This window comes from Synechococcus sp. HIMB2401 (assembly GCF_042883245.1).
Lineage (GTDB): Bacteria > Cyanobacteriota > Cyanobacteriia > PCC-6307 > Cyanobiaceae > Parasynechococcus.
Map to the genome: position 1 here is coordinate 1 of NZ_JBDJKK010000005.1, position 162752 is coordinate 162752.

Consider the following 162752-nt stretch of genomic DNA (forward strand, 5'->3'; position numbering starts at 1 on the left):
TAAGCCGCCTCAGACACATCAAGACTTTCGCCTCAAGCGCTTCGGCTTGCGCGCTCGCCTCTCGGCTCCCGCGCAAGACAAAACCATAACACCACATCCCCCGAGGTCGCAATGGGCAAACCCCCTGAAAGATCTGAAGGGTTGCTTCCACTGGCGAAACCCATTGCCAGAACTACGTTTCAGTTGGAGGTCACCGCGATGCCAACGCGTTTCACCGAACAAAGCCAGCGTTTCCGCCCCAACTCAAACGAAGAGCAAGTGCTGCAAAAAGCACGGGAACACTTCGAAGCCACGCTGATTGGCGTACAAGGGGAACTCGCCGGCAGCGTTGCCGCGATGGAACATCGCCGCGCTGACGACGCCCTCAACTACGGCGAGATCTTCCTGCGGGACAACGTTCCCGTGATGATCTACCTGATGCTGGAAGGCCGCTTCGCCATCGTGAAGCAGTTTTTGAGCGTCAGCCTTCAGCTCCAAAGCACCAACGTTCAAACCCGCGGTGTCTTCCCCACCAGCTTTGTGGAGGAAGAAGGAGAACTGGTTGCTGACTATGGCCAGCGCTCGATCGGTCGCATCACCTCGGTGGATGCAAGCCTCTGGTGGCCAATTCTCTGCTGGATCTACGTCAAACGCAGTGGGGACGTCGACTTCGGTCGCAGTCCAGAAGTGCAACGCGGTTTGCAACTGCTGCTCGATCTGGTTCTTCACCCCAGCTTCGAAGGCACACCGGTGCTGTTCGTTCCCGACTGCGCGTTCATGATTGATCGCCCCATGGACGTGTGGGGCGCTCCATTGGAAGTGGAGGTGCTGCTCTTCGCAGCGCTACGCAGCTGCGTTGGGCTGATGGAACTCTGCCAGCGCCACGAGAACAGCGTTCTTCTGGGGGAACGATTGCGGCTTAGCCGGCAGTGGACCCATGACCTGCGGCAGTTCCTGCTGAAGCACTACTGGGTGACCAGCAAAACGATGCAAGTGCTTCGGCGACGGCCCACAGAGCAGTACGGCGAAAACCAGCACCACAACGAATTCAACGTTCAACCCCAGGTCATCCCCGACTGGTTGCAGGACTGGCTCGAAAACCGTGGCGGTTACATGATCGGCAACATGCGGACCGGACGACCGGATTTCCGCTTCTACTCCTTGGGAAATTCCCTGGCATCGCTGTTCGGGTTGCTAACCGCGCCACAACAACGGGCCCTGTTCCGACTGGTGCTGCACAACCGTGACCACCTCATGGCCCAGATGCCGATGCGCATCTGTCATCCCCCCATGGAGGGCGTGGAATGGGAGAACAAAACGGGCTCCGACCCCAAGAACTGGCCCTGGAGTTATCACAACGGTGGCCACTGGCCGAGCCTGCTCTGGTTTTTTGGTGCGTCCATCCTTCTGCACGAACGGCTGAATCCACAGGCCGACGTGTTGCTGATGGGGCAAATGAAAACGCTGTTGGACGAGTGCTACTGGAGCCATCTCAACCAACTGCCCCGTCAGCAGTGGGCTGAATATTTCGATGGCCCCACAGGAACCTGGGTTGGACAGCAATCACGGACCTATCAGACCTGGACCATCGTTGGTTTCCTGCTGATGCACCACTTTCTCCACGTCAACCCAGACGACGTGCTGATGCTCAACCTCGACGAATCGATGGGTCACTGACGAACCACCGCAGCCATGGCACAAAAAAAACCCCGGCTCAACGAGCCGGGGTATATGAGCTGAGCTGGAAGAACGGATCAGAACAGTCCGAGGGTGAGGGACTTGTCGATCGGAAGTGCTGCACCAATACCGAGGTAGATGGTGACAAGGGTTCCGGTCAGGAAGACAGTCATAGCCACGGGACGACGGAAAGGGTTCTGGAACTTGTTGAAGCTCTCGATGAAAGGAACAAGCATCAGACCCAGGGGAACCAGGGTTTGCAGAGCAATACCCAGAAGCTTGTTGGGAACAACCCGCAGAATCTGGAACACGGGGTAGAGGTACCACTCAGGAAGAATTTCCAGAGGGGTGGCGAAGGGATCAGCCTTGTCAGCGAGCATGGCTGGATCCAGGACAGCCAGACCAACCACACAGGCGATGGTTCCGAGGATCACCACCGGGAAGATGTAGAGGAGATCGTTGGGCCAGGCAGGCTCGCCGTAATAGTTGTGACCCATGCCCTTGGCGAGCTTGGCCCGCATCTTGGGATCAGAGAGATCAGGCTTCTTGAGAATGTGCATCGTTTAGTCCAGGTGTTGAGGGAACAGTAGGAACGCAGATCACAAGGGACCAGAAATGCCCTGCTTCCGGATCATCAGGAAGTGCATGAGCATGAACACCGCCAGCAACCAGGGCATCACGAAGGTGTGAAGGCTGTAGAAGCGGGTGAGGGTGGCCTGGCCAACACTTTCGCCACCGCGAAGCAGTTCCACCATGAAATCGCCAACAACGGGGATGGCAGCAGGGACGCCGGAGACGATCTTCACAGCCCAGTAACCAACTTGGTCCCAGGGGAGGGAGTAACCGGTCACACCGAAGGACACGGTGATGACTGCCATGGTCACGCCGGTGACCCAAGTGAGCTCACGGGGACGCTTGAAGCCGCCGGTGAGGTACACGCGGAACACGTGCAGGATGAGCATCAACACCATCATTGATGCGCTCCAGCGGTGCACAGAGCGGATCAGCCAACCGAAGCTGACGTCGGTCATCAGGTATTCGACCGACTTATAAGCCTCAGCAACGGTGGGCTTGTAATAGAAGGTCATCGCGAAACCAGTCGCGAACTGGATCAGGAAGCACACCAACGTGATGCCCCCCAGGCAATAAAAGATGTTGACGTGGGGGGGCACGTACTTGGAACCAATGTCGTCAGCAATGTCCTGGATTTCCAGACGTTCCTGGAACCAGTCGTAAACCGGTGATGAGTTCGCCATGCACAAGCGGGCTCGAGTTGCGAAAGTCTACTGAGCACGCTTCTGCCACTGAGGCGAACCCACCGCGATGTATCCAACTGTTAACGATCTTTCAGACTGGCTGCGGCGCAGAGGTTTTCAGGCGCTGAGGCAACTGATCGCAGCGTCTCTTTGCTGCTTTTTGGTGCTGGGCAGCGCTTGCACAGCCGTTGCACTTAGCGACACACAACAGCTCGTGGTGGACAGCTGGCGGCTTGTGAACCAGGGCTTTTGGAACCCAGAGCAACTTGATGCGGTGCGTTGGAAGCGTCAACGACAGAAGGCCATGGAACGCAGTATCGAGAGCAGCAACGATGCCTATGCAGCCATCGAATCGATGCTGGCTCAGCTGGGCGACCCCTACACGCGGCTGCTTCGTCCCGAGGACTACACGGCGCTGAAGAACAGCACCAACGGCAGCCTCAGCGGTGTGGGCTTGCAACTCGGGCCGGATGAAAGCAGCAATGGTGTTGTGGTGATTTCTGCCCTCGAGGGTTCACCTGCCGGCGAGGCGGAGATCACCAGTGGCACGCAATTGCTGTCTGTTGACGGCAAGGACGTGGTGGATCTGGGTCTGGAGGGAACCGTGGCAGCGCTGCGTGGAGACGTGGGTTCGCAGGTGGTGCTGACTCTGGACAACGGCAGCGGAGAAACAAGCGAGCTGACCCTGGAACGCCGCAGCGTGGACCTCAGGCCGGTGCGCACAAGGCGCTTGCGCAGCGGCAGTCACACCCTTGGCTATCTGCGGATCACCCAATTCAGCGAAGGGGTCCCCGAACAGGTGAAAGAAGCCCTCACAGAACTGCAGAACAAAGAGATCGAAGGATTGGTGCTCGACCTCCGCAACAATTCAGGGGGATTGGTGAGCGCTGGATTGGCGGTCGCCGACGACTTCCTTTCCGGTGGCGCCATCGTTGAAACCCGCAACCGCGAGGGCATCAATGACACCATCCAGGCCAGTCTTCAGACGGTGTACGACGGACCGATGGTCACCCTTGTGAACGGAGGGACGGCCAGTGCAAGTGAAATCCTGGCTGGCGCCCTCCAGGACAACGAACGCGCCACGCTTCTCGGAGGACAGACGTTCGGCAAAGGGCTGATTCAAACGCTGACCAACCTCAGTGATGGAAGCGGCCTCGCCGTGACCGTTGCTGGCTACGTGACACCGAGTGGACGGGACATCCAAGGGGAAGGCATCGCTCCCGATCGTGGGTTGTCAGATCCAGAACCCCTGAACCCCGGCGGTGACGGTGATCGCTGGCTCTCGGAAGCTGAGCAATGGATGGAGGCCCTGCTGGAACAAACCGCTGACGAGACCGAGGCATGAGTCAGCGGACCTATCACGACCCTCTGCATCGCGGCATTGGTCTTGACCGCCAAGCCCCAGCCGAGGGAATGGTGATGGACCTGGTGGACACGGCGCCATTCCAGCGCCTGCGACGCATCCGCCAGCTGGGTCCGGCCTACCTCACCTTTCACAGCGCTGAATCCAGTCGATTCACCCACTCGCTGGGGGTCTTTCATCTGGCACGCCGTGCGTTTGAGCGGATGCTGCCGTTGGCACCCGAGTTGGAGACGTATCGGGGGCTGCTCTACGGAGCTGCTTTGCTCCATGACATTGGCCATGGCCCCCTCAGCCACACCGGCGAAGAGATGTTTGACCTGCACCATGAAGCGTGGTCAGCGCGGGTGATCCGGCATCACCCAGAGATCCATGACTGTCTTGAGAGCCATGCATCCGGCACGGCTGAGGCGGTGGCGAACCTGCTGGAGCATGGACGCAGCCCTCACCCCCTGATCAAACACCTGGTCAGCAGTCAGCTGGATTGCGACCGACTGGATTACCTCCTGCGCGACAGCTACAGCACCGGAACGCGCTACGGGCAACTGGATCTGGACCGCATCCTGGGAGCACTGACCCTGGCCCCTGACGGGGACATGGCCATTCATCCCAAGGGTCTGATGGCTGTGGAGCACTACCTGGTGGTGAGAAACCTCATGTACAGGAGCGTCTACAACCACCGGTTGAATGTGGTGTGCAACTGGCTGCTGGAAAAACTGATCCTGACGGCACGACAACTGGGGCCTGACCAGGTGTGGGCTGATGAGGTGATGGCCACCTGGCTCTGGCAACCAGACCAGATCCGCTTGGAGGACTTCCTCGCCAACGATGATCAACGCACCGGCTACCACCTCCAGCGCTGGCAAGCCGAAGCGCCAGCAGCCCTGGCTGAACTGAGTGGGCGTTTCCTGGATCGACGCCTGCTCAAAGCAACGGCCGTTGAACATCTTTCCCCGGCGGATCAACTGCAATTGCTCGCAACAGCAAGGCGTCTGGCCGATCGTCATGGCCACGACCCTGAACTCTGCTGCGGATTGCGTCATCAACAGCTGCGCGGGTACCACCCCTATCGAGGCGGCTTGCGCCTCTGGGACGGGCAACAACTCCAAGCCCTGGAGAAAGCCTCTCCCCTGGTCGCAAGTCTGGCGACCCCGGCGGCAACCTCCTGGTTGATTCACCCCCGCGACATCAGCAACGAGCTCAGGCAGGAGATGGACGTTGAATGGCCCCGAGCAGCAGCAGCGTGAAGCAGCCATGACCTTGAGGCTTCCCGACCAGCGCCTTGATCACTGGAGGGATCGTTTACCGGATCTGCTGAGCAGGTGTTCCCAGCCGATTGTTGATCTCGATTGCGGGGACTGGGTCCTGACCTGCAGCGACCTCGCTGATTTGTGCGCCGCCGTGAGCGAGGCAGGCCATCAACTCGGACGCATCACCGGCCAGGCAGCCGAGACCGTTGTGAGTGCTTCAGCCTTGGGACTGGACGCAAGCCGGTCCAACACGCCGTCCAGCCGTGAACCCCAGCCCAATCCTGTGACGACAGCCCCTTCCGAGCTGTTGTTTCACCACGGAACCCTGCGCTCCGGTGACCATCTCCAAAGCGAGCGCACCATCCTTCTCTATGGCGATGTGAATCCCGGAGCGCGGATCAGTTCAGCCGCTGATGTTTTGGTGTGGGGTCGCCTGCGGGGCGTGGCCCATGCCGGATGTGAGGGGTCAACAACCGCGAAAATCGTTGCCCTGCAGCTGCGGCCACTGCAACTGAGGATTGCTGACGTTGTCGCCCGAGGCCCCGAGGATCTGCCCCAGGCGGGTTTGGCCGAACAGGCCGAGCTCAAGGATGGCGTGATCGCCATTGAACCCGCCGTCATCCAGAGCTTTCAAAAACGCTGACGTCGTTGTCAGGCCGAAAAGCCAGATTATTCTGGCCGCACCAAAGCAGAACCCTGGTGTCGACGACCCGAACCATCCTCATCTGTTCTGGCAAAGGCGGTGTCGGAAAAACAACGACCACGGCAAACCTTGGGATCGCCCTTGCTCGCCAAGGCGCCAAGACCGTGGTTCTTGACGCGGACTTCGGTCTGAGGAACCTCGACCTGCTCCTGGGCCTGGAGAACCGCATCGTCTACACCGCTCAGGAGGTGCTGGCCGAGACCTGCCGGCTGGAGCAAGCCCTGGTGAAGCACAAGCAGGAGCCCAATCTGGCCCTGCTCCCTGCGGGCAACCCTCGGATGCTCGAGTGGCTCAAGCCCAAGGACATGCAGGCCATCGTTGCTCTGCTGGAACGCCAGTTCGATTACGTGTTGATCGACTGCCCGGCAGGCATCGAAGACGGATTCAAAAATGCCGCGGCCGCAGCCCGAGAAGCAGTGGTGATCACCACCCCAGAAGTGGCCGCCGTACGGGACGCTGATCGGGTGATCGGGCTTCTGAACACCCAGGGCGTGCAGCCTGTGCAGCTCGTGCTCAACAGGGTGCGGCCGAAGATGATGTCGAACCAGGAAATGCTTTCGGTGGACGATGTCACCGACATCCTGGCGTTACCGCTTCTGGGGCTTGTTTTTGAAGACGAACAGGTGATCGTGAGCACCAACCGCGGTGAACCCTTGACCCTGAGTGATTCCTCGTCCCCAGCGGCCCAGGCCTACGGCAACATCGCTCAACGGCTTCAGGGTGAAGACATTCCTCTGATGGACCCCTCCCAGGCCCGCCGCGGCCTCCGCGCCAGGATGCGCAAGCTGATGCAAACCCGGATTTTCTGAGGCGATGACACTCAAGGAATTCATCGACAAACTCCTGCGCCGTCAGCCCGCCAGTGCAGAAACAGCCAAAGAGCGGCTGCAGTTGGTGCTGGCCCACGACCGCAGTGACCTCAATCCGGAGCTGCTCGAACAAATGCGGCGCGAGATCCTCGAAGTGGTGGCCCGCTACGTGGAGATCGACCTCGCTGAAGGTGATGTGAGCCTCGAGACGGAAGATCGCGTCACCGCCCTGGTGGCCAACCTGCCGATCCGTCGCCCGATCGCCCAACCCGCAAAGGTGGAACCCTCTGAGCAGCAACCTGCTCAAGCTTGAAACCTCAAATCCCGAACCTCCTCACCCCCGCTGAACAGCGGGTGGTGCTGTTGTTGCTCGAAGGCCTTAACAACTGAGCCATCGCCCAGCGGTTGGTGATCAGTCATCGCACCGTTGAGTGCCACATCAGCAGGACACTCCGGAAAAGCGGATGACGCAATCTACTCGAGCTGGTGCTTTGGCTGATTAGCGATCAAGACCCCACCTTGAATCGCCTGGCAGCCGGTACGATGCAGCCCATGCCGGCTTAGCTCAGCGGTAGAGCAGCGCTTTTGTAAAGCGAAGGCCATCGGTTCAAATCCGTTAGCCGGCTTGATCTGGATCAGGGCGACGTTCTGCGGTCTGATTCGCCCGCCAGCAGCCAGATGAAGAACACCCCCAACAACCAGGGGAGAATATTCAGTTGAAGCGTCCAGGTGAAGACCGCTTCAAGGGGTTCGAGCACCCAATGAAGCAAGGCCATCACCAGCAGGCAGAGCCCAACAAGCGAGATCACTCGAGCACCTCAACCCCTGCTGGAATCACAGCACCCCGGCGCACCAAGCGCCAGCGTCCTTCCTCCAACCAGACCAACACCGTGCTGGCCTGGCCCGAGGGTCGAGGCCAGGGCTGCGGACCCAGCTGCGCGACATCAGGGAAAACCAGAGCCGCCTCTGCTGCGGTCATGCTGGCGTGTTCACCGGAACGATTGGCACTGGTGGTGGCCAACGGCCCGCTGATCTGAAGCAACGCGCGGGTCTGATCACAGGCCGGAATGCGGCAGCCCAGGGTTGTTCCACCGGGGTTGAGATACCGGCCCGCACCGTCATCACGGGCAGGCAATACCAGCGTGAGCGCTCCAGGCCAATAGCGCTCAGCCAAAGCTTCAACCTCCCGATGGCAGGAACCCTCAACCTCGTGAAGCAAGTCATTGACGGATGCACCCATCAAAATGAGGGGCTTATCAGCTGGTCGGCGTTTCAAGCGCCAGAGGGTCTGGGCTTGATCGGGAAGCACCGCCAGGCCCGGCAGCGTGTCGGTGGGAATGATGGCGGCTTCACCGGCACGAAGCCGCAGCGTCAGGTCGGAGGCGGCCAGGACCGAAGCAGGCATGAATCCTTCCTTCATCGCAGTCGTTGCATCAGCTTGATGCGGCAGGTTTGCAAGCAAGCGCAAAGCGAAGGGTCCCCTCAAGATCAGCGGCCGCTCTGACCTCCACCAAGCCGGCATCCCGTAGCAGCTGCGTCACCTGAGTGCTCTGGTCGTGGTGGTGTTCGAGCAGAAGCCAACCTCCAGGCGACAGCCCCATTAGGGCGCCATCCACCACGGTGCGGATCGCATCCAAGCCATCTGCTCCGCCAAGCAACGCCAAATGAGGTTCGTGGTCACGCACCACAGCCTCAAGACCGTCAACCACACCACTGGGGATGTATGGAGGATTGCTGACCACCAAATCCAGGCTTCCCCACCAGCTCTTGAGGGGAGACCACCACGACCCGAGGTGCAGTGAACAGTTGCGATGCGGGGCGCAACGCTCAAGATTGCGTTCTGCCAACTGCAAGGCATCGGAACTGAGGTCGACGCCATGCCCTGGTGCCGTTGGCCAGGCACGGGCCAGAGCCACAGCGATGGCTCCTGAACCAGTGCCGAGGTCAGCCCAACGAGCGGGAGGGGTGGCTTTGAACTGGCTCATGGCCAGATCCACCAGCAGTTCCGTTTCCTGACGGGGAATTAATGCGGCAGGCGACGACTCAAGCAGCACATCCCGCCAGGGACAGAGCCCCACCAGGTGCTGGAGGGGAATATTCCCATGAAGGTGACACTCCCAGAGCTCAGAAAGCACCTCAAGGGACTGCTCCAGGGCGACAGTGCGCGTGGGGTCCAGCAACAGCCGTTGCAGGCTGGCCCAACGAAGACCAGCGGCCAGATCAAGCAACCAATCCAGATCAGCCGCGGTGCCACCCCGGGCGAGTTGTTGGCGCCGCCACTGCAACAGATCAGTGCCGGCAACGGTTGTGCAGTCTCTCAAGGCCGAGGCTTACGCCAATGCAATCCAGATTCACACAGCAGTTCGCGCCGACACTCAAGGGCTAAAAGCTGGGGGCCAGCTCAGCAGGGGTGCACTGCAAATGAAGCACCAACTGATCAAAGGTCGCCCCTGAGCCAATGGCCTCCATCAACCGTTGATGCTTGCCGCGTGACTCCTTTGACCTCAACGGTCCCTCGCCAATGGAAGCGAGCAGATCCTCAGGGTGAAGCAAGGGAGTTGCACCATCACGAAGCAGGGCATTGCTACCCCGAAGGGACCAACGGCGGGCATCCCCCGGAACCACCCACACGGGACACCGCATCGGGCTCGCCCAGCGGGCCGAAATCAATGCTCCGCTGCGTTGCGGACACTCCATCACCACAAGCGCTTGGGCAAAGGCCACCAACCAACGGTTCCGCGCCGCGAAGTGCCCTGGGCGCACACGGCAGCCGGACCGACTCGGACTGATCAACAGCCCTTGCCTGCCGATCTGCTGTTGCAACGATCGGTGGTGGGCTGGATAGACACGGTCCAAGGGTGTCCCCAACACCGCGATGGGTGCACCGTTTCTGGCCAAACAGCCGCGATGGGCTGCAGTATCAATCCCTTCCGCAAGACCACTAAGGACGGGCCAACCCGCCTCGGCAAGACCACGGCCCAGTTCTTCAGCCATGGCAAGACCATGGTCCGAGGCGGAACGCGTGCCCACCACCGCGATAGCCGTGCGGGCATGGATGTGCCGGAGCAGCGATCGATCCCCTTCGACGTAGAGCCCTGAAGGGGGTGCCTGCAGATCATCCAAGCAACGAGGCCAATCAGGATCACCCGGCAAAAGGGCACAAGCAGGCACGTCAGGCTTCGGAGCAGCCCCGTGCTCGAACCTGTAACGCTCAACATCGCGCAAACAGTGCGCCGGCCAAGCCAGCGCCTGGCCCAAGCGTTCGATCGGCCAACCCCAAAGCTGATCAGGGCCGATGGCTTGATCGCGGCAGAGCCTGCGCAGATCAGCCATGCGGGCGTTGCCCAAGCCAGGGCAACAGGTCCAGAGCCACCACCACCCCCGCACCAGCACCGAGCAAGTACATGTGTACTCGCACGGCAGCGGTGGTCCAGGGTTCGATTCAGAGCGATTGGCGCACCAGCTGATCCATCACCTCCTTCAGCTGCGCCGGCACGCGCCTGAGCACGCGCCCCTCACGCACCATCACCAGATTCACCGACGCCTCCGCAACCACCGCGCTTCCGCAGACAAAGCGTGAGATCCATGGCCAGCGCACCCCCTGCTGACCAGGGCATCGGCTTTCAACACACACTTCGTCGCCGTGCCGGAGCGGCTGGCGGTAATCCAGATGAAGGGACACCACCGGCATATCAACACCCATCGCGGTCATGGCGGCATAGCCAAGGCCCGCAGCCTGGAGCGCCTCAACCCTGGCCTCCTCAAGCCACTGCACATAGGCCCCATGCCACATCACACCGGCGTAATCGGTGTGCTGCGGGAGCACACGCTTGGTCAGGGTGTACATGTTCCGCGTAACGCTGTGACATCAGCTTCTCTCCACGGAGGCAACCACCCATAGGCTTCCGCAGAGACTGCTTCATCCACCTGTGTTCAGGAACCTTCTGATTGCCGACTCGGGCAAGGGTCACGTCGAGGAAATGATCCGGATGCTCCAGGACATTCCCAGCCTGAAGGCCGCAAAAATCAATTTGCTGCATGTGGTGTCGGAGCAAAGCAAGTCGCAATCCGACGGCCATCGCGACGAAGCAGCAAACCTCTTGAACAGCGCAATCACGCGCATGGGCCTGAGCCCGTCGAGCGTGAGCACCTTGATTCGCGAGGGCGACACCAAACAGACCGTGCTCAAGGTTGCCGATGAGGTTCAGGCAGACCTGATCGTGATGGGATCCCGCGGCCTGGGACGGCTTCAATCGATCCTGGCCAACAGCACCAGCCAATACGTCTTTCAACTGTCCACGCGGCCGATGCTGCTGGTGCGGGATGACCTCTACGTCAAGCATGTCAACCGCGTGATGGTGACGATCGACGGAACAGGCGTTGGGGACGACGCTCTGCGCACGGCCTGCGAACTGGTGCGAGAAATCCCTGGCGGAACGCTCACCGGCGTTCATGTCGTACGCCAGGAGTCAGCACCCTCCCGGGGAGGCCGCACAAAAGCAGACGAGGTTCTTGACGCCGCTGTTCAGCGGGCCAGGGGTTTCGGTGTCGACATGAAAGCCATCCACACCGAAGGGAAGGACATTGGTCGCAGCGTTTGCCTGGCTGCATCGGAATGCAACGCCGACCTGGTGGTCATCGCCTCTCAGGACCGACGTCCTCTTGTCGCCAGAGGACTGGTGGATTTGGACAAGCTTCTGGGCGGATCAGTCAGCGACTACATCCGAGTGCACGCACCAGCCCCTGTGCTGCTGGTGCGTGAGCCTGAACAAGGCTGAATCAGGCCTCGTTGTTCTGCGTGCCGATGTAGAGCACGATCAGGAAGATCGCCGGAACCAGGATGAACAGGAGGCTGGCGACGAATCCGAGATCGTTGGTTTCCATGGCCGTTGAAGGGATCCAGGCGAAGGTATCACCGACAAGAGGCCTAGGGAGCGTCTGCCCTAGGCCTCGTCACCGGAGGTAGCAGCCTTGGCATCTCGGCCGTCGCCATCGCCCCCATCCTGGTCCTCCTCATCGAGCTCACTAGCCGGAGGCGCTGGCCATGCCGTGGGACCCGCCGGCAGCGGGGCCTGCCTGGCCGCAGCCAATCTCGAATCGGCATTGGCGAGCCTCACCTGAGGCCGAGTGAGAACCATGACGGACTTCTCCACCAGGGCCTGGCATGCCAGACGCCACTCCTGGGGTCGGCGGCGCAACTTGCTGTCTTCGACGGCAGTGCGTGCCGTCAGCGCATCGGCGTTGTCTTCGTCGACCACGGAAACGAAGCATGTGATGCACTGACCACACCCTCCACAGTTGCCCAGCTGCCCCTTCAGGCCGTAGAGCTCGATGCCCTCACGACGGGCCACCTCACGCAGATTCTCACCGGGGTAACACTCCACATCACGCCCTTCGCGAACAAACCGGATAACGGGCATGAGCTCACAAGCAACCAACCCCCATCATGGGCTGAAGCATTGCGTTTTGTGAACAGCAGGGGGCTGACTTTCATGTCACTGACCGTTGCGGGCAGGTCACTTTTCCCCCGCCCCATGGACTGAAGCCCTTACGATCGCCCATGTCTGACTGCATAAGCAGTCTTGTCCCCCGAACCTGACCCATGGGATTGCCCTGGTATCGGGTGCACACCGTTGTCATTAATGACCCGGGCCGCCTTCTGGCTGTGCACCTCATGCATACAGCCCTCGTAGCCGGCTGGGCCGGCTCCATGGCTCTCTATGAGCTGGCCATTTTCGATCCGTCTGATCCTGTCCTGAACCCGATGTGGCGTCAGGGCATGTTCGTGATGCCCTTCATGTCCCGCCTTGGCGTGACCGGCAGCTGGGGTGGATGGAGCATCACCGGTGAAACGGGTGTTGATCCCGGCTTCTGGAGTTTCGAGGGCGTCGCTGCCGCTCACATCATTTTCTCCGGCCTGATGATGCTGGCCGCCATCTGGCACTGGACCTATTGGGATCTTGAGATCTGGCAGGACCCCCGTACCGGTGAGCCTGCTCTCGACCTGCCGAAGATCTTTGGCATCCACCTGCTTCTCGCTGGACTCGGCTGCTTCGGCTTCGGTGCTTTCCACCTCACTGGCGTCTTCGGACCAGGCATGTGGATCTCTGACCCATATGCACTAACAGGTCATCTTGAGGCGGTTCAACCGTCTTGGGGACCCGAAGGTTTCAACCCCTTCAATCCCGGTGGAATCGTTGCCCACCACATTGCTGCTGGCATCGTAGGCATCATTGCCGGCATCTTCCACATCACCACGCGTCCGCCCGAGCGTCTCTACAAAGCGCTTCGGATGGGCAACATCGAAACAGTTCTGGCCAGCGCCATAGCAGCCGTGTTCTTCGCCGCTTTCATTGTGGCTGGAACCATGTGGTACGGCTCTGCTGCGACTCCCGTCGAGCTGTTTGGCCCCACCCGTTACCAGTGGGATCAGAGCTACTTCAAGACTGAGATCAACCGTCGCGTACAAACCGCGATGGACGATGGCGCTACTCAGGAAGAAGCCTTCGAGGCCATCCCTGAGAAGCTCGCCTTCTACGACTACGTCGGCAACAGCCCTGCCAAGGGCGGTCTGTTCCGCGTGGGCCCGATGGTGAACGGTGATGGTCTGGCAACCGCTTGGGTTGGTCACATCGCATTCAGCGATAAAGAAGGTCGCAACCTCGAAGTCCGTCGTCTGCCGAACTTCTTCGAAAACTTCCCTGTCGTTCTGGAAGATGAGCAGGGCATCGTCCGTGCCGACATTCCTTATCGTCGTGCGGAAGCCAAGTTCTCCTTCGAACAACAGGGCGTGACCGCCAAGGTGTTCGGTGGAGCACTCGACGGCCAGACCTTCACTGACCCTGCCGACGTGAAGCGTCTCGCCCGTAAGGCTCAGCTGGGTGAAGCCTTCGACTTCGACCGTGAGACTTACAACTCTGACGGTACGTTCCGTAGCTCGCCACGCGGCTGGTTCACCTTTGGCCATGCCACCTTCGCGCTGCTGTTCTTCTTCGGCCACATCTGGCACGGTGCCCGCACCCTGTACCGCGACGTGTTCGCTGGTATTGATCCCGACCTCGGAGATCAGGTGGAGTTTGGCCTCTTCGCCAAGCTCGGTGACAAAACCACCCGTCGCCTGCCCGAGGGCTACGTTCCCCCAGCTGGAACTCCCCTCAACTGATCGCCCTCTAGGAACAACACGATGGAAAGCTTCGCTTACGTCCTCATCCTTACCCTTGCGATTGCCACCCTCTTCTTCGCAATCGCCTTCCGCGATCCGCCGAAAATCGGTAAGTGATTTGATCTCCCAAAACCCCGCCTCGGCGGGGTTTTTTCATGCTTTCCATCACCCACCGTCGCAAGCCGGTCTCTTCCGCGCGAGCGGATCACAGCAGTCTCACGTCAGCAACAGCCGTCGACGCAATCCTCAAATGAGACTGATGTCCACGAGGCACTTCTCAAGTCTCAAATCAGTGTCTACAGTTGGTGCAACTATTTGATGCCCTCGGGGATGCAGTGCCCCTCCTGCCAAAACACAGATAGTCGCGTTCTCGAATCCAGGGCAGCGGATGGTGGACGCAGCGTGAGACGACGGCGTGAATGCCTCAACTGTGAATTTCGCTTCACCACCTACGAACGGGTGGAGACCGTTCCGATCACGGTGATCAAACGCAACGGCAACCGGGAAATCTTCAGTCGCAGCAAGTTGCTGCACGGCTTGAATCGAGCTTGCGAGAAAACGGGCTTGGACACCTCTCGGCTCGAATCCCTCGTGGAAGAACTCGAACTGAAACTCCAGCAACGCACCGGAAAGGAAGTGAGCAGCACCGAGATCGGTGAATTCGTGCTGAGGGATCTCAAACAGATCAGCGAAGTGGCCTACATCCGGTTCGCATCCGTTTACCGCCAGTTCCGAGGCATCGACGACTTCGTCTCGACCCTGGAAACACTGAACGCCGATCAGGAACAGAACCATCTGGCTACTGTTCGTTGAATCGTTTCGCTGAACCAGTGCACTGAATCGGTTCGTTGAACCCGTGCATGCCATCGCTGCGAGAGAAGAGCTGTCGGTCGTATCTGTAAACTCAGAAATTCTCCGTGAAACGTCGGCGGGCGTTCCATGCGATTTTTTCGAACTACCCACCTGAGGTAGACCGCCAGCCCCCCATGTCTGCGACTCCGACAGAAGATCAGATCCAGGATCAGGTTCAGGACGCGAACGCCACAGAAGCCTCTGCAGAAACCGCCGCCGCCGAACAGGCGTTTGAGGGTGAGGATCTGAGCATTCCCGAAGACGTCCCCACTGCGGATGATCCAACCAGCCGCGCCGCCAGCCGCAGCCTGGACGACGCCGGATTCACCCTGGATGAGTTCGCGGCTCTCCTCAGCAAGTACGACTACAACTTCAAGCCTGGCGACATCGTCAACGGCACGGTCTTCGCCCTGGAATCGAAGGGCGCCATGATCGACATCGGCGCCAAGACGGCTGCCTTCATGCCTCTGCAAGAGGTGTCGATCAACCGGGTCGAGGGTCTGAGCGACGTGCTCCAGCCCGGTGAGATCCGTGAGTTCTTCATCATGAGTGAGGAGAACGAAGATGGTCAGCTGGCGCTGTCGATCCGTCGGATCGAATACCAGCGGGCATGGGAGCGGGTCCGCCAGCTCCAGAAGGAAGACGCCACCATCTACTCCGAAGTGTTTGCCACCAACCGTGGTGGTGCCTTGGTGCGCGTGGAAGGTCTGCGGGGCTTCATCCCCGGATCCCACATCAGCACCCGCAAGCCGAAGGAAGAACTGGTTGCCGACTTCCTGCCTCTGAAGTTCCTCGAGGTTGACGAGGAGCGCAACCGCCTGGTGCTCAGCCACCGCCGCGCCCTGGTGGAGCGGAAGATGAATCGCCTGGAAGTGGGCGAAGTTGTGGTGGGTACCGTCCGCGGCATTAAGCCCTACGGCGCCTTCATCGACATCGGTGGTGTCAGCGGTCTGCTGCACATTTCCGAGATCAGCCACGAGCACATCGAGACCCCCCACTCGGTGCTGAACGTGAATGATCAGATGAAAGTGATGATCATCGATCTGGATGCCGAGCGCGGCCGGATTTCGTTGTCCACGAAGGCTCTCGAGCCCGAACCCGGCGACATGCTGACCGACCCCCAGAAGGTGTTCGAGAAGGCCGAGGAAATGGCTGCTCGCTACAAGCAGATGCTGATGGAGCAGGCCGAAGAGGGCGAAGATCCGATCAGCTCCATGATGATCTGAGCCTGATGGCCCAACTGCTGCTGAAGGGACATCCCATCGGCAATTTCCAAGGGGTGCTGTTCGATAAGGACGGCACCCTTTCCCATAGCGAGCCGCATCTGCTGGCCTTAGCAGACGCACGCATCAACAAAGCCGTCAAGGTTGCTCAGGAACAAGCCCCTGCGCTGAACCCCTCTGAGCTGAGCCACACCCTGCGCAGAGCGTTTGGTGTTGATCAAGGAATGCTCGATCCCGGCGGAACACTGGCGGTTGCCTCCAGGCAGGACAACATCGCCTCGACTGCAACGGTGTTCTGCCTGATGGGCTGCTCATGGCCCCAGGCTCTCTCCCTGGCCCACACCTGCTTCGATGCAGTTGACCAGGAGGGCCTGATCGACACCACCCCAAGCCCGTTGATCAACGGGGCTGGGCAACTGCTGCGGAACCTGCATCAGCAGGGTGTCACCTCAGCTGTGATCAGCAACGACACCCGGTCCGGCATTGAAGAGTTCCTGGGTCACCATCAGCTCGGCGCAGGCATTGCAGGAATCTGGAGTGCTGATGACCATCCGCGCAAACCCGATCCACAGGCCGTTCTGGAGCTGTGCAACAGGCTTGGCCTGCCACCCCAACGGTGTGCCTTGGTTGGCGATGCGGAGACCGACCTCCAAATGGCCCTCGAAGCCGGAATCGGCGGCGTGATCGGCTTCACCGGTGGCTGGAAGAGTGCTCCGAAACTGCCATCAGCCCAGCATCTGCTCCACAGCTGGGATCACCTCTCCGTAAGCACCAACTCGTAAAGTCGCCCGATCTGGAGCGCCGAATGAGCCGTTACGTCTTTACGTCTGAGTCCGTCACCGAAGGGCATCCCGACAAGATCTGCGACCAGGTGAGCGACGCCGTTCTTGACGCTCTGCTGGCCCAGGATCCCGCCAGCCGCGTGGCCTGCGAGACCGTTGTGAACACCGGCCTCTGCATGATCACCGGTGAGGTGACCTCCAAGGCGCAGGTGGATTTCATCCACCTGGTGCGCAACGTGATCAAGGAGATCGGTTACAGCGGCGCCCGGGCCGGTGGCTTCGATGCCAACAGCTGTGCAGTTCTGGTGGCCCTCGACCAACAGTCCCCCGACATCGCCCAGGGCGTAAACGAGGCCGACGACCACGCCGGTGATCCCCTGGATCTGGTGGGTGCCGGCGACCAGGGAATCATGTTCGGCTACGCCTGCAACGAGACGCCCGAGCTGATGCCGTTGCCGATCAGCCTGGCCCACAGGCTGTCGCGCCGCCTGGCCGAAGTGCGCCACAACGGAACCCTGGGTTACCTGCTTCCCGATGGCAAAACCCAGGTGAGCGTCGTCTACGAAAACGACAAGCCCGTCTCGATCGACACGATCCTGATCTCCACCCAGCACACCGCTGAAGTGGACGGGATCAGTGATGAGCAGGGCATCCGCGAGCGCATCACCGAAGACCTCTGGACCCATGTGGTGGAGCCGGCGACCGCCGATCTGGCCCTCAAGCCCTCCCGTGAGGCCACCAAGTATCTGGTGAACCCCACCGGCAAGTTCGTGGTGGGCGGCCCTCAGGGCGATGCCGGTCTCACCGGCCGCAAGATCATCGTGGACACCTACGGCGGCTATGCCCGCCACGGCGGTGGTGCTTTCTCCGGCAAGGACCCCACCAAAGTGGACCGTTCGGCCGCCTACGCCGCGCGCTACGTAGCCAAGTGCCTTGTGGCCGCAGGGCTCGCCGAACGGGCCGAAGTGCAGTTGAGCTACGCCATCGGCGTGGCCAAGCCCGTGTCGATCCTGGTGGAATCCTTCGGCACCAGCACACTGGCCAACGATGCCCTCACTGCCTTGGTGCAGGAACACTTCGATCTGCGCCCCGGCGCCATCATCGAGACCTTCGGTCTGCGCAACCTGCCCCAGCAACGGGGCGGCCGTTTCTATCAGGACACTGCGGCTTACGGCCATTTCGGGCGCAACGACCTCAACGCGCCCTGGGAAGACGTGACATCGAAAAGCCATGAGCTGAAGCAGGTCGCCGCGGCCTGAAGCCATGACGGATTCACCGCTGGTGCTCGGAATCGACCTGGGCACCAGCGGAATCCGCACAGCCGTTGTTGCCGCTGATGGCGCGCTGCTCGACAGCCGATCCCAGGCCTACGGCGGAGACTTCGCCAACCCCCACAGTTGGAGCGAAGGCTGTGGAGACCTGATCAGGGCAATCCCAGCCCAGCTGCGATCCCAGCTGAAAGCACTCGCCGTGGATGGCACCTCCGGCACGCTGCTGGCCTGTGATCGCGATGGTTCCCCACTGGGGAAAGCACTGGCCTATTCCCAGAGCTGCCCTGAGCTGCAGTCAGCCCTGCCGCCTTTGGTGGATCCCGGTAGTCCAGCCGCCAGCTGCAGCGGCAGCCTGGCCCGGGCCTTGCGGCTCCTCAACTGCCATGGCGAGGCGATCCTGCTGCGGCATCAGGCCGACTGGATCAGCGGATGGCTGCTGAACGATTGGCGCTGGGGAGAAGAAGGCAACAACCTGCGTCTGGGTTGGGATCTGATCACCAACAGCTGGCCAGCCCGTTTTGCCGAACAGTCCTGGCGGCAGGCACTGCCTGAAATCCATCCCAGCGGCAGCATTCTCGGGACTATTGCACCGGAGCAGGCGAAGGCCTTGGGCCTGGAGAACGATCTGATCGTCGTTGCCGGCACAACGGATTCCAATGCCGCCGTTCTCGCCGCCGATCCCGGTCCCGGAGATGGGATCACCGTGCTGGGAACCACCCTGGTGATGAAGTGCTTCACCGAGACGCCCCTGCACGCCCCGGGCGTCACCAGCCATCGCGTGGGGGGACGCTGGCTCTGTGGAGGCGCCTCCAATGCAGGGGCCGGTGTGCTGCGGCGTTTTTACAGCGACGACCAACTCAGCGAACTGAGCCGCCAGATCAACCCGAACACCGACAGTGGACTCCGCCTGCGGCCGCTTCTTGCCCCGGGGGAACGTTTCCCTGTGGATGATCCGGAGATGCTGCCGGTGCTTGAACCACGGCCGGTGAGCGATGCCCTGTATCTGCATGGACTGCTGGAAGGTCTCGCCGAGATCGAAGCGCAGGGTTGGCAGCGCCTGAACGAGCTGGGTGCTGCTGCACCCAGGCGGATCATCAGCATCGGCGGTGGAGCGCGCAATCCCCAATGGCGACGGCTGCGGGAACGCCGCCTCGGCTGCGCCGTAACGAGTTGCCAAACTCCCCCTGCTGCAGGGGTGGCGCGACTGGCCCAACAGGCCCTGGTCGGGTGAGAATTCCGGCAACACGCCCCACCCCCATGCCCACCAAGCTCCGCGATGGTCTGGCCATCGGCCTTTTCGTCGTTCTGGCCGGGTACGTGGGCTTCAGCGGCATTCGCCTCGGCCTTTTGTTGATCGAGCGCTTCGCTTGAGCCGATCACTGCAAAGATTGCACTCACCTGTTTGATCCCAATGCCTGCAGACCCCCTCACTGATGCCGTCAGCACACGGATCTGCAAACACATGAACGACGACCATGCCGAAGCGGTGCTCGCCTATGCCAAGCACTACGGCGGCGTCAGCAATCCCGCTGCAGCGCGCATGGTGTCTGTGAAAGCAGAAACCATGGAACTGGAGGTGGATGGCGCCAGCATCAGCATTGCCTTTGATCACACCCTCACCGACAGCGAAGACGCTCACCGCACCTTGGTGGCCATGCTGCGGGCGATGCCCAAAGAAGGCGCCTGATCTCGGAGCGATTCAGCCCAACAGGGGAACGATCGTTGCAGCGACCCACCTGCTGTGCATCGTGCGCTCCTGAGCTTTGCCCAAGCTCTGCTGATCGAGCCCCGCTGCCCGATCTGTGATGGACCTTTGGACAGTCCGCTGCCGCCGACGGCTCCCTGCACCACGTGCCTCGATGCCCTTGCTCTCCCTTGTGAGGGGCTCAAGGGTTTGCTGCCCTTGCCGTGGTGCGCTCTCGGGCCTTACGCAGGCAATTTGCGCCAGCTGCTGCTGAAGCTGCGTCAACCGCGCCAAGGCAAAGCGCTTGCGGCCTTGGTTCAGCTGCTGTCTGAGCGCTTCGTCCTGTCTGCAACAGCCGTGCTGGTGCCGATTCCAAGCTGGAAGCGGCAACGATCCAACCCCCTGCCGCAGCGCATTGCCCTGGGATTGGGCCGGCCGACGGCAGAGCTGCTGCACCGCACCCGTGCCGGGTTGAGCCAACACCATCTGAACAGACGCCAACGCCAAACCAACCTGATCGGGGCGTTCCGGGCCTTCCCGATGGACAAACAAGGAGCCCACAGCTCGGTCTGGCTCGTGGACGACATCCTCACGACCGGGTCCACTGCTTTGGCTGCCCGTCAGGCCCTTGAAGCTACTGGCCACCACGTGGCTGGATTGATCTGCCTGGGACGAACCCCCGCAAAGGAGCGCAGGCGGTGATTTAAGATTCCGGAGTCGCTTCGGCGGCGCGCCGGGATAGCTCAGTTGGTAGAGCAGGCGACTGAAAATCGCCGTGTCCCCAGTTCAAATCTGGGTCCTGGCATTTCCCGAAAACGCCTAAAAAGGCACGTGAAAGCACCATATCTGGTGTTGTTACGTGCCTTTCTAGTGCTTCAAGCACCCAATTGAATTTTGCCGAAACGGTAGGGGAGCAGTAGGGGAGCGCGCCCTTTTGGTCAGACGAGGAAAGGTCCCCAGATTTCCCCTACCCAAGGGCAAAAAAAGACCCCTGGAGTGCCCACACCCCAGAGGTCCCGTCCTCTCGTTCTGACGCCCCATCACCTTCCTCCTGGTCTTCTCCGGTGGGGAGCAGGAGAACCGTCAGAAAAGGTGGTGAGGACCGCTCATGGTTCGGTCGCCCGTAAGCAATAAAAAAGGCGGCAGGGAATGCCGCCCAATCGGGGTATGAATGCGTCGAACCGGGAGGTCCATGACCAGCATCACCGGTGCAAAGGAAGCGTCGAGAGCACTTTTTACAAACTGCCAAAAAAAAGGAGGGTCCCTAATCCCTCCACGTACGACGCATCGTCCCCTCACCGAAGGGAACGAACTAAAGATGACGGAAGAAATACCTACGAGTCGTCGCCATCACGACAAAACGTCGCTGGTGTGAGGCAACCAAGAAAAAGGAGGGTTCCCTAGTCCCTCCCTCGATGACGCATTCACCCCTCCAGAGAGGGTTGATGGAACTTTCGCGTCCCTGGAATGCTGCCGCCATGCGTAGAAGCGCGCATTTAAAAGGGGGGTGCGGGACCCCCCTGAAGGTCGTTGAGACCTGGTTACTGCTTCAGCGGTCTCTGACCTCATTCCTGTTCTAAGAGGGTTCAGAGCACCGGGGCATGAGAGGAACTACCCCTTTCTGCCCCCCATGGACACAAAAAAAAGGACCGGTATCCCTATCGGTCCTTCGGAAACTGAAAGTGCCGCTGGGCGGGACGACGCCAAGCGGCGACCACCCTTACCGATGAGGGGGGACTGCCGTGAGTGCCGTGAGCGTTTTCCAAGAAAAGACCCAGGAGTGTTTGACCTCCTGGGTTCCTCGCTCTCATGCGATACGACTGGTCTAACACCGCCCAATAAGCATTTGTGCTTACGGGTTGCCGAACCGCTGGGGCGTCCAGTGCTCACACTTGAAGAAGTGCGAGCGCCAAGCAGGAACAATGTGCTGCCACACACGGCAAATGCCGCTGAAACCAGGTTCTCCCTGGAAGTTCTGGCAATTGACGCACTTAGCAGACATGTCAGGGAAGTGACGATCTTTCAACTGTCTAATCCCAGCGGAAGCAAGACGTCAGGCGCTACTTCAAGGTTCTTCAGTAGAAACGCCCCAGTCAGGCGTCTTCAGAGGTTTCCGACCCTGCCTCTAAAGATGCCTACCCATGAAGAAGGGCGGGAGTGACCCGCCCCTTGGCACCTAACCCCGTCCTAATGAAATGCGGTTCCGTAGGTGTCGTGCTCTTTTTCTAGGAATACCGCCAAGGCAAGACATCCGTAAAAAGACCTGCTTCAGGGTTCAGCAGTCGCACCCCACAGCGGTCTTGTCTTCTTCCACCCCTGCGTCTGAAGCGACTTCCACAACTGCTCTGCGGCGTCTTTCCTCAGATATCGGCGCTCCTTGAGCAGCGGTGGACCTTCGGGCATCTGACGCCCTCGGTCAATAAAGACCTTGGGATCTCTTACCCAGGCGGAGTTGTCCTGGTGAAACCGCCAGACCCAATGGTCGTTGGCATCGATCAACCATCCCTCTTGCATCACGCCACCTCCGGACACCAACCCATTTCCGCTTCCCTGCGGACCATCCAGTTGCGGCACCTCTTCGTCAGGTGCTCTCCGTGGGGAACCTGACGACGCTGAAGACCACAGGTCAGCAACGTGTGGCAGTGCTGGTCGCAGACATAGGAGAAGTGCTGGCACGTCATGCAGACGCAAGAGGATCTGGTCTGCTTCAGACCATCCACAAAGTCCCATTCCTCTTCCGACATCGAACCCTCCTTGTGAGTAGTACATCTGTTTTAGTCCTGGTTCGCAGGGATTGGTCAAGGACGAAAACAGAAGATTCCAAGAGGTCTGTCGAAACTTTCAAGTTCCGACAGGTCATGCAAAAACCACTGCAACTGCGTTCTTGCCCTGTCGAAACACCCTGTCGAAATGTGCTATAGTTCCGACAGAGATTCGACAGGGCAGTCATAGCGATCTGGGGTTACTGGAGGACCAGCACCGCTGAGCAAGACAGCGAACGCCAAGAGCAATCGCTGAAGGAAGCAGGGTGCGAACGGATCTATGGAGACCAGATCACTGGAACCTCTGCCTATGGAGAACGACCTGAACTCTCCAAGTGCCTGGATGGTCTCCGTGATGGCGACACCCTTGTCATTCACGAACTCGACCGCCTGGGGCGCTCAATGGTCGAAATGCTTGTTCAGGTCAACGGTTTGATCGAACGCGGGGTCGCGATCAAAACCCTTGATGGACGACTGGACACTGCCTCGATGCCTGAGGAGTTGGTCAAGTTGGTAGTGGGCGTCATGGGTTACGCCGCCGAGATGGAACTGAAGTCCATCAAGAAGCGCACTGCTGAAGGACGTGAGGTCGCCAAGAGCAGAGGGGTGAAGTTCGGCAGGAAGAGGAACTACACGCAACAACAGGCGGCAGCAGTGGTGGAGATGCGCCAGAGAGGAGATGGATACGGAACCATCGCGTCAGCAATGGGGATGACGACATCGATGGTTCGTCGGATCATTCAGCAACAGGAAGAGGTGCCGTGCTGAAGATCCTTTTGGGTGTTGGTCTGGGGTTCCTCCTCTTCACCAACCAAGACGCGAGGCAGATAACTGCTGACCTACTCAGGGCAACTGGTGATGCCATTGCTCCTGCAGATGAGGACAGGACGCTCGAAGACCGAATCAACGAGGTGCTGGTAGGTGACTAGTCGCCCCACTCCTCAACGACTTTTTTTTGCCTTAGGCGGCAGTTCGCACAAGTCACCTCATCAAGGGCAAACGATGAAGGCAACTGCAATGCCCTACCGCAGATAACGCATTGGGTACTGCTGACGGGATGGGCGTGATCACCTTCTCTCCAGTGCCCATCCCTCATTAACCAAAAGATGCGGCGCCCAGTCTTCGCCTGACGACCGGAAGGATCTGTGCCTCAGAGCACCATCGGAGAAAATCTTGGCGTTAAGACTTTCTGTGGAAAAAGGTGTGGAGAAGTGTAAAGAACGTTGTAGCGGGGGTTACAACTTACGTACTGGGCATCCCAAGAGGACAGCGAATGAAGGCATTACTCCTTCTGCTTCTGTCAGCGATGCCTGCGAGTGCAGAACCACTGCCATTGGTCTGCGAAGTAACCAGCGAAGAGGTCCCCACCATTTCCATTCGATTGGAAGAGCGAACCCCTACGGCACTTCGAGGAGTTCTGATCCAGGACGACAAACGACTTGGAATATTTATGTCCAGCAAACCCAAGCAATACCGCCAAACCACTTGGTCCTTCTTCACCCAGGACGCCGCCAATTCAGGCACTGCTCTGCTGTTTGAGAACGACCTTGTATGGAACCCGCACAAGCGAGTCCCCAAACCCCAGGACGTCAATCGAGTGATTTTTGTTGGGTTGGACCATGCGCTCCTTTTTTGGCGAACAGAGGAGTTCGCTCCAAATCGAGAACTCCTGAAAGCAGCGGCGGGGTTCTGGACCATCTCTGCGCAATGCCTGGGTGGTCGGGTTGTGCGCAGTTAAAACCACTCCCAACCAGTTCGGTATCGCAAGGACACTCAATTCAGCATTTCTTCCATGAATCTTCGGGGAGCATTGGCACAACAGGGATCTCACGTCCTTAGGTTGCGCAAATACTTGCCTTACCCCTCATGTGCCCGCCTGACCTTTCCAGTCTCAAGTGGGGCGATGACGGTGATTTGTCCCCTCACGACACCCTGAACCTGGTGGAGAGATTGACCAGAGCAGAACAGGAGTCAAAAGGAGCAGACGGAACGACTCTGAACTCCAGTCCCCTGCCGCTGGATTCAGACTCCGCGGATATTCCCTGACACCCGAGGGAGCAATGGACGCAGCGCAAACCGAAGAAACCATCCGCTCTCTCCTAACCGACTTGAAGGAGGACAAGGTGGAGTCACTCCTGGTTCAGTGCGCTGACTGGGGGATCAACGTACGGATGTTCCTGAACGGAGACGTCGTCGAACTGGATTTAATGAAGAACTACGAGGGGTATGAGGTGACCTTTGTTGATAACAGGGATAAACAACCTGCTCAGATAGACGAATTATCAGACCTAATCCAACTCCTTCAGATCTCTTGAATTCAACATTTGGCGTGGTCCAATACCTCTTATGAATGCACCTCCTCTGGAGGTAGCGCAGGACCCAAAATTAAGCAGAAGGAACCGATCATATCCATCCCAAAGATTAGATCCATAGGTAAATCTTACTTTGTCTTCATTTACTTGCGTTTCTTCTCTCAGCAGATACTCTTCCGTGAAATCAGAAGGACTTTTATGTCTGGAGGATCAGGGTTTAACCCCTCACCTGAACAACTCCAAGCAATTATCGACACTGGAATCTGGTGGAATCACAAGGTCCAAGAACTCAGAGATGCTGAGCGGTTCGAGGATGCGTACGCTCTTCTTCAGGAGTTTGATGTCATTACATCTCGATCACTGGAAGGCAGTGATTAAAAAAGCGCCAACGGCAGATATCGGTGGTTCTTAATCACCAAAGCGTCTGCCCGTAGATCTCCATGGACCTATCGAAGGTCCTTCTTGTAGTGCGATCCAAATACCTCTTGTGAATGCCATTCATCACTTCCTCTTGGTCTTGTTTGTGTAGGTCTCCTGGATCAGTTCCTTCACCAGGTCATCTGGTTTCATCCGCCAACGCTTCCCGACATCGACAAGCATCTGGTAATGGACATCGCTGACTTTCACTGATTTCGCCATACCCACCTCAAATCAACGCCAAGGTGGATTGCTGACGGCGGTTCCAGAACTCCTTGATTGCCGTCTTATGGAGTTCAGAGCGATCAAGTCCCAGTTCAGAACAAAGTTTGTGCTCAATTGGAACCAAGATTGGTGCTTCTCTCTTGGTATAGGTCATGTTAAATCTCTGACTATTTGGTTTACGCATCATGTTCGTCTGGGGGCAATTAGGCGTTGTGTTGGTGGTTGATTTGTTGGGACCTCCTAGTCGTGATCAGGTTTTCAATTCTCTTGCAGTCTTAAATGGAGAACCCAACTATATTTATTTGGACATTTAATTCATTCCCCTTCGGGGAATACTCACTTCGTTCGTGGTCTCTAGTGTGTTTGCATACCTTTAGAACCTATTTAGACACACCCTTGAGACCAAAGGTCACAAACCTAGTTATACATCTAAGAAGTTTGACTAACATCTAATGTAACAATTGAGACACAAAGGGTACAAGAACCTAGAAATTCCCCATCAACCTCCACAAAGGTAATTCTACAGGTTAATTAATATCGAGTCAAGTTTTAATTGGCGTCAGAGCGTAATTAAATTAATTGCTCTTAATTCTTCGTTCTGCTGATTAGCGACCACTTTCCTGGAGTGATTGCTGCCCGCGCCTTTGCTGCTGTCTTCTCACGCTGGATAAAGCGCAAATAACGCTCCTCCAGCATCTTTGGCGACGTATGCCCGTTGTCCGCAAAATGCCGGATGTATTGCGTGGTCCCGAGTTCTGGGTAGTCCTCCAAGGTCAACCGGAATGCGGTATGGCGACAGGTAGTCCAATCAATCCCTTTGGTTGAGATTCCTGCCTTCTCACACACCTTCTTGAGAAGGAAGTTGATCGTCTCTCCAACGTTGCTTTCGTTTTCGCTGCCTTCCGTTCTCTTGATGTGGGGAAAGTTCAACCACCCCTGTGGTTTCCTCTTGAGAATGCGGCGGATGTTCTCCAACGCATCTGGTCGGTAGGCATAGGTGTCGTGCTTGTCCCTGTCACCCTTCGTTTTCTCAAGGAAGCAGATGACTTGTGGTTCTCCCGCATCGGTCAGTTGCTCGCTGAACCACTCACTTCTCAACCGAGGAGCATCTTCACTTCGGAGGTAATAGAACCACTCCAAGTGGAGCGCGTCATACAAATCAACCCAGTTGCGTGAGTTCTGACGGTTCGTCGGGGTCCAAGGCAGTTCCCGATATTCCTCCGCCGTCAGAGACCGGCGAGCAGCACCACCAGACAGTTCGGCGGCAACGCGAACCAATTGCTCCCACTCCTGATGGGTGAAGTGCCTCTTCTGACGCACGCTCTTCTTTATCGCAGGGAACTCAGGGCATGACAGAGCGGGGAAATCTGCCTTCGCCTCTTTAAACAGGTTGCGGATAAGGGTCTTGTATTGCCTTCTGGTCTCTTCTCCTGAGTTGCCCTTCGCTTCACAGTTCTCCCTGACGAGACGGAAAAACTCCAAAAAGTCGTTGCTCGTGATCGCCTGAATGCTTTTGACCGTCGCCCAGGGTTGAACGCCTATGCCTGTGGTCCCGTTCCAAAGGTTCCGCTTATCGCTCAACCAACGACTTCGGTTGTTCCGTGGTTCCAGTTCCGCCTTGGCATACCAACGCTCCCAATAGACCGACAGAGCGTGTTGCTTCTCCACTTCCCGCACTTGGGACTGTGAGAGGAGGTCCTGCCACTTCTTTTGAGAGGAAGCAACCGCGACCTTTGCTGCTTCCCAGGGGTCGGTGGTCCCGCAAGTGCCTTCTATATAGATGCGCTTTCCCCGCCCCCGATTGGTTTTGCCAGCAAACGGGCGAGGGTCATCTGCTTTCTCCGGCAGGAAGCGCCACTGGAGGTTCTTGGTCTTTCTGCTGTTCGCGCTGGGTTTCTGACGGACGATCGATAGAGAGGTGTGGGGGATGTTCCCTTTGCCCCCCAGGTCGCGCACCACGTTGAGGGTGTGAAGGGTGCCGTCTATCCATTCCTGTGGCAGCGACCGTCCCATAGAGTTCCCCTACCGAAACACCTTCCAGGAGTGGTTCGGACCTACCGCAAATCATCCCGATGGTATGGGAGCGGTATGGGAGCAGCAAGCAAAAACGCCCAAAAAGGGCATTTTTAGTATCGCTGCTATACAGATTGAGCGCTTAAAGGGGCAAATTGTCGCAACGCCCCCAGTTCAAATCTGGGTCCTGGCATCACATTGATGCCAAAACTGCCGTGTCATTCATCTCTCCAGATGCAGGCACAGATCGCGTTTTCGATAACGCAGACAGTTTTGCCATGGTGTTTGACCGCACCTGGAAGCAACTGCGAAGCAGCAACAAGGCTGAACTCAGCCAGGAGGAGCATCTGGAAGCCGTGCTCGAGGCCATGGCTGATCACCCCTTTCTGATCAGTTCCCCAGACATGGCACGCCAGGTGGCCGCCTTCCGGATCAGGTTGCTGGAACTGGCCTGATCAGGCGGAGAGCAAATCGATCTGGGGATCATCCACATATTCCGTGTCATCGCTGAGGGGCTCATCACTGAAGGCCTCGTCCTCGACTCGGTCGTCATCCATCCCCCTCATCTCCATTTCAGGAGCTTCTGGAGTGTCGTGATCGTGCTCTGCTGAGGCCTCCTCGGCGTGGGAATCAGCGTGCAGCTCCACCACCTCGCCTGGGCTCAGACGATCCCGAAGCATCCGCACCTTTTCTTCGCTGGCCAGGAGCAGTTCACCGGCGTCATCAGTGACCGCGGCGATCTCCGCATCTTCCAGCTGCTGGCCCTCAACGGCGACCAACCGCGTCTCCAGCTCCATCAACCGATCCGCCAGCGTTTCCACCACCTCACTGAGACTGAGCAGATGGGTGCACAGCTGTTGCTCGAACGCGGTGCGCGGGGAGGTGGTGGTCACCGGGCTGGCCTCGTGTTGAGAAATTTCGCTGATGGTATCGATGCTGAGCTTCGTGTCCACGGCCCTGGGAAAAGCCACGACTGGCCTACATTCCGCAGGGCTTTCGAGCGGTTGAAGAGATGTCCAGGCTGAAGACAGGGCTGAAGGTCAGCGCCTGGGTCGCCGTCTTCATTGTTGCCGTCGTTTATTTGCAGCGATATGGCATCGCACCGCTGCAAAGCGCCGTGAATGAGATGGGCATCTGGGCCCCGCTCGGCCTGTTCCTGCTGAGAGGGGTGAGCATCATCCTGCCAGCGCTGCCCAGTTCGGTGTATTCCCTCCTGGCCGGCTCGCTGCTGGGCTTCAAAGCGGGCTACCTCACAATCATCCTGTCGGACCTGGTGTTCTGCAGCGCGGCCTTCTTCATCGCCCGCCGCTGGGGACGCGGACCGGTGAGTCGTCTGGTGGGGGCTAGCGCGATGAAACGCATCGATGGCTTCAGCAAGAACCAGCTGGAAGGCAACTTCTTCTTGATGACAGGCCTGCTGATGACCGGGCTGTTTGATTTCCTCAGCTATGCCATCGGGATCAGCCGCACCCACTGGCGTCTATTCGCTCCGGCACTGCTGATCAGCGTGCTGATCAGCGATTCGATCCTCGTGGCTGTTGGAGCTGGTGCCGCTCAAGGCGCCAGCCTCACCCTGGGCTTGGCTCTGCTGGCGATGTTTGCTCTGGCCACCATCACTGGTGTGCTGAAAAAGAAATCCTCAGAGGCGCCCTCCAACACCCACTCCTGACAGGAGCCCTGGAGGATGACAGCCGATCCATGTCGATTCCCACGAACCGCTGACTGGGGTCGAGGAAATTCCTGGACACTGGTTACATTCGAATTGATCGGCGTTTCTCGATGAGCGCACTGGCAGATCCGAGAATTGCCACCCTGCAGAACCAGGCCGGCAGCAGCGGTGAGCTGGATCTACCGGTGGGGGACGGTTGTTTTCGGATCAACCTCCGTGATGAAAACATCGCGCTCTGGCAGGAGACATTTGATCAACACACCACAGCAGCCAACCTTCTGCTGGCTTGCGAAGAAAGCAATGGAGACCTCAAGGACACCCGCCTGACCTGGGTGGTTGGATCTGCCATCCGCACAGCGACGGCATCAAGCCCAGACGCCGTCGGCTGGCTGTTAACGCAGTTGGGGGTACCAACTGAACTCACGGAAGCAGCCATCAGCCGTTGTCCTGGCCTGGGGGACGACCTGGTGTGGGCTTTTTACCTGGAACGCCACGGCTGGCTGATTGCCACACCGGTGGCCAGCGTCAACCCTTGAACCTTCAAAACACCGACTTCAAGACCCTGGTGCAGACCGCCCAGGTTCAAGGGCTAAGCCTCAACCAAGATCTGCCGCAGGCCACACGCCGCATTCTTGAGCGTGCTGATCAAGCCCAACGCCAGCTCACGAGTGAGGAGCTGACGACGATCTGCCAGGCCTCCGGCATTGATCAGTCGCTCCCCAGCAGCCTGATCCAACGATCGGATCACCTGGTGAACCAGGCCCGGGCACAGCTGCTTGCAACCCAACAGCATCTGGTGCAACCGGGCGGAGCTCTTCACCCTCAGGACAGGGCAGAGGCCTGCTGGCGGGACTGCTGGAACTTTCTACGCGTGGTCATCTACGCGGTGGCCTGCAACCAGAGCTGCTTCACAAACCCGAGCGGCATGGCCGCCCTGAGAGAGCTGTACAGACGAATGAGCGTGCCCATCGAGGGGATGAACATCGCCCTCGTTCAGCTCAAAAAGCTTGCACTGGAGGGGGTCTCGCGATCGAACGAACAGCAGCTGATCAGCGACTGCTTCCAACACCTGAGCGATCAGCTCAACAAAACTGCAGTTAAGAGCTGATAAGCGGCTGGCCTAAAAACAGTTTCTTCAAGGGAAGATTTCCACCAAGTATTTCTACTCACGGCGCACGCCATGGCCATCCCGCTCCTTGGGTACCCGCTCAGCACGCAGAACGGTCGGGTGAGCAATCTCGCCGGAGACAACAGCACCGTTCAGAGCCAGCTCTATCCCTCCTCTGCAGCAGGTGACGACACCAGCCGCAGCGACATGGATGCCGTGATCGAACAGGCCTACCGCCAGGTCTTCTTCCATGCGATGCGCAGTGATCGCGAACCATTCCTGGAATCACAACTCCGCAGCGGCAACATCACGGTGCGGGATTTCATCCGAGGCCTGCTGCTCTCGGAACGCTTCCAGCAGGGCTACTACCAGTGCAGCTCGAACTACCGGATGGTGGATCAGGTGGTGGGACGGGTGCTCGGCCGCCCGACCCATGGCGACGCTGAGCGCCGGGCCTGGTCGATCGTGATCGGCGAAAAGGGCTTCACAGCCTTTGTCGACGCGGTGCTCGACAGCCCTGAATACATGGAGAGCTTCGGCTACGACCTGGTTCCTCAGCAACGCTCGCGCGTGTTGCCGGGTCGATCCCTGGGTGAGACCCCGATCTACCAGCAATTCCCGCGCTACGGGGCCGACTGGCGCGATGCCTTGCAGGATCGAGCTCCCAGCGACCAGGCCGCTCAGATGCAGCAGCTGGAGATGTCGTCGGCCTGGGTCAATGGCCAACCTCCTGCCTTCGCCCTCAAGCTCTGGCTGGGCCTGGCGGTTGTCGGCGGATTCGAGCTGGGCCGTGTGGTCCTTACCATCGCCTTCTCGATGCTTCGCAGCTGACTTCCTTGACGGCGCTCTCCAACCCCCTGAACCTGGACACCTGGCAGCCGCCGGAACAGACCCTGGCCTCGGGGTCCATCGATGGCGCAGTTGATGCTCGGGGCGCCGATTGGAGGGGAGTGACTGTTGATAAGGGCGACCTGCGTGGCGCCAATCTCTGTCGCGCTGATCTGAGGGGAGCCGACCTCTCCAGCTGCCAGCTGGAAGGAGCCGACCTGCGCCTGGCGCGCTACGACGCCAGCACCTGCGTTCCGGAAGGCTTTGATCTGCTCAGCAGCGGGGCGGTCGGCCCCAAAGCAAGGCTGAGTGGTGTGTTCTTGAACAGCACCGACCTGCGCGGCATGGATCTACGCGGCGCCGTGCTGATGGGGGCCTATCTCAGCGGGGCTGACCTGAGTGGTGCCCTGCTCGACAACGTTCGACTGGTGGGATCGGATCTTCGTCACGCGATCCTTAGGGGTGCCATGTGCCGGGGGACCCGCTTTGGCACGTGCCAGCTGGACTTTGCCGACTTTCGCGGCGCCGACCTCTCCGAAGCAGGACTGGAGACTGCGGAATCGATCAAAGGAGCCGATTTCTCCCTCACCACAGGGCTCAGTGGGCGGCGAGATGCGCTCTTGGCCCGCCCCTTCGAAGAACTCGACTGCTGGAATCCCCTGACGCGGAGCACCACACGCGACAGCCTCGAATCCTTGTCGTGACAAGGATTACCCCGATCCACCACCCGAAAACCGGGGGCCGAATCGTCATGTCACGCAACATTCGGACACATTTGATTGAGCTTTATAAAGAACCCGCTCCAGGCCACCACTTCTGAATGACCATGGCGTGACGCACACGTCAGGTTGTCCATGCCCTTCGGTCCTGCCTCTCTGCTCGGGGTCGAGCGTTTCTCGCAAGAGAGCGAAGCTCCTCTTGAACTCATCCCTGGTGATGACGACGCCAAGAAGGAACAAATCATCCGCGCCGTTTACAAGCAGGTACTGGGCAATGCCTATGTGATGGAGAGCGAGCGTCAGCTGGTCGCTGAATCCCAGTTCAAGCTGGGCGAGATCAGCGTGAGAGAGCTGGTGCGACGCATCGCCAAGAGCGAGCTGTACCGCGATCGCTTCTTCGACGCCTGCTCCCGCTACCGCTACATCGAGCTGGCCTTCCGTCACCTGCTGGGACGCGCCCCCGTGGACTTCGATGAGATGCGTGCTCACGCCGAGCGGCTCGACAGCCACGGCTACGAAGCCGACATCGACAGCTTCATCGACAGCGCCGACTATCAGGACACCTACGGCGAGTGGACTGTTCCCTTCCAGCGGGGCTGGAAGACCGAATCCTGCACCACCCTGCAGGAGTTCACCTGGAGCTTCCAGTTGCTGCGCGGCAACAGCAGCAGCAGCCTGAAAGGCGATCTTTCCGGGATCAGCAGCAAGCTCGGCGGCAACGCCTATCAGAACCGCCCGATGGCGGTGGTGCCCCCCTCCTCCACCGAAGCCACCGGCTGGAGCTTCCGCCCCTCCAAGAACCTGCAGGACGCCCCCACCCGCCATGGCGTGGGTGCCGGCGAGCAGGGCAAGACCTACCGGGTGGAAGTCACCGGCTACAGCGCCAACAACGTGCGCCGGATCTCCCGCTACACCCGCTCCAACCGGGTGTACTTCGTGCCCTTCGACAAGCTCTCCGAGCAGTTCAAGCGCATCCATGCCGAAGGCGGCAAGATCGCCAGCATCACACCTGTGAACTGAGTTCCCCGATCGATCAGAAAGGCGGCTGCCCGGGCGTTCGCGCATGACCCCGCATCGCCGCCCCTGATCCGAACTCACTCCGCAACCCCTTTCCTCCCCTCACCCGCCTCCCACCATGTCTGCCTCACAAGGCTTCGGCGCCGCCTCCCTCAACGATGCTCCCGTCTCCTTCAGCCGGACCCGCAACGCATCCGCAAAAGCAGCCCTGAGCAACGGCGAATTCCTGCGCCAATCCTGCGCTTCGATGAAGATCGCCATCGGGCCCCGCAATCATGAGGATTGCCCCCATGGCGTCACCGCGCAGCGCTACGCACCGGACGACTCCGCCGCCTTGGCTACAGCCATCAGTGCTGCGTACCGCCACGTGTACGGCAACGCCCACGTGATGGACAACGAGCGTTCCGCTGAGCTTGAAGCCCGCTACGGCAATGGCGAGCTCACCACCCGCGATTTCGTTCGCGGCCTGGCCAAAACCTCCTTCTACAAATCCCGCTTTTTCGAAGGTGTTGCCCCTCAGCGCGGCATCGAACTGAACCTGAAGCACCTGCTGGGCCGTCCTCCCGTGGATCAGGCCGAGATGTCGGCGCACATTTCACTGCTGGCAAGCGGTGGCCACGACGCCGTGATCGATTTCATCGTCGATGGCGCTGAATACGCCGAGGTGTTTGGTGACGACGTGGTGCCTTACACCCGCTCCTTCACGTCCGCTGCTGGCATCCCCAACAACAGCTTCGCTCGCATGGCGACCCTCGAGCGCGGCTTCGCCATCAGCGACAGCGCCATCGGCAGCAGCAGCCAGCTGGCCAATGGCTTGGCTCGCAACACCACGGCCTACATCCAGCTGCCCTCCGGAGCCAGCTTCACCGGCGGCGCCCAACCCAGCGGCCTGGGCAGCAATGCGCAATTCGCTGCCAAGAAGCGCACCAGCAGCGATGGTGGAGATTCCACCCCGATCCGCAACGACGCCTACGTCGGGTTCGGCCTGGGACAGCGGGAGCAGGAAGTGTTCCAACGCTGCCCGGGTGACAGCGCCGATCAGATCAATGGTCTGATTCGTGCCACCTACCGCCAGGTGATGGGCAACCCCCACCTGATGGAGTCGGAGCGTGCAATGGCCGCTGAAAGCCGTTATGCAGAGGGCTATCTCAGCACAAGAGAACTGGTGCGAGCGATCGCGCTCTCCCCCGAGTACAGCCGCCGTTTCTTCGAAACCAACGCCCCGTACCGCTTCGTTGAGCTCAACTTCAAGCACTTCCTGGGCCGGGCACCCAAGTCTCAGGCCGAACTGAGTGAGCACATCCAGATCCTGGCCAACGACGGCTACGAGGCAGAGATCAACAGCTACCTCGACAGCGCTGAGTACCAGAACACCTTCGGTGAAGACACGGTGCCCTACATGCGCATCCTCTCCGAAGAAGGTCGGGCACAGGTGGCCTTCAACCGTCACCTCTCGCTGGCTGAAGGTTTTGCAGCCAGCGATGCCGTGCTCAACAGCGCATCCCTGGTGACCTCAATGGCCACCAACTCCGTCCCCAGTGGCTGGAGAACCACCACGAGCCGGACCAACCGGAACGGTGCTGTGGCCGGATCTCCATCTGCAACCACGAAGCGCTTCCGCATCGTGGTTCAGGCTCAGCCGCGCGGCGGACGCCAGCGCACGCCGAATGCGAGTTACCTCGTCTCCGGTAAGGACATGAGCAGCCAGATGAAGTACATCCACGCCCGCGGCGGCCGGATCGTCTCCATCACCGAAGTGATGTGATCGCAAGGGTCATCTCGACCCGCTCAACATCCCCCCTCCCTCAAGGGGCCCATCACCCTCACTTCGATGCCGGCCCCTTTCGACGCACCTCCCCTCAAACCATGACCACTGCCACCCTGGCCACACCCGCCAACCAAGATCGCAGCCACGCTGAAGACATCATTCGTGCCGTGTACCGGCAGGTCTTCGGCAACCGCCACCTGATGGAGCTGGACGTTCAGCCCTCCATCGAAGCTCTATTCATCAACGGCGACCTCACTGTTCAGGGTCTTGTCACAGCACTGGCTCAGTCGGAGAGCTACCGGCGGCTTTTCCTCGAGACGAACAACCCCTACCGCTTCGTTGAACTGAACTTCAAGCACCTGCTGGGTCGTCCTCCCCGGGATCAGGCTGAAATCAGTGAGCACGTGCGTCGCCTGGCCGACGAAGGTTTCGAAGCCGAAATCGCCAGCTACACCTACAGCGATGAGTATCTGAACAACTTCGGCATCGACTCGGTTCCCTACGCCCGTACCCAAACGAGCGTCGACGGCGAAAGCACCGTGGCCTACCAGCGCAACCAGGCCATGGATCCTGGCTTCGCTGGCTTCGATGCCGATCAAGGCTCTGTGCTGCAGGTGAGCCTGGCCTCCAACTCGAACCCCACGGCAGCGGGCACCAGAAAAGTGGTGGGCGGCGGCAACCGCTTCACCATCCTTTGGACCTCACGCGTTCAACTGGGTGCCGTGCGTCGCTCTGCCCAGCGCTCGGTGGTGAGCTACTCCTCCCTGTCCCGCACCATTCAGAGCATCCAGGCCCAGGGCGGGAACATTCTTTCTATTGCGAACGCTTAATCCTTGTGCTGATCCGGCCCTTGCGGCCGGATCAGTCCGTCATGATTGGTGCCTGAAACGTCTGGACCCAATCGGTGAATCCAGGGAGATTTCATCTCCTGAAACCGCCAGCTTTTGAATCATGCCCATCCTTCGTCAACCCACCAACAGCCAGCCGGGATCGAATCAGGGCTTTCAGTCTTCTGTGTCCTCCGTTCCTGTTGCCATGTCGATGATGATCGACTCCATGGTGAACATGGTGCAGAACAGCCGACCTGATCTGAAGGCTGAGACCGACTCCAGCACCAAATGAACATCGAGCAATTTGTTGCTCAAAGCGAGGGAACGTGGCGATCAATGCGATCCGGCCACTCCCTCGCTTTTCAGCAATTTGAAGAAGTCCTCAGTGAAGTTCAAATATCACGAATTGACGCTTCCGATCAAGAGATCAACGACTTGATTCAATCGTCGAGCCTGAGCGAAAGATCAGAGGTTGCTGCACCGTTTCGAATGACCTGGGCCGCCGAAAGCGATTGGGAACCTGATGATCCCAATGAGGTGTCATCCGGCTCATGCCTAATTGTGCCGATACCAAGCGATGACAGCCAAGGCGTTTTGCTTCGAAGTGTTGGCTATGCAGAAGCAGCGCCAGCGGAATCCAGCTACAGCTTTCTCAGCGACGGAACGTTTCTGCTCACCACGCAATACGAGCAATCCATCGCCGAAGAACGCATCTGGTTTGTCTCGGAGCATGTTCGCTGCCGCTCCTCCGTGCTCCGCACATCGGCTGGATCAGGTGTATTGCAAACGTCCTTTGCTTCTGAAGTGCGGCGCCTGAGCAGCTGATCCCACGCCAATGTCAGACAACAACGAGGCTCTGCTCCTGTTCGCCAAGACTCTCGCAGGGCACTACAGCAATCTCCAACAGTCTCAGGAGAATCCCAAGGATTTCGCTCACATCAACATCTTTTTTCGCCCGCTTCCCTGGGATGTTCTGAAAGCACCTGGATTTTATTCAGAGCAAAGTTATGACCATGATCCTTGGCGGCCCTATCGCCAAGGCATTCATCGATTGCTCCCGGCCGAGGATGAGACGTTCATCGTTGAGAACTACGGATTCGCTGATCCCATCCGGTTGGCTGGTGCAGGCCAACGCCCTGAACTCCTCAACAGCCTCAAGCCTGAGTCTCTGAAGCCACGTTGTGGCTGTGGGATGCACTTTCGCGAGGTTGAATCCGGTCGATACCTGGGTGAAGTGGAACCCGGCAAGAACTGCATGGTTCCCCGGGATGGCCGGCTCACATATTTGGTCAGCGAAGTGGATGTCAACGCCACAGACTGGATCAGTCGCGATCGAGGCTTTGACCCCGACACGGATGAGCAGCGCTGGGGCTCCGAGCATGGGCCGCTGCGGTTCAAACGTGTGGCTCACCTCGGGAACGAGCTCGACCAGAACTGGCTCCAGTGGTGAGCAACCTCCTCGTCTGAGCGGCTAGACGATGTCTGCAATTGAGGCCGAGAAACAACTGAAAACCTGGATCCGGTCCCAGCATCTGATTTGCGAAGGAACCGATTTCGTCTTTGAAACGGTGGATCAAACCCACCTCGACAAATTCGAGCGTTGCATTGAAGCCATCGGTGGACGCGTGCGAAAAATTGCAGCTGCCGGCAACTGGCCGATGGGCCCAAGGCGTACCTTCAAGATCCTGCGTGCTACGGCAGCAGTTCCCAGACCCGGTGGTGAGTCACTGGTGACCTATTGGGCCAAACGCGGCACCACACGCACCCGCTATGCGGAGATCAGCTGAAGCGATCAATCATCAAACCAGCCAAACCAGGTGGGTTTGCTGAAGTCAGACACCTGACTCCAACTCCGCAACAGCGTGAGTGAATCAATCGCGAAACCCTGGGCTTGAGCCAAGCCAATCACTTCATCTTGGTTCCGTGCTGATTTCACCTGGTCCTTGAGATCAGGCCGTGTTTTCACCAGCTGGATGAACGACGCCAAAGCCGCATCTTTCTCTGCATCCGTGAGGCTGGATGCCGGGGCGCTAGCCGGCTGGGCAACGGACTGATCCGGGGTTACTGCAAAATCTGCAGGGCCAAGCATCCCCTCGGATTCAGCACCATCCATCAACAGCGCACGCCAGCGGGACAATTGACGAAACGCCCAGCTCCAATGGGCTGGATCGGCCCGGTGAACAGAGGCCAGATCGGCATCGGAGGTCTGCAACCAATCCATGGCCAGATATCTCCCCCATTCCGCCAAGGTGATCGCGTAGCCGCGGATGTTGGCGTAGGCAACGATGTCGTAATGGGAGCCAAGCGTCTTGATCCCCGTGGCTAGCCCATGATCATCAGCAATCGCCTGGACGAAACGCTCAAGTTCAGAGTTGGCCATCATCAACACTCCTGAATCCAGAGGGCAAAATTAACCTTTTCACAGATCATCTGCAGCACCAAAGGACCACCAGGGCACTGCAGAATTCGCCACGGCACCTTTGATTCTGTTACCCCCGAATCCACCAGAATCTTGGGGGGACGCGTTGCCTGCTCAAGCGGGATAAGTGAGGCAGCCAAAGGGCTTTCGGCCTGCTTCAACAATGCATTGAGATCATCAAGCGAAGCAATTTGATTCAACGCCGATCCGGATTGATGCAATTCAACAAATCGACGGATTTCTTGAGCTGCGCTTTCGGCAACGGCCATTCGGCTTAAGCTTTGGCTGGACGGGATCATAAGCCAAATGAACCATCCTCAGGTTTTTCAAATTCTTGATCGGCAATGAGCGAACGCTTCGACACTCTTTTCGCTGGAATGAGTGAAGAGACGGCGATGGAAACGTTGCTCAAGCCGCCCGCCGAGCTCAAGAATCCCGGCCTTAAATATCTCGCCGCAACCCGTCTTGGAGCCTGCCAATCCCCCGAGTCCCTTCAGAGACTCCTGGCCGCTGGAGCCAACGACTCCGACGACCTCTACGAACGCATCACCCGGCGCAAGGCCCTCGAAGCCCTGGGCCGACGCAAAGACGGCTCGGCGCTTCCTGTTCTTCTTGCTGCCCTACAGGCCGATGACGAACCCACGGTCGTCAATGCGGCTGATGCCATCGCCCGGCTGGGTACACCTCTAAATAAGGAGGAGAAAACGGCACTTCTGCAAGCGCTTCAGGGCCCCGACAACCAACGCCGGGCCGTGCTTCAGGCCTTCTGCCGCCTGGGCATGAACGATGCCAGCGGCCAGATTGATCGTTGCCGCAACGACAGCAATCCCCTGGTGGCGGGAGCAGCCCATGCCTATGCCGTTCGGGTTCTGGGCGACCAGCAAGGTCTTCATCCGCTTGTAGAGCAGCTCCGGGATGACAACCCCGGGCGACGACGGGCCGCCGTGATCGATCTGGGAGATGCGGGCCGGATCGAAGCCCTGGCGGCGTTGATCCGTTGCCCGGTCTCGATGCCCCTGCGCGCCAAGAGTGCGTTTCAGATGGCCACCAGCCAAGCGGGCGCCGTTGATCCTGATGCGACAGATCTGTTGAAGGAGCTGCTTGAGGACGATCCAAGGCAGTTGAACCTGGACGGCATCCCCGAAACCGCTGCCGAACCCGAAGCGATCAAGGAGGGACTGCAGCATCGGGACGAAGCCCGCCAGTACGCCGCCGCCAAAGCTCTGATGGCGATGCCCAGAGCCGCGCAACTCGATCAGATCGATGCGTTGCGCTCCAGCCTCGGCAGCGACTACGGCGTTCACTACCTGCTGGCGAGCTGCACCGGACTGCTGGAGCTGCATGAACGCAGCGACCTGGTGCGTGATGCACTGGCGGAAACAGCACCGCAATATGCGAAGTCCCGAATCGCGGGCGCCTGGAGCTGCCTGCGACTACAGCTGCGGGATCAAACATCACTGCTGGAAGAGGTTGGCCGCAGCCATCCCTGGCAGCCGCTGCAGTGGAGCTGCCGCGAAGTGGCACTCCTTCTCTCTTAAATCGAAGCCGCTCCGCACTTTTGTTTTTCTTTCTTTTTTCAGTGCAAATTTGTATTGAGAAGCCTGAAGCAATTGCCCCCATGACTTGGCGGGCGGCGTACGGTCCCGGGGTGATGCATCGCATCTACCCCCCTCTCCTAAGCATTTGATTATGCTCGACGCATTCTCTAGGCAGGCTGTTTCCGCTGATTCCAGCGGCAGCTTCATCGGTGGCGCTCAGCTGAACGACCTCAAGGCATTCATCGCCGAGGGCAACAAGCGTCTGGACGCCGTGAACGCCATCACCGCCAACGCTTCCTGCGTGGTGTCCGACTCCGTTGCAGGCATCTGCTGCGAGAACACCGGCCTGACCGCCCCCAACGGTGGTGTGTACACCAACCGCAAGATGGCTGCTTGCCTGCGTGATGCTGAGATCATCATGCGCTACGTCTCCTACGCCCTGCTGGCTGGTGACGCTTCCGTGCTGCAGGACCGCTGCCTGAACGGTCTGCGCGAGACCTATGCCGCTCTGGGCGTTCCTTCCGGTTCCGCTTCCCGCGCTGTGGCCATCATGAAGGCCTCCGCCTGTGCGCACATCACCAACACCAACAACACCACTGGTGAGAAGCGCAAGATGCCTGTTACTGAAGGCGACTGCAACGCTCTCTCCGCTGAGGCTGCTTCCTACTTCGACATGGTGATCAGCGCCATCAGCTGAACCGCCTGAGATTTTCAAGCACAACCTTCTTTTAAATCAATGAAGTCCGTTCTCACCACCGTCATCGGCGCCGCAGACAGCGGCTCCCGTTTCCCCACCAGCTCCGACCTGGAGTCTGTGCAGGGTTCCCTGCAGCGTGCAGCCGCCCGTCTCGAGGCTGCTGAGAAAATCGCTCAGAACTACGACGCCATCGCTCAGCGTGCTGTCGACGCCGTCTACACCCAGTACCCCAACGGTGCCACCGGCCGTCAGCCCCGCCAGTGCGCCACCGAAGGCAAGGAGAAGTGCAAGCGCGACTTCGTCCACTACCTGCGCCTGATCAACTACTCCCTGGTTGTTGGCGGCACCGGCCCTCTGGACGAACTGGCCATCAACGGTCAGCGTGAGGTCTACAAGGCCCTCAGCATCGACCCCGGCACCTACGTTGCTGGTTTCACCCAAATGCGTAACGACGGCTGCGCTCCTCGCGACCTGAGCCCCCAGGCTCTGACCGAGTACAACGCTGCTCTGGACTACGTGATCAACTCCCTCGCCTGATTCTCAGCCGAGAGATTCGATTCGAACTCCATTGCAGGGGGCGGTTCATCCGCCCCCTTTTTTCATGTTCAACCAGCGGTGGCCTCGCAGGCGGCTCGGGCACGCATCGCCACGAAGGGCTCAGGGTCATCCAGTGCCGACGCCAACTGCGCGGGAGACGCCACCATCGCAGCGGCGTAGCGGGCTTCCCAGAACGGCGTGGCTTGCGGATCAAGCCATGACGCCATTGTTGTGTCTAGATCCTTCACGAGCTTCAAACCGGCCATGGCCAACACAGCAGCCGGCTTGGATTTCATGAATTGCGGCCGGCGTGTGGTGATGGCCTCCGCAAGGATGGATTCGATCAGGCCGAGGGCCTGATCAGGCCAGGGCCCGATCCTTGAAAACAGGCGGATGAAAAAGTAATGCGCCCCATAGTCGTTGTGGGCCTCGGCATGCCATCGCTGCTCCAGAGCCGGCCAGAGCTGCTCCGCTGAATGGTCCTGCAAGGTCTGGAGTGCGAGGTAACTGCGACTGAAATCCGTGCCGAAGAATTCCTGGATCAGGAAATCGGCTGAGGGCGGCTGGTCGTAGGCGTGAACCAGTTCCAAGGCTTCCGGTCGATCGACGATCAAGCCATCAAGCAGCTCGATCAAATCAAGGCCATCGTTCTGCAGCCGGCCCTCAGGCCAGAGCGCACGCAACGCCCGCATCCGAAACACCGGCGAAACAGGTGCGCGCAGGATCTGAGGCAGAAGCTCCGTTGCTCCGGCATTGATCGCATCCTGAATCGCCGACTGGCGATCCATCTGATTGGGCAACAACGTCTGCTCGCCAAGAACAGAGACGTGGTCTCGGCTGCCACCCAGACGGATGCTGGCACTGATGGCCGCACCGCGAACCCCCGGCTGATCAGACGTCTGAAAGCTCGCAATCAACGGCTCCGCTTCGGAGACGTTCAACGCGGCAAGGCTCTGAATCAACACCCGTCGGTTCTGGGCTGGGTCTAACAACAGCTGCTGCAACGCCTTATGAACGGCGGAGTCTTGGCAGTTCAGCTGTTGAAGCGCAAAAGCAGAGTTCTCAACCAGATAGGGGTCGTCGCTGTTGAGGCAGTTGGCGATGGCAGCCGTGGCCTCCTGACAGCCCAGCCGTCCCAGCACTTCCACTGCCTTCCGCCGGGCCAATTTGCGCGGTTGCGCTTGCTCCGCATCCATCACCAAGGCGATCAACGCCGTTTCCGTTTCGCGGCCCGGAAAATTGATCAGATGGGCCGCCGCCATGTAGGGATCACTCTGTGACTCCAGCTCCTCGAGAGGAGTGCTCAGCAGGCGGATCGCATCGCCTTGGGACAGCCCCGGATGGATGTTGTCAAAAGCTCCGGTCAAGGCAGCACGCTCTTGGGGGGGGTTAATTCTGCAGGACCCCACAGAGCGGAAGGCGTGGATCTGCTCTCGTAAGGAAGATTGCGAAAGGCTCGAAAATCCCGGCAGCTGCGGCATCTTCAACGCAGTCACATCGCCTGCCATGGGACCCACCCTCGCCACATCCATTGCTGTACGAACAGGGATTGAGCCCGGTTCGCGCCCTTGGACGGCACGCTCGGTGCGGGTGCCATTTGCACAGCTCTGCCGCAGCATGCAGTCGATACACAACCGTGGCCTTGCGATTGATTCGGTGGCGTTCTCCTACGGCTCCGGTGAAGCCAGCGCACCGGCCCCAGCAGCCGCACCCGTGGCCGCCGTTAAAGAAGAGGCTCCCAAAGCTGCTGCCAAGAAGCCAGCCAGACGCGCCGGACGTCGCAAGCGCGGCTGAAGTCAAGCCGGGCGATCAATCACCTGGAAGATGCCGTCGGCCGGCCGGCCAGCCGTGAGTCCACTCCAATTGATCGCCTGCAGAAACCCGTCTGGATCGCGGGTTTCCACCACGTCCACACCCCAGCCTCCCTGCTGAAGCGGGGCGCCGGGCGTTCCCTCGGAATCCTTACGACCACCAAGCGCCATGACGGCATGGTCGGTGGAATGTCCCTGATCAGCGCGGATCTTGCGCCAGGCCTGACTGATCTCTTCAGCCAACTGTCCTGGAGTCGCCGTGGACTCGAGGCTGATCTTCCAATGCGGGTGGCTGAGCGCTTCCGACGCTGTCACCGAATTGCACTGCTCCGCCAACGCCTTGGCCAGGGCATCAAAGGCGAGAGGAGGCACGGCGGAATCCTGGATCTGCAGGTTGTGGGAAAGGACGAATCGGGTCACAACAAACAGTGCAGTCCGGTGACCTTAGCGATGGGAGAAACGGATAATGAATGGCTGCTTCAGCCTTGCCGTGACCGAATCGATGTCTCCCGTAAGCAGCCCTGAAACGATTCAGCTGAGCGAAGAGGAAGCCGAGCAACTGGCTGAGGAGCTGAAGCAACAACTGCGGCAGGGTGAGCGTCTCGCTGGTGACACCCAGGCGATCGAGCGCATGGTGGCCGGCCTGGGAGACCGGCGTGGACTGCTGCGCCTCACCTTTGCCGAAAGCCTCGGCACCGTTGGTGGTGCTGCCGTTCCAGCCCTTTGCACCGCGATGTGCGACCACGAGAACGTGACGGTACGCCGCGCGGCCGCCAAAACGCTGACGTTGATTTCCGATCAACGCGCCCTTCCATTCCTGCTGAAGGCTCTGCTCAACGATGCCGATCCGGTCGTCCAGGGATCGGCCGTTGGCGCCATGGCCGCCATTGGCCCCGCTGCCGTTGACGGATTGCTCGACATCCTGGTGGACCCTGGCAGCACGCCCATGCAGACGGGCCTGGCCAGCTGGGGCCTGGCCTTCGTGGGGGCACGGGCCCCGGAGGCCTTGCGGAAGGCTGCCCAATCACCCCATGCCCAGATCCGCACGGCAGCCATCGCCGCCCTCGGGGATCAAATCCAGAACCTTGGTGATGAGGATGCGCGTCAACTGCTCACCAATGCCCTGCGGGATGCAGATGAAGACGTGCGTGCTGAAGCTACAACCCTGATGGGCAAGCTCAACGAAAGCGAATGGGCCATCCCACTGCTGCTTCCGAACCTGCGGGACGAAGCGGCACTGGTTCGCAAAAATGCTGCCTTGGCGCTGATGAAACTGGAGGAACCTTCCGTGATCGGGCAACTCCAGCAGTGCATGGAGACGGAGAGCGACCCGTCAGTTGCCGTGGTGCTGAAACTTGTTGTGAATCAGCTCAGCAGAGACGACTGAACACAGTTGCACGCATCGTTCACGTAGTGTCACATCCGTGGTGTTCGCGTCGAGCACTGCATGCGCAACTACGGGACGAAGGCTGAGGGGCCTTCGTCCCGTATTTTTTGCTTATCGACTGCTCTCCAGACGGCCGAGGGAGGCTTCCACCATCTGCCGGCACAGCGGATCGGTGGATGGATGAGCCAGCACCTCTCTGAGACAGGCTTCCGCACTGGGATCAGGAATTTCAGCCAACGCCATGGCAGCTGACTGCACATGGGCGATGTTGTCTCCCTTGCAGATCTGAATCAGCAACGGAAGCGCTTGAACACCCACCTGGCCAAGGGCCATCACCGCGGACTGCGACACCACGGGGGAGTCGTCCGACAGTGCCTTCTCCAGCACAGCCATCGCGGCAGGAGAGAAGGTCTGATCCGGGTAGTTGGATGCAATCTGGGCGTAGGCCTTCACGCAGCTGGCGCGCACCGTGCCATCCGTACTGGCTTCAAACAGCTCCGCCAGGGGTTGCAGTGCTGTCGCACCAAAAGCTCCGAGCCCTCGCACAGCAGCGCGACGCAAGGACACATCGGGTTGATCCAACAGCGAGATCAGGCGTGGCATCGACTCGTTTGGCCAATGGTCAACCATCGCCAAATAGGCCTGGGTCTGCAGATGGGGGTTGGGATGGGCCAGATCCGCAAACAACGCATCCAGATCCGGACGTTCAACCTGCGACTGCGAAGTCATCAGAACTTAAAAACTGCAAAGCCCCCTGAACAGCAGGGTTCTTTGCAGCCTAAGTGGAGCAGTGCTGCCAATGAACATCATTCAAGTTGAACGACATCCGTCGACATGAGCATAAAAAAAGGAGGCCTTTCGGCCTCCTGATTCCTATGAATGAGTGACGCGAAGCAGATGCTCAGGAAAGAGCGTTGATCACGTAGTCCAGGTAGGACTTGAACTCGTTCAGAGCCTGGGGGCTCATGTCGCGAGGAGCGCAAGCGCGATCGCGGGTGTAGGTGAGAGCTTCGACGTAAGGACCGGTGGGCAGACCCAGGGTGCGGTACACCTCACGAGCGCCGGCGATGCCCCACTCGTCCAGAGGGCCGGTTCCGCCGACAACCAGGCAGTAGTTGATCAGGCGCAGGTAGTGGCCCAGATCGCGGTAGCACTTGTCCACCTTGGTCTGGTTCTCACCAGCCTCACCGGGCTGCTTGAGGTAGGGGTACTTGTTGAAGCAGGCATCGCCGGCTTCCTTGGTGACGGCGTCGAGGCCAGCAGCCAGCTTTTCAGCGGCTTCGAGGCGAGCGGCGGCGCGTTGGATGTTGCCCTGGACGGCCTCGAGGTCGTTCTGGGAGGGGAAGCGACCGGCTGCGTCAGCAGCGGTCACAACGGTGGTGACGACGGATTTCATCGTGGAGATCCTTTAGATGGAGGTTGGTGTTGAGGAAATGGGAAAACCCGATTGACTCAGGCGACGGCGCTGATCACGCGATCGAAGTAAGAGGCAGCCTCAGCAACAAGAGCGGAGCAATCGCCTTGGATGGTCTCCATCTTGCGGAACTTGGTGCCGCCGTTAGCCGGGGTGTTGGTCTCGCCGATGTGGGCGGTGGCGGAGGCCTTCATGATGGCCACAGCGCGGGCAGCGGACTGGGTAGGAACACCCAGAGCGATGTAGGTCTCCTTGAGGCCGTTCAGGCAGCGGTCATCCAGCACGGATGCATCGCCAGCCAGCAGGGCGTAGGAGATGTAACGAAGAACGATTTCACCGTCACGCAGGCAAGCAGCCATGCGGCGGTTGGGGTAGCAGTTACCACCTGCCTGGATCAGGCCGGTGTTCTCGCAGATCATGCCGGTGACTGCATCGGACACGATGCAGGAGGCATTGGAGGTGATGGCGTTGACAGCGTCCAGACGCTTGTTGCCTTCAGCAACGTACTGACGGAGAGCGGCGATATCGCCAGCACCCACAGCAGCAGTTTTGGCGTCAGCGCTGACGACGGAACGGGAGAATGCGTCGAGCATTGGAAAGCCAGACAAGGGGGAGGGAATGCTTCTCGACTACCAGGTGTGAAACGACGGCGCCTTCCTCAAAAAGAGAATCGAGCTGAACGTTTCAGGCTTGGCCTGCGAAGCGCCCTAAAAAAGTAACTGGGTCAACGGGCTACCCCTGCGAAAGGGGGGTGTTCACGCAACGGTTCGTCACTTAGCCGACAAATATTGCGAGTTGATGCAGAACTCTCCAGCGGCGATAGGGCCATCTGCCGAGCAATCAGAGCGCTTTTCCAGCTTGGATTCAGGTTTTTCGACCCACATCTATTAATAAGTAGGTCGCCGTAGAGGCATCACCGGCAGATCCCTGATGCGGCTTACCCTCGTGCCACCGCAGAGCACCGATGGCCGAACCCACGCTGCAAGAACTGAACGATTCGATTGCCGAGCTCGAGGCGTACCGCAACCGCCTGCGCGAGGACGTGATCGCCATGGGAAAAAAGCTGAAGCTGCCGCAGAAGCGAATCGACGCAACTGTTGCTGAGCATGCGGAACTGCAACGCCTCGAAGAGGTGCTGGAGCAGCTGCTCAAGCAGCAAGAGATCATGACCAACGCCTGAGCGATGACGTCATTTGTCCCGCCAATGACCATGGCGGACTTCCTCCAGGCCAGCCGGGGCACCTGGTTGAACCGCCGCTCAATTCATCACCTCGACCATCAGGACGATGAAGCGGCTGATTCCAATCTGGTGATCGAGCCATTCGATGCTTCCGACCCCGTTGTGCAGAGGGTTTGTGACGAACTGCAGGTGGCGACAGACCGCGCCGCCGGTGGAGGCCGCTTCTGGTGGGAAAGCAACCTCAAAAAGGCGGTTCGAAACGATGACTACGCCGCCGTCATTGTCGATGTGCCTGAACAGGGCAACCTCCGTAAGGGCTTTTTGCTTCGAGACGTCGGTTACGTCGAGAAAAAATCGGTGGTGAGCACCTACACCTTCGCCGATGACGGCGTTCTCACCATCACAACCCGATACGACACGAACGTGGGAACAGAGCGTTGCTGGTTCGTGACCGATCAGGTGCGCATGCGCGTGAGTTCCGTGCAGTGCCTCGATGGCGTGTCGATGACGACGTACTGCACCGAACTGCGCTGCCCCAGCGACGACGACATCAAGGCCATGGCCGACAAGGCCCGCCAGGTCGCTGACTCACCCGTGCTGGAGACCACACACTGATGTTCGATTCCTTTCTCAAGCAACTGCATCAGGGCATTCAGGAGCGGGGGGGGCAACCCGCTGCTGTACCCGAGGGATTGCAACACTGCCAATCCAGCAAAAGTGGCGGCAAGATCGAAAGCTGGCTCTGGAGTGTTCCAGGCTTCCGCCGTTGGCGCGTCACCAGGCTCGATGCCGGCGACAGTCTGCAGGTTCTCAATTCAGTGGCCTATCCCGAGCACGGCCTGGACCACCCGCTGATGGGGGTGGACCTGCTCTGGTTCGGCGCCCGTCAGAAATTGGTGGCCGTTCTCGACTTTCAGCCGCTGATTCAGGACAAGGAGTACCTGGAGCGCCACTTCACAGGCCTCAGGGCGCTGCACGAGCAGTATCCCGAGCTGAACGGTGAGGAAACCATGCGCTCCTTCGATCCCAACCAATACTTCTCTCCTTGGTTACTGTTCTGCCGCGGCGGTGCCGAGGAAGCGGAGGGATCGCTTCCCCAAGCTTTCGATGCCTTTCTCTCGGCTTATTGGTCGATGCATGACCAGGCCAAGGGGCAGTCAGCATTGGCGGCATCCGAGGTGGAACGACTCCAGAACGCCTACGACGTTTACAGCGCTGAACGCGATCCAGCCCACGGCTTGTTTACCAGTCACTTCGGCAAGGACTGGTCCGACCGATTCCTGCACGAATTCCTCTTCCCCGCCAGTCAGCCCGCATGAGCCTTCCCCTCCGCACGTCGAGTCTTGAACCCGTCCAGATCCCTGGATGGCGCTGGCAGCCTTTTCTCGACACCGCCGTCGCCGCTCTGGCCCCTCTGCAGCCGAAGCCTTATCCGGTGGCAGAACGATTCCTGCAGAAAGAGGGGAGCACGGGATCCAAGGCGAAACCCGTTCCCGTCAGCACGGCCACCTGGGCCTGCTCAACCGAAAAGCTGCGCCAGGTGCGCTGTGCCTGTGTTGAAGCCGGTGCCGCTGCATCGGTGCTCAATTTCGTGATCAACCCCAGCAGCCGTTTTGATCTTCCGTTCTTCGGAGCCGATCTGGTGACGCTGCCCAACGGGCACTTGCTTGCTCTTGACCTGCAACCTGTGGACAAGACAGATCCCGATCACACGGGACCTGTTTGGCAGCGACTGATGCCCCTGTTCGAGCGCTGGCGCGCCGAACTGCCCGACGGGGGCCCCATCCCTGACGAGGCACAGCCGTATTTCTCACCTGCCTTTCTCTGGACTCGGATCCCGCTGGGGGAAGAAGGTGATGCGCTAATTGACCGCGTGATCCGTCCGGCCTTTGCGGACTACCTCCAGCTCTATCTGGCGTTAGTGGAGGAGGCACAGGCCGTGGACGATGAGCGTGCGGCACTCCTGCTCTCAGGCCAGAAGCGCTACACGGCCTATCGCGCTGAGAAAGATCCAGCCCGCGGCATGTTGACCCGCTTCTACGGCAGCGAATGGACGGAGTCGTACATCCACGGCGTGCTGTTTGACCTCGAAGAAGCCGCCGCCACTTCCTTGTCGCCGCAAGGGAGTTAAGCATTATGAACAGCTTTCGGGAGGCTCCCGAGCAGTTGGTCAGAATCGCGGACGTCGGGATCGAGGCAATAGCCTTCTGCCATCCCCCCAAGTCTGAAATTCCCTTCCAGACGTAGTTCACAGGAACAACAACCATGTTCGACGCCTTCACCAAGGTTGTCGCCCAGGCCGACGCCCGGGGACAATTCATCAGCACCAGCGAGATCGACGCCCTCGCTGCCATGGTTTCCGACAGCAACAAGCGTCTGGATGCCGTTAACCGCATCTCCAGCAACGCTTCCACCATCGTTGCTTCCGCTGCCCGCCAGCTGTTCGCTCAGCAGCCTGCTCTGATCGCCCCAGGCGGCAACGCTTACACCTCCCGCCGCATGGCTGCTTGCTTGCGCGACATGGAGATCATCCTTCGCTATGTCACCTACTCCGCTTTCACCGGCGACGCTTCCGTGATGGAAGACCGCTGCCTGAACGGCCTGCGTGAGACCTACCTGGCCCTCGGCACCCCCGGTGCTTCTGTCGCCGCCGGCGTGAACCTGATGAAGGACGCCGCTTTGGCCATCGTCAACGACAAAGCTGGCATCGCCGCTGGTGACTGCGCCTCCCTGAGCAGCGAAATCGGCACCTACTTCGACCGCGCCGCCGCCTCCGTCGCCTGATCGGCGCCTGGATTCGACGTCTTTCATTCACATAACGATCAATGAAAACTCCCCTCACCGAAGCTGTTGCAGCAGCTGATTCCCAGGGCCGCTTCCTGAGCAACACCGAGGTTCAGGCTGCCTCCGGTCGCTTCAACCGTGCCAAGGCCAGCCTCGAGGCTGCCAAGGCTCTCACCAGCAAGGCTGACTCCCTGGTGAACGGTGCTGCCCAGGCCGTTTACACCAAGTTCCCCTACACCACCCAGATGGAGGGGTCCAACTACTCCGCCACTGCGGAAGGCAAAGCCAAGTGCTCCCGTGACGTGGGCTACTACCTGCGCATGATCACCTACTGCCTCGTGGCAGGTGGCACCGGCCCCATGGACGACTACCTGATCGCTGGTCTCGACGAGATCAACCGCACCTTCGAGCTCTCCCCCTCCTGGTACGTAGAAGCTCTGAAGCACATCAAGGCCAACCACGGCCTCAGCGGCGACGCTGCTACCGAAGCCAACAGCTACATCGATTACGCCATCAACGCCCTGATCTGATCAGCTGACGTTGCATTCCAAGCCCCCCTCGGGGGGCTTTTTTTATTGTTCTTTTTCGGCCCCATCAGAGCGCTGTGATCACCCCCAACGTTCGGCGTTTTCTCAACCTGCTCTGCGGCGAATACAGCAACCAGCAGCAAGCCTTCGACAATCCACCCCTCTATGCCCACATTTTTCTGAGGTATCGCCCGCTCATACAGCTCCATCCAGGATCGATCCTGCTCGAACAGACCTATGCCGTTGATCCCAAGCATCCCTATCGGTTGCGCATGATCCGCGCTGAAGAGCAGGCCTCCGGCGCCATCAAGCTCTGGAATCACATCTTCCGCGATCCGGAACGCTTCGCCGGAGCCACGTTTGATCCGCAACTGCGCCTTGCCATTCAGGACAGCGACCTGATCAGCCTGGATCAGTGCCACTACCAAGTGCTCGAACAGCCAGACGGGTACCACGGCGCCATGGAACCAGGCTGCAAATGCATCGTGCAACGGAATGGCAGGGACACCGTTCTGGTGAGCAGCTTTCATTTGCAGGGAGACTCTCTTGCGACCCTCGATCGCGGTCATGACCCGGAAACCAATGAGCGTTGCTGGGGCTCGGTGGCGGGACCGTTCCGGTTCAAACGAACTGAAAGCTGGACAGCCGACATGGCATCGGCCTGGGTGTGATGGAACCACTGAGTGAAACGCAGGTGATCAAAAACCTCCGCCAGACGGAGGACCCTTCGGCGCAGTACTACGCCGCCTGGTGGCTCGGAAAAATGCGCAGCCAGCATCCCGATGCCATCCCTCTTCTGCTCAGGGCTCTTGAAGCACTGGATGCCACGCCGATTGATCCAGAGCAGCGCGGTGTCGCTCTCAACGCAATCCGTGCTCTCGGTCTGCTCAAGGACATGAGAGCAGAACAACCTCTTCTGGCGCTGCTGCACTCCAACGACTACACCGTGCGAGAGGAGGTGGTCCGCACGCTTGGTGCCATGGGCAGCTGTGGGGCTGTTGAGGGCATCCGCGCCTTGCTGGCCAGTGGATTGGAGGGAGCAGGAGCTGAGCAACCCTCATCCCCCTTGCTCAACGAACCCTGTGAAGCACTGCTGGAAGCCCTGGGTGACATCGGTGATGGCAGCAGCAGCAATCTCGCCGTGATTCACCCGTTCACGGAGCACCCTCGGCCCTTGATCCGTTCAGCGGCCTGCCGAGCATTGCTGCAGCTGACCGGACTTGATCAATGGGGGATGGAACTGAAAAAGCTGCTGAACCATCCAGAACCCCTGGTGCGCCGTGGCGCGCTGCTCGACCTTGGCGCCACCGGCTGGCTCGCCGCCGTGCCCTCGATCCGCTCGGCTGCAGTGGAACCCAGCCTCAAGCTGGTTGCACTCCGAGAGGTGGCGGAACGCAACGACGACCCCGATGACGTTCTCGACGCAATGGACAGACTGCTCTGATGACCACAACAGCATTGGACCAAGCTCTTCAGACGCTCGAGCGGGCCACCAGCACCCCTGAGCTGGTCAAAGCAACGCAAGCCCTTTGTGCACTGAACGACCTTGAGGCCGCCAAACCGCTCATCAAGGTGCTGGGGTTCAACAATCCAGCGGTGGCAGCCGTAGCAACACAGGGGCTGATTCAACTGGGACGGGACATCATTCCCATCCTTCTGGTGAGCCTGGATGCCCGCAATTACGGCGCACGGGCCTGGGTAGTGAAGGTGATTGCCGCTCTGCGGGATCCACGGGGTCTTGACCTCCTGGAGCATGCCCTTCAGGCCGACATCGCTCCGAGCGTGCGGCGCTCCGCAACCCGTGGCCTGGCGGACTTGGAGTTCAGTGAAGACGCAGCGCACGATCAGCTTGTGCGCAGTTTCGAGGGACTGCTCAAAGCCGTGCGAGACGACGAGTGGGTGGTGCGTTACGCAGCGGCCTACGGACTCGAGCAACGCTTGAACAGCGCAGCTGTGTCAGCGCACCTCGCCGAACAGGGCCGGGCCGCACTGAACCAGCTCGCATCCGATGCGGAAGGTGTCAGTGTGGTGCAGCTGCGGGCTCTGAAAGCCCTCCAACGCCTCAATGCCGGATGACCCAGAAACTGTTGTTCGTCTGCCTCGGCAACATCTGCCGCTCACCAGCAGCCGAAGGCGTCTTCCTGCATCTGCTTGAAAAGCGTGGCCTCAGTGATCAGTTCGTGGTGGATTCCGCCGGAACGGGCGGATGGCATGTGGGCAACCCGGCAGACCGACGCATGCAGGCCGCCGCCAACCGCCGCGGCATCAACCTCCCCAGCCGAGCAAGGCAGATCAGCCTCGACGATTTTTCGAGTTTCGATCTGGTGCTGACCATGGACGACGACAATCTCGCGGCCGTCCAGGGACTGGCTCGCGAAGCCGGGCCCCGATCAACGGCCAGCATCAAGCCCATGCTCAGCTACGCCGGCCGGTTCTCTGAAACGGAAGTGCCCGATCCCTATTACGGGGGCGAGGCGGGCTTCGAGCATGTGCTCGACCTGCTCGAGGATGCCTGCGCCAACCTGCTCGACGAGCTCAGCCAGCCGGCGTAGGCCAGGCTTCTTCAGCCACCCGAGACCGGAACTGCCCCACCAGGGCATCGATCACAGCCTCGATGCTCATGCCATCGGTCACGAGCTCAACGGCATCGTCCGCCTGCACCAGAGGAGCCTCCTCACGGGTGCTGTCGAGGTGATCCCGTTCAGCGATCTGTGCTTCAAGCTCAGATCGCTCAGGCACCGGGAAGCCCCGCTGCTCCAGATCCAGAGCCCGGCGCCGGGCCCGTTCGCCCACCGTGGCCGTGAGGAACACCTTCAGATCCGCATCCGGGAAAACAGCGGTGCCGATGTCGCGGCCTTCTGCCACCAAGCCACCCTTCGCACCCATCGCTTTCTGTTGAGCGGTCAGCGCTTGCCTGACGCAACGGTGGGCGGCCACTGCCGAAACCGACGCGGTGACCTCCGGCGAGCGAATCGCGTCACTCACGTCCTGCCCATTCACCAACACCTGCTGGCCACCACCGGGCAGCGACCGCAGCTGAAGGTCGAGGTCGTTCAACAGCGGTGCAATCGACGCCGCATCCTGGGGGTCCACACCGTTCTGTTGCACCAACCAGGTCACCGACCGATACATCGCACCGGTGTCGAGGTAAACCAGCCCCATCCGCTCAGCAAAGGCCCGAGTCACGGTGCTTTTGCCAGCACCGGCAGGGCCATCGATGGCAACAAGAGGCTGGCGGGTCATCAGGAAGACGTGATCAATCAAACGGGTCGTCCCGCAACGCACCGCCGCGGCCAACAGTGAGATGGCCGTTTCAGAGCCACAGGGCTGAAGGGTGCGGGGATCGACCCTCTCTACATACTCCACTCCAAGCCCTGCTTCAGCGAGGCTCTGCCGAACCGAATTCTCAGGATCACTGGGATCGGCACGACGCAGTGCCGCCGGCAGAGCAGCGGCTCGAGCCCGATCAGCAGAGGAGAGGTATTGGTTGCGGGAACTCAACGCCAGACCATCGGATTCACGAACGGTGGGAACGCCCTGCACTGCCACGCCCAGATCAAGATCGGCCACGAGCCGGCGCAGGATCACCAGCTGCTGCCAGTCCTTCTCACCCAGCCAAAGGCAGGACGGCTCCACCAGCTGCAGCAGTCGCGCCACGACCGTGACCACCCCATCAAAGTGACCAGGACGGGAGGATCCACACAGATGGGTCTGCAGGTCAGCCGGTGCTGAACGCGACACCGCTGACTGGAGGCCACTTGGATAAATGGCGACGACACTCGGGGCCCAAAGGGCATGGGCGCCACAACGTTCGGCTAAATCGCGATCCGCTTCGAGGGTTCGCGGGTAGCGATCAAAGTCTTCAGCTGGCCCGAATTGGAGTGGATTAACGAACACACTCACGAGCACAGGACCCCGTGCCGCAGCGAGGCGGATCAGCTCACCATGACCCTGGTGCAACCCCCCCATGGTGGGCACGAATTGCAGAGGTCCACCGAGGTTGCCCCGGAAGCGTTCCAGCTCGACCTGGGTGGAGAGAACGACGCAGCTCAGCGGAGCACCTCAAGCTTGACCTGGGCAATTCCAGAGGCAGTCAGTCCCAGGTCAGAGGCGGCGCCGTGGCCCAGGTCGATCACCCGGTGATCAATGAAAGGTCCGCGATCGTTGATGCGGATCACGGCCGTGCGCCCGTTCCAGAGGTTGGTGACGCGCACTTTTGTTCCAAAGGGAAGCGTGCGGTGGGCCGCCGTCATCGTGCCGCGCTTGTAAACCTCACCGTTGGCCGTGAGGTTGCCGTAAAAACCGGGGCCGTACCAACTGGCCTCACCAGTGATGACCTTCACCACCTCGGACACGACCTTCAGCTTCGGCTTGGGGAGCTCAGGGGAAGGAGGTGCAAGAACCGGTTTGACCTCTGCTGGAGAAAGCGTTGCCTGCAGCGCAGAGGCCTGGGGCTCGACCAGCAGATCCAGAGGGTCAAGGTGCTCTGCACCGTTGAGCGAAAGGAAATCACTGGCCACGACCGGCAGGAGGGCCGCACTGCCTGAGATCGCTCCGGAGAGCGTGGCCAACGTCAGGAGGACTCGCATGCAGAACGGCGTGGCCAAGGTCTTGGAACTGAGCGGGCAGTTCTCGGCCGTTGGCAGGCTTCACAAAAAAAAGATTGCCTTGAACTTAAAAAGGGTGTTCTTGGAAAGAAACTGGGCGCCATCACCGCGATCGGCACAGCCACCCAGGCCCGCCTTTTTCGCTAAACCGCGTGCCGACTGGCCGATCAACACCGGAACGCAAGCCCCCGGGCATAAGTCGAGATAGAACAACCGATAAGCACAACCAATCAGCTGCTGTGCCGACAAGCCAATCAGCACAGGTTCCGCGGCATTGCAGGATCAATGCATCGGATTCGTTCCATGGATTACAAGAGCGCTGGAGTTGACGTTGAGGCCGGGCGCGCGTTCGTGCAACGCATCAAGGCGTCTGTGGAAGCCACCCACCGACCGGAGGTCATCGGCGGCCTTGGCGGCTTTGGCGGGCTGATGCGTCTTCCAGCCGGATTGCGCAAGCCCCTTCTGGTCTCAGGCACCGATGGCGTCGGAACCAAACTGGAGCTGGCCCAGGAGCATGGCTGCCATCACGGCGTGGGCATCGACCTGGTGGCGATGTGCGTCAACGACGTGATCACCTCAGGAGCCGCGCCGCTCTTCTTCCTGGATTACATGGCCACCGGGGCCTTAGCGCCATCGGCAATGGCCGAGGTCGTTGAAGGAATCGCCGATGGCTGCAGGCAGAGCGGCTGCGCCCTACTCGGCGGCGAAACGGCCGAAATGCCGGGGTTTTACCCGAAGGGGCGCTACGACCTCGCCGGCTTTTGTGTGGCCGTCGTCGAAGAAGACGAGCTCATTGACGGCCAGCGCATCCAACCTGGCGACAGCGTGATCGGTGTAGCCAGCAGCGGCGTGCACAGCAACGGCTTCAGCCTGGTGCGCAAGGTGCTGGAGAAGGCCAACGCCAATGCGAACACCTTGTATGGCGACGACCAGCGCCCTCTCATCGACGACCTGCTGGCGCCGACAACCCTGTATGCCGACCTGGTGCAGCACCTGCTGCAGAGCGGATGCGAGCTCCACGGCATGGCCCATATCACCGGCGGAGGACTCCCGGAAAACCTGCCGCGCTGCCTGCCGGATGGCTGCTCTGCGCGCATCGATGCCTCCAGCTGGACAAGACCACCCCTGTTCCGATGGCTGCAGGAGGCCGGAGACATTCCCGAAAGAGACCTTTGGCACACGTTCAACCTCGGTATCGGTTTCTGCCTGGTGGTGCCGGCTGGGAGCGAAACCGCTGTGATCGAGCATTGCCGCGGCAAGAACCATCGGGCTTGGGTGATTGGCAACGTGACGTCCAACACCCCAGGCAGCGCTGCTGTTCTGGACGGTGTTCCCGCCTGATTACGTCAGTTTCAGACAGGTTTAAAGCAGTCGACCACGCCCCAGAAGGGATCGAATAGGCTGACCTGAAGCACATCGGAACCTTTTCCGATAGCGGCGTCAATACATCTTTTTTCAATGCCTTTTGATAAGCCCCAGCGCATGACGCGTCGTCGATCGTCTGCAGGTCCTGTTCCTCCGAGGCGTCCTTTGCCTTCTGGCCAGGACAGGCAACAGGGCTACAGGCAGGGTCCACGACCAACTTTTCTCACGCTCCGGGATCACGGCAAGGTGTTCGTGGCCGACATGCCCCACCTTTCAGATGGGCAACTTGCTCACATCGGCAAGGAAGCCCAGGAGGTTTTGGAAAGCCTCGAGCGGCGGATTCAAGACATGGAGCAGGAGCTCAGTCATGGTCCTCAGGAGCGCGACACCCTGATCAAGGCGTCCACCAAGCGCGACGTCACGCGCAGGTTCATCCGGGCAATTCAGGACGAGCAGGAACATCGCCAGAACAACCCCGCTCTGAGGAGCGCTGCTGGCGAATCGCTTCCGCGCACCTTTCTGGAGGTCGCCCGGCATCGACTGCCTGGGGCGACCTTCGATTCCTTGCTGCAGGAAGCCCTCGCCGCCTGTGCCCAACAGCAGGACACTGCCCCAGCCCCCACACGCCTGGAACCCTCGCAGGACAAAGTCGTTCCGATTCGCAATGACGGCGACAGCCTCCCTGTGGTGGTGAGTCCAGCCCCTGAATCCGCCTCGGAGGCCTGAGCACAACACTCAGCGGCTCTGAAAGGGATTGGCGGGCATCCGCTCGCTGCAATGGAGCCGGGCCGCATCCAACCGCTGAAACTCCTGCGGTGACAATGACCACTGCAGCGCAGCGGCGACATCCCTGGCCTGCTCTGGAGTTCGCAGCCCCGGAATCGGCGTTGTGCCGAGAGATCTGCACCAGTTCAAAGCGACTTGAACCATCGATGCCCCGCGATCGATCGCGATGGCCTGCATCGCACTGCGCAACTCAAGACTTGCCGGAAGCAGGCGCTGGAACAGGCGTTGTCTCAACCAGGTGACAGGACGCCTCTCCTCAGACCCGGGAGCACAACCCAGCACGCCGAAAGCCAGAGGGCTGTAGGCCAACACCTCCACGCCAAGCTCCCTGCTGACGGCAATCAACTCGCGCAGCTGATCATCCGCAGGTGCCAAGAGCGAGCACTGCACCTGAACGCTGCGCAGGGAAACGCCCCGCTCCAACAGACGGCGATGGATCAACAGCAGGCGTTGGGGGCCCAGGTTGGACAGGCCCAACTCCTCAACCCGGCCAGACAGAACAAGATCAGCCAAGCCATCAAGAAGGCCTGCCTCCTGCCAGGGCGCGTAGCGCGCTGTGCTCCAGTGCAGCTGCACCCGCCGAAGCTGCCCCTTGAGCCGCGTTCGACTGGCCTCAAAGGCGGCATCAAAGCCCCGACGCCCCCATCGCCAGGGGAATGGGGCCAACTTCGTGGCCACCGTCAACTGGGATCGACGCAGGGCTGGCAACTCGGCCATGAAGTCGCCAAGCAACGCTTCACTGCGTCCACTCAGGCTCCCCGTTCCATAGGAATCCGCCGTGTCGATCAAGTTGAGCCCAGAGCTGAGGGCCTGACGAAACGTGGCACGAAGGCGAGCGTCATCCCGCTGGGCGTCGTATCCCCAAACCGCCTTGTTGCCCCAGGCCCAGGTGCCAAAACCGATGCCGTTCAACGGGGCGATGCTGCTGCCAGCCATGATCGCCACCAGCCCGTCCCGTTGCGTCATGACCGCATCCCCCGCGCAGGAACCTGCTCGATCGACCGATCAAGCGGTGGAGGGATCGACTGCGGACGCGGAACGCATTCTCTGCAACCACTGCCGCAGAACCGCCAGCAATGGCATTCGCTGCCTGGGCATGTGCGTTGCCGACAGCGATTACTGATGATTCATCTCTGGATGGCGCCACTGCTGCTTGCCGTGCCAGCAACGGTTAATCCAGCCCAGGCTTTTGGCCGTCTGGAGCACAGCCCTGCGCATTGCCGCATCGTCGTCGGTGGGCGTTCTTTGGCCTGCGAGCACCTGCAGATCAGGGCTAACGGAAGCCGTGGCCTGCGGCTTCGATTCATCGGAGATGATCAAGAAACGGGGGGCAGCTATCAGTTGAGCTTCGTCAGCCTGGATGGAGATCAAGGCAGTCCGCTCAGCTGCGACAACTCAGCCTGCAGCGTGGATTCACGCCGCTGGAGCGCAACCCTGCTCAGCACGTCATGGGTTCGCTTTGATGCCAGAGGCCTACCCAAAGGCCTTCCTGCAACCCGTATGGCCCAGGGGCGTTGCTGGATTGATGCGAACACCGTGAGCTGCGAGAGTCACTCACGCAACGATGCCGGCATGAGCGCGGAGGCTCAACTGTGATGAGGATTAAAAGGCGGCACCCAGATTCGAACTGGGGATAAAGGATTTGCAATCCTCTGCCTTACCACTTGGCCATGCCGCCGCCCGGGAACAGCTGTCCCCATCAGGGGATCGTATCAGCCATGCCCCTGGCTCTCTGCTGTTTCTCTGCAACGGCCACGGCGAAGACCTGATCACCCTGCGGATCATCCAGGCCGTGCATCGGCGCGCACCGCGACGCCCCCTGACCGTGCTCCCTCTGGTGGGTGCCGGACGGGTGTTTGATGCTGCTGTTCAGCAGGGATGGTTGACACGCCTAGGGCCAAAAGCGGCCCTGCCCAGTGGTGGCTTCAGCAACCAAAGCCTGAGAGGTCTGCTGGCAGACGTCAGGGCTGGACTCCCCAGCCTGAGCTGGAGTCAATGGCAGTTGGTACGCCGCCTGGGACATGAGCGCCAACCCATCGTTGCCGTGGGTGATTTGCTGCCACTGCTGATGGCCTGGAGCAGTGGCGCCCCCTTCGGCTTCATCGGCACTCCCAAAAGCGACTACACCTGGCTCAGCGGTCCCGGACGGGCCAAGAGCGACTGCTACCACCGGCTCAAAGGCAGTGAGTGGGATCCCTGGGAATGGCGCCTGATGCGCTCGCGCCGTTGTCAACTGGTGGCCATGCGTGATCGGCTCACGGCACGAGGCTTGCAACGCAAGGGCGTGAGCGCCCTTGCGCCGGGCAATCCGATGATGGATGGCCTTCAGGTCCAACCGCTGCCATCGGCCCTGGACCGCTGCCGCCGAGTGCTCCTGCTCTGCGGAAGTCGCATGCCGGAGGCCCAGCGAAACCTGCAGCGGTTGGTTCGCAGTGCCATGGCGCTGCCCGGCCGTGTGCCGATGGCACTGCTCGTGGCCGTGGGCGCCCAACCCGATGCAGAGGCCCTGAGCAACAGCCTTGAACAACTGGGGTTTCGACGCAGCCTTCCGCCTTCGGACCAACTGGGTGCCGAAGCCTGCTGGGTGAAAGGAGCTTGTCTGGTACTGATCGGGCGAGGTTGCTTTGACCAATGGGCCGGCTGGGCAGAAGCCGGCATCGCCACCGCCGGAACGGCGACGGAGCAACTGGTGGGGCTGGGCATTCCGGCCCTGTCCCTCCCGGGACCAGGACCGCAGTTCAAGCTGGGCTTCGCCCGCCGTCAGAGCCGCTTGCTGGGGGGAGCGGTTCGTCCCTGCTCTGATGAATCCGAGCTCACTAGAGGGCTCGAATTCCTCCTGGCCGACCCGGCACTCCGCTCCCACCTGGGACGGATCGGGACGCAGCGGATGGGGCCGGCAGGGGGAAGCGATCAGCTGGCACGCCTGATCCTGGATCGCTTCAACGGATACTGAAGATCTTCGGTTGGTTGCGATGGCCGCGATTCAAGACCCCACCCTCGTCAAACTTTGTGCCCAGTTGGCGAGTCGACTGAGCATCAGCCTCGCCAGTGCCCGGCGCCAGGTGGAACAAGCCGCGGCCCAAGAAGGACATCGCGATGTGGAGGGACGGCGAGCCATGGCTGAATCCATGCTGGCCGCCCTCGACAAGGACAACGGTGACCACGCCCGTCAGCTGGACGCGTTGCTCGAGAACAGCGAAGGCGACGGCAATTTCATGCTGGAAGACTGAGCCCCAACCTCAGTGCTCAAAGATCTGGTGAAAGCGCAGCCGATCCAGCTCGGCTACCACCGGAACGCACTGGAAGCAGCGTTGCGCCAGATCCCAGCGCCCTTCCCGCCGCAACATCTGCTCCAGGCGCTCACGGGCTGGCAGCAGATAGCGCACATCGTTGGCGGCGTAGGCCAGCTGGGCATCCGTGAGTTCGTCCACCCGGCCCCAGTCACTGCTCTGGGCGCCCTTGTCGAGCTCGACGCCGACCAATTCCATCACCAGATCCTTGAGGCCATGGCGGGGGGTGTACGTGCGGCCGAGCCGACTGCCGACCTTGGTGCAGAACACGGGGTTCACGTCGATCCCCAAACCGGCGGCAAGCGCAGCCACATCAAAACGGGCGAAGTGAAACACCTTCTCCACCGTGGGCGCCTCAAACAGGCGCTTGAGATTCGGAGCCTCGGTCTGGCCCAGGCCAATGCGGACGCAGGCCACACGGTCTTCGGCGTCGGCGATCTGAACCAGGCAAAGCCGATCACGCCCATGGATCAGCCCCATCGCTTCGGTATCAACGGCAAGCCGCGGGGACCGCAGATAGCGCTCCGTCCAAGCTGCATCGAGGTCGCGATCAAAGACGGCGAATTCCGCTGGGGATGACGACTTCTCAGCCATGACTTCAGGAAGGGATAGGGCCAGTGTGGCCAATCACCTCCACAGCAAGTCTCAAGACTCTCCTCTTGAATCTCGAAATGAGATCGCTTTTGATTGGTGAAGTCGTCCCGCGCCTGTGTTCTCTCGCAGAAAGCCTTCGCGCACCTGTCTGGCAGACATCGAGCAGTACTTCCATCAGCCGCCGCCGCAGTTCCTCGATCTCGAGCTGGCTGTCTGCTGGATCCTCGAGTGCCTGCTCAAAGACGACAACTACCCCTCCGGACTCCTGCAGAAACTGATCCGGGAGGAGCCGCAACTGCGGCTTTCTGAAACCGTGCTGCAACAGGCCCTCGAGTTCCTTGAGCAACAGGGCTCGATCAGCAGTTACACCCAACGCTGCCCGAGCCGCGGACGGCCGCGGCGCATGCTGCACCTTGAATCCGATGCACGCGGCGAAGCCGAGCGACTGATGCCCCCCTGGCGCAGCTGGCTGGACTCCCACCGGTTCGCCTTGAACTAAGCGATTCAGCCGGCGCAAGGCTTAAAAAGGTTGAACACCACCGGGATGCCATGCCTGCAGGATTTCAATCCACCCTCCTGCTGACTGTTCTGCTGGCGATTGGTCTGGTCTTCTTTCTTCGTGCAGCCAGCAAAGACCGAACCACAGTGGTGGACGTGATGTCCCCCCAACCCCCCATCACCGTGCTTGACGGGCTCAGCACTTGGCTGGAAGAGCGCGGCTGGAGCCGGGATGGCGGCGATGCTGAGCGCCAGGTGCTCCGCTTCAAGGGGAAAGTGGCCTCCAGCCAACCCCTTGCGGTGTTGCTGTCATTACTGGCGGCCACTGGCTCCGCCTGCTTCGGTCTGGTCCTGCGTCAGCTGGCACCCCAACTGCACTGGTGGCCTCTGCTGCTGATCGGCCTCGGACCTCTGGCGGGAGCTGTCTACACACGGCGGGCCGCTCGCACAGAAGCCCTTGAACTGCAACTCCTTCCTGCTCCCGAGGGAGACGGCAGCGCCATTCGTCTGCGGGCTCATCGGGACGAATTGATCGCCATCGAACTGGAACTGGCTGAGACCCTGCAACTCGCCAGTGACGGATCCCTGCTCTCCTCCCCCATCTAAACCATGCGTCTGCCGGCCTGGATGCGACGGCGTCGCTTTGCCTCAGGACTTGCCATCGCAGGCCTGTCACTGGCAACCCTGGCGATGACCAAGGCTGCGGAACAGCACAACTGGCTTGGCACAGCCGAGCCCAGCAAAAAACCAGCACCGAAACAGCCAGCCCCCTGTCCTGAGCCCGCCACGCCAGATCCCTTGCTCGGCCCACGCACAAAGAAACCCGGGAGCTGGGTTGGCAGAAGCCCTGTGCAGAGCAACCTGCCAATCGTCGTCATGGCAGGACATGCCGACTCCCAGGGCACCGCTAGTCCAGGAGCCCCTGGATATGCCGTGGATCAACAGAAGCGACCGCCGATGCAACCGGGCATTCGCGATGAGCTGTTCTGGAACCGCGAAGTTCAGGCCGCTGTGGTGAGCCAAGGCCAAGCCCGTGGCTTGAACATCCGCGCCTACACCCCGCCGTTAATCAGCATCGCGAACGATGACGACCCCAGCACCAACTGGTCGAAGGCCAAGGTCTTTTCAGAGCGTGGTGAATACGTCCTGGAGATCCATTTCGATGCCTACCGGCCCCATGGCTTCGGCTCCGGCTTGATTCCGGTGCTCCCAAATGTGCGTGAACTGAATGTCGTCGATGAAAGCCTGGCCCAGGCATTTGGGCGCTACCCACGCCTGTTCCGCGGAGGCCTTGGCGGTCCGCGGCGCGGGATCGGAATTCTTGAAATCGCCATGCTTGAGGCCCCTCTCGAGACGAAGCTGAGGGATCCACGCTCAAGGGAGCACACGGTGAATTGCCTGGCCGAGCGCGTGGTGAACGCGCTCGTTCAAGGCGTCAGTTAGTTGATCGCTCCATGGGTGCGGCAGCGCTCATCCAGCGAGGCATCACCGAGCCAGTCCTGCGGCTTGGTGAACAGTTCGGTCAGCAGGGCCTCCCGTGATCCAGCCTCGGCGGTGTAGCCGTACTCCCAACGCACCAGCGGAGGCAGAGACATCAAGATCGACTCCGTGCGTCCATTGGTCTGCAGGCCGAAGATCGTGCCGCGGTCCCAGACCAGGTTGAACTCCACATAACGGCCCCGGCGATAGAGCTGAAAGTCCCTTTCGCGATCGCCATAGGCCATCGGGTGGCGCTTCTCCACGATGGGGGCATAGGCGGGGAGGAAGGCTCTGCCATTGGCCTGCCCCAAGGAGAACAGCTGCTCCCAGCTCAACGGCCGAGCTCCCAAACGGGCTGACACCTGAGCCGCAGGCCCGGAGGGATCCTGACCCTTGTAGAGAGTGCCGTTGGCGTCTTGGTAGTCGTAAAAGATGCCGCCAACGCCGCGGGTTTCACCACGGTGCTTCAAATAGAAATATTCATCGCACCAGGGCTTGAACACCTTGTGCAGATCCGGGTGAACCGAATCACAGGCCGCCTGATGGGTGCGATGGAAATGACGGGCGTCGTCGAGGAACGGGTAGTAGGGCGTGAGATCGGCACCGCCGCCGAACCACCACACCGGGCCAGCCTCGAAGTAGCGGTAATTGAGGTGAACCGTCGGGATGTAGGGATTGCGCGGATGCAGAACCATCGAGGTTCCCGTAGCAAACCAGGGGTGCCCCTTCGCCTCAGGACGCTGTTTGAGGATCGACGGGGGCAGTTCTTCGCCTTGAACCTCGGAGAAATTCACGCCTCCCTGTTCAAAGACGCGGCCCTCACGCATCACCCGGGAGCGCCCCCCACCCCCTTCAGGTCTGACCCAACTCTCTTCAACGAAGCGACCTTCACCGTCGAGGGCTTCCAGGCCCGCACAGATTTCATCCTGCAGCCCCATCACCATCGCTCGGGCCCGCTCTCTGGAATCGCTGGGGGGCAGCTCAAGGGGAGCGTTGCTGACACCCACGTCCTGGCGTCGGAGGACGCGGCGAATCAGGGAGCGGACCATGTGTCAGAGACTGAAGACATCGAAACCTAACCAGTTCACCCCAGGCCTGGACAAGCATCCGTCAGGGACTGTCACGGGCGGCGCCCCTAGGATCCGGCTTGCCTTGATGAAACGGATGACCCCGGTCGAGCAGGCCAACCAAGCCCTCCAGCAAGTCAAAGATGTCGGCAGTGGCAAAACGGCCCTGGAGCTCGGCTGGATCGAACAGATCCGCATCACCCCTCCGCGGGCTGTGTTTCGCCTCAGCCTTCCCGGCTTCGCTCAAAGCCAGCGAGACCGCATCGTGGCCGAAGCACGGGGCGCTCTGATGGCCCTCGACGGCATCGACGACGTGCAGATCGAGATCGGCCAACCGCCAAGCCAAGGGGGCATTGGCCAGGCCGGCCATGGTCAGCCGGCGGAACGCCAGTCGATCCCCGGCGTCCGCCAGGTGATTGCCGTGAGCAGCGGCAAGGGCGGCGTCGGCAAAAGCACCGTCGCGGTCAATCTGGCCTGCGCCCTCGCCCAGACCGGCCTGCGGGTCGGACTTCTGGACGCCGATATTTACGGGCCGAACGCACCCACCATGCTGGGCGTCGCTGACCAAACACCTGAGGTGCAGGGCAGCGGCGATCAGCAGCGGATTGTCCCGATCGAGACCTGCGGCATCGCCATGGTGTCGATGGGTCTGCTGATCGACGATCACCAGCCTGTGATCTGGCGCGGCCCGATGCTCAACGGCATCATTCGGCAGTTCCTGTATCAGGCCGAATGGGGTGAGCGGGACGTTCTCATCGTTGATCTGCCGCCGGGCACCGGTGATGCACAGCTCTCCCTGGCCCAGGCAGTGCCGATGGCGGGCGTTGTGATCGTGACCACCCCACAACAGGTCTCGCTGCAGGATGCGCGACGGGGGCTCGCCATGTTCCGGCAGATGGGCATTCCCGTTCTGGGCGTGGTGGAGAACATGAGCGCCTTCATTCCTCCGGACCGTCCCGACTGCCGCTACGCCCTCTTCGGCAGTGGCGGCGGCGCCCAACTCGCTGCGGATTACGACGTACCCCTGCTGGCTCAGATCCCCATGGAAATGCCCGTGCAGGAAGGCGGTGACACGGGGCGACCGATCGTGATCAACCGCAGCGACTCCGCCAGCGCCGCTGAGTTCAAGGGCCTTGCGACAGCGGTGCTCAAGGCCGTCACCCAGCCCGTCTGACGATGTTCAGCCGACGTGACCGCCGCAGATCGCACCGGGAGTGGGTGCTCTGGGGTGTTCCGCTCGGAATGATCACCATCGCCGGGGTGCTGATCGCCAGCACCCAACGCCAGGCGGACTATGCCGACTGGTATCACCACTGGATCACCGCGGCCTTCGGAGTGCTGCTGGCGCTGGGACTAGAACGGCTGCCGTTGCAGCGTCTCCGGCCTCTTTTGGTTCCCGTCTACGCCCTCACGGTGATCAGCCTGGTGGCGGTGCGCGTGATTGGAACCACAGCGCTGGGCGCCCAACGCTGGATCAGCATTGGCGGGGTTCATGTTCAGCCATCGGAGTTCGCCAAGATCGCGGCGATCCTGCTCGTGGCAGCAGTCCTGTCGCGACACCCGGTGGAACGACCGGTTGATCTGATGCGCCCGCTCGGGGTGATTGCAGTGCCGTGGCTGTTGGTGTTCATCCAGCCTGATCTCGGCACATCGCTTGTGTTCGGCGCCCTGATGCTCACGATGCTCTATTGGTCGGGGATGCCGGTCGAGTGGGTGATTCTGTTGTTGTCACCGCTGGTGACGGCCCTGCTCTCAGGCCTTCTCCCCTGGGCCATGGCCCTCTGGATCCCGCTGATGGGAGTTCTCGCATACCGCTCCTTGCCCTGGAAACGTCTGGCAGCCACAGCAACCCTGGCCATCCACGGCGCCATGGCTGCTGTGACGCCATGGCTCTGGATGCATGGTTTGAAGGACTATCAACGGGACCGATTGGTGCTGTTCCTCGACCCAAGTCAGGATCCATTGGGCGGGGGCTATCACCTGCTCCAGAGCACCGTTGGCATCGGCTCAGGCGGCGTCTTGGGCACAGGTCTTCTTCAAGGACAACTGACCAAGCTTCGTTTCATCCCTGAACAACACACCGATTTCATCTTCAGCGCCCTGGGTGAGGAAACCGGCTTTATTGGCTGCCTTTTGGTGGTTCTTGGCTTTGCCGCGTTGATGGCACGGCTGCTCCAGATCGCACGCAATGCCCGCACCGACTTCGAATCACTCGTGGTGATCGGGATCGGCACGATGCTGATGTTCCAGGTGGTGGTCAACATCTTCATGACCATCGGCTTGGGCCCCGTCACAGGAATCCCCCTGCCCTTCCTCAGTTATGGGCGCTCAGCCATGGTGGTGAACTTCATATCGCTCGGCCTCTGCCTGTCGGTGGTCCGGCAAAGCCGTCGCTCCTTGGCGCACCTCCGTTGACCGGCCCCTCCTTCACCGACCTGCGGCAACGGCTGGCACAGGACGTGCCCCAAGGCCGCTGCGATGAGATTGGTGTGCGTCGGCTTTGGTGGGCGGCCCTGGAAACCCTGCAACAGGACCTGCTTGAGCGAGGCCTGGAACGCGGCATCTGGCTGGCTGCCCCCCTGCCAGCTCTCTACGAACCGGAATTACTGAAACATCTGCAGGGATGGGTGTGGGCTCCAGATCAACTGGATCAACTGAGTCCGCATCCAACGGCACTGCCGGGACGGTCCAGCAGCGATGAGTCCGGTTCCCTGCGGGGATTCCAACGCTTGTCCCTGGGCCCCAACGACGGAGATGACCCACTGCTGCTGGTGATCACACCCGAGGTCCAGGTGGCCCTTGCCCTGCATGGGCCGCCCCAGAAGCGGCAGCTGCTGATGCGATGCGACCCGGCAACGCTCAGTGATGTACTGGTGCAGCTGGGGGGACGGCTGGAGCACCAATCACCAGCGCAGGCCGAGCAGCTGCGCAAAGCGCTCGAATCGATCGGCTCCCTACAGAGCAATGCAGCCTGGTCAGAACAGTTTTGGCCCCGCCTCACGGAGCGGCTCACCGGCACAGCCCCCGGGCTGATGCTGCAGCCCATCCAGGCTGAACGCCCACCGGAAGCGCCCAGCCATGGAGATCTGACTTTGCTGGAAGCGATCACCCATGAGGTGCGCACCCCGCTGGCCACGATCCGAACACTGATCCGCTCTCTGCTGCGGCGGAAGGATCTGGCTGATGTCGTTGTGAATCGCTTGCGGCAGATCGATGTGGAATGCAGCGAGCAGATCGATCGATTTGGCCTGATCTTCCATGCCGCTGAACTGCAACGGGAGCCCAACGAGGCCAATCTGGCCCGCACGGATTTGCAGGCCATGCTGAGCGCCCTTGCACCCAACTGGACGGAGCAGCTGAACCGTCGCGGGATCGCCCTGCAGCTAGATCTCAGCGCTGACCTGCCGGCGATCCTCAGTGACTCCCGTCGACTGGAACCGATGCTGGGGGGTCTGATCGACCGCAGCATCAGGGGGCTCCCCTCTGGCAGTCAACTCACGCTTCACCTCCAGGCAGCGGGTCCACGGGTGAAGCTTCAGCTGCATGTGGAGCATCCCGACAGGAGCCAGGCCGCGGAGGCCGGCCCGTCTCCCCAACGCGAAGACGTGGGCACCGTCCTGAGCTGGGATCCCAGCACCGGAAGCCTGCAGTTAAGCCAGGATGCGACCCGCCAGATGATGGCCAGCCTGGGAGGCCGCTATCAGCCAAGGCGCGACCGCGACATCACCGTTTTTTTCCCGGTGCATACGCCCGGAGAGTGATGGGTTTGTTGACGGGTGTGAAGCTTGCTGTCGGAGCTCAAAACAGGCCCCAATGACGGTGCTACTTTCCAGCCATAACGGCTCTTGTGGATTCTTTCAGCCATGGCAGCAACGGCGTTGAACGGTCAACTTCCCCAACACATCGCCAGCACTGGCGGCCTTCTGAATTCAGCGGAGACTGAAGAGAAATACGCAATCACCTGGACCAGCAAGACAGAGCAGGCTTTTGAGCTGCCCACCGGTGGCGCCGCTCTGATGAACTCAGGTGAAAACCTGATGTATTTCGCTCGCAAGGAACAGTGCCTCGCCCTCGGCACCCAGCTGCGCACGAAATTCAAGCCCCGGATCGAGGACTACAAGATTTACCGGATCTACCCCGGTGGCGACACCGAGTTCCTGCATCCCAAGGATGGTGTGTTTTCCGAAAAGGTGAACGAAGGACGTCCCATGGTGGGCCACAACCCCCGTCGCATTGGCCAGAACGTCAACCCGGCCAACATCAAGTTCAGCGGCCGCAACACCTTCGACGCCTGATCTCTCAAAACCGACGCCCGGAGGTCATGATCTCCGGGTCCCGGCTGCGATGATCAGGTCATGTTCAGTCCCGATCGCGACGCCTTTCATCAGGCTGTTTGCAGTGGTGCCAACCTGATTCCTCTGGCTCAGAGTTGGCCCGCAGATCTTGAAACCCCCCTCACCACCTGGATCAAGGTGGGTGACGGAAGGCCTCCAGGCGTGCTGCTGGAGTCCGTCGAGGGTGGTGAAACCTTGGGGCGTTGGAGCGTGATCGCCTGCGACCCTCTCTGGACGGCATCAGCGCGCAACGATCGTCTGACGCGCACCTGGCGAGATGGTCGTGAAGAGACCTTCAACGGGAATCCATTCGAATCCCTGCGCGACTGCCTGGCGCCGTACTCCTGCGTCAACCTGCCGGGCCTCCCTCCGCTTGGGCAGCTCTATGGCGTTTGGGGTTACGAACTGATCCAGTGGATCGAACCCACCGTCGCCGTTCATCCCCGCGCCGCTGCGGATCCCCCGGATGGGATCTGGATGTTGATGGACGCGATCCTGATCTTTGATCAGGTGAAACGACAAATCACCGCTGTCGCCTTTGGCGACCTCTCCAACGGAGCGGATGAGGAGCAGGCCTGGCAAACCGCAATCGGACGGATTGAGGTCCTACGCCAGCGGATGGACGCACCTCTGCCGGCCGTCATACCACTCACCTGGGACGCGAGAAGCAAAGAGCTTCCCGCGGTGTGCTCCAACCGCAGCCGCAATGAATTCGAAGCCGCCGTCGACACCGCCAAGGAACACATCGCAGCTGGCGATGTGTTCCAACTGGTGATCAGTCAGCGCCTGGAAACCGAAGTACCTCAATCGCCCCTGGAGCTGTACCGCAGTTTGCGGATGGTGAATCCTTCCCCATATATGGCGTTCTTCGACTTTGGGGACTGGCAACTGATTGGATCCAGTCCGGAGGTGATGGTTCAAGCCGAACCCGCTGCTGATGGCATCCACGCCAGCCTTCGCCCCATCGCCGGAACACGGCCGCGCGGCGCCACGCCCCTGGAAGACCGCGAACTTGAAGCTGACTTACTGGCCGACCCCAAGGAAAGGGCTGAGCACGTGATGCTTGTTGATCTGGGCCGCAATGACCTCGGCAGGGTCTGTCAGCCCGGAAGCGTTGCGGTGCAGGACCTGATGGTGATCGAGCGCTACTCCCACGTGATGCACATCGTCAGCCAAGTCGAAGGACGCCTGGGCCCAACGCACGACGTGTGGGATCTGCTGATGGCGGCGTTCCCCGCCGGCACCGTGAGCGGCGCACCGAAAATCCGGGCGATGCAACTCATCCACGAGCTGGAGCCCGATGCCCGAGGGCCCTATTCCGGGGTGTACGGATCCGTTGATCTGGCCGGGGCCCTCAACACGGCGATCACGATCCGCACCATGGTGGTGCAACCCCGTGATGGCGGGGGATGCCGGGTGAAAGTGCAGGCCGGGGCCGGCGTTGTGGCCGATTCACAGCCGACGGCGGAGTTTGAGGAGACCCTCAACAAAGCCCGGGGAATGCTCACATCACTGGCGTGCCTGAATCCGCCGGGATGACAGCGCACCCCCTTCTGCTGAAAGGCTTCGAGGTTGAACTGTTCACCGGTCGAAGCAACGGAGCCAACGTGGGCGTCGCACCCGAGGTGGCCAGGGACCTACCTGGCTTCGTGACGGAACCGGACCGTCGCAACCTCGAATACATCACCGACCCGATCCGGGATTACGCCGAACTGCCCGAGGCGCTGCTCGCTCCCCGTCGCACGCTGCGTCAGTGGCTGCAGAAGCGGGAGCTGACGCTTCTCCCCGGCAGCACCATGAGCCTGGGTGACAGCAGCCGATTCGAACGCTCCGACCCTGAAAACGCTTATCACGCGCTGATTGAACAGCTGTACGGCACCAGGGTCGTGACAGCCAGCATCCATATCAACCTCGGGATCACCGATCTCAACTGGTTGTTTGCAGCAGTGCGGCTCGTGCGCTGCGAAGCGGCTCTGCTGCTTGCCCTGAGTGCAAGTTCTCCCTTCCTGGATGGGCAGAGCACCAGCCACCACTCCCAGCGATGGCATCAATTCCCGCTCACGCCCGCTGCAGTTCCTCTCTTTAGGGATCACCAGAACTACATCGAGTGGGTGGAGGAGCAGCTGGCCACGGGTGCCATGCGCAACGAGCGTCACCTGTGGACGTCGGTTCGGCCCAATGGTCCGCGGCGCCCCTACGACCTCAACCGGTTGGAATTAAGGATCTGTGATCTGGTCACCAATCCCGATCAGCTGCTGGCGATCACCTGTCTGCTGGAGCTGCGGCTGCTGGCCCTCAAAAACAACATCGAAAGCCTCGATCCACTCAGCAGCAGTTCGCTAAGCGCCGCTGAACTGGTCCAGCTCGCCGACAGCAACGACGCCGCCGTGGCCCGATCCAGCCTGAATGCTGAACTCAGGCATTGGCAGGACGGCCGTGTCATCAACTGCAAAGACTGGCTGCTGGAGCTGATTGATCAGCTCACGCCCCTGGCCGAATCGCTCCAGCTCAGCGCCTGCTTGAAGCCCTTGGATTCCCTGCTTGTTGATGGCAACCAGGCCATGCGCTGGGAAGCGGCCCATGGCCAGGGGCAATCCATCGAAAACCTGCTTCAGGAAGGTATCCAGCGGATGGAGGAGGAGGAACGGATCTCCACCGGGGAAGCCTGTTTGGGATGATCATGTCGAGTTCGTCGCAGCGTGGAGACTTCATGCCCGAGTCCACCACCCCTGTCTCCGAGCAAGAGACTGCACGCTTGAGCGGTGGCGGATCCGGTGCAGGACAGCTTCTTCAACACCGGCTGGACCTGATTGAAGACCTCTGGAAGTCGGTGCTGCGCAGCGAGTGCCCACCGGAGCAGAGCGAACGCCTGCTGAGGCTCAAACAACTCAGCGACCCCGTTTCGATGGGAGGGCGAGATGGCGACAGCACGAGCGAGGCGATCGTCGAGCTGATCAAGGCCATGGACCTTTCGGAGGCCATCTCGGCCGCCCGTGCCTTTTCGCTGTATTTCCAGCTCATCAACATCCTTGAGCAACGGATCGAGGAAGACAGTTATCTCGACAGCCTGAGACCCAATTCCAGCGCTGACGCGGCCCAACGGGACGCCTTTGATCCCTTCGCTCCGCCCCTCGCCAACCAGACTGATCCAGCCACCTTTGGAGAGGTGTTCGAGCGGCTGCGGCGGATGAACGTTCCCCCCGCGCAGGTGGAACAACTGCTGCGGGAGCTGGACATCCGGCTTGTCTTCACCGCGCACCCGACGGAGATCGTGCGGCACACGGTGCGGCACAAGCAGAGGCGGGTGGCCAACCTGCTCCAGCAACTTCAATCCGACGCCCCTCTGGCGCATCAGCTGCGGGAGGACTGCCGCGACCAACTGGAGGAGGAAATCCGCCTGTGGTGGCGCACCGATGAACTCCACCAGTTCAAGCCCACCGTTATCGACGAGGTGGATTCAACCCTGCACTACTTCCAGCAGGTGTTGTTTGACGCAATGCCGCAACTGCGCAGAAGGCTGATCTCCGCCCTGCATCGCCACTACCCCGATGTCCAGGTGCCCCAGGCGTCGTTCTGCACCTTCGGCTCCTGGGTGGGTTCTGATCGAGACGGCAATCCTTCGGTCACACCCGAGATCACCTGGCGAACCGCCTGTTACCAGCGACAGCTGATGCTGGAGCTCTACATCAGTTCTGTGCAGTCGCTCCGCCAGCAGCTGAGCATCTCCATGCAGTGGAGTCAGGTGGCTCCATCACTGCTGGAGTCGCTCGAAATGGATCGGCTCCGGTTCCCGGAGATCTACGAGCGCAGAGCAGCGCGATACCGACTGGAGCCCTACCGCCTGAAGCTCTGTTATGTCCTCGAAAAACTAGAGCGCACCCTCGCCCGCAACAACCAACTGTCGGAAGCGGGCTGGCAGATGCCCTGTGAGGCGCTGGCCGATCCCAAGGATGGGCTCGGTAACGCTGAAGTTCTCCACTACACCTCGGTGGACCAGTTCCGCAGTGATCTGGAGTTGGTGCGCAACAGCCTCGTCAGCACCGAACTGAGCTGCGAACATCTCGACACCCTGCTGCACCAGGTGCACATCTTCGGGTTCTCACTGGCCAGCCTGGACATCCGTCAGGAAAGCACCCGCCACAGCGATGCCATCGACGAGCTCACCCGCAGCCTTGAACTGCCCCAGGCCTATGGGGAGATGGATGAGACGGAGCGGATGGCATGGCTCCTGCAGGAACTGCAGACCCGTCGGCCCCTGATCCCTCCTGCTGCCAGCTGGTCGGCAGCGACGGCCGAGACACTGGCGGTGTTCCGAATGCTGCAGCGCCTCCAGGAGGAGTTCGGTCCGCGGATCTGCAACTCCTACGTGATCTCCATGAGCCACACGGCATCGGATCTCTTGGAGGTCCTGCTGCTGGCCAAGGAGGCTGGTCTCGTAGACCCGCCCAACAAACGGGCCTCCCTGTTGGTGGTGCCGCTGTTCGAAACCGTGGAGGATCTCCAACGGGCCCCTGAGGTGATGGAGGGTCTGTTCAAGACGCCGCTTTACCGCGAACTCCTCCCCGTTGTGGGGCAGCAAAAGCAGCCGCTGCAGGAGCTGATGCTGGGCTACTCCGACAGCAACAAGGATTCCGGCTTCCTCTCCAGCAACTGGGAGATTCATCAGGCCCAGATCGCCCTTCAGGAACTCGCCAGCCGCCAGGACGTGGCGCTTCGCCTCTTCCACGGCCGCGGTGGATCCGTCAGTCGTGGTGGCGGGCCGGCCTATCAGGCGATCCTGGCCCAACCCAGCGGCACACTCCAGGGCCGGATCAAAATCACCGAACAGGGCGAAGTGCTGGCCTCGAAGTACAGCCTGCCCGAGTTGGCGCTCTACAACCTGGAGACCGTCACCACCGCCGTGGTGCAGAACAGCCTGGTGACCAACCAGCTTGATGCGACACCCAGCTGGAACCAGCTGATGAGTCGCCTAGCCACCCGCTCACGGGACCATTACCGGGCTCTGGTTCACGACAATCCTGATCTGGTGGCGTTTTTTCAGCAGGTCACACCGATCGAGGAAATCAGCAAGCTGCAGATCTCCAGTCGACCAGCCCGACGCAAAACCGGTGCCAAGGACCTCTCCAGCCTGCGGGCCATTCCCTGGGTCTTCGGCTGGACCCAGAGTCGGTTCCTTTTGCCGAGCTGGTTTGGCTTCGGCACGGCGCTCTCGGAAGAAGTGGGCGGCGACGCCGAACAGCTCGACCTGCTGCGGCGCCTCCATCAACGTTGGCCGTTCTTCCGAATGCTCATTTCCAAGGTGGAAATGACCCTCTCCAAGGTGGATCTCGATCTGGCCCATCACTACATGAACAGCCTGGGGCACCCGGAACAGCGGGAGGCCTTTGAAGCGATCTTCGAGGTAATCGCCAAGGAATACGAACTCACCCGAAAACTGGTTCTTGAAATCACGGGCCAAAACAGACTGCTGGGCGCTGATCAAGGGCTTCAGCTGTCGGTTGATCTGCGCAACCGCACCATCGTTCCCCTGGGCTTCCTGCAGGTTGCGCTGTTGAAGCGACTGCGGGATCAGAACCGGCAACCGCCCATGAGTGAGACGCCAGGCGCCCCCGAGGACACCCGCACCTACAGCCGCAGTGAACTGCTGCGGGGAGCCTTGCTCACCCTCAACGGCATTGCAGCCGGCATGCGCAACACCGGCTGATCCACAGTGCTGTCGTTCCTTCAACAACCCTCGATTCCACCCTTACCCGAGGGAACGCGACTCGAAACATCTACCCCTCCCACCTCACAACAGCTCAACACGTTGCTGATTTCCTGCGGGGAATCAACCCACCCTGAGGAACGCTGGGAGCTCGCCCTTCAGCGCAGCTTGTGGCAAATCAGCATCCTGGAGGAATCAACAGGGGAGCTGATCGGATTTGTGCGGGCCACCAGTGATCTCGCCCTCAACGCCAATCTTTGGAACCTGGCCGCCAAACCAGGGCCGAACCAAGGGGCCCTTTTCGCTGTTCTGGTGCACCGGGCCCTGCAGATTCTGCGCCGGGATCTGCCGGGCTGCAGCCTTTCAATATCGGCCCCTGCGGATGCGCTGGAAGCTCTCAAGCAGCAGGGATTCTTGATTGATCCCAATGGCATTCGCGCCATGGGCCTCAACCTGAGCTGAGACATTGAGTTCAAACACGAGCATGGAGGGACTCGAACCCCCGACCCTCAGAACCGGAATCTGATGCTCTATCCAACTGAGCTACATGCCCACTGATCGGCCTTAAGCCGCAGTGATATCGAGCGGCAACCGTCCCGATACAGGTACCTTACTCACTGGTCGCCCCAGCACCCATCCGGCTCCACAGGCTCCAACTGCAGGGCTTCCGGAACCACACCGTTCTGCAGCTGGAACTGACGCAGCCACGCCTTTTGGTGATCGGGCCCAATGGCATCGGCAAGTCCAACCTGCTCGAGGCGGTTGAGCTGCTCGGCAGCCTGCGCTCCCATCGCTGCAGCAGTGATCGCGATCTAATCCAGTGGGACGCTCCACAGGCCCTGATCCGAGCCGACGTGCGGGATGGGGATCGTCTGGAACTGGAACTGCGCCGCCAGGGTGGCCGACAGGCCAAACGGAACGGCAAGCTGCTGGATCGGCAACTGGACCTGATTGGTCCGCTGCGCTGCATCGGCTTCAGCGCCCTGGATCTTGATCTGGTGCGGGGCGAACCCGCCTTACGCCGCCAATGGCTGGACCGCGTCGTGCTGCAGCTCGAACCGGTGTATGCCGATCTGATGGCGCGGCTGAACCGGTTACTTCGGCAGCGCAGCCAGCTGTGGCGCCAGAGGCAGGTCTCCAGTGGCGAACGCCATGCACTACTTGATGCTTTTGACGTTCAGATGGCGCTGGTGAGCACCCGAATTCACCGGCGGCGGCAACGGGCCCTGCATCGGTTGGAACCGATCGCCCAACGCTGGCAGGCCCACCTCAGCGGGGGAACAGAAGCCCTGGAACTGCACTACAAGCCCGGCAGCAAGCTCGACGGGGAGGATGCCGAAGAACCCTGGCGACTCGCCATCGAGGAGCAACTACGCCAACAGCGGGGAGAGGAGGAACGGCTCGGCAGCTGCCGCGTGGGCCCGCACCGCGATGAGATCGCCCTCCTGCTGGGGGGCAGCCCGGCACGACGGTTTGGCTCGGCAGGCCAGCAGCGGTCGCTGGTGCTGGGCCTGAAGCTCGCCGAACTGGAACTGGTGACGCAGCTCTGTGGGGAGCCACCCCTGCTGCTTCTTGATGATGTGCTCGCCGAACTGGATCCAACCCGCCAGCAGCTTCTGCTTGAGGCCGTGGGCGAATCGCATCAATGCCTGGTGAGCGCCACCCACCTCGAAGGCTTTGGCGGCGGATGGCAGCAACAGGCCCAAATTCTCGGTGCAAGAGACCTGAGACCCGACCTGAAGATCAGATAGGGTGGCGGACCTGTTTTTCTCTCATCGCCTGATGGAGCAGACCCTCTCTGAACTGCATCCCAACCCGGGATGGGGGGCACCTGAGATTCATGCCACCGACATGGTCGGCAAACACTGCATTCTCGAGCTCTACGACTGCGATCCGAGCCGGCTCGACGACGAAGCATTCATCCGCACAACGATCACCTCAGCAGCCAAAGGCGCTGGTGCGACGCTGCTGAACCTGATCACCCATCAATTTCAACCCCAGGGCGTCACAGGCCTTGCCCTGCTGGCGGAATCCCACATTTCCATCCACACCTGGCCGGAATCCGGCTACGCCGCGGTTGATGTGTTCACCTGTGGTGACCACACCATGCCGGAACAGGCCTGCGCGATTCTCTGCAGTGAGCTTCAAGCGAAACGCCATGCGCTGAAGAGCTTTCTGCGTGAAACACCTGCGGCCATTGCCACTGGGGTGAGAGAGCCTATGAAAACGCCGAGCCGGCTCCCCAGCTGATCCGGCCCAGGCGAAATCAGCGGCGGTTCAACTTGCCGCTGACCAGACCTTCAAGATCCAGGTTGACGGAGGTGAAGCCAAGGGCGCGAAAAGCCTCCACCAAAGGCTCACTTTCCGCCAGCGTGAGTACAGCGCGGATCTGCTCGCTGGGCACCTCAATCCGTGCTGCCAAGCCGTGGGAGCGCACACGAACGGAGCTGAATCCCCTGGCAATCAACCAGGCTTCCGCCTGACCCACCCGCTTCAACCGCTCGGCGCTGATGCTTTCGCCATAGGGGAAGCGGGAGGCCAAGCAGGGCTGCGCCGGCTTGTCCCACCAGGGAAAACCAAGGGCCCGGGACAGGGCACGGATCGCTGCTTTGTCGATCGACAATTCCGCCAAGGGCGAACGCACCCCCGCCTGGCGGGCCGCTTCAATGCCGGGCCGGTGATCACCGAGGTCATCAAGATTGACCCCATCAATCACCAACGCGTCTCCAGCCGCCGCGGCAATGGGCTGAAGGTGCTGGTGCAATTCACGCTTGCAGGCAAAGCAGCGATCCACGGGGTTGCTGCTGTAGTCCGGGTCGTTCAACTCAGCCGTCACACACTCCCGATGCGGGATGCCGATCCAGGAGGCTTGATCACGGGCTTCCCGCAACAGATGCGGCGCCAGGGCCGGGGAGACACCCGTTACCGCCAGAGCGGCATCGCCATGGGCTTCGTAGGCCATCGCCGCCACCAGGGTGCTGTCGACTCCACCGGAATAGGCCACACAAAGGGCAGATTGGTCTGCCATCCACTGCCGCAGGTTCGCCAGCAGCTGCTGCTCTCGATCCGCCAAAGGCTCCTGCAACCGAAACATCAGCGGGGAAAACCAGTTGAGCTAGGTAGGCTCCAACGGTAAGAGCTGTCCCCATGCCTCGAAGCATTGGCATCGTCACCGCAGCGGACAGCCGCGAGCGCAGCCATGGGCAGCTGCACATCTATGACGGCGAGGGCAAGGGCAAAAGCCAGGCAGCCCTTGGGGTTGTCTTGCGCACCATTGGGCTCGGCATCTGCGAACAACGCCAGACCCGGGTACTGCTGTTGCGCTTCCTGAAAGGCCCCGGACGGGCCTACGACGAGGATGCGGCCATCGAAGCTCTGCAACAGGGCTTCCCCCATCTGATCGACCATCTGCGCACCGGACGGGCCGATCACTTCACCGCTGATGAAGCCACCCGGTTCGACCGCGACGAAGCCCAGCGGGGCTGGGTGATCGCCAAGGGCGCGATCGCCAGTGCCCTCTACTCGGTGGTGGTTCTGGACGAGCTGAATCCTGTGCTCGATCTCGGCCTGCTGGACCTGGAGGACGTGGTGCGCACCCTCAGCAACCGGCCGGAGGGGATGGAGATCATCGTCACCGGTCGGGCTGCGCCCGCGCCGTTGGTGCGTGAGGCCGACCTCCACTCCGAGATGCGAGCCCATCGCCGTCCGGGCATGAACGACAACCGGGTTGTGCCCCTCAACGTAAGCAGCGGCATCGAGATCTACACCGGGGAAGGCAAAGGCAAATCAACCAGTGCGCTGGGGAAAGCGCTGCAGGCCATCGGCCGGGGCATCAGCCAGGACAAGAGCCATCGGGTTTTGATCCTGCAGTGGCTCAAAGGCGGCAGCGGTTATACCGAAGATGCGGCCATCGCCGCCCTGCGCGAGAGCTACCCCCATCTGGTGGACCACCTCCGCTCCGGCCGTGATGCCATCGTCTGGCGGGGCCAGCAGGAGCCGATTGACTACGTGGAGGCGGAGCGGGCCTGGGAGATCGCACGGGCCGCTATCTCAAGCGGTCTCTACAAAACCGTGATCCTCGATGAGTTGAACCCAACAGTCGACCTGGAACTGCTGCCCGTTGAGCCGATCCTGCAAACCCTGCTGCGCAAACCAGCGGAAACCGAGGTGATCATCACGGGGCGCTGCAAAAACCCTCCCGCCTACTTCGATCTGGCCAGCATCCATTCCGAAATGGTGTGCCACAAGCACTACGCCGAACAGGGCGTCGACCTGAAGCGAGGAGTGGATTACTGAACCCTGGGTTCAGTAGCGAGGGATTTCAGGATTCACCTGCTGAGACCAGGCATCAATTCCACCGGTCACATTCGTGGCCGCGATGCCCTGCTGAGCCAACAGCTCAACGGCCCTGGCAGAACGCCCCCCGAGCTTGCAGTGCACCAATAGGCGCCGTCCCTCTGCCAATGCACGAACGCGATCGATCGCCTCTCCACTCTCCAGCGAGGCCAAAGGAACCAAGTGGCTTCCTTCAATCGAAGCCACCTCTGCTTCAGCAGGATTGCGCACATCAACCAGCGCAATCTCGTCTGGAGCGGAGTCGAGCAGGGCCTTCAGCTCCATGACAGTGATGGCTTCCATCTCCGATGACGCCGGACGGCAGAACTGGCGGTAGTCAATCAGGCTCTCGACCTTTGGTCGGTCGGGATCAACGCGGAGGGTGAGTTCGCGAAATCGCATCGCCAGTGCGTCGACCACCAACAGCCGACCGTCCAGGCACTCACCAATGCCGGTGATCAGTTTGATCGCCTCGGTGGCCTGAAGCAGACCGATCAGCCCCGGCATCACACCCATCACCCCAGCCTCCGAGCAAGACGGAACAGCGTCCGGGGGAGGGGGTTCCGGCAGCAGATCGCGGTAATTGGGGCTCGTCGGCGTGCGGTTGAACACACTGACCTGACCGTCAAAGCGCTGCACAGAGCCGTAGACGAGGGGCTTGCCGAGCAACACACAGGCGTCGTTGATCAGATACCGACTGGGGAAGTTGTCGGTGCCGTCACAGACCAGGTCGTAGGCACCGATGAGATCCAAAGCATTGCCCACATCCAGCATGTGTTCATGCACCTCCACTTGGCAGTGGGGATTGAGGTCGTGCATCCGCGCTGCGGCTGAGCGGGCCTTGGAGCCACCAACCCCGCTGGAGCTGTGGATCACCTGCCGCTGGAGATTGGACAGCTCAACCACATCTCCATCCACGATTCCAATGCGGCCCACCCCTGCCGCGGCCAGATACAGCAACAGAGGGGATCCCAGCCCACCGCTGCCAACACAGAGCACAGAAGCAGACTTCAACTGGAGCTGACCGGCAGAACCAACCTCGGGAAGGATCAGATGGCGGGCGTAGCGCCCCCGCTCATCAGCACTCAGCATCGCGTGGTCATGCATGGTTTTGAGTGTCCCAGAACTGAATCGGGATTTCATCCACACTGCGGTCCCCATGCAGCCACCAGGCCCGCAGGCCAAGCGAGGTAGAGAGGATCAACATCAGACTCTCCGTTTGTCCCAAGCGCCGATCCCGGGGCGAGGGAACGGGCGCGGACGCCGGATGGGAATGGGCCACCCCAAGACAACGTTGGTGGCGATCCCGCGCCCATCGCTGGGCTGCCAACTGCTCCCTCGGATCCACCAGAAACCTGCTGCAACGGTCGTGGACAAGCTGCTGACCGGATGCCCCCCGCCCCCAGACATTGCAACAGGGCCAGGTCGTGGTCAGCCTCAAACAGCCTGAGTTCGTCCGTTTTCCCAGCAGCAAGGCGCAGCCTTCTTCGGGGTGGGGCGCCAACAAAATCCGGCCCAGATCCGTGTGGCATCGGTGATCAATTTGCAGCACGGATGGCGTAGACCCCGTCGCACCGATACGCTCAGCTGAAATTGTGAAGGATTTAGTCGTTCTCATGAGTGACGCCACCACTGAAGTTAAGGATGCCGCCACAACCGTGACGACACCCCTCGAAACCCCTGAGCAAGAGGACACCACCTCCTTCGCTGAGCGCTACAGCGACGTGCTGGGCAAGGTGAACGACACGCTCGATCAGGTCGACTGGGGCCAGATGGGACGCATTGGCAAGATCGTCGGCATCTTTGCCGCCGTGATCATTGCCCAGATCCTGATCAAGGGAATCCTCGACACGATCAATCTGTTGCCGATCGTTCCGGGCCTGCTTGAACTGCTCGGCGTGGTCGTGGTGGGGCAATGGAGCTGGAAGAACCTCACCACCAGCGACAAGCGCAATGCCCTGGTTCAGCGTGTTCAAACCCTCCGGAAGGAGTACCTGGGCTGAGCCTCAAAGCCACCGAGCCAGATCTTTGAGACTGGCTCGGCATTGGCTCAGATAACTCCCCCCAAACAAATTGGCGTGGTTGAGCAGGTGGTACAGGTTGTAGATCTCCACCCGACCGTCAGCGCCTGAAGCCTCGGGGATCACCTCCCGATAACCCGAGCGGAAGGCTTCACCGAAGCCGCCGAACAGCCGGGTCATGGCCAGATCAACTTCCCGATCAGCCCACCAGCTGGCGGGATCAAAAATGCTCCCCCGTCCATCGCTGAGGCTGGCAGCATTCCCACCCCAGAGATCGCCGTGCACCAAAGCAGGACGCGGTTGATGCTCGTTCAAGTTCTCGGCGAGGCGCAGCAACAACGGATTGAGGTCCGTTGAATCCACCTGCAACCCATCAAGGATCTCGAGTTGCGGGCGCAGCCTGAGCTCCACGAAGGCCGATCCCCAGTCATCACGCCACCCACCGGGTTGAGACCCAGCGCCGATGAAGCCATCCCGATGCCAGCCGAAACGAGCTGGGCTGGAGGCCATCGACGACTGGTGCAGCAAGGCCAAACCCCGGCCAAGGGCTGTTTGGTCGCTGCCACCAAAATCCAGCCAAGGCAACAGCAGCACCGCACCATGGGGCAGTGCTGCCAAAGCGATGGGCTGCGGCACAACCAGGAACGAGGCATCGGCTTGGGCATGCAGGGCCTCGAGGGCCTCCGCCTCCACCTCAAACAGGGGTAGGGCGCTGGCGCCACCACTTTTGGCAAACAACACCTGGCCATCAGAGAGGCGAAGTTTCCAGGCCTGATGGATGCAGCCACCACCAACGGGGGAGACGTCTGTGATGACAGCCCCCGCCAACGGGCCGTCCTTCGCGGTGAGATCCCGGCGCAGTTCGCTGTTCATCCTCAGCAGGCCCCCTGTCTTGCCAGCATGGCCCGATTCTTCAGGGCGCCGTGAGCGAATCCAGCGTGATCGTGGTGGGCGGTGGGATCGCTGGCTTAACCGCAGCGGCACTCCTGGCCCGCGATGGCGTCAAGGTCACGCTGCTGGAAGCGCATCAACAACCGGGGGGATGTGCCGGAACGTTCCGGCGTGGTCCATGGGTGTTCGATGTTGGGGCGACCCAAGTGGCTGGATTGGAGCCCGGAGGCAGTCATGCCCGACTGCTGAAGCATCTGGACATACCTCTGCCCAGCGCAGAGCTTCTGGACCCAGGTTGTGTGGTCGACCTCGGCGATGGCTCCCCTCCCATTTCGCTCTGGCATGACCCGGACGCCTGGGCCGCCGAGCGTGAGCGTCAATTCCCAGGCAGCCAGCGCTTCTGGAGCCTTTGCCATCAGTTGCATTCCAGCAACTGGCAGTTCGCCAGCCAGGACCCTGTGGTGACGCCTCGCTCCCTCTGGGATCTCGGCACATTGCTGCGGGCCCTTCGGCCCGCAACGCTGGCATCGGGACTGTTCACAGGTCTGACCATCGCCGATCTATTGCAGCTGTGCGGTTGCGGTGACGATCAACGGCTGCGGCGCTTTCTCGACCTCCAGCTGAAGCTGTACTCCCAAGAACCGGCCGATCGCACGGCGGCGCTGTACGGCGCAACCGTCCTGCAGATGGCCCAAGCACCGCTCGGTCTCTGGCATCTCGAGGGATCGATGCAGGTGTTGAGCAATCAACTGGTGGCGGCCATTGAGCGCGACGGCGGAACGGTGCTGATGAAGCATCGGGTCACCAAGCTGCAGCCCCGCTCATCCGGTTGGCAGGTGACGATCAGCACCGGCAAGGGCACGGAACACCAACGCAACAGCCGTGATGTGGTCTGCAGCCTGCCGCCCCAGTGCCTGCAAGAGTTGATCGAACCGGATCAACTACCCCAGGGGTACCGCAAGCGACTGGACAACCTGCATGAACCGAGTGGTGCGCTGGTGCTTTACGGAGCGGTGCGGCGTGATGCACTGCCACATTCCTGCCCAGGCCATCTCCAGCGGGGCTGCGCATCACCAGGGCCTCTGTTTGTGTCCATCAGCCGCGAGGGCGATGGGCGTGCGCCCCAGGGGCAAGCCACCTTGATTGCCAGCGTGTTCACCCCAACAGGTGACTGGTGCCGCTTGCCGGAGCCGGAGTACCAGCAGCGCAAAACAGAAATGTTGAAGCTGATCCAAGCCGAGTTGAACCGCTGGCTCTCGCTCAAAGATGACGCCTGGTTGCACGCTGAACTGGCAACACCAAGGGGCTTCGCCGGCTGGACGGGCCGTCCTAACGGCATGGTCGGGGGCCTTGGACAGCATCCAAGCCGGTTCGGCCCCTTCGGCCTGGCAGGACGAACGCCCATGCCGGGGCTTTGGCTCTGCGGCGACAGCCTCCATCCGGGCGAGGGCACAGCGGGGGTGAGCCTGTCAGCCCTCAATGCCTGCCGGCAGCTCAGGGCCGAACGGGGTCAACCCCTCAGTTTTCGGAGCTGACTTCCCCAGGTGCCCTCAAAAAATCCGGGCGCAGGGTCTGGGTTCGGCGCAGTTCCAACTCGAGCTGAGACCAGTTTTGCTGGAGCACGGCATCTTCGAGCTGCTCCAGGCTCCAGCGGTAAGCCGCCAAGCCACGCAACACCGCATCCCGATTGGTGGAGGCCATCGCCACCCCCAGCTCGGGATTCCCGCCACCCACACGACTGGTGTCGGCAAAGCCACTGGACGCCAGCACCATGGCCAACTGCCGGATCTCCGGATCCCGTTCATCGCCCACTGCCCGCAGCAGTGCAGCACTCACCAGCACAGGCATGTGGGAAATCAGAGCCACAGCCTGGTCGTGCTGGGACGCGGTGGCCGTCAGCCAATGGCCGCCCACGCTGACGGCCAGATCACGAACCTGGGCCAGAGCAGATGGATCTGTTGCTGCATCGGGAGTCGCGATCCAAGGGCGGCCGCGGAACAGATCCAGCACACCGGCCTCAACGCCCGCCTGAGCTGTGCCTGCCATGGGGTGACTGGCCACAAAGCGGGGATGCCGCTGGCGCCAAGCCTGCAACACAGGTTGTTTGACCGAACCAACATCGGTGATCACCGCTGCTTCAGGCAGGGCCGCAATGAGCTCATCCTGTGGGTTCAGCAGCAAGGGAATGGGCAACGCCAGGATCACCAGGTCGCAACCCGAGAGGCAGCTGGGATCGGTCGACACCGAACCCACCAGCCCTCGGGCCATGGCGCGATCCGCCGTGGCCTGACGATGCACAAGGCCCTGCACCGACCAGCCCCGAGCCTGCAGATCCAGACCAAGGGATCCCCCGATCAAGCCAAGACCAACGATCCCCACACGTCCCGGTTGCATCGCCATCTCTCCCGCAGGGTCGTGAAGCCATGTTGATGGATGGATTGCCATGAACCAATCGCCAGGGGAGCCCTGCTTAGGGTTTGACGATGTTGGAAGCCCAGGCCCACCACCAGATCAAAACTCTGCTCCGTCAGGAGGAATCGGACTGGCCCCACCACCTGACCCTGAGCCGGCTGGTGGCACGAAGCCTGAGGCGTCGCGACACAACACTCGTTCAGCTCCCCCCGAGCAGCAGCGAACGCTGGTGGCTCGGTCTGCTGGTGCCGCTGTGCCTGGCTCCCGAAGCGGGGGCGCTGGTGCTGACGGCCCCCCAGCGCCGGCGTCTGCTCCAGCTGGAATTGCCCCGTCTCCGTAACCAGGGTCTGAGGCTCCCCTGCTGGCAGGGACCGACCCCTCCGGAGGGACCACAGCTCTGGCTGATGGATGTTGGCGAGCTGATTCAGGCCCATCGCGACGGGCACTTGGGCCAACGGCAACTGCTGATCCCGGAGATGGATCAGTTGAGCCGGCGCATGCGCAACGCTCTCACCTTGGAGATCGAGCATCAGCACTGGGATGAGCTGCGCCAGGCCTGTCCTCAGGCGGAATCCGGATTGCTGGAACTGCATGACCGGATGAGCCGGCAGCTGTTCGCTGATGCCACGAGGCCCGATGGCGCCGTGCGACTCGAAGGCTCAGCCGGGCAGGCCCTGCGTGACCTGCTCCAGCTGATGCCAGCCAGCCCTGAACCGTGGAACAACCTCCGCAGCATCAACCCGGCTGAGTGGAGTCAATGGGCTGAACTGGATCACCGGCTGCTCCAGTGGCGCTGGAAGCTGGCCCCCCTCGAACCACTCCAACTGCTGCGGGGGGTTCTGCTGGATCACCCCTGCCTGATGTTCAGCAGCAATGGAGACAACGCCAGGCTTGATCTGGAATTTGAACAGGCCGGCGTTGTCCCCGACGTGCGGGCAACACTGCGGGAACGGGAGCTGAATGAACCGCTCCCCGTCTATGCCCCGCGTCGCCAGCCCCTGCCGAACACCCGGATCTACGCCCAACATCTTCTGGAGGAGAGCAGAAGGCTCATCCTTGGCCAGGCGGGGCTCACCCTTGTTCTGATCAATGACAACCAGCTGCGTCGGCAGCTGACCAGCTCCCTGGCTGCGGAATTCGGACGCCGTGTGGTGCATGAGTCGACAGCACCCGAAACCAATGGCGTGGTGACCTGCAACTGGGACTGGTGGCTGGAGCATCAGGAGCAGCTGCCGGCCCCAGCACAGCTGATTGTCGGCATGCTCCCCATCGCCAGCCTGGACAATCCACTCACCTCGGCTCGAGTGGAGCGGTTGAAACAGCAGGGAGAGGACTGGTTCCGCACCCTGCTGCTGCCGGAAGCCCTGAGCCTGATCCCCGCCGCCATTGCGCCGCTGCGCCGCAGTGGTGGTCGTCTGGCCATTCTCGATGGCCGCCTGCGAGGGCGCAGCTGGGGTGATCAGGTGCTGAATCGACTGGAACCTTGGATTCCATTGCAGCGACTGCTGCCAGAGTGAACAACGCCTAACCTCCCTGCAACGCTCAAAAGTGCATGGGAGAAGCACGCCGCCGGGCTGCCCAGGGCTTACCCCCTCGTCAACCCAAGGTCAGCACCAAAGCCGTGGACACCTCCCCACGGGTCGTGTCCTGGCTTCCGCTCACCCGCAATCAGACGCAGCAGTTCATGGCGGTGACCACCCGCGGCGCCTGGATTGGAATCGGAGGGATGGTGGTGCTTTGGGTGACGGTGCGCTTCATCGGCCCAGCGGCCGGTTGGTGGACGCTTGCGGATACCCCCTGAGCAACCGGCTCAACCAACAAACGAAAACAAAAGAAAACCTTTAGAATGGGTCTCACTGGAGACTCAATTATGTTTCCGCGCCTCGCAGAGCACTATCGATCCGTTGTTGGGGACCTGGTGATGAGCCTGCAGGCCCTCGCCAGCAGCCTTCAAAGCGCGGGTTTCACAGCCACTTGCTATTCCTGTGGCGACGGCCGCGATGGCCATGGAGCTTCGTTTGTGGCCGACATCGGCGATGGCCACATGGTGCGCTTTCTGGTCTCCGACTTCGGCATCAGCTGGGTGGAATCCCGCAACGGCCGAGAACTGGTGAAGCTGGAGGGAGCAGAAGCCATCCAGGAATTGCAGCGGATGGCTGATTTGGCCCAGGAAGGCCAGGTCCGCGCCATGCAGTCCCTGGCCCAGGCCGCCTGAGATCAGGCGGCGGCTTCCGGAGCCTTTGCCACAACGGGCTTGTCAGCAGCCGCCTTCGCAGCGGCGGCCAGAGGCCGCATGGAATTCGACTTCACCTCAGAGCCCTCCGTCAGCTTTTGACGCACCAGCGTTTCGATGGTGGCTGTTGCATCCGGGTTCTCCTCCATCCAGGTGATGGTGTTGTCGCGACCCTGACCGATGTTGTCTCCCTCGTAGCTGTACCAGGCGCCCTTACGGACAACAACGCCTGTCTCTTCGGCGAGATCCAGCAGACAACCCAAGGTGCTGATGCCGCGGCCAAAGAGAATGTCGAATTCGGCAATGCGGAAGGGTGGCGCCACCTTGTTTTTCGCCACTTTCACCTTGGCCCTGATGCCGAATTCCTCTGTTCCCTTCTTGAGGGTCTGAATCCGACGGATGTCGAGGCGAACCGAGGCATAGAACTTGAGCGCGTTGCCTCCAGTGGTGGTCTCTGGATTGCCATAGGTCACACCAATCTTGAGACGCAGCTGGTTGAGGAAGATGACGGTGCAACCCGACTTGCCGATGTTGCCGGTGATCTTCCGCATCGCCTGACTCATCAGACGCGCCTGGGCGCCAACCGCCAGATCTCCCATCTCACCTTCGATCTCAGCGCGGGGGGTGAGGGCAGCCACCGAGTCGACAACGACCAGATCCACCGCCGCCGATCGCACCAGTTGATCAACGATCTCCAGCGCCATCTCGCCGGTGTCGGGCTGAGAGACCAGCAGGTTCTCCACGTCAACGCCCAGAGAAGCGGCATAAACGGGATCCAGGGCATGCTCCGCATCCACGAAGGCCGCCACACCACCACGCTTCTGCACTTCAGCGATCGCGTGCAGCGTGAGCGTGGTTTTACCGGAACTTTCCGGGCCGTAAATCTCCACCACGCGGCCCTTCGGGTATCCACCACCCAAAGCGAGATCAAGGGTCAGCGCACCGGTGGAAATCGTCTCCACCCGCATGCGGGAGGCATCGCCCAGCCGCATGATCGATCCCTTGCCGAAGTTGCGCTCGATCTGACCCAGCACCAGATTCAGCGCCTTGTCCCTCTCGCCGGAGGAACGGGGATCGGAAGCGCCGGATTTCATATCTGCTGGCATGAAAAGGACCTGAAACTAAGGAACGAGAGATCCAATGCCACAGAAGCGCCGAATCATCTCAGGTAGTACAAGCGTACCGTAACGAATCAGGACCATTGCGCCAGGGGGGCCCGAAAACGATCTGGATGGAGCAGGGCAATCCCTGAGGGAAGACAGTTCTGATCCTGCGGGCGAAGATAGCCCCAACTCACCAGAAAACAGGGCAACTTTTCTAACCCTGGGGTTGAGCGCACCGCCTCCAGCGTCGCCCGGCGGTCTTCCACGAAGCCACACAGCCTTCGCTGCTGCTGAAGCTGACGCAGAACCTGAGGCTTGGCGCCAGCCTCACGGCCATCCAGGCGCCAAGGATGCAGGCCAAGGCTGTTCAACAGTTCAGCTGTGAAGGCCTGGGTTTTGGTGGTCAGAACAGACCAGTCCACCCCCTCAGCCTCCAACCGCTGCAGCCGCTCCACCAGACCGGGGAAAGGTCGATGCAGCGCCAACCAAGCCGAACGGTTCTGCTGAACGGCTTGATCTCTGGCGTCATCGAGGGCCGCCTGAAGCTGCTCCGGCCGCCATCCACGCCGTTGCAGTGCCGAAGCCTGCGCCTCCCCATAGGAGTCCAGCCAATCCTGAAGGCTCAGCACCGGCAGCTCCGCGGCCAGCAGAACCATCTCCCAACCGTGATGCACCCATGGCCGCAGCTGTCGGAAGGCGTCAGGCACCCGATCAGGAGTTAAGCCCTCTGGAGCAACCTCAAGACCATGACAGGCATGCCAGGCACTCCACCAGTACTCCGCCATGCCATCAACGATGACCCCGTCGAAGTCGAAGACGAGGAGGGGTCGATCATTCATGGACAAAAACTGGGCCGCTAGGATTCGAACCTAGGAATGGCGGGACCAAAACCCGCTGCCTTACCACTTGGCGACGGCCCATTGATCCGTTTGAACCGCGACCTGCGGATCACCGGAGTACACATAGTTACCCACAGCAGCCAACCCTTCGTCAATCCACCGGGCGAACCAACCGACGGCCGATCAGCGAGGGAAAACCCTCAGGCGTGACATTTCAGCCTCACCGAAGACATCACTGCGCAGTTGGTAACGGCGCACAAGGTCGGCCTGCATCCGGAGAACACGCTCACTGCGAGGTAGCAACTCCACCGGCCTGCCTTGCGGCATCACCACCTGTTCCACCGCAAGCCGGCATTCCTCGAGAGCAGCCAATTCATCGTCCTGAGACGCCCGATCTGGCGGAGTGACCTCTGCGGCTGTTTCGGTGGCCTGACGGCGCAGAAGACGTGCCATGGCACGGGTCACCTGGGGCAGGGTGTCGGACTTGATCACCAGGATCGGGATCCCCAGATCCCTGACCTGACGGCGCAGTGATGGTTGACGACTGAGGCCCAGCCGAACGCTCAACACCACATCAGCCTCACTCAAGTCCTCCACAACCCGCGCCTTCCAACCGTGGGAACGGATGGCCTCTTCCACAACACGAGGTGGAACCCCGCAACAGAGAACCTGCAGATGCTCGGCGCTGGTCTCCTGCGGAGATGATTCCTCTGCCGCACTGGCCCCTCGGGCACTGGCTGCAGGCATGGGCACGGGAGCGGAGACCGGCTGATCCGCAAACGACCGTTGGGACGGAGGGCGCAGCAAACCGGAAGCCTGAGGCGGGTCCACCAGCTGAACGCCCCCCTCAGGCGTCAACTCGCGCTCCTGAGCCCTTGGCTTCAGGCCCCGGAGCAGTTGATCCACGGTGGCGGCAACGTCGGTGTGAACGGCCCAGCGCTGCCGGCTGTGCATTTCAACCGCCACCGGAAACGTTGGTTCGGCGGCGCGCTCCAACACCGTTTTCTGACTGCGCCGCCGCCGGGCCTCCTCATCCCCGAGGGTGACCGCCTGAATGCCCCCCACCAGATCGCTGAGGGTGGGGTTCTTGATCAGGTTGGCCAAAGCATTGCCGTGGGCTGTGGCGACGAGAACCACACCACGTTCAGCGATGGTGCGCGCGGCCTGCGCCTCCAGCTCCGTGCCGATCTCATCGATCACAATGACTTCGGGCATGTGGTTTTCCACCGCCTCGATCATGGTTTGGTGCTGCAGCTCAGGCCTGGCCACCTGCATGCGGCGGGCCCTACCGATCGCGGGGTGCGGGATGTCGCCATCACCGGCAATCTCATTGCTCGTGTCGATCACCACAACGCGCCGCTCCAGCTCATCGGCAAGCACCCTGGCGATCTCGCGCAACGCCGTTGTCTTGCCCACACCCGGGCGCCCCATCAACAACAGGGACTGCCCTCCATCCAGGAGGTCCCGCACCATGGCAACGGTGCCGAACACGGCACGGCCCACCCGGCAGGTCAAACCAACCACGTCACCCTGACGGTTGCGGATCGCGCTGATCCGGTGAAGCGTTCGTTCGATTCCCGCCCGGTTGTCGCCACCGAACTGACCGAGCCTGGCCACCACAGCCGTTAGATCCTCGCGAGACAAAGGCGTGGAACCCAACGCCAGGGCACGGCCTGGATAACGCGCTTCTGGAACCCGACCCAGATCGAGCACCACCTCAAGCAACTGCTCTCGCGCTTCTTCCAGCCGCAACTGCTCCTGCACGGCATCCGGCAGGAGCTCGAGAAGGCGATCCAGATCGTCGGTGACCCGTTGCGTGCCCATGGGATCTGCGCGTTTCAGCCTTCTAGCAAGAGCGCTGCAGCCATGGCGCAACCAATGGACGCGCTAGGGAGAGGGCACGCTTCCAACCCTCGGGCCATTGCCACAGGGCAAGGCCACGGGTTTGCGCCTCATCCAGCACAGGCATCAGCAAGCGACGGGCCACACCACCAAAGGCGATGCCAGCCGGCCGCTCCGTCGAACGCAAGAACTCCAGCGTTGCGGCGTTGGTACCACCGGCCAGCTGCAGCGGGCCCGGCGGGGCCAGACTCCGCATGGCACGCCAGAGCTGAACTGCAGCCCGCGCGGTGCCAGCCCCCACATCGCCGCTCATCGGACGCCCATCTAGCTGCCAGAGGGGTCTGTAACCGGCTTGCCGCAGGCGGGAGTAGCGACGCCAAAGCAAATCAGCCAACTGATCAGCCTTCACGCCGTGGCCCTCCAAGCCGGAGCTCACAGCCAAGCGCCGCAAGGGAACCTTGTGCTGCTGAAGGCTTTGGATCAGCGTTGCGAAGCCCTCGTCATGCCCAGATGCGGTGTGAATCTCCACAGCATCGGGCTGAATCGATTGGAGCAGGGAGATCACCTGCTCAGGGGCCAAACGGTGGTCGCGCTCCTCGATCAAGCCATGGGGGCAAGCCGGCAGGCAGCGGCCGCAGCCATAGCAACGCTGCTGGTCGATGCCAGCACCAGGCGGAATCGCTGCCGCCGGACAGATCCTTTCGCAGGGCCGCGGACAGTCCACAGGGCAGCGGGCTGGATCGAACCAGGCCTTGCGGAAGTGAGCATCGATGCCATCGCTGAGGCTCACCATCAGCCAGGGGCGACGACCTGTTTGCGCCTCAGCCCAGTCCAGACCGCGACGCGCTGCGAGGGCAACCGCTGGGTCGGCCGCCACATCAACACAATGAACACCAACAGCCGCAAAGACTGCGGTCAGGTCGGCAATGGCCGGCAGATCCTGGTTGCTTGCCCCACAGATCAGCTTGACCCAGCGCCCCTGAACGAGGGCGTCGTCAGGCGTCAGACCTTCAGATATGTGGTCATCGGTTCCCACTTCAGGCTGCGAGCACCACCCATCTCCACGATGATGCGTAAACGCGGTTCGCGCTTGCACAGATCGCAGAGAGAAAGAAGTTCAGAGCGCGAGAGCACCTGGCCTTCCAGCAGCCAGAGAGCCACGGGAGCATCACCTTCAAATAGGTCGCCGAGCTGAGGAGCCACCTCCTGCACTTCTCCCACAGCAGCTCCACGACCAACACTTTGATGGCCGAGATGGGGCGGACGGATGCCGTGCTTCTGGGTGAGAAACACCTCCGGATCACCAAGACCACGGGCCGATGTCATGCGGGTGCTGTAACCGGCGCCGCGCAGACGTCTTAATAGACGGGTTTCTGCACCGCCTTCAAGCGGAGCCTGCACCGCCAAGCAGCCATTGGCTTCGAGATCACGGCGAAATGCCTGACCGGTGAGAAGCAGAGGCATGGCAGCTACAGGGATTGGACGAGATTCTGGCAGCAGGCAGAGGGATCAGGGGAGAGGGAAGGTCGGTGTTGTAGGTTCGTTGTTTGTTCTGTGTTTCTGTGCCCGTCCGCTAGCCGGGCCTCCAGTCGGCAGAACAGATTCGGCGATTGCGTCGAATCCCCAGGCCAGTACGGAAGCTTTCTTCGGAGATCTCCGTCGGGAAACTGCAACAGCACATCGTGCAGATGCAAGTCCCAGCCTCGCTGAATCGTTCGCTAGCCCATTCGAATCCACTCCTTCGGGAGTTCCGCTTCGAACCACGTCTGCGTCCAATCGATCAGCACCTGACCCCATGCGGTTCTCCGCCTGGTGGTTGTCCACGCTGGCGCTTCCTCCCCATCCATGTCCATCGGCATCCTCGGGAAGAAGCTGGGTATGTCCCAGTTCTTCGACGAGCAGGGCAGAGCTGTTCCGGTCACCTTGATCGAAGCCGGCCCCTGCCGTATCACCCAACTCAAAAACGACGACACTGACGGTTATTCCGCAGTGCAGATCGGCTTTGGCGAAACCCGCGAGAAGCTGATCAACAAGCCCGCCCAGGGTCACCTCAACAAATCCGGTGAGGGCCTTCTGCGTCATCTGCGCGAATACCGCGTCGACAGCGTTGAAGGTCTCGAACTCGGTGGCGCCATCACCGTCGGCGATTTCGAAGCCGGCCAGAAGGTTGACGTCAGCGGTGACACCGTCGGCCGCGGCTTCGCTGGCTACCAGAAGCGCCACGGCTTCAGCCGGGGTCCGATGACCCACGGTTCGAAGAACCACCGCGAGCCCGGTTCGACCGGTGCCGGTACGACCCCGGGCCGCATCTATCCCGGAAAGCGGATGGCCGGTCGCTACGGCGGCAAGAAAATCACCACCCGCGGCCTGACCATCCTCAAGGTGGACAGCGAGCACAACCTGCTGGTGGTGAAGGGATCCGTGCCCGGCAAGCCTGGTGCGCTGCTCAACATCCGCCCGGCCTTGCGCGTGGGCGCCAAGCCCGCCAAAGGAGGTAAGTGATGGCCAATTGTGTCGTTCGTGATTGGCAGGGCAAGGAAGCCGGCAAGGCAACCCTGGACCTGAAGGTGGCCAAAGAGACCACCGCCGTTGACCTGATGCATCGGGCCGTTCTGCGTCAGCAGGCCCATGCACGCCAAGGAACCGCCAGCACCCTCACCCGCTCAGAAGTGCGCGGTGGTGGTCGCAAGCCCTACAAGCAGAAAGGAACTGGTCGGGCCCGTCAGGGATCGATCCGCACTCCTCTGAAACCCGGCGGCGGCATCATCTTTGGACCCAAGCCCCGCACGTACAACCTTGCGATGAACCGCAAGGAGCGTCGTCTGGCCCTGCGCACCGCGCTGATGGCCCGCATTGACGATGTAACCGTCGTGAAGGACTTCGGTGCTTCGCTGGAGGCCCCCAAGACCCGTGAAATCACAGATGCTCTGGGTCGCCTCGGTGTTGCTGCTGGCTCCAAGGTGCTCATCGTTCTGACAAACCCCTCCGATGTTGTGCGCCGTTCCGTGCGCAACCTGGAGAAAGTCAAGTTGATCTCCGCAGATCAGCTGAACGTCTTCGACCTGCTCCACGCCAATGCTCTGGTGCTGGGCGAGGAAGCTCTCGCAACCATCCAGGAGGTCTACGGCGATGACTGAACGTTTCCAAGGACGCCTGGCGGATGTGATCCGCCGTCCCCTGATCACCGAGAAGGCCACCCGCGCCCTCGAAATCAACCAGTACACCTTCGAGGTGGACCACCGCGCCGCTAAGCCCGACATCAAGGCCGCCATTGAGCAGCTCTTCGATGTGAAGGTCACCGGCATTAGCACCATGAATCCCCCGCGACGCTCCCGTCGCATGGGTCGCTTCGCCGGCAAACGTGCCCAGGTGAAGAAAGCCGTGGTGCGCCTGGCGGAGGGCAACTCGATCCAACTCTTCCCTGAGTCCTGAGGGGTCTGAATCGTCATGGCAATCCGTAATTTCCGCCCCTACACCCCCGGTACCCGCACCCGGGTGGTCACTGATTTCAGTGAGATCACCAGCCGCAAGCCGGAGCGGACCCTGGTGGTGGCCAAACACCGCCGCAAGGGCCGCAACAACCGCGGTGTGATCACCTGCCGCCACCGCGGTGGTGGCCACAAGCGCCTCTATCGCGTGGTGGATTTCCGTCGCAACAAGCACGGTGTCCCCGCCAAGGTGGCCGCGATTCACTACGACCCGCACCGCAACGCGCGTCTGGCACTGCTCTTCTACGCCGATGGCGAGAAGCGCTACATCCTTGCTCCTGCAGGAGTTCAGGTGGGCCAGACCGTGGTCTCCGGCCCTGATGCCCCGATCGAAAACGGCAATGCCATGCCGTTGTCCTCGGTGCCCCTCGGTTCGGCGGTTCACTGCGTTGAGCTCTACGCCGGTCGTGGTGGCCAGATGGTCCGTACCGCCGGTGCCAGTGCCCAGGTGATGGCGAAAGAAGGCGACTACGTCGCCCTGAAGCTGCCCTCCACCGAGGTTCGCCTGGTTCGCCGCGAGTGCTACGCCACCCTCGGCGAGGTCGGTAACTCCGAGATGCGCAACACCAGCCTGGGTAAGGCCGGTCGTCGCCGCTGGCTCGGTCGCCGTCCTCAGGTTCGAGGCAGTGTGATGAACCCCTGCGATCACCCCCACGGTGGTGGTGAGGGTCGTGCACCGATCGGCCGTTCCGGCCCGGTGACCCCCTGGGGCAAACCCGCCCTCGGTCTCAAGACCCGCAAGCGGAACAAACCCAGCAACCAATACGTGCTCCGGAAGCGTCGCAAGACCTCCAAGCGGAGCCGTGGCGGACGCGATTCCTGATGCAAACCATCACTTATCCGCTTGCTTAAACCGTTATGGGACGTTCACTCAAAAAAGGTCCGTTTATTGCCGACAGCCTGCTTCGCAAGGTTGAAAAGCAGAACGACAACGACGACAAGTCTGTGATCAAAACCTGGTCACGGGCCTCCACGATCCTGCCGATGATGATCGGCCACACGATCGCGGTTCACAACGGCCGCACCCATGTGCCGGTGTTCATCACCGAGCAGATGGTGGGCCACAAGCTGGGAGAGTTCGCTCCCACCCGCACCTTCAAGGGCCACATCAGAGACAAGAAAGGAGGCCGCTAAACCATGACATCGTCAACCCAAACGGCACCCACCGCCCAGGCTCACGGTCGCTTCATCCGAGGCTCCGTGTCGAAGGTGCGCCGTGTGCTCGACCAAATCCGTGGCCGCACCTATCGCGACGCGCTGATCATGCTCGAGTTCATGCCCTACCGCTCCACCGGCCCGATCACCAAGGTGCTCCGGTCTGCGGTGGCCAACGCTGAGCACAACCTCGGTCTCGACCCCTCATCTCTGGTGATCTCGAGCGCGACCGCTGACATGGGCCCCTCCATGAAGCGCTATCGCCCCCGCGCCCAGGGCCGGGCTTACCAGATCAAGAAACAGACCTGCCACATCAGCATTGCTGTTGCGGCTCAGACCGATTCCTGACCCCCGAGGACTCTGACCCAATGGGACACAAAATCAACCCAACCGGTCTGCGCCTGGGGATCACCCAGGAACACCGGTCACGCTGGTACGCCTCCAGCAAGAACTATCCGGCCCTCCTCCAGGAGGATGACCGGATTCGCAAGTTCATCCACAAGAAGTACGGCTCCGCCGGCATCAGTGATGTGCTGATCGCCCGCAAGGCCGATCAACTGGAAGTTGAACTCAAGACCGCACGCCCCGGCGTGCTGGTCGGCCGTCAAGGCAGCGGCATCGAAGAGCTTCGCTCCGGCATTCAGAAGACCATCGGCGACTCCAATCGTCAGGTGCGGATCAATGTTGTCGAGGTCGAACGCGTCGACGGTGATGCCTTCCTCCTTGCCGAGTACATCGCCCAGCAGCTGGAGAAGCGTGTGGCCTTCCGCCGCACCATCCGCATGGCTGTGCAGCGCGCTCAGCGTGCGGGAGTTCTGGGTCTGAAGATCCAGGTCTCCGGTCGCCTGAACGGTGCTGAGATCGCCCGGACGGAATGGACCCGCGAGGGTCGGGTGCCCCTGCACACCCTGCGTGCCGACATCGACTACGCCACCAAGGTGGCCAGCACGACCTACGGCGTGCTCGGCATCAAGGTTTGGGTGTTCAAGGGCGAAGTGCTGAGCGAACAGGCTCAGCCCATGCCGGTGGGTGCTGCCCCCCGGCGCCGGGCCAGCCGTCGGCCCCAACAGTTCGAAGACCGCTCAAACGAGGGTTGAACAGGAGGCCTGAACCATGCTGAGTCCAAAACGCGTCAAATTCCGTAAGCAGCAGCGAGGCCGCATGCGCGGCGTCGCCACCCGGGGCAACACCATTGCCTTCGGACAATTCGCGCTGCAGGCACAGGAATGTGGCTGGATCACCTCGCGCCAGATCGAGGCCAGCCGTCGTGCCATGACCCGCTACGTCAAGCGTGGCGGAAAAATCTGGATCCGGATCTTCCCCGACAAGCCGGTCACCATGCGCGCTGCCGAAACCCGGATGGGTTCCGGTAAGGGCAACCCAGAATTCTGGGTGGCGGTGATCAAGCCCGGCCGGATCCTGTTCGAGATGGGTGGTGATGAAATCACCCCCGAAATCGCCAAGGAAGCCATGCGCCTCGCGCAGTACAAGCTTCCCGTGAAGACCAAGTTCATCCAACTGGATGAGCAGGAGAAGTCAGCTGGTGCCAAGGCTCCGGCAGCTTCTGAAGCCGTCACCGTGGAGTCCTGACCATGGCCCGTCCCAACGCCGCCGATGTGCGCAGCCTGTCCGATTCGGACATCAACGAACAGATCGACGGCCTGCGCCGCGAGCTGTTCCAACTCCGTTTCCAGCAGGCCACGCGCCAGCTCGCTAACACGCACCGTTTCAAAGAGGTCCGCATCAAGCTGGCCCAGCTGCTGACGGTGCAGTCGGAGCGCCAGCGCTCCACCGCCTCCTGATCCCCCACTCCGTAACCATGGCAGTCAAGGAAAGGATCGGCACCGTCGTCAGCGACAAGATGGAAAAAACGGTGGTGGTCGCGGTGGAAAGCCGCTTCCCACACCCCATCTATCAAAAGACGGTCAGCCGTACCACCCGTTACAAGGCTCACGACGAAGACAACACCTGTCGCGTCGGTGACCGCGTTCGCATCACTGAAACCCGTCCGATGAGCCGCCAAAAGCGGTGGGCCATCGCCGAGGTTCTCAGCCACAGCCCGAAAGCTGCGGCTGAGGAAGCCAACAAGGCTGAAGCTCAGGAGGTGAAGCAGTGATCCAGCAGGAGTCCTATCTCACCGTTGCCGACAACAGCGGCGCCAAGCGCATTCAGTGCATTCGCGTCCTCGGCACCAACCGTCGCTATGCCCACGTGGGCGACGTGATCGTTGCCGCCGTGAAGGATGCCGCCCCCAACATGGGCGTCAAAAAGTCCGACGTGGTGAAGGCCGTTGTGGTGCGCACCAAAGCCACCATGCGTCGTGAAACCGGAAACTCGATCCGTTTCGACGACAACGCCGCCGTCATCATCAACGACGACAAAAACCCGAAAGGCACCCGCGTCTTCGGACCGGTGGCCCGTGAGCTGCGTGACCGCAGCTTCACCAAAATTGTGTCCCTCGCTCCGGAGGTGATCTGACCATGGCGACTGCAACCACCAAGGCCAAGGCCACCAAGCGCATCAAGATGCGCATCCGCAAGGGCGACACCGTTCAGGTGATTGCCGGCAAGGACAAGGGCAAGACCGGTGCCGTTCTGCGCACCCTGCCCAACGAAAACCGTGTCGTAGTGGAGGGCGTGAACATGCGCACCCGCCACGAAAAGCCCACCCAGGAGGGCGAGACCGGCCGCATCGTGACGGAGGAAGCTTCCCTGCATGCCTCCAACGTGATGCTGTATTCCACCGACAAAAAGGTGGCCAGCCGCGTTGAAATCGTCGTCGAGAAGGACGGCACCAAGAAGCGCCGGCTGAAGAAAACCGGTGAAGTCCTCGACTGATCCCGACTTCTGACCACGCCCAGAAGCACCCCAACCCGTTATGTCACTCAAGAAGCGCTACCGGGAGACCATCCAGCCCAAGCTGCAGAAGGATCTCTCCCTCACCAACATCCATGAAGTCCCCAAGGTGGTGAAAGTCACCGTCAACCGGGGTCTCGGCGAAGCCGCCGCCAATGCCAAGTCCCTCGAGGCTTCGGTGAATGAGCTGGCGCAGATCACCGGCCAGAAGGTCGTTGTGACCCGTGCCAAAAAAGCCATTGCCGGCTTCAAGATTCGGCAGGGCATGCCGATCGGCTGTGCCGTCACCCTCCGCGGTGATCGGATGTATGCCTTCCTCGAGCGCCTTATCAACCTGGCGCTGCCCCGCATCCGCGACTTCCGCGGGGTCAGCCCCAAGAGTTTCGATGGCCGCGGCAACTACACCCTTGGGGTGCGCGAACAGATCATTTTCCCTGAGATCTCCTTCGACAAGATCGATGCGATCCGGGGCATGGACATCACCATCGTGACCACTGCCCGTTCGGACGAAGAGGGCCGGGCCCTCCTCCGCGAGATGGGAATGCCGTTCCAGAGCAACTGAGCCCTCCCCGTCGACACCTATGGCCAACCACGACCCCATTTCCGACATGCTCACCCGCATTCGCAATGCGAGTGAGAAACGTCACGAAACCACCAAGATCCCCGCTTCGCGGATGACCCGCAGCATCGCCAAGGTGCTGCAGCAGGAAGGCTTCATCTCCGAGATCAGCGAGCAGGGTGAAGGCGTTCGCACCGAACTGGTGCTCGCCCTCAAGTACAGCGGCAAGCACAGGCTGCCCACCATCCGCTCTATGCAGCGGGTCAGCAAGCCCGGTCTCCGCATCTACAAGAACACTCGCGGCCTGCCCAAAGTCCTCGGAGGACTGGGCGTGGCGATCATCTCCACCTCCAAAGGTGTGATGAGCGACCGCGACGCCCGTCGTGAGGGCGTCGGTGGCGAAGTGCTCTGTTACGTCTACTGATCCGGAGCTGAACCATGTCACGAATCGGCAAAAACCCTGTTCCCGTCCCTGAAAAGGTCACGGTTTCCCTCGACGGTCTCACCGTCAAGGTGAAAGGACCCAAGGGCGAACTGGAGCGCACCCTTCCTGAAGGCGTCAGCGTCAGCCAGGACAACAACACCATCGTGGTCTCCCCCACGAGCACCAAGCGCATCTCCCGTGAGCGCCACGGCCTGAGCCGCACCCTCGTCGCCAACATGATCGAGGGCGTCAGCAACGGTTACAGCAAGGCTTTGGAGATCGTTGGTGTGGGCTCCCGTGCCCAGGTCAAAGGCAAAACTCTCGTGGTGAGTGCTGGCTACAGCCACCCCGTCGAGATGGAAGCCCCCGAGGGCATCACCTTCAAGGTGGAGAACAACACCAGGGTGATCGTCTCCGGCATCGACAAAGAGCTGGTGGGCAACGAAGCCGCCAAGGTCCGCGCCATCCGTCCCCCCGAGCCCTACAAGGGCAAGGGCATTAAGTACGAGGGCGAGCGCATCCTGCGCAAGGCAGGCAAGTCCGGCAAGAAATAAGCCTTGTCCTGACGTTCCTTCCCTTCACCCACCATGTCCCAACTTTCCCGCAAACAGCAGACGCAAAAACGCCACCGGCGACTGCGTCGTCACATCACCGGAACCTCAGACCGTCCGCGGCTGGCCGTGTTCCGCTCCAACAACCACATCTACGCCCAGGTCATCGACGACGCGGCTCAGAGCACACTCTGCTCCGCCTCCACTGTTGATAAGGAGCTGCGTACCGGCCTCAAGGCTCCGGCTGGCAGCTGCGACGCCTCTGTCGCCGTTGGCGAACTGGTCGCCAAGCGCGCCATCGCCAAAGGCATCCAGCAGGTGGTGTTCGACCGCGGCGGAAATCTGTACCACGGCCGGATTAAAGCCCTCGCCGATGCCGCCCGGGAAGCGGGCCTTCAGTTCTGATTCCTGCTCAACCCATGACAGATTCCTCCCCCCAATCCAATCCCAACGCCGTGCCGGGCGCGGCCGACGTTCCAGCGGCAGCCGAAGGGCAGCAGCAACAGGAACAGCGCCGCGGCCGTGGCGACCGTGACGGTCGTCGTGGCGACCGGCGTGGTGGCCGTCGCGGCCAGGAACGCGATTCCGAATGGCAAGAGCGCGTGGTTCAGATCCGCCGCGTCTCCAAGACCGTGAAAGGCGGTAAGAAGATGAGCTTCCGGGCCATCGTGGTTGTCGGCAACGAGAAAGGCCAGGTCGGCGTTGGCGTCGGCAAGGCCGGTGATGTGATCGGTGCCGTCCGCAAGGGTGTTGCCGATGGCAAGAAGCACCTCGTCAAAGTGCCGTTGACCCGCCACAACTCCATCCCGACCCTCTCCAATGGTCGTGATGGTGCTGCCAGCGTGCTCATCCGCCCTGCAGCTCCTGGTACCGGTGTGATCGCTGGCGGTTCCATCCGCACAGTGCTCGAACTCGCCGGCATCAAGAATGTCCTGGCCAAGCGCCTGGGCAGCAAGACCCCCCTGAACAATGCACGGGCCGCCATGGTGGCCCTGTCGCTTCTCCGCACCCACAAGGAGACGGCGAAGGAACGGGGAATCTCCCTCGAACAGATCTATTCCTGATTCGCGATGACTCTCCGACTCGATTCCCTCAAATCCAACAAGGGCGCTCGTCGCCGCAAATTGCGCAAGGGCCGCGGCATCGCCGCTGGTCAGGGTGCCAGCTGCGGCTTCGGTATGCGCGGCCAGAAATCCCGTTCGGGTCGCCCCACGCGCCCCGGCTTCGAGGGTGGCCAAATGCCTCTGTACCGCCGGGTGCCGAAGCTGAAGCACTTCCCACTTGTGAATCCCAAGTTCTTCACCGTGCTCAACGTTTCTGCGTTGAACGACCTGAAGGACGGCAGCACCGTCAACTTGGATTCCCTGGTCAAGGGCGGCATCGTGACCAGCCCCAAGCATCCTCTGAAGATGCTCGGCAACGGTGAACTGAAAGCCAAAAAGCTGACAGTGCAAGCCGCGGCGTTCACCACCTCGGCCCGCACCAAGATCGAAGCCGCAGGCGGAACCTGCGAAATCCTCGACTAATCAAGGGCTCGTCCCCAAGTCAGCCCTAGGGTCTGAGCCGTCCGCTGGATTTCGATCCACGGGCGGCTTCTTGGCTTTTCGCCCAACTTCACTTTCTTCCGGACATGCTCGTCAGTCGGGGTCGCAACCCCAACGCCTCCGAAGTGATCGGCCAGCTGATCACTAACCCTGGGCTCCGCAGTCGCGTGCTCACCACACTCGGCCTGCTGTTGTTGGTGCGTCTTGGGATCTACATCCCAATGCCCGGAATCGATCGGGAAGCCTTCAAGCAATTCATCGATCAAGGCGGACAGCTGATCGGTTTTCTCGACATCTTCACCGGCGGCGGGATCTCCACCCTGGGCATCTTTGCCCTGGGGATCCTGCCCTTCATCAACGCCTCGATCATCCTCCAGTTGCTGACCGCAGCGCTGCCGCAGCTGGAAGACCTCCAGAAGAATGAAGGCGAGGCTGGCCGACGCAAGATCGCCCAGATCACCCGTTATGTGGCGCTCGGTTGGGGTCTCGTCCAGAGCGTCGTCTTCGCCATGATCCTGCGCCAATACGCCGTGGAAGGTCTGAGCGAAGTGACCTTTGTGGTTCAGACGGCACTGGCCCTGGTGACCGGCTCGATGGTGGTGATGTGGCTGAGTGAAGTAATCACGGAGCGAGGCATCGGCCAGGGGGCTTCCCTGGTGATTTTTCTGAACATCGTTGCCACCCTGCCGCGCACCCTCGGCGCCACGATCGAAGCCGCTCAAACCGGTGACCGGGACACCGTGCTGGGCATCATTGTTCTGGTGCTGGTGTTCCTGGCCACGATCGTTGGAATCATCTTCGTGCAGGAGGGAGCTCGCCGTATCCCCATCGTCAGCGCCAAGCGCCAGGTGGGTGGAGCAGGTGTGCTCCCCACGCGTCAGAGCTATCTGCCGCTCAAGCTGAATGCCGGCGGTGTGATGCCGATCATTTTCGCTTCAGCCCTGATTTTCCTGCCGGTCACCATCGCCAACCTCACCAAGAGTGAGTGGTTGATCCGTGCGGCCAGTGCCCTGAATCCTGGGGCAGCGAACCCCTGGCCATACGCACTCACATTTTTTGCGTTGATCCTGGGCTTCTCTTATTTTTATGCCTCTCTCACGGTGAATCCCGCTGACATCGCCACCAACCTGAAACGGGGTGGTGTGGCGATTCCAGGCGTTCGCCCCGGCAGCGCCACGGCCACTTATCTCTCAGGAGTCCAGAACCGCCTCACCTTGCTGGGTGGCCTGTTCCTCGGCGCCGTCGCCATCATTCCCGCGGCCGTCGAACGCGCCACGAATGTGCAGACCTTCCAGGGGCTTGGCGCCACATCACTACTGATCCTTGTCGGTGTGGCCATCGACACGGCAAAGCAGGTGCAGACCTATGTGATCTCACAACGCTACGAAGGCCTCGTTCGCCAGTGAGCGCTGCTGGGCAGCGCACCTTCTGTTCACGTCACCTCACGCTTACGCAACCATGAAAAATCGCTTGCTCTTTCTTGGCCCTCCCGGAGCCGGCAAAGGCACTCAAGCCGCTCGGCTGTGCGATGCCAACAGTATGAAGCATCTGTCCACAGGCGATCTGCTGCGCTCTGAAGTAGCAGCCGGCAGCGATCTGGGCAAAGAAGCTGAAGCGGTGATGAACCGCGGCGAACTGGTGAGCGACGCCCTTGTGCTGGCGATTGTGGAAAGCCAGATGAAGGCTCTCACCACCGATGGCTGGTTGCTGGATGGGTTCCCGCGCACGGTGCCCCAGGCTGAAGCACTCGAACCCCTGCTGGCCGAATTGCAGCAACCCATCCAGGCCGTGGTTCTGCTGGAGCTGGATGACGCCGTTTTGATTGAACGGCTGTTGGCCCGCGGTCGCGCCGACGACAACGAAGCGGTGATCCGCAATCGCCTGGAGGTTTACCGCGAGAAAACCGCACCCCTGATTCGCTTCTATAGCGACAAGGGTCTCCTGGTTTCCGTCCCCGCCCAGGGCACAGTCGAGGAGATCACCAAGCGGATCGAGTCCGTTCTCGGTTGACCGGCATGGTAACGTTGCCGTTTGGAAATTTGGAGAGCCACGCCTCATGAAGGTGCGCAGCTCAGTGAAAAAAATGTGTGACAAGTGCCGGGTGATCCGTCGCCACGGCAAGGTCATGGTCATTTGCGCCAACCCCAAGCACAAACAGCGCCAGGGCTGATCCCCCGCTGTTCTGAAACATTCCTCGCCTCCAGGACTTCGGAGGCATCTGTCCTTTTCAACTAAACGAACGTGGCACGGATCGCCGGCGTTGACATTCCCCGCGACAAGCGGATCGAAGTGTCCCTCACTTACATCTACGGAGTTGGTCTCACCCGCTCACAGGCCATCCTGGCCAAAACCGGCGTGAACCCCGACATCCGGGTGAAAGATCTGGAGGACGGAGATCTTCAGAAGCTCCGCAACGCCATGGAGGAATACACCCTCGAGGGCGATCTGCGCCGTCAGGAGGGCATGGCCCTCAAGCGCCTGCAGGACATCGGCTGCGTCCGTGGCCGTCGCCATCGCATGAGCCTTCCCGTTCGTGGCCAACGCACCCGCACCAACGCCCGCACTCGCCGCGGCGCGCGGAAAACTGTGGCCGGCAAGAAGAAGTAAGCCCTCTACATCCTTATCCCTGACTGCATACGGCCATGGCTAAAACCGTCAAAAAATCCGGCCCCAAGAAGGCCAAGCGCAACGTCCCGAACGGCGTCGCTCACATCCAGAGCACCTTCAACAACACCATCGTGTCCATCACCGACACCGCCGGTGAGGTGATTTCCTGGTCGTCTGCAGGTGCCAGTGGCTTCAAGGGTGCTCGCAAAGGCACCCCCTTTGCGGCTCAAACCGCTGCAGAAGCAGCAGCACGTCGCGCCCTTGACCAAGGCATGCGTCAAATCGAAGTGCTGGTGAGGGGTCCTGGCTCAGGCCGTGAGACCGCCATCCGTGCTCTCCAGGTTGCTGGCCTCGAAATCACCCTGATTCGCGACGTCACCCCCCTGCCCCACAACGGTTGCCGCCGGCCCAAGCGCCGCCGCGTCTGAACCGAGCTGATTTCCGTCCGGTTTCTCCCCTTACCCCGATTCAGACCGTGTTGCAGTACCAGATTGATCGCATTGAGCATCAGGTGGCCGAGGATCGCGCCCAGTCCGGCGTTTTCCTGATCGGTCCCCTCGAGCGTGGCCAGGCCACGACCCTGGGCAACGCGCTGCGCCGCGTGCTGATGGGTGGGCTGGAAGGCAGTGCTGTCACCGCCATCCGGATTGCCGGTGTCAATCACGAATACGCCACGGTTCCTGGGGTCCGTGAAGACGTTCTCGACATCCTGCTGAACTGCAAGGAGCTCACCGTCAACAGCCGTTCGGCCGAACTCGAGATCGGTCGTCTCGTGGTGGCTGGTCCCGCTGAAGTGAAGGCCGGAGATCTTCAGTTCTCCTCTCAGGTGCAGGTGGTGGACGCTGATCGTCCGATCGCCACCGTGGCCGACGGCCACAGCCTCGAGCTGGAAGTGCACGTTGAGCGCGGCGTTGGCTATCGCCCGGTGGATCGTCACAACGAAGAAACCAGTGCCATCGATCTGCTCCAGATCGATGCCGTGTTCATGCCCGTGACCCGGGTCAACTTCACCATCGACGAAACCGCCGTTGCCGAAGGCGGTTCGGCCCGCGAGCGCCTGCGGATGGAGATCGTCACCGACGGCTCCATTACCCCCGACGACGCCCTGGCTCAATCAGCCAATCAATTGATTGAGCTGTTCCAGCCGCTGGCCACCGTCACTCTCGTGGAGGAAGTTCCTGCTGAACCCGAGCCCTCGGCGGAAGCACAGATTCCTCTTGAGGAACTGAACCTTTCGGTTCGCGCCTACAACTGCCTCAAGCGGGCCCAGGTCAACTCCGTGTCTGACCTGATGGGCTTCAGCTACGAGGATCTTCTGGAGATCAAGAACTTCGGTTCCAAATCCGCTGATGAAGTGATCGAAGCCCTCGAGCGCATCGGCATCTCCATCCCCCAGAGCCGCACTTCTGCATAACTGCAGAACGGCCTGAACGTCCTTTTTCGTCTTCGTCACCGACAGAACCATGCGTCATCAATGCCGAGTTCCTCAGCTGGGACGTCCAGCTGACCAGCGCAAGGCAATGCTGCGCGCCCTGACCACCCAGCTGATTCGCGAAGGTCGGGTCACCACCACCAAGGCACGGGCCAAAGCGCTTCGCGACGAAGCCGAGCGCATGATCACCCTGGCCAAGGACGGCAGCCTCGCCTCCCGTCGCCGGGCCATGGGTTACATCTACGACAAGCAGCTGGTGCATGCCCTGTTCGACAAGGCTCCCAACCGCTACAGCGATCGCAAGGGTGGCTACACCCGCATCACCCGCACCGTTCCTCGTCGTGGCGACAACGCCGAGATGGCCATCATTGAACTGGTCTGATCAGACCTCACGTCAGTTCTGACGTTTGAACACCCAACCCTCGTCTTCAGGTCCTGAGCCAGCGTCCCTTCAGCGGATCGCGCTCAGCCTTCAGTACGAGGGTTCTTCATTTTGTGGGTGGCAGCGCCAACGCAACGGTCGCAGTGTTCAGGCCGTGCTGGAGAACGCCATCGCCCAGCTTGATCCGCACCGACCGGTGCAGACCTTTGCCGCCGGTCGCACCGATGCCGGCGTTCATGCCGCCGGTCAGGTGGTGCACTTCGACTGCAGTGGGCCGATCCCAGCTCGCAAATGGGCCCCGGCCTTGAACGGACGCTTGCCGAGCACCATTCGTGTGCGCGAATCCGTCGCCCGTCCCCTGGATTGGCATGCCTGTTACTCCGCCACCTACAGGCGGTACCGGTACACGATTCACAACGGGCGCCGCCCCAATTTGTTTTTAAGCCCCTGGAGCTGGCACCGTTACCAACACAGGCTGGATGAGTCCCGCATGCGGGACGCTTTGAGCAGCATGCTTGGTCTGCACGACTTCAGCGCCTTCATGAAGGCAGGCAGCCGTCGCGCCCATGCCCGAACCACCGTGCAGGAGGTGCTCGTGGAGCGCCAAGGCGATCTTCTGCGGGTTGAGATTCAGGCGAGTGGTTTTCTGTACGGCATGGTTCGCCTGCTGATGGCCCAGTTGGTGGCCGTTGGCGAGCACCGTCTCAGTCTTGCCGCCTTTGAACAGCGCTGGAGGGAACGACGACGCCATGAGGTGAAAGAGGCGGCGCCGGCCACGGGCCTCTGCCTGCTTCGGGCTGGCTATGCCGAGCCCATCTTCACCGAAGCCGGCTGGTACGATTGTCAGCCGTGGTTTTTTCTGGCCGAGAGCGATCCGCCTCCGGATCCACCCTCAACGCCGGGATAAACGGGCCTCTACTTCGAAAGCTGCCCAACTCACTGGAGCTGGAGGGCCGAAGAGTAAGCTCGATCTTTAGCCCCGTCAGGTCCAGTTCTGGACCGACCCCTTTGCCCAGTTCCGCTTCTTCAGGCGGGACATAACCGAACCGGCATGCCGGCGCGATGAACAAGACCTCTCTCCCCCCGATTGATTCGATCGACCGCCAGTGGTACTTGGTGGACGCTGAGAATCAAACCCTCGGCCGTCTGGCCACTGAAGTGGCCGCCGTGCTGCGTGGCAAGAACAACCCCAGCTTCACCCCCCATCTGGACACCGGTGATTTTGTCGTCGTCGTGAACGCCGAGAAGATCAAAGTCTCCGGTCGTAAGCCCCAGCAGAAGCTGTACCGCCGTCACTCCGGTCGTCCCGGCGGCATGAAGGTGGAAACCTTCGAAGCTCTGCAGGAACGGATCCCCGAGCGGATCGTGGAGAAGGCCATCAAAGGCATGCTCCCCCACAACGCCCTGGGCCGCCAGATGTTCCGCAAGCTCAAGGTCTACAAAGGCACCGAGCATCCCCACGCCGCTCAGAAGCCCCAGCCTCTTCAGCTCAACCCCTCCGCATCCGCCCAATGAGCAACAACTCCGTCGTCTACTGGGGCACCGGTCGTCGCAAGACCTCTGTCGCCCGTGTTCGTCTCGTCCCCGGCAATGGAACGATCACTATCAATGGTCGTCCCGGTGACAACTATCTGAACTACAACCCCTCGTACATCGCAGCGGTGAAGGCTCCCTTGGAGACCCTCGGCCTCAGCAGCGAGTACGACATCCTCGTCAACGTTCACGGTGGTGGACTCACCGGTCAGTCTGGCGCCATCAAGCAAGGTGCAGCCCGCGCCCTGTGCGAACTGTCTGCCGACAACCGCAAGCCGCTGAAGACGGAAGGTCACCTCAGCCGTGACCCCCGTGCCAAGGAACGCCGCAAGTACGGCCTCAAGAAAGCCCGTAAGGCTCCTCAGTTCTCCAAGCGCTGATTTTTTTTTACCGATGCCAAAGCCCGACATTCATCCCACCTGGTATCCCGACGCCAAGGTGATCTGCAACGGCGAAGTGGTCATGACCACAGGCGCCACCCAGCCGGAGATCCACGTCGACGTCTGGAGCGGCAACCACCCCTTCTTCACCGGCACCCAGAAGATCCTCGACACCGAGGGTCGTGTGGACCGCTTCATGAAGAAGTACGGCATGGGCACCAAGAAAAAAGGTGCCGACTCTGCCAAGGCCGAGTCCAAGGCCTGAAGGTGAGAACGGGGCATGGACGCCTCGACCTTGTTCACACGGCTGAAAACAGCCACAGCCAGCTTCCGCAACCTCGAGCGGCAGCTGGCTGATCCTGATGTGGCCGCTGATCCAAAGCGGCTTGAATCGATCGCACGGGAGCGATCAAGACTTGAGCCACTCGTGCTCGACTTCGAGGAACTCAAGAAGCTCGAATCCGAGCGTGATTCCGCACGTCAGCTGTTGAAAGACAGTCGCGGTGACGCTGCAATGGAGGAACTGGCGCAGGATGAGTTGGCCAGCCTCCAGGAACAGCACGCAACGCTGACGGAGCGGCTCACCCTGGCTCTGCTGCCGCGGGATCCTCGCGATGAGCGCAGTGTGATGCTGGAAATTCGTGCCGGCGCAGGCGGCGACGAGGCCTGTCTCTGGGCCGGTGATCTGGCACGGATGTATGAGCGGTACAGCCAAAAAATGGGCTGGGCCGTGCAATCCATCAGCTGCACCGAGGCCGACCTGGGCGGGTTTCGCGAACTGATCCTGTCGGTGCGTGGCGACAGCGTCTACAGCCAACTGAAATTTGAGGCGGGAGTGCATCGGGTGCAACGGGTCCCGGCCACGGAATCCCAGGGTCGGGTCCACACCTCAACAGCCACGGTGGCCGTGATGCCCGAAGCCGATGCCGTGGAAGTTCAGCTCGACCCGAAGGATCTCGATATCAGCACCGCGCGTTCAGGCGGTGCTGGGGGGCAGAACGTCAACAAGGTGGAAACAGCTGTGGACCTTCTCCACAAACCCACGGGCATCCGCGTGTTCTGCACCCAGGAACGCTCCCAGCTGCAGAACCGGGAACGGGCCCTGGAGATCCTGCGCGCCAAATTGTTGGAGCGGGAGCAGGCGGCTGCCGCAGAACGCGAAAGCAGCGATCGACGCTCCCAAGTGGGCAGTGGTGACCGCTCCGAAAAAATCCGCACTTACAACTACAAAGACAACCGAACCACAGATCACCGGCTGGGACGAAACTTCACCCTGGAACCTGTGTTGGATGGCCAGCTAGAAGACCTGATTGGTGCCTGCATCGCCGAAGAGCAACGTCAGAAACTCGAAGCGCTGAGCGATCAGGCCGAGGCCTGACGGTCAAGCACCGATCACGTACTTCGCCCATTCCTGGTGATGACCGGAATGGATCTGGCGCCGGGCCTCAAAACTGAGGCTGCTGGCCGGTCGCCGCGGCACATGGCGCAGAGGCATGGCGGCTTCCTTCGGAGTTCGATTGCCTTTGCGCACATTGCAGCTGAGGCAAGCCGTGGTCACGTTCTCCCAGGTGTCGCTACCTCCCCGACTGCGGGGCATCACATGGTCGATGGACAACTGATTGTCACGACTGCCGCAGTACTGGCAGGTGTGGTTGTCCCGCTGGAAGAGGTTGCGACGCGTCAGGGGCAGCTGACGAAAGGGAACGCGAACGTACTGGCGCAGGCGGATCACCGTTGGCAGGTGGGTGCCCTGACGCAGTTGCCGACAGGGGTCGTGTTCCAGACTCTCGGCCTTGCCCTTCAGCATCATCACCACAGCCCGTCTCCAGGTGGTGATATTGAGCGGCTCGTAGGACGCATTGAGAACGAGAACCTGGCCCATGCCAGCTCACTCAATAATGGTCATGCTATCGGCGATGTGAAGCTGTCTCGGTAGCGCCGAGCACCGCCTGTGATTCCGGAGCTGAATCCACGTCAGCGCGCCTGGGTGGAGGTTTCACCTGCAGCGATTCGGGCCAACGCCAGGGCGCTCTGCCAACACCTCGGTGCTCGTACCCAACTGATGGCGGTGGTGAAGGCCGATGGCTACGGCCACGGCGCCGAGACGGTGGCACGGGCTGCCCTTCAGGGGGGAGCCACCAGCCTTGGCGTAGCCACGCTGCAGGAAGGCCTTGAGCTGCGGCGGGCCGGGCTGGAAGCACCAGTGCTGTTACTAAGCAACCTCAATGAACCGGACGACCTGCGCACTTGCCTGCACTGGCGGTTGATGCCCACCCTGAGCAGCCTCAGGGATGCCCAGCTCTGCAACGCTCTGGCAGCCGACAGCGGTCGGTGTTTCGACGTGCAATTGAAGATCGACACCGGCATGGCACGGCTGGGCTGCTCCCTCAGCGAGGGACATCAGACCGCGGCGGAGCTGAACAGCCTGGAACACCTCAATCTGGAGGGCATCTACAGCCATCTGGCCTGTGCCGATGAGCCGAACGATGCCTTGACCAGCCTCCAGCAGGAGCGCTTCGTGAGCATGCTCTCGGCTCTGCCCCAAGCGGGTGCCGGCATCACCCGCCATCTGGCTAACTCGGCAGGGACCCTGCTCAACCGGGAGCTGCACCACGACCTCGTGCGAGTTGGACTAGCCCTGTACGGCCATGCCCCTGCAAGTCATCTAAGCAGCGTCATTCCCTTACAACCCGCCCTGGCCGTTCGTGCCCGGGTCAGCCTGATCCGCGAGGTACCCGCCGGCACAGGGGTCAGCTACGGCCATCACTTCATCACCCAGCGCCCCACGCGGCTTGCGGTGGTGGGCATTGGCTATGCCGATGGTGTTCTGCGGTCCCTCAGCGGGCGCATCCACGCCTTGAATCGCAATCGCCAGCTGCCTCAGGTGGGAGCCATAACCATGGATCAGCTCCTGCTGGATGCCACCGATGTAGCTGAGCTGGAGCGAGGCGACATCGTCACTCTGCTGGGCCAGGACGGCGACCTGGAATTAAACCCTCAAAGCTGGAGCAACCAATGCGGTTCGATTCCCTGGGAGATCCTCTGCGGTTTCAAACGACGCCTGCCCCGCGTTGAGGTCTGACCAGCTGCCGAGCACTTGGTAAAGTTGATGGGCCGCTGGAGAGGTGGCTGAGTGGTTGAAAGCGGCTCCCTGCTAAGGAGTTACAGGAGGCAACTTCTGTCGAGGGTTCGAATCCCTCCCTCTCCGCTTCCTGAGAATCATTCTCAGTAGCTTCATTCTCTGAAATCGACTGCAGCACAGTCGATTTCAGGGGATTAGCTTTTTGGGACTTCGCCCAATCAAGCCAATGCGTTTCGATCTTGCATTGGTCTATGCAAGAGCCCTCTCGCTCTTGGCTTTTCCTGCTCAGGCGAACCAGATGTTCCGAGCAGGGGGAAGCAGTGGAACCTCCTGCCCTTCTGGCTCCCAATACCGCGGAAGTGGCTTCTGTAGAGCAACACAGCCGAACTACCAGTTCTTCCGCGCTGGAGGCAGCAGCGGGACGTCCTGCCCCAGTCGATCGCAGTACAAAAGCAATGGCTTCTGCCTGGCGCGCTGAGCAGAGCTGAGATCCATCCCCAGCAAGGGATAGCGAGAGCAGGAATAACCACTTATTCCCTAGCGAGACCCATGCGTCTTAAGATTCTCGCAAGAATTGGGCGGGCTATGGCTCGCGACCTCTATGGGCGTGATTCGCGGAAGCAGTTATTACCAAATTGTCGAAGGCGTCAACTGGTCCTCAGCGGAAGCCAATGCGATCGCACTAGGCGGGAATTTATTCTCAATTAATAATGAGTCAGAAAGTAGGTGGCTTGGAAATGAATTTTCAAAATCCAAGTATCAATACTCGGAAGATAATTCTGCGTGGGCACCTCATGAGTGGAGCATCAATCACTATTGGTCAGGAGGCATCAAAGAAAACGGAAGCTGGAGATGGTCGAATGGAGACTCATTCAAAACATCTCTTTCTGCGCTCTACTTAAACAACTCAAGCGATCAAAACTCTGATAGACTACTTGGAATATTCAACAATCCCGGACATACATCTAATATTTATCTGGACGATTCTAGGGATGACTATCCAAGCAACCCCAGCAATCCATACAAAGGCATTGCAGAGGTACCACTCTCTTACTTCTCGATAAGTGATGCAGAAGTCGAGGAAGGAGAAAAAGGAAAGATCAAAATCACGCGCACTGGTGGCACTTCAACAGAGCAAACACTGATCCTTGCTACTTCTGATGGATCAGCAGTTGCGGGAGACGACTATAAGAAGAAGATCAAGACACTTACATTCGCTGCAGGCGAGACCTCAAAGACAGTCAATATCGTGACCAATGAAGATATAGATGCTGAATCTGATGAGACGATCAATCTGACTTTGTCTGCTTCCTCTGGTGATGCAGTGCCGGCACAGATTCAGAATGGATCCGCGACTCTGACCATCAAAAATGATGAGCTCAAGTGGAATAATTCACTCTACACGACAATCACAGGTCCCACCTGGAAAGAAGCAGCAATTGCCGCAAAAAATCTTGGTGGACATTTGGCTTCAATTGCCACAAAAGAAGAGTTCGACTTCCTTCACCAAAATAACTTCAAAGGATGGATAGGCTTAAGCGACCCTGATAACTCAGGTCCAGTAAATAGAGATGGAAGCAGAGCCGGTTGGGGCAAAAACGGATTTAGCTGGGAAAGCGGTGAAACATACCGATTCGAAGGATGGATGCAACCAATATTCAACACGGACGGAAACTATGTCCACTTCTGGGATGGTCACGGCGGTAACACTGTGATGCTTGGGACAAACGACACTCCACCAAACGCGCCTTGGTGGGAGGGGAAAGGCATTGTCGAGATACCCCTAGGTCCCACCTACACCATCACTCCAACAGTTTCTTCTTCCAATGAAGGCGGAGAAGTTCGCACCAATGTCACAACAACAGGTGTAGATGCAGGGACCAGGCTCTATTGGACGCTCAGTGGTACCGGCATTGATGCCGATGATTTCTCCACCGGTGATCTCAAAGGCTCACGTGTCGTTCAATCCGATGGAACGATCACCTTTGCCCATACCCTCGCCAATGATCTGACAACAGAAGGCACAGAAACCTTAGAGATCAAGCTCTTTAGTGATTGGAAACGGGAGAACCAAGTGGGTGACACTGCCTCCGTCACCATTAATGACACCTCCCTAACACCTGCTGAATCGATTTTCTCCATCGATGGCACCAACGTCTGGGAAGGTGATACCGCTCAAGTCCTGATCACGCGCAAAGGCAATACATCTGCTGCGATCGACCTCACCGTCAACACTGTCAACGGCACCGCCAAAAGCGGATCCGATTACACCCAGATCAAAGACAAGACGATCCGCTTTGGTGCGGGCGTTAAAAGCAAGAAACTATCCATCACCACCAAAGAAGACTCTGCCGTTGAATCGGATGAGACCTTCAAGGTCAAAATCGCATCCACCGACGATCTCGCGCAGTTCAACACCAAAGCTGCCACCGTCACCATCGAGGATGACGATCAAGCCGTCGTGAACAACACGACCAATAAAACCAACATCACCTACAACTACTTCAATTCCAACAACACCACGGTCGGATCCAACAACACAACGACCACCATCAACTCCAACAACAAGAACAACACCGTCAATTCCAACAACAAGCTCAGCAGTTGGAACATCTACCGCGTTGATCAGACCGTTAAAACCAGAGACATCGTTGGTCAGTGGTTCTCTGACTCCACACCCATCAGCGCCTTATCCCAGGACGTCAACGACACCAAGCTGATGGATGTGGTTGAGAAGACCTGGAGTGAGAAGGTCCAGATCAACCGCGTTGTTCAAGCCAAACAAGGTGGCGGTGAACTGATCCAGGGCAAGCAGATCAACAAAAGCGCCTGGGATGGAGTGCCCAAAGGCTCTGTGCTCAATGGCAGCACCGGCGGTGAAACCCTCAGGGGGCTTGCCGGTTGGGACGTCATCGATGGCGGTGATGGTGATGACCTGATCCACGGCGGCAACGGACGCGACATCATCACCGGTGGTGCTGGCTCTGATGAGCTGCACGGCGACTTCGGCTGGAACACCTACAAGGATCAGCGTGATGGCTCCACAGACCTGATCGCGATTAAGTCCGATCAACACCTCAACAACTGGTGGTACGGCACCTCAGGCAACAGCCCTAACGGTGAAAAAACTGATTTCATCGAGGGACTGGATGCTAAAGACCAAATCAAGATCATTGGTGTCTTCTCCCAAGACCTCTCCTTTAAAGAGAACGTCACCGCCAGAGGCGTCTCCGGCATTGGCATCTATGCCAAAGGCACCCTGGAAGCGGTTTACACCGGCGGGAACTTGAGCGTTGGGCAGATCACCCAGATGACCAGCGGTGATGGATCAACAGCAGCGATGAACAACCAGATGTGGAGCTACTGGGGTGACAACACGGTTCCTCCTCTGCAGGCTTAAGAAGAACAGGCCATAGGAAGATTTTAGGAATCAATACTTAAGAACTCGGCGAAGATGCCTTTACACTACAAAAAGACCTAGAAAAACTATTTTGCACTCTGCACAGCTCAAATTACTCCAGCTCCTAAGCTCAAAAGTAAGCAGCCTGGGAATCTTTGATATTGGATCAGACGGAGGCCTTAAAGGTGGTCCCCTAAATGCTCTCACAAGCCTGAAGGAAGCGGTTACGTTCAACTTCGAGGCGAACAAAAATCAACCTAACCAAGACGATTGGATTAAAAGCATCAAAGATAACAATACACTTGCACGACAAAAAAGCATTGACGTCCCATTCCTTGCAGACAAATCAAGAAATACTAGGGCTTTTTTTGAAGCAAATAAGCCTCAATGCTCGTCTTGTTTGCTACCCGATCTTGAAAACCTCTCCGACTATCATGACATAAATAGGTTCAAGACCAAAGACACTTACTTCTTGAAGTCTATAAGTATTGACGAGATTTCAGGAGCTTTTGGCGTAGCACCTTTAATCGTAAAAATTGACACTCAAGGATTTGACCTTGAAGTCATAAAAGGAATGAATGCGTCCATCCAGGCCTTTAGGCCATGGATAATTACAGAGATGAATACAATGAAATTTTATAAGAATCAAGCAACTATCGGCACCACTTCATTATATCTCGAAAAAAGAGGATACTCATTATTGAAGATATTCCCCTGCCATCATCACATGTTAACGCCAGATTTTGGCCCCAATGTAATGAGTTTTTTCGACGGCTTATGGATTCCCGAAAAATCTCTTGCTCTGCCATTAGATCATCTTTACAGAGAACTAATACTGCATGTAGCGTTTGGAGTGTGCTTTTCGCCAAGATTCATGCAAACAGCCCATCAGGTTCCCGAGAGAGATGAGATAGCCAGGCTAACAAATTGCTTCGTAGAAGAATATATCGAAACAAAGATATGGCCAGCAGATCACGTGCATTAGTAGCTCCATGACTTTACCCAATTCGAATTTAAAAAATGCGTAACTGCCTATTTTAATCAAACAACTTGCGTAATCATCACAAAAAAGAAAATATGTTGATCGAATGAGAATTCATGGCCCCCAAAACTGTCTTCTAGTCAGAATGGGCTCAAGCATCACATAGTCCTCAGCACCATGATTTCTGGGTAATGCGGAGGTGCGCTACAATTATGAAGGAGTTTACATCTCAAGATGAGATTTAAAGAATTCTGGCATTTAGTAAATCGCAAAGAATATAAAATTTTGGCTCATAACATACTTGAACAAGAAAAAGAATTGAATTGTACGAAAGATTCAGCAAATACGCAAGCATACAAAGCGAAGTCACTAGCGAAAGAAAGAATCAGCATTTACAAGTCAATACTAGGAACAAGCAAAGAAGCGATAAATGAATTTCACACTCAGGCCTTAATGAAAGCGAGAGAAGCTTTAAAAGATATGTATAGCATTGACAAAAAAGCCTTAAGAGAATCGCTCAGCCTGTTTTCGTTGACATGTGAGATTAATCCACAAGACTGGTTTCAGCAAAAATTCCATTCAGCTTATCTCAAGTATTTGCTCGGATATTATGCCTCGGCGAAAAAAGATTTTCAACAGTATTGCACGAAGCAAGATCTAGACAAAAGATTTTTAGTCAAGTCTCAACATTATCTTGACTTACTAGAGATCACGTTGAATGCCAGGAAAAATAATGTATGGAAATGCTTAGCAATCGCCCAAGAAACAGAGGGAGAAGAAACTATCAGACAATACAAAGACGAACTTAATTGTATCGATAATAGAGACAGCTCACTCGATGAAAATTCGTACTTTTTTGACATCTCATCCGAAAAATGCCTAGCCCAAATCAAAGACTCTAAGACCATCAATCTTTGGAATTACGCATCAAAAAATTGCGAATTATTCCGCCAAAATAAATTTGAATCTACTCTTGACTTGGTGCACCCAAATCAAAACTTTCACTTGTTTAATGGGGATTTGTTTGGGCTACGCTTTTGGTCCATGATGTCACTGGGGCAGAAAAAAGAATCTCTCAATTATCTACAATATTTAATTAGCACATGTGATAGCGTTCAGAATTCATGGCAATTCATCTTTGCACTGAGCTCCGTATATGCACGATTAGGAATGACTGATAAAAGCAATGAAGAGATCGACAAGCTTAAAGCAGTGCACCCAAGATGGGAAGAATATGGAGACATAAATACGACACATATACGATCAAGCCTTTCCGATAATGCTGAGTATCAATCTAATGCTTACCGAATGTACGAACTTGCACTTAAAACAGAAGATTTAAAACTAGCAGATGGAATTGCTTGTACATTATTTAAGATGAACTTCTTTGTCCTTTCGGCCAGTTTGTTTAATAAAACAATCAATAAACTCAAAACTCCTTTTAATTTAATGGGATACGCTAAATCTCTGGCCTCACAAGGTAAATATGTTGAGGCAGTAGTACCATGCAAACAACTAACAAAGATTGACCCAAATAACTATTACTCATGGCTGGGACTTGGTGCAGTCTCTAGAAGAGCAGGTGATCTTCAGACCTCACTATCAGCATTTAAAAAAGTCATATATTTAGCCCCTGAGTCTTGGACGGCTTATCATGGAATGGGCATAGCTTATGACGCTTTTGGCAATAAAAAATCCGCAATACTTTCCCTAGAAAAAGCTATGAATAAATGCAATAATAACCAAATGTATGACCAAATTGATATACGGCTGAAAGAAATAATCAATTAAAAGCTAGACCTGCAGGCCATGGCATATCGCGGTTATTTTATTAATGGCAAAATGCTAATTCTGGATAATTTTTTTAATTTTTGGCAGATCAAGATTCAACAACCATTTAGCAATGACATTTCACGATTACTCTCTGAGCATATGTATGCTATGTATGAAAATCAGAAAAGTGAGGTTAAAATGACCAAAATTGATTTTATCGAGCTCTTACTGAAAACGAATTTGAGAAAAATTTTATGGAATCTAAGACGTAGCCTTAACATAAGCCTAATAACAAAGCCAAGTAGAAAAAGAAGAACTATGCCATATAGGAGAATTTGTTGTTGGCCTCCATTTTGGGAAACCTGAATCATGCTCATTTCAGCCGCACATTAAACCAGTTCAGGAACTTGTGCTAAACAATAGAAAAAAGCTCAAACCTCAATTAAACTGTAGGAGAAATTTAATAATTACAACCAAGACAGCAAAGGCTCTTTTATATCTGGAATTACTTCTTGAGTTGAGGGAATAATTCCAGCCTGAAATTTTTGATCAAAGAATACTGATGACATGTACCTAACAACTTCAACAGACTCCACAGGATGACTACCAATCGCAACTTCTGCAGCTAAAACAAATCCTGATATGCCAAAAGATAATAGGTTATAAATATCAGATATCTCTGCTCTTGACGGCAACTTGCTCACCATCATCGAATCCAAAACATTGGTCGCGACATAACAAGGCGTATCTCGAGTGACACATGTTTTTATAACTTTATTCACAATTCCCGGGATCATAGATATTTTTATTTCTCTCGACAAATCACCTCTATCAATTAATATACCATCTGCTTCTTCTACAATATTTTCGAGATCTAATAACCCTTGTCTATTTTCAATTTTGGCAATTATTTTTGGTAAATTGTCTTCACTCCATCCAGCCTCTCTAAGCATATTTTTTACTTGAGTGATACATTTCGACGAACCACAAAAGGAGACATAAATCTCCTTTATTCCATGTCTCAATGATTCACTAATACACTCAAGATCAAACGAAGTAAAGGCAGGTAGCTGTAAAGACTTTCTTGATATATCAACCGCTTTATTAAGATCAATTTCTCCTACATTAACCACTTTAGCGAATAAAATGGATTGAACTTTATCGACACTTGATACTTTTACAATTAGTCCATCAAATCCTATTTTTATTTCATCACCATCATCAATTTGGTCAAAAAATTGTTTATGCGTCAGGCCTATATCGATATACTTCGCCGATTGTCCGTCAACTAAATCATAATAGCCAATGGAAATTTTTTCGTCAATTGTATTATATTGCTTTCTCTTAAGAAAGGAGATTCTCACTTGTGCACCTTGTGTATCTAATGAGGGTTCGACATCTGCAATTTTAAATTGCTCATAATAATAATCCAAAAGTTCTCTGTTTGAATGAGATAAATTAATTCTAAAGCTATTTAATCCTTTGGATTTTAAGTTTTTAAGTGTATTGAGGTTAATTGAAGCAGGTCCAATTGTTCCTATAACTTTAATCATTGGTTTAGGCCTGAAACTGTGACTCAAGTGAGTCAATGATTTCATTGATAGGGGCAATAGGCATATCACGTAGATCGAAAGCCTTGTAATCTCCAGTCGTATAACCATAACGTTTGCACCATTCTACACTGAAGTTGTCGATATAATTTAATCCAAAGGATTCAGCAACGGTTCTTTTTTTGGCGCCACCCAAGGCGATTGGCAAGTTGGCATCAATCAAGGGATTGCTATTAAACTCTTCTAAGCTTATTTGACATTCGTTTAAAATAATTGAAAACAAATCAGTTGTCGATACAAGTTCTTCTTGCGGCTGATGAATATGTTTATTTTTAGAAGTCTTTACAAGCAATGTTGGCCTCCAAAGTTTTTCAATAGTACCAGTTGATCCCTTGATAAAGCTTAATTCAGTTTTTATTGTAGATGGCTGATTTTGCGAACCATTATCGGAGTAAAGAATAATAGTATCTTGTTCTGAAGATTGTTCGAGAATATTCCCAAGTATTTCATCTACTTTTTTCAACTGAGAAAACTCCCTCGCAGCAGTATCATACCCACTATCTAATATTCCCAATAACCTATTCGAACGACTCTGCTTAGAATGAATGAAATCAAGCTCGTCAACACCCCAATCAAAATCACAATTTTTGTAAAACAAGGGTCCCCGATGAATTGTATCAATATCCACAAATACCAAATCAAGTTTACTCTTAAATTGATCTCTTAGGCTTTTTAGATGATAGGGAATAAGGTCTATTGTCGAATTTTCTATTGAAATATCAACACCCTCGAGAAGGTTCCAATACGCAGAAGTAATTGAAGATGACTTGATAGAAACTGATTTTAGTCTTTTCTCTCTAAGGATGCTTGTTAGTTTTTGTGTTTTGATTCCATACATATTGTAAGCAGCATGACTTATGGCGTCATGTATAGATCCTGCCTGACTAAATGAGTATTTTTTTCTAGTAAATCCTCTTACAGTTTGAGGGTCTAACTTTAAAAAACTTGCAGTGATTTTTGGATGCATTCCAGTATGTAGTGAATGTGTGCATGGATAAGTCCAAAATCCTGTGGACGTAAAATTCCTAAAAGAAAGAGAATCTCGTCTAATCTTTTTTAAAGCCGGTAGCTTGTCCATATATTCCTTATTATCAAAAATGGTAGAATCTAGAGAATCAACAAATATTACATATGTTATTTTTTTTCTTTTCTGTTCATGATCTTCACCACTTGTTGATGCTTGCTCTGCAGCTTGAATCAACGGATCTTTATATTCACCAAGCACAGTTACTTTCGGCATTTTCGACAATCTTTCATCGAATGAAACTGAGAAAAACTCAAATCCTTCATTCTTACACATTTCAACAAATGATGTGTAATTTTGGAATAGATCAAGAAGAGCCTTCCCAGAAATAAGCTGGGTATAACTTCTCTGCTGATCTTTAAGTAAACCAAATAAATGAATTCTATGTAACCTAACTTCTTGACTTGCCCAAACGGATGCTTTATTAGAGATGAGTTGTAGAGCTGATTGTGCGTGCTCTATAGAAAATAAATTTCTCCATTCATATGAGAAACAAGCATAATCTCGACTGGGAATAATTTCATCGTATGTACTTCTCGTGCCTTCCGTAAGGCTCCCCCTGCAATAAAAATATTTTTCATTGGTTATCGGTGCAAGGCAAAGAGGCAAGGAGCTTGAAAAGTCTAAATCAGAGCTTTCGCCAACCCTATATCTGATACGTGCATGGCAATCATAAGACTCGCGCCTATCTTCAACTCTACAATTAAAGTAATTGCTGTCCAAAATTTCATCGACCAAACTCGCCAATCTCCTACAATCCTGTGTATCCTTAATACTTGCATTTACAGCAGAAAGTTCAATCAGTTTCTTGTTGAGCGGCTTCTTAAAATTTTGATGAAAAAATTCTTCGTCAATCACCTTAGAAAGCTAATACATGGAAATCCTCTTCAGTATACGATGCCTAGCCAAAAAAAATCCAGGCAATCTGAAAATAGACTCCAATAGATTAATTTTTAAACTTAAGCAACTCAGTTTGCGAGGATTCACAAGACTTTTTCAGATAAAAAGCATGGATTTCGGCTCAAACATTTATTTTATCTTGTAAATACCAAGACGCCTTAAGCTATTGGGAAAACGTAGCTATTTACTGGCACATTGACACACATTTATCTTGAAAATCTGATAGAGAAAATCATCTATATTCTGTCGAGCTCTAATCTCCATCCAAGAACGGAAATCAGTGCATATAGGACTTTGATCTATTATTTATAAGCACGTAATTCAACCAAAATGGCGCTATGCGAGTTTATTTGGCAATGACATGGCAGAAGAATTAATGAGGCCATCCGTATCCTTTGTTGCACAATAGAGGCTCTTTTAAAGTCACTCGCATTCGTAAATTGGAATCAGGTTGATTAATATGAAAAGACCTAGGCCACTTACATACTAAATTTACACTAGCCAGGGTCAAAATCCTGAGCACGGGCGTCATCGACCGGTGGACGACTAGAGCGCCTTCCCCACGTTAGTCGACTTCTCTATCAGATCTCTCATCTGGTTGATATCCAATGTCAAAGAATTCATCGACAAATTTTCTTGGCATATAACGCAAACAACAACGCATCCAACTATTAATTGAACTCTGCTTAGGCTTGACAAAAATCAGTGTGCTGTTTTTTTTGACTACAACATAAGCAGATTTTGCAGCCCCTAAAACAACCGATACCTTTGATATTCAGGCGTTTAAGGGTTCCCACAACTGGCCTGAGGCGAGCACCCCGAAAGGATCCCTCTCCATTCCAAGTTCATTGACTCAATCCGACGGATCCTCTGAACTGGTGAACAGGTTGAGTTGCCGTAACAGCTCCGGTAAAAGAGATGCGTCCCTGGCGCGATCAGGCCCTGTAGTGAACACCACCAGCAAGCTGGGTGGCAGCTGTTCGGACTTCTGGAACCAAGCTGCGTCATGACGGGCCTGACTCATCCAGCCGGCCTTGCTCCAGATGAGTGCGTCATCGGGCAGGCCCTCACCGAGAAAGCCATCCACCTGGTTTTCAGGATCAGCGCGACGCTGCTTTTGGTCAAGCGAGCGCTGCAACAGACCCTGCAGCCGACGACAGGCCGGCGGCGACACCACCGCACCGGTCATAACAGCCTCGAGCATCCGGGCTGTCGCAGCCGTGGACAAGCCGTTGCGATTGCTGTTGTCAGCCCCATAGAACATTTTTTCCCGGCCGTAGGGACCGTCACCCCAGGTCTTCTGGCAGCAATTCACCGCCTCAAGTTCCGGCCAAGCCAAGCTCTGCAACCAGCCATTGATCAAGCGACGCTGCTGCGTCCAAAGCTCCCAGCCTTCGCCATGAAGGACAGGGCCGCTGGTGGTGCCTGTGAGCAGATCAACCACAAGCCCCGTGGCATCGTTGCTGGAGTCGGCGATCATGTCGCGCATCGCGCGCCGCAATTCGTCGCTCTCAGGGATCAGGTCCCTTTGCAGCCACTGCTCAACGGCGACGGCATAAAACAGCTTCACCACGCTGGCCGGATAGAGGATCCGGTCTTGGTTCCAGGAAGCACCACGGCCCTGACCCGCCTCCGGTGCAGCGTCGTCGTACCGCACCCACGTGACCGCCAGGCTGTTGCGTAGCCCCGGGCGACCGTCGGCATCGAGCCCATCGAGGGCCGCCTCAAGCCGAGCCGCCATTGCGGGATCGGGACGGTAGAACGCCATAGCGATTCGATTGGGCCATGGCGACGTTAGGCACCCTGCTGGCCCCGGACCTGATTCAGACGGGCTCCTTTTGGCAGCTGTGCGCTGACGTGAATGGTTATTCGCGATCTGACGGCGCGAGTCTGACCACCCAGGCCTGTCGTGGACGCCGCTTTCGCATTCTGAAGAGGCAGCGCAAGAGGATCGCTGTTCAGCTGCTGGAGGATGGTTACCGCTGCTGGCTCGAAGTCGAGGCGGTTCTGGGGCGAGCTGAGCGATGCGCAGCCTGGCGACCGTCGCCGCTTAGCTCCTCGGAGATTGAACGACGTCTGCCTGGCGTTCTCGCCTGGAGCGAAACTGCCCAGCAGCGTCCCAATGTCTACCTCTGGGGAGGCACCACGGAACCGGACATGGATTGTTCCGGTCTGATGCAGATGGCCTTCGCCAGCCAGGACATTTGGATTCCACGAGATGCCTACCAGCAGGAGCGGTTCTGCCAACCTGTTGCCGCTCTGCCCGACGATCACAGCCTGCTACGCCCGGGAGATTTGCTGTTTTTTGGCACACGGCGGCGTTGCACCCATGTGGGGCTCCATCTCGGCGAGGGCCGCTACCGCCACAGCTCAGGCCAGGACCATGGGCGCAATGGAATCGGCATCGACACCCTCTACAGCAGCGATCAGCACCCGGTGGCATGCCACTACAGGGCTGAATTCCGCGGTGCAGGCCGTGTGGTGCGTTGCCATGACGGATCGCATGTCTCCTGACGCTGTCAGCCGGATTGACCGGGGCCCTGCTTAAGTTGAGCGACTCGCAGCGCGACCGGCATGAGTACACCCCTGAATCTCTCGGTGGTGGTGCCGCTGTACAACGAAGAGGAAAGCCTGCCCCAACTGGTTGAGCAGCTCCTCTCAACACTGCATCCAACCGACGAGACGTTTGAGCTGGTCCTGGTCGACGACGGATCCAGCGACCGCACCGCGAAAGTGCTGGCCCAGCTCAGCGCAGAGGTGCCCGAAGTGGTGGCTGTTCTGCTGCGCAAGAACTATGGCCAAACCGCAGCCATGGCGGCTGGGTTTGATGTGGCTGGCGGAGAGGTGATCGTCAGCCTCGATGGAGATCTTCAGAACGATCCGGCCGACATCCCCATGCTGCTGGCCAAACTGCGGCAGGGGTATGACCTCGTGAGTGGCTGGCGCCATCAGCGCCAGGACGCCGCCCTCCAGCGCAAACTTCCCTCCCGGATCGCCAACCGCTTGATCGGCCGGGTGACTGGGGTGCGGCTGCATGACTACGGCTGCTCCCTCAAGGCCTATCGACGCGAGGTGCTCTCAGACATGCGGCTCTATGGAGAGCTGCATCGCTTTCTTCCCGCCCTGGCCTTCATCGAGGGTGCACGGATCACCGAAGTGAAGGTGAACCACCGGGCGCGTCAGTTCGGCAGCAGCAAGTACGGGATCGATCGCACCTTCCGTGTGCTGATGGATCTGCTCACCGTCTGGTTCATGAAGCGTTTTCTGACCCGACCGATGTATGTGTTCGGCTTCGGTGGACTTCTGGCCATCGCCGCCAGCTTGATCACCAGCACCTATCTCCTGGTGATCAAGGTGATGGGAGGTGACATTGCCAATCGCCCACTGCTCACCCTGGCAGTGGTGCTTGGCTTAGCGGGCATTCAACTATTCTGCTTCGGGCTTCTGGGCGAACTGCTGATCCGCACGTACCACGAAAGCCAGGACCGACCCATTTATCGCATCCGCGAAACGTTGCGCGGCGGCCGGGTCGGCTGACGGGTCGGGGCAGCGGCCGGCGCGCCGCGGAACGGTTCGATCGCAGCAGCAGCTGCTTCCACCACACGCGCATCGCTGTCCCGCAGCGCTTGACGCAGCAGGGGCAGAGCCGAACGGTGCCCCCATCGGGCGGCCAAACGAACGGCGCGCAAACGCTGCTCGGGTCCAGCCTCCATATCGGCCTTGAGACGGCGCCCCAGGGCAAGACGCTCGAGGAGACTGCTCGGCGCCGTCCAGGACTCCAGGGAAACATCGATGGACTCCCCATCAGCGGCAGGCTCAATCACCAGTTCCAGCTGGGCACGATTGATTTGTGCGACACGGCTGGCATCCGTGCTGGAAAGCATCGGCTTCACCGGCTTCCTGCGCAACCAGAGCACCAACGTGAGCAGCACGACGGCACCGGGGAGGAGAACGTTCTGCATGCGGATTGAACTTTTATGTCGCCGTCGGGGCCTAAAGCAGGCCGTAAGAACGGACCTACTTACAGTAGCTGCGAAGCTTTTGGCCTCGACATGACTGGAGATTTCGCTGCTGCCTGGCTGCCTGCGATTTTCGTGCCCATCACCGGAATCGTGTTCCCCGCAGTGTTCATCGTCCTTGTTGGTCGAGTGATCACCGCTGCCGAGTGACCGCGACCTGCGGACCGTTTCAACCCCTCAGCACTCGTAACCCATGACCGTCACTCCTGCTGCTGATCCCTGCGTCGGCAACCTTGCGACACCCGTCAACAGCGGCTATTTCATCAAGGGCCTTATCAACAATCTGCCCCTGTACCGCCCCGGGATTTCCCCGAACTTCCGTGGTCTGGAAACCGGCGCAGCCTTCGGTTATCTGCTCTACGGGCCCTTCACCATCTGTGGCCCCCTGCGTGCCACGGAGTATCAGCAAACCGCTGGCCTGTTGGCTGCCATTGGCGCTGTGCACATCCTCAGCCTGCTGTTCCTGCTTTACAACCAGCCCGGCAAGCAACCCAACATCCCCCCTGCTGATGTGACGGTTGAGAACCCCCCCGCCGACCTTTTCACCCGCACCGGTTGGGCTGACTTCACCAGTGGGTTCTGGCTCGGTGGTTGCGGCGGTGCCGTTTTCGCCTGGTTCCTCTGCAACACCGTTCACGTGCAGGAACTGTTCAAAATCGCTGCTGGTGTCTGGAGCGTTGGCTGAAGCCATACACCAATACCGCTAAACGAATCCATTCATCCCCCGGTTGCCTGGAATCAGGCAACCGGGGGATTTTTCCTGGCAGGATTCATTCATATTTGAGACGCCCCGGTGCGGTCGATCTCCCAGCCGTTTCTTCGGCGGCCGGTTCTGACGGTCGTCTGCAGCCTGCTGATCCTTTTGGCGGGCTGCTCGGCGTTGTTCGGCCTGGGCCTGGAGGATCTTCCGCCCCTCGCTCCCACCCGGGTGAGTGTGAGCGCCAGCTTCCCGGCGGCTGCACCGGAGGTGGTGGAGCAGAGCGTGACCCGGGTATTGGAACAACAGCTGAATGGCCTTGAAGGGGTCGAAAGCATCAGCTCAACCAGCAGGCAGGGCGGCGCCAGCATCTCGTTGCGCTTCAACGCGGGTGATCCCGAGCTGAATGCGATCAAGGTTCAGAACGAGGTGAACCTGGCCAGCCGCCGGCTGCCTCAGGCCGTAACGCGCCAGGGGCTCCAGGTGCGGCGCTCCTCGGAAGACCTGTTGATGATCCTGGGTTTCAGCCACCCGCCGGATCAATACGTCCCCACCTTTCTCACCGGCTGGCTGGACCAGACCCTGCGGGACGCGCTGCTCAGCACACCAGGCATCGGTGATGTGCGGATCTTCGGCAGCAGTGAACTCTCCTATCGCCTGTGGTTGGATCCGCAACGCCTCGAACAGACCAACCTCACCATTGGCGATGTCAGCCGAGCCCTGGCTGAACAGAACGTTTTGGCTGCCATTGGCAGCATCGGGGCTGCCCCAATCCCAGCAGGCCAAGTGCTGAGCCTTCCGGTGGAAGCGGAAGGGCGTCTTCGGAGCAAATCGGATTTCGAGAATCTCGTCTTGCGCCGGCTCGACAACGGCGGGCTGCTGCGCCTGAAGGATGTGGGACGGGTAGCACTCGGACAGCGCAACTACGGACGCGAGGCCATAAATCTGGCTGGGGAGCGTTCGGTGGCCGTGGGGGTCTACCAGCGAGATGGGGCCAATGCCCTGGAGTTGAGCAAGGCAATCAAGCGCAAGCTGAAGCAGTTGGAAGCGAGCTTTCCCCCGGGCATCGAGCTCTCAACGATCGTGGATGTGGCCGACACGATTCAGGCCAACCTCGATCGCACCTTCATCACCTTGCGCGATGCCGTGCTGTTGGTGCTAGTGGTGCTGGTGCTGTTTTTGGGCCGCTGGCGTCTCGCCCTGATCCCTGGCCTTGCCTTGCCGGTGGCGCTAGTGGGAAGCCTCAGCCTGGTGAAACTGAGCGGTTCCAATCTCAACAGCCTGATCCTGTTTGGGCTGGTGCTGGCTACCGGGATCGTTGTGGATGACGCCATCGTCGTGAGCGAAGACATCGCCGGACGCATCGAACGGGGCACACCCCCCGAACAGGCGGCCGAAGACGCCATGGCTGAGCTGGCGATGGCCATTGTGGCCACCTCATTGGTGCTGGCAGCAGTGTTCCTGCCCGTGCTGCTCATTCCTGGATCGATCGGACGTCTCTATAAACCGATCGCCCTGGCCATCAGCGGAGCGATCCTGTTCTCCACCTTGAATGCGCTCAGCTTCACCCCGATGGCCTGCGCCAGGGTGTTGGGCCCAGGGGGCGGCCGTCTTCCTGGGGCCATCGGCAAGCTCAGCCGCTGGCTTCGGCAGGGCATGCAAACCCTGCAATCGCAATACGCGAAACAACTCGAGCACTGGCTTCAGCGCGAGCGACGCATCGCCCTCGTGCTGCTGAGCGGCCTTGTCATCACGGCCTCAGGATTGGCGGTGATGCCGACGGCGTTCATCCCCGATGACGACCAAGGCCAGATCCGTGGCTACTTCACCCTGCCCGACGGAGCCAGCCTTGAGCGCAGCGTGGTCGTGATGGACGACATCAGACGCGTCGTCAGCGAAGAGCCCCTGGTGCGCACCGGCAACTTTTATGCCGGCAGCTCCTTCGGACAGAGCGGAGAAGACCGTGGATCGTTTTACCTGCGCCTTAAGCCACTCAAGGACCGACCTGGCAAAGAGCAGAGCAGCAAGGCCATCAAACGCCATCTCAATCTCAAGATTCAGCAACGGGTTGGTGATGCCAGGGTCGTGCTGATCACACCGCCAACCGTGCGGGGCTTCAGCAGTGAATCGGGACTTTCGCTGGAACTGCTGGACCGCAGCGGAGGACAACTCAGCTTGGAGCAATTCGGCAAAGTCGCCCAGAATTTCATCCAGACTGCCAAGGCGACAGACCGATTTGAACGGGTGAGCACCCGCTTTGATGCCAGCTCCCCCCGCTGGCGGCTGGAGCTCGACCGCGACCAACTGGCTGCTCTCGACCTCGACTACGGCACAACGCTGAGGGAGATCGGCACCGCCTTCGGCGGCCGCTACATCGATGACACCTACGACGACGGTCGAATCCGCTCCATTGTTCTGCAGCTGGAAGGCAGCGAGCGACGTCGGCCGGAAGATCTCACGGGGCTGATGGTGCGCAATCGCAAGGGTGAGCTGGTGTCGGTGGCCAGCGTGGCGAGCCTGACCCTCGAGGAGGGCGTCAACAACATTCGCCACTACGGACTCAACCGGGCCATCCGGATCACAGCCATCCCCGCGCCAACGGTCAGTAGCGGTGAAGCCATCAATGCCCTAACCCAGGCCGGAGATCGCATTGGAGGCAGCAACATCGGCCTGGCCTTCACGGGACTGGCGTTGGAGGAACAACAGGCTGGGCAGGTCACCTGGGTGCTGTTCGCCCTCGGCGTGACGGTGGTCTATCTGCTTCTGGCCGCTCTCTACGGGAGTTTCATTGACCCGTTGATCATCCTGCTCACGGTGCCGATAGCCCTGCTCGGAGCTCTGATCGGCTTGAAATTGCGGGGCCTTCCCCTGGATGTTTACGGCCAGATGGGACTCATGGTGCTGGTGAGTCTGGCGGCCAAGAACGGAATTCTGATCGTGGAATTCGCCAACCAGCGGGTGGCGGAAGGCCTGGCCCTGCGCGACGCCGTTGTGGATGCGGCCGTGAACCGGATGCGCCCGATCCTGCTGACAGCGGTCACATCCCTGGCGGGTTTCCTGCCGCTTCTGTTCGCTCAGGGCACGGGAGCCGCCAGCAGGATCAGCATTGGCACTGTGGTGTTCAGCGGACTGCTGGTGGCCTCATTGCTGTCCCTGTTTGCCGTCCCTGCCGTTTATCTGATGCTGAAACGCGATCGAAGGCCCACCGCGTAGGGTGCGCTCTCGATCCAATGGTTCTGCTGCTGGAGGGAACGATGACAATCACCCCACGCGCGACAACGGTAACCAGTTCCCAGGCGCAGTTCTTCGATTACGCTTCAGCAGCCAATCCTCTGCAGCAGGGGCTGATCAGCACGATCCCCTACCGCAGCTTTTCGGCCAGTTTTTTTGATCAAGCCGGAACGGCCCTGCAACCACTTGATTTGAGTGCCGACTTGCAGTGCGAAGGCCCGGCCACGGGTCCATCGCTCTGCGGCAACTTCATCCGACTGGATCATGGATCCCTGCGCACCCATGCGGATGCGACCAGTCAGTTGTTCTTCGTGGCCCGAGGCCATGGGCAAACTGAAGCCTGCGGTCAAGGTTTTCACTGGAGCGAGGGAGACACGTTCGTGCTTCCGGCGGGCGGTGAAGCCATTCACAGCAGCGAAACGCACGCAGGCCTGTATTGGGTGCACGATGCCCCCTTGCTTCGTTATCTGGGGGTGAGCACCGTGAAACCGGTGTTCGAACCCTGCTTCTACAGCCATGAGGATGCTCGCGCGCAGTTGGATGCCATCGCCAGCCATCCCCGCGGAGCCAACGCCAATCGCGTGAGTGTGCTGTTGGGAAACAACGCCTTCCCGCAGACGCGCACCGTCACCCACACCCTCTGGGCCATGTTGGGAATCCTCCCCGCAGGCCAGGTGCAGCGGCCCCACCGACACCAGTCAATCGCCCTTGATTTTGCGGTGGCCTGCCAACCGGGTTGCTACACGATGATCGGCACCGAGCTGGATGAGAACGGAATGATCCGCAATGGGCACCGGGAAGACTGGGCAGCCGGCGCAGCCTTCGTGACACCGCCCGGCTACTGGCACTCCCACCACAACGAATCCGGCGCCGACGCCTACGTGCTGCCCATTCAGGATGCCGGCCTGCACACCTATCTGCGCACTCTCGACATTGCCTTCAGCAACAGAGGCCGGGCTGACTTAACTAACACACCGTAGCCAACCCAACCTCAACGGGTGAGCAATTGATGGTTCACCGAGCTGAGGGCACCGTGTTCTGAATAGCGACGTGAAATGCGCTCGAGGCGCGTTACACACGACAGCCAAAGCGCTTCGATGTTGAAGGGCTGGTGCGGATGAATCTGGGCCGGCGCCAGAAAAGCGCCTCCATCCGGCAAAAAGATCCAGCGATCAAGATCGCCTGCGGCAAAACAGATGTTGTCCCCTGGCGAAGGGTGGTCGCAGCGCCAGTCACCGATCAGCTGATGTGGCTCCAGGGGTGGACGTTCCAGGGCTGAACTGCCAGCGAGGAACTCACGGATCAGCACAATCCGATCCAATTGCCCCGCACCATCCCAAAGCAGCACCAAGCGATGACGGCGTTGCTCATGCAAGAACCCGAACTCGGCATAGAGCTTGGTCCAGGTGGAGCGGTGAAGCGTCCCCCTTGAAAAACTACCGGTGCCGAAGACCCCCATGTCGGGATCCAGCCGCGTGAAGCATTGAACGATCCGCTTTTCAGGCTCGCCGGTAGGCGGTTGATGGGGAGAACTCGATCCCGCCCCCTCAGGCCAGAGCAGCAGAGTCAGATTCAGTGGCACACCGGAGGGAGCCGGTTTAAGCGTGAGCAGGGAGGGCTGACGCTTGGTGCGTTGAAGTGTCCGGTCCAGGCTGTCGAACCAGCCGCGCCACTCACCAACGTTGCGCTGCAGGTGCTCCCATTCGCCCACGTTCAGCCCGATCCCGATCGAGGCCTGAGGCTAGAGAAGGCCCAGAGCAAGACGAGAACAACAACGCGGTCCAACAGAACCACTGCGAAGCACAGACAACAAAAATCCCCACCCGGCGAACCGGATGGGGACGTTTGAAACGAGGAACGACTCGTCGCGGGTTAATTCAGGAAGGAATCAACCGAATTTCCCTGAAGTCGAGGCAATCAGGAAGGCGGCATACGTCAGGACATAGCCAACCGTGAAGTGAGCCAAGCCGACGACACGGGCCTGAACGATGGACAGTGCCACAGGCTTATCGCGGTAACCCATCATGTTGGCGATGGGGCTGCGCTGGTGAGCCCAGACAATAGTCTCGATCAGTTCCTGCCAGTAACCCCGCCAGGAGATCAGGAACATGAAGCCGGTGGCCCAAACCAGGTGTCCGAAGAGGAACATCCAAGCCCAGACGGCGAGGTTGTTGCTGCCGAACGGGTTGTAGCCGTTGATCAACTGGGAGGAGTTGAGCCACAGGTAGTCGCGGAACCAGCCCATCAGGTAGGTGCTGGATTCGTTGAACTGGGCCACGTTGCCGGACCAGATGGCCAGGTGCTTCCAGTGCCAGTAGAAGGTCAGCCAACCCACGGTGTTCAGAGCCCAGAAGACAGCCAGGTAGAAGGCGTCCCAGGCAGAGATGTCGCAGGTGCCGCCACGGCCGGGGCCGTCGCAGGGGAAGGAGTAGCCGAAGTCCTTCTTGTCGGGCATCAGCTTGGAGCCGCGGGCATCCAGGGCACCCTTCACAAGGATCAGGGTGGTGGTGTGCAGACCCAGAGCAATGGCGTGGTGAACCAGGAAGTCACCAGGGCCGATGGGCAGGAACACATCGGTGTTGCCATTGATCGCGTCCAGCCAGTAGTGCTCACCAGGAATGTTCTGGGCAGCAAGGCTGGCGGAGCTGGAGGCGTTGGAGAGCAGCACGTCCATTCCGTACATGGCCTTACCAGAGGCGGCCTGAACGAACTGGGCGAACACGGGCTCAACCAAGATCTGCTTCTCGGGGGTACCGAAGGCAACAACAACGTCGTTGTGGACGTAGAGGCCGAGGGTGTGGAAACCGAGGAACAGGGAGACCCAGCTCAGGTGACTGATGATCGCTTCCTTGTGCTCGAGCATCCGAGCCAGGACGTTGTCCTTGTTGGCTTCAGGGTCGTAGTCACGGATGAAGAAGATCGCACCGTGGGCGAAGGCACCACACATCAGCGCGATGGCGATGTACTGGTGGTGGGTGTACAGGGCTGCCTGAGTTGTGTAGTCCTTCGCGATGAAGGCGTACGACGGCATCGAGTACATGTGCTGCGCCACGAGGCTGGTGACCACGCCGAGGGAGGCGAGAGCCAGACCGAGCTGGAAGTGCAGGCTGTTGTTGATGGTGTCGTAGAGACCCTTGTGGCCAGCGCCGAGGTCACCGGGGGTGCCCTTCGGGGGGTTGTGGGTTTCGAGGATCTCCTTGATGGAGTGACCGATACCGAAGTTGGTCCGGTACATGTGGCCGGCGATCACGAAGAGGCAACCGATGGCCAGGTGGTGGTGGGCGATGTCCGTCAGCCAGAGGGCTTCTGTCTGAGGGTGGAAACCACCAAGGAAGGTGAGGATGGCGGTGCCTGCACCTTCGGAACTACCGAAGACCTGATTCAGAGAATCGGGGTTTTCGGCGTAAACACCCCAGTTGCCGGTGAAGAAGGGTCCAAGACCGGCGGGATGAGGCAGAACGTTGAGGAAGTTGTCCCAACCAACGTGCTGACCGCGGGCTTCGGGGATCGCAACGTGAACCAGGTGACCGGTCCAAGCGATGGAGCTGAAGCCGAAGAGGACAGCGAGGTGGTGGTTCAGACGCGATTCAGCGTTTTTAAACCAGGCCAGAGAAGGACGGAACTTGGGCTGCAGGTGCAACCAGCCGGCGAAGAGGGCCCAAGCCGACAGGATCATCATGAAGATGGAACCCTGATACAGCTCGGCATTCGTCTTCATGCCGATTGTGTAGAACCAGTGATAAAGGCCTGAGTAGGCGATGTTCACCGGGGAGGAAGCACCCGCTTGGGTGAAGGCGTCAATGGCGCCTTGACCGAAGTGGGGATCCCAGATTGCGTGAGCGATGGGGCGCACGTGCAGGGGGTCGGCGACCCACTGCTCGAAGTTGCCCTGCCAGGCGATGTGGAACAGGTTTCCCGAAACCCACAGGCCGATGATCGCGAGGTGACCGAAATGGGTGGAGAAGAGCTTCTGGTAGAGGCGCTCCTCCGTCATTCCGTCATGGCTCTCGAAGTCGTGAGCCGTGGCGATCCCGTACCAAATACGGCGGGTTGTCGGGTCCTGGGCCAGACCCTGGCTGAACGAAGGGAATTTCGTTGCCATTAGAGGGAGAGGTCAGGAGAGGTCAGCCGACCACAAGAATGTGGGCGTGGAAGAAGGCCCACGTGGTCGCAATTCCGCCCAAGAGGTAATGGGCAACACCCACGGCACGGCCTTGGATGATGGAAAGAGCACGGGGCTGGATGGCCGGAGCCACCTTCAGCTTGTTGTGAGCCCAGACGATGGACTCAATCAGTTCCTGCCAGTAGCCGCGGCCACTGAAGAGGAACATCAGGCTGAAGGCGAACACGAAGTGGGCGCCGAGGAACATGATTCCGTAGGCGGCCGTGTTCGAGCCATAGCTGTTGATCACCTGAACGGCCTGAGCCCACAGGAAGTCACGCAGCCAGCCATTGATGGTGATGGCGCTTTGGGCAAAGTTGCCGTTGGTGATGTGCGCGACGGAACCGTCGGCATTCACCGTTCCCCAGATGTCGCTCTGCATCTTCCAGGAGAAGTGGAAGATCACAACAGACAGGGAGTTGTACATCCAGAACAGGCCCAGGAACACGTGGTCCCAAGCGGAAACCTGGCAGGTGCCACCACGACCAGGACCATCGCAGGAGAAGCGGAAGCCCAGGTTGGCCTTATCAGGGATGAGGCGGGAGCTACGGGCGTACAGGACACCCTTCAGCAGGATCAGCACCGTCACGTGAATCGTGAAGGCGTGGATGTGGTGAACCATGAAGTCGGCGGTGCCGAGCGGCATGGGAGCAGCGGCAACCTTGCCGCCGACGGCGACAACAGAACCGTTGAACACTTCACTCACACCCGCGAGGGCGTTGGGAGCTGTGCTGCCAGCAGCTGCGGCGTGCACGTTCTGAATCCACTGAGCAAAGATCGGCTGAATGGAGATCGCCGAATCGCTGAACATGTCCTGGGGACGACCCAGGGCACGCATGGTGTCGTTGTGGATGTACAGGCCGAAGCTGTGGGCTCCAAGCCAGATGCAGACCCAGTTGAGGTGACTAATGATGGCGTCGCGAGCCTTGAGCACCCGATCCAGCACGTTGTCGATGTGCTTGGCGGGGTCGTAATCGCGAACCATGGCGATAGCGGCGTGAGCGCCGGCACCAACGATCAGGAAGCCGCCGATCCAGATGTGATGGGTGAAGAGCCCGATCTGGGTGGGGTAATCGATCGCTTGGTACGGATACGGAGGCATCGCGTACATGTGCTGAGCAACGATGATGCTCACTGAACCGCCGATGGCGAGGTTGACCGCCAGCTGGGCATGCCAGGAATTGGTCATGAAGTCGTAAAGACCGTCGTGACCGTTGGTGGCAGGGAACAGCAGGGGATCACCCTTCTGACCTTCGTGGATCTCCTTGATGGAGTGACCGATGCCCCAGTTGGTCCGGTACATGTGACCGGCAACGATGAACATCACGGCAATCGCCACATGGTGATGAGCGATGTCGGTCATCCAGAGGCTTCCCGTCACAGGATTCAAACCACCCTTGAAGGTGAGGAAATCGCTGTAGGCAGCCCAGTTGCCGGAGAAGAAGGCACCGACACCAGCACTGAAGCCGGGATACAGCTGCGCCAGCAGGTCCTGATTGAAGAACTCGTGGGGCAGCGGAATGTCTGCAGCCGAAGCGATGGTCTTGCCATTCAGCACCAGCGGTTGGCCGGCGTCGATGGCATCCATCAACTTGGTGACAGGGGCAGACACGTGGATGACGTGACCAGCCCAGGACAGTGAACCGAGACCCAGCAGACCTGCCAGGTGGTGGTTCAGCATCGACTCAACGTTCTGGAACCACTCCAGCTTCGGCGCAGCCTTGTGGTAGTGGAAAACACCGGCGTTGAGCATGAGGCCGGCCATCACCAGGGCACCGATGGCCAGAGCCATGAGCTGGGTTTCGCTGGTGATGCCCCAGGCCCGCCACATCTGGAAGAGGCCTGAAGTGATTTGGATGCCTTGGAAACCGGCACCCATGTCGCCGTTGAGGACTTCTTGGCCGAAGACGGCCCAGACCTGCTGGGCGCTTGGCTTCACATGGGTGGGATCAGCAAGCCAACCGGAATAGTTGGAGAAGCGGGCGCCATGGAAGAAGGCACCGCTGAGCCAGATGAAGATGACGGCCAGGTGGCCGAAATGAGCGGAGAAGATCCGCCGAGAGACCTCTTGAAGGTCGCTCGTGTGAGCGTCGAAGTCGTGAGCGTTGGCGTGAAGGTTCCAAACCCAGGTGGTGGTTTTGGGACCTTTCGCGAGAGCTCGGTCGAAGTGTCCGGGCTTGCCGAACAGCTCGAAGGTTGCTGGATTGTCAACCTTCTCGACCTGGCTTTTCGCGTCACTCCCACGCTCAGGTGGGCTGATGGTCATCGAGTCGTTCCTCGAGGGACGGGTTTCGAGGTGGTGGGCCACCCCTCCGAAGGGCCGAAGCCAATCGGGGCCCCGAACAAGGATTCACAAGGAATCGGTGTTCGGGCGTCAGTACAGCAAGAGGTCGAAACCCCTTGCCTGCACTGAAGCTGGGGCCCCAAAGAGGGGACCGCTGGCGGAAGCATAGGGGCGGAGTAGGGGGTTAAAGGGCCCTGAGTTACAAAGGTTCAATCCCGTGGCGAGCCAGTCAGCGACAGGCGTCTGCAGAAGGCTGAGAATCAGCGAAACAACAAAGATCTCAGGCAGTAAGCAACACAATTTCACGCATATTTCCTTCCTAAATAACTAAAACTCTGCCGCTGAAGGGCGGATTGTTCAGAATGATCGGATCTGTTAATACCCGATGCGTCGCCCTGGCCTGAAGTCGATATGGGCTGTTCTGCTGGCAGCAGTGCTGCTTCTTGGTGCCGGCTTACCTGTTCATGCGCGCCCTGGATTCTTCAATCGCGATGCAGGGTCCGCTGCCAAACCGCTGCCGAGTTCAGCCCCCAGCGGGAAGCTCCAGGAAGTGGCTCCTCCAGGGGCAGTGCAACAGCTGCGCCAGAACCTGCAACAGCACCGCCCCTCCCTGCGGCTGATCGATCCAAGCAACGACAGCATCGTTTCTTCTGACGCCCTTGAGCTGCGTTTCGAAATCGACGACTGGCCCCTCAGCAGCGACCCCGAATTGGGCCTGGGGCCCCATGTGGTGCTCCAAATCGACAACCGCGCTCCCCTACGACTGAGCAAAAGCGATGGAAACCGCCTGAAGGTCCGCATCGATGACCTGGAGGCGGGCAGTCATCGGTTCAGCGCCTGGGCCGCTTACCCCTGGGGAGAAGCCGTTCAAGCACCGGGGGCCTCAGTCCAGGGACGCGTGCACCTCTGGCAAAAACTGCAGGGCACACAACCCGAACGTGATGCCCCCTGGCTGGTCCCTGTCTCACCGGCCGGAGAGCAGGGCCTGCAACCCCTGTTGGTGGATTGGCTGATCTGGAATGCTCCGCTGCAAAACCTGCGGGAGGGCGATGGACGCTGGCGACTCCGCATCAGCATTGATGGGGACAGCTTTTTGGTTGATCACCAGGAAGCCCTTTGGCTCAAAGGATCGAACGGCTCAGGCAGCCATGACATTCAGATGGAACTGCTGAATGGGCTGGGCGAGCCAATCACACCGGTCTTCAACAACCAGCTGATTCATCTGAAAGCCGCATCCGGTGCCAAACCGGGCTGGATGCGCCCACGCCTCACCGAAAGCCAGCTCGCGCGCCTGAGCGGCTCCCCTGAGCCTGACGTTCTGGAGGTGGTCGAATCCTCGCCAGAGCCTCCTCAAAAGACTGAGGAGAAACAACAGGAGAAGACAGAACAGCCCCGAGACCTTCCTCAGGCTGAGCTCAAAGCAGAGGTCGTCGTCAAGGACGAGGTTGAAACCAAGCCCAAGGCCACCCCCGAGCCCGCGGCACCAGAGGAAAACGAAGAGCAGGATCCTGAGCCAGCCCTTATTGAACAGCAGCTTGCTGAGCAGCCACCTGCTGAACAGCCATCCAAATCAGAAGCTGCTCGGCCCACTCCTCCCACTCCCGCCCCGGGTGAGCCAGCGGAGCCTCAGCAGCCAGCCGACGAGGAACCCAAGCTGAAGCCAAGCAGCAGCCTGGGAGGATCAGCCCGTGAGTTGCTCAACAGCGATGGGCGCTTGCGCAAGCCCTGATCCGGATTTCCTGCCCTGAACCCCACATCTGCCGCTCCCGCTCTGGGCCTAGGACTGAGCCCCAGCGCCATGCCGCTGTTGGAGCGTTTGCTGCTGCGCGGCCACATCGACCGGATCAAGCCAGTCGATCAAGACATCTGCATCGCCCTTGATGGGCACTGGACGGCAGAGAACGTTGTTTTGTTCGTGGGCGCCGTGGGAGCAGTGACGCGCCTGATTGCAGCTCGGATCCAAGGCAAGGAAAAGGATCCAGCCGTTCTGGTGCTTGACCCGAAAGGAGAATTCATCATTCCGCTGTTGGGAGGCCATTCCGCAGGGGCCGAACAACGCGCCCGGGAAATCGCCATGGATCTCGGCGGGCAGGCGGTGATCACGGGCGCCTGCGCCCATGAAGGACGTCTCCCCCTGGATGCCTTTGGCGAGAGCTGGGGCTGGAAACGCAGCGGATCGGTGGCCCATTGGCGCGATCTGATGGTGCGGCAATCCCAGGGATCCAGCATCAGCGTTCACCAGAGCAGTGGATCCACCACCTGGCGTGGCCCTGAAGGCCATCCCTTGCTGCACAACATCGATCCCAAGGATGTGCCAGACGCCGCTGATCTAGTGATCGGAGCGCGCCGTCGGGGTGATTGCCAGTGGCATCCAGCCACGCTCTGGATAGGCATCGGCTGTGAGCGCAACACCAGTGTTTCGCTGGTGAAGAAGGCCATTGCCGAGGCCTTGGCAACAGCAGGACTGGCGGAGGAGGCGATCGCCGGCATCGCCAGCGCAGCGCGGAAATCCGATGAACCGGCCCTGCAAGAGCTAAGCCGCACCAGGGCATGGCCGTTCCGAACCTTTGCGGAGCATGCCCTTGCATCCATCGACGTGCCCAATCCCTCCGAAGTGGTGCGCCAGGAAATGGGGACCGCTTCGGTGGCTGAAGCAGCGGCCTTGCTGGCTGCGGGCGAACAAGGCCATCTGATCCAGCCCAAGCGAATCAGCCGTCCGGCAACAGGGGAGCAGGGTGCCGTGACGGTGGCCATTGCCGAGGCGGCCCTCCCCCACGCGCCAGAGAGGGGCGAACTCCATCTGGTGGGGAGTGGTCCAGGGGATCTGTCCCTGCTCAGCGGAGACGCCAAAGCGGCCCTCTCCCGTTGCTGCGCCTGGGTTGGCTACAGCCTCTACCTCGATCTTTTGGAGCCCCTGCGCCGGCCGGATCAGGTTCGATTCGATGGCCAGCTCACCCGGGAATGGGACCGCTGTGCCGAAGCGCTGCGCTTGGCCCAACAAGGGGCCAAGGTTGCTCTGATCTCCTCCGGCGACAGCGGCATCTACGGCATGGCGGGATTGGCTCTGGAGCTGCTGCTTCAGCAACCCGAGAAGGAGCGGCCCAGCTTCGCGGTGCATCCCGGCATTTCAGCCTTCCAGCTGGCCGCCGCCCGGGCCGGAGCGCCACTGATGCATGATTTCTGCTGCGTGAGCCTCAGCGATCGCCTCACGCCATGGGCCGTGATCGAAAAGCGACTGGAGGCCGCCGCCGCTGGAGATTTTGTGCTCGCTCTGTACAACCCACGCTCCAAGGGCCGGGACTGGCAGCTGGGACACGCCAAGGAAATCCTGCTGAAACACCGCCCCCCCACAACCCCGGTGACGCTGGCGCGGCAGCTGGGCCGCGCAGAGGAATCCCGTGAGCTCACGAGCCTTGAGCGCTTGAAGCCGGAATCCGTGGACATGCTCACGCTGGTTCTGATCGGGAACAGCAGCAGCCGTGCAGAGGATGGCTGGATGGTGACGCCGCGGGGCTACCCCGGGGCGAGTCTCCAATGAGCGCCAAGCCTTTTTCGGCCTAGCTCAGGCCTCCATCAAGACCAGGCAGTGCCATGCAAACCAAGAATCGGGATGACAGGATTCGAACCTGCGGCCCCTTCGTCCCGAACGAAGTGCGCTACCAAACTGCGCCACATCCCGGCTCTGCAATCTTAAAAGATCGCAGTGAAGCGAAATCCCGGCAGATCTCAGCAGCGACTAGGGTCATGGACTGAAGATGCTTCGCCGTGCTCAAGCCGGAGTGGTTGCGCGTTAAGGCTCCGCAGCGCGAGCGAATCGGCGCCGTGGCTGACCTGCTGCTGGACTTGAACCTGAACACGGTCTGCCAAGAGGCAAGCTGCCCCAACATCGGCGAATGCTTTGCAGGCGGCACAGCCACGTTTTTGATCATGGGGCCCGGCTGCACCCGCGCCTGCCCCTACTGCGACATCGACTTCGACAAGAGCGTGCGCGAGCTCGATCCCACCGAGCCGCAACGGCTTGGGGAGGCAGTGGCCCGTCTGGGCCTGAAGCACGTGGTGATCACCTCAGTGAACCGCGACGATCTCGCCGATGGTGGAGCGTCCCAGTTCGTGGCCTGCATCGAACAGGTGAAGCAACGCTCACCGCTCACCACGATTGAGCTGCTGATCCCCGACTTCTGCGGCAACTGGGATGCCCTGGCAACGGTGATGGCCGCCGCCCCCCACGTGCTGAACCACAACATTGAAACGGTGCCGCGGATGTACCGCCTGGCGCGGCCCCAGGGCATCTATGAACGCTCCCTCGAGCTGCTGCAACGGGTGCGGGACCAATGGCCCAAGGCCTACAGCAAGTCGGGCCTGATGGTGGGGCTCGGGGAAACCGATGAAGAGGTGATCGAGACGCTCCGGGATCTGCGCAAACACAAGGTCGACATCGTCACCATCGGTCAGTACCTCTCACCTGGCCCCAAGCACCTGGCCGTCGACCGCTTTGTCACCCCGGCTCAATTCGAGACCTACAGAACAGTGGGCGAAAAGGAGCTGGGCTTCCTCCAGGTGGTCAGCACACCACTCACCCGCAGCAGCTACCACGCCGGCGAAGTACAACGGCTCATGGCCAGCCATCCCCGCTGACGGGGATCCATTCCTGCACCTGCCAGTCCACGAGGCCATCGCGGATCATCGGGTCGTTCTGCACCCACGCCAGGGCATCGGCATAGGACGACGCTTCAAAGATCAACAAACCCCCGCCGCCCGGACGCCGATCGCCATCCACCAGGTAGCCGCTGCGTAGACGGCGGCCTACTGCAGCTTCCCCTGAAACCCAATGGCGGTGAGCCTCCAGGGTGGGTCTCCGCTGCTCAACGGAGAGAGCGGCGGCGACGGCCGTGAAGGTTTCGGTCTTGACGAACCAGGCCACGGACTGGGGACGGCGCTAGGCCGCCACAGCCTGCTTGTCAGCCAATCCCATCGCCTCCCGCTCACTGGGGGGGACCAACACCTTGAAGCGACCCTTCGCCGCAGACCAATCGGCCAGGAGAGCAGCAGCCTTCTCACTTCCCGTGAGCGCCACATGCCGTTCCAGCAGACCCTTCAGCAGCGACTCCTGCTCATGGGTGGTGATGGTGCAGACCTCAACAATCTCCGGGTTCACCCGAGGAGCGACACGCCCCTCCTCATCCAGCAGGAAGGTCACTCCACCGGTCATACCAGCGCCGACATTGCGGCCGGTGCTGCCGAGAACAACGACGACACCACCGGTCATGTACTCACAGCAGTGGTCACCAGCTCCCTCCACAACCGTGCGGGCGCCGCTGTTGCGAACACCGAAGCGCTCACCAGCCCGGCCATGGGCAAACAACTCACCGCCGGTGGCCCCGTAAAGACAGGTGTTGCCGAGGATCACCTGGTCACCGGGAGATGCACAACCGTCTGATGGCACCAGGGTGATGCAACCACTGTTCATGCCCTTGCCCACGTAGTCGTTGGCTTCGCCTTCCAGACGAACCTGCATGCCCTGCACCAGGAAAGCCCCGAAGCTCTGGCCTGCTGCCCCCCGGAAGGTGAGATCGAGCTGTCCCTTGAAGCCGCGGTTGCCATGGCGCTGGGCGATTTCACCGGCCAGACGGGCACAGACACTGCGATCGGTGTTGATGATCTCGATGCTGCGGCTGATGGAACCGTGGTTCTCCAGGGCAGCCATCAGTTCAGCGTCGGCGAGGAGCTGATCCTCAAGAATCGGTCCGTTGCCGTGGGCCTCGTCGCTGTGGCGAAGCCAAGAGCGATCTTCGGCGCCGCTGATCGGGGCCAGCAGGCTGGAGAGATCCACACCCTTGGTCTTGGCCAGATCAACCGAGCGGGCCTGGAGCAGATCGGTGCGACCGATCAGCTCCTCGAGACGGCTGACGCCGAGCAGGCTCATCAGCTGACGCACTTCCTCGGCGACGTACCAGAAGAAATTGACGACATGCTCAGGAATGCCGGTGAAACGCTTGCGCAGGTTCTCCTTCTGCGTGGCCACTCCCACAGGGCAGTTGTTGGTGTGACAAACGCGAGCCATGACGCAGCCCTCGGCGATCATTGCGATCGAGCCGAAGCCGTATTCCTCCGCCCCCAGAAGGGCAGCGATCACCACATCCCAGCCTGTTTTCAGGCCTCCATCGGCGCGCAGCAGAACCCGATCGCGCAGACCGTTCTCCACCAGGGAACGATGCACCTCGGTGAGGCCCAGTTCCCAGGGGCTGCCGGCGTGCTTGATCGAACTCAGGGGAGATGCACCAGTGCCACCGTCGTGACCGGAGATCTGGATCACATCGGCGTTGGCCTTGGCCACACCCGCCGCGATGGTGCCGATGCCGATCTCGGCCACCAGCTTCACGCTCACGGGAGCAGCGGGATGCACCTGATGCAGGTCATGGATCAACTGCGCCAGGTCTTCAATCGAATAGATGTCGTGGTGTGGCGGCGGTGAAATCAAGGCCACACCTGGCTTGCTGTTGCGCAACCAGGCGATGTACTTGTCGACCTTGGGCCCTGGCAGCTGACCACCTTCACCGGGCTTGGCGCCCTGGGCCACCTTGATCTCCAGCTGTTTGCCGCTGCGCAGGTATTCCGCCGTCACACCGAAACGACCTGAAGCCACCTGCTTGATTGCCGAGCAGGCGGTGTCCCCATTGCGCAAACCTCCAATGCTGGGGAATGAAGCGGAACGGCCCTCGCCATCCACATCCTTGAGGATCTGGAAGCGGGCAGGGTCTTCGCCGCCTTCACCGCTGTTGCTCTTGCCGCCGATGCGATTCATCGCCACGGCCAACACTTCATGGGCTTCGCGGGACAAAGCGCCCAGGCTCATGCCGCCCGTGCAGAAGCGGGTGCAGATGCTCTCGACGCTCTCCACCTGATCCAGGGGCACTGGGATAGGAGCCAACTTGAACTCCAGCAAGTCCCGCAGGGCCATCACCGGTCGGTTCTCCAACAAGGCCTGGTAAGTGGAGAAGTGGTCGTAACCAGGGCCCTGAGCCACCGCCTTATGGAGCGCCTTCGACAGCTCGGGATTGTTGCGGTGGTACTCAGCACCACTGCGGTACTGAACGAAGCCCATGAATTCGAGCTTGCTGCGGTTGAGCTCAGGGAAAGCCTTGGCGTGCATCGAGAGCGTTTCGTTCGCCAGCTCGGCCAACGTCATGCCGGCAACACGGCTGGTCGTTCCGGTGAAGGCGGTCTCCACCACATCCGCTCCCAAGCCGATCGCTTCAAAGATCTGAGCGCCGTGGTAGCTGGCCAGCAATGAAATTCCGATCTTGGAGAGGATCTTGCGCAGGCCGTTCTCCAGCGACTCACGAACGTTGGCCTGGGCTTGATTGGCATCCAGGGCGGGCAACTTGCCCTGTTCGATCCGCTTCTTGGTTTTGGGGTGATCCAGCCAGTGGCGGGTGGTCTCCCAAGTGAGCCAGGGGCAGACGGCACTGGCGCCGTAACCGATCAGGCAGGCCATGTGATGGGTGCTCCAGCACTGGGCCGTATCCACCACCAGAGAGCACTGCAGCCGCAGCTTCTGGCGCAGCAGATGGTGATGAACAGCACCCACGGCCAGCAAGGCCGGCATCGCCACCGTTGTGGGGGTCAGCGGGGCAGCCGCCCCCGTGCCATCGACCCGGTCAGACAGCACCAGAACCTGGGCTCCGTCACGCACCGCCTGTTCGGCAACACTGCACAGCGCCGCGATGGCCTGTTGCAGGCCTCCCGCACACGACTCAACAGCTACCTGGGTGGACACCGTCTTGACGGGCAAACCCTGCTCACTGATGGCCGCCAGTTCCGCCTCGTTCAGAACGGGCGTCTCCAGATGAATGACGGAGGCAGCTTCCGGCTGGGGCTTCAGGGCGGGCCGGCGCTCACCCAGGTGCATCTCCAGACTCATCACCAGCTTTTCCCGCAGGGGATCAATCGGAGGGTTGGTGACCTGGGCGAAACGCTGCTTGAAGTAGTCGTAAAGCAGGTGGGGCTTGTTGGAGAGCACCGCCAGGGGGATGTCATCGCCCATGCAGTAGGTCGGCTCCTTGCCGAGGGCAGCCATGTCCTCGATGATCAGATCGAAGTCTTCGGCGGTGAACCCCATCGCGGTCTGCAACCGCAGCAGATCGAGTTCACCCACCTGCCGGTCCTGAGTCCAGGGCTGGGGGGCCACGCCGCGGCGATGCTTCTGCAGCCAATCGGCATAAGGGAAGCGCTTCGCCGCGTCTTCCTTCACCGACCAGTTGTCGAGCAACTCGCCGCGTTCAAGATCGACGGCCACCATCTGACCCGGACCAAGACGACCTTTCTGAACAATCGTCTTGCCGCTGAGATCCACCACGCCGGTCTCCGATCCCATGATCACGAAGCCGTCAGCAGTGGTGCACCAACGCGCCGGACGCAGCCCATTGCGATCGAGCGTTGCACCCACTCGCTTGCCGTCGGCGAACACCAACAAGGCCGGGCCGTCCCAGGGTTCCTGAATGCCCGCGTTGAATTCGTACATCGCCGTCACATCGGGACGGCTGTCGAGATCGGGCTGATTTCGAAACGCTTCGGGCACCAGTGTGATCAGGCTGTCGGTGATCGACCGCCCACTGCGCACCATCAATTCCAGAGTGGCGTCCAGGTTGGCGGAATCGCTGAAGGCAGGGTTCACCACCGGAATCAGGTCATCAGCCGCCTCACCCCAAACGTTCTCGAGGCTGGCTTCTGAAGCCTTGGCCCAGTTGAGGTTGCCCAGCAGCGTGTTGATTTCGCCGTTGTGCCCCAGAAGCCGCATCGGCTGAGCCAGGGGCCAACGCGGCAGGGTGTTGGTGCTGAAACGGCGGTGGTACACCGCAAAGCTCACCTCAAATCGTGGGTCCTGCAGGTCGGCGTAGAACTGCGCCAGCACCTCGGATCGCACCATTCCCTTGTAAACAACCGTCCGGCTGCTCAGGGAGGCGACATAAACGTCCTGGGCCACCTCAGCACCCAGAGCGGCCCGCACACGGGCACCGATACGGCGCCGCAACCGCAGCAGCTGGCCATCAAAGCTTGCGTCGTCGGCATCACCATTCAGCACCCACTGCTCGATCACGGGGGCTGTGGCACGAGCCAAAGGCCCGAGAACCGCAGGGTCGACAGGCACCGTTCGCCACCCCAGAGGCTGCAAGCCAAGGGCTTTGGCCTCTTCATCACACAGGCCCCGAACCTCAGCACGACGGCTGGCATCGGTCGGCATGAACATCATGCCGAGGCCCCGTGCTGCAGCCGCCTCGGGCCAGACGGCTTTCAGATACGACCAGGGAATTTCACACAACACCCCCGCGCCGTCTCCGGAGTCGCCATCTCCCCCGCAACCGCCACGGTGCTCCATGCATCCCAGACCACGCAGGGCCTGCTCCAGCACCCAGTGACTGGCCTGCCCCTGGAGCTGAGCCAGGAAACCAACGCCACACGCATCCTTCTCGCCCGCAACAACCTCGGGTGCAGGGCTGTCGCAGTAAGGCCAGACAGCGGAACGGATGGCGTCAGACATAGGGAACTCAACCGGACGATCGCATGGGCCTGCAGCTTCGAGCTCTGCAGAATCCATCTCGAGGGACGATCCTAGGCAGGCGCCTCTCCGCCAAGGCATTTCATGCTGGCCTTTGCCCCACTTCCCGCGCCACCGCCTGAGCTTCGCCCTGTGCCGAACCTGAGCGGTGAGGAGGTGCTGATCGGGAGAGAGCGCAGCAAAGCGGTTTGGCTCTGGCGGGGCAGCGACGCAGAACCGGAGGAACTTTGGCTGCCCTTGGAGGTTCTGGAATCCCGTCTGGGGTTCCGGCGGGTGTCCCGTCTCGATGGAGAAGCACTGGAATGGTTTGGTCGAACGGTCGCATTGACCGCATTGGCGACCCGTTCACTCGGTGATGAAGTCGGCCTCGAAGTGAGCGACTGGCTGGCCGCGACTGGCGTCCGCGCCCAAGTGAGGGAAAACACCCTGGAGCTTCGGCTGCCCCTACCAACGGTGAACAACCTGCGCCGCGGCAAGGGTTCAACAGCCGATCGGTTGGTGCTGGACCTGAACGGTCCCGCCCTGGTGCAGCGCTTGAACGGCGACCTTTTGCTGGAGCTCAAGCTGTCGCGGACCCAGCAACGTCAACTCAAGGCATGGGGGCTCTCGCCACAGCTGCATCGCCACGGCGGCCTTGTGCTGAAGGGACAAGCCACCAAGCTGAGGAGCCTGAGCCTGGCGTCCCCTTGGCGGGTGGTGCTGGATGGTGTGCAGACCGGTGGTCGCCGCCCGGTCCAGCGCGCACGTCTCCCCCTCCGCAACCCAGCCGTGGCCGAATGGCTGAGGCGGGGCTTCGTCCTGGAGCAACGCACCATCAAGGTGGGGGTGAAACCCATTCAGGTGTTCCGTGCCGGCGGACGGCTGAGCCGTCTCGGCATCACCCTTCAACCTCTGGTCAAAGCCGAGCAGCAACAGGGTCTGCGTTTTCTGCCTCAGCTCTCCCAACCCGCCGGGGCACTGGTCGCAGTGAACGGAGGCTTTTTCAACCGGATCAACCAACTCCCCTTGGGGGCCGTGCGGCATCAGGGGGTCTGGCTGTCCGGTCCGATCCTGAACCGCGGTGTGATCGCTTGGGGATCCTCAGGGGATCTGCAGTTCGGCCGGCTGCGTCTGAATCAGACGCTGCAGGTGAACAACGGTCGCCGTTGGAGCCTCATGGCCCTCAACAGCGGCTACGTCCAGAAGGGGCTGAGCCTCTACACACCTGCATGGGGGCCCCGCTACCGGGCCCTGAGCGGCGAGGAGGAAGCACTATTGATTCGCGGCGGCCGCGTCGAAGCAACGGTCGACAAGAACAGCCTGCAACGCGGCATCGCCATCCCCAAAGACGCTGAATTGGTGGTGGCCCGGGGACGCACGCCGCTGCCAGCACGGCCTGGGGATCGGATCCAAGTGACAGAAAAATCACTCTCCCCCCTCGCGCAACAACCCAATGTTCTGGGCGGCGGTCCACTGCTGATGCAGAACGGCAACGTGGTGCTGAATGGACGTCAGGAGGGATTCAGCCCTGACTTCATGAGCTTGGCGGCACCAAGAACGGTGGTGGCCCAGGGGCCGAGCGGTCAGTGGCTGATGACCTTGCGTGGCGCTGCCGGCAGTGATCCCACCCTTGTGGAAACAGCCCTGGCAGCCCAGCAACTGGGGCTGCGCGATGCCTTGAACATGGATGGCGGCAGCTCCACCACCCTCGTGGTGGCCGGACGCACCGTGATGAATGGCCGAAGCAGCACCCCGAGAGTCCACAACGGCCTGGGGCTCATCCCCCTCTGAGACCTGCGACAGTGGGGGCCCCGAAGAACTGAGCATGGCTGCCAATCTGCGGCTGACCGCTGCCGCTGCTGCCGAGCTTGGGCGACAGGCGGCCGTTGCGGGAACACCGGGGCAGATGCATCTCGATCTCACGCCCGGCGAGTGCGCACAACATGTGCTGCGCATCCGGGCAGGACATCTGGCTGGCGTTGCGATCGCAAGGGCCGATGGCGTAACCCTGCACGCCCCTGCAGAACAGCTCAAATTGCTTGAAGGCCTTTGCCTGGACTACCGCGGCGACCTCAGTGGTGGTGGTTTTCTGATCCGCAACAGCGATGGCGTTGAACCCTGTGCCTGCGGCAGTGCCTTCAGCCGCCTTTGAGGGGGGGACCGTCACCCGGTATCGTGGTCGATTGTCGAATCAGGTCGGGAGTCCGACCGCTCACCGACCATCGATGCCAACCATCCAACAGCTGATCCGCACTGAGCGCTCACGCCTCAAGGCCAAGACCAAGTCCCCGGCTTTGAAGTCCTGCCCTGAGCGTCGCGGTGTTTGCACCCGCGTTTACACCTCAACGCCCAAAAAGCCGAATTCGGCGCTGCGCAAGGTGGCTCGTGTGCGCCTGACCTCCGGTTTTGAGGTCACGGCCTACATCGGCGGTGTCGGTCACAACCTGCAGGAGCACTCGGTGGTGTTGATCCGCGGCGGTCGTGTCAAAGACCTCCCTGGCGTCCGCTACCACATCATCCGCGGAACCCTGGATACCGCTGGCGTGAAAGACCGGCGTCAGTCCCGCTCTAAGTACGGCGCCAAGGCCCCGAAGGAGTGATCACCGGTTTCTTCCCTATCCCCATCAAGTTCTGATCCCTAATGTCACGCCGCAACGCCGCTGAGAAGCGCCCGATTCTTCCCGACCCGCAGTTCAACAGCCGCCTCGCCACGATGATGGTGGTGCGCCTGATGCAGCACGGCAAGAAGTCGACAGCGCAACGGATCCTGTCCGACGCGTTCGGCCTGATCAACGAGCGCACCGGCGGAGATCCGCTCGAACTGTTCGAAACAGCTGTTAAGAACGCCACCCCCCTAGTGGAAGTGCGCGCCCGCCGTGTTGGTGGTGCCACCTATCAGGTGCCCATGGAAGTGCGCCAGGAGCGCGGCACCGCTATGGCTCTGCGCTGGCTGGTGAGCTTCTCCCGTGCCCGCAACGGCCGGAGCATGGCCCAAAAGTTGGCTGGCGAACTGATGGATGCCGCCAACGAGGCTGGCAACGCCGTTCGCAAGCGCGAAGAAACCCACAAGATGGCCGAAGCCAACAAGGCTTTCGCCCACTACCGCTACTGAGCCTCGCAGGCCAACCATCAACACAGATGTTCATGGCTGGCCTGTAGAGTCTCCCCGCCTTTTCACGCCCCACCCCCGGAGAATTTCCTGTGGCCCGCGACTTCCCCCTGGAACGCGTCAGAAATATTGGTATCGCTGCTCACATCGATGCCGGCAAAACCACCACGACAGAACGGATCCTGTTCTATTCCGGTGTGGTTCACAAAATCGGCGAGGTGCATGACGGCGCCGCCGTGACCGACTGGATGGCCCAGGAACGGGAGCGTGGCATCACGATCACCGCAGCTGCCATTTCGACGTCCTGGCAGGACCATCGGATCAACATCATCGACACGCCTGGCCACGTGGACTTCACCATTGAGGTGGAGCGCTCTATGCGTGTGCTGGATGGTGTGATCGCCGTCTTCTGCGCCGTTGGTGGCGTTCAGCCCCAATCGGAAACCGTCTGGCGTCAGGCCGATCGCTATTCGGTTCCCCGGATGGTGTTCGTGAACAAGATGGACCGCACCGGTGCGGACTTCCTCAAGGTTCACGGCCAGATCAAGGATCGCCTCAAGGCCAACGCTGTTCCGATCCAGCTTCCGATCGGTGCTGAAGGTGAGCTGAGCGGCATCATCGATCTCGTTGCCAACAAGGCCTACATCTATAAGAACGATCTCGGCACCGACATCGAAGAAGCCGAGGTGCCGGCCGACATGGCCGATGAGGTGGCCGAATGGCGGAACACCTTGATGGAGACCGTCGCCGAAACCGATGAGGCGCTGATCGAGAAGTTCCTCGAAACCGGCGAACTCAGCGTTGACGAGCTCAAGAAAGGCATCCGTGAGGGCGTGCTCAAGCACGGCCTGGTGCCCATGCTCTGCGGCTCCGCCTTCAAGAACAAAGGTGTGCAGCTGGTGCTCGACGCTGTGATCGACTACCTCCCTGCCCCCGTCGACGTTCCCCCCATCCAGGGTGTGCTCCCCGACGGCAGCGAAGCGGTGCGTCCGTCCGACGACAACGCCCCCTTCAGCGCCCTCGCCTTCAAGGTGATGGCAGATCCCTACGGCAAGCTCACCTTCGTTCGGATGTATTCCGGCATCCTCGAGAAGGGCAGCTACGTGCTCAACTCCACCAAAGGCGAGAAGGAGCGCATCTCCCGCCTCGTGGTACTCAAGGCTGACGACCGTGAGGAAGTCGACGCACTGCGTGCCGGCGACCTCGGTGCGGTGCTCGGACTGAAGAACACCACCACGGGTGACACCCTCTGCACCCAGGACGATCCGATCGTTCTCGAGACCCTGTTCATCCCTGAACCGGTGATCTCCGTGGCTGTTGAGCCGAAGACCAAGGGCGACATGGAGAAGCTCTCCAAGGCCCTGGTTGCTCTGGCTGAAGAGGACCCCACCTTCCGCGTCAACACCGACTCCGAGACCGGCCAGACCGTGATCGCCGGCATGGGCGAACTCCACCTGGAAATCCTGGTGGACCGCATGCTGCGTGAGTTCAAGGTGGAAGCCAACATCGGCGCACCTCAGGTGTCCTACCGCGAAACCATTCGTGGTTCCGCAGGTGGCGAGGGCAAGTTCTCCCGTCAGACCGGTGGTAAGGGCCAGTACGGCCACGTTGTGATCGAGATGGAACCGGGCGAGCCCGGCTCCGGCTTCGAATTCGTCAACAAGATCGTGGGCGGTGTCGTTCCGAAGGAATACATCAAGCCCGCCGAGCAGGGCATGAAGGAGACCTGCGAATCCGGTGTGATCGCCGGATACCCACTCATCGATGTGAAATGCACCCTGGTGCATGGCTCCTATCACGACGTCGACTCCTCGGAGATGGCGTTCAAGATCGCCGGATCCATGGCCTTCAAGGACGGCGTCAAGAAGTGCAACCCTGTGCTGCTTGAGCCGATGATGAAGGTCGAGGTCGAAGCTCCCGAGGATTTCCTTGGTTCGATCATCGGCGACCTGTCCTCCCGTCGAGGTCAGGTTGAGGGCCAGTCCGTCGAAGACGGCACGTCCAAAATCTCGGCCAAGGTGCCCCTTGCCGAGATGTTCGGTTACGCCACCGAGCTCCGCTCCATGACCCAGGGCCGGGGCATTTTCTCGATGGAATTCGACAATTACGCCGAAGTTCCTCGCAATGTGGCCGAGGCCATCATTTCCAAGAATCAGGGCAATTCCTGATCTCTAAACTCCTCCAAATCCAACCCTCGATTCTTTAAACACCCATGGCACGCGAGAAGTTCGAAAGGAACAAGCCCCACGTCAACATCGGCACCATCGGCCACGTTGACCACGGCAAGACCACCCTCACCGCTGCGATCACCAACGTGCTCGCCAAGAAGGGGCAGGCTGAAGTTCAGAACTACGCCGACATCGACGGCGCCCCTGAAGAGCGTGAGCGCGGCATCACCATCAACACCGCTCACGTTGAGTACGAGACCGAGACTCGTCACTACGCCCACGTGGACTGCCCTGGCCACGCGGACTATGTGAAGAACATGATCACCGGTGCCGCTCAGATGGACGGCGCCATCCTGGTGTGTGCCGCCACCGACGGCCCCATGGCCCAGACCAAGGAGCACATCCTTCTGGCCAAGCAGGTGGGCGTTCCCGCTCTGGTGGTTGCACTCAACAAGTGCGACATGGTCGATGACGAAGAGATCATCGAACTGGTGGAGATGGAGATCCGCGAACTGCTCTCCAGCTACGACTTCCCCGGCGACGACATCCCCGTGGTTCAGGTCTCCGGCCTGAAGGCCATCGAGGGCGAGGCTGAGTGGGAAGCCAAGATCGAGGAACTGATGGCGGCTGTTGACGCCAGCATTCCTGAGCCTGAGCGGGAAGTGGACAAGCCCTTCCTGATGGCAGTGGAAGACGTCTTCTCCATCACCGGTCGCGGCACCGTGGCTACCGGCCGTATCGAGCGCGGCATCGTCAAGGTCGGCGAAGAGATCGAAATCGTCGGCATCAAGGACACCCGCAAGACCACCGTCACCGGTGTGGAAATGTTCCGCAAGCTGCTCGATGAAGGCATGGCTGGCGACAACGTTGGTCTGCTGCTGCGCGGCATCCAGAAGGAAGAGATCGAGCGCGGCATGGTGCTCGTGAAGCCCGGTTCCATCACCCCTCACACCAAGTTCGAGGGTCAGGTGTACGTGCTCAAGAAGGAAGAAGGCGGCCGCCACACTCCCTTCTTCGCTGGCTACCGCCCGCAGTTCTACATCCGTACAACGGACGTGACCGGCCAAATCACTGCCTTCACCGCGGAAGACGGTTCCAACGTGGAAATGGTTATGCCTGGTGACAACATCCAGATGACCGGTGAGCTGATCTGCCCCGTCGCCATCGAGCAAGGCATGCGCTTCGCTATTCGCGAAGGCGGCCGCACCATCGGTGCTGGCGTGGTCTCCAAGATCATCGAGTGATCAGCGCAAGCTGAACCACACGGCAGGAGATGGAGGGGCTCAGCCCCCCATCTCCTACATTTCTCAGAACCTCGACAACTGAAGTCCTGCTTCGATCTCGAAGCTTTTTCGCTCCCTTCCTATGTCCACTGCCATCGCTCAGCAGAAGATCCGCATCCGCCTGAAGGCGTTCGACCGCCGCATGCTCGATCTTTCTTGCGAGAAAATCATTGAAACGGCCGATAACACCGCTGCAACCGCGATCGGTCCGATCCCCCTGCCCACGAAACGCAAGATCTACTGCGTTCTGCGCTCTCCCCACGTGGACAAGGACTCCCGCGAGCACTTCGAGACCCGCACCCACCGTCGGATCATCGACATCTACAGCCCCTCGGCCAAAACCATCGATGCGCTGATGAAGCTTGATCTCCCCAGTGGTGTGGACATCGAAGTGAAGCTCTGATCCGTTCGATCAGAACTTCATTTTCCTAGGATTCAGTTGCCTACAACACGGCGTTCGTGTCCGATTTTTCTGTGAGGGAGCTTCCCCTGTTCCCCCTGCCGGACGTCGTGTTGTTCCCGCAGCAGCTCCTGCCGCTGCACATTTTTGAATCGCGTTATCGGATGCTTCTCCAGACGGTTCTGGAGACCGACAAACGATTCGGCATCGTTCGCATCAACCCCGAGAACGGCGAAATGGCCGAAATCGGTTGCTGCGCTGAGGTGCTTCAGCACCAAACAACCGAAGACGGTCGCAGCTACATCGTTTCGCTGGGCCAACAGCGGTTCCGGCTGCTCAACATCACGCGGGAAACGCCCTACCGAACAGGGATGGTGAGCTGGCTGGAGGATGAGCCCGTGGCCGACACCGACCAGCTCAACAGCCTGCGGGACAAGGTGAGCGAAGCCTTGAGCGACGTCGTTCAGCTGACCAGCAAACTGCAAAACCGAGAGGTGGAACTGCCTGACGATCTGCCTGATCTACCGCGGGAGCTCTCCTTCTGGATCAGCGCCCATCTGGATCAGGCCGCCTCGGAGCAACAGAGTCTTCTGGAACTAACCGACACCCACGAACGGTTGAGTCAGCAATTTGAAATGTTGGATCACACCCGACGCCAACTGGCAGCCCGCACTGTGTTGATGGATCTGAAGTGATGTTGGGATCTCTGTTAGTGGTAGCCGGCGCCGTTGGCGCCACCGGAGTTGCACTTTGGCTTCGCCGCGACCGGCGCTACGAATCGTCGGAGAGCGTCGCCTCCGCCTACGACGCCTGGACGGAGGACCGTTTGCTGGAGCAGCTCTGGGGAGAGCATGTCCATCTCGGTCATTACGGGACCCCGCCCGGCTCCTGCGACTTCCGCGAAGCCAAGGAAGCCTTCGTCCACGAGCTGGTGCGATGGAGCGGTCTGGACCAACTCCCCGCCGGCAGCCGGGTGCTGGATGTGGGATGCGGCATCGGTGGCAGTGCCCGAATCCTGGCGCGGGATTACGGATTGAACGTTCTCGGCATCAGCATCAGCCCTGCCCAAGTGGAACGAGCCACACAACTCACCCCATCAGGCCTGAGCTGCCGCTTCCAGGTGATGGACGCCTTGGATCTTCAACTACCCGATCAGAGCTTTGATGCGGTTTGGAGTGTGGAGGCCGGTCCCCACATGCCGGACAAGCAGCGTTATGCCGATGAGTTGCTGCGGGTGATGCGACCGGGGGGTCTGCTTGCAGTGGCCGACTGGAACCGCCGGGATCCATCTGACGGAGGCATGACGCGAACCGAACGCTGGGTGATGCGTCAGCTGCTCAACCAATGGGCCCACCCTGAATTCGCCAGCATCAAGGGCTTCCGCCAGAACCTCGACAACAGCGTGCACCGCCGTGGCGAGATCGTCACCGGTGACTGGACCCAGGCCACACTTCCCTCATGGATTGACTCGATCATCGAGGGCGTCCGCCGTCCCTGGGCGGTGCTCAGCCTGGGACCGAAAGCGGTCCTGCAAGGCCTGAGAGAAACGCCGACGTTGCTGCTGATGCACTGGGCCTTCGCCACCGGTCTGATGCAATTCGGCGTCTTCCGGATCAGAAAGGGCTGATCCTCAACAGCCGCTCAAATCGCTGCTGGGGTAAGCACCGAAATGAGCGAGATGCTCACACAGAGGCTGCAACTGGCCGATCAGATCCTGCAGAGCCGTTGACGGAGCGGGCGAAAGATCCACATCCACAAAGAACACGTATTCCCCCAGCTCCCGTTTGGACGGTCGCGATTCAATCCGGCTCATGTTCAGGCCCCGCTCAGCCAAACAGGCCAAAGCCTCCAGGAGAGCCCCCGGCGCATTGCGATGCAGCGAGAACGCCAGACTGGCCACATCGCCATGCTCACTGCGCTGCCCACGGCGCAGCAGCAGAAAACGGGTGCGATTGCCCGCAACATCGTTCACCGGGAACGCCAGCTGATCCAACCCGTGTTCACGGGCAGCGGTCTGGGAGGCGATCGCAGCACGGAAGGGACTGCCCGCCACCATGCGAGCTGCTTCAGCCGTGGATGAGGTGGGCAGTTGCAAGGCGTCGGGCAGATGCTGGGCCAACCAGCCACTGCACTGGGCCAGAGCCTGCGGGTGGGAGAGCACTTCGGTGACTCTGCTGAGCGGCCCACTCCCCAGCAGAGCGTGCTGAATCGGCAGCACCAAAGCCCTGCGTATACAAAGCTCCGGATGGGACCACAGCGCATCGAGGGTCGCTGTCACCCCCCCTTCAACCGAGTTCTCGATCGGGACAACGGCTGCATCACACTGCCCGCCGGCCAGCTGTTCCACCACCGATCGGAGCCCCACGCAGGGAACGAGCTGGACATCCTCGAGAGCGTCCTGTTCGATCAACACCCGGGCGGCCTGCTCGCCATAGGTCCCGACTGGGCCAAGGAATGCGAGACGTGTAGGCATCGAAGCCGCACTGGATGGACTCGATAAGATCATGCCGCGTCAGGTGAAGACCATGCCCCTGGCCTTCGAAGCCAGTCAAAAGCTTGATCTGCCTGTCCGAACCGGAGCAGAGCGGCTTCCCACTTACCTGCTGGAGGAGGAGCGCGTCCTTGGGGCCCTGCTGGATGCCAAACAGCTCACCCGCCTGCAGTCAGGGCGCTACCGCTATGTGGTGACCAGCCTGCAGGTCTTCCAGCTCCACGTGAAACCCGTGGTGTCCCTCCAGATCCACATGGAAGGCGACACCTTGGTGATGCAGGCCCTCGACTGCGAACTGGAGGGTCTGGGGATTGTTGATGACTTCGCCCTGAACCTGGAAGCACGGCTGACTTCCACACCCGACGGACTTCGGGGACATGCCCATCTTTCGGTAAGTGTCAGCCAGCCATCGCTGCTCAAGCTGATCCCCAAACGGGTGCTGGAATCAACGGGCGAATCAATCTTGAGTGGCATCCTCATTGGCATCAAAGCCCGGGTTGGCCAGCAACTGATCGACGACTACCGCAGCTGGTGCCGGGAAACCGACGAGCAAGGCTCAACCGAGCAGACGCCTCAAGAACGTGTGCCGATGCAGGGGCGTAGGACCTGAGGCCATCAAGCTCTGACGATGTTGCGCCGTGCCGTAGCCCGCATGGCGCTCGAGGCCGTAACCAGGAAAGCGAGCCGATAAGCGCCGGATGAGTGCATCCCTGGCCTCCTTGGCCAGAACACTCGCCGCAGCAATGGCCGCTGATCGGCTGTCCCCTGCGATCACCGTGCGCTGCGGGCCCTGCCACAGCCGAAGGGGAAGGTTGCCATCCACCAGCACGAGCCCAGGGCGCTGCGGCAATCGCTGCAGCGCCCGCAACATGGCGCGTTCCGTGGCAACGCGGATGCCGCAGGCGTCAATTTCGCGCGCTGACGCTTGGCCCAGACCGGATGCCACACACAGCGACTGGATCACCGGAACCAGAGCAGCCCGACGCTTGGCTGACAGTTTTTTGCTATCGGTCAGCCCTGCCTTCAACAGCTCTTGAGCCGCTGCGCTCTCGAGCACAACAGCAGCCGCAAACACAGGACCGAACAAGCAACCGCGACCGACTTCATCCACACCAGCCACGTCCCGCCCGAGGGGGAGGGAGTCCTGCGCGGTCATCCGGCTCAGACCGTGGCGACAGCCGAGGAGCGGCGACGGCGACGGCGAGGCTCATCAGGCTCAGCTGTTTCCGGCACGGCCACAGGCTCGGGCTCAGCCGGTTCGCTGATGGGGGCCGGTTCTGGTTCGGTGATCGTCAGGTTGGTCACCGCCTCCAAAGGGGTGATCTCCACCATCAGGGGAGCCGACTCATCCGGGGCGGATGAGGTGACGACAACAGGCGTCTCAGCGGCAGGAGTCGCAGTGGGCTGACTCGCCCCGTTGCGTGACCCTGAACGACCACCCCGTCCGCCACGACGACGGCGGCGTCCGGAACTGGCCGCCAATTGCTGACGCGCCGCCTCCAGCACCTCCTGCTCGTCCTCGCCAGGACGCACAACCCGGACCACCACGTTGTCGGATGCAGGGGGCTCCTCCAGCAACAGGGCAGGGTTCAATCCCAGCCAACCAAACAGCTGCTGTTGCTCGTCGGTCATCGGGACGGCAACCAATTCAGGGTCCTGACGACGGGCGGTTGCGGGCTCCTGAGCCTCTTGGGTCGACACCTCAGGGGCTGTGGTGTCGGATGTCTCGAGAGGAAGGACGGCATCCTGACTGCCGCGCCCTCGACCACCGCGCCGCCGCCGGCCATTGCCACTGCTCTCTCCGGGCGCAACAACTTCGGCGCGGGCAGAAGCCGCCGAGCGAACCAATCCTGTGGCCGTTGCCAGAGGTTGAAGCAGGTCTTTGCCGGGAAGAACGGCCACATGGCCCAAACCACCACAGCTGGGGCAAGCCCGACCGAACAATTCATAGATGTTCTGCCCTTGACGCTTGCGGGTGAGTTCCACCAGGCCCAGTTCGCTGAGCTGTGCGATCTGCGGGCGGGCTGAGTCGTCACGGACGGCTGTCGTGAAATGCTCCAGCAGCTGGAGCTGATCACGACGGGAATCCATATCGATGAAGTCGATGATGATCACCCCACCGATGTTGCGAAGCTTGAGCTGGCGAGCGATTTCGATCGCCGCCTCACAGTTGGTCCACAGAACGGTTTCGCGCGCATTGGCCGATCGTGTGAACGAGCCCGAGTTCACATCGATCACCGTGAGCGCTTCGGTGGGCTCGATGATCACGTAGCCACCGGACGGCAGATCAACCCGCGGCTTCAGCGCATCGCGGATGGCGGAATTGACCTTGTAGTGCTCCAGCAACTCGCTGGGTTCACTGTGAGCCTCCACCAGCACATTGCCGGCTTCGGCACCAAGGAAACTGCTCACACGGTTCACAGCGGCGGCATCGTCCACCACAACCCGGGCCAGATCCGGGCCCATGTGGTCCCGCAGAATCCGATGGATGAAGTCTTCATCGCGGTTGAGCAGCACCGGCGGTGCAGCCGTTTCAGCGGCTTGCTGAATCGCCTCCCACTGGCGCAGCAAGGATTCCAGATCCTCAATCAACAGCTCTTCGCTGATGCCGTCGGCTTCCGTACGGATCAGCAGGCCGGCTCCAGGCGGCTTGATCAGAACACCAAGGGCACGCAGTCGGTTCCGTTCTGCATCAGAACTGATGCGCCTGGAGATGTTGACCCCCTGGCCATGGGGCTGAAGCACCAGGTAGCGACCTGGCAGAGCAAGATTTCCCGTCAACCGTGGGCCTTTGGTGCCGGTCGGTTCTTTCATCACCTGAACCAGAACCTTCTGGCGAGGCTCCAGAAGTTCAGTGATCCCAGCTGAACCTTTCTTCAGACGCAGCGGTCCAAGATCGGTGACATGGATAAACCCGTTTTTCTCACTCTCACCGATATTGACGAAGGCGGCATCAATGCCTGGCAGAACATTTTCTACCGTTCCTAAATAGACATCTCCGATCTGATAACGACCCTGCGCGACGATCAGTTCATCAACACGTTCATCGGTCAGCACTGCTGCGATGCGCAGCTGCTCCGCGATGACAATTTGCTGGGGCATAACAGGACTGGTTGAGCCCGATTGAGGGCCAAATCCGTTGAGGAACCTGCTGGTTCTCCCTCACGGGTTGATGGAAAGATCTGAGCTGGTCAGCGAGACCAAAAGGTTGCGGAGCAAGAACTCCTATGACTCAGGCTTGGGGGTTCCAAAAAAGACCGCCGTGCAAGCCGTGATGTGGACCTCGATATCCGTATTGGATCAGACAAGACCGGAACAAGGTTGGCCCCGATGGACGAAACACCTGTTCTGTAGCCAAATTAGCACTGCGCACTGAGGAGCAGGGCCTCTCGCCCCAAGCGTTGCACCTGCAAGGGCTGACCCACGGTCTCAGCCAGCCAGTGCTGAATCTGAGCAGGGCGCAAGCTTCGGCCCATCTCATCCACCGCCGCTTCCAAGCGAAGCCGAACGGATCCATTGGCGTTCTGATCCGTCACCTGCAGCGCCTTCAACGCGGGGCGGCAATCCCGTTCCCGAGGGCGGCCCTTCTTGTCGGTGTCGTGCCAAACCAAGGTTGTGGCCTGCAGGAGCTGATTCACCGCCGCATTCCAATCCAATGGCATCGGGGCCTGCTCCTGCGGCACGAGATCAAAACACCAAATGGCCCCCGTCAGTTCTTGCGAAAGGCTCTTGCCACTGACGGGAACCTCGGCTGCCGCCAGCAGCTGAATGCCCTCCGGCAGCAACGGCTGAAGCGTCTTGCGGAAGTGGTTGGGATCCAGAGCCTCGGTGAATTCCAGATCCATCCACTCGCTCTGGGCTTCAGCACCGAGGGGAAGTGCCAAAGCGATCTGAATCCGCGGCAGTGGATGAAACCCACCGGTGAAGCTGATCGGAAGCGCACTGCGACGCAAGGCCCGCTCGAGCATGCGCATCAGATCAAGATGGCTGAGCAGCGCCATCGATCCCGTTTTGGCGAATTGCACCCGGATCCGGCACACCCGTTCACTGGGCGGCGCCTGGGTCGGCACCTGGGTTGGCACCTCAGGAGCGGGAACCACCACGTTGTGCCCGAGATCCGGGCCGCAGACCCCACAACTGCTGCAACCATCAAAGGAGCAGTCGGGCACAACCGCCGCTGCCAGAGCCCGTTGCAGATCGTCCGCCAGCCAGGCTTTGTCGATGCCGGTGTCGATGTGATCCCAGGGGAGCGGCTGAGCACAGAACGCTTCCAGATCCTCCCGATCCAGCGCAGCCACAGCACTCCAGCCCCCCACCTCCATCTCCCGGTAACGCCCCTCCAGGCCGGCATCCGCGATGGCTCCGGTCCAGGCGGCGTAGGTGCGATCCAGCGACTCGAACCAGGCATCCATGCCGGCACCAGCTCGCCAGGCCGCCTCGATCACCGGGGCAAGGCGCCGATCGCTGCGGCCCACAAAATCCTCCATGGCCGAAAGCCGCACATCGGTGAAATTCACCTTCACGCCGCGCAAACGCCTGAAGGCCTCCTTGAGCAGCACCTGGCGCCGCTCAAACTCAGCCGTGGAGACGCTGTGCCACTGAAAAGGGGTGTGGGGCTTGGGCGTGAAATTGCTGATCGTGATGTTCAGGTTCAGCCGACCCAGGTCACGGCAACGCTGCTGGAGCATCACGCAGGTCTCGGCAATGCCGAGAACATCGGCATCCGTCTCACCGGGGAGGCCGATCATGAAGTACAGCTTCACCTTGCGGTATCCGTTCTGCATGGCCGTGCGGATGCCATGCAGCAGGTCGTCATCGGTGAGGCCCTTGTTGACGATGTCGCGGAGTCGCTGTGTCCCGGCCTCCGGGGCGAAGGTGAGACCCGCTTTCCGCGTGCCGCCAAGGATGTGGGCAATGTCTTCATCGAAGCGATCCACCCGCTGGCTGGGCAGTTGAAGCGTGACGTTCTGATCCGCCAGGCGGTTGCGCAACTCCACCCCCACCGCCGGCAGCGCCAGATAGTCGCTGCAGCTCAAGGAGAGCAGCGAGAAATCGCTGTAGCCGGTTTGTTTCATGCCGGTCTCCACTGCCTCGATCACCGCTTCGGGCTCCACATCCCGAGCCGGTCGCGTCAACATTCCGGGCTGGCAGAAGCGACAACCCCGGGTGCAACCGCGGCGAATCTCCACCGTGAGACGGTCATGCACCGTTTCCACATGGGGCACAAGACCCATGGCGTAGTGGGGCATTGGCGTCGCCACACGGCGAAGAACCCGTGCCGGGACATCAGGATGAAGCGGCTCGAGGGTGACCCCATCGGCGCCCGTTCCATAGAGCGCAGGCACGTAAACGCCGGGAACCTGGGCCAGATCCCGCAGCAATTGCGATCGCGTCAATCCATCCGCTTTGGCTTGCGCCACCACCAGACCGATTTCGGGCAACAGCTCCTCACCGTCACCCAGAGCGATGAAGTCGAAAAACGGGGCATAGGGCTCTGGATTGCTGGTGGCGGTGGGCCCACCAGCGAAAATCAGAGGAGGTGCTGCAGGATCACTCAGGGGCACGTCGCCCCGATCAGCGGCGCGGATGGGTACCTGCGCCAGATCCAGCATCTCAAGGATGTTGGTGGCGCCGAGTTCGTAACTGAGGCTGAAACCCAGGATGTCGAAGGCCGGCAAAGGCCGACGGCTTTCCACGGCAAACAACGCCTGGGAACGTTCCCGCAAGCGGCCTGCCAGATCAGCCGCTGGAAGATAGGCGCGATCACACAACTGCCCGGGGACGGCATTGAGGATCGAATAAAGAATGATGTGGCCCAGGTTGCTGGAGCCAACCTCGTAGATCTCGGGGTAGGTGAGCGCCCAGCGAACCGACGCTGTCTGCCAGTCCCGTGGTTCAACCCCTAACTCGTGCCCCATGTAGCGGGCCGGTTTGTTGATGCCGCTGTCCACCAGGGCATGAAAACCAACCGGGTGATCCAGGGATGAGACGACCACGTCGGATGTCCTGACTCCTGAGGTCATCGTATGGAGCTGCCGACACGGCAGGATGCCCCGCAGAAATAGCTCCCGATTCCGTGGTTCAGGTCAACGGCAACTACCTCAAGCTCAAAGCGGGCTACCTGTTCCCTGAGATCGGTCGACGCGTCAAAGCATTCAGCAGCGCCAATCCCGAGGCAGCGCTGATCCGCCTGGGCATCGGTGATGTCACGGAACCCCTGCCGCTGGCCTGCCGTGAAGCCATGAAAACCGCCATCGATGCGATGGGCACCGCCGAAGGCTTCCATGGCTATGGCCCGGAACAGGGCTACGGCTGGCTGCGGGAGGCCATCGCCAAAAACGACTTCCAAGCCCGAGGGTGCGACATCAGTGCCGAGGAAATTTTTGTTTCCGACGGCTCCAAGTGCGACAGCAGCAACATCCTCGACATCCTCGGCGAGGGCAACAAGGTGGCCGTCACGGACCCCGTCTATCCGGTGTACGTGGACAGCAACGTGATGGCTGGCCGCACCGGGGAAGCCGGAGAGATCGGTCGCTACGCGGGACTGACCTACCTACCGATCAGCGCAGACAACGGCTTTGCAGCGCAGATTCCCAGTGAACCGGTCGACCTGATCTACCTCTGCTTCCCCAACAACCCCACCGGTGCCGTCGCCACCCGGGAACAACTCCAGGCCTGGGTGAACTACGCCCGCGCCAATGGCGCACTGATCCTCTTCGATGCTGCCTATGAGGCCTTCATCCAGGACCCTGAACTCCCCCACTCCATCTTCGAGATCGAAGGAGCCCGGGACTGTGCCATCGAATTCCGTTCCTTCTCCAAAAACGCTGGCTTCACCGGTACCCGCTGTGCCTTCACCGTGGTGCCCAAAGGGCTGAAAGGCAAAGCGGCCAACGGCGAAGCGGTGGAACTCTGGGGACTATGGAACCGACGTCAGAGCACCAAGTTCAACGGTGTGAGCTACATCATCCAGCGCGGAGCTGAGGCTGTTTACTCCGAAGCCGGTCAGGCCGAAGTGAAGGCCCTGGTGAGCTTCTACATGGAGAACGCCGCGATCATTCGTCGCGAACTCAGTGCTGCAGGCCTCACCGTCTATGGCGGCGAACACGCTCCCTACGTCTGGATCAAGACCCCAGAGGGCATGGATTCCTGGGGATTCTTCGACCATCTGCTCAACAAAGCCAACGTGGTGGGCACACCCGGCAGCGGTTTCGGTGCCGCTGGCGAGGGGTATTTCCGCTTGTCGGCCTTCAACAGCCGGGCCAATGTGGATGAGGCCATGGCCCGCATCAAAGCCCTGTGAGCCGCTCCCCGTTCGCATTGCCTTTAGATTTCAATCGCTTCGGATCAATGGCCATGGCGGTGGACTCTCCCAGCCAAAAACCAGGTGGTGCAGCTGTCTTGGACAAAGCGCCGGAACGGGTTCGCAAGCGCTCGCCTCGCTACAAGGTGCTGCTCCACAACGATCCGGTGAACTCCATGGAATACGTGGTGGCCACCCTGCAGCAGGTTGTGCCTCAACTCAGCGAGCAGGACTGCATGGCCGTGATGCTGGAAGCCCACAACACTGGAGTGGGCTTGGTAATCGTCTGCGACATCGAACCGGCTGAGTTCTATTGCGAGACGCTGAAATCCAAAGGCTTGACCAGCTCCATCGAGCCTGAGAACTAGAGCTATGAAGCAACCGCTGAACAGGTTCCTCCTGATTCAGCCAGCCTGGCTGCCCACGGTTCTGTTCATCCCTCTGCTCTATGCACTGGGCTGGCTTGCCGCTGTTCCGCTGACGCTGCTTGGCCTTCCAACGGATCAGCTCTCACTCACCGGAACGGTGCTGAGTTTTGTGCTGTTCCTCCTGGTGATGCCCCGATGGGCAGCCTTGCGGTGGTCCGAACCACGGCCTTGGGAGGCCCTGGGTATCCGCGGAGCCAAACCACAGGAAAAACCCGCGCCAGCAGCTGCTCTTCTCAAGGGTCTGCTCATTGCCGCAGGGCTGCTGATGGTGATCACGAGTGTTGTTCTGATCGATGGATCGGGAAATTGGCGGGGCGAAGTGGATGCAACTCAGCTCACGAATGCCGTGTTGCTCTGCCTCGGCGTTGGCTTCGCAGAAGAATTGATTTTCCGCAGCTGGCTCTGGACGGAACTGCAAGAAATAATTGGCTCGCGTCGTGCAGCTTGGGCTCAAGCAGGCATCTTCAGCCTCGTTCACACACGCTTCAACCTGGGGCTGGGGGCCATGGGTGGCCTGCTGATCGGCCTTTTTCTACTGGGAATGGTGCTGGCCAGACAGCGTCAATCGGACCGGGGGTCACTTTGGGGCTGCATCGGTCTGCATGGCGGGCTTGTCGCTGGATGGTTTCTGCTTCAGAACGGCTTGCTTCAGCTATCGCCCAATGCCCCCCCGTGGTTGGTGGGGCCAGGAGGCCATTCCCCGAATCCTCTGGGGGGACTAATCGGAATCCTCAGTTTGCTGATCCTTCTGCTGATTCAGCGAACAGCCGTTGCCAACGCCTTGCGGCCTTCCACCGGAGCACGAAGAGCGTCCTGAAGCGAAGCCACTCCGTAATCCCTTTCGAGGAGTGACATCACCGTGCGACCGAAATCCGCAGGATTGCAATCAAAGGCCTCAAGACACACCCGGCCAAAGGTGCTCCCCATCGGCTCGGGGTTCCAGAGCAGCTTGCGTGCCGTCCAAGGCATCATGCTCATTGGGTTGTAACCCGGTTTGATCAGACCCTGATCAAACCCGTACTGCTCAAGGTGGGTGTGGGGCTGCAAACCGATGAAAAAGATCGCTGGCTCCACCAAATCAGCGCCAAAAATGGCCTCCAGCTCTCGGTGATAAGCCACGGTCTGGCGGATCGTTTCCGGTCGTTCATCGATCACGTTGAAGGAGTAGTTCACCGACACGTGATCCCGGAAGCCCGCATCCGCCAGCATCCGGCAACTCTCCAGGACGGTGCGGAGGTTGTAGCCCATGCGCATCTTGCGGACCAGCTCCTGTGAGCCGGATGTAATGCCGATCTCGAAATAGCTCATGCCCGTCTCCACCATGAGCTGAGCCAATTCGGGGTCCAAATTGTCGGCGCGGATGTAGGCGGCCCAACGAATGCCGGTCAGCCCTTCGGCTTTGATCGCCCGCAGCAGTTCCTTGGCGTCTTCGATGTAGCGCCGCGCGGGTATGAACTGAGCATCGGTGAACCAGAAACCACGAACCCCGCGGTCGTACAGCTGGCGCATCTCTTTCACCACCTCATCCACGGGGTTGAGGCGCACCTGCTTGCCTTCCACCACCGTGTAAACGCAATAACAACAGTTGTGGGGGCAGCCGCGCTTGGTCTGAACTCCAACGTAAAAGTCACCGCCTTCGAGGTACCAGTCGAGCTGGGGCCAGATCGAAGCGATGTAGTCGTAATTGCAGGCGGTTTTGGGCCGACTTTCCGGCTGCTCATGGATCAGGCCTGAACGCGGCTTCTCGCCAACCACGAAGCATCTTTCGCCCTCGAGGGAGTGGCCCTGAATCAACTTCTCGAGCAGCGGCTCACCCTCACCGATGGAGACCACCGTTCCTTTGGGGAGCGATTTGCCGAGTTGCTCGTAAAACACACTGACAGCTCCACCGCCAAGCACTGCTCTGGCCGCAGGCTGGTGGCGGCGCGCACGCTTCAGGCCTTGACGCACCAGACGCTGGTTTCTGCGCAGCTCGCCGTAGTGACTGCTCATTAACTGAAGCCCACCCAAGGCTCCATGCAGACGCTTCAGAGGGTTACGGGCGTAGAAGACCTCGAACGAATTCTGAAGAGGGTTGCCCCCCCGCCCATCGACCGGCGCATAGATCTGGATGTCTCTCCACGAGAACACCAGCAGCGTCGGCTGGAACTGGTCAACTGTGGCGTCCAGCACGCGATGGACATCCAGCACCGGCAGAGCAGCGAGATCCAGGATGCGCTGAGGCATCTCCGGGAAGCATTTGTGCAGATGGTCGGCGAGGTAGATCGGCCCGATCGGAAAGATCGGATTGCAGGGCAGCCGCACTAGCAACACCCGTTCTTGTTGTGGTGCCACGTCAGCTGCCATAGGGCTTTCGGGACGCTAACAAGCGCTGCCGCCAACGGAGCCGAGGGCCTCTTCACAACAACTTCATCAAGCCAGCGACACACAGCGCAAACTTCCTTTACAATCCCGAACAGGCAGGGCTGTCCTGCCCTTCCTTAAACCGTTCCTTCGGGAACATTTCTTTCCGTTCTCATGACCACCACCCTCCAGCAGCGCTCCGGCGCTTCCAGCTGGCAGGCCTTCTGTGAGTGGGTCACCTCCACCAA

At 59.9% G+C, this 162752-nt stretch carries 179 protein-coding genes and 7 tRNA genes; 132 read left to right on the forward strand and 54 right to left on the reverse strand.

Annotated features, from left to right (window positions below; genetic code table 11):
- Positions 1–198 precede the first annotated feature (198 nt).
- The gene (locus AAXE93_RS10735) at positions 199–1656 is read left to right on the forward strand and encodes a glycoside hydrolase 100 family protein (protein WP_186541873.1); all 1458 of its coding nucleotides are present in this window, start codon (positions 199–201) and stop codon (positions 1654–1656) included.
- A 77-nt stretch (positions 1657–1733) separates the two neighbouring features.
- On the opposite strand, the gene petD is transcribed toward AAXE93_RS10735, so the two are convergent.
- A complete protein-coding gene (petD, locus tag AAXE93_RS10740; RefSeq protein ID WP_006851144.1) occupies positions 1734–2216 on the reverse strand; it encodes a cytochrome b6-f complex subunit IV in 483 nt (160 codons plus the stop codon).
- Between the two features lie 39 nt (positions 2217–2255).
- Complete coding sequence (gene petB, locus AAXE93_RS10745; protein WP_011363493.1) at positions 2256–2912, reverse strand: cytochrome b6; 657 nt, start codon at positions 2910–2912, stop codon at positions 2256–2258.
- 67 nt (positions 2913–2979) lie between these two features.
- Between petB and ctpZ the strand changes: the two genes are divergently transcribed.
- The 7 genes from ctpZ to AAXE93_RS10780 all read left to right on the forward strand — a co-directional run bounded on the left by ctpZ (position 2980) and on the right by AAXE93_RS10780 (position 7660).
- A complete protein-coding gene (gene ctpZ, locus AAXE93_RS10750) occupies positions 2980–4257 on the forward strand; it encodes a carboxyl-terminal processing protease CtpZ (protein WP_390130679.1) in 1278 nt (425 codons plus the stop codon).
- Positions 4254–5519 (forward strand): HD domain-containing protein, encoded by a 1266-nt coding sequence (locus AAXE93_RS10755; RefSeq protein WP_390130681.1) that lies wholly within the window; start codon positions 4254–4256, stop codon positions 5517–5519. The genes ctpZ and AAXE93_RS10755 overlap by 4 nt, the downstream gene beginning before the upstream one ends.
- Positions 5520–5526: 7 nt before the next feature.
- The gene (gene minC, locus AAXE93_RS10760; protein ID WP_390130917.1) at positions 5527–6165 is read left to right on the forward strand and encodes a septum site-determining protein MinC; all 639 of its coding nucleotides are present in this window, start codon (positions 5527–5529) and stop codon (positions 6163–6165) included.
- Positions 6166–6221: 56 nt separating this feature from the next.
- Complete coding sequence (minD, locus tag AAXE93_RS10765; protein ID WP_006849989.1) at positions 6222–7034, forward strand: septum site-determining protein MinD; 813 nt, start codon at positions 6222–6224, stop codon at positions 7032–7034.
- Between the two features lie 4 nt (positions 7035–7038).
- Positions 7039–7347, forward strand: a complete 309-nt coding sequence (gene minE, locus AAXE93_RS10770) for a cell division topological specificity factor MinE (protein ID WP_006851856.1) — start codon at positions 7039–7041, stop codon at positions 7345–7347.
- A gap of 80 nt (positions 7348–7427) precedes the next feature.
- Complete coding sequence (locus AAXE93_RS10775; protein WP_390130919.1) at positions 7428–7502, forward strand: hypothetical protein; 75 nt, start codon at positions 7428–7430, stop codon at positions 7500–7502.
- An 86-nt stretch (positions 7503–7588) separates the two neighbouring features.
- Positions 7589–7660: transfer RNA gene (locus tag AAXE93_RS10780), tRNA-Thr, on the forward strand.
- 9 nt (positions 7661–7669) lie between these two features.
- On the opposite strand, the gene AAXE93_RS10785 is transcribed toward AAXE93_RS10780, so the two are convergent.
- The 5 genes from AAXE93_RS10785 to AAXE93_RS10805 form a co-directional block, all read right to left on the reverse strand.
- Positions 7670–7843, reverse strand: coding sequence for a hypothetical protein (locus AAXE93_RS10785; RefSeq protein ID WP_390130685.1), 174 nt, complete (start codon positions 7841–7843; stop codon positions 7670–7672).
- Positions 7840–8439 carry a Sua5/YciO/YrdC/YwlC family protein gene (locus AAXE93_RS10790; protein ID WP_390130687.1) on the reverse strand — a complete coding sequence of 200 codons (600 nt, stop codon included), beginning with the start codon at positions 8437–8439 and terminating at the stop codon, positions 7840–7842. The genes AAXE93_RS10785 and AAXE93_RS10790 overlap by 4 nt, the downstream gene beginning before the upstream one ends.
- Before the next feature lie 28 nt (positions 8440–8467).
- Positions 8468–9355, reverse strand: coding sequence for a peptide chain release factor N(5)-glutamine methyltransferase (gene prmC / locus AAXE93_RS10795; RefSeq protein WP_390130689.1), 888 nt, complete (start codon positions 9353–9355; stop codon positions 8468–8470).
- Between the two features lie 61 nt (positions 9356–9416).
- A complete protein-coding gene (locus tag AAXE93_RS10800; protein WP_390130691.1) occupies positions 9417–10367 on the reverse strand; it encodes a DNA-processing protein DprA in 951 nt (316 codons plus the stop codon).
- 109 nt (positions 10368–10476) lie between these two features.
- Positions 10477–10881, reverse strand: coding sequence for an acyl-CoA thioesterase (locus AAXE93_RS10805; RefSeq protein WP_390130693.1), 405 nt, complete (start codon positions 10879–10881; stop codon positions 10477–10479).
- Positions 10882–10963: 82 nt separating this feature from the next.
- Here AAXE93_RS10805 and AAXE93_RS10810 point away from each other — a divergent pair, with 82 nt between their 5' ends.
- Positions 10964–11812 carry a universal stress protein gene (locus tag AAXE93_RS10810; protein ID WP_186494610.1) on the forward strand — a complete coding sequence of 283 codons (849 nt, stop codon included), beginning with the start codon at positions 10964–10966 and terminating at the stop codon, positions 11810–11812.
- 1 nt (position 11813) lies between these two features.
- Here AAXE93_RS10810 and psbM read toward each other — a convergent pair whose 3' ends face one another.
- The gene (gene psbM, locus AAXE93_RS10815) at positions 11814–11918 is read right to left on the reverse strand and encodes a photosystem II reaction center protein PsbM (protein WP_025362091.1); all 105 of its coding nucleotides are present in this window, start codon (positions 11916–11918) and stop codon (positions 11814–11816) included.
- A gap of 59 nt (positions 11919–11977) precedes the next feature.
- Positions 11978–12454 (reverse strand): 2Fe-2S iron-sulfur cluster-binding protein, encoded by a 477-nt coding sequence (locus tag AAXE93_RS10820; RefSeq protein WP_390130696.1) that lies wholly within the window; start codon positions 12452–12454, stop codon positions 11978–11980.
- 182 nt (positions 12455–12636) lie between these two features.
- Between AAXE93_RS10820 and psbB the strand changes: the two genes are divergently transcribed.
- The 10 genes from psbB to AAXE93_RS10870 all read left to right on the forward strand — a co-directional run bounded on the left by psbB (position 12637) and on the right by AAXE93_RS10870 (position 20813).
- On the forward strand, positions 12637–14196 hold the full coding sequence (gene psbB / locus AAXE93_RS10825; protein ID WP_390130698.1) for a photosystem II chlorophyll-binding protein CP47: 1560 nt from the start codon (positions 12637–12639) through the stop codon (positions 14194–14196).
- 21 nt (positions 14197–14217) lie between these two features.
- Entirely contained in the window at positions 14218–14313 is a 96-nt protein-coding gene (locus AAXE93_RS10830; protein ID WP_011128841.1) for a photosystem II reaction center protein T, read from the forward strand.
- A 213-nt stretch (positions 14314–14526) separates the two neighbouring features.
- The gene (nrdR, locus tag AAXE93_RS10835; RefSeq protein ID WP_115010537.1) at positions 14527–15009 is read left to right on the forward strand and encodes a transcriptional regulator NrdR; all 483 of its coding nucleotides are present in this window, start codon (positions 14527–14529) and stop codon (positions 15007–15009) included.
- 173 nt (positions 15010–15182) lie between these two features.
- Complete coding sequence (locus AAXE93_RS10840; protein WP_115010536.1) at positions 15183–16274, forward strand: 30S ribosomal protein S1; 1092 nt, start codon at positions 15183–15185, stop codon at positions 16272–16274.
- Positions 16275–16279: 5 nt separating this feature from the next.
- On the forward strand, positions 16280–17053 hold the full coding sequence (locus AAXE93_RS10845) for an HAD family hydrolase (protein ID WP_390130701.1): 774 nt from the start codon (positions 16280–16282) through the stop codon (positions 17051–17053).
- A 23-nt stretch (positions 17054–17076) separates the two neighbouring features.
- Complete coding sequence (gene metK / locus AAXE93_RS10850; RefSeq protein ID WP_390130703.1) at positions 17077–18312, forward strand: methionine adenosyltransferase; 1236 nt, start codon at positions 17077–17079, stop codon at positions 18310–18312.
- Positions 18313–18316: 4 nt separating this feature from the next.
- Complete coding sequence (locus AAXE93_RS10855; RefSeq protein WP_390130708.1) at positions 18317–19555, forward strand: FGGY-family carbohydrate kinase; 1239 nt, start codon at positions 18317–18319, stop codon at positions 19553–19555.
- 180 nt (positions 19556–19735) lie between these two features.
- On the forward strand, positions 19736–20011 hold the full coding sequence (locus tag AAXE93_RS10860; RefSeq protein ID WP_114987391.1) for a DUF2470 domain-containing protein: 276 nt from the start codon (positions 19736–19738) through the stop codon (positions 20009–20011).
- Between the two features lie 54 nt (positions 20012–20065).
- A complete protein-coding gene (locus tag AAXE93_RS10865) occupies positions 20066–20710 on the forward strand; it encodes a ComF family protein (RefSeq protein WP_390130710.1) in 645 nt (214 codons plus the stop codon).
- 30 nt (positions 20711–20740) lie between these two features.
- A tRNA-Phe gene (locus AAXE93_RS10870) sits at positions 20741–20813 on the forward strand.
- Between the two features lie 1463 nt (positions 20814–22276).
- Here AAXE93_RS10870 and AAXE93_RS10875 read toward each other — a convergent pair.
- Positions 22277–22582 carry a DUF1651 domain-containing protein gene (locus AAXE93_RS10875; protein WP_390130712.1) on the reverse strand — a complete coding sequence of 102 codons (306 nt, stop codon included), beginning with the start codon at positions 22580–22582 and terminating at the stop codon, positions 22277–22279.
- A gap of 380 nt (positions 22583–22962) precedes the next feature.
- Between AAXE93_RS10875 and AAXE93_RS10880 the strand changes: the two genes are divergently transcribed.
- The 3 genes from AAXE93_RS10880 (at position 22963) to AAXE93_RS10890 (ending at position 25085) form a co-directional block, all read left to right on the forward strand.
- The gene (locus AAXE93_RS10880) at positions 22963–23538 is read left to right on the forward strand and encodes a recombinase family protein (protein WP_390130921.1); all 576 of its coding nucleotides are present in this window, start codon (positions 22963–22965) and stop codon (positions 23536–23538) included.
- Positions 23532–23699, forward strand: a complete 168-nt coding sequence (locus tag AAXE93_RS10885; protein WP_390130714.1) for a hypothetical protein — start codon at positions 23532–23534, stop codon at positions 23697–23699. The genes AAXE93_RS10880 and AAXE93_RS10885 overlap by 7 nt, the downstream gene beginning before the upstream one ends.
- Before the next feature lie 1131 nt (positions 23700–24830).
- Positions 24831–25085 (forward strand): hypothetical protein, encoded by a 255-nt coding sequence (locus AAXE93_RS10890; protein ID WP_390130716.1) that lies wholly within the window; start codon positions 24831–24833, stop codon positions 25083–25085.
- Positions 25086–26309: 1224 nt separating this feature from the next.
- Here AAXE93_RS10890 and AAXE93_RS10895 read toward each other — a convergent pair.
- Positions 26310–27737 carry a hypothetical protein gene (locus AAXE93_RS10895; RefSeq protein ID WP_390130718.1) on the reverse strand — a complete coding sequence of 476 codons (1428 nt, stop codon included), beginning with the start codon at positions 27735–27737 and terminating at the stop codon, positions 26310–26312.
- Between the two features lie 215 nt (positions 27738–27952).
- Between AAXE93_RS10895 and AAXE93_RS10900 the strand changes: the two genes are divergently transcribed.
- On the forward strand, positions 27953–28192 hold the full coding sequence (locus AAXE93_RS10900) for a hypothetical protein (protein WP_114987387.1): 240 nt from the start codon (positions 27953–27955) through the stop codon (positions 28190–28192).
- Here the strand turns inward: AAXE93_RS10900 and AAXE93_RS10905 are convergent, their stop codons facing one another.
- Positions 28193–28630 carry a hypothetical protein gene (locus AAXE93_RS10905; protein ID WP_390130720.1) on the reverse strand — a complete coding sequence of 146 codons (438 nt, stop codon included), beginning with the start codon at positions 28628–28630 and terminating at the stop codon, positions 28193–28195.
- Positions 28631–28749: 119 nt separating this feature from the next.
- Here AAXE93_RS10905 and AAXE93_RS10910 point away from each other — a divergent pair, with 119 nt between their 5' ends.
- The 12 genes from AAXE93_RS10910 to AAXE93_RS10965 all read left to right on the forward strand — a co-directional run bounded on the left by AAXE93_RS10910 (position 28750) and on the right by AAXE93_RS10965 (position 37463).
- The gene (locus tag AAXE93_RS10910) at positions 28750–29406 is read left to right on the forward strand and encodes a TVP38/TMEM64 family protein (RefSeq protein ID WP_390130722.1); all 657 of its coding nucleotides are present in this window, start codon (positions 28750–28752) and stop codon (positions 29404–29406) included.
- Between the two features lie 110 nt (positions 29407–29516).
- A complete protein-coding gene (locus tag AAXE93_RS10915) occupies positions 29517–29942 on the forward strand; it encodes a hypothetical protein (RefSeq protein WP_115132297.1) in 426 nt (141 codons plus the stop codon).
- Positions 29939–30514 carry a phycobilisome polypeptide gene (locus AAXE93_RS10920; protein ID WP_390130725.1) on the forward strand — a complete coding sequence of 192 codons (576 nt, stop codon included), beginning with the start codon at positions 29939–29941 and terminating at the stop codon, positions 30512–30514. Before AAXE93_RS10915 ends, AAXE93_RS10920 begins: the two co-directional genes overlap by 4 nt.
- 72 nt (positions 30515–30586) lie before the next feature.
- Positions 30587–31345, forward strand: a complete 759-nt coding sequence (locus tag AAXE93_RS10925) for a phycobilisome rod-core linker polypeptide (protein WP_390130727.1) — start codon at positions 30587–30589, stop codon at positions 31343–31345.
- A gap of 5 nt (positions 31346–31350) precedes the next feature.
- Complete coding sequence (locus tag AAXE93_RS10930) at positions 31351–32046, forward strand: pentapeptide repeat-containing protein (protein ID WP_390130729.1); 696 nt, start codon at positions 31351–31353, stop codon at positions 32044–32046.
- Positions 32047–32196: 150 nt separating this feature from the next.
- The gene (locus AAXE93_RS10935) at positions 32197–33081 is read left to right on the forward strand and encodes a phycobilisome linker polypeptide (protein WP_114987441.1); all 885 of its coding nucleotides are present in this window, start codon (positions 32197–32199) and stop codon (positions 33079–33081) included.
- A 115-nt stretch (positions 33082–33196) separates the two neighbouring features.
- Entirely contained in the window at positions 33197–34843 is a 1647-nt protein-coding gene (locus AAXE93_RS10940; protein ID WP_390130732.1) for a phycobilisome rod-core linker polypeptide, read from the forward strand.
- A gap of 101 nt (positions 34844–34944) precedes the next feature.
- Positions 34945–35676, forward strand: a complete 732-nt coding sequence (locus tag AAXE93_RS10945) for a phycobilisome rod-core linker polypeptide (RefSeq protein ID WP_390130734.1) — start codon at positions 34945–34947, stop codon at positions 35674–35676.
- A gap of 121 nt (positions 35677–35797) precedes the next feature.
- Positions 35798–35968: a hypothetical protein gene (locus AAXE93_RS10950; protein WP_170950981.1), complete on the forward strand. Its 171-nt coding sequence runs from the start codon at positions 35798–35800 to the stop codon at positions 35966–35968.
- Positions 35965–36501 carry a phycobiliprotein lyase gene (locus tag AAXE93_RS10955; protein ID WP_390130736.1) on the forward strand — a complete coding sequence of 179 codons (537 nt, stop codon included), beginning with the start codon at positions 35965–35967 and terminating at the stop codon, positions 36499–36501. Before AAXE93_RS10950 ends, AAXE93_RS10955 begins: the two co-directional genes overlap by 4 nt.
- A 10-nt stretch (positions 36502–36511) precedes the next feature.
- A complete protein-coding gene (locus AAXE93_RS10960; RefSeq protein ID WP_390130738.1) occupies positions 36512–37126 on the forward strand; it encodes a chromophore lyase CpcT/CpeT in 615 nt (204 codons plus the stop codon).
- 28 nt (positions 37127–37154) lie between these two features.
- Complete coding sequence (locus AAXE93_RS10965; RefSeq protein WP_390130740.1) at positions 37155–37463, forward strand: CpeR family transcriptional regulator; 309 nt, start codon at positions 37155–37157, stop codon at positions 37461–37463.
- A gap of 5 nt (positions 37464–37468) precedes the next feature.
- Here AAXE93_RS10965 and AAXE93_RS10970 read toward each other — a convergent pair whose 3' ends face one another.
- Together AAXE93_RS10970 and AAXE93_RS10975 are read right to left on the reverse strand one after the other, a co-directional pair.
- Entirely contained in the window at positions 37469–38056 is a 588-nt protein-coding gene (locus AAXE93_RS10970) for a Nif11-like leader peptide family natural product precursor (protein ID WP_390130742.1), read from the reverse strand.
- A 2-nt stretch (positions 38057–38058) separates the two neighbouring features.
- Positions 38059–38364 carry a hypothetical protein gene (locus AAXE93_RS10975; RefSeq protein WP_185186245.1) on the reverse strand — a complete coding sequence of 102 codons (306 nt, stop codon included), beginning with the start codon at positions 38362–38364 and terminating at the stop codon, positions 38059–38061.
- Between the two features lie 75 nt (positions 38365–38439).
- On the opposite strand from AAXE93_RS10975, the gene AAXE93_RS10980 reads away from it, so the two are divergent.
- From AAXE93_RS10980 to mpeA, 3 genes are all read left to right on the forward strand, one after another.
- Positions 38440–39633 (forward strand): HEAT repeat domain-containing protein, encoded by a 1194-nt coding sequence (locus AAXE93_RS10980; RefSeq protein ID WP_390130744.1) that lies wholly within the window; start codon positions 38440–38442, stop codon positions 39631–39633.
- 151 nt (positions 39634–39784) lie between these two features.
- Positions 39785–40330: a bleomycin hydrolase gene (locus AAXE93_RS10985; protein WP_114987359.1), complete on the forward strand. Its 546-nt coding sequence runs from the start codon at positions 39785–39787 to the stop codon at positions 40328–40330.
- A 39-nt stretch (positions 40331–40369) separates the two neighbouring features.
- The gene (gene mpeA, locus AAXE93_RS10990) at positions 40370–40867 is read left to right on the forward strand and encodes a class 2 C-phycoerythrin subunit alpha (RefSeq protein ID WP_043695066.1); all 498 of its coding nucleotides are present in this window, start codon (positions 40370–40372) and stop codon (positions 40865–40867) included.
- Positions 40868–40935: 68 nt separating this feature from the next.
- Here the strand turns inward: mpeA and AAXE93_RS10995 are convergent, their stop codons facing one another.
- Positions 40936–42234 carry a HEAT repeat domain-containing protein gene (locus AAXE93_RS10995; protein WP_390130747.1) on the reverse strand — a complete coding sequence of 433 codons (1299 nt, stop codon included), beginning with the start codon at positions 42232–42234 and terminating at the stop codon, positions 40936–40938.
- A 139-nt stretch (positions 42235–42373) separates the two neighbouring features.
- On the opposite strand from AAXE93_RS10995, the gene AAXE93_RS11000 reads away from it, so the two are divergent.
- Positions 42374–42661: a hypothetical protein gene (locus AAXE93_RS11000; RefSeq protein WP_390130749.1), complete on the forward strand. Its 288-nt coding sequence runs from the start codon at positions 42374–42376 to the stop codon at positions 42659–42661.
- 2 nt (positions 42662–42663) lie between these two features.
- Here the strand turns inward: AAXE93_RS11000 and AAXE93_RS11005 are convergent, their stop codons facing one another.
- The gene (locus tag AAXE93_RS11005) at positions 42664–43098 is read right to left on the reverse strand and encodes a DUF2656 family protein (protein ID WP_390130751.1); all 435 of its coding nucleotides are present in this window, start codon (positions 43096–43098) and stop codon (positions 42664–42666) included.
- Positions 43099–43180: 82 nt separating this feature from the next.
- On the opposite strand from AAXE93_RS11005, the gene AAXE93_RS11010 reads away from it, so the two are divergent.
- The gene (locus tag AAXE93_RS11010; protein WP_390130923.1) at positions 43181–44065 is read left to right on the forward strand and encodes a HEAT repeat domain-containing protein; all 885 of its coding nucleotides are present in this window, start codon (positions 43181–43183) and stop codon (positions 44063–44065) included.
- A 111-nt stretch (positions 44066–44176) separates the two neighbouring features.
- Here the strand turns inward: AAXE93_RS11010 and AAXE93_RS11015 are convergent, their stop codons facing one another.
- The 3 genes from AAXE93_RS11015 to cpeB form a co-directional block, all read right to left on the reverse strand.
- Complete coding sequence (locus AAXE93_RS11015; protein WP_390130753.1) at positions 44177–44794, reverse strand: HEAT repeat domain-containing protein; 618 nt, start codon at positions 44792–44794, stop codon at positions 44177–44179.
- A gap of 172 nt (positions 44795–44966) precedes the next feature.
- Complete coding sequence (gene cpeA / locus AAXE93_RS11020) at positions 44967–45461, reverse strand: class 1 C-phycoerythrin subunit alpha (protein WP_011932400.1); 495 nt, start codon at positions 45459–45461, stop codon at positions 44967–44969.
- A 56-nt stretch (positions 45462–45517) separates the two neighbouring features.
- On the reverse strand, positions 45518–46072 hold the full coding sequence (cpeB, locus tag AAXE93_RS11025; RefSeq protein WP_115160586.1) for a class 1 C-phycoerythrin subunit beta: 555 nt from the start codon (positions 46070–46072) through the stop codon (positions 45518–45520).
- Positions 46073–46443: 371 nt separating this feature from the next.
- Here cpeB and AAXE93_RS11030 point away from each other — a divergent pair, with 371 nt between their 5' ends.
- The 10 genes from AAXE93_RS11030 (at position 46444) to AAXE93_RS11075 (ending at position 52522) form a co-directional block, all read left to right on the forward strand.
- Positions 46444–46659 (forward strand): hypothetical protein, encoded by a 216-nt coding sequence (locus tag AAXE93_RS11030; RefSeq protein ID WP_114987342.1) that lies wholly within the window; start codon positions 46444–46446, stop codon positions 46657–46659.
- A 3-nt stretch (positions 46660–46662) separates the two neighbouring features.
- Positions 46663–47274 carry a phycobiliprotein lyase gene (locus AAXE93_RS11035; RefSeq protein ID WP_390130757.1) on the forward strand — a complete coding sequence of 204 codons (612 nt, stop codon included), beginning with the start codon at positions 46663–46665 and terminating at the stop codon, positions 47272–47274.
- Positions 47274–47978, forward strand: coding sequence for a 15,16-dihydrobiliverdin:ferredoxin oxidoreductase (locus AAXE93_RS11040; protein WP_390130759.1), 705 nt, complete (start codon positions 47274–47276; stop codon positions 47976–47978). Before AAXE93_RS11035 ends, AAXE93_RS11040 begins: the two co-directional genes overlap by 1 nt.
- A complete protein-coding gene (locus AAXE93_RS11045) occupies positions 47975–48790 on the forward strand; it encodes a phycoerythrobilin:ferredoxin oxidoreductase (protein ID WP_390130761.1) in 816 nt (271 codons plus the stop codon). Before AAXE93_RS11040 ends, AAXE93_RS11045 begins: the two co-directional genes overlap by 4 nt.
- A 134-nt stretch (positions 48791–48924) precedes the next feature.
- Complete coding sequence (locus tag AAXE93_RS11050; RefSeq protein WP_114987333.1) at positions 48925–49443, forward strand: phycocyanin subunit beta; 519 nt, start codon at positions 48925–48927, stop codon at positions 49441–49443.
- A gap of 41 nt (positions 49444–49484) precedes the next feature.
- The gene (gene cpcA, locus AAXE93_RS11055; RefSeq protein WP_115010503.1) at positions 49485–49973 is read left to right on the forward strand and encodes a phycocyanin subunit alpha; all 489 of its coding nucleotides are present in this window, start codon (positions 49485–49487) and stop codon (positions 49971–49973) included.
- Between the two features lie 74 nt (positions 49974–50047).
- On the forward strand, positions 50048–50641 hold the full coding sequence (locus tag AAXE93_RS11060) for a chromophore lyase CpcT/CpeT (protein WP_390130764.1): 594 nt from the start codon (positions 50048–50050) through the stop codon (positions 50639–50641).
- Positions 50641–51414, forward strand: coding sequence for a HEAT repeat domain-containing protein (locus AAXE93_RS11065; protein ID WP_390130766.1), 774 nt, complete (start codon positions 50641–50643; stop codon positions 51412–51414). Before AAXE93_RS11060 ends, AAXE93_RS11065 begins: the two co-directional genes overlap by 1 nt.
- Positions 51414–52046 carry a HEAT repeat domain-containing protein gene (locus tag AAXE93_RS11070; RefSeq protein WP_390130768.1) on the forward strand — a complete coding sequence of 211 codons (633 nt, stop codon included), beginning with the start codon at positions 51414–51416 and terminating at the stop codon, positions 52044–52046. Before AAXE93_RS11065 ends, AAXE93_RS11070 begins: the two co-directional genes overlap by 1 nt.
- Complete coding sequence (locus AAXE93_RS11075) at positions 52043–52522, forward strand: low molecular weight protein-tyrosine-phosphatase (RefSeq protein ID WP_390130770.1); 480 nt, start codon at positions 52043–52045, stop codon at positions 52520–52522. Before AAXE93_RS11070 ends, AAXE93_RS11075 begins: the two co-directional genes overlap by 4 nt.
- Here the strand turns inward: AAXE93_RS11075 and AAXE93_RS11080 are convergent.
- The 3 genes from AAXE93_RS11080 to AAXE93_RS11090 are packed head-to-tail and all read right to left on the reverse strand — an operon-like array spanning position 52506 to position 54838.
- Positions 52506–54023: a bifunctional pantoate--beta-alanine ligase/(d)CMP kinase gene (locus AAXE93_RS11080; RefSeq protein ID WP_390130925.1), complete on the reverse strand. Its 1518-nt coding sequence runs from the start codon at positions 54021–54023 to the stop codon at positions 52506–52508. The genes AAXE93_RS11075 and AAXE93_RS11080 overlap by 17 nt on opposite strands.
- The gene (locus AAXE93_RS11085; protein ID WP_390130772.1) at positions 54020–54559 is read right to left on the reverse strand and encodes a septal ring lytic transglycosylase RlpA family protein; all 540 of its coding nucleotides are present in this window, start codon (positions 54557–54559) and stop codon (positions 54020–54022) included. The genes AAXE93_RS11080 and AAXE93_RS11085 overlap by 4 nt, the downstream gene beginning before the upstream one ends.
- A 60-nt stretch (positions 54560–54619) precedes the next feature.
- On the reverse strand, positions 54620–54838 hold the full coding sequence (locus tag AAXE93_RS11090; protein WP_390130774.1) for a hypothetical protein: 219 nt from the start codon (positions 54836–54838) through the stop codon (positions 54620–54622).
- 42 nt (positions 54839–54880) lie between these two features.
- Here AAXE93_RS11090 and purM point away from each other — a divergent pair, with 42 nt between their 5' ends.
- Both purM and AAXE93_RS11100 read left to right on the forward strand, forming a co-directional pair.
- Positions 54881–55918 carry a phosphoribosylformylglycinamidine cyclo-ligase gene (gene purM / locus AAXE93_RS11095; RefSeq protein ID WP_390130927.1) on the forward strand — a complete coding sequence of 346 codons (1038 nt, stop codon included), beginning with the start codon at positions 54881–54883 and terminating at the stop codon, positions 55916–55918.
- Positions 55919–56035: 117 nt separating this feature from the next.
- Positions 56036–56668, forward strand: a complete 633-nt coding sequence (locus AAXE93_RS11100; RefSeq protein WP_390130776.1) for a histidine phosphotransferase — start codon at positions 56036–56038, stop codon at positions 56666–56668.
- Between the two features lie 9 nt (positions 56669–56677).
- On the opposite strand, the gene AAXE93_RS11105 is transcribed toward AAXE93_RS11100, so the two are convergent.
- Positions 56678–57694, reverse strand: coding sequence for an aldo/keto reductase (locus tag AAXE93_RS11105; protein ID WP_390130778.1), 1017 nt, complete (start codon positions 57692–57694; stop codon positions 56678–56680).
- Here AAXE93_RS11105 and AAXE93_RS11110 point away from each other — a divergent pair.
- Together AAXE93_RS11110 and AAXE93_RS11115 are read left to right on the forward strand one after the other, a co-directional pair.
- Complete coding sequence (locus AAXE93_RS11110) at positions 57693–57851, forward strand: hypothetical protein (protein WP_170950470.1); 159 nt, start codon at positions 57693–57695, stop codon at positions 57849–57851. The genes AAXE93_RS11105 and AAXE93_RS11110 overlap by 2 nt on opposite strands.
- The gene (locus AAXE93_RS11115) at positions 57851–58324 is read left to right on the forward strand and encodes a hypothetical protein (RefSeq protein WP_390130780.1); all 474 of its coding nucleotides are present in this window, start codon (positions 57851–57853) and stop codon (positions 58322–58324) included. The genes AAXE93_RS11110 and AAXE93_RS11115 overlap by 1 nt, the downstream gene beginning before the upstream one ends.
- An 11-nt stretch (positions 58325–58335) precedes the next feature.
- Here the strand turns inward: AAXE93_RS11115 and AAXE93_RS11120 are convergent.
- A tRNA-Cys gene (locus AAXE93_RS11120) sits at positions 58336–58406 on the reverse strand.
- Positions 58407–58460: 54 nt separating this feature from the next.
- On the opposite strand from AAXE93_RS11120, the gene AAXE93_RS11125 reads away from it, so the two are divergent.
- Both AAXE93_RS11125 and AAXE93_RS11130 read left to right on the forward strand, forming a co-directional pair.
- On the forward strand, positions 58461–59681 hold the full coding sequence (locus AAXE93_RS11125; RefSeq protein WP_390130929.1) for a lipid-A-disaccharide synthase-related protein: 1221 nt from the start codon (positions 58461–58463) through the stop codon (positions 59679–59681).
- Positions 59682–59700: 19 nt separating this feature from the next.
- Positions 59701–59958 (forward strand): hypothetical protein, encoded by a 258-nt coding sequence (locus AAXE93_RS11130; protein ID WP_390130782.1) that lies wholly within the window; start codon positions 59701–59703, stop codon positions 59956–59958.
- A 9-nt stretch (positions 59959–59967) separates the two neighbouring features.
- Here AAXE93_RS11130 and AAXE93_RS11135 read toward each other — a convergent pair whose 3' ends face one another.
- Positions 59968–60612 (reverse strand): ribonuclease D, encoded by a 645-nt coding sequence (locus AAXE93_RS11135; RefSeq protein WP_390130784.1) that lies wholly within the window; start codon positions 60610–60612, stop codon positions 59968–59970.
- Positions 60613–60727: 115 nt separating this feature from the next.
- On the opposite strand from AAXE93_RS11135, the gene AAXE93_RS11140 reads away from it, so the two are divergent.
- From AAXE93_RS11140 to AAXE93_RS11150, 3 genes are read left to right on the forward strand one after another with little or no spacing between them, the layout of a single operon-like run.
- A complete protein-coding gene (locus AAXE93_RS11140; RefSeq protein WP_390130786.1) occupies positions 60728–61111 on the forward strand; it encodes a Pex protein in 384 nt (127 codons plus the stop codon).
- Positions 61112–61161: 50 nt separating this feature from the next.
- Entirely contained in the window at positions 61162–61716 is a 555-nt protein-coding gene (locus AAXE93_RS11145; protein ID WP_390130788.1) for a cofactor assembly of complex C subunit B, read from the forward strand.
- Positions 61717–61719: 3 nt separating this feature from the next.
- Positions 61720–62553 carry an N-acetylmuramoyl-L-alanine amidase gene (locus AAXE93_RS11150; RefSeq protein ID WP_390130790.1) on the forward strand — a complete coding sequence of 278 codons (834 nt, stop codon included), beginning with the start codon at positions 61720–61722 and terminating at the stop codon, positions 62551–62553.
- Here the strand turns inward: AAXE93_RS11150 and hemF are convergent.
- Positions 62550–63638, reverse strand: coding sequence for an oxygen-dependent coproporphyrinogen oxidase (gene hemF / locus AAXE93_RS11155; RefSeq protein ID WP_390130792.1), 1089 nt, complete (start codon positions 63636–63638; stop codon positions 62550–62552). The two genes, AAXE93_RS11150 and hemF, sit on opposite strands and share 4 nt — an antisense overlap.
- A gap of 115 nt (positions 63639–63753) precedes the next feature.
- Between hemF and AAXE93_RS11160 the strand changes: the two genes are divergently transcribed.
- The 8 genes from AAXE93_RS11160 to AAXE93_RS11195 all read left to right on the forward strand — a co-directional run bounded on the left by AAXE93_RS11160 (position 63754) and on the right by AAXE93_RS11195 (position 74156).
- Positions 63754–64830, forward strand: coding sequence for a P-loop NTPase (locus AAXE93_RS11160; protein WP_390130794.1), 1077 nt, complete (start codon positions 63754–63756; stop codon positions 64828–64830).
- Positions 64831–64832: 2 nt separating this feature from the next.
- Positions 64833–66071 carry a rod shape-determining protein RodA gene (rodA, locus tag AAXE93_RS11165; protein WP_390130796.1) on the forward strand — a complete coding sequence of 413 codons (1239 nt, stop codon included), beginning with the start codon at positions 64833–64835 and terminating at the stop codon, positions 66069–66071.
- Positions 66068–67417 carry a sensor histidine kinase gene (locus tag AAXE93_RS11170; protein ID WP_390130798.1) on the forward strand — a complete coding sequence of 450 codons (1350 nt, stop codon included), beginning with the start codon at positions 66068–66070 and terminating at the stop codon, positions 67415–67417. The genes rodA and AAXE93_RS11170 overlap by 4 nt, the downstream gene beginning before the upstream one ends.
- Before the next feature lie 102 nt (positions 67418–67519).
- Positions 67520–67951: a photosystem I reaction center subunit II PsaD gene (locus AAXE93_RS11175; RefSeq protein ID WP_011363412.1), complete on the forward strand. Its 432-nt coding sequence runs from the start codon at positions 67520–67522 to the stop codon at positions 67949–67951.
- A 60-nt stretch (positions 67952–68011) separates the two neighbouring features.
- The gene (locus tag AAXE93_RS11180) at positions 68012–69529 is read left to right on the forward strand and encodes an anthranilate synthase component I family protein (RefSeq protein ID WP_390130800.1); all 1518 of its coding nucleotides are present in this window, start codon (positions 68012–68014) and stop codon (positions 69527–69529) included.
- Positions 69526–70668: a glutamate--cysteine ligase gene (gshA, locus tag AAXE93_RS11185; protein WP_390130802.1), complete on the forward strand. Its 1143-nt coding sequence runs from the start codon at positions 69526–69528 to the stop codon at positions 70666–70668. Before AAXE93_RS11180 ends, gshA begins: the two co-directional genes overlap by 4 nt.
- Before the next feature lie 32 nt (positions 70669–70700).
- Entirely contained in the window at positions 70701–73694 is a 2994-nt protein-coding gene (ppc, locus tag AAXE93_RS11190; protein WP_390130804.1) for a phosphoenolpyruvate carboxylase, read from the forward strand.
- A 6-nt stretch (positions 73695–73700) separates the two neighbouring features.
- Entirely contained in the window at positions 73701–74156 is a 456-nt protein-coding gene (locus AAXE93_RS11195; protein WP_390130806.1) for an N-acetyltransferase, read from the forward strand.
- 17 nt (positions 74157–74173) lie between these two features.
- On the opposite strand, the gene AAXE93_RS11200 is transcribed toward AAXE93_RS11195, so the two are convergent.
- Positions 74174–74247: transfer RNA gene (locus AAXE93_RS11200), tRNA-Arg, on the reverse strand.
- A gap of 103 nt (positions 74248–74350) precedes the next feature.
- Here AAXE93_RS11200 and recF point away from each other — a divergent pair.
- Together recF and speD are read left to right on the forward strand one after the other, a co-directional pair.
- Entirely contained in the window at positions 74351–75445 is a 1095-nt protein-coding gene (recF, locus tag AAXE93_RS11205) for a DNA replication/repair protein RecF (RefSeq protein WP_390130931.1), read from the forward strand.
- 31 nt (positions 75446–75476) lie between these two features.
- Positions 75477–75944 (forward strand): adenosylmethionine decarboxylase, encoded by a 468-nt coding sequence (gene speD / locus AAXE93_RS11210; RefSeq protein WP_390130808.1) that lies wholly within the window; start codon positions 75477–75479, stop codon positions 75942–75944.
- 16 nt (positions 75945–75960) lie between these two features.
- Here the strand turns inward: speD and larE are convergent, their stop codons facing one another.
- Positions 75961–76788: an ATP-dependent sacrificial sulfur transferase LarE gene (gene larE / locus AAXE93_RS11215; RefSeq protein ID WP_390130810.1), complete on the reverse strand. Its 828-nt coding sequence runs from the start codon at positions 76786–76788 to the stop codon at positions 75961–75963.
- 53 nt (positions 76789–76841) lie between these two features.
- On the opposite strand from larE, the gene AAXE93_RS11220 reads away from it, so the two are divergent.
- Entirely contained in the window at positions 76842–77990 is a 1149-nt protein-coding gene (locus AAXE93_RS11220) for a cob(I)yrinic acid a,c-diamide adenosyltransferase (RefSeq protein WP_115160560.1), read from the forward strand.
- A gap of 9 nt (positions 77991–77999) precedes the next feature.
- Here AAXE93_RS11220 and moeB read toward each other — a convergent pair whose 3' ends face one another.
- Positions 78000–79136, reverse strand: coding sequence for a molybdopterin-synthase adenylyltransferase MoeB (gene moeB, locus AAXE93_RS11225; protein ID WP_390130812.1), 1137 nt, complete (start codon positions 79134–79136; stop codon positions 78000–78002).
- Positions 79129–79647 carry a M67 family metallopeptidase gene (locus tag AAXE93_RS11230; protein WP_390130814.1) on the reverse strand — a complete coding sequence of 173 codons (519 nt, stop codon included), beginning with the start codon at positions 79645–79647 and terminating at the stop codon, positions 79129–79131. The genes moeB and AAXE93_RS11230 overlap by 8 nt, the downstream gene beginning before the upstream one ends.
- Here AAXE93_RS11230 and AAXE93_RS11235 point away from each other — a divergent pair.
- Entirely contained in the window at positions 79646–80032 is a 387-nt protein-coding gene (locus AAXE93_RS11235; protein ID WP_390130816.1) for a CAAD domain-containing protein, read from the forward strand. The genes AAXE93_RS11230 and AAXE93_RS11235 overlap by 2 nt on opposite strands.
- Positions 80033–80035: 3 nt before the next feature.
- Here the strand turns inward: AAXE93_RS11235 and AAXE93_RS11240 are convergent, their stop codons facing one another.
- The gene (locus AAXE93_RS11240; RefSeq protein WP_390130817.1) at positions 80036–80923 is read right to left on the reverse strand and encodes a fructosamine kinase family protein; all 888 of its coding nucleotides are present in this window, start codon (positions 80921–80923) and stop codon (positions 80036–80038) included.
- 50 nt (positions 80924–80973) lie between these two features.
- On the opposite strand from AAXE93_RS11240, the gene crtD reads away from it, so the two are divergent.
- Positions 80974–82476 (forward strand): C-3',4' desaturase CrtD, encoded by a 1503-nt coding sequence (crtD, locus tag AAXE93_RS11245; RefSeq protein ID WP_390130819.1) that lies wholly within the window; start codon positions 80974–80976, stop codon positions 82474–82476.
- Here the strand turns inward: crtD and AAXE93_RS11250 are convergent.
- Positions 82460–83341, reverse strand: a complete 882-nt coding sequence (locus tag AAXE93_RS11250; protein ID WP_115132343.1) for a prephenate/arogenate dehydrogenase — start codon at positions 83339–83341, stop codon at positions 82460–82462. The two genes, crtD and AAXE93_RS11250, sit on opposite strands and share 17 nt — an antisense overlap.
- An 83-nt stretch (positions 83342–83424) precedes the next feature.
- Between AAXE93_RS11250 and AAXE93_RS11255 the strand changes: the two genes are divergently transcribed.
- From AAXE93_RS11255 to AAXE93_RS11265, 3 genes are all read left to right on the forward strand, one after another.
- Positions 83425–84870: a helicase gene (locus tag AAXE93_RS11255; RefSeq protein WP_390130933.1), complete on the forward strand. Its 1446-nt coding sequence runs from the start codon at positions 83425–83427 to the stop codon at positions 84868–84870.
- A gap of 35 nt (positions 84871–84905) precedes the next feature.
- On the forward strand, positions 84906–85154 hold the full coding sequence (locus AAXE93_RS11260; protein ID WP_390130822.1) for a DUF2839 domain-containing protein: 249 nt from the start codon (positions 84906–84908) through the stop codon (positions 85152–85154).
- A 69-nt stretch (positions 85155–85223) separates the two neighbouring features.
- Positions 85224–85568 carry a DUF1815 family protein gene (locus AAXE93_RS11265; protein WP_390130824.1) on the forward strand — a complete coding sequence of 115 codons (345 nt, stop codon included), beginning with the start codon at positions 85224–85226 and terminating at the stop codon, positions 85566–85568.
- A gap of 2 nt (positions 85569–85570) precedes the next feature.
- On the opposite strand, the gene recA is transcribed toward AAXE93_RS11265, so the two are convergent.
- The 6 genes from recA to AAXE93_RS11295 form a co-directional block, all read right to left on the reverse strand.
- Complete coding sequence (gene recA / locus AAXE93_RS11270; protein WP_115132346.1) at positions 85571–86692, reverse strand: recombinase RecA; 1122 nt, start codon at positions 86690–86692, stop codon at positions 85571–85573.
- Between the two features lie 86 nt (positions 86693–86778).
- Positions 86779–87528: an HAD family hydrolase gene (locus tag AAXE93_RS11275; protein WP_390130827.1), complete on the reverse strand. Its 750-nt coding sequence runs from the start codon at positions 87526–87528 to the stop codon at positions 86779–86781.
- Between the two features lie 9 nt (positions 87529–87537).
- Positions 87538–87609 (reverse strand) — tRNA-Gln (locus tag AAXE93_RS11280).
- Between the two features lie 102 nt (positions 87610–87711).
- A complete protein-coding gene (locus AAXE93_RS11285) occupies positions 87712–89352 on the reverse strand; it encodes an AAA family ATPase (protein WP_390130829.1) in 1641 nt (546 codons plus the stop codon).
- Positions 89353–89374: 22 nt separating this feature from the next.
- Positions 89375–90406 carry an LdpA C-terminal domain-containing domain gene (locus AAXE93_RS11290; protein WP_115132349.1) on the reverse strand — a complete coding sequence of 344 codons (1032 nt, stop codon included), beginning with the start codon at positions 90404–90406 and terminating at the stop codon, positions 89375–89377.
- Positions 90373–90834 (reverse strand): NAD(P)H-quinone oxidoreductase subunit N, encoded by a 462-nt coding sequence (locus AAXE93_RS11295; protein ID WP_390130831.1) that lies wholly within the window; start codon positions 90832–90834, stop codon positions 90373–90375. Before AAXE93_RS11295 ends, AAXE93_RS11290 begins: the two co-directional genes overlap by 34 nt.
- Positions 90835–91215: 381 nt before the next feature.
- On the opposite strand from AAXE93_RS11295, the gene rplC reads away from it, so the two are divergent.
- The 30 genes from rplC (at position 91216) to prfA (ending at position 107658) form a co-directional block, all read left to right on the forward strand.
- A complete protein-coding gene (gene rplC, locus AAXE93_RS11300) occupies positions 91216–91872 on the forward strand; it encodes a 50S ribosomal protein L3 (RefSeq protein WP_115010470.1) in 657 nt (218 codons plus the stop codon).
- Positions 91872–92507, forward strand: coding sequence for a 50S ribosomal protein L4 (gene rplD / locus AAXE93_RS11305; protein WP_250398230.1), 636 nt, complete (start codon positions 91872–91874; stop codon positions 92505–92507). Before rplC ends, rplD begins: the two co-directional genes overlap by 1 nt.
- Positions 92500–92802 (forward strand): 50S ribosomal protein L23, encoded by a 303-nt coding sequence (locus tag AAXE93_RS11310; RefSeq protein ID WP_006850625.1) that lies wholly within the window; start codon positions 92500–92502, stop codon positions 92800–92802. The genes rplD and AAXE93_RS11310 overlap by 8 nt, the downstream gene beginning before the upstream one ends.
- Positions 92803–92817: 15 nt before the next feature.
- Positions 92818–93681, forward strand: coding sequence for a 50S ribosomal protein L2 (rplB, locus tag AAXE93_RS11315; protein ID WP_006851794.1), 864 nt, complete (start codon positions 92818–92820; stop codon positions 93679–93681).
- A gap of 35 nt (positions 93682–93716) precedes the next feature.
- On the forward strand, positions 93717–93992 hold the full coding sequence (rpsS, locus tag AAXE93_RS11320) for a 30S ribosomal protein S19 (protein WP_006849645.1): 276 nt from the start codon (positions 93717–93719) through the stop codon (positions 93990–93992).
- 3 nt (positions 93993–93995) lie between these two features.
- Positions 93996–94361, forward strand: a complete 366-nt coding sequence (gene rplV / locus AAXE93_RS11325) for a 50S ribosomal protein L22 (protein ID WP_114987273.1) — start codon at positions 93996–93998, stop codon at positions 94359–94361.
- Between the two features lie 20 nt (positions 94362–94381).
- Positions 94382–95110: a 30S ribosomal protein S3 gene (gene rpsC / locus AAXE93_RS11330; RefSeq protein ID WP_390130836.1), complete on the forward strand. Its 729-nt coding sequence runs from the start codon at positions 94382–94384 to the stop codon at positions 95108–95110.
- A gap of 16 nt (positions 95111–95126) precedes the next feature.
- Complete coding sequence (rplP, locus tag AAXE93_RS11335; protein ID WP_006851743.1) at positions 95127–95603, forward strand: 50S ribosomal protein L16; 477 nt, start codon at positions 95127–95129, stop codon at positions 95601–95603.
- Positions 95604–95605: 2 nt separating this feature from the next.
- Complete coding sequence (gene rpmC / locus AAXE93_RS11340) at positions 95606–95815, forward strand: 50S ribosomal protein L29 (RefSeq protein ID WP_115010469.1); 210 nt, start codon at positions 95606–95608, stop codon at positions 95813–95815.
- 17 nt (positions 95816–95832) lie between these two features.
- Positions 95833–96129 carry a 30S ribosomal protein S17 gene (rpsQ, locus tag AAXE93_RS11345; RefSeq protein WP_006850241.1) on the forward strand — a complete coding sequence of 99 codons (297 nt, stop codon included), beginning with the start codon at positions 95833–95835 and terminating at the stop codon, positions 96127–96129.
- Entirely contained in the window at positions 96126–96491 is a 366-nt protein-coding gene (gene rplN / locus AAXE93_RS11350) for a 50S ribosomal protein L14 (RefSeq protein WP_114987269.1), read from the forward strand. Before rpsQ ends, rplN begins: the two co-directional genes overlap by 4 nt.
- Positions 96492–96493: 2 nt before the next feature.
- Positions 96494–96850, forward strand: coding sequence for a 50S ribosomal protein L24 (gene rplX, locus AAXE93_RS11355; RefSeq protein WP_390130840.1), 357 nt, complete (start codon positions 96494–96496; stop codon positions 96848–96850).
- A 40-nt stretch (positions 96851–96890) separates the two neighbouring features.
- Entirely contained in the window at positions 96891–97430 is a 540-nt protein-coding gene (gene rplE, locus AAXE93_RS11360; RefSeq protein ID WP_006851706.1) for a 50S ribosomal protein L5, read from the forward strand.
- Positions 97431–97449: 19 nt separating this feature from the next.
- The gene (gene rpsH, locus AAXE93_RS11365; protein WP_006850769.1) at positions 97450–97851 is read left to right on the forward strand and encodes a 30S ribosomal protein S8; all 402 of its coding nucleotides are present in this window, start codon (positions 97450–97452) and stop codon (positions 97849–97851) included.
- Between the two features lie 14 nt (positions 97852–97865).
- Entirely contained in the window at positions 97866–98405 is a 540-nt protein-coding gene (gene rplF / locus AAXE93_RS11370; RefSeq protein WP_006851622.1) for a 50S ribosomal protein L6, read from the forward strand.
- A gap of 33 nt (positions 98406–98438) precedes the next feature.
- A complete protein-coding gene (gene rplR, locus AAXE93_RS11375) occupies positions 98439–98807 on the forward strand; it encodes a 50S ribosomal protein L18 (RefSeq protein WP_390130844.1) in 369 nt (122 codons plus the stop codon).
- Positions 98808–98821: 14 nt separating this feature from the next.
- Positions 98822–99466: a 30S ribosomal protein S5 gene (gene rpsE / locus AAXE93_RS11380; protein ID WP_011363379.1), complete on the forward strand. Its 645-nt coding sequence runs from the start codon at positions 98822–98824 to the stop codon at positions 99464–99466.
- 6 nt (positions 99467–99472) lie between these two features.
- Entirely contained in the window at positions 99473–99928 is a 456-nt protein-coding gene (gene rplO / locus AAXE93_RS11385; protein WP_390130847.1) for a 50S ribosomal protein L15, read from the forward strand.
- Positions 99929–100032: 104 nt separating this feature from the next.
- Positions 100033–101352, forward strand: coding sequence for a preprotein translocase subunit SecY (gene secY / locus AAXE93_RS11390; protein ID WP_115010466.1), 1320 nt, complete (start codon positions 100033–100035; stop codon positions 101350–101352).
- 52 nt (positions 101353–101404) lie between these two features.
- A complete protein-coding gene (locus tag AAXE93_RS11395; protein ID WP_188021623.1) occupies positions 101405–101956 on the forward strand; it encodes an adenylate kinase in 552 nt (183 codons plus the stop codon).
- A gap of 46 nt (positions 101957–102002) precedes the next feature.
- Positions 102003–102116 (forward strand): 50S ribosomal protein L36, encoded by a 114-nt coding sequence (rpmJ, locus tag AAXE93_RS11400; protein WP_006850859.1) that lies wholly within the window; start codon positions 102003–102005, stop codon positions 102114–102116.
- A gap of 71 nt (positions 102117–102187) precedes the next feature.
- Positions 102188–102553, forward strand: coding sequence for a 30S ribosomal protein S13 (gene rpsM / locus AAXE93_RS11405; protein ID WP_006850466.1), 366 nt, complete (start codon positions 102188–102190; stop codon positions 102551–102553).
- A gap of 35 nt (positions 102554–102588) precedes the next feature.
- Positions 102589–102981, forward strand: coding sequence for a 30S ribosomal protein S11 (gene rpsK, locus AAXE93_RS11410; protein WP_006850182.1), 393 nt, complete (start codon positions 102589–102591; stop codon positions 102979–102981).
- Between the two features lie 47 nt (positions 102982–103028).
- Positions 103029–103967, forward strand: coding sequence for a DNA-directed RNA polymerase subunit alpha (locus tag AAXE93_RS11415; protein WP_114987249.1), 939 nt, complete (start codon positions 103029–103031; stop codon positions 103965–103967).
- 49 nt (positions 103968–104016) lie between these two features.
- Complete coding sequence (rplQ, locus tag AAXE93_RS11420; protein ID WP_006851925.1) at positions 104017–104367, forward strand: 50S ribosomal protein L17; 351 nt, start codon at positions 104017–104019, stop codon at positions 104365–104367.
- 25 nt (positions 104368–104392) lie between these two features.
- Positions 104393–105274: a tRNA pseudouridine(38-40) synthase TruA gene (gene truA, locus AAXE93_RS11425; RefSeq protein WP_390130851.1), complete on the forward strand. Its 882-nt coding sequence runs from the start codon at positions 104393–104395 to the stop codon at positions 105272–105274.
- A gap of 155 nt (positions 105275–105429) precedes the next feature.
- The gene (rplM, locus tag AAXE93_RS11430) at positions 105430–105882 is read left to right on the forward strand and encodes a 50S ribosomal protein L13 (RefSeq protein WP_390130853.1); all 453 of its coding nucleotides are present in this window, start codon (positions 105430–105432) and stop codon (positions 105880–105882) included.
- Entirely contained in the window at positions 105879–106280 is a 402-nt protein-coding gene (gene rpsI, locus AAXE93_RS11435; protein WP_006849745.1) for a 30S ribosomal protein S9, read from the forward strand. The genes rplM and rpsI overlap by 4 nt, the downstream gene beginning before the upstream one ends.
- A 13-nt stretch (positions 106281–106293) precedes the next feature.
- The gene (gene rpmE, locus AAXE93_RS11440) at positions 106294–106545 is read left to right on the forward strand and encodes a 50S ribosomal protein L31 (protein WP_006851595.1); all 252 of its coding nucleotides are present in this window, start codon (positions 106294–106296) and stop codon (positions 106543–106545) included.
- 15 nt (positions 106546–106560) lie between these two features.
- Positions 106561–107658 carry a peptide chain release factor 1 gene (gene prfA / locus AAXE93_RS11445; RefSeq protein ID WP_390130856.1) on the forward strand — a complete coding sequence of 366 codons (1098 nt, stop codon included), beginning with the start codon at positions 106561–106563 and terminating at the stop codon, positions 107656–107658.
- Positions 107659–107661: 3 nt separating this feature from the next.
- Here the strand turns inward: prfA and AAXE93_RS11450 are convergent, their stop codons facing one another.
- Complete coding sequence (locus AAXE93_RS11450) at positions 107662–108162, reverse strand: HNH endonuclease (RefSeq protein WP_114987236.1); 501 nt, start codon at positions 108160–108162, stop codon at positions 107662–107664.
- Positions 108163–108231: 69 nt separating this feature from the next.
- Here AAXE93_RS11450 and alr point away from each other — a divergent pair, with 69 nt between their 5' ends.
- The 5 genes from alr to AAXE93_RS11475 all read left to right on the forward strand — a co-directional run bounded on the left by alr (position 108232) and on the right by AAXE93_RS11475 (position 115535).
- Positions 108232–109362 (forward strand): alanine racemase, encoded by a 1131-nt coding sequence (gene alr / locus AAXE93_RS11455; RefSeq protein WP_390130859.1) that lies wholly within the window; start codon positions 108232–108234, stop codon positions 109360–109362.
- A 37-nt stretch (positions 109363–109399) separates the two neighbouring features.
- Positions 109400–109488, forward strand: a tRNA-Ser gene (locus tag AAXE93_RS11460).
- 475 nt (positions 109489–109963) lie between these two features.
- A complete protein-coding gene (locus tag AAXE93_RS11465; RefSeq protein WP_390130861.1) occupies positions 109964–112762 on the forward strand; it encodes a Calx-beta domain-containing protein in 2799 nt (932 codons plus the stop codon).
- 91 nt (positions 112763–112853) lie between these two features.
- Positions 112854–113747 carry an FkbM family methyltransferase gene (locus AAXE93_RS11470; RefSeq protein WP_390130863.1) on the forward strand — a complete coding sequence of 298 codons (894 nt, stop codon included), beginning with the start codon at positions 112854–112856 and terminating at the stop codon, positions 113745–113747.
- 231 nt (positions 113748–113978) lie between these two features.
- A complete protein-coding gene (locus AAXE93_RS11475; protein WP_390130865.1) occupies positions 113979–115535 on the forward strand; it encodes a tetratricopeptide repeat protein in 1557 nt (518 codons plus the stop codon).
- Positions 115536–115984: 449 nt separating this feature from the next.
- On the opposite strand, the gene AAXE93_RS11480 is transcribed toward AAXE93_RS11475, so the two are convergent.
- From AAXE93_RS11480 to AAXE93_RS11490, 3 genes are all read right to left on the reverse strand, one after another.
- Positions 115985–117070 carry a pyruvate kinase gene (locus AAXE93_RS11480; protein ID WP_390130867.1) on the reverse strand — a complete coding sequence of 362 codons (1086 nt, stop codon included), beginning with the start codon at positions 117068–117070 and terminating at the stop codon, positions 115985–115987.
- 4 nt (positions 117071–117074) lie between these two features.
- On the reverse strand, positions 117075–119009 hold the full coding sequence (locus tag AAXE93_RS11485) for a hypothetical protein (protein ID WP_390130869.1): 1935 nt from the start codon (positions 119007–119009) through the stop codon (positions 117075–117077).
- Positions 119010–119904: 895 nt separating this feature from the next.
- The gene (locus AAXE93_RS11490) at positions 119905–120819 is read right to left on the reverse strand and encodes a serine hydrolase (RefSeq protein ID WP_390130871.1); all 915 of its coding nucleotides are present in this window, start codon (positions 120817–120819) and stop codon (positions 119905–119907) included.
- Between the two features lie 17 nt (positions 120820–120836).
- Between AAXE93_RS11490 and AAXE93_RS11495 the strand changes: the two genes are divergently transcribed.
- Both AAXE93_RS11495 and AAXE93_RS11500 read left to right on the forward strand, forming a co-directional pair.
- Positions 120837–121565, forward strand: coding sequence for an NlpC/P60 family protein (locus AAXE93_RS11495; RefSeq protein ID WP_390130873.1), 729 nt, complete (start codon positions 120837–120839; stop codon positions 121563–121565).
- 60 nt (positions 121566–121625) lie between these two features.
- On the forward strand, positions 121626–122588 hold the full coding sequence (locus AAXE93_RS11500; protein ID WP_390130875.1) for a glycosyltransferase family 2 protein: 963 nt from the start codon (positions 121626–121628) through the stop codon (positions 122586–122588).
- Here the strand turns inward: AAXE93_RS11500 and AAXE93_RS11505 are convergent.
- Positions 122546–123013 (reverse strand): HEAT repeat domain-containing protein, encoded by a 468-nt coding sequence (locus AAXE93_RS11505; protein WP_390130877.1) that lies wholly within the window; start codon positions 123011–123013, stop codon positions 122546–122548. The two genes, AAXE93_RS11500 and AAXE93_RS11505, sit on opposite strands and share 43 nt — an antisense overlap.
- Before the next feature lie 90 nt (positions 123014–123103).
- Between AAXE93_RS11505 and AAXE93_RS11510 the strand changes: the two genes are divergently transcribed.
- From AAXE93_RS11510 to AAXE93_RS11525, 4 genes are all read left to right on the forward strand, one after another.
- A complete protein-coding gene (locus AAXE93_RS11510; RefSeq protein WP_006851672.1) occupies positions 123104–123220 on the forward strand; it encodes a photosystem I reaction center subunit VIII in 117 nt (38 codons plus the stop codon).
- A 43-nt stretch (positions 123221–123263) separates the two neighbouring features.
- Positions 123264–123755, forward strand: coding sequence for a photosystem I reaction center protein subunit XI (locus tag AAXE93_RS11515; protein WP_011363361.1), 492 nt, complete (start codon positions 123264–123266; stop codon positions 123753–123755).
- A gap of 108 nt (positions 123756–123863) precedes the next feature.
- Complete coding sequence (locus AAXE93_RS11520) at positions 123864–126980, forward strand: efflux RND transporter permease subunit (protein ID WP_390130880.1); 3117 nt, start codon at positions 123864–123866, stop codon at positions 126978–126980.
- A gap of 41 nt (positions 126981–127021) precedes the next feature.
- Entirely contained in the window at positions 127022–127978 is a 957-nt protein-coding gene (locus AAXE93_RS11525; RefSeq protein WP_390130882.1) for a cupin, read from the forward strand.
- An 11-nt stretch (positions 127979–127989) separates the two neighbouring features.
- Here AAXE93_RS11525 and AAXE93_RS11530 read toward each other — a convergent pair whose 3' ends face one another.
- From AAXE93_RS11530 to psaA, 3 genes are all read right to left on the reverse strand, one after another.
- The gene (locus tag AAXE93_RS11530; protein WP_390130884.1) at positions 127990–128709 is read right to left on the reverse strand and encodes a DUF3598 family protein; all 720 of its coding nucleotides are present in this window, start codon (positions 128707–128709) and stop codon (positions 127990–127992) included.
- 177 nt (positions 128710–128886) lie between these two features.
- The gene (gene psaB, locus AAXE93_RS11535) at positions 128887–131100 is read right to left on the reverse strand and encodes a photosystem I core protein PsaB (protein WP_114987216.1); all 2214 of its coding nucleotides are present in this window, start codon (positions 131098–131100) and stop codon (positions 128887–128889) included.
- 22 nt (positions 131101–131122) lie between these two features.
- Positions 131123–133426 (reverse strand): photosystem I core protein PsaA, encoded by a 2304-nt coding sequence (gene psaA / locus AAXE93_RS11540; protein ID WP_115010450.1) that lies wholly within the window; start codon positions 133424–133426, stop codon positions 131123–131125.
- 403 nt (positions 133427–133829) lie between these two features.
- Between psaA and AAXE93_RS11545 the strand changes: the two genes are divergently transcribed.
- On the forward strand, positions 133830–135173 hold the full coding sequence (locus AAXE93_RS11545; protein WP_390130887.1) for a hypothetical protein: 1344 nt from the start codon (positions 133830–133832) through the stop codon (positions 135171–135173).
- 69 nt (positions 135174–135242) lie between these two features.
- Positions 135243–136982, forward strand: coding sequence for a precorrin-3B C(17)-methyltransferase (cobJ, locus tag AAXE93_RS11550; RefSeq protein WP_390130889.1), 1740 nt, complete (start codon positions 135243–135245; stop codon positions 136980–136982).
- A 67-nt stretch (positions 136983–137049) separates the two neighbouring features.
- On the opposite strand, the gene AAXE93_RS11555 is transcribed toward cobJ, so the two are convergent.
- Positions 137050–137123, reverse strand: a tRNA-Pro gene (locus AAXE93_RS11555).
- A gap of 86 nt (positions 137124–137209) precedes the next feature.
- Here AAXE93_RS11555 and lipA point away from each other — a divergent pair.
- Positions 137210–138079, forward strand: a complete 870-nt coding sequence (gene lipA, locus AAXE93_RS11560; RefSeq protein WP_390130891.1) for a lipoyl synthase — start codon at positions 137210–137212, stop codon at positions 138077–138079.
- Here lipA and AAXE93_RS11565 read toward each other — a convergent pair.
- Together AAXE93_RS11565 and gltB are read right to left on the reverse strand one after the other, a co-directional pair.
- Positions 138057–138365 carry a YciI family protein gene (locus AAXE93_RS11565; RefSeq protein ID WP_115132369.1) on the reverse strand — a complete coding sequence of 103 codons (309 nt, stop codon included), beginning with the start codon at positions 138363–138365 and terminating at the stop codon, positions 138057–138059. The two genes, lipA and AAXE93_RS11565, sit on opposite strands and share 23 nt — an antisense overlap.
- A gap of 15 nt (positions 138366–138380) precedes the next feature.
- Positions 138381–142982, reverse strand: coding sequence for a glutamate synthase large subunit (gene gltB / locus AAXE93_RS11570; protein ID WP_390130894.1), 4602 nt, complete (start codon positions 142980–142982; stop codon positions 138381–138383).
- Positions 142983–143084: 102 nt separating this feature from the next.
- Between gltB and AAXE93_RS11575 the strand changes: the two genes are divergently transcribed.
- From AAXE93_RS11575 to AAXE93_RS11615, 9 genes are all read left to right on the forward strand, one after another.
- Positions 143085–144770, forward strand: coding sequence for a phosphodiester glycosidase family protein (locus AAXE93_RS11575; RefSeq protein WP_390130896.1), 1686 nt, complete (start codon positions 143085–143087; stop codon positions 144768–144770).
- Between the two features lie 34 nt (positions 144771–144804).
- Positions 144805–145131, forward strand: coding sequence for an iron-sulfur cluster assembly accessory protein (locus AAXE93_RS11580; protein ID WP_114987195.1), 327 nt, complete (start codon positions 144805–144807; stop codon positions 145129–145131).
- 73 nt (positions 145132–145204) lie between these two features.
- Positions 145205–145579 (forward strand): 30S ribosomal protein S12, encoded by a 375-nt coding sequence (gene rpsL, locus AAXE93_RS11585; protein ID WP_006850614.1) that lies wholly within the window; start codon positions 145205–145207, stop codon positions 145577–145579.
- A 41-nt stretch (positions 145580–145620) separates the two neighbouring features.
- Positions 145621–146091 (forward strand): 30S ribosomal protein S7, encoded by a 471-nt coding sequence (gene rpsG, locus AAXE93_RS11590; protein WP_006849937.1) that lies wholly within the window; start codon positions 145621–145623, stop codon positions 146089–146091.
- A gap of 89 nt (positions 146092–146180) precedes the next feature.
- Positions 146181–148256: an elongation factor G gene (gene fusA, locus AAXE93_RS11595; RefSeq protein WP_114987193.1), complete on the forward strand. Its 2076-nt coding sequence runs from the start codon at positions 146181–146183 to the stop codon at positions 148254–148256.
- Between the two features lie 44 nt (positions 148257–148300).
- The gene (tuf, locus tag AAXE93_RS11600; RefSeq protein ID WP_115080435.1) at positions 148301–149500 is read left to right on the forward strand and encodes an elongation factor Tu; all 1200 of its coding nucleotides are present in this window, start codon (positions 148301–148303) and stop codon (positions 149498–149500) included.
- A gap of 121 nt (positions 149501–149621) precedes the next feature.
- Positions 149622–149942: a 30S ribosomal protein S10 gene (rpsJ, locus tag AAXE93_RS11605; protein WP_011363346.1), complete on the forward strand. Its 321-nt coding sequence runs from the start codon at positions 149622–149624 to the stop codon at positions 149940–149942.
- Positions 149943–149998: 56 nt separating this feature from the next.
- Positions 149999–150634, forward strand: a complete 636-nt coding sequence (locus AAXE93_RS11610) for an LON peptidase substrate-binding domain-containing protein (RefSeq protein ID WP_114987187.1) — start codon at positions 149999–150001, stop codon at positions 150632–150634.
- Positions 150634–151566 carry a methyltransferase domain-containing protein gene (locus AAXE93_RS11615; RefSeq protein ID WP_390130902.1) on the forward strand — a complete coding sequence of 311 codons (933 nt, stop codon included), beginning with the start codon at positions 150634–150636 and terminating at the stop codon, positions 151564–151566. The genes AAXE93_RS11610 and AAXE93_RS11615 overlap by 1 nt, the downstream gene beginning before the upstream one ends.
- A 3-nt stretch (positions 151567–151569) precedes the next feature.
- Here the strand turns inward: AAXE93_RS11615 and pheA are convergent, their stop codons facing one another.
- Complete coding sequence (pheA, locus tag AAXE93_RS11620; protein ID WP_390130903.1) at positions 151570–152412, reverse strand: prephenate dehydratase; 843 nt, start codon at positions 152410–152412, stop codon at positions 151570–151572.
- 31 nt (positions 152413–152443) lie between these two features.
- Here pheA and AAXE93_RS11625 point away from each other — a divergent pair, with 31 nt between their 5' ends.
- Positions 152444–153040, forward strand: coding sequence for a DUF1997 domain-containing protein (locus tag AAXE93_RS11625; RefSeq protein WP_390130905.1), 597 nt, complete (start codon positions 152444–152446; stop codon positions 153038–153040).
- Here AAXE93_RS11625 and AAXE93_RS11630 read toward each other — a convergent pair.
- From AAXE93_RS11630 to AAXE93_RS11640, 3 genes are all read right to left on the reverse strand, one after another.
- Positions 152987–153586, reverse strand: a complete 600-nt coding sequence (locus AAXE93_RS11630) for a ribonuclease HII (RefSeq protein ID WP_390130907.1) — start codon at positions 153584–153586, stop codon at positions 152987–152989. The genes AAXE93_RS11625 and AAXE93_RS11630 overlap by 54 nt on opposite strands.
- Positions 153587–153591: 5 nt before the next feature.
- The gene (locus AAXE93_RS11635) at positions 153592–155532 is read right to left on the reverse strand and encodes an Rne/Rng family ribonuclease (RefSeq protein ID WP_390130909.1); all 1941 of its coding nucleotides are present in this window, start codon (positions 155530–155532) and stop codon (positions 153592–153594) included.
- Between the two features lie 257 nt (positions 155533–155789).
- Positions 155790–158453 (reverse strand): TIGR03960 family B12-binding radical SAM protein, encoded by a 2664-nt coding sequence (locus AAXE93_RS11640; protein WP_390130911.1) that lies wholly within the window; start codon positions 158451–158453, stop codon positions 155790–155792.
- Positions 158454–158506: 53 nt separating this feature from the next.
- Between AAXE93_RS11640 and AAXE93_RS11645 the strand changes: the two genes are divergently transcribed.
- From AAXE93_RS11645 to AAXE93_RS11655, 3 genes are read left to right on the forward strand one after another with little or no spacing between them, the layout of a single operon-like run.
- Positions 158507–159733 carry an LL-diaminopimelate aminotransferase gene (locus AAXE93_RS11645; protein WP_115161565.1) on the forward strand — a complete coding sequence of 409 codons (1227 nt, stop codon included), beginning with the start codon at positions 158507–158509 and terminating at the stop codon, positions 159731–159733.
- Between the two features lie 47 nt (positions 159734–159780).
- Positions 159781–160101 carry an ATP-dependent Clp protease adapter ClpS gene (gene clpS / locus AAXE93_RS11650; protein WP_115161566.1) on the forward strand — a complete coding sequence of 107 codons (321 nt, stop codon included), beginning with the start codon at positions 159781–159783 and terminating at the stop codon, positions 160099–160101.
- 4 nt (positions 160102–160105) lie between these two features.
- Positions 160106–160978 carry a CPBP family intramembrane glutamic endopeptidase gene (locus AAXE93_RS11655; protein WP_390130914.1) on the forward strand — a complete coding sequence of 291 codons (873 nt, stop codon included), beginning with the start codon at positions 160106–160108 and terminating at the stop codon, positions 160976–160978.
- Here the strand turns inward: AAXE93_RS11655 and AAXE93_RS11660 are convergent.
- On the reverse strand, positions 160918–162507 hold the full coding sequence (locus AAXE93_RS11660; protein ID WP_390130915.1) for a photosystem II high light acclimation radical SAM protein: 1590 nt from the start codon (positions 162505–162507) through the stop codon (positions 160918–160920). The two genes, AAXE93_RS11655 and AAXE93_RS11660, sit on opposite strands and share 61 nt — an antisense overlap.
- Positions 162508–162752: the final 245 nt, after the last annotated feature.

Coding starts and splice junctions, on each gene's coding strand:
- minC (WP_390130917.1), top strand. CDS start 5,527: ATGACCTTGAGGCTTCCCGACCAGCGCCTTGATCACTGGAGGGATCGT.
- AAXE93_RS11035 (WP_390130757.1), top strand. CDS start 46,663: ATGACGTCATTTGTCCCGCCAATGACCATGGCGGACTTCCTCCAGGCC.
- AAXE93_RS11065 (WP_390130766.1), top strand. CDS start 50,641: ATGGAACCACTGAGTGAAACGCAGGTGATCAAAAACCTCCGCCAGACG.
- AAXE93_RS10790 (WP_390130687.1), bottom strand. CDS start 8,439: ATGCCTGCTTCGGTCCTGGCCGCCTCCGACCTGACGCTGCGGCTTCGT.
- AAXE93_RS10915 (WP_115132297.1), top strand. CDS start 29,517: ATGAGCGCACTGGCAGATCCGAGAATTGCCACCCTGCAGAACCAGGCC.
- AAXE93_RS11490 (WP_390130871.1), bottom strand. CDS start 120,819: ATGGCGTTCTACCGTCCCGATCCCGCAATGGCGGCTCGGCTTGAGGCG.
- AAXE93_RS11075 (WP_390130770.1), top strand. CDS start 52,043: ATGACCCAGAAACTGTTGTTCGTCTGCCTCGGCAACATCTGCCGCTCA.
- tuf (WP_115080435.1), top strand. CDS start 148,301: ATGGCACGCGAGAAGTTCGAAAGGAACAAGCCCCACGTCAACATCGGC.
- rplF (WP_006851622.1), top strand. CDS start 97,866: ATGTCACGAATCGGCAAAAACCCTGTTCCCGTCCCTGAAAAGGTCACG.
- ctpZ (WP_390130679.1), top strand. CDS start 2,980: ATGTATCCAACTGTTAACGATCTTTCAGACTGGCTGCGGCGCAGAGGT.
- AAXE93_RS11085 (WP_390130772.1), bottom strand. CDS start 54,559: ATGCGAGTCCTCCTGACGTTGGCCACGCTCTCCGGAGCGATCTCAGGC.
- AAXE93_RS11255 (WP_390130933.1), top strand. CDS start 83,425: ATGTTGGAAGCCCAGGCCCACCACCAGATCAAAACTCTGCTCCGTCAG.
- AAXE93_RS11160 (WP_390130794.1), top strand. CDS start 63,754: ATGACCCCGGTCGAGCAGGCCAACCAAGCCCTCCAGCAAGTCAAAGAT.
- nrdR (WP_115010537.1), top strand. CDS start 14,527: ATGCAGTGCCCCTCCTGCCAAAACACAGATAGTCGCGTTCTCGAATCC.
- AAXE93_RS11615 (WP_390130902.1), top strand. CDS start 150,634: ATGTTGGGATCTCTGTTAGTGGTAGCCGGCGCCGTTGGCGCCACCGGA.
- AAXE93_RS11275 (WP_390130827.1), bottom strand. CDS start 87,528: ATGAATGATCGACCCCTCCTCGTCTTCGACTTCGACGGGGTCATCGTT.
- AAXE93_RS11150 (WP_390130790.1), top strand. CDS start 61,720: ATGCGTCTGCCGGCCTGGATGCGACGGCGTCGCTTTGCCTCAGGACTT.
- AAXE93_RS11115 (WP_390130780.1), top strand. CDS start 57,851: ATGATTCATCTCTGGATGGCGCCACTGCTGCTTGCCGTGCCAGCAACG.
- AAXE93_RS10935 (WP_114987441.1), top strand. CDS start 32,197: ATGCCCTTCGGTCCTGCCTCTCTGCTCGGGGTCGAGCGTTTCTCGCAA.
- AAXE93_RS11545 (WP_390130887.1), top strand. CDS start 133,830: ATGCGTCGCCCTGGCCTGAAGTCGATATGGGCTGTTCTGCTGGCAGCA.
- rplO (WP_390130847.1), top strand. CDS start 99,473: ATGACTCTCCGACTCGATTCCCTCAAATCCAACAAGGGCGCTCGTCGC.
- AAXE93_RS11625 (WP_390130905.1), top strand. CDS start 152,444: ATGCCGCGTCAGGTGAAGACCATGCCCCTGGCCTTCGAAGCCAGTCAA.
- AAXE93_RS11145 (WP_390130788.1), top strand. CDS start 61,162: ATGCCTGCAGGATTTCAATCCACCCTCCTGCTGACTGTTCTGCTGGCG.
- AAXE93_RS10800 (WP_390130691.1), bottom strand. CDS start 10,367: ATGGCTGATCTGCGCAGGCTCTGCCGCGATCAAGCCATCGGCCCTGAT.
- AAXE93_RS10805 (WP_390130693.1), bottom strand. CDS start 10,881: ATGTACACCCTGACCAAGCGTGTGCTCCCGCAGCACACCGATTACGCC.
- metK (WP_390130703.1), top strand. CDS start 17,077: ATGAGCCGTTACGTCTTTACGTCTGAGTCCGTCACCGAAGGGCATCCC.
- AAXE93_RS11015 (WP_390130753.1), bottom strand. CDS start 44,794: ATGACTTCGCAGTCGCAGGTTGAACGTCCGGATCTGGATGCGTTGTTT.
- rpsL (WP_006850614.1), top strand. CDS start 145,205: ATGCCAACCATCCAACAGCTGATCCGCACTGAGCGCTCACGCCTCAAG.
- AAXE93_RS10910 (WP_390130722.1), top strand. CDS start 28,750: ATGTCCAGGCTGAAGACAGGGCTGAAGGTCAGCGCCTGGGTCGCCGTC.
- AAXE93_RS10860 (WP_114987391.1), top strand. CDS start 19,736: ATGCCTGCAGACCCCCTCACTGATGCCGTCAGCACACGGATCTGCAAA.
- rpmC (WP_115010469.1), top strand. CDS start 95,606: ATGGCCCGTCCCAACGCCGCCGATGTGCGCAGCCTGTCCGATTCGGAC.
- rpsK (WP_006850182.1), top strand. CDS start 102,589: ATGGCTAAAACCGTCAAAAAATCCGGCCCCAAGAAGGCCAAGCGCAAC.
- AAXE93_RS11135 (WP_390130784.1), bottom strand. CDS start 60,612: ATGGCTGAGAAGTCGTCATCCCCAGCGGAATTCGCCGTCTTTGATCGC.
- larE (WP_390130810.1), bottom strand. CDS start 76,788: ATGTTTCGGTTGCAGGAGCCTTTGGCGGATCGAGAGCAGCAGCTGCTG.
- rpmE (WP_006851595.1), top strand. CDS start 106,294: ATGCCAAAGCCCGACATTCATCCCACCTGGTATCCCGACGCCAAGGTG.
- gshA (WP_390130802.1), top strand. CDS start 69,526: ATGACAGCGCACCCCCTTCTGCTGAAAGGCTTCGAGGTTGAACTGTTC.
- AAXE93_RS11285 (WP_390130829.1), bottom strand. CDS start 89,352: ATGGGCACGCAACGGGTCACCGACGATCTGGATCGCCTTCTCGAGCTC.
- rplM (WP_390130853.1), top strand. CDS start 105,430: ATGAACAAGACCTCTCTCCCCCCGATTGATTCGATCGACCGCCAGTGG.
- AAXE93_RS10945 (WP_390130734.1), top strand. CDS start 34,945: ATGACCACTGCCACCCTGGCCACACCCGCCAACCAAGATCGCAGCCAC.
- AAXE93_RS11240 (WP_390130817.1), bottom strand. CDS start 80,923: ATGAACAGCGAACTGCGCCGGGATCTCACCGCGAAGGACGGCCCGTTG.
- AAXE93_RS11110 (WP_170950470.1), top strand. CDS start 57,693: ATGACCGCATCCCCCGCGCAGGAACCTGCTCGATCGACCGATCAAGCG.
- rpsJ (WP_011363346.1), top strand. CDS start 149,622: ATGTCCACTGCCATCGCTCAGCAGAAGATCCGCATCCGCCTGAAGGCG.
- AAXE93_RS11500 (WP_390130875.1), top strand. CDS start 121,626: ATGAGTACACCCCTGAATCTCTCGGTGGTGGTGCCGCTGTACAACGAA.
- AAXE93_RS11310 (WP_006850625.1), top strand. CDS start 92,500: ATGACTGAACGTTTCCAAGGACGCCTGGCGGATGTGATCCGCCGTCCC.
- cpeA (WP_011932400.1), bottom strand. CDS start 45,461: ATGAAATCCGTCGTCACCACCGTTGTGACCGCTGCTGACGCAGCCGGT.
- AAXE93_RS11515 (WP_011363361.1), top strand. CDS start 123,264: ATGACCGTCACTCCTGCTGCTGATCCCTGCGTCGGCAACCTTGCGACA.
- AAXE93_RS11580 (WP_114987195.1), top strand. CDS start 144,805: ATGGCTGCCAATCTGCGGCTGACCGCTGCCGCTGCTGCCGAGCTTGGG.
- cpeB (WP_115160586.1), bottom strand. CDS start 46,072: ATGCTCGACGCATTCTCCCGTTCCGTCGTCAGCGCTGACGCCAAAACT.
- AAXE93_RS11000 (WP_390130749.1), top strand. CDS start 42,374: ATGGGACCCACCCTCGCCACATCCATTGCTGTACGAACAGGGATTGAG.
- AAXE93_RS11235 (WP_390130816.1), top strand. CDS start 79,646: ATGAGTGACGCCACCACTGAAGTTAAGGATGCCGCCACAACCGTGACG.
- AAXE93_RS11010 (WP_390130923.1), top strand. CDS start 43,181: ATGTCTCCCGTAAGCAGCCCTGAAACGATTCAGCTGAGCGAAGAGGAA.
- AAXE93_RS11640 (WP_390130911.1), bottom strand. CDS start 158,453: ATGACCTCAGGAGTCAGGACATCCGACGTGGTCGTCTCATCCCTGGAT.
- rplV (WP_114987273.1), top strand. CDS start 93,996: ATGACATCGTCAACCCAAACGGCACCCACCGCCCAGGCTCACGGTCGC.
- rpsS (WP_006849645.1), top strand. CDS start 93,717: ATGGGACGTTCACTCAAAAAAGGTCCGTTTATTGCCGACAGCCTGCTT.
- rplR (WP_390130844.1), top strand. CDS start 98,439: ATGTCCCAACTTTCCCGCAAACAGCAGACGCAAAAACGCCACCGGCGA.
- AAXE93_RS11510 (WP_006851672.1), top strand. CDS start 123,104: ATGACTGGAGATTTCGCTGCTGCCTGGCTGCCTGCGATTTTCGTGCCC.
- psaA (WP_115010450.1), bottom strand. CDS start 133,426: ATGACCATCAGCCCACCTGAGCGTGGGAGTGACGCGAAAAGCCAGGTC.
- rplX (WP_390130840.1), top strand. CDS start 96,494: ATGGCGACTGCAACCACCAAGGCCAAGGCCACCAAGCGCATCAAGATG.
- AAXE93_RS11260 (WP_390130822.1), top strand. CDS start 84,906: ATGGGAGAAGCACGCCGCCGGGCTGCCCAGGGCTTACCCCCTCGTCAA.
- AAXE93_RS10755 (WP_390130681.1), top strand. CDS start 4,254: ATGAGTCAGCGGACCTATCACGACCCTCTGCATCGCGGCATTGGTCTT.
- rplD (WP_250398230.1), top strand. CDS start 91,872: ATGGCCAATTGTGTCGTTCGTGATTGGCAGGGCAAGGAAGCCGGCAAG.
- AAXE93_RS11175 (WP_011363412.1), top strand. CDS start 67,520: ATGGCAGCAACGGCGTTGAACGGTCAACTTCCCCAACACATCGCCAGC.
- rpsI (WP_006849745.1), top strand. CDS start 105,879: ATGAGCAACAACTCCGTCGTCTACTGGGGCACCGGTCGTCGCAAGACC.
- AAXE93_RS10980 (WP_390130744.1), top strand. CDS start 38,440: ATGAGCGAACGCTTCGACACTCTTTTCGCTGGAATGAGTGAAGAGACG.
- AAXE93_RS10965 (WP_390130740.1), top strand. CDS start 37,155: ATGTCTGCAATTGAGGCCGAGAAACAACTGAAAACCTGGATCCGGTCC.
- AAXE93_RS11450 (WP_114987236.1), bottom strand. CDS start 108,162: ATGGGCCAGGTTCTCGTTCTCAATGCGTCCTACGAGCCGCTCAATATC.
- AAXE93_RS11105 (WP_390130778.1), bottom strand. CDS start 57,694: ATGACGCAACGGGACGGGCTGGTGGCGATCATGGCTGGCAGCAGCATC.
- AAXE93_RS10985 (WP_114987359.1), top strand. CDS start 39,785: ATGCTCGACGCATTCTCTAGGCAGGCTGTTTCCGCTGATTCCAGCGGC.
- rplQ (WP_006851925.1), top strand. CDS start 104,017: ATGCGTCATCAATGCCGAGTTCCTCAGCTGGGACGTCCAGCTGACCAG.
- speD (WP_390130808.1), top strand. CDS start 75,477: ATGGAGCAGACCCTCTCTGAACTGCATCCCAACCCGGGATGGGGGGCA.
- ppc (WP_390130804.1), top strand. CDS start 70,701: ATGCCCGAGTCCACCACCCCTGTCTCCGAGCAAGAGACTGCACGCTTG.
- AAXE93_RS11040 (WP_390130759.1), top strand. CDS start 47,274: ATGTTCGATTCCTTTCTCAAGCAACTGCATCAGGGCATTCAGGAGCGG.
- purM (WP_390130927.1), top strand. CDS start 54,881: ATGGATTACAAGAGCGCTGGAGTTGACGTTGAGGCCGGGCGCGCGTTC.
- hemF (WP_390130792.1), bottom strand. CDS start 63,638: ATGGTCCGCTCCCTGATTCGCCGCGTCCTCCGACGCCAGGACGTGGGT.
- rpsQ (WP_006850241.1), top strand. CDS start 95,833: ATGGCAGTCAAGGAAAGGATCGGCACCGTCGTCAGCGACAAGATGGAA.
- pheA (WP_390130903.1), bottom strand. CDS start 152,412: ATGCCTACACGTCTCGCATTCCTTGGCCCAGTCGGGACCTATGGCGAG.
- AAXE93_RS10830 (WP_011128841.1), top strand. CDS start 14,218: ATGGAAAGCTTCGCTTACGTCCTCATCCTTACCCTTGCGATTGCCACC.
- AAXE93_RS10895 (WP_390130718.1), bottom strand. CDS start 27,737: ATGGGACGGTCGCTGCCACAGGAATGGATAGACGGCACCCTTCACACC.
- petB (WP_011363493.1), bottom strand. CDS start 2,912: ATGGCGAACTCATCACCGGTTTACGACTGGTTCCAGGAACGTCTGGAA.
- AAXE93_RS10890 (WP_390130716.1), top strand. CDS start 24,831: ATGGACGCAGCGCAAACCGAAGAAACCATCCGCTCTCTCCTAACCGAC.
- AAXE93_RS10955 (WP_390130736.1), top strand. CDS start 35,965: ATGAACATCGAGCAATTTGTTGCTCAAAGCGAGGGAACGTGGCGATCA.
- moeB (WP_390130812.1), bottom strand. CDS start 79,136: ATGCATGACCACGCGATGCTGAGTGCTGATGAGCGGGGGCGCTACGCC.
- AAXE93_RS11465 (WP_390130861.1), top strand. CDS start 109,964: ATGGGCGTGATTCGCGGAAGCAGTTATTACCAAATTGTCGAAGGCGTC.
- prfA (WP_390130856.1), top strand. CDS start 106,561: ATGGACGCCTCGACCTTGTTCACACGGCTGAAAACAGCCACAGCCAGC.
- petD (WP_006851144.1), bottom strand. CDS start 2,216: ATGCACATTCTCAAGAAGCCTGATCTCTCTGATCCCAAGATGCGGGCC.
- AAXE93_RS11265 (WP_390130824.1), top strand. CDS start 85,224: ATGTTTCCGCGCCTCGCAGAGCACTATCGATCCGTTGTTGGGGACCTG.
- AAXE93_RS11660 (WP_390130915.1), bottom strand. CDS start 162,507: ATGGCAGCTGACGTGGCACCACAACAAGAACGGGTGTTGCTAGTGCGG.
- psaB (WP_114987216.1), bottom strand. CDS start 131,100: ATGGCAACGAAATTCCCTTCGTTCAGCCAGGGTCTGGCCCAGGACCCG.
- AAXE93_RS11130 (WP_390130782.1), top strand. CDS start 59,701: ATGGCCGCGATTCAAGACCCCACCCTCGTCAAACTTTGTGCCCAGTTG.
- AAXE93_RS11525 (WP_390130882.1), top strand. CDS start 127,022: ATGACAATCACCCCACGCGCGACAACGGTAACCAGTTCCCAGGCGCAG.
- AAXE93_RS11635 (WP_390130909.1), bottom strand. CDS start 155,532: ATGCCCCAGCAAATTGTCATCGCGGAGCAGCTGCGCATCGCAGCAGTG.
- AAXE93_RS10840 (WP_115010536.1), top strand. CDS start 15,183: ATGTCTGCGACTCCGACAGAAGATCAGATCCAGGATCAGGTTCAGGAC.
- AAXE93_RS10925 (WP_390130727.1), top strand. CDS start 30,587: ATGGCCATCCCGCTCCTTGGGTACCCGCTCAGCACGCAGAACGGTCGG.
- psbM (WP_025362091.1), bottom strand. CDS start 11,918: ATGGAAACCAACGATCTCGGATTCGTCGCCAGCCTCCTGTTCATCCTG.
- AAXE93_RS11505 (WP_390130877.1), bottom strand. CDS start 123,013: ATGCAGAACGTTCTCCTCCCCGGTGCCGTCGTGCTGCTCACGTTGGTG.
- AAXE93_RS11630 (WP_390130907.1), bottom strand. CDS start 153,586: ATGACCGCGCAGGACTCCCTCCCCCTCGGGCGGGACGTGGCTGGTGTG.
- rplB (WP_006851794.1), top strand. CDS start 92,818: ATGGCAATCCGTAATTTCCGCCCCTACACCCCCGGTACCCGCACCCGG.
- AAXE93_RS11250 (WP_115132343.1), bottom strand. CDS start 83,341: ATGGCGATGCAACCGGGACGTGTGGGGATCGTTGGTCTTGGCTTGATC.
- cpcA (WP_115010503.1), top strand. CDS start 49,485: ATGAAAACTCCCCTCACCGAAGCTGTTGCAGCAGCTGATTCCCAGGGC.
- rpsE (WP_011363379.1), top strand. CDS start 98,822: ATGACAGATTCCTCCCCCCAATCCAATCCCAACGCCGTGCCGGGCGCG.
- AAXE93_RS11050 (WP_114987333.1), top strand. CDS start 48,925: ATGTTCGACGCCTTCACCAAGGTTGTCGCCCAGGCCGACGCCCGGGGA.
- AAXE93_RS11395 (WP_188021623.1), top strand. CDS start 101,405: ATGAAAAATCGCTTGCTCTTTCTTGGCCCTCCCGGAGCCGGCAAAGGC.
- AAXE93_RS10820 (WP_390130696.1), bottom strand. CDS start 12,454: ATGCCCGTTATCCGGTTTGTTCGCGAAGGGCGTGATGTGGAGTGTTAC.
- AAXE93_RS11030 (WP_114987342.1), top strand. CDS start 46,444: ATGGCCGAACCCACGCTGCAAGAACTGAACGATTCGATTGCCGAGCTC.
- AAXE93_RS10970 (WP_390130742.1), bottom strand. CDS start 38,056: ATGGCCAACTCTGAACTTGAGCGTTTCGTCCAGGCGATTGCTGATGAT.
- AAXE93_RS11655 (WP_390130914.1), top strand. CDS start 160,106: ATGAAGCAACCGCTGAACAGGTTCCTCCTGATTCAGCCAGCCTGGCTG.
- rpmJ (WP_006850859.1), top strand. CDS start 102,003: ATGAAGGTGCGCAGCTCAGTGAAAAAAATGTGTGACAAGTGCCGGGTG.
- AAXE93_RS11495 (WP_390130873.1), top strand. CDS start 120,837: ATGGCGACGTTAGGCACCCTGCTGGCCCCGGACCTGATTCAGACGGGC.
- AAXE93_RS11045 (WP_390130761.1), top strand. CDS start 47,975: ATGAGCCTTCCCCTCCGCACGTCGAGTCTTGAACCCGTCCAGATCCCT.
- clpS (WP_115161566.1), top strand. CDS start 159,781: ATGGCCATGGCGGTGGACTCTCCCAGCCAAAAACCAGGTGGTGCAGCT.
- psbB (WP_390130698.1), top strand. CDS start 12,637: ATGGGATTGCCCTGGTATCGGGTGCACACCGTTGTCATTAATGACCCG.
- AAXE93_RS11295 (WP_390130831.1), bottom strand. CDS start 90,834: ATGCCTCTGCTTCTCACCGGTCAGGCATTTCGCCGTGATCTCGAAGCC.
- rpsC (WP_390130836.1), top strand. CDS start 94,382: ATGGGACACAAAATCAACCCAACCGGTCTGCGCCTGGGGATCACCCAG.
- mpeA (WP_043695066.1), top strand. CDS start 40,370: ATGAAGTCCGTTCTCACCACCGTCATCGGCGCCGCAGACAGCGGCTCC.
- AAXE93_RS11475 (WP_390130865.1), top strand. CDS start 113,979: ATGAGATTTAAAGAATTCTGGCATTTAGTAAATCGCAAAGAATATAAA.
- AAXE93_RS10735 (WP_186541873.1), top strand. CDS start 199: ATGCCAACGCGTTTCACCGAACAAAGCCAGCGTTTCCGCCCCAACTCA.
- minE (WP_006851856.1), top strand. CDS start 7,039: ATGACACTCAAGGAATTCATCGACAAACTCCTGCGCCGTCAGCCCGCC.
- rplP (WP_006851743.1), top strand. CDS start 95,127: ATGCTGAGTCCAAAACGCGTCAAATTCCGTAAGCAGCAGCGAGGCCGC.
- AAXE93_RS10855 (WP_390130708.1), top strand. CDS start 18,317: ATGACGGATTCACCGCTGGTGCTCGGAATCGACCTGGGCACCAGCGGA.
- AAXE93_RS10960 (WP_390130738.1), top strand. CDS start 36,512: ATGTCAGACAACAACGAGGCTCTGCTCCTGTTCGCCAAGACTCTCGCA.
- AAXE93_RS11230 (WP_390130814.1), bottom strand. CDS start 79,647: ATGAGAACGACTAAATCCTTCACAATTTCAGCTGAGCGTATCGGTGCG.
- rpsG (WP_006849937.1), top strand. CDS start 145,621: ATGTCACGCCGCAACGCCGCTGAGAAGCGCCCGATTCTTCCCGACCCG.
- AAXE93_RS10975 (WP_185186245.1), bottom strand. CDS start 38,364: ATGGCCGTTGCCGAAAGCGCAGCTCAAGAAATCCGTCGATTTGTTGAA.
- rplE (WP_006851706.1), top strand. CDS start 96,891: ATGTCACTCAAGAAGCGCTACCGGGAGACCATCCAGCCCAAGCTGCAG.
- secY (WP_115010466.1), top strand. CDS start 100,033: ATGCTCGTCAGTCGGGGTCGCAACCCCAACGCCTCCGAAGTGATCGGC.
- AAXE93_RS11480 (WP_390130867.1), bottom strand. CDS start 117,070: ATGATTAAAGTTATAGGAACAATTGGACCTGCTTCAATTAACCTCAAT.
- recA (WP_115132346.1), bottom strand. CDS start 86,692: ATGCCAGCAGATATGAAATCCGGCGCTTCCGATCCCCGTTCCTCCGGC.
- AAXE93_RS10940 (WP_390130732.1), top strand. CDS start 33,197: ATGTCTGCCTCACAAGGCTTCGGCGCCGCCTCCCTCAACGATGCTCCC.
- rpsH (WP_006850769.1), top strand. CDS start 97,450: ATGGCCAACCACGACCCCATTTCCGACATGCTCACCCGCATTCGCAAT.
- AAXE93_RS10950 (WP_170950981.1), top strand. CDS start 35,798: ATGCCCATCCTTCGTCAACCCACCAACAGCCAGCCGGGATCGAATCAG.
- AAXE93_RS11100 (WP_390130776.1), top strand. CDS start 56,036: ATGCCTTTTGATAAGCCCCAGCGCATGACGCGTCGTCGATCGTCTGCA.
- AAXE93_RS11070 (WP_390130768.1), top strand. CDS start 51,414: ATGACCACAACAGCATTGGACCAAGCTCTTCAGACGCTCGAGCGGGCC.
- rodA (WP_390130796.1), top strand. CDS start 64,833: ATGTTCAGCCGACGTGACCGCCGCAGATCGCACCGGGAGTGGGTGCTC.
- AAXE93_RS11180 (WP_390130800.1), top strand. CDS start 68,012: ATGTTCAGTCCCGATCGCGACGCCTTTCATCAGGCTGTTTGCAGTGGT.
- AAXE93_RS11220 (WP_115160560.1), top strand. CDS start 76,842: ATGCCTCGAAGCATTGGCATCGTCACCGCAGCGGACAGCCGCGAGCGC.
- gltB (WP_390130894.1), bottom strand. CDS start 142,982: ATGTCTGACGCCATCCGTTCCGCTGTCTGGCCTTACTGCGACAGCCCT.
- cobJ (WP_390130889.1), top strand. CDS start 135,243: ATGCCGCTGTTGGAGCGTTTGCTGCTGCGCGGCCACATCGACCGGATC.
- rplC (WP_115010470.1), top strand. CDS start 91,216: ATGTCCATCGGCATCCTCGGGAAGAAGCTGGGTATGTCCCAGTTCTTC.
- AAXE93_RS10845 (WP_390130701.1), top strand. CDS start 16,280: ATGGCCCAACTGCTGCTGAAGGGACATCCCATCGGCAATTTCCAAGGG.
- AAXE93_RS11575 (WP_390130896.1), top strand. CDS start 143,085: ATGCTGGCCTTTGCCCCACTTCCCGCGCCACCGCCTGAGCTTCGCCCT.